Annotated in this window: 203 protein-coding genes, 6 tRNA genes and 1 pseudogene (1 of these 210 only partly in view); 97 read left to right on the top strand and 113 right to left on the bottom strand. The window is 52.1% G+C overall.

The annotated features are described in order from the left end of the window. The 3 genes from H5P27_RS01780 to H5P27_RS01770 all read left to right on the top strand — a co-directional run. Positions 1-153 carry the end of a pyridoxamine 5'-phosphate oxidase family protein gene (locus H5P27_RS01780; protein ID WP_185658663.1) on the top strand. It extends 456 nt beyond the left edge of the window, so 153 of the gene's 609 nt are visible here — the last part of the coding sequence; its start codon lies off the left edge, out of view; its stop codon occupies positions 151-153. 31 nt (positions 154-184) lie between these two features. Next, a complete protein-coding gene (locus H5P27_RS01775; protein WP_185658662.1) occupies positions 185-622 on the top strand; it encodes a nuclear transport factor 2 family protein in 438 nt (145 codons plus the stop codon). Positions 623-842: 220 nt separating this feature from the next. Continuing rightward, on the top strand, positions 843-1,385 hold the full coding sequence (locus H5P27_RS01770) for an energy transducer TonB family protein (protein ID WP_185658661.1): 543 nt from the start codon (positions 843-845) through the stop codon (positions 1,383-1,385). 350 nt (positions 1,386-1,735) lie between these two features. Here H5P27_RS01770 and H5P27_RS01765 read toward each other — a convergent pair. The 3 genes from H5P27_RS01765 to rpsB all read right to left on the bottom strand — a co-directional run bounded on the left by H5P27_RS01765 (position 1,736) and on the right by rpsB (position 3,659). Continuing rightward, positions 1,736-1,825, bottom strand: a tRNA-Ser gene (locus H5P27_RS01765). A 294-nt stretch (positions 1,826-2,119) separates the two neighbouring features. Next, the gene (tsf, locus tag H5P27_RS01760) at positions 2,120-2,716 is read right to left on the bottom strand and encodes a translation elongation factor Ts (RefSeq protein WP_185658660.1); all 597 of its coding nucleotides are present in this window, start codon (positions 2,714-2,716) and stop codon (positions 2,120-2,122) included. A gap of 91 nt (positions 2,717-2,807) precedes the next feature. After that, positions 2,808-3,659 (bottom strand): 30S ribosomal protein S2, encoded by an 852-nt coding sequence (gene rpsB, locus H5P27_RS01755; RefSeq protein ID WP_185658659.1) that lies wholly within the window; start codon positions 3,657-3,659, stop codon positions 2,808-2,810. A 255-nt stretch (positions 3,660-3,914) separates the two neighbouring features. Here rpsB and H5P27_RS01750 point away from each other — a divergent pair. From H5P27_RS01750 to H5P27_RS01740, 3 genes are all read left to right on the top strand, one after another. Continuing rightward, positions 3,915-3,991: transfer RNA gene (locus H5P27_RS01750), tRNA-Met, on the top strand. Between the two features lie 222 nt (positions 3,992-4,213). Beyond that, positions 4,214-6,058, top strand: coding sequence for a dihydroxy-acid dehydratase (gene ilvD / locus H5P27_RS01745; RefSeq protein ID WP_185658658.1), 1,845 nt, complete (start codon positions 4,214-4,216; stop codon positions 6,056-6,058). A gap of 176 nt (positions 6,059-6,234) precedes the next feature. Beyond that, positions 6,235-8,355, top strand: coding sequence for a multiheme c-type cytochrome (locus tag H5P27_RS01740; protein ID WP_246462401.1), 2,121 nt, complete (start codon positions 6,235-6,237; stop codon positions 8,353-8,355). A 13-nt stretch (positions 8,356-8,368) separates the two neighbouring features. Here the strand turns inward: H5P27_RS01740 and H5P27_RS01735 are convergent, their stop codons facing one another. Continuing rightward, the gene (locus H5P27_RS01735; protein WP_221774566.1) at positions 8,369-8,854 is read right to left on the bottom strand and encodes a hypothetical protein; all 486 of its coding nucleotides are present in this window, start codon (positions 8,852-8,854) and stop codon (positions 8,369-8,371) included. Positions 8,855-9,109: 255 nt separating this feature from the next. Between H5P27_RS01735 and H5P27_RS01730 the strand changes: the two genes are divergently transcribed. The 3 genes from H5P27_RS01730 to H5P27_RS01720 all read left to right on the top strand — a co-directional run bounded on the left by H5P27_RS01730 (position 9,110) and on the right by H5P27_RS01720 (position 11,528). Beyond that, positions 9,110-9,268: a YqaE/Pmp3 family membrane protein gene (locus H5P27_RS01730; RefSeq protein ID WP_185658656.1), complete on the top strand. Its 159-nt coding sequence runs from the start codon at positions 9,110-9,112 to the stop codon at positions 9,266-9,268. A gap of 95 nt (positions 9,269-9,363) precedes the next feature. Then, positions 9,364-10,422, top strand: coding sequence for a transporter substrate-binding domain-containing protein (locus H5P27_RS01725; protein WP_185658655.1), 1,059 nt, complete (start codon positions 9,364-9,366; stop codon positions 10,420-10,422). 443 nt (positions 10,423-10,865) lie between these two features. Then, positions 10,866-11,528, top strand: coding sequence for a mechanosensitive ion channel family protein (locus H5P27_RS01720; protein WP_185658654.1), 663 nt, complete (start codon positions 10,866-10,868; stop codon positions 11,526-11,528). 220 nt (positions 11,529-11,748) lie between these two features. On the opposite strand, the gene H5P27_RS01715 is transcribed toward H5P27_RS01720, so the two are convergent. The 5 genes from H5P27_RS01715 to H5P27_RS01695 form a co-directional block, all read right to left on the bottom strand. Then, a complete protein-coding gene (locus H5P27_RS01715) occupies positions 11,749-12,222 on the bottom strand; it encodes a Dps family protein (RefSeq protein ID WP_185658653.1) in 474 nt (157 codons plus the stop codon). Between the two features lie 196 nt (positions 12,223-12,418). After that, positions 12,419-12,787 (bottom strand): DUF4112 domain-containing protein, encoded by a 369-nt coding sequence (locus tag H5P27_RS01710; RefSeq protein WP_185658652.1) that lies wholly within the window; start codon positions 12,785-12,787, stop codon positions 12,419-12,421. A gap of 117 nt (positions 12,788-12,904) precedes the next feature. Continuing rightward, positions 12,905-13,183, bottom strand: a complete 279-nt coding sequence (locus tag H5P27_RS01705; protein ID WP_185658651.1) for a hypothetical protein — start codon at positions 13,181-13,183, stop codon at positions 12,905-12,907. 101 nt (positions 13,184-13,284) lie between these two features. Then, a complete protein-coding gene (locus tag H5P27_RS01700; protein ID WP_185658650.1) occupies positions 13,285-13,809 on the bottom strand; it encodes a YkgJ family cysteine cluster protein in 525 nt (174 codons plus the stop codon). Between the two features lie 131 nt (positions 13,810-13,940). Then, complete coding sequence (locus tag H5P27_RS01695; RefSeq protein WP_185658649.1) at positions 13,941-17,378, bottom strand: TonB-dependent receptor plug domain-containing protein; 3,438 nt, start codon at positions 17,376-17,378, stop codon at positions 13,941-13,943. Positions 17,379-18,145: 767 nt separating this feature from the next. Here H5P27_RS01695 and H5P27_RS01690 point away from each other — a divergent pair. From H5P27_RS01690 to H5P27_RS01680, 3 genes are all read left to right on the top strand, one after another. Next, on the top strand, positions 18,146-18,688 hold the full coding sequence (locus H5P27_RS01690) for an outer membrane beta-barrel protein (RefSeq protein ID WP_185658648.1): 543 nt from the start codon (positions 18,146-18,148) through the stop codon (positions 18,686-18,688). A gap of 612 nt (positions 18,689-19,300) precedes the next feature. After that, complete coding sequence (locus H5P27_RS01685; protein WP_185658647.1) at positions 19,301-20,746, top strand: Do family serine endopeptidase; 1,446 nt, start codon at positions 19,301-19,303, stop codon at positions 20,744-20,746. A gap of 153 nt (positions 20,747-20,899) precedes the next feature. Beyond that, the gene (locus H5P27_RS01680; RefSeq protein ID WP_185658646.1) at positions 20,900-24,709 is read left to right on the top strand and encodes a DUF3857 domain-containing protein; all 3,810 of its coding nucleotides are present in this window, start codon (positions 20,900-20,902) and stop codon (positions 24,707-24,709) included. Between the two features lie 26 nt (positions 24,710-24,735). Here H5P27_RS01680 and H5P27_RS01675 read toward each other — a convergent pair whose 3' ends face one another. From H5P27_RS01675 to H5P27_RS01665, 3 genes are all read right to left on the bottom strand, one after another. After that, entirely contained in the window at positions 24,736-25,062 is a 327-nt protein-coding gene (locus H5P27_RS01675) for a hypothetical protein (RefSeq protein WP_185658645.1), read from the bottom strand. Positions 25,063-25,212: 150 nt separating this feature from the next. Beyond that, positions 25,213-25,590 carry an Hsp20/alpha crystallin family protein gene (locus tag H5P27_RS01670; protein WP_185658644.1) on the bottom strand — a complete coding sequence of 126 codons (378 nt, stop codon included), beginning with the start codon at positions 25,588-25,590 and terminating at the stop codon, positions 25,213-25,215. Between the two features lie 21 nt (positions 25,591-25,611). Further along, a complete protein-coding gene (locus tag H5P27_RS01665) occupies positions 25,612-26,019 on the bottom strand; it encodes an Hsp20/alpha crystallin family protein (RefSeq protein ID WP_185658643.1) in 408 nt (135 codons plus the stop codon). Between the two features lie 265 nt (positions 26,020-26,284). On the opposite strand from H5P27_RS01665, the gene H5P27_RS01660 reads away from it, so the two are divergent. From H5P27_RS01660 to H5P27_RS01645, 4 genes are all read left to right on the top strand, one after another. After that, positions 26,285-27,667 (top strand): family 43 glycosylhydrolase, encoded by a 1,383-nt coding sequence (locus tag H5P27_RS01660; protein WP_185658642.1) that lies wholly within the window; start codon positions 26,285-26,287, stop codon positions 27,665-27,667. Positions 27,668-27,942: 275 nt separating this feature from the next. Then, the gene (gene lacZ / locus H5P27_RS01655; protein WP_185658641.1) at positions 27,943-31,086 is read left to right on the top strand and encodes a beta-galactosidase, LacZ type; all 3,144 of its coding nucleotides are present in this window, start codon (positions 27,943-27,945) and stop codon (positions 31,084-31,086) included. Positions 31,087-31,178: 92 nt separating this feature from the next. Further along, entirely contained in the window at positions 31,179-33,002 is a 1,824-nt protein-coding gene (locus tag H5P27_RS01650) for a glycoside hydrolase family 43 protein (protein WP_185658640.1), read from the top strand. Between the two features lie 214 nt (positions 33,003-33,216). After that, positions 33,217-36,540, top strand: a complete 3,324-nt coding sequence (locus H5P27_RS01645) for a DUF4450 domain-containing protein (protein ID WP_185658639.1) — start codon at positions 33,217-33,219, stop codon at positions 36,538-36,540. Positions 36,541-36,549: 9 nt separating this feature from the next. Here the strand turns inward: H5P27_RS01645 and H5P27_RS01640 are convergent, their stop codons facing one another. Both H5P27_RS01640 and H5P27_RS01635 read right to left on the bottom strand, forming a co-directional pair. After that, a complete protein-coding gene (locus H5P27_RS01640) occupies positions 36,550-37,347 on the bottom strand; it encodes a ThuA domain-containing protein (protein ID WP_185658638.1) in 798 nt (265 codons plus the stop codon). A gap of 85 nt (positions 37,348-37,432) precedes the next feature. Beyond that, entirely contained in the window at positions 37,433-38,908 is a 1,476-nt protein-coding gene (locus H5P27_RS01635; protein WP_185658637.1) for an MFS transporter, read from the bottom strand. 238 nt (positions 38,909-39,146) lie between these two features. Here H5P27_RS01635 and H5P27_RS01630 point away from each other — a divergent pair, with 238 nt between their 5' ends. After that, positions 39,147-39,872, top strand: coding sequence for a hypothetical protein (locus H5P27_RS01630; protein WP_185658636.1), 726 nt, complete (start codon positions 39,147-39,149; stop codon positions 39,870-39,872). Between the two features lie 3 nt (positions 39,873-39,875). Here H5P27_RS01630 and H5P27_RS01625 read toward each other — a convergent pair whose 3' ends face one another. The 5 genes from H5P27_RS01625 to H5P27_RS01605 form a co-directional block, all read right to left on the bottom strand. Beyond that, the gene (locus H5P27_RS01625) at positions 39,876-40,745 is read right to left on the bottom strand and encodes a 1,4-dihydroxy-2-naphthoate polyprenyltransferase (protein ID WP_185658635.1); all 870 of its coding nucleotides are present in this window, start codon (positions 40,743-40,745) and stop codon (positions 39,876-39,878) included. Positions 40,746-40,747: 2 nt separating this feature from the next. Next, positions 40,748-41,383, bottom strand: coding sequence for an HAD-IB family phosphatase (locus H5P27_RS01620; protein ID WP_185658634.1), 636 nt, complete (start codon positions 41,381-41,383; stop codon positions 40,748-40,750). 167 nt (positions 41,384-41,550) lie between these two features. Continuing rightward, positions 41,551-41,802 carry a type B 50S ribosomal protein L31 gene (locus H5P27_RS01615; protein ID WP_185658633.1) on the bottom strand — a complete coding sequence of 84 codons (252 nt, stop codon included), beginning with the start codon at positions 41,800-41,802 and terminating at the stop codon, positions 41,551-41,553. 30 nt (positions 41,803-41,832) lie between these two features. Next, on the bottom strand, positions 41,833-41,958 hold the full coding sequence (ykgO, locus tag H5P27_RS01610) for a type B 50S ribosomal protein L36 (RefSeq protein WP_083794514.1): 126 nt from the start codon (positions 41,956-41,958) through the stop codon (positions 41,833-41,835). Positions 41,959-42,057: 99 nt separating this feature from the next. After that, complete coding sequence (locus H5P27_RS01605) at positions 42,058-42,621, bottom strand: YqgE/AlgH family protein (protein WP_185658632.1); 564 nt, start codon at positions 42,619-42,621, stop codon at positions 42,058-42,060. A gap of 143 nt (positions 42,622-42,764) precedes the next feature. On the opposite strand from H5P27_RS01605, the gene H5P27_RS01600 reads away from it, so the two are divergent. Both H5P27_RS01600 and aroQ read left to right on the top strand, forming a co-directional pair. Next, positions 42,765-43,520 carry a Nif3-like dinuclear metal center hexameric protein gene (locus H5P27_RS01600; protein ID WP_185658631.1) on the top strand — a complete coding sequence of 252 codons (756 nt, stop codon included), beginning with the start codon at positions 42,765-42,767 and terminating at the stop codon, positions 43,518-43,520. 75 nt (positions 43,521-43,595) lie between these two features. Further along, positions 43,596-44,024 carry a type II 3-dehydroquinate dehydratase gene (aroQ, locus tag H5P27_RS01595; RefSeq protein ID WP_185658630.1) on the top strand — a complete coding sequence of 143 codons (429 nt, stop codon included), beginning with the start codon at positions 43,596-43,598 and terminating at the stop codon, positions 44,022-44,024. Here aroQ and H5P27_RS01590 read toward each other — a convergent pair. The 4 genes from H5P27_RS01590 to H5P27_RS01575 all read right to left on the bottom strand — a co-directional run bounded on the left by H5P27_RS01590 (position 43,992) and on the right by H5P27_RS01575 (position 50,372). Continuing rightward, positions 43,992-45,314, bottom strand: a complete 1,323-nt coding sequence (locus H5P27_RS01590; RefSeq protein ID WP_185658629.1) for a hypothetical protein — start codon at positions 45,312-45,314, stop codon at positions 43,992-43,994. The two genes, aroQ and H5P27_RS01590, sit on opposite strands and share 33 nt — an antisense overlap. 138 nt (positions 45,315-45,452) lie before the next feature. Then, on the bottom strand, positions 45,453-47,258 hold the full coding sequence (locus H5P27_RS01585) for a hypothetical protein (RefSeq protein ID WP_185658628.1): 1,806 nt from the start codon (positions 47,256-47,258) through the stop codon (positions 45,453-45,455). Beyond that, on the bottom strand, positions 47,242-48,216 hold the full coding sequence (locus H5P27_RS01580) for a S1C family serine protease (protein WP_185658627.1): 975 nt from the start codon (positions 48,214-48,216) through the stop codon (positions 47,242-47,244). The genes H5P27_RS01585 and H5P27_RS01580 overlap by 17 nt, the downstream gene beginning before the upstream one ends. Then, positions 48,213-50,372 carry a hypothetical protein gene (locus tag H5P27_RS01575; protein ID WP_185658626.1) on the bottom strand — a complete coding sequence of 720 codons (2,160 nt, stop codon included), beginning with the start codon at positions 50,370-50,372 and terminating at the stop codon, positions 48,213-48,215. The genes H5P27_RS01580 and H5P27_RS01575 overlap by 4 nt, the downstream gene beginning before the upstream one ends. A 310-nt stretch (positions 50,373-50,682) precedes the next feature. Here H5P27_RS01575 and H5P27_RS01570 point away from each other — a divergent pair, with 310 nt between their 5' ends. From H5P27_RS01570 to H5P27_RS01550, 5 genes are all read left to right on the top strand, one after another. Next, positions 50,683-51,768 (top strand): hypothetical protein, encoded by a 1,086-nt coding sequence (locus H5P27_RS01570; protein ID WP_185658625.1) that lies wholly within the window; start codon positions 50,683-50,685, stop codon positions 51,766-51,768. Between the two features lie 201 nt (positions 51,769-51,969). Then, complete coding sequence (fusA, locus tag H5P27_RS01565; protein ID WP_185658624.1) at positions 51,970-54,084, top strand: elongation factor G; 2,115 nt, start codon at positions 51,970-51,972, stop codon at positions 54,082-54,084. A 176-nt stretch (positions 54,085-54,260) separates the two neighbouring features. Continuing rightward, a complete protein-coding gene (locus H5P27_RS01560; protein WP_185658623.1) occupies positions 54,261-54,662 on the top strand; it encodes a hypothetical protein in 402 nt (133 codons plus the stop codon). 33 nt (positions 54,663-54,695) lie between these two features. Then, complete coding sequence (locus tag H5P27_RS01555) at positions 54,696-55,862, top strand: THUMP domain-containing class I SAM-dependent RNA methyltransferase (RefSeq protein WP_185658622.1); 1,167 nt, start codon at positions 54,696-54,698, stop codon at positions 55,860-55,862. A gap of 26 nt (positions 55,863-55,888) precedes the next feature. After that, entirely contained in the window at positions 55,889-56,683 is a 795-nt protein-coding gene (locus tag H5P27_RS01550) for a class I SAM-dependent methyltransferase (protein ID WP_185658621.1), read from the top strand. A 3-nt stretch (positions 56,684-56,686) separates the two neighbouring features. Here the strand turns inward: H5P27_RS01550 and H5P27_RS01545 are convergent, their stop codons facing one another. Then, the gene (locus tag H5P27_RS01545; RefSeq protein WP_185658620.1) at positions 56,687-57,535 is read right to left on the bottom strand and encodes an alpha/beta hydrolase; all 849 of its coding nucleotides are present in this window, start codon (positions 57,533-57,535) and stop codon (positions 56,687-56,689) included. Positions 57,536-57,605: 70 nt separating this feature from the next. After that, positions 57,606-59,111, bottom strand: a complete 1,506-nt coding sequence (locus H5P27_RS01540) for a hypothetical protein (protein ID WP_185658619.1) — start codon at positions 59,109-59,111, stop codon at positions 57,606-57,608. 169 nt (positions 59,112-59,280) lie between these two features. Between H5P27_RS01540 and H5P27_RS01535 the strand changes: the two genes are divergently transcribed. Then, positions 59,281-59,592 (top strand): DUF6172 family protein, encoded by a 312-nt coding sequence (locus H5P27_RS01535; RefSeq protein ID WP_185658618.1) that lies wholly within the window; start codon positions 59,281-59,283, stop codon positions 59,590-59,592. Positions 59,593-60,002: 410 nt separating this feature from the next. Then, on the top strand, positions 60,003-63,611 hold the full coding sequence (locus H5P27_RS01530; protein ID WP_185658617.1) for a TonB-dependent receptor: 3,609 nt from the start codon (positions 60,003-60,005) through the stop codon (positions 63,609-63,611). 109 nt (positions 63,612-63,720) lie between these two features. Here the strand turns inward: H5P27_RS01530 and H5P27_RS01525 are convergent, their stop codons facing one another. Further along, a complete protein-coding gene (locus H5P27_RS01525) occupies positions 63,721-64,398 on the bottom strand; it encodes a Crp/Fnr family transcriptional regulator (protein ID WP_185658706.1) in 678 nt (225 codons plus the stop codon). 170 nt (positions 64,399-64,568) lie between these two features. Here H5P27_RS01525 and hcp point away from each other — a divergent pair, with 170 nt between their 5' ends. After that, positions 64,569-66,200 carry a hydroxylamine reductase gene (hcp, locus tag H5P27_RS01520; protein WP_185658616.1) on the top strand — a complete coding sequence of 544 codons (1,632 nt, stop codon included), beginning with the start codon at positions 64,569-64,571 and terminating at the stop codon, positions 66,198-66,200. A gap of 187 nt (positions 66,201-66,387) precedes the next feature. Further along, the gene (locus tag H5P27_RS01515) at positions 66,388-67,839 is read left to right on the top strand and encodes an SLC5 family protein (protein ID WP_185658615.1); all 1,452 of its coding nucleotides are present in this window, start codon (positions 66,388-66,390) and stop codon (positions 67,837-67,839) included. Positions 67,840-67,879: 40 nt separating this feature from the next. On the opposite strand, the gene trhO is transcribed toward H5P27_RS01515, so the two are convergent. The 4 genes from trhO to H5P27_RS01495 all read right to left on the bottom strand — a co-directional run bounded on the left by trhO (position 67,880) and on the right by H5P27_RS01495 (position 72,137). Continuing rightward, entirely contained in the window at positions 67,880-68,881 is a 1,002-nt protein-coding gene (trhO, locus tag H5P27_RS01510) for an oxygen-dependent tRNA uridine(34) hydroxylase TrhO (RefSeq protein WP_185658614.1), read from the bottom strand. A 190-nt stretch (positions 68,882-69,071) separates the two neighbouring features. Beyond that, a complete protein-coding gene (locus H5P27_RS01505; protein WP_185658613.1) occupies positions 69,072-69,518 on the bottom strand; it encodes a cytochrome b562 in 447 nt (148 codons plus the stop codon). 292 nt (positions 69,519-69,810) lie between these two features. After that, a complete protein-coding gene (gene ilvC, locus H5P27_RS01500; RefSeq protein WP_185658612.1) occupies positions 69,811-71,295 on the bottom strand; it encodes a ketol-acid reductoisomerase in 1,485 nt (494 codons plus the stop codon). Positions 71,296-71,399: 104 nt separating this feature from the next. Beyond that, the gene (locus H5P27_RS01495) at positions 71,400-72,137 is read right to left on the bottom strand and encodes a class I SAM-dependent methyltransferase (protein WP_185658611.1); all 738 of its coding nucleotides are present in this window, start codon (positions 72,135-72,137) and stop codon (positions 71,400-71,402) included. Between the two features lie 76 nt (positions 72,138-72,213). Between H5P27_RS01495 and rplU the strand changes: the two genes are divergently transcribed. From rplU to H5P27_RS01480, 3 genes are all read left to right on the top strand, one after another. Further along, positions 72,214-72,528, top strand: coding sequence for a 50S ribosomal protein L21 (rplU, locus tag H5P27_RS01490; protein ID WP_185658610.1), 315 nt, complete (start codon positions 72,214-72,216; stop codon positions 72,526-72,528). A 39-nt stretch (positions 72,529-72,567) separates the two neighbouring features. Then, positions 72,568-72,810 (top strand): 50S ribosomal protein L27, encoded by a 243-nt coding sequence (gene rpmA, locus H5P27_RS01485; RefSeq protein WP_185658609.1) that lies wholly within the window; start codon positions 72,568-72,570, stop codon positions 72,808-72,810. Between the two features lie 122 nt (positions 72,811-72,932). Continuing rightward, positions 72,933-73,280, top strand: coding sequence for a hypothetical protein (locus tag H5P27_RS01480; protein ID WP_185658608.1), 348 nt, complete (start codon positions 72,933-72,935; stop codon positions 73,278-73,280). A 12-nt stretch (positions 73,281-73,292) separates the two neighbouring features. Here H5P27_RS01480 and H5P27_RS01475 read toward each other — a convergent pair whose 3' ends face one another. The 3 genes from H5P27_RS01475 to H5P27_RS01465 all read right to left on the bottom strand — a co-directional run bounded on the left by H5P27_RS01475 (position 73,293) and on the right by H5P27_RS01465 (position 76,287). Further along, complete coding sequence (locus H5P27_RS01475) at positions 73,293-74,699, bottom strand: phytoene desaturase family protein (RefSeq protein WP_185658607.1); 1,407 nt, start codon at positions 74,697-74,699, stop codon at positions 73,293-73,295. 82 nt (positions 74,700-74,781) lie between these two features. Then, positions 74,782-75,036, bottom strand: a complete 255-nt coding sequence (locus tag H5P27_RS01470; protein WP_185658606.1) for an acyl carrier protein — start codon at positions 75,034-75,036, stop codon at positions 74,782-74,784. A 15-nt stretch (positions 75,037-75,051) separates the two neighbouring features. Then, the gene (locus H5P27_RS01465; protein ID WP_185658605.1) at positions 75,052-76,287 is read right to left on the bottom strand and encodes a beta-ketoacyl-[acyl-carrier-protein] synthase family protein; all 1,236 of its coding nucleotides are present in this window, start codon (positions 76,285-76,287) and stop codon (positions 75,052-75,054) included. Positions 76,288-76,674: 387 nt separating this feature from the next. Here H5P27_RS01465 and H5P27_RS01460 point away from each other — a divergent pair, with 387 nt between their 5' ends. After that, complete coding sequence (locus tag H5P27_RS01460; RefSeq protein WP_185658604.1) at positions 76,675-77,310, top strand: response regulator; 636 nt, start codon at positions 76,675-76,677, stop codon at positions 77,308-77,310. 63 nt (positions 77,311-77,373) lie between these two features. Here H5P27_RS01460 and H5P27_RS01455 read toward each other — a convergent pair whose 3' ends face one another. The 6 genes from H5P27_RS01455 to H5P27_RS01430 all read right to left on the bottom strand — a co-directional run bounded on the left by H5P27_RS01455 (position 77,374) and on the right by H5P27_RS01430 (position 82,173). After that, positions 77,374-77,751 carry an Hpt domain-containing protein gene (locus H5P27_RS01455; protein WP_185658603.1) on the bottom strand — a complete coding sequence of 126 codons (378 nt, stop codon included), beginning with the start codon at positions 77,749-77,751 and terminating at the stop codon, positions 77,374-77,376. Positions 77,752-77,770: 19 nt separating this feature from the next. Further along, complete coding sequence (gene recR, locus H5P27_RS01450; protein ID WP_185658602.1) at positions 77,771-78,364, bottom strand: recombination mediator RecR; 594 nt, start codon at positions 78,362-78,364, stop codon at positions 77,771-77,773. 22 nt (positions 78,365-78,386) lie between these two features. Continuing rightward, positions 78,387-78,695: a YbaB/EbfC family nucleoid-associated protein gene (locus tag H5P27_RS01445; protein ID WP_185658601.1), complete on the bottom strand. Its 309-nt coding sequence runs from the start codon at positions 78,693-78,695 to the stop codon at positions 78,387-78,389. An 88-nt stretch (positions 78,696-78,783) separates the two neighbouring features. After that, positions 78,784-79,695 carry an NAD-dependent epimerase/dehydratase family protein gene (locus H5P27_RS01440; RefSeq protein WP_185658600.1) on the bottom strand — a complete coding sequence of 304 codons (912 nt, stop codon included), beginning with the start codon at positions 79,693-79,695 and terminating at the stop codon, positions 78,784-78,786. Positions 79,696-79,807: 112 nt separating this feature from the next. Beyond that, positions 79,808-81,502: a flotillin family protein gene (locus H5P27_RS01435; RefSeq protein ID WP_221774565.1), complete on the bottom strand. Its 1,695-nt coding sequence runs from the start codon at positions 81,500-81,502 to the stop codon at positions 79,808-79,810. 20 nt (positions 81,503-81,522) lie between these two features. Continuing rightward, positions 81,523-82,173 carry an OB-fold-containig protein gene (locus H5P27_RS01430; RefSeq protein WP_185658598.1) on the bottom strand — a complete coding sequence of 217 codons (651 nt, stop codon included), beginning with the start codon at positions 82,171-82,173 and terminating at the stop codon, positions 81,523-81,525. A gap of 474 nt (positions 82,174-82,647) precedes the next feature. Here H5P27_RS01430 and H5P27_RS01425 point away from each other — a divergent pair, with 474 nt between their 5' ends. The 7 genes from H5P27_RS01425 (at position 82,648) to H5P27_RS01395 (ending at position 90,391) form a co-directional block, all read left to right on the top strand. Continuing rightward, complete coding sequence (locus H5P27_RS01425) at positions 82,648-83,202, top strand: DJ-1 family glyoxalase III (RefSeq protein WP_185658597.1); 555 nt, start codon at positions 82,648-82,650, stop codon at positions 83,200-83,202. A gap of 9 nt (positions 83,203-83,211) precedes the next feature. Further along, positions 83,212-84,594, top strand: a complete 1,383-nt coding sequence (locus H5P27_RS01420; protein ID WP_185658596.1) for a dihydrolipoyl dehydrogenase family protein — start codon at positions 83,212-83,214, stop codon at positions 84,592-84,594. 33 nt (positions 84,595-84,627) lie between these two features. After that, positions 84,628-85,353 (top strand): SDR family NAD(P)-dependent oxidoreductase, encoded by a 726-nt coding sequence (locus H5P27_RS01415; RefSeq protein ID WP_185658595.1) that lies wholly within the window; start codon positions 84,628-84,630, stop codon positions 85,351-85,353. Between the two features lie 24 nt (positions 85,354-85,377). After that, positions 85,378-86,448 (top strand): M20/M25/M40 family metallo-hydrolase, encoded by a 1,071-nt coding sequence (locus H5P27_RS01410; protein ID WP_185658594.1) that lies wholly within the window; start codon positions 85,378-85,380, stop codon positions 86,446-86,448. Positions 86,449-86,722: 274 nt separating this feature from the next. After that, a complete protein-coding gene (locus H5P27_RS01405; protein WP_185658705.1) occupies positions 86,723-87,226 on the top strand; it encodes a (2Fe-2S)-binding protein in 504 nt (167 codons plus the stop codon). Further along, positions 87,223-89,565: a xanthine dehydrogenase family protein molybdopterin-binding subunit gene (locus H5P27_RS01400; protein WP_185658593.1), complete on the top strand. Its 2,343-nt coding sequence runs from the start codon at positions 87,223-87,225 to the stop codon at positions 89,563-89,565. Before H5P27_RS01405 ends, H5P27_RS01400 begins: the two co-directional genes overlap by 4 nt. Beyond that, positions 89,546-90,391: an FAD binding domain-containing protein gene (locus H5P27_RS01395; protein WP_185658592.1), complete on the top strand. Its 846-nt coding sequence runs from the start codon at positions 89,546-89,548 to the stop codon at positions 90,389-90,391. Before H5P27_RS01400 ends, H5P27_RS01395 begins: the two co-directional genes overlap by 20 nt. Position 90,392: 1 nt before the next feature. Here the strand turns inward: H5P27_RS01395 and H5P27_RS01390 are convergent, their stop codons facing one another. Continuing rightward, positions 90,393-91,199 (bottom strand): DUF3891 family protein, encoded by an 807-nt coding sequence (locus H5P27_RS01390; protein ID WP_185658591.1) that lies wholly within the window; start codon positions 91,197-91,199, stop codon positions 90,393-90,395. Between the two features lie 157 nt (positions 91,200-91,356). Here H5P27_RS01390 and H5P27_RS01385 point away from each other — a divergent pair, with 157 nt between their 5' ends. Then, positions 91,357-91,917, top strand: a complete 561-nt coding sequence (locus tag H5P27_RS01385; protein ID WP_185658590.1) for a hypothetical protein — start codon at positions 91,357-91,359, stop codon at positions 91,915-91,917. A 43-nt stretch (positions 91,918-91,960) separates the two neighbouring features. Here H5P27_RS01385 and H5P27_RS01380 read toward each other — a convergent pair whose 3' ends face one another. From H5P27_RS01380 to acs, 5 genes are all read right to left on the bottom strand, one after another. Then, positions 91,961-92,635, bottom strand: coding sequence for a hypothetical protein (locus H5P27_RS01380; protein WP_185658589.1), 675 nt, complete (start codon positions 92,633-92,635; stop codon positions 91,961-91,963). A 9-nt stretch (positions 92,636-92,644) separates the two neighbouring features. Further along, the gene (locus H5P27_RS01375; RefSeq protein ID WP_185658588.1) at positions 92,645-94,129 is read right to left on the bottom strand and encodes a hypothetical protein; all 1,485 of its coding nucleotides are present in this window, start codon (positions 94,127-94,129) and stop codon (positions 92,645-92,647) included. 5 nt (positions 94,130-94,134) lie between these two features. Further along, a complete protein-coding gene (locus H5P27_RS01370) occupies positions 94,135-94,671 on the bottom strand; it encodes a PulJ/GspJ family protein (RefSeq protein WP_185658587.1) in 537 nt (178 codons plus the stop codon). Then, positions 94,664-95,107, bottom strand: coding sequence for a type IV pilus modification PilV family protein (locus H5P27_RS01365; protein ID WP_185658586.1), 444 nt, complete (start codon positions 95,105-95,107; stop codon positions 94,664-94,666). Before H5P27_RS01365 ends, H5P27_RS01370 begins: the two co-directional genes overlap by 8 nt. 270 nt (positions 95,108-95,377) lie before the next feature. After that, entirely contained in the window at positions 95,378-97,324 is a 1,947-nt protein-coding gene (gene acs, locus H5P27_RS01360) for an acetate--CoA ligase (protein ID WP_185658585.1), read from the bottom strand. A 213-nt stretch (positions 97,325-97,537) separates the two neighbouring features. Here acs and rho point away from each other — a divergent pair, with 213 nt between their 5' ends. The 13 genes from rho (at position 97,538) to H5P27_RS01295 (ending at position 109,306) form a co-directional block, all read left to right on the top strand. Next, positions 97,538-98,668, top strand: coding sequence for a transcription termination factor Rho (rho, locus tag H5P27_RS01355; RefSeq protein ID WP_185658584.1), 1,131 nt, complete (start codon positions 97,538-97,540; stop codon positions 98,666-98,668). A 142-nt stretch (positions 98,669-98,810) separates the two neighbouring features. Continuing rightward, a complete protein-coding gene (locus tag H5P27_RS01350; RefSeq protein ID WP_221774563.1) occupies positions 98,811-100,577 on the top strand; it encodes a hypothetical protein in 1,767 nt (588 codons plus the stop codon). Positions 100,578-100,692: 115 nt separating this feature from the next. Beyond that, on the top strand, positions 100,693-101,448 hold the full coding sequence (gene hisF, locus H5P27_RS01345; protein WP_185658583.1) for an imidazole glycerol phosphate synthase subunit HisF: 756 nt from the start codon (positions 100,693-100,695) through the stop codon (positions 101,446-101,448). A 14-nt stretch (positions 101,449-101,462) separates the two neighbouring features. Then, positions 101,463-101,897, top strand: coding sequence for an RrF2 family transcriptional regulator (locus tag H5P27_RS01340; RefSeq protein ID WP_185658582.1), 435 nt, complete (start codon positions 101,463-101,465; stop codon positions 101,895-101,897). A 236-nt stretch (positions 101,898-102,133) separates the two neighbouring features. Next, positions 102,134-102,730 carry a Tll0287-like domain-containing protein gene (locus H5P27_RS01335; protein WP_185658581.1) on the top strand — a complete coding sequence of 199 codons (597 nt, stop codon included), beginning with the start codon at positions 102,134-102,136 and terminating at the stop codon, positions 102,728-102,730. 34 nt (positions 102,731-102,764) lie between these two features. After that, positions 102,765-103,148 (top strand): group I truncated hemoglobin, encoded by a 384-nt coding sequence (locus H5P27_RS01330; protein WP_185658580.1) that lies wholly within the window; start codon positions 102,765-102,767, stop codon positions 103,146-103,148. Positions 103,149-103,182: 34 nt separating this feature from the next. Beyond that, positions 103,183-103,575: a c-type cytochrome gene (locus H5P27_RS01325; RefSeq protein WP_185658579.1), complete on the top strand. Its 393-nt coding sequence runs from the start codon at positions 103,183-103,185 to the stop codon at positions 103,573-103,575. 72 nt (positions 103,576-103,647) lie between these two features. Further along, a complete protein-coding gene (locus tag H5P27_RS01320) occupies positions 103,648-104,016 on the top strand; it encodes a globin family protein (protein WP_185658578.1) in 369 nt (122 codons plus the stop codon). Between the two features lie 101 nt (positions 104,017-104,117). Then, positions 104,118-106,049: an FAD-dependent oxidoreductase gene (locus H5P27_RS01315; protein WP_185658577.1), complete on the top strand. Its 1,932-nt coding sequence runs from the start codon at positions 104,118-104,120 to the stop codon at positions 106,047-106,049. A gap of 1 nt (position 106,050) precedes the next feature. Then, positions 106,051-107,394, top strand: a complete 1,344-nt coding sequence (locus H5P27_RS01310; RefSeq protein ID WP_185658576.1) for a cytochrome c3 family protein — start codon at positions 106,051-106,053, stop codon at positions 107,392-107,394. 183 nt (positions 107,395-107,577) lie between these two features. Further along, the gene (locus tag H5P27_RS01305; RefSeq protein WP_185658575.1) at positions 107,578-108,069 is read left to right on the top strand and encodes a hypothetical protein; all 492 of its coding nucleotides are present in this window, start codon (positions 107,578-107,580) and stop codon (positions 108,067-108,069) included. Between the two features lie 85 nt (positions 108,070-108,154). Beyond that, positions 108,155-108,529 carry a VOC family protein gene (locus tag H5P27_RS01300; protein WP_185658574.1) on the top strand — a complete coding sequence of 125 codons (375 nt, stop codon included), beginning with the start codon at positions 108,155-108,157 and terminating at the stop codon, positions 108,527-108,529. An 87-nt stretch (positions 108,530-108,616) separates the two neighbouring features. After that, positions 108,617-109,306 (top strand): NAD-dependent deacylase, encoded by a 690-nt coding sequence (locus tag H5P27_RS01295; protein WP_221774562.1) that lies wholly within the window; start codon positions 108,617-108,619, stop codon positions 109,304-109,306. A gap of 4 nt (positions 109,307-109,310) precedes the next feature. Here the strand turns inward: H5P27_RS01295 and mtaB are convergent, their stop codons facing one another. Then, positions 109,311-110,645 carry a tRNA (N(6)-L-threonylcarbamoyladenosine(37)-C(2))-methylthiotransferase MtaB gene (gene mtaB / locus H5P27_RS01290; RefSeq protein WP_185658572.1) on the bottom strand — a complete coding sequence of 445 codons (1,335 nt, stop codon included), beginning with the start codon at positions 110,643-110,645 and terminating at the stop codon, positions 109,311-109,313. Between the two features lie 134 nt (positions 110,646-110,779). On the opposite strand from mtaB, the gene H5P27_RS01285 reads away from it, so the two are divergent. From H5P27_RS01285 to H5P27_RS01270, 4 genes are all read left to right on the top strand, one after another. Beyond that, the gene (locus tag H5P27_RS01285; RefSeq protein WP_185658571.1) at positions 110,780-111,553 is read left to right on the top strand and encodes a CPBP family intramembrane glutamic endopeptidase; all 774 of its coding nucleotides are present in this window, start codon (positions 110,780-110,782) and stop codon (positions 111,551-111,553) included. A 65-nt stretch (positions 111,554-111,618) separates the two neighbouring features. After that, positions 111,619-112,530 (top strand): thiamine-phosphate kinase, encoded by a 912-nt coding sequence (locus H5P27_RS01280; RefSeq protein WP_185658570.1) that lies wholly within the window; start codon positions 111,619-111,621, stop codon positions 112,528-112,530. Continuing rightward, the gene (tsaE, locus tag H5P27_RS01275) at positions 112,514-112,945 is read left to right on the top strand and encodes a tRNA (adenosine(37)-N6)-threonylcarbamoyltransferase complex ATPase subunit type 1 TsaE (RefSeq protein ID WP_185658569.1); all 432 of its coding nucleotides are present in this window, start codon (positions 112,514-112,516) and stop codon (positions 112,943-112,945) included. The genes H5P27_RS01280 and tsaE overlap by 17 nt, the downstream gene beginning before the upstream one ends. Positions 112,946-112,949: 4 nt before the next feature. Continuing rightward, entirely contained in the window at positions 112,950-113,576 is a 627-nt protein-coding gene (locus tag H5P27_RS01270; RefSeq protein WP_185658568.1) for an SAM-dependent methyltransferase, read from the top strand. A gap of 23 nt (positions 113,577-113,599) precedes the next feature. Here the strand turns inward: H5P27_RS01270 and H5P27_RS01265 are convergent, their stop codons facing one another. The 3 genes from H5P27_RS01265 to H5P27_RS19890 form a co-directional block, all read right to left on the bottom strand. After that, positions 113,600-114,616, bottom strand: coding sequence for an aldose epimerase family protein (locus H5P27_RS01265; RefSeq protein ID WP_185658567.1), 1,017 nt, complete (start codon positions 114,614-114,616; stop codon positions 113,600-113,602). A gap of 108 nt (positions 114,617-114,724) precedes the next feature. After that, positions 114,725-115,729 carry a twitching motility protein PilT gene (locus tag H5P27_RS01260; RefSeq protein WP_185658566.1) on the bottom strand — a complete coding sequence of 335 codons (1,005 nt, stop codon included), beginning with the start codon at positions 115,727-115,729 and terminating at the stop codon, positions 114,725-114,727. A gap of 78 nt (positions 115,730-115,807) precedes the next feature. Beyond that, positions 115,808-115,930 carry a hypothetical protein gene (locus H5P27_RS19890; RefSeq protein ID WP_281384112.1) on the bottom strand — a complete coding sequence of 41 codons (123 nt, stop codon included), beginning with the start codon at positions 115,928-115,930 and terminating at the stop codon, positions 115,808-115,810. 104 nt (positions 115,931-116,034) lie between these two features. Here H5P27_RS19890 and H5P27_RS01255 point away from each other — a divergent pair, with 104 nt between their 5' ends. The 8 genes from H5P27_RS01255 (at position 116,035) to H5P27_RS01220 (ending at position 122,215) form a co-directional block, all read left to right on the top strand. Then, positions 116,035-116,877 carry a prephenate dehydrogenase/arogenate dehydrogenase family protein gene (locus H5P27_RS01255; RefSeq protein ID WP_185658565.1) on the top strand — a complete coding sequence of 281 codons (843 nt, stop codon included), beginning with the start codon at positions 116,035-116,037 and terminating at the stop codon, positions 116,875-116,877. Positions 116,878-116,900: 23 nt separating this feature from the next. Further along, positions 116,901-118,241, top strand: a complete 1,341-nt coding sequence (gene aroA, locus H5P27_RS01250; RefSeq protein ID WP_185658564.1) for a 3-phosphoshikimate 1-carboxyvinyltransferase — start codon at positions 116,901-116,903, stop codon at positions 118,239-118,241. After that, a complete protein-coding gene (cmk, locus tag H5P27_RS01245; RefSeq protein WP_185658563.1) occupies positions 118,234-118,902 on the top strand; it encodes a (d)CMP kinase in 669 nt (222 codons plus the stop codon). The genes aroA and cmk overlap by 8 nt, the downstream gene beginning before the upstream one ends. A gap of 1 nt (position 118,903) precedes the next feature. After that, positions 118,904-119,557, top strand: a complete 654-nt coding sequence (locus H5P27_RS01240; protein ID WP_185658562.1) for a lysophospholipid acyltransferase family protein — start codon at positions 118,904-118,906, stop codon at positions 119,555-119,557. Between the two features lie 66 nt (positions 119,558-119,623). Then, positions 119,624-120,370 (top strand): hypothetical protein, encoded by a 747-nt coding sequence (locus H5P27_RS01235; protein ID WP_185658561.1) that lies wholly within the window; start codon positions 119,624-119,626, stop codon positions 120,368-120,370. Between the two features lie 14 nt (positions 120,371-120,384). Then, positions 120,385-120,534, top strand: coding sequence for a hypothetical protein (locus tag H5P27_RS01230; protein ID WP_185658560.1), 150 nt, complete (start codon positions 120,385-120,387; stop codon positions 120,532-120,534). A 54-nt stretch (positions 120,535-120,588) separates the two neighbouring features. Further along, entirely contained in the window at positions 120,589-121,305 is a 717-nt protein-coding gene (gene rsmI / locus H5P27_RS01225; protein ID WP_185658559.1) for a 16S rRNA (cytidine(1402)-2'-O)-methyltransferase, read from the top strand. Further along, on the top strand, positions 121,289-122,215 hold the full coding sequence (locus tag H5P27_RS01220) for a Ppx/GppA phosphatase family protein (protein WP_185658558.1): 927 nt from the start codon (positions 121,289-121,291) through the stop codon (positions 122,213-122,215). Before rsmI ends, H5P27_RS01220 begins: the two co-directional genes overlap by 17 nt. Positions 122,216-122,240: 25 nt before the next feature. On the opposite strand, the gene menD is transcribed toward H5P27_RS01220, so the two are convergent. From menD to metG, 3 genes are read right to left on the bottom strand one after another with little or no spacing between them, the layout of a single operon-like run. Then, positions 122,241-123,968 carry a 2-succinyl-5-enolpyruvyl-6-hydroxy-3-cyclohexene-1-carboxylic-acid synthase gene (gene menD, locus H5P27_RS01215; RefSeq protein ID WP_185658557.1) on the bottom strand — a complete coding sequence of 576 codons (1,728 nt, stop codon included), beginning with the start codon at positions 123,966-123,968 and terminating at the stop codon, positions 122,241-122,243. A gap of 1 nt (position 123,969) precedes the next feature. Beyond that, positions 123,970-125,394: an isochorismate synthase gene (locus H5P27_RS01210; RefSeq protein ID WP_185658556.1), complete on the bottom strand. Its 1,425-nt coding sequence runs from the start codon at positions 125,392-125,394 to the stop codon at positions 123,970-123,972. 15 nt (positions 125,395-125,409) lie between these two features. Beyond that, positions 125,410-126,948 (bottom strand): methionine--tRNA ligase, encoded by a 1,539-nt coding sequence (metG, locus tag H5P27_RS01205; RefSeq protein ID WP_185658555.1) that lies wholly within the window; start codon positions 126,946-126,948, stop codon positions 125,410-125,412. Positions 126,949-127,206: 258 nt separating this feature from the next. Here metG and H5P27_RS01200 point away from each other — a divergent pair, with 258 nt between their 5' ends. The 10 genes from H5P27_RS01200 (at position 127,207) to H5P27_RS01155 (ending at position 135,791) form a co-directional block, all read left to right on the top strand. Further along, complete coding sequence (locus H5P27_RS01200; protein ID WP_185658554.1) at positions 127,207-127,761, top strand: type IV pilus modification PilV family protein; 555 nt, start codon at positions 127,207-127,209, stop codon at positions 127,759-127,761. Positions 127,762-127,766: 5 nt separating this feature from the next. Further along, positions 127,767-128,384, top strand: coding sequence for a type II secretion system protein (locus H5P27_RS01195; RefSeq protein ID WP_185658553.1), 618 nt, complete (start codon positions 127,767-127,769; stop codon positions 128,382-128,384). Positions 128,385-128,388: 4 nt separating this feature from the next. Beyond that, a complete protein-coding gene (locus H5P27_RS01190) occupies positions 128,389-130,479 on the top strand; it encodes a hypothetical protein (protein WP_185658552.1) in 2,091 nt (696 codons plus the stop codon). A 38-nt stretch (positions 130,480-130,517) separates the two neighbouring features. After that, positions 130,518-131,195 carry a hypothetical protein gene (locus tag H5P27_RS01185; protein WP_185658551.1) on the top strand — a complete coding sequence of 226 codons (678 nt, stop codon included), beginning with the start codon at positions 130,518-130,520 and terminating at the stop codon, positions 131,193-131,195. 162 nt (positions 131,196-131,357) lie between these two features. Further along, complete coding sequence (locus H5P27_RS01180) at positions 131,358-131,912, top strand: type IV pilus modification PilV family protein (protein ID WP_339382539.1); 555 nt, start codon at positions 131,358-131,360, stop codon at positions 131,910-131,912. 4 nt (positions 131,913-131,916) lie between these two features. Continuing rightward, the gene (locus tag H5P27_RS01175; protein WP_185658549.1) at positions 131,917-132,534 is read left to right on the top strand and encodes a type II secretion system protein; all 618 of its coding nucleotides are present in this window, start codon (positions 131,917-131,919) and stop codon (positions 132,532-132,534) included. Positions 132,535-132,551: 17 nt separating this feature from the next. Next, positions 132,552-133,643: a hypothetical protein gene (locus tag H5P27_RS01170; protein WP_185658548.1), complete on the top strand. Its 1,092-nt coding sequence runs from the start codon at positions 132,552-132,554 to the stop codon at positions 133,641-133,643. A 300-nt stretch (positions 133,644-133,943) separates the two neighbouring features. Further along, positions 133,944-134,636: a hypothetical protein gene (locus H5P27_RS01165; RefSeq protein ID WP_185658547.1), complete on the top strand. Its 693-nt coding sequence runs from the start codon at positions 133,944-133,946 to the stop codon at positions 134,634-134,636. A gap of 89 nt (positions 134,637-134,725) precedes the next feature. Continuing rightward, positions 134,726-135,364: a hypothetical protein gene (locus tag H5P27_RS01160; RefSeq protein ID WP_221774561.1), complete on the top strand. Its 639-nt coding sequence runs from the start codon at positions 134,726-134,728 to the stop codon at positions 135,362-135,364. Between the two features lie 187 nt (positions 135,365-135,551). Further along, positions 135,552-135,791 (top strand): hypothetical protein, encoded by a 240-nt coding sequence (locus H5P27_RS01155; protein ID WP_185658545.1) that lies wholly within the window; start codon positions 135,552-135,554, stop codon positions 135,789-135,791. Positions 135,792-135,865: 74 nt separating this feature from the next. On the opposite strand, the gene gatB is transcribed toward H5P27_RS01155, so the two are convergent. From gatB to H5P27_RS20175, 13 genes and pseudogenes are all read right to left on the bottom strand, one after another. Further along, a complete protein-coding gene (gene gatB / locus H5P27_RS01150) occupies positions 135,866-137,314 on the bottom strand; it encodes an Asp-tRNA(Asn)/Glu-tRNA(Gln) amidotransferase subunit GatB (protein WP_185658544.1) in 1,449 nt (482 codons plus the stop codon). Positions 137,315-137,321: 7 nt separating this feature from the next. Then, the gene (gatA, locus tag H5P27_RS01145; RefSeq protein WP_185658543.1) at positions 137,322-138,794 is read right to left on the bottom strand and encodes an Asp-tRNA(Asn)/Glu-tRNA(Gln) amidotransferase subunit GatA; all 1,473 of its coding nucleotides are present in this window, start codon (positions 138,792-138,794) and stop codon (positions 137,322-137,324) included. 37 nt (positions 138,795-138,831) lie between these two features. Next, positions 138,832-139,122, bottom strand: coding sequence for an Asp-tRNA(Asn)/Glu-tRNA(Gln) amidotransferase subunit GatC (gene gatC, locus H5P27_RS01140; RefSeq protein ID WP_185658542.1), 291 nt, complete (start codon positions 139,120-139,122; stop codon positions 138,832-138,834). A gap of 12 nt (positions 139,123-139,134) precedes the next feature. Beyond that, on the bottom strand, positions 139,135-141,573 hold the full coding sequence (gene pheT / locus H5P27_RS01135) for a phenylalanine--tRNA ligase subunit beta (RefSeq protein ID WP_185658541.1): 2,439 nt from the start codon (positions 141,571-141,573) through the stop codon (positions 139,135-139,137). Between the two features lie 38 nt (positions 141,574-141,611). Then, positions 141,612-142,652 (bottom strand): phenylalanine--tRNA ligase subunit alpha, encoded by a 1,041-nt coding sequence (gene pheS, locus H5P27_RS01130; protein WP_185658540.1) that lies wholly within the window; start codon positions 142,650-142,652, stop codon positions 141,612-141,614. 174 nt (positions 142,653-142,826) lie between these two features. Next, positions 142,827-143,198 (bottom strand): 50S ribosomal protein L20, encoded by a 372-nt coding sequence (gene rplT, locus H5P27_RS01125; protein WP_185658539.1) that lies wholly within the window; start codon positions 143,196-143,198, stop codon positions 142,827-142,829. Positions 143,199-143,287: 89 nt separating this feature from the next. Then, on the bottom strand, positions 143,288-143,482 hold the full coding sequence (rpmI, locus tag H5P27_RS01120; RefSeq protein ID WP_185658538.1) for a 50S ribosomal protein L35: 195 nt from the start codon (positions 143,480-143,482) through the stop codon (positions 143,288-143,290). 185 nt (positions 143,483-143,667) lie between these two features. After that, positions 143,668-143,743 (bottom strand) — tRNA-Thr (locus H5P27_RS01115). A gap of 46 nt (positions 143,744-143,789) precedes the next feature. Then, positions 143,790-143,865, bottom strand: a tRNA-Lys gene (locus tag H5P27_RS01110). A gap of 88 nt (positions 143,866-143,953) precedes the next feature. Next, the gene (locus H5P27_RS01105; protein ID WP_185658537.1) at positions 143,954-145,258 is read right to left on the bottom strand and encodes a bifunctional folylpolyglutamate synthase/dihydrofolate synthase; all 1,305 of its coding nucleotides are present in this window, start codon (positions 145,256-145,258) and stop codon (positions 143,954-143,956) included. A gap of 60 nt (positions 145,259-145,318) precedes the next feature. Beyond that, positions 145,319-146,179: an acetyl-CoA carboxylase, carboxyltransferase subunit beta gene (accD, locus tag H5P27_RS01100; RefSeq protein WP_185658536.1), complete on the bottom strand. Its 861-nt coding sequence runs from the start codon at positions 146,177-146,179 to the stop codon at positions 145,319-145,321. A 46-nt stretch (positions 146,180-146,225) separates the two neighbouring features. Next, on the bottom strand, positions 146,226-146,750 hold the full coding sequence (locus tag H5P27_RS01095) for a ComF family protein (protein WP_185658535.1): 525 nt from the start codon (positions 146,748-146,750) through the stop codon (positions 146,226-146,228). A 3-nt stretch (positions 146,751-146,753) separates the two neighbouring features. Next, positions 146,754-146,921 (bottom strand): annotated as a pseudogene (locus H5P27_RS20175) (double zinc ribbon domain-containing protein); the annotation flags it as partial. Positions 146,922-147,193: 272 nt separating this feature from the next. Here H5P27_RS20175 and H5P27_RS01090 point away from each other — a divergent pair. After that, the gene (locus tag H5P27_RS01090; RefSeq protein WP_185658534.1) at positions 147,194-147,724 is read left to right on the top strand and encodes a hypothetical protein; all 531 of its coding nucleotides are present in this window, start codon (positions 147,194-147,196) and stop codon (positions 147,722-147,724) included. A 46-nt stretch (positions 147,725-147,770) separates the two neighbouring features. Here the strand turns inward: H5P27_RS01090 and cysK are convergent, their stop codons facing one another. The 4 genes from cysK to glgA form a co-directional block, all read right to left on the bottom strand. Continuing rightward, complete coding sequence (gene cysK / locus H5P27_RS01085; protein ID WP_185658533.1) at positions 147,771-148,727, bottom strand: cysteine synthase A; 957 nt, start codon at positions 148,725-148,727, stop codon at positions 147,771-147,773. Positions 148,728-148,823: 96 nt separating this feature from the next. Beyond that, entirely contained in the window at positions 148,824-150,170 is a 1,347-nt protein-coding gene (locus tag H5P27_RS01080) for a TIGR01777 family oxidoreductase (protein ID WP_185658532.1), read from the bottom strand. Next, positions 150,167-151,582: a cryptochrome/photolyase family protein gene (locus H5P27_RS01075; RefSeq protein ID WP_185658531.1), complete on the bottom strand. Its 1,416-nt coding sequence runs from the start codon at positions 151,580-151,582 to the stop codon at positions 150,167-150,169. Before H5P27_RS01075 ends, H5P27_RS01080 begins: the two co-directional genes overlap by 4 nt. Positions 151,583-151,670: 88 nt before the next feature. Continuing rightward, positions 151,671-153,119, bottom strand: coding sequence for a glycogen synthase GlgA (gene glgA, locus H5P27_RS01070; protein ID WP_185658530.1), 1,449 nt, complete (start codon positions 153,117-153,119; stop codon positions 151,671-151,673). An 87-nt stretch (positions 153,120-153,206) separates the two neighbouring features. Here glgA and H5P27_RS01065 point away from each other — a divergent pair, with 87 nt between their 5' ends. The 3 genes from H5P27_RS01065 to H5P27_RS01055 all read left to right on the top strand — a co-directional run bounded on the left by H5P27_RS01065 (position 153,207) and on the right by H5P27_RS01055 (position 156,808). Then, positions 153,207-155,678, top strand: coding sequence for a ribonuclease R family protein (locus H5P27_RS01065; RefSeq protein ID WP_185658529.1), 2,472 nt, complete (start codon positions 153,207-153,209; stop codon positions 155,676-155,678). Positions 155,679-155,832: 154 nt separating this feature from the next. Next, the gene (locus H5P27_RS01060; protein ID WP_185658528.1) at positions 155,833-156,366 is read left to right on the top strand and encodes a DUF5069 domain-containing protein; all 534 of its coding nucleotides are present in this window, start codon (positions 155,833-155,835) and stop codon (positions 156,364-156,366) included. A 64-nt stretch (positions 156,367-156,430) separates the two neighbouring features. Next, the gene (locus H5P27_RS01055) at positions 156,431-156,808 is read left to right on the top strand and encodes a hypothetical protein (protein WP_185658527.1); all 378 of its coding nucleotides are present in this window, start codon (positions 156,431-156,433) and stop codon (positions 156,806-156,808) included. 353 nt (positions 156,809-157,161) lie between these two features. Here H5P27_RS01055 and lpxD read toward each other — a convergent pair whose 3' ends face one another. From lpxD to H5P27_RS00995, 12 genes are all read right to left on the bottom strand, one after another. Continuing rightward, complete coding sequence (gene lpxD / locus H5P27_RS01050) at positions 157,162-158,205, bottom strand: UDP-3-O-(3-hydroxymyristoyl)glucosamine N-acyltransferase (RefSeq protein WP_185658526.1); 1,044 nt, start codon at positions 158,203-158,205, stop codon at positions 157,162-157,164. Positions 158,206-158,339: 134 nt separating this feature from the next. Continuing rightward, a complete protein-coding gene (locus H5P27_RS01045; RefSeq protein WP_185658525.1) occupies positions 158,340-158,933 on the bottom strand; it encodes an OmpH/Skp family outer membrane protein in 594 nt (197 codons plus the stop codon). A gap of 39 nt (positions 158,934-158,972) precedes the next feature. Next, on the bottom strand, positions 158,973-161,408 hold the full coding sequence (gene bamA / locus H5P27_RS01040) for an outer membrane protein assembly factor BamA (protein WP_185658524.1): 2,436 nt from the start codon (positions 161,406-161,408) through the stop codon (positions 158,973-158,975). Continuing rightward, a complete protein-coding gene (gene dnaB, locus H5P27_RS01035; RefSeq protein ID WP_185658523.1) occupies positions 161,389-162,801 on the bottom strand; it encodes a replicative DNA helicase in 1,413 nt (470 codons plus the stop codon). Before dnaB ends, bamA begins: the two co-directional genes overlap by 20 nt. Positions 162,802-162,825: 24 nt before the next feature. Next, positions 162,826-163,332 carry a 50S ribosomal protein L9 gene (gene rplI / locus H5P27_RS01030; RefSeq protein WP_185658522.1) on the bottom strand — a complete coding sequence of 169 codons (507 nt, stop codon included), beginning with the start codon at positions 163,330-163,332 and terminating at the stop codon, positions 162,826-162,828. A 58-nt stretch (positions 163,333-163,390) separates the two neighbouring features. Next, positions 163,391-163,837 (bottom strand): single-stranded DNA-binding protein, encoded by a 447-nt coding sequence (locus H5P27_RS01025; RefSeq protein ID WP_185658521.1) that lies wholly within the window; start codon positions 163,835-163,837, stop codon positions 163,391-163,393. A 34-nt stretch (positions 163,838-163,871) separates the two neighbouring features. Then, positions 163,872-164,168, bottom strand: a complete 297-nt coding sequence (locus tag H5P27_RS01020) for a 30S ribosomal protein S6 (RefSeq protein WP_185658520.1) — start codon at positions 164,166-164,168, stop codon at positions 163,872-163,874. Continuing rightward, positions 164,149-164,754, bottom strand: a complete 606-nt coding sequence (pth, locus tag H5P27_RS01015; protein ID WP_185658519.1) for an aminoacyl-tRNA hydrolase — start codon at positions 164,752-164,754, stop codon at positions 164,149-164,151. Before pth ends, H5P27_RS01020 begins: the two co-directional genes overlap by 20 nt. A 74-nt stretch (positions 164,755-164,828) precedes the next feature. Then, the gene (locus tag H5P27_RS01010) at positions 164,829-165,383 is read right to left on the bottom strand and encodes a 50S ribosomal protein L25 (RefSeq protein ID WP_185658518.1); all 555 of its coding nucleotides are present in this window, start codon (positions 165,381-165,383) and stop codon (positions 164,829-164,831) included. A gap of 289 nt (positions 165,384-165,672) precedes the next feature. Further along, complete coding sequence (locus H5P27_RS01005; protein WP_185658517.1) at positions 165,673-168,390, bottom strand: UxaA family hydrolase; 2,718 nt, start codon at positions 168,388-168,390, stop codon at positions 165,673-165,675. Between the two features lie 106 nt (positions 168,391-168,496). After that, positions 168,497-169,954 carry a tagaturonate reductase gene (locus H5P27_RS01000; protein WP_185658516.1) on the bottom strand — a complete coding sequence of 486 codons (1,458 nt, stop codon included), beginning with the start codon at positions 169,952-169,954 and terminating at the stop codon, positions 168,497-168,499. A gap of 402 nt (positions 169,955-170,356) precedes the next feature. Beyond that, positions 170,357-170,431 (bottom strand) — tRNA-Asn (locus H5P27_RS00995). A 153-nt stretch (positions 170,432-170,584) separates the two neighbouring features. On the opposite strand from H5P27_RS00995, the gene H5P27_RS00990 reads away from it, so the two are divergent. Further along, the gene (locus H5P27_RS00990) at positions 170,585-172,075 is read left to right on the top strand and encodes a M48 family metalloprotease (protein WP_185658515.1); all 1,491 of its coding nucleotides are present in this window, start codon (positions 170,585-170,587) and stop codon (positions 172,073-172,075) included. A gap of 14 nt (positions 172,076-172,089) precedes the next feature. Here H5P27_RS00990 and hemN read toward each other — a convergent pair whose 3' ends face one another. Continuing rightward, positions 172,090-173,487, bottom strand: coding sequence for an oxygen-independent coproporphyrinogen III oxidase (gene hemN / locus H5P27_RS00985; protein WP_185658514.1), 1,398 nt, complete (start codon positions 173,485-173,487; stop codon positions 172,090-172,092). A gap of 136 nt (positions 173,488-173,623) precedes the next feature. Next, a complete protein-coding gene (locus H5P27_RS20010) occupies positions 173,624-173,857 on the bottom strand; it encodes a hypothetical protein (protein WP_339382541.1) in 234 nt (77 codons plus the stop codon). Here H5P27_RS20010 and H5P27_RS00980 point away from each other — a divergent pair. Further along, positions 173,778-174,563 (top strand): helix-turn-helix domain-containing protein, encoded by a 786-nt coding sequence (locus H5P27_RS00980; protein WP_339382540.1) that lies wholly within the window; start codon positions 173,778-173,780, stop codon positions 174,561-174,563. The two genes, H5P27_RS20010 and H5P27_RS00980, sit on opposite strands and share 80 nt — an antisense overlap. On the opposite strand, the gene H5P27_RS00975 is transcribed toward H5P27_RS00980, so the two are convergent. From H5P27_RS00975 to H5P27_RS00960, 4 genes are all read right to left on the bottom strand, one after another. Continuing rightward, complete coding sequence (locus tag H5P27_RS00975) at positions 174,560-175,201, bottom strand: carbonic anhydrase (RefSeq protein ID WP_221774559.1); 642 nt, start codon at positions 175,199-175,201, stop codon at positions 174,560-174,562. The genes H5P27_RS00980 and H5P27_RS00975 overlap by 4 nt on opposite strands. 72 nt (positions 175,202-175,273) lie before the next feature. After that, complete coding sequence (locus H5P27_RS00970; protein WP_185658511.1) at positions 175,274-175,657, bottom strand: VOC family protein; 384 nt, start codon at positions 175,655-175,657, stop codon at positions 175,274-175,276. 120 nt (positions 175,658-175,777) lie between these two features. Then, entirely contained in the window at positions 175,778-175,954 is a 177-nt protein-coding gene (locus H5P27_RS00965; RefSeq protein WP_185658510.1) for a hypothetical protein, read from the bottom strand. A gap of 130 nt (positions 175,955-176,084) precedes the next feature. Continuing rightward, the gene (locus H5P27_RS00960) at positions 176,085-178,589 is read right to left on the bottom strand and encodes a DEAD/DEAH box helicase (protein WP_185658509.1); all 2,505 of its coding nucleotides are present in this window, start codon (positions 178,587-178,589) and stop codon (positions 176,085-176,087) included. 140 nt (positions 178,590-178,729) lie between these two features. Here H5P27_RS00960 and H5P27_RS00955 point away from each other — a divergent pair, with 140 nt between their 5' ends. Together H5P27_RS00955 and H5P27_RS00950 are read left to right on the top strand one after the other, a co-directional pair. Beyond that, positions 178,730-179,425, top strand: coding sequence for a DUF502 domain-containing protein (locus H5P27_RS00955; protein WP_185658508.1), 696 nt, complete (start codon positions 178,730-178,732; stop codon positions 179,423-179,425). Further along, a complete protein-coding gene (locus H5P27_RS00950) occupies positions 179,415-180,041 on the top strand; it encodes a hypothetical protein (protein WP_185658507.1) in 627 nt (208 codons plus the stop codon). Before H5P27_RS00955 ends, H5P27_RS00950 begins: the two co-directional genes overlap by 11 nt. Before the next feature lie 17 nt (positions 180,042-180,058). Here H5P27_RS00950 and H5P27_RS00945 read toward each other — a convergent pair whose 3' ends face one another. From H5P27_RS00945 to H5P27_RS00915, 7 genes are all read right to left on the bottom strand, one after another. After that, positions 180,059-181,951, bottom strand: a complete 1,893-nt coding sequence (locus H5P27_RS00945) for an ATP-binding response regulator (RefSeq protein WP_185658506.1) — start codon at positions 181,949-181,951, stop codon at positions 180,059-180,061. 7 nt (positions 181,952-181,958) lie between these two features. After that, on the bottom strand, positions 181,959-182,636 hold the full coding sequence (locus H5P27_RS00940; RefSeq protein ID WP_221774558.1) for a response regulator transcription factor: 678 nt from the start codon (positions 182,634-182,636) through the stop codon (positions 181,959-181,961). A 162-nt stretch (positions 182,637-182,798) separates the two neighbouring features. After that, the gene (locus tag H5P27_RS00935) at positions 182,799-184,031 is read right to left on the bottom strand and encodes a nucleoside monophosphate kinase (RefSeq protein WP_185658504.1); all 1,233 of its coding nucleotides are present in this window, start codon (positions 184,029-184,031) and stop codon (positions 182,799-182,801) included. A 41-nt stretch (positions 184,032-184,072) separates the two neighbouring features. Continuing rightward, the gene (locus H5P27_RS00930) at positions 184,073-184,531 is read right to left on the bottom strand and encodes an acetolactate synthase (protein WP_185658503.1); all 459 of its coding nucleotides are present in this window, start codon (positions 184,529-184,531) and stop codon (positions 184,073-184,075) included. 115 nt (positions 184,532-184,646) lie between these two features. Beyond that, positions 184,647-184,721 (bottom strand) — tRNA-Arg (locus H5P27_RS00925). 121 nt (positions 184,722-184,842) lie between these two features. Then, positions 184,843-186,237: a dihydrolipoyl dehydrogenase gene (gene lpdA, locus H5P27_RS00920; RefSeq protein WP_185658502.1), complete on the bottom strand. Its 1,395-nt coding sequence runs from the start codon at positions 186,235-186,237 to the stop codon at positions 184,843-184,845. Between the two features lie 97 nt (positions 186,238-186,334). Continuing rightward, a complete protein-coding gene (locus tag H5P27_RS00915) occupies positions 186,335-186,781 on the bottom strand; it encodes a phage holin family protein (RefSeq protein WP_185658501.1) in 447 nt (148 codons plus the stop codon). Positions 186,782-186,953: 172 nt separating this feature from the next. Between H5P27_RS00915 and H5P27_RS00910 the strand changes: the two genes are divergently transcribed. Beyond that, complete coding sequence (locus H5P27_RS00910; protein ID WP_185658500.1) at positions 186,954-188,063, top strand: glycosyltransferase; 1,110 nt, start codon at positions 186,954-186,956, stop codon at positions 188,061-188,063. A gap of 48 nt (positions 188,064-188,111) precedes the next feature. After that, positions 188,112-193,754, top strand: coding sequence for an excinuclease ABC subunit UvrA (gene uvrA, locus H5P27_RS00905; RefSeq protein ID WP_185658499.1), 5,643 nt, complete (start codon positions 188,112-188,114; stop codon positions 193,752-193,754). Here uvrA and H5P27_RS00900 read toward each other — a convergent pair. The 13 genes from H5P27_RS00900 to prfA form a co-directional block, all read right to left on the bottom strand. Beyond that, positions 193,751-194,308, bottom strand: a complete 558-nt coding sequence (locus H5P27_RS00900; RefSeq protein ID WP_185658498.1) for a rhomboid family intramembrane serine protease — start codon at positions 194,306-194,308, stop codon at positions 193,751-193,753. The two genes, uvrA and H5P27_RS00900, sit on opposite strands and share 4 nt — an antisense overlap. A gap of 112 nt (positions 194,309-194,420) precedes the next feature. Next, positions 194,421-194,852 (bottom strand): RrF2 family transcriptional regulator, encoded by a 432-nt coding sequence (locus H5P27_RS00895; RefSeq protein ID WP_246462394.1) that lies wholly within the window; start codon positions 194,850-194,852, stop codon positions 194,421-194,423. Between the two features lie 643 nt (positions 194,853-195,495). Continuing rightward, positions 195,496-197,865, bottom strand: coding sequence for a heavy metal translocating P-type ATPase (locus H5P27_RS00890; protein WP_185658496.1), 2,370 nt, complete (start codon positions 197,863-197,865; stop codon positions 195,496-195,498). Next, positions 197,856-198,560 (bottom strand): sulfite exporter TauE/SafE family protein, encoded by a 705-nt coding sequence (locus tag H5P27_RS00885; RefSeq protein WP_185658495.1) that lies wholly within the window; start codon positions 198,558-198,560, stop codon positions 197,856-197,858. The genes H5P27_RS00890 and H5P27_RS00885 overlap by 10 nt, the downstream gene beginning before the upstream one ends. Further along, positions 198,557-198,718, bottom strand: coding sequence for a hypothetical protein (locus H5P27_RS00880; protein WP_185658494.1), 162 nt, complete (start codon positions 198,716-198,718; stop codon positions 198,557-198,559). The genes H5P27_RS00885 and H5P27_RS00880 overlap by 4 nt, the downstream gene beginning before the upstream one ends. A 7-nt stretch (positions 198,719-198,725) precedes the next feature. Further along, positions 198,726-200,141, bottom strand: a complete 1,416-nt coding sequence (ccoG, locus tag H5P27_RS00875) for a cytochrome c oxidase accessory protein CcoG (protein WP_185658493.1) — start codon at positions 200,139-200,141, stop codon at positions 198,726-198,728. A 65-nt stretch (positions 200,142-200,206) separates the two neighbouring features. Further along, on the bottom strand, positions 200,207-200,734 hold the full coding sequence (locus H5P27_RS00870) for a cbb3-type cytochrome c oxidase N-terminal domain-containing protein (protein ID WP_185658492.1): 528 nt from the start codon (positions 200,732-200,734) through the stop codon (positions 200,207-200,209). A 38-nt stretch (positions 200,735-200,772) separates the two neighbouring features. Next, complete coding sequence (locus H5P27_RS00865) at positions 200,773-200,928, bottom strand: hypothetical protein (protein WP_185658491.1); 156 nt, start codon at positions 200,926-200,928, stop codon at positions 200,773-200,775. Between the two features lie 14 nt (positions 200,929-200,942). Then, positions 200,943-203,246: a cytochrome-c oxidase, cbb3-type subunit I gene (gene ccoN, locus H5P27_RS00860; RefSeq protein ID WP_185658490.1), complete on the bottom strand. Its 2,304-nt coding sequence runs from the start codon at positions 203,244-203,246 to the stop codon at positions 200,943-200,945. 55 nt (positions 203,247-203,301) lie between these two features. Then, entirely contained in the window at positions 203,302-203,466 is a 165-nt protein-coding gene (locus H5P27_RS00855) for a hypothetical protein (protein ID WP_185658489.1), read from the bottom strand. A gap of 221 nt (positions 203,467-203,687) precedes the next feature. Continuing rightward, positions 203,688-204,407: a hypothetical protein gene (locus H5P27_RS00850; RefSeq protein ID WP_185658488.1), complete on the bottom strand. Its 720-nt coding sequence runs from the start codon at positions 204,405-204,407 to the stop codon at positions 203,688-203,690. A gap of 183 nt (positions 204,408-204,590) precedes the next feature. Next, positions 204,591-205,442, bottom strand: coding sequence for a peptide chain release factor N(5)-glutamine methyltransferase (gene prmC / locus H5P27_RS00845; RefSeq protein WP_185658487.1), 852 nt, complete (start codon positions 205,440-205,442; stop codon positions 204,591-204,593). Positions 205,443-205,475: 33 nt separating this feature from the next. Next, positions 205,476-206,573: a peptide chain release factor 1 gene (prfA, locus tag H5P27_RS00840; protein ID WP_185658486.1), complete on the bottom strand. Its 1,098-nt coding sequence runs from the start codon at positions 206,571-206,573 to the stop codon at positions 205,476-205,478. Between the two features lie 155 nt (positions 206,574-206,728). Here prfA and H5P27_RS00835 point away from each other — a divergent pair, with 155 nt between their 5' ends. The 12 genes from H5P27_RS00835 (at position 206,729) to H5P27_RS00780 (ending at position 220,831) form a co-directional block, all read left to right on the top strand. Then, entirely contained in the window at positions 206,729-207,745 is a 1,017-nt protein-coding gene (locus H5P27_RS00835; protein ID WP_185658485.1) for an HAD family hydrolase, read from the top strand. A 147-nt stretch (positions 207,746-207,892) separates the two neighbouring features. After that, positions 207,893-208,621: an ABC transporter ATP-binding protein gene (locus H5P27_RS00830; RefSeq protein WP_185658484.1), complete on the top strand. Its 729-nt coding sequence runs from the start codon at positions 207,893-207,895 to the stop codon at positions 208,619-208,621. A 33-nt stretch (positions 208,622-208,654) separates the two neighbouring features. Beyond that, a complete protein-coding gene (locus H5P27_RS00825) occupies positions 208,655-209,374 on the top strand; it encodes an ABC transporter permease subunit (RefSeq protein WP_185658483.1) in 720 nt (239 codons plus the stop codon). A 24-nt stretch (positions 209,375-209,398) separates the two neighbouring features. Continuing rightward, positions 209,399-211,201, top strand: coding sequence for a GldG family protein (locus tag H5P27_RS00820; RefSeq protein ID WP_185658482.1), 1,803 nt, complete (start codon positions 209,399-209,401; stop codon positions 211,199-211,201). A 58-nt stretch (positions 211,202-211,259) separates the two neighbouring features. After that, on the top strand, positions 211,260-212,339 hold the full coding sequence (locus H5P27_RS00815) for a DUF4340 domain-containing protein (protein WP_185658481.1): 1,080 nt from the start codon (positions 211,260-211,262) through the stop codon (positions 212,337-212,339). A gap of 125 nt (positions 212,340-212,464) precedes the next feature. After that, complete coding sequence (locus H5P27_RS00810) at positions 212,465-213,370, top strand: hypothetical protein (RefSeq protein WP_185658480.1); 906 nt, start codon at positions 212,465-212,467, stop codon at positions 213,368-213,370. A 141-nt stretch (positions 213,371-213,511) separates the two neighbouring features. Continuing rightward, a complete protein-coding gene (locus H5P27_RS00805; RefSeq protein WP_185658479.1) occupies positions 213,512-213,832 on the top strand; it encodes a hypothetical protein in 321 nt (106 codons plus the stop codon). 42 nt (positions 213,833-213,874) lie between these two features. Then, positions 213,875-214,813 (top strand): DUF2167 domain-containing protein, encoded by a 939-nt coding sequence (locus H5P27_RS00800; protein ID WP_185658478.1) that lies wholly within the window; start codon positions 213,875-213,877, stop codon positions 214,811-214,813. A 57-nt stretch (positions 214,814-214,870) separates the two neighbouring features. Next, positions 214,871-215,731 carry a hypothetical protein gene (locus tag H5P27_RS00795; RefSeq protein ID WP_185658477.1) on the top strand — a complete coding sequence of 287 codons (861 nt, stop codon included), beginning with the start codon at positions 214,871-214,873 and terminating at the stop codon, positions 215,729-215,731. A 223-nt stretch (positions 215,732-215,954) separates the two neighbouring features. Continuing rightward, a complete protein-coding gene (locus H5P27_RS00790) occupies positions 215,955-217,907 on the top strand; it encodes a methyl-accepting chemotaxis protein (RefSeq protein WP_185658476.1) in 1,953 nt (650 codons plus the stop codon). A 101-nt stretch (positions 217,908-218,008) separates the two neighbouring features. Continuing rightward, positions 218,009-219,274: a putative DNA modification/repair radical SAM protein gene (locus H5P27_RS00785; protein WP_185658475.1), complete on the top strand. Its 1,266-nt coding sequence runs from the start codon at positions 218,009-218,011 to the stop codon at positions 219,272-219,274. A 9-nt stretch (positions 219,275-219,283) separates the two neighbouring features. Continuing rightward, positions 219,284-220,831, top strand: coding sequence for a UdgX family uracil-DNA binding protein (locus H5P27_RS00780; RefSeq protein ID WP_185658474.1), 1,548 nt, complete (start codon positions 219,284-219,286; stop codon positions 220,829-220,831). Positions 220,832-220,852: 21 nt separating this feature from the next. Here H5P27_RS00780 and H5P27_RS00775 read toward each other — a convergent pair whose 3' ends face one another. The 6 genes from H5P27_RS00775 to H5P27_RS00750 all read right to left on the bottom strand — a co-directional run bounded on the left by H5P27_RS00775 (position 220,853) and on the right by H5P27_RS00750 (position 230,419). Continuing rightward, on the bottom strand, positions 220,853-221,260 hold the full coding sequence (locus H5P27_RS00775) for an energy transducer TonB (RefSeq protein WP_185658473.1): 408 nt from the start codon (positions 221,258-221,260) through the stop codon (positions 220,853-220,855). A 221-nt stretch (positions 221,261-221,481) separates the two neighbouring features. Next, a complete protein-coding gene (locus tag H5P27_RS00770; protein ID WP_185658472.1) occupies positions 221,482-222,684 on the bottom strand; it encodes an alginate export family protein in 1,203 nt (400 codons plus the stop codon). Between the two features lie 117 nt (positions 222,685-222,801). Then, positions 222,802-224,511 carry a sulfite reductase subunit alpha gene (locus tag H5P27_RS00765; protein ID WP_339382538.1) on the bottom strand — a complete coding sequence of 570 codons (1,710 nt, stop codon included), beginning with the start codon at positions 224,509-224,511 and terminating at the stop codon, positions 222,802-222,804. Between the two features lie 43 nt (positions 224,512-224,554). Next, positions 224,555-226,303: a NirA family protein gene (locus H5P27_RS00760; RefSeq protein WP_185658471.1), complete on the bottom strand. Its 1,749-nt coding sequence runs from the start codon at positions 226,301-226,303 to the stop codon at positions 224,555-224,557. 334 nt (positions 226,304-226,637) lie between these two features. Then, on the bottom strand, positions 226,638-228,851 hold the full coding sequence (locus tag H5P27_RS00755) for a molybdopterin oxidoreductase family protein (RefSeq protein ID WP_185658470.1): 2,214 nt from the start codon (positions 228,849-228,851) through the stop codon (positions 226,638-226,640). After that, positions 228,848-230,419, bottom strand: coding sequence for a DmsC/YnfH family molybdoenzyme membrane anchor subunit (locus H5P27_RS00750; RefSeq protein ID WP_185658469.1), 1,572 nt, complete (start codon positions 230,417-230,419; stop codon positions 228,848-228,850). The genes H5P27_RS00755 and H5P27_RS00750 overlap by 4 nt, the downstream gene beginning before the upstream one ends. Between the last annotated feature and the right edge of the window lie 267 nt (positions 230,420-230,686).

Raw genomic sequence — 230,686 nt, 5'->3', positions numbered from 1 at the left:
GTCATAGATGTCGTCAGTTACGACTGGAATTGCCCACAGTACATCTCGCCACGCTTCACTGAAGATCAAATAGCCCCAGCTGTCAAAGCCCTGAAACTCCGTATTCAACAACTGGAGGAAGAACTCCACGCACAACAAACAACTGAACAGTAAGCCCCAAAAACAAATAACACCAATCACTATTATGAACCAAAACTCACTCTCTCAAACGACGCGTCCCCCCTTGCCACCGTTCACCAAAGAAAGCGCACTCAAAAAAGTGCAGGCTGCCGAGGACGCTTGGAATACTCGAGATCCAGAAAAGGTCTCCCTCGCTTACACGGAAGACACCATCTGGCGAAACAGAGACAGATTCCTAAGCGGACGAAAAGAAGTACGTGACTTCCTACAGGACAAATGGGTCCGCGAGCTCGACTACCGTCTAAAAAAGACTCTTTGGAGCTACTCGGACAATCGCATATCAGTAAAATTTGAATACGAATACCGAGATCATGAAGGACAATGGTATAGAGCCTACGGAAATGAACAGTGGGAGTTCGACGCGAACGGCTTAATGAGAATTCGCGAAGCAAGTATCAACGATGTGCCAATCAAGGAAGCCGATCGAAAATTCGTTCAATAGACAACAGAGGGCCTCCAAGCCCCCCCTATCCATGGGGCTTGGAGACATATGCCTAATCAATTTTCTATTTTCCATGAATTAGTCTCATTCGATATTTGGATACGTATATAGACGGACAACAAAGCCCGTAAAATAGGCGATTGAACGGTTAAGTCCTACAATTGAAAGCCGATCTTATCCCAACCGTTGCGATACCCGCGGCGCTTAATCCAAAAACAAGATGTCTAAAATGGGAACACAGCTCACCCGGATCGCCTTGGCGACACTTATCCTAACTCTATCTTCTTTCCGAATCGCAACAGCCGATACCCTCGTATCTACCGACGGTACGACCTATGAAGGATCCATCAGCTATGCGAACGAAAGAGAGGTCACCATCCAAACAAAGGATGGGCAGCTTAGCGTCCTGGAAATTGCCAGCCTCGAACCAGCCAGCGCAGCGGCCGTTGGCGAATGGTCTAAGACCAATCCAGAGTTCGACGGAGTTTACTCCAAGTGGGACAAGAAACCTGTGGTAGTACGTAGTCGTACAGCCATTACACCACCCGAATTGAACGCTCCCGGTTTTCATGGAATCGTAAGCCTCAACGTCATTCTAGACGAGTCCGGCAAAGTGAGCCGCGCCACCGTCTCTAAATCAACCCACGAAGGGCTCGAGGAAGCGGCTATTAGCACCATGCGTAAATGGTCTTTTCGCCCCGCTCAGATATCGGGAAACAACGTAAAGGCCCACGTTACAATCAGCTTCAAATTTGAATCCTAATATTTCGGCTCGGATCTAACAATGGAGGTGCCGAGTGGAGCTCATGGTAGGCTTCGCTCGGCATTTTTCATTTCGTAAAACTAAAGACAGACTCTGGCATCTAACCCGAGCAGTCATTGATTGTACCGAGAGAGCTGGATACAATAAAACGCCGATTCGTAGATCAGCGTTTTTTATAGACAAATGGCGGAGAAGGAGGGATTGGGTGAACTGCGTTCAAGTCCTGCGGACTCGCGCTGAGCGCGCCCCATCTTCGCTGCGCTACGTCGAACACCCCTACGGGTTCTCATCCCGGGAAACGTGGATACAAAAAAAACGCCGATTCATAGATCGACGTCTTTTTCGACAAATGGCGGAGAAGGAGGGATTCGAACCCCCGGTGGAGTTACCCCCACAACTGATTTCGAGTCAGTCCCATTCGACCACTCTGGCACTTCTCCGTCATAAAACGAATCCGCGTCAAACTGCTCATTCCGAATTTAACAAGGACTGAAACCAGTCCCATGGCGCTTTCGCGCTGTCGCCGTAATTACGGCTCGGTACGACCACTCTGGCACTTCTCCGTCAAAAGAGGAGCCGTATCAAATGGGTCGAGACGGGATTTGCAAGGATCGACTTCAATCCGGCGTTCCTTTATCCAATGATCGACTTCATATTGCAGCAGTCGTTGCAAAAAAAGCGGCTTCCCCATCGAGGAAGCCGCCAAAGTGATTTCTGAGAAAATCGCGCCTGAACTATTCAGCTCCCAACTGGAAACGAACGAAACGACGGATCTTCATGTTTTCGCCAAGCTTAGCGATTTGTTCGGTAAGAACATCCTGAACGCTCTTGCTGTCGTCCTTGACGAAAGGTTGATCAAGCAAGCAAACAGTGGAGTAGTACTTGTTGAGCTTACCTTCGATGATCTTCTGAACCGCTTGCGCTGGCTTGCCTTCCGCCTGGGAAGCAGCAACTTCGCGCTCCTTTTCGACGAGCTCGGCAGGAACTTCTTCGCGGCTAACGCAAACAGGATTCAGAGCAGCGATGTGCAAGGAAACATCCTTTACGAACTGCTTGAAGTCGTCGTTTTTGGCAACGAAGTCAGTTTCGCAATTAACTTCGATCAGTACGCCTACCTTGCCACCCAAGTGGATGTAAGAGTCGATCAAACCTTCGGAAGTGGCACGACCAGCCTTCTTGTCGGCAGAGGCGATTCCCTTCTTGCGGAGGATAGTCGCTGCGGCCTCCAAGTCGCCGTTAGCTTCAGTCAAAGCTTTCTTGCAGTCCATCAGACCAGCACCGGTCTGGGCACGGAGTTCACCTACTTGTTTCGCGGATATTTGTGCGCTCATTTGCTATTAAGAAATGTAGTATTGAGTGGAGAAATTTTGTGTAGAAACGAAAAAGAGGCGTTGTCGAAACAACGCCTCCTAGAGAGTCGTTTTAGCCTTCCGACTTTTCTTCAGCCTTAGGAGCTGGAACCGGAGCTTCTTCAACCGGAGCAGCTACTGGAGCAGGAACGGGAGCTTCCTCTGCTTCAGCAGGAGCGGCGGCGGCAGCCATTTCAGTCGCGGCTGCTGCGGCATCTCCCTTACCTTGGTTCATGCGGCTAGAGCGCTTTTCGCGACCGGCTTCGACCGCTTCGGCAATCGTTTCGAGGATGATGCGGATCGACTTTACTGCGTCGTCATTACCAGGGATCGCGTAGTCTACGGTCGATGGGTCGGAATTGGTGTCTACGATTGCAGCGACTGGGATCTTTACGCGACGGGCTTCAGCTACCGCGATGTCTTCGTAGTTAACGTCTACTACAAACATAGCTGCAGGGAGCTTGTCCATTTTGACGATACCTTCGAAGTTGCGGTGCATACGTGCCATCTCGCGACGGATAGCGGAACCTTCCTTCTTAGGAAGCTTCGCCAAAGATCCATCCTCATCCATCTTCATGTACTTCTTGTACTTCGCGATAGAGGTAGTGATGGTCTGCCAGTTGGTGAGCGTGCCACCCATCCAGCGATTAACGCAGAATGGCATGCCAGTGTTGGCTGCAGTTTCGCGGAGAATTTCCTGAGCTTGACGCTTGGTGCCTACCAATAGGACTTCACCACCCTTGGCCACAACTTCTTCTACGAAGTCGTAAGCCTTCTTCAGGCCTTCGTAAGTCTTGGCCAGGTCGATCACGGAGATCCCTTGGCGGTGATCGAAAACGAAGCTCTTGGACTTCGGATTCCAACGCTTAACTTGGTGGCCGAAGTGTACTCCAGCGTCTAGAAGATCAGTTAGTTCAATATTCATATGCTTTGGACACCCCTTTAGAAGCGGGGCGCAGACCGCTCGGAAGCGACCTTACTTTCATGGTTTTGATTGTTAGTTTTTGAGTCCCGGAATGGGAGAAGCGAGAACGGTATCCCTCCCCCCCTCCTTGGCAAGGAGTAATTTGAGGCAAATCCTCAGAAATTTTGGAAATGGCATTGACAGACGGATTTTTATTACCCTTTCTGCGTCTCCTCCGACCACCAGAGCGGAGTTTTACAGTTTAACAACTGCAGTTGCAGGGTGGAGCAGTCTGGTAGCTCGTCAGGCTCATAACCTGAAGGTCGTTGGTTCAAATCCAACCCCTGCACCCATGAAGGCCCAATGCGTAAAGCGTTGGGCCTTCGCCTTTTATTCTGATTCTGCTTTACTCAAAAAAGCAATCACTCCGAGCAGCTCAGCGAAATTCTAGATTCGAAATATGAGCCGACCACCTCACCGTACAAAGCGAAAACTTTCCCCTAAAGAGGAAGATTCATTGAAGTGCGCGACCCAGAGGTTCAAACAGCTAAGCTTCTAAAGAACAAAGTAAGCACATGCCTCAGTACAAATCCAAAACCTCTACAGCTGGCCGCAACATGGCCGGAGCTCGTGCCCTGTGGCGAGCGACCGGAATGAAGGACGACGACTTCCGCAAACCGATCATCGCGGTGGCCAACTCATTCACCCAATTCGTACCGGGACACGTCCACCTAAAGGACATGGGCCAACTCGTGGCCGGAGCTATCGTCGAAGCCGGCGGCGTTGCCAAGGAATTCAACACCATCGCGGTGGACGACGGTATCGCCATGGGACACGACGGCATGCTCTACAGCCTGCCTTCTCGCGATATCATCGCCGACTCCGTTGAGTACATGGTCAACGCCCACTGCGCCGATGCTCTGGTCTGTATCTCCAACTGCGACAAGATCACGCCGGGCATGCTCATGGCCTCGCTTCGCCTGAACATTCCAACCATATTCGTTTCCGGCGGCCCAATGGAGGCCGGCAAAACCAAGCTGGTTGACCACGGATTGGACTTGGTGGACGCCATGGTAATGGCCGCTAACGACAAGGTGGACGACGAAACAGTTGCTGAAATCGAACGATCTGCCTGCCCGACTTGTGGATCGTGCTCCGGCATGTTCACCGCCAACTCTATGAACTGTCTCACCGAAGCCCTGGGACTATCCCTTCCGGGGAACGGAACTGTTGTCGCTACTCACGCTGACCGCAAGGAGCTCTTCCTGCAAGCTGGGCGCACAATCGTAGAGGCCGCCAAGCGCTACTACGAGCAGGACGACGCCAGCGTACTTCCTCGCAGCATAGCCAGTTTTAAGGCCTTCGAAAACGCCATGACCCTGGATATCGCTATGGGAGGCTCGACCAACACGATCCTGCACCTTTTGGCTGCGGCTCAAGAAGCGGAGGTCGACTTCACCATGGAAGACATCGACCGTTTGTCCCGCAAAGTTCCGCAGCTTTGCAAGGTCGCCCCTAACACTCAAAAATACCACATCGAGGACGTGCATCGGGCAGGCGGCGTCGTTTCCATCCTCGCGGAATTGAATCGCGGTGGACTGCTCCACACTGACCTTCCAACCATCCATTGCGAGACAATGGAGCAATCCCTTGCCAGCTGGGATATCGTCGGTTCCGAGGATGCAAAAATCCTAGAATTTTACAAAGCCGGTCCTGGAGGCATTCCTACTCAGGTTGCCTTCAGCCAAAGCGCTCGTTGGCCGAGCCTCGACGACGACCGCGTAAACGGTTGTATCCGCAGCGTGGAACATGCCTACAGCTCAGAAGGTGGACTGGCAGTCCTAACCGGAAACATCGCTCCGGCAGGTTGCGTCGTTAAAACTTCGGGCGTCGACGAAAGCATCTGGGTATTTGAAGGCCCAGCTCATGTGGTTGAAAGCCAAGAGGAAGCCGTATCCAATATTCTAGCGGGTAAGGTCAAGGCAGGCGACGTGGTTGTAGTGCGCTACGAAGGACCTCGCGGAGGACCGGGTATGCAGGAGATGCTCTACCCTACCAGCTACATCAAGTCCAAGGGACTCGGCAAACAGTGTGCTCTGCTGACAGATGGGCGTTTCTCAGGTGGTACTTCGGGACTCTCCATCGGACACGTTTCCCCAGAAGCGGGAGCTGGCGGGCCGATCGGCCTTGTGGAAAATGGCGACATCATCCGTATCGACATTCCAAATCGCAGCATCGACGTGAAACTTACCGATGAAGAGCTCGATAAACGACGGACCAAGATGGACGCATTGGGCGACCTCGCTTGGAAGCCTAAGGAACAGCGTCCCAGAAAAGTCAGCGCCGCCCTGAAGGCCTACGCCATGCTGGCCACCAGCGCAGACCGCGGAGCGGTTCGGGATTTGTCCAAGCTCGACTAATCCCCCGACTGATCCTCAAGAATCTCAAAGCCGCCGAATTGGAGACAGCTCCAGTTCGGCGGCTTTTTCGTATTCCATTTTCGGGCTAAGTCTAGCCAGTCTCGACAAAAACCTAGAAAGGAGATTCCATACCGTTACGCAGTAGCCACCCAGCCATTACGTTCCTAACAACTGGTATGCATTTTCACCCCCCGAAAACTTGGATAGTTTTGAGCGTTTATGCGATCGCAGCTTTGGCTATCTTCGTTGGCTGTAGTGAAAGAGCAAAGACAGAGGAAGAGGCCTTACCTCTAACCTTCCGCCCAAAAAGAGCTGCAGCCTCCTCCCCTCAAAGATGCCTAAACTGCCACCAGCAACAACACAACGACTGGGTGACTAGCCACCACGCGAAAGCGAATCGTCCACTCGATTCTGAAATCGACAAAGACGCATTCCAATCCCCTATCGCTGCCGGCGAACTGGAGCAGAAGGCCCCGCAGGTCGAAGGGAACGATCTGATGATGCCCTTAAATCCAGAAGGAGAAATGAGCCCAGCACGAGGCGTTCTTGCCTATCATCCACTTCGGCAATACTTGATCGAAAGCGAAGGCGGCCGCTTGCAAGCTCACTCGCTGGCATTCGATCCAGAAAAGAAGGAGTGGTTCGACATCTTTGGAGACGAAGACCGTCAAGTCGGAGAATGGGGCCACTGGACTGGACAAGGAATGAACTGGAATTCCAATTGCGCATGGTGTCACATGACCGAGTTCGAAAAAGGCTACGACATGGAGACCGACTCCTACGCCAGCAAATGGACAGCCCAGTCCGTAAGTTGCCTCCAATGTCATTCCCAAGCCATCGAACACGCCGACGCCGCGGAAGCCGGCTTAGAACATGTATCCGCAAATCCTTACGGTTCGGAGAACGCTGAATTGGCCATGCAAAATTGCGCCGGTTGCCACTCGCGCCGAGAGGAGCTGACGGGCGGGCAGTTCGTCTCAGGCGACAACTACCATGACCACTACTCGCTAGCTCTGCCTATCCGAGAAGGCCTCTACTTCGCCGATCTCAAAGCTCAAGACGAAGACTACGTTTATGCCTCACTTCAACTAAGCCCCATGGGGCACGCTGGTGTGAGTTGCCTCGATTGCCACAACCCTCATTCAGGAGGGTTTGTAGCTCCCAAAGAAAACAATACTCTTTGCATGCAATGCCATGGTACCGGCAAGCTCGACTCCCCCCTCATAAACCCAACTGTACACTCTCGGCATTCCGCGGGATCCTCTGGGAATAGCTGCATCGAATGCCATATGCCAACTCGGACATACATGGCTCGTGACCCTCGTCATGACCACGGGTTCACCATACCCGATCCTCAGCTTAGCCTTGAAATGGGTATTCCCAATGCCTGCAGCTCTTGCCATTCAGACCAGGACGACCAATGGGCCGCCGAGCAATTCGACAAATGGTTCTCAGGCCCATCAGTAGAAGCGAGGCGTGAACATGCCCGCATGATGAAGCAAGCCTGGGACGCCTCAACACCATTCCCCCTCGAAGCGATCCTACCCGCCTATCGGGAAAACGAAAATCCCTATCGACAAGCCACCTATCTCCAACTTCTGGCCAATGCAGGGTATTCGTCGGACATTCTGAAAACACTTCCAGATCCCACACAAAGCCTAGAACCAATAGTGAGGGAAGCCGCAGCGCAACTCGTTGCCAACGACAGTCCCTCAAACCCGATATTAAGCGCCTTACTTGAAGATTCGGTAAGAGGCGTTCGCATTGCTGCCGTCGATTCATTCCTAAGAACCGACCCCAATAAGCCAATGGACCTGAGCGAATGGCAAGCTCGCCTGGAGGCGAATTCCGATCGCCCACAAACTCGCCTGCAACTAGCGAGTCAAGCAATCGAACAAGGTGATCCCCAATCAGCGTTCGAGCATATGAAAGTCGCGGCCAGTTTCGATTCCGTAAACTCAGCCGTCTACTACCAAGGAGCCATCATACTCGCCAGCGGGGGATATCTCGAAATGGCCCATATATTTCTGGGCACTGCGCCACAGGAGGCGACAGCCGATGGCTGGATAGACTATGCGGAAGGATTGCTTTGGGCAGAACGTCAGAATTTGTCCAGATCGCTCGAGTCACTAAGATCCGCAGTATCCAAAGATCCTTCACAAGATCGATGGTGGTATAACCTAGTCGCCGCTCAGTTAAGGATCGGCGACACTCAAGCCGCGGATGAATCGCTTAGGGAAGCCCTAAGCCTACACCCCAATTCAAACGCCCTACTCAGCCTACTCCAGCCGAACTAAAGAACCGGGTATTTTAGAAGTAAACGACTACTACTGCCAAAACCATTCCCGCCGCCGTATAATAGAGGCCCATACGAAAAACCTTAGACTTGGGCAGGAACATGAAGAAGGAGGAAACCACGAAAAATAGGAGCGATACCCCGAAAAATACATTTAAGAAAAATAGCGGCTTATCGGAAGTGGCCTTGTGCATCTCTTCGAACTTCTTGAGAATGTAAGGAAGCTCTTTTTTCGTGTAGCTCACTTGGCCATTTAGCCGATTGTAGGTGCCCGACTCGAAGGCTATCGTCATTTCCGTCACCTCATCAGCACGGAAACGGCGCATGCGTAAGGCCTCTTTCAAACCTTCCACATCGAGGCCCGGCTCTAAAGTCTCCTCAACCTGGGACACGACTTTGAAGGCGTCCGTATTGCGGAAAATAAGGATAATCCCGCTCAGCGCATAGATCGCCATAATCCCAGACAAAAAGAAGCCTAGGTAGCGGTGGTAAACTCTCATCTTATTTCTCATAGCGTAATAAAAAGTCTAATCCTGCGAGCAAAGCCGGTTCAGGCAAGCAGTCCTTCTCGCGAGGGAAGCATCAGACAGCCTAGCAATTGAAAAATGAAGGCAAGATGAATCGGACCTGACTCAACTCAACGATGTCCCGGATCAACAAAAATTAGTTTGGCGCATCAATTGCATAAGGTAAGGCGGCTATCTTCCCGGAGGAAGAAAAGTCGAAATCACATAAACAACCAAACAATCACCTTCATGGACATCCTACGAATCCTTCTTTCCATTTTACTTCCGCCAGTTGGCGTATTCTTGCAGGTCGGCATCGGCTTACACTTTTGGCTGAATATTCTGCTAACGATACTTGGATACGTGCCAGGCATAATACACGCCATCTACATCATTCTAAAAAAGTAGAGAGCGACCCTTTGAAAATGCTCCAGTCTTGCAAGACTGGAGCATTTTTGCGTGCCGACCTAAACACATAATGGTGAACAAAACCGACCTAAGACATGTTTAGAAAGTATCTAATTTTCATATACCTATTCCTTTCCACCGTTTACGTCTCGTATTCTCAAGAGCTAGAGGTGGCAATCAAAGAGACGCCTCCCTTCGCCATGAAAAATTCAGCCGGCGAATGGCAGGGACTTTCCGTAGACCTGTGGAGAGATATAGCCGCAAAGGCGGGACTCGACTATACGTTAGAAGAGACTGACTTGGCCGGAATGCTCGATGGCGTAGCAAATGGCCAATACGACGCCGCGATCTCGGCCATCACGATGAACAGCCAAAGAGAAGAACGCATGGACTTCTCGCACTCTTACTACTCGTCAGGTTTGGGTATAGCAGTCAGGGAGAGCTCAGACGGACTAAACTGGCTGGCAGTGGCGAAAGCCTTTTTTTCGTGGCAGTTCGCCTCCGCGCTCATCGGACTTCTCATCATTCTACTTGCCGCAGGTTTCGCTATTTGGGTCTTCGAGCGGAAAACCAACCAGGAACAATTTGGCGGAGAAAAGCTCAAAGGGATCGGTGATGGATTTTGGTGGTCTGCGGTGACAATGACCACGGTCGGGTACGGAGACAAATCGCCCGTTACCCTTGGAGGACGCATCGTTGCGTTGATATGGATGTTCACGAGCGTAATCGTTATTTCGAGTTTCACCGCATCGATCGCAACCTCACTCACAGTAGGCTCCATTTCTGATGAGATAACGGGAGCGAGCGATCTTCAAGGTCGTAAGGTAGGAACAATAAAATCGTCTACGAGCGTCGACTTTTTGGATTCCGCAGGGGCCAAGCCTATCGCGTTCGATACCATGGCAGAGGCTTTCGAGGAACTGAGAAACGGCAGACTCAAAGCAGTGGCTTACGACAAGGACCTCATGAGGTATCAACTTCGCAAAAGCGACGACATAAAGGTTCTCAACCTTACCCTGCAACCACAGGACTATGCTATCGCCATGAACGTCGACCCGGAAATACTAGAGCGAGTTAACCGAGCGCTCTTGGAAACTCTGGAGAGCGGGCGCAGGGAGGACATCAAAGCCAAGTACGACCTTAGCATTCAATAGATACTGTAGTCTTTGTTTAACTACTCTTTGATGAAAACAAAAAGGCGGCCCCTTCCCAAGGGCCGCCCCATTTGTTTCCTTCCTCTACTGTGGCCGAAGCCACAAGAAGATCTCTCTCTAAACACCTCTATTATCGCTAGTGCCGTGCCAATCTTCGGAATTCGGCTTTCAACTTTTCCGAAAAACCTGGCCCCAGAGGAGGAAGACCCAAAAGTTTCTAACCTTCCCTCTGCACGTAACGCTGTTCAGTTCGCCAACAACCCCATGTGCCATGCATTACGCAACGCATACCACCCCATTATGCATGGTGGGGCTAGATCCCTTTCAGTTGCGTGAACACCCGGGAACCTCTCGAGGACCGCAAAAACGACTGCGAAGTTTTAAAAGAGCAAACGGCAAAGCCAGCATCCTTCAATGGCGCGTGAGTTGCGTAAACTCTCGGTATGGAAACGATCACTACGAATTCGATCATTGATTTCAGTAAGATTGAAATAGACTGGCACCAAATCGTCGCGGGGGCCATCAACGTGGCCATAATCGTGGCTATCGCTATCTTGATAGTGAGCCTGCTATCTAGACTGCTAAACCGTTTGGAAAAGAAAGCGAAGCTCTCCAAGCAAACGCTTTTACCCGTCAGACTGGTTGCGAGATATGGGGTTCTGTTCGCAGCCCTCGTTTTGATACTGGGGACTTTCGGGATACCGATAGGAAATTTTTGGACCTTCATATCGACCGTTCTAGGACTCGTAGCCATCGGCTTCGTCGCCGTTTGGAGTGTCTTGAGTAACATTTCCTCAACCCTCCTCATCCTAGGATTCAAACCTTTCAAGGTGGGCGACTACGTGCGTCTAGTGGGCGATGAAGTGAGCGGGCGAGTCATCGACGTGAACTTTATGTTTACTACGCTGAGGCGTACTAGCGGAGATGTCTTTAGGGTTCCAAACAACCAGTTCTTTCAAAAAACGATCCTTCGGCCGGGAGATGGGGGAGCATCGGACGAAGAGGAGTCAAAAGAAGAAAAGACCAAGAGCTCTGAGTCTGAGAAGAAAAATGATATCGATCACAGCCAACAAAACCTGGAAGGAATCCGACAACCAAAGTTTTAGGTTCTAGTTGACTAACCAAACAACAGAAAAGCTGACCGAATCTCGGTCAGCTTTTTTTGCATCACAACCCAGCTGGGATCTGCCCTTACAAATCGAAAGCCGCTCCGTTAAGCGCAAAAAAATGGGCTCGCTGAAAAGCGAACCCAGATTTTGCTTAACTACTAAGCGCGTCAGCTCCGGCCTAACACTCCCAATACAGACGCATTTCACAAACTGCTGACTAAGAGAGGTAACTCTTCAACATCCAAGCCGACTTGTCGTGAGACTGAATGCGAGCAATCATCAAATCTTCGGTTTGGTCATCATCCGCCTCAGAAGCGAGATCCCTCGCCTTCTTGAGGTTGCCGATCACTAGCTCATGCGAGAGGTACAGATGACGTACCATCTCCTCAGCTGGGCAATCCTCTTCCGCTTCGTGGATTTCAGACATTTCTGCAAGATGACGTAATCCGCCTGGAGCTTTGTATCCAAGCGCGCGGATACGTTCCGCTATTTCGTCGACCGCCGTGAAAAGCTCTGTGTACTGTTCTTCAAAAGCGGTGTGCAACGAAAAGAAGCCAGGGCCGGTTACGTTCCAGTGGCAAAGGTGCAACTGGCCAAGCAAAGCGTAGCTGTCTGCCACGACCTGGCGCAATCCCTTCACAACTTCAGCGTTCTTGTTTTCCGTTTCGACGATGTTCTCTGTTTCTATCATAAGATTTCAGGTTTTGGTTTTAGCCTCTGAAACTAGCGAAGCTAGCCGCAGAGAAATTCGTGTTGATAAGCCTTACATCGCCTAAACTATGCCAAACCTACCGCCCCTCTGGGACATGACAGGCAACGATGCGTTTCGCACGAAGAGAAAATGGGGCCACCTGCATTTTGCAGTATCCACGCAATGGAACAGAAACTCAGGCGGCAGCCTGTTTTTCTATTTTTGATATCAGCAAATCCGCATTTTTGACATTGGCCCGGAAAGCCCAGTCAAAAATGTCTCCCACCAAAGGGATGGAACCCAGGATGAAGTCCACTAGCTGGTTGAAGATGAGCCGAGTGTAGACGCGTTTACCCAAACCAAAACGGCGAGCGACCCGAAGATTGTAGGCGAGCGGTATCACTCCAACTAAATCACCAACGCCCGGAATGAGGCCGAAAATACTGTCCCAGCCCACTCGAATCTGCGTGCCTGGGATACGGAAAGCAGAGTCATAAAAATGAGATACCTTGCGGAGACGGTTCACCACGTCCTCGCGTTTCTCCAATGGTGTAGAATCTTTCATAGCAAAACCTCCTTGTCCAAGCGTCCGCTCGGATTCGGATACGGATTTGCATAATCCAGACCAACTCGGATTTAGTTCAGGGAACCGCGACCTGACTAGAAATGAATCCAGACCGCTTTAGCGTCTGATTCTGGCAGAATCATCTAGGGCTTGCACGGTATCAGTTAGCAGGAAAACAGCCGCCTCTACCTTTGCCGAAAATGCATTTTGGCCAAAGACGAAGCGTGCATGCCCACAGCACCCGATAAATCCCACGGCCAAGCCTATGCTGGCCAGCAGGGTCGGTATCCATGCGTCGAGACCATGACAACGTGCGGCAAGCAAAAGGAGAAAAACGCCCTGCAAGGAGACGTTTATCCGGTTGTGACTACTTCTGTTTTCCACTCCACTTTTCATGACCCTTAAATCGACAGAAAGGTGGAAACACTAAGCTCACTAGGGTTCCAAGTCTAAGTTCATTAAGATCCGGATTTTTAGCCTATTTTACTACGCAAGCCCTAGGCTTCTTCGGTGTAAAAGTGCTTGTGGGCCAAAAGATCGAGCTGGTGAACGGCAAGCCCGAGCTCCGCGTAAGCGTCGGCAGCATTGGAATCCAACATCCCCGCTTCCACGAGACGCTGCACCCTTCTAATCCGCAAACCGATGGAGCGACGTTCATCCATCTCGCCCAGCTTCCGCAGCAGTCGTCTCACCCTATCGCACTGCTTACGGGCCTTACTGACCAAACGGTGGGCTTTATCGAAGTCGATTTGACCTGCCACCGCTTCCTTAAAGACACGACACTCGAAACTACGGCACTGCATAGGGCGAGCCTCATACACTTGGCACACACAATCGGAATTCAGAGCCCGGCAGGGCTGGGTGAAAAACGCTACCGGAATCTTAGCCCGAGACAGCTTAACCGGTAAGCCTTCTGACTTCAGTTTGGCTACGTCTTCGTCCGCGGCGAGTCGGACATTGTCAAAAAGCGACCCATCGCAACATAGGCCACAAGCCAAACAGAGTTTCTCAGCAGCATTCATAAGGCCTACACATCCGGCCTCCGGCCGCTTGAGGCAAGTCTAGAGGAAAACGTCCTGCCTACCCTCGAACAAAAAGAAGGCGCTTCTCGCAAGGAGAAGCGCCTCAAACATGATCAACAAACTAAGCGAGTTTAGAACTCGAAAGTATTACTAAGCGTAAACGTAGTGGGCTCAGGAATACGGTATGCCGCGGGAGATCCGTCGGGCTGTACCGTGATCGGTATCAGATCCTTGGTGGCAAACGCATTTCTGAGGTTTAACTGGATCTTCCAATCCACAGAATCATTCCGTATGGAGGTTTGGTAACCAATCCACAAGTCGACTGCATCTTCCGAAGGACCATAGTACTTGTTGTCTACATCGTATCCATCTTCGGTGTCATTGAGGGCAAAACCAGTTACGCTCTTGTCCTGCCAACGGTAACCGAATCCTACGTTCGTTCCTTCGAACTTGCCGTCCTGGAAGGCGTAGTTCGTTACCATGTTGAAGCTCCATGGACGAAGTTCAGGCACCTCGGATCCATTAAGAGCAAGCGCTAGCTGGTAAGGAGGAAGCACTTGGTTTTCGTAGTCGGTACGCACTGTTCCACCAGCGTTTGGAGTCAAGACCCAGTTGCCGCCACCCCAGATGCGCATGTCACCCATCGGCCCTTGCAAGGCTTCGTAGCGAGACTCGATCCAGTCCGTGTAGGCTGCTGCCAAAGAGAGGCGCTTGGCCGAGGTTTTGGAAGCGTTGATGGAGATGTTGAGCCCGTCAATTGGGTTCATGTTAAGTTCGTACTCGGTACCCTTGGAGAGAGTATCACCTGTCACGGCTACGGAGTTCATACTCCAGCTACCGCCACCTGTGGCGTAGTCGTTCATACCCCATGCCGCGAGGAACTCAGCTGGCAATTGGTTTGCATACCAATCTTCCACAGCTGCTGCCTGGATCGCGTAACCGGCGTCGATTGCTTCCTGAGTGTATCCAAGAGATGAATCGCTAGGATCAACTAGGAACTCGTCAGAAGGCTGCCAACGGAGGATGTTGCCAGCTCCGTAAGCGGAGGCGGCAGAAGTGGTGCCGTAGTTTTCTCCGGCTGGCCAATTCCCCGTGTTGTTGAGCAAGTTGTAGGCTGCTGCTTGACCCCATGCCTCACCGGCACCGATGTAGTACGCTCCGCCCAATTCACCAGCGAGAGTATCATTGGTAACCGAGGTTTCGTATTTATTGATCTTGAGGTTGAACTTACCGTCGAAGGCAGAAACGCTGATTCCGTAGTCCTTGGTTTCCCCTGTTGGAGATGGGATAGGCTGACCGAGAATATCGCGGCGACCTGCGTCTGGGCGGAAGTTTGAGCTCTCATTGTAGAAAGCGGACAACTGTATGCCCCAAGGGAGCTTTTCTGCCAGGGACTGCGGCAAGTGGGCAACCAAGCTGTAGGTTCTGGTTTGGCCCTCTACTTCGTCCGTGTATGCTCCGTCCAAGCCGGTAACGATACCGTCTAACTTTACTGCGGCACCTGAATTCGCGTTCACATCCACGTCCTTGCGCCAACCGAACATCGGAACGATGTCGCCGCCAAACAGGTAACCCTGCCATACAAATACATCGGAAGTAATGTCTTCTTCGTACTCAAGGAGCTGGGTGAGCGGACGAGTTGCGTCCGTATAGTCAGAGGAGTTCGGATTGACGATCGGCAGGTCGTAGGTGACGTAGCTTTGGGTGGTTGTATCCCACTGGATAACCGATGTGCTCTCAGCTTCTTGGATCGCGGTGAGCCGACTGAGGTAGAGTCCCGAAGCCGAGCTCAATCCGCGCAAGTCTGAGCCAAGGTACGTGATGGTGGTGGCATCGCGAGAAGCCTGACCAACCGAGCTCCCGGCAGTCGGAGCGTATCCGCTACCTACATACCAGTTATTCCAGCTCTTGGTAACCTCATTGATAGTCTGATCGGTTCGGCTGTAAGTAAAAGTATGGCTTCCGAGAATTTTTGCTAGCCCGGAATCTGGCTCTAGTACGTCATTGAAATCAAGTTCGCCAAAAGCCGTGAAGCGCCAGTTTTCGCGCTGGCGAGCAGTACTGCCGCTGCCGGCAGAGCCACCACCGCCTACCACCATCGGGCGGCCGACGTTGGGGTTGGGAGATCCGTCTATCAAGGTCTCCATGATGTCGACCGTGATAGTCGCCGCATCGTAGGCGAGGAAGTTCTTATAATCCCAGCTGGTATCCTGATAGTCGTAAACCAATTCCAAGCCAACTTTGTTGTCTAAGAAGGTCTGACCAACCTTGACGTTGTAGGCTTCGAACTCGCTGTTGTTCTGACGGTTTTCGCCTTCGATCAAGTTGTTGTAGAAATCGAAAATCGAAGCATCCGTTAGCGACTTGTTTTTGTAAGGGCTGATAACGGATCCAGGAAGGCCAAGATTCTTGCCAACCTGGTTGTAGTTGAGAATGCCCTTGTAGGATCCGTTGGAAGTGTCGTTAAGGCTAGAATCCGAAACGGCAGGATAATTCTGTGGAGCCGCGGGAAATGCGAAGCTCTGCGTGCTATCGCTGGCTGAGTCGAAAACGACCACATTACCATCATAGATTCTTCCCCCTGCAGCCCCTACCCACGGGCTGTAGCGATCGGTTCCCAGCGTGGTAACCTGATTACTGTCCTGCCATGCATAGGTCGCCTGATCCATTTCCTCGAACCAAGGAGTGATGGCGTCCTGAGGCGGAGTTAGTCGAGGATTGATGCCCTCGATATCGCCCGTTTCGAAATTGGCAGTGATACTTGTGTTAGCAGAATCGGAGTCGAAAAGTTCGGGCTCCCAGCGCATCGCCAAAAAGATACGTTCGTCCTTACGGAAAGCGGGATCTTGGCGATATTTCTTGTCGTCCAACAAAGCCGAGAAACGAACAGCAAGCACATCCTCGATCACTTCGCGATTCATGTCCAAAGATACGCGATAGGAATCAAAAGAACCAATATCGATGCCGACCTTGTTGGAATCGTCGAAGTTGGCAGTGTTCGTAGTGTTATTGATGATACCCGCAGGAGAGCCGATACCAAAAAGGATGGAATTCGCGCCACGTTGCAGGTCGATGCGATCGGTGTTGTAGGAATCCCAAGGAATGTCCGTCAGGAAGTAGTCGCGAAGGTTATCGGCAGAGGCGAGTCCACGTACCCGAGTATTGGAGACAGGAGAAGTGTGCTCACCATCGTTGAGCATTGCTCCGTCGCCCAAGCCTGCGAAGTTACCGCCTTGTCCTGCGACTTCGGTTCCAGTGGTATAGACCAATAGGTCTTCCGAATTGTTAGAACCAGTGTCTTGGAGGAACTTTCCGGTCACCACGGAGATAGCCGAACCGACGTCTTTCAAGTTAGTGCGCAAGCGAGTTCCCGCCAAGGTACTGGTTGCGCGGTATCCTTCCTCTTCCGCGCCTTCTACCGTAAAGGGCGAAAGCTCGAATACCTGTTCTTCCTCTGTGTCATCTTGGGCATAACCCAAGGGGGAAACCAAGAGCCAAGCACCCAGCGCTAAAGCGCCAGTGGCCACTCTCGGGAGTGTGTTTTGGTGTAGTTTTGTAGTATGCTTCATATGGGTATGATAGAAAACTAGGTGTGGTCACAAACAGACGGACCAACAAGTGAGGAGTTTCCCGAAGCCTCCGCCCTACTACCCTTCAAGAAACCCGACAAAAACTGATCTAATTAAAGACCAATTGACAGGATGGGGGTAGGAACGGACGAACTCGAAAGGACAAGCGCCTCAGAGAAGTCTGGTAGTTTGTGGTGTGGGTTAGCGTATCAACTTAGCTCGCAACAACGACGAGCAAGCCGAAGGGTAGTAGAAATCAGCAGCAAAAGCGAAGGTAGGCAGCAAAGATCTAAGGGATGAAGGGGGTGTTTGGAGTTGAGTACCTTGGGGAAGAAGATGCGATTTTAGGGCAAAAAGGCAGGCAATGATATGAGAATTAGAGTAATTTTATTTCGAATAAATGCAACAAATCCGTGGTTATACCTTATGAACGACATGCGATTTCAAGTACTTCAAGCTGCTAATTATTAGCACTTTAACGATAAACCAAAAATAATCTCCAGTTGCCCGAATCGTAAGCAACAATACCTGTAAAGAGAATCGAACTACAATTTTCCGGATAAATATTTACGCTTCGACCGAAAGGACTTTTTCGCGTATCCAAACAACTCTAGATAAGACCGGGACCTTACGTATCCGGTAACCGCCTACGGCAAACGTTGCAAAGAAAACTTCGCCTGATGGGAAAAAGATGTCCCCCATCAAAAACGTTTTTTTGGCACCTATGTTTGCGGTGCTGGTCTAGCAACAGAGCGATAAAACCAACTATGAAATTATCAAAAGCTCTATTTGCACTAGTCGCAGCAGGACTCGTCGGGACACTTTCCGCGAGCCCCTTTTACGTGGCGGGAGGCGTTTACTCCGCTAGCGTCGAGGAATCATTCGATGCTGTTTCCGACTTAGATTTGGACGACAACGACACTGTCCCTGCTTTATTTTTCGGGGTCAGTTTTATGGACCACTTTGCGGTGGAAGCCGGATATTACGACCTCGGCAGCTACTCGAGCCAACTGGACAACGAAGTGATCACCGCTGATTCAGAGGCCCTCGCAGTCAACGTCGTGGGTTCCTTCAAAGTGGTCAAACTCTTCGACCTATACGGCAAATTTGGACTCGCCCACGTCACGAGCGATTTGGAGTTTAACTCCGACACCATCGAGGCCTTCGACGATTCTTCGACTGATCCCTACTACGGCGTGGGAGCCAATCTTAACGTCGGGCAAAACATAGATATCTACGCGGAATACGTCAGGTTCGCATCCGACCTGGAAGTCGATCTTGGTGGAGTCGGCATCCGTTTCCACTTCTAGGAGTCGGACCAAAAGTTTCATCTCAGCCGTTTCACCTCATCCCGAACTAGCGGTGTGGCGAAACGGCTTTTTGCGTAACCCCCAAAAGGCATGACAGCCCATTGCCAAAAAAACAGGGACCCGTAGGCCCAAAAAAAGCTAGCTCCCATCCCCCCAGACGGAAGCTAGCATACAGATCAAAACAGAAACAGATCTGAAATAAAATTTGGAATCGAAACTCACGTAGTCGAAACCACGCCAAGGTAGGAACATGGGACTGCCCGAACAGGTCGGACAGACGCAAACGCCCACTCTCACCGTCAAATGCGCCCTAATAGAAAAGAACCCGCCAAGATTTTTCAGAAAGATAGAAATAAACTGAGTCCAAGGGCGTCAAAAGCGTGGAATAACTCGGTATGCAGGCGGGTCAGGAATTGTGACACCATAAAATCCGAAGTGAGACAGAGCTTCCCGCGGCTACCTATTAAACCGGTCCACCAAAACTGGTTTCCAACTTACCACCAACCACTTACACACATTTCAACACTTTGGCAGAACCACTGCTTTGCAATTTAACTAAATCACACACCGGTACTCCTTCGTCGTACCAAAAACCCAACACTGGAGATAATCATGAAACGTTTCTATCCAATCACCATAGCCATGGCTTGGGCAGCGTCCTCGATGCTCGCAGTCGGATGCGCAAAGTCCCTCGAGCTAAACGTCGACAGCCAAGCCATCGACAGAAGCGAGCACTTCGCTCCCCACAGCTATGCAAACATGCTGCAAAAGGCTACTCCCTCAGTGGTCTCCGTCCATACCGCCCGCATCGTAAAGGTCGCCCGCGGTGGATCGACTCCGCAAGACGAGTTTCTGCGTAGATTTTTCGGAGTTCCCACTCCCCGCTACGAACAGCAATCCGAACCGCAGGAGCAGCTTCAGCCGCAAGGTATCGGTTCCGGAGTTATTGTTAGCGAAGACGGCTACATCATTACCAACAACCACGTAGTAAGCGACCAACGCGGCGATACGGCGGACGAAATTCTCGTGCAGCTTAGCGACGGCACTGAGCTTGAAGCCGAAATCATCGGCAACGACCCGCTCACAGACGTAGCCATCATCAAAGTAGAGGCCAAAGACCTGCCCGCAATTACTATTGCCGACAGCGACAACATCGCAGTGGGCGACGTCGTCTTTGCTATCGGTAACCCAATGGAAGTGGGACTCACCGTAACGCAGGGAATCGTCTCCGCCACCAACCGCTCCATCGGGATTTACGGCGACCGAGGCTACGAGAGCTTCATCCAAACAGACGCCTCGATTAACCCGGGGAATTCTGGTGGAGCCCTCATCGATTCCCAAGGAAGACTGGTGGGGATCAATTCCGCGATCATCTCTCGCAGCGGCGGTAACATCGGGATCGGCTTCGCCATTCCATCAAATCTAGCCATCAGCATTTCGCAGCAATTGGCTGACTCAGGAGAGGTCCGCCGCGGCTTCTTGGGAGTGAGCATCGCGGACGTTACTCCTGACATCGCCGAGGCTTTCGGAATGGAGAATACCAAAGGCGTACTCATAAACGATGTGGAAGAAGACTCGGCGGCGGATGCCGGAGGATTGGAACGAGGAGATATCGTTACCGCCGTGGACGGGAAAACCGTCGAGTCGGCCAACCAATTCCGTATCCGGATCGGACACACGGCTCCCGAAACAACGATCGAATTGCAGCTCCTCCGTGACGGAGAACCGATGACTCTAGAGCTAGAGGTCGGTAGCGCCAGCGGTCGACTAGCCATGGGAGCAAACGAACTTCTAGACGGAGTTGAAGTCTCGACCGTTGATGAGGAAGCCAGCCAAAGCTATCGAATCCCCAGCAACGTGGAAGGGCTCGTCATTTCAAGCGTTTCAGCTGAGTCACCCTATGCACGTAGCCTAATCGAAGGAACGGTGATCATCGAAATCAACGACCGAAAAGTGGAAACCGTTTCCGATGCGCGTGAGGCCATAAAAAGCGGCGTAAACAAACTTTTCGTCTACAGCAGAGGCCGCACGGGATACCTCGCCCTGAGAGTCGAATAGACCGTCTGGAGGACGTAAAACGCTTTCAACGGCTGCGGGTAACCGCAGCCGTTTTTTCGTTGTACCACATTTTACACGGAGAGCCTTGCCCTTTGCGCGGCACTCGGAAAACTACGGGAGACCATTAAGCAAGCACTGCAACCCCTCCCCCTGATGCGTTTTACCTCCCTCCTCGCTACCAGCCTCCTAATCGCTTCCTCACTCATTCCCAAACTCGCCGCGGCGACAGCGACAAGCAATCCGAACGGGGAGATGATGGAGATCCCAATCGTCGAACTCTCAAGCGATCAACGCCAACAAGAGAGAGAGGCCATCATTTGTTCGGATCAAGGGAAAGCCCTTTGGACCCAGCACAATCTCCGTATCCAAAATTTTGGCCCCGACTATCGAGTCTTTCAAGATACGGAGTACGACGAGAATGCATTCGACGAGCAGCAACTTCTATTGGTCAAAAACGAAAAGAGCCAAATCCGAGTCGAAGTCCTAGCCACACGGGTCGGCTACATGCCCGAAGTCACCTTAGACAGCATCGATGGTAATTTTCGCGCCTACCTAAAAGACCTGAAGGTCAAAAAGCTAGAGACGGGACGTAAGAAATTTGGCGATTTAGAATGGAATACATACACCTTCCGTAGTCGCTATTCCAACAAGACCGCCTTGGACCAAAGGTACCAGACCTACCGAAACGGCTACCTCTACACCCTCTACTTCTGGTCTTTCAAAGGAGAAAGTAACCACGAGGAAATCAAAGCGGAATCCGAACGAATCGCTTCGAAGATAGAATTTGCCGACGAGAATCGTTTCACCTACGTCGAAGGCCTGAAAGCGGTTGAAACCTTGGCTAATCCGAGCCTCGGCATTTCGCTGGACCTGAAGGACCAACGACTCGCGATCGGAGAAGAAGTATCCACCGAAAATGACGCTCATTGGTTTTGCTTCAGCCCTACCGACGCCATGCTTGTTACCTTCAACCCGATTTTGCTCGGCCCCAACAAGCTAAGCATGAACGAGGTAGTGCGCGGATTCGAGGTCGCCATCGGGGGTAACTTCAGCTCCGACCGGGAGAAGAAGCAAAGAAGTTTCAAAGTCGGCGACTACACCTGCAAAGAATTCGCCGGTCCCTGGACAAACGAAGAAGGTCAGGTAGCCCAAGTAGTCATACGCATCATAAAGGGGCAAAAGAGCGCCCTGCTCCTCAATACCCTCTCCTACGCTCACTCGTTGGATACAGTAAAGGAAAGGGCTGATGCCTACCTGGAAACACTCGTATTCAAAGATCCTGTAGAGCCACCTCCTACGTCCCCCGCCATCGCCGAATTCCAATCTGGATTTTATAACGGGGTTGGCGTTTTCAATTTCCAACAGGGCAATCCTAACAAGGCGACCCGTTACTTCCAAGAGAGCTACAATCTGAAGCCCGACCTCCTGGGCGTCGCCGTGAACTTAGCCCATACCCTGCTCGCTCAAGGCAAGATAGACGAAGCCTTACAAATCTGTGAAACCGAGTTGGCTAAAAACTCGGACAACCTTCGCCTCCTCTCCATCCAAGGCTCCTGCTACTTTCAGATTGGTCGCACTCAGGAAGCTATAGAGTCCTATAGGAAACTAATTTTTGAATACGGAGTCTCCGCTGACGAAACACTCAACGAGTACTACAGCCTCCTCTTTTCGCGTGGAGAAAACAAAACCCTCTACGAGGATGTTTCAAAAGCAGAGGAAATGGCAGGACAAACCCTCGCCATCCGCTACTGGAAGATCGTAGCTCTCCGCGACAATGGAAACCTAGACCAAGCGCTTGAGCTGAGTGAGGAGCTCGTATCCAACATCCCAGACAATTACCAATTTGCCGAGCTTCACGTGGACGTGCTCCTAAAAGTGCAAGAGAATGCAGCGGCTCTCGAATACTGTCACTACGCCATCGAAGAGCTTGGACTAACGCAAATGAGATACTACGAGGCTGTCTGCCACCTAGCGATGCAACGCTACGCCTCGGCAAAGGATTCTTTGGACGCCTGCCTAGCCGCTTATCCCGCCCACGCCCAAGCCATGGGACTGCTAAGCCAAATCCACACCCTTATGGGTGGGACGGATCCAAGCCTTTTCTCGAACCCGATTCCAGCGGTGCCCTATGCAGAGACGATTGACCAGCTAGAGTTGGCAGTCGATCAGGAACGCCTTTCTCGCAAGGGGGCCTACGCCGTCATGCATGGCCTCGCCTACGAATTCCACAAAAACCAACGCCAACGCAAAACACTCTACCAGCTCTTTAAGGTTCTGGACGAGGACGCCGTTCTGGAACTCAGCGAATTGGAACAGTCCTTCAATCCGAACTTCGAACGAATCTATGTCAACGAGGCTAAAGTGCTTTCCGAAGACGGAGAGGTCCTCGCCGAAGCGGATCCGTCCCAATTCTACCTGACCAACAACGAAGCGGAATCAATCGTCAGCGAAAAACGCAATTTACACATTCCCTTTCCCGGAGTCCGCAAAGGATGCCTCGTAAAGCTCGTCCTTACCTATGAGACGAACCAGCCAGTCGAAGAATTCCAATTCGCCAATCCCGTCATATCCGGAATCTTTCCGAGACGAGTAGCATTTGCTCAAGTAAACGGAGATATCGATAGCCTTAGCTACCAAAGTAATCTCGACGATTTTGTATTCGAGAAATCAGACAACAGTTTGCTCTGGTACATCCCAGAACCCAATAGCTACGATCGAGTTGAACATCAGCCGGACTCAAAACTGTTCTTGCCAACCGTGTGGATTGGTCCCGCGGAAAAGTCCTGGCAAACTTTAGGAGACACCTATTATTCGGAAATCGAATCCCAACTTACCGAAACAGATTCCCGCTGCGGAGACATCGTTAAGGACTTGGACATAGGGGATGGAAACGAGCGTCAAAAAGTAGACGCGCTCTTCAAATACATCTCCGACCAGTATACCTACAAAGCCCTCCTCTTCGGCCCTCGATCGACTCAGCCAAACCAAATCGGAAAAATCCTGACGAACCGATACGGTGATTGCAAAGACCACACCGTATTGGCCCTTCACCTACTCAGAGAAATGGGTATCGAAGCTTGGCCCGCCTTGGTCGACACCAACCGCCAAGCAATCGCGGAAGTACCCAGCCTCTACCAGTTCAATCACATGATCCTTTACGTACCGTCGATCGAAGAAAACCCGTTCATCGATCCCACGGACTACCCCAACGGGAAATCCTATCGGCCACGTTATTTAGACGATCAGATAGCGCTAATCGTCACTCCCAAGGGATCGAGTTTAAAAGTGATTGGAGGCCTCCGCCCCGAAGACAATCAGATGGAGATAAATCGGGCTGTTAAATTTACGGACACCAAGGAAATCGAAGTACACGAGAAGGTGACGGCCCACGGTCATTCGGCCGCCTTCATTCGCCAATTCCTAAGAGGAGCTCCCGACAACGAACGGATTACCATTCTGCAAAGCTATCTCCGCCTAGCCGAGCCATCCCTTTATCTTTCGAATCTTGAGGTCCAAAACTTGGATACACCCCAGCTGCCAATCGAACTCGACTACAGCTACACCGCCGACAAGAGTTTCGCTAGCGAGGGCGGCACCCTGCGCGGCCGAGCCCCTTCTACTTGGGACAATCTCGTCTTCTACAACGAACGCAGCACGGAACCTCGACGCATCCCATTCCGCATAAACTCTCCAGTCGAGATCTCCCTCCAACTCGACGTCTCTGTGCCGGAGAGCTTTCATTTCAGTCGCGACGAGCTGCTTCAGACTGTAGAAGCGAGTTCCTCCTTCGGAGCGGTAGTTCGCACCGCCCACCAAACAGGCGCTCATACAAGTTTCGACTACCAAATAACGCTTAATGGCGACACTTACGCCAGCGATCGCTACGAGGACTATATCGAACACGCGGAAAACGCCAAACGACTTTTGGCCCCAGATTTAGTTCTCTCCAAAAAACCGCTCTAGCCGTCGCTGTAGCGATCAGCCCGAAACTAACGACGCCAGAATCTTATTTCTTCCTGGAGCATCGCCACTTGGGTTTTGAGCTTCACAATCACGATAGCGACTTCCATCTCTACCGACATCTCAGATCGCACTCTCTCTGCTTGGCGGGCTAGATAGACCGCGTCCCAGTCGAACTGGTAGCCTTGCTTCTGAGTGTCACCAAGGGGCTGATACAAGCCCATCCGGTGGTATTTCAAAAAGATCCTAGTGGTCACGCCCGCCAGCTTTGCCGCCCGAGTAACGTCGTAGATCTCGTCGGTAGCTCCCGGAGCTCGCCAACGAGGGATCAAACTGTCTTCACGCTCCGAATCCATACTGCACCCTATTCCATTTACCTCCGATTGTCAGGTTTCTCGTTTAATTTCGCCCCTGGGAAACGACTTCTCATTCCCTCAAAAACCATCCTTAAAATAGCAACGCCCCCCGGCGACTAGACCGGGAGGCGAAGTTTATGTTTTTGATGTCTACTGAATTTCTATGGCTCGCTTCGCCGCCTTGGCTGCAAGCGGAAGCAACATACTCAAAACGCCGTCTTGGACTTCCGCTTTGATTCCGTCCCCATCGATGTCCACATTCAGCTCTAAGTTGAGCCGGAAGCTTCCTTCGGGACGTTCGCGGCGGAACGTTTGCCAATCCTGCGAATGAGCTGCGCTAGGGTCAGCCTCGATCGTCAGAATATTCCCGTCGAGCGTGATACGAGCGCCATCTTTAGATACTCCTGGAAGATGAACCTCCAAGCGGTATGCATTTTCTTCGGAATGAACTACGTATTTAGGTTTGCGATACACCGGGGCTTCTTCTTGCCGGTCGTTTTGCTCAGTTTTCGCTAGTTCTTTATTCATCGCGATTCCTTTCCTTAGAGGTTAGCCAATCTGAATTTTGCGTGGACGCCGCTCTTCCGCCTTGGGCAAGCTAACGTACAAGATGCCGTTCTCGAGCTTGGCGGTGACTCCTTCCACGTCGATGTCGTCCCCAACCGTGATGCTCCGGGTCATCACACTTTCGCTCGACGCATCTTCGCCCTTGTTCGTCTTATTGACTGTGATGCTGAGAACCGAGTTCTCGACCTTCAGATCGAGCTCGTTCTTGGCGACTCCCGGCAATTCAGCGGTCACATAGTAGTGGTTGTCGTCTCCGTGTACATCCAGCGGGAAGTCACGATGTCCAGCATTCACAAAACTGCCGGGCCAGAAGTCTGCAGCCCCAAATGCTCGGTTAAAAAGTCGATCCATTTCGAAAAACGGATCACTCGGCCATGATGTGCGTTTCATAAGTTTCATGATTTAATCCTCCTTCGATAGATTTAAGTTAGTACCCCCTATAGTGCATACTGGGTGCCAGAAGGCTTTGAGTTCCTTAAACACTCTTTACCAAAAACTTAAGAAATCCTAGCAAAATCCGTTTGGCACATTTTTTCTCAATCGGACGATAAGAAGCGGGACAGTGTGACACATCTCCCCCGCCACCTAAGCTGTTCCGCTGTTGCCGAACTATTCCCAAGCCCATTTCGTTCGGAAAAACGCCCCTAAGCTCTCTATGAACAAGCCAAGAACGTCCCTACTCGCTGCCATTTTTCTGGCGGTCTCCCTCATCCCGGAAAATCGAGCGCAAGGGAGCGGAGAAGAGGCCAACTCTGCCAATCCCATTTTGCCGGGCTACTACGCCGACCCTTCCATTGTCTCTTACCAAGGGAAACACTATATCTACGCAACCTTAGACCCTTGGGGCGGCGAAACACTAGGATGCTGGGAATCCGACGACTTTCAGGATTGGACCTATCGTGAACTGAATTGGCCCACAAAGGCCGCCTGCACCGGACCGACATCCATGGGAGCCATGGTCTGGGCGCCGTCTGTAGTCCAGGGTATGGACGGGCGATTCTACATGCATGTGTCCGTTGGAAGCGAGGTCTGGGTCGGAGTCGCTAGCCATCCACTCGGCCCTTGGGAAAACAGTCTGGGCGATCGTCCCATGATATCCGCAGACTTCGACAGGACCTACCACATGATCGATGCCCAAGCATTCGTCGACGGGGATGGAACTCCCTATCTTTATTGGGGATCTGGCTGGAATTGGACCAACGGGCACTGTTTCGCAGTCGAATTGACGGATAACATGGACTCCTTCGTCGGAGTACCAGTCGACATTACCCCCGAACACTATTTCGAAGCCCCCTTCATGCTAAAACGAGAAGGGCGTTACTATTTGATGTACTCTGACGGGAAGACCACAGAGGACAGCTACCAGGTTCACTACGCCATCGGCAACTCACCTCTGGGCCCTTTCGAGGAAGCGTCGAATAGTCCTATTCTGGTCAGTGACCACGAGAAGAACGTTCTGTCACCAGGACACCATTCGGTATTCGAATTTGAAGGACAGCACTACATTCTCTACCATCGCCACAACATCCCTTTCGAGCCCGTCCGTCGCCAAGTCTGCGTAGACCAGCTTGATTTCGACGACAATGGGTTGATCCGAAAAATTGACCCGAGCCACGAGGGTCCCGCTCTCTTGGTAAATCGCGCCAGCAAAAAGGGAACGCTCTCGGCGACCACGACAGCCTCCAGTCAACTTGGTCCTCACACAGAGCCCCAAAATGTCACAGACAACAACTACGCAACTCGCTGGATCGCAGGTGACAATGAAGGGATACACTGGATCCAGATGGATTTCGGTCAAGCGACGGAAATAGCCCGGCAAGAGGTCCGTCCAGAGTACGCTTGGAAGCCAACTCAGTTCCTCCTTCTCTATTCGGACGATGCGGAATCGTGGATGACGCTAGCGGACTTCACCAAAAGCCCGATCAGCGGATCTCCGATTCCGATCAACCAAACGGTGACCGCTAGATACCTCAAAATCGAGTTCCCGTCAGGTACTCCCAGCGAGGAAACCGGTTTGTTCGAGTGGTTGGTTCGCTAGCCATCCCTCGGATTAAAACCGGAGAATACCTGCTCAAGCGAATACCCTTTGCTTCAATCCACGATGCGAGCCGCCTAATATTTACGCGGCTTCAAGATTCTAAGCCGAAAGGAGCTAAGTCCACTCCCTCATATGGGGGAGATTGGTCATTAAAAATTGATACCGCCTGACACTACAGTATCTTAAACTCTCATTACCCCGTACCTCCACCCCCTTCAAAACCTTTAGAGCTACGGTTTCGTGCTCTCCAATAACCGGTATAAGCAGAATACATCATGAACCACTTCCTCCGAAAAAAACCACTGCTCACGCTCATCACAGCACTAGGCGTGGCCGTTCAAACCCTTCACTTAGGAGCCGCCGAGCTGGAATGGAAAGACCCCGAAGTTTTCCAGATTAATCGCGAAGCCCCACATGCTCACTTCACACGGTATCAGGACCAAGCAACCGCCCTCGAAAATGAGTATTTGGACTCTACCTACATTCAATCTCTGAACGGAGAATGGGATTTTCATTGGGTTTCCAAGCCCGCGGACCGTCCAATCGGCTTTGAAGCGATTGACTACGACATCTCCGACTGGACGACTATCCCAGTTCCCGCAAATTGGGAACTCGAAGGACATGGACTCCCAATCTACACGAACATTGTTTATGTCTTCCCTAAAAACCCACCTTATGTAGACGATGAATACAATCCAGTCGGCAGCTATCGGCGTGTATTCACGATCCCAGACAACTGGGATGGCAAGCGGGTCTACTTAAATTTTGGCGCAGTACGCAGCGCAATGTATGTCTGGGTAAACGGACAACGAATCGGATACAGCGAAGGGAGCAAAACCGAGGCTGAATTCGATATAACAGAGGCCCTCCAAGAGGGAGAAAACCTCCTCGCAGTAGAGGTCTACCGCTGGTCAGATGCCAGCTATATCGAAGACCAAGACTTTTGGCGTCTGAGCGGGATAGAACGCGACGTCTTCCTCTACGCTACAAATCCGGCGACCCTCACCGACTTCAGGGTCACGGCGGATTTGGGCGACAACTACCAGACTGGTAAATTCAAATCCGAACTGCTCCTAACCAACGAAAGCGAGAAAACAGCCAAACTCCAAATCGAAGGCAAGCTCTTGGATAAAAGCGGCGAAACAGCGCTCAGCTTCAAGTCACGCGTAAAGCTCTCCGCCCAAGGCGAAGCGACCGTAGACTTCTCGGATGAGATTCCCGAGGTCCGCAAATGGACCGCCGAAACGCCAGAGCTTTACACACTTCTCTTGAAAGTAACACCCGAAGGTGGCGAACCGGAGTACACCTCCACCCGAATCGGCTTTCGCAAAGTCGAAATCAAAAACAGCCAGCTCCTCGTAAACGGTCAGCCCGTTTATCTGAAGGGTGTTAACTTGCATGATCACGATCCTGTAACCGGTCACGTCGTCAGCGAAGAGCTCGTTCGATTGGACCTGCGTTTGATGAAAGAAAACAACATCAACGCCATCCGCTGCAGCCACTACCCCAAGAATCACTTCTTCTATGACCTCTGCGACGAGTACGGTTTCTACGTTGTCGATGAGGCAAACATCGAGACGCACGGTATGGGTACCACCAACCAAGGCTCCTTCGACGAATCCATCCATCCTGCTTACCTTCCCGAATGGGCAGGCACCCACTTGGATCGCGTTAAACGCATGTTTCATCGCTCGAAAAACCATCCATCCATCATCATCTGGTCACTGGGCAACGAAGCCGGAAACGGGCAGAACTTCTTCGCAACCTACGAATGGCTCAAGTCGCATGACAGCACTCGTCCCGTACAATACGAGGGAGCGACCCACTACTCGAATAGCGACCTTCAGGTCCCAATGTATCCAAGCATCAAAACTTTGGTAGACTATGTATCCAACGATCCCGCACGCCCATTCATCATGTGCGAGTACGCCCATGCCATGGGCAACAGCGTCGGTAACCTTCAAGACTATTGGGACGCAATCGAAAGCTACCCCGCTGCCCAAGGGGGGTTCATATGGGATTGGGTCGACCAAGGGATCTATGCCAAGGATGAAAACGGGCGACCCTACTGGGGCTACGGAGGAGACTTCGGAGCATCCCACCTGCAACACGACCTCAACTTCTGCTTGAATGGCATCATCGACGCGGATCGCTCACCACACCCTGCTCTGCACGAGGTTAAGAAAGTCTACCAGTACATCAAATTCCGTGACTTCTCCCCGGAGGAAAAAACGGTTACCGTTTACAACGGATATGCATTCACGGACCTAGCCGATTTCGAGATCACCTGGAAACTATCGGAGGAAGGACGCACCGTAGCGATGGGCGTACTGCCTGCTACTGATCTAGCTCCCGACGAAGAGACAACTATAGGTCTCGACCTAGACTTCAGCGAGTACGACCTGAAAGGCGAATGGCAAATCGACTTCGCAGCCACAACACGTAAGGCGACAGAACTACTCACGGCAAACCACACCTTGGCTGCTGCCCAGTTCATCGAAGGATCTTATGTCTATCCTAGTTTCAGTGAAAACGTAGATGGGCTCGACTTAGAGATCCAGAGTTCGGATACTATTACGGTCTCGAATCGCGATTTCACCGCAAGTTTTGACTCGAAAACTGGATACTTAAGCCAGCTCAAGTACGGGAACAAATCGATTCTGAAAGAGGCGCTTCGCCCGAACTTCTGGAGAGCTCCAACAGACAACGATTTTGGTTTCAAAATGCAGAAAAACTGGCGCGACTGGAAGACTGCAGGCGAAGAAGCAAAACTCGTTTCTTTCAAAACCACCCCAATAGATTCAGGTTCAGTTCAAATAGATGCGGAATACGGACTTCCAGCCGTCGATGGGAAGCTCACCATTAGCTACCTGATCAACAAACAAGGGGAAATCCTAGTTACGAACAAACTTACTGGCGTATCTAGTTCCGCGACCGACTTACCAAGATTTGGCAACAATCTAGTCCTCGAAGAATCTTTCGCTCAAGCGAAGTACTACGGCCGCGGACCTTTCGAGAATTACCAAGACCGTAACACCGCCGCTTTCTTGTCCGAATACTCGAGTGATGTAAATGACCTAGGCTTCGCCTACGCTCGCCCACAAGAAAACGGATACAGAACCGATGTGCGTTGGGTTCAATTTGTAGACAAGTCCGGTCAAGGCATCCGAGTTGACGCAATTGACAGCCCGATCGGTTTCAACGCGAGACACCAATACGATTCGGATTTTGATCCAGGCCTCGAAAAGGCTCAAAGACATATGAGCGATATCGTATACCGACCCTTGGTAAACGTGAACATTGACCACGCTCAAATGGGTGTAGGAGGAGACACAAGCTGGGGCGAACTTCCGCATGAACAATATCGCCTCGCTCCGCAGGATTACGAATACACTTATTTGCTCTCTCCTGTTCGCTAGATTCCAAGGAGCCAAAAGCACATCCAAGTAAGCGGGGAAGCACTCCATAGTCTCCCCGCACTCACTTCCCAACATACCGAACCCCTTTCTGTATGAAAAAACCCACCACCATATCACTGCTGCTTGCAGCGCTTTGCAGTCCCTACACCCCGGGAGTCTCTGCCGAAGAATCATCTTATCTTCTGACATCCTTCCGAGGCAATGGAGACGGTCTCCACCTCGCCTATTCATATGACGCAAGGGACTGGACTGACTTGGGCCAAGTCTACTTGGAGCCAGCAGTAGGCTCGAAGCTGATGCGCGACCCTCACATCTTGCTAACCGAAGATGGCACCTATCACATGGTCTGGACCTCGGGGTGGGCGGATCTAGGAATCGGATATGCCTCCTCGAAGAATCTTACAGACTGGTCAGAGCAAAAATACCTTCCCTTGATGGAGGGCGTCGAAGGAGCGCGCCAATGCTGGGCTCCAGAAATCTACTACGACAAGAAAAAGAAGTCCTACGTCATCGTTTGGTCAACTTCGGTAACCAACGATAAGACAGGGGAGACAAAATTCAGGGCTTACTACACTCAGACCAAAGATTTCGAAAAACTCAGCAAACCGAAGATCCTCTTCGATCCAGGTTTCAACAACATAGACACAACAATACTGGAGCAGGACGGGGCGTACTACGCTATCTTTAAGGAAACAGACGACCAGGAGGCCAAAAACTACGGATCCATTCATGTCGCCAAATCCAAAAGACTAACCGATCCCTACTCCCTTCTCGAAAATGTAATCTTGGACAAAGAGCAAGCCGAGGGTCCCACTGTAGTGGATACAGGCAAAGCGGTCTACGTTTACTTCGACTACTACACGCAGCACTGGTACGGGGCACGCAAATCATCAGACTGGCAAAATTGGGAAAAGCCCGAGGAAGATATTGCATTTCCCGAGGGACAACGGCACGGATCGATTTTCCAAGCTCCCGAGAGCCTCGTCCAATCCCTACTAGAGGAGGCAGCTTCTGTTGCACCTCCACCAGCCCTACAGGGCGAGTTCACAGCGGATCCCGCCATTCGCGTATTCGGTGATAAATACTATATCTACCCAACCTCAGATCGTCCTTACTGGAACACCAAGGAGTTCGCGGTCTGGTCTTCGCCAAACCTGGTCGATTGGAAGAAGGAAAACGTCTTCCTTGACCTCAGAGAAGATATCACATGGGCAGACAACAAGGCATGGGCACCAGACTGCATTGAACACAACGGAAAGTACTACTTCTACTTTTGCGGCGAACACAACATCGGTGTCGCAGTTGCCGACAGCCCGACAGGACCTTTCAAAGACGCCCTTGGGCATCCACTCGTCGACAATGAAACGATCAAAACCTTCAGCATCGATCCATACGCTTTTATTGACGATGATGGGCAACCCTATCTCTACTTCGGAAACGGAACCCCAACTGTGTATCGGTTAAACGACGACATGATTTCCTTTGAAGGAGAACACGTCGAATTTCCTCTCCGCGATTTCCGCGAAGGAATAGTCGTTTTCAAGCGAAACGGAAAGTACTACTTCATGTGGTCGATCGATGACGCAAGAAGCCCAGACTACAGAGTGGGATGGGGCGTTTCGGACTCTCCTTACGGTCCTGTCGTCAGTCCAGAAGCGGAGGAGGATTTTATAGTTTTGCGCCAAAATGGCCCCGCACAGGGTACTGCCCACCACAGCATAGTAAACGTTCCCGGAACGGATCGCTGGTATGTCGCCTATCACCGGCATGCAGTACCAGGAGGCGGTGGATACAAACGCGAGACCTGCATCGTGAAAATGGAGTTTGATGAAGAAGGAAACATACTGCCCATGGACCCGATGAAGCCTGCCTTTGAAAATGGTGACAAAGGCGAGCCCATAAATGTAAGCGAATAAACCGTCGTAAGATTTCACAACGGCCTAGGTTTGAGTTCCACTCGAATCTGGGCCGTTTTGTTTTTGAGGGAAGGATGACACCAAATACTAAGCTCAGCGTTCTCACACGGAACAATGCGTGCCCATCATTTTTGGGGCGCTTGTGAGTGTTCAATCTGCTACTCGCTTGATCGAAACCTTTTCGCCTTTAGATTTCGCTCCAAACCCACCCCTAATGAAATCCCTTCTGTTGTCTACCTACCCTAACGTTTTTAATCATGGGAAATGGCCCGACCTCTTTTCCAAATTAAGGCATGAAATCCCCAAACCAATCACACTGCTTTTCGCTGCCGCAATGAGTGTTGCCCCCGCCAACGATGCAGAGTCCGCCACGCCGAAAGCAAAAACGACCCTGCCCAACCTTTCTGGCCAAACCGCTTACCCCTTGCGGTACACTCCAGTTGGAAGTGGATTCCAGATTCACAACGGCGAAGAGACCTTTAATCGCCCGCTTTACGGCGGAAACACCGCTTTCCGGGTCGACGCCGGCGACCGCCCAGAATTCGCTTTTTACCTGCCTGGACGCGGGGGTAACGTCCGACTCGGCATATCCACTGAAAATGGCATTGGCTGGCTGCAGAACGCTCCGGATATTCTCTCCACCTATGAGCCCGGCAGCATGCGTTACCTGGTCGATTGGCCAGAGCTTTTAGGAGCAGATACAACCTTGTACGTCGAAGCGGTTCCCACTCGAGACTTAGAAGCCCTATCTCTTAAATTTACGCTTCGCGGATCCGACAAGCCGGTCGAGCTGATTTGGGCCTACGGCGGAGCAGACGGAAAAAAAGGAGTCCGCGGCGGAGATATCGGCACCGAGAGGGTACCGATCAGCGAGTGGTTTCAGCTCACGCCTGAGCGCTGCAAAAACAATGTTTTCGCACTGGATGCCAACTCCTTTTCAATGCAGGCACCCAAAGCAACCATCAAGGGCTATGGTCCCACGAATAGCAGCCTCCGATTGAGCGACTCTCAACTCTGGGACGACCCCACTTCGCTTCTCAAAAAGAAGGGACAAGAACTCGATCTCCCTGTCGTGGTCGGAAAATTCAGCATTACTCCGAACCAATCCGAGTATCTGCTCTTCCACTACACTTCTAATTCGGAAAAAGTAGCAGGGGAATCCGAACTTCAAACTTCAGACCTGCCCGAGATCTTCCGACGCGCAGAAACCCAACGGCAAGAGATCCAAGATCAAGTAGTGGTTGATACCCCCGACCCTTTTTTGAATTCCGCAGTGGCCGCTTTGAACCTAGGATCCGATGCGGTTTGGGATGAAGATCAAGGCGCCGTCATGCACGGAGCCATCGCCTGGCGGAGAAAACTCCTGGGCTGGCGGGGGCCTTATTTCGCGGACGCGTTAGGTTGGCACGACCGAGCTCGCAGCCACTTGAGCTACTGGGCTACGCAGCAAAACACCGACCCCATACCAGACCACATCTCGGGCCCCGACGAAGACAGCAACTTGGCTCGTAACGAAACCTCACTGCACTCGAACGGAGCTCTCTCGCATTCGCACTACGATATGAATCTCGTTTATATCGACACGCTTTTCCGCCACTTGCAGTGGACTGGCGATATGGAATTCGCTCGCGAAGTTTGGCCCGTAATAGAGCGGCATCTCGCTTGGGAAAGAAGATTGTTTCGCCGCACTTTCGAGAAAAATGGCCCTCCTTTGTATGAAGGCTACGCCGCGATCTGGGCCAGCGATAGCCTGCAATATCATGGAGGAGGCACCGCCCACGCCTCAGCCTACAACTATTGGCACAACCTAATGGCTGCGAAAATCGGGAGCATGCTGGGAGAGAATGTGGCTCTTTACGAAGGCGAAGCCGAGCAGATTGCCTTGGGCATGCAGCGTTACCTCTGGATGGAAGACGAGGGTATGTATGCGGAATTCAAGGACGTCATTGGAGAGCAAGGGGTCCACCGTTCTCCCGCACTTTGGTCTTTCTACCAGGTCGTAGATTCAGATCTCGGCAGCCGAGAGCAGCACAAGATGATGACGCAATTCGTAGACAGCAAGTTGCCACACCTCCCTGTCCAGGGCCCGGATGTTCCAGATGACGATGACTACTACGTTCTCTCAACAAGCAACTGGATGCCCTACACGTATTCGACAAACAATGTCATCTTCGGAGAGAATCTTCACACTGCCCTAGCCTATTGGCAGGCAGGGCGTCCCGAGGAGGCATTTCGGATTACCAAAGGTTCCATTCTGCTCAGCATGTTCATGGGCATTTGCCCCGGAAACGTAGGATCCATGACTCTACTCGACGTTTACCGCCGCGAATCCCAAAGAGATTTCGCAGACGGAGCAGGCACTTTTTCTAGAGCGTTGATCGAAGGCCTATTTGGAATTCGCCCGAACCTCTTGGACAAACAAATAACGATAGCCCCCGGGTTTCCCTCTAAATGGCAATACGCCAAGCTCGAGCACCCTGATGTTTCACTGTCTTTCTCGAGAGAAGGCTCAGTTGAGAGCTATCGCATCACATCGAAATTTGAAGGGCCGCTAAGCCTCAGCCTACAACCGAACACCGTATCCAAAATCACAGAGGCCCGCGTCAACGGGAATCAAGTTTCGCCTCAAATGTCGGCAGATGAAACAGTCCGTTTGGATATTGAGCTATTACCTCAAGCCCCCATCGAAGTCACACTAGTCGTAGAAGCATTGGACCAGTCCTCAATTTCTGGTGAGGTGCCAAAATGGAAACCAGACTTGGAGACGAAATCCTTCGCAGGGTTGGGAGCCGCCAAACAGATTCCCTCGGATAGCGAACTGGAAATGATCTCCCTCAACGGCTATTTTAACGCGAAGCTCGAAGACATTTTTAAGCCAAATTCCTACCGATCCCCTCGCCCACCTTACGTCTCCCTTTCCATGCCTTCCCAAGGCATCGGAGGCTGGGCTGGCACTTACAAGCAAACTGCCAATATCGACGCCAGCGGTCTACGCTTAGAAGCAGAAAAGAACGGAGGAATCCTAAAATTCGCAAACGGCTTTGAATTCAAGACCCCCTCCTCCACGGATTCCGACAATGTTATCTTCACGTCACAATGGGATAACTACCCGAAAGAGCTTAGCTTACCGCTTCATGGCAAAGCGAAACGTATCCTTCTTCTCATGGCAGGCTCGACCAATCAAATGCAAAGCCGATTCGAAAATGGCCAAGTGATCGTCCGCTACCAAGACGGAAGCAGCGAAACGCTCCCTCTTCAGAATCCGGAAAACTGGTGGCCGATCGACCAGGACTATTTCATCGACGATTATCAATTCTCCCGACAGCTGCCGATCCCCCCTCGCCTAGACCTAAAAACTGGAAAACTCAGGATACTCGATATCGAGTCATTCAAAGGTCAGGGAGGAAAAATTGATGGCGGAGCCGCAACGGTGTTGGACCTTGCATTGGATCCAACGAAAGAGCTGGCAACCCTCAAAATCGTAGCGTCTGCCAACGAGGTGATTATCGGACTTCTCGCAGCAACTCTAGAACGTTGAAAGCGTTGATCAACGGAAGCCCTCTTGGCCTTCCTCGTGTATGCCACCGCTCTTGGCCTGAATCTTCTCGAGAGTGTTCTCGATGCTAACGTTTGGGGCCTCAGAAACACCTTTCCAAGAGCAGGGATTGTACGCCCATTTGCAAGCGTTAAAGAGTACCTGCTGTACATCCTTGTTGTGGTAGATCGGATACGTTTCGTGTCCGGGGCGAAAATAGAAGATCTTTCCGCTTCCCCGACGCCAGCAACATCCAGAACGAAAAACTTCGCCCCCTTCGAACCATGAAATGAAAACCTGTTCCTCCGGCTCGGGAATTCCGAACGGTTCGCCGTACATTTCCGTATTTTCCAATTCGATACAAGGGCCCAAGCCTTGAGCGATGGGATGCCCGGGATTAGTCACCCAAAGTCGTTCGCGCTCACCCGCTTCCCGCCATTTGAGAGCGCATGAGGTTCCAAGCAGTCGCTTAAATACTTTGGAAAAATGGCCTGAGTGCAAAACGACGAGTCCCATCCCTTCCAGCACTCGCTGTTGTACGCGGTCGACAATTTCGTCCTGCACGTCTCCGTGAGCGCAATGCCCCCACCAAAAGAGAACGTCCGTCTCCGCAAGCCGGCTCTCCGTCAAACCGTGCTCAGGCTCCTGAAGGGTGGCGGTGGCGATTTCGAGCTCACCTGTCTCGTCGAGGGATGCCAGCCCATCTGCGATGGTCTGATGCATCCCCTGCGGGTAGATCTCTTTGACGACATCGAGCTTTTGCTCGTGGATAAATTCGTTCCAAACCAAAACCTTGATCTTCTTGCTCATGGTCCACCCACAATGAAGCCCGCCCTCCCATGTACGCGAGCATGGATTGGAAGCGGGCTACAATCAAATGGCTCGGCGTAATTCTCTAAACCGTCCCCGCCTTACGCTCTTCGAGCTCTGTCTGGATCTTCCGCATTAGCGCATCGGAAATCGCGTATTTGAGGAGAATAATCCCAGCCAGAGCCGACAAGATACCAGGGATCCAAGTGAACAAGACCGCGATTCCGTTCAGAACATCCGGCTGCGTGGCGGTCTCCTTCGAATAGTCAATCAGGTAGAGAACCCCTGTATTGAGCTGTCCCCCGATCCAAAGACCACCCTTGATGGCAAATAGAATCGTGGCAATAATAAGCCCAGTGGCCCGGCGAGAGGTTTTCCATTCTGAATAGTCCGCCACATCGGCGTACATGGAAAATACGATGACTGGCCCAGGTCCCGCGAAGAAACTAGCCAGCAAATGCAGAACAAGAATCATGTTGTAGTTAGATCCTGGAACAAAGTAGATCGCCGCGATCGATACGCCTTGGGCCAACATGAAAAAGATGTAGAGCGACCTCTTTTCGAAACGCCTCGTCAAGTATTGGGTCGGTAGAACACCTAACATGGTAGCCAAAGCCCCTGCCGACATGAAGAGAGCGGTTCGAGTGACCTCCAGTTCGAAGAACCCGAAGTTTACATTGAACAAAACCTTGCCAGCGCCTTCCACGTAGTAGCTCAGGAAATACAGCATAGCCCCGTTTCGTACCGCCACATTCGCGAGATTGAGCACGGCCGAGCTGAACAGGATGAGCCATGGGAAATTGCCCATCAAATCCTTCACATCTTCCTTAAAAGAGGAGTTCTCCTTCTTAACCGGAACGACACGTTCTTTGGTGGTGAAGAAGGTCATGAAAAAGAGGAGAACCGCCAGAAGGCCAAAGACGATCATGGCAGTCGGATAGCCACTCACCGGGTCATATCCTATTTCTTCATTATAAGTCGGCGAAGACTCGTCTCCTCCAAACAGACGAACGAGGGGCAAGGTAAAGGTATTGATCAACCAAGCTCCGGCAAACGCCATGAAAAATCGGTATTGGGAAACGCTAGTGCGTTCCTGCACGTCCGGCGTTATCACCCCCATCAAGGCACAATAGGGAATGTTCACGCCCGTATACATCATGGTGGCAAAAATGTAAGTTGCCCCGCAGTAAATAGCCTTCGCGGAATCCGATATGTCCGGAATGGTGAAAAGCAGATAGGCGCTTATTCCGTAAGGTATGGCCAAACCGAATATGTAAGGCCGATAACGTCCCCATCGTGTGTGGGTGCGATCCGCAATAGCTCCCATCATCGGGTCATTTATAGTGTCCCAAAGTTTGGCTATGAGGAATATCCAAAAGACTGCTCCGGCACTTAATCCTACCACGTCCGTGTAGAAAAAAAGCAGGAACATGTTGAAGGTCTGAAAAAGCAGATTGGAAGCAAGGTCCCCCACTCCAAATCCGAATTTCTCGAGAAATCCAAGTTTTCCGGATTCGCCTGCTGCAGGTGATACGGCGGTCGTCATAGGGGTGTCGGGCATAAGCTTGTTTGGTAAGGCTCCGTGATATCGCAAACGAAGCGACGGGGGATGGGGTTGTGGGCTTGCTCGTCGGAAGAAGGCTACAGCAAAACCTAAAGGAAACCAATGAATGGACACCAAGCTCGCAACTCGTGACCCATTCTAAATATAGAACCCAATCCTCTCCAGCCTCTCTTAGGAATCGCCGGCTGCCATCGTTTTACGTTTCCAGTCGCTGCCCCATCCTTCAACTTCGGTCATGCCGTCATTGTCAGACTCAAAGGACACAAGCTTAACACCACAAGGCGTTCGCATCGTCCATAGCTTTGAGGAGCTGCTAGACACTCAATTCGGCAACGGCATTAACGCCTTATGTTGGAAGCGGAAGCTGTCCGGAAACTTTGATGAGATCGTGAGCCGGATAGGTGAGGTCGACGAAATAACGAGCATCGACGAAGACGATCTCCTTCGCTTCGATTTGAGCGAAGCAGGAGCCATCGCCCGCGAGCAGCTTTTGCGAGATTTCAGGCTGCTTAGCCAAGCTGGTCTCGATCCATGCTTAGATTGCATCCCCTCGTACCCAAGGTCAGACTACACTGGCGTGATTCCCGTCGACGTTTACTCCTATCATGCCGATAGCGCGAACTGTGCCGCCGACACCTACTTGTGTAGCTACACAGGGGCTTCTTCCGAAGGCATCCCCTACCATCAATCAATACTGCGGGCCGAAGTACCGGAAATCAGAGCCAAGATTCTGGAAGAATATGGAAAACCGGAGGATGCGGGCTTCTCCGATTTCCTCAGGGAAAAATTCTACAACCTCCATTATCAGCCCATAAATCAAAGCGTGGTCCCTTACAGCTTCGGCTTTGGAAACCTTTGGAGAATAGCTACAGACTATCCGGGAAGCCCAGTGCCACCCTGTATCCACAGAGCACCGACAACCTCTCCGGGACAATCAAATAGGCTTCTCTTGATTTGCTAAGGACTATCCAAGGAAAACGCTTCCTGAACAAAGGATACCAAAGAGCAAAAGAAAGGCCGCCGTTTTCGCGAGTACTCCATTGAGGGCTGGTCCCGTCGTCTTATCCATCAGGGATGCCAGCTTGAGTCCGAGGGGAAAAATCAGAATCGGAATCGCATGAGCGAACTTACCCGTGGCGGAGGCGTACACAGCAATGCAAAGGAAGGCACCGACCAGTTGAACTCGATATTGAGCAGAGCCAAAATTCAACCCCCACCTTGCGATCAGCGTCATCTTATCCGCCTTCAAATCAGTTTCTCGATCTCGGTAGTTGTTCACTACCAGTATGTTGTTAGCCAACAAACCCAAAGCCAAGCCCAGCAGAACGGAACTCCAAGGAATAGCGCCAGTTACCACGTAAACGGTTCCTACCGTGGCAACGAGACCAAAGAACAGAATTACGAAAACGTCTCCAAGCCCTCGATACGCTAGTGGAAATGGCCCTCCAGTGTAGCCGTAACCAAAAAACACCGACAAGACTCCCACCACGATCAACTCCCATCCACGATAGCTAACCAGATTTAAACCAAAAAGGAAAGCTACCGCAAAAAACGCTAAAGAGACCCAAAGCATTTTCTTCGGCTCGATACGTCCGCTGGCCACCAAACGCTCCGGGCCAACACGATCAGGTGTATCCGCCCCCTTCACATGGTCGTAATAATCGTTCGCCATGTTGGTGCCGATCTGAATGAGCAAAGCAAAGACTAGGCAGACAAAAACGGGCCACCAATCAAAGAAGCCTAGGCGACTAGCTTCCGCGGTTCCCACCAAGATCGGGACCACCGCAGCAGGCAAGGTTTTAGGGCGAGCAGCCTCTATCCAGTCGGCCAACATCTTTAGGGAAGCAAGGCGGGGATTTCGCTCAGCTTGTATACAAACTGTTTCGCTTCGGACTTCACTTTCTCGCGAGCAAGAAAACCTCCGTATCCAATAAACAGATCCACATAAGGCTGGGTTTCCAAATCGCTGGAGCCATCACCCACCATCACAGCGAGATCTCCTTCCGAGCGGTCCGCATCGATCACTTTCATCTTACCGCCCATACGAGAGGTCGGACAGTTTCCATCGAAGCCAGCATATCCACCCTGCTCATCGAAAATGAGATCCACCGCCCGGACTTTCTCTATCCCAAGAAATTTGGCGAAAGGAGCGATTGCTTGAGTGAGGCCGCCGCTCACGATGATTGGCTCCCACCCCGCCGAACGAGCCTCTTCCAAACATGCCAAGGCGCTGGACTCGATGGTATCGATATAGAGTTGGCCAATCTTCTCGCACTCTTCTGCGGTCGGTTTGATGAGATCCAAGCGAGCTCCGTAAACATCCTCGATGGCGATATGACCATCCATTGCTCGATTGGTCATATTCTCGCATTCACGAAAGGTTTCCTCACCTCGCAAACGGGCGAGTTCATCGATCCCTTCGATCGAACTCAGTGTACTGTCGCAGTCAAAAAATAGGATTTTCTTGGGCATGTCTGATAAGTGGACGCTTCATCTACCGGCTATCCGGCAATAGTGGAGTTGACCGACAACAGATTCGCCAGCTAGCCAGCTCCTACAAGTTTCTTGTTTGGCAAAAGCCACAAAAAAACCCTCAGGCTGCGAGCCCAAGGGTTTGGAAATTCGAGTCTGCCAATCGACTAGCGACGACGACGGAACTTGTTCTGGAACTTCTCAACGCGACCAGCGGTGTCGACGAAACGCTTTTCGCCGGTGTAGACTGGGTGAGAGTCCATGGTGATATCGCGGAAAACCTTGATGCACTCGACGCCGTCAACGGTTTCCGTTTGGTGTCCCTTGGCAGCGATAGTGGAGTTCGTTACGAACTGCTTACCCGTCGAAACGTCGACGAAGACTGTTGGGTTGTAATCTGGATGAATACCTTTTTTCACGGCGAAAGAATGAAGCGGTTTAGAGCGTAATTAACCCTGGCGGGCCTTGAAACGCGGGTTGGTCTTGCAGATCACGTACAATCTACCCTTGCGACGGACAACTTGGCAGTCAGGGTGACGTGTCTTGGCGGACTTGAGTGATGACACTACTTTCATAAGGGGCGTAAAGAGAACGAGTCGTCTCCCCCCTGTCAATAGAGGAATCAGGAAATCTTCTTCGATTTCGCGAGCCCCCTATTTAACGGGCCTCAACTGTTAATTACTATCTGGATCTTCGGGCAGAAGCGTGAGCAAGCCAAGCTCTGGATTCGCTTCCATCATAAGATGTCTCCAGAGGTCCGGGCCTTCTAGTTTAGACATGGAATCTGCATCCACATCCGAAACCACCCAGGCGTTCGACTCCAGCTCCCCCACCAACTGGCCTTCAGACCAACCGGAATAGCCCTTGAAAGCGCGAAATACGAGATCTGGGTCAGTCTGTTTCTTGGAGCTCGCTACCGTCGGCTCCATCCCGAAATGCAATTGGAACTGCCCTTGGTCCGGCAAAAGCTTCCAGGCTGCTAGTATGATCTGGTTCTGATTAACAGGACCTCCCACATAAACCGGGATATCCCCCAGCCCCTGAGCCGCAAAATCGGAACTCAACTCGGCCAAACATTCGCCGGTACCTTGGTTTAAAACCACCCCCAAGGAACCTTCGGTTTCATGCTGGGTGAGCAGCACCACCGAACTCTCGAAATTCGGATCCTTCAAGTGCGGGTGCGCTAGCAAAAGCGATCCCACCAAGGGTTCCGAATCATCCTGAGTTTCGTCGTACATGAACTAAATTCCTTAGCCCATAAATCTACAGGCCAAGCCCCTTGGCGACAAAATTCTTAATCTATAGTTTAACAGGCCTTGCCCCTCTTCTGGGGATGCTCTTCCTTTTCCGGGCATCCCCAGAATACCATAGAATAAAGTCCATGATCCAACTTTCCGAACTTGTCGCCTACTGTGATCAACGCGCCCGCACGCATGAAGTAAAAGATTTCAGCGGAGCTTTAAACGGACTGCAGTTCGCCAACGATGGTATGGTCACTAAGATCGGAGCCGCCGTAGATGCTGGACTCGTCCCCTTCCAAAAAGCGGTAGATGCCAAGATCGACTTCCTGATCGTGCACCACGGCATGTTTTGGATGGGGCAGAAGCACTACGTTGGCCCAGAGTACGAGAAGATGAAAACCCTGGTGAACGGCAACTTAGCCGTCTATTCGTGCCACCTTCCCCTCGACGCCCACCGCGAGATTGGCAACAACGCCATTCTGGCCAAAAAACTGGGCATCGAAGCGACTGGATCTTTCCTTCCCTACGAGGGTACGGACATAGGACTGCTGGGTTCTTGGAAGAGCTCCAGAGCCGATCTGAGGGCCGCTTTGAAGGCTTTGTTTGGCCAAAACTTCTCCTGCATGGAGTTTGGATCCAAAGAGCCACGCAAGATTTGCGTTCTAACCGGTAGCGGTGCTAGCGCCGTGGAGCATATCAAAAGCACTGGAGCCGACACCTTCGTAACCGGTGAGCTCCGCCAACACCATTTTAACTACGCTCAGGAAAACGGTCTCAACATCTACGCCTGCGGTCACTACGCCACCGAAACCTTCGGGGTTGCAGCCCTCGCGGCCGAAGCAGCCAAAAAGTTCGGGCTGAAGTGGGAGTTCATCAAAACGGAATGCCCGCTTTAGACAACCCCTCCACGTGGTGAGGAGCCTCCATTTCTGCGTGTACATCGAGTCGTAAATCTAGCAAAACTCCTCGTTATGAAGAAGATCGCTGTATTGAACGGGCCAAATCTGAACCGTTTAGGTAAACGAGAGCCTGAGATTTACGGAGCGAAAACCTTGGAAGACATCGCCGAGGAACTGAAGAGTTCCTTTCCCGAGGCGGAGTTCGACTTTTTCCAATCCAATCACGAGGGAGCATTGGTCGACAAGTTCAGTGAGCTCGCTGAATCCGACTTCGATGGAGTGATCTTCAATCCAGCCGCCTATTCGCACACCAGCGTAGCCCTACGCGATGCCATCAGCGGAGCAGGTCTCCCAGTGGTCGAGGTTCACATCAGCAACGTGCATACTCGCGAAGCCTTCCGCCACCACTCCTACACCGCGGAAGTCTCAAAAGGCGTGATCGCCGGCCTTGGAACAGACGGATACCTCCTAGCGGCTCGCGCTTTGCTCGGATTGGCCTGAGCCCACGGGCTCGATCTGGTCGAAGACCTCCCAGCCATTGAGGCGGAGTCTTGACTTCGCTACTGGCGAAACGATTCCGGACACCCAAATCTCCCGCTTTTCAGACTCAAGCTCTGGAGATAGCAACGCATCGTAGACCAAGGGGGTCCAATGCAGGTAATCCACAGCTAGCGGATAAATTTCATAGCCCTCTCGGGAACGGGCTCGGATCATGCCCCGCTTTTCGCCAATCGAGATGATCTCGCCAGCATCCCGAATGTAGACGACCAGAAGATCTACCGTGCTGAGAAATAGAGCCGCGTCTTCCTCACTTTCCGCCAGTAGGGCATATTCGACTAAGAACCTAATCGACGATGGCGTATTGAAATTCTGAAACGCCAAAGTCAGCTGCAGTTTTTCGGTCAGCGAAAAGGTCGGACAATCGCGAAAAGCGACGATCAGATTCTTTTCGACCCCGTACTTTTTGAGCAAATCCATGATCTCTCGCTCAATTTGGTAGGCAGGCCGATCCCAAACCAATTGCCGAGCCTTTCCGGCGTAGGAAAACACTTCACTCGAAGGAACGACGAAGTCCCCCGCGAAACCGCCCAAACTGGAAGCCCAGGCGATGCGACCGAGGGCATCCTGCAAAGCTTGATTGTCGGAGTAAGGATCCACACCCAACTCCCTCGCCCATTTGCGTTTCGAGGAATCGTGACCGAGATGCTTGCGGCTCAACTTACCGGCGGACTTCCCGATCTCGCGCTTTTTCTTTTCCTCAGGCTCGTCTAGCTCCGACTCGTCAGGCTCCTCCTCCTTGCTACGGAAATCACGAACCTTCTCCATTGCCTTCCCTCCGCCACGTTGCACTTGGTAGAGCTTTCCTCCGAAATAGCGAACGATCCCGCCTGGCAATCCGGTAACGGATGAGATGGGGCGACGCGCCACACCAAGAGTAGTCGAAACCGGCTCCGTAAAGCTATTGGATAAGGTCTTAGTGAACGCCTCGCTTTGGCTGACCTCTGACAATCGGCCAATGGCTTCGATCTCGCGAAGGCGTCCTTTTAGCTCCTCCACTCCCCGCGGCTTAAAGTTTCCGTACTTCGAGGAAATGCTGAACTCGTACTCAAAGTCCTTAACCTCCACCAAGGGCGAAACTCGGTAAGTGTCGGTCCTCAGCTGAATACCCGACAACAAATCCCTCGCGAAAAAGATAGGGGCACCCTCGACCGGTTCGGATTGAGTAGCCTGACTGTGTGGCGCCGCAAGAAAGGCTACGGACAGGACAGCGGCAATTTTTCGAAAAATCATAAAGGGGCTCTATTTCTCGGATCGTCTAGGAACTTTGGTAAGGAGTCCTCTGAATAGGAATGATAAATTCGAATTTCTCAAAAAAATACCGCCTATCCCACGGATAGACGGCATTTTGAAAATCTATTTAGATTCGCTCTATTTGTACTGGTTTACTCCTTCGAGCACCACTCCGCTCTCGTTGTAGTAAGCACGGCTGAAAGCGATACCCAAGAGCCCCTCGAGCTCTTCCTCACTCGGCATCAAATCGAGTAGCTCATCCATCAGTTCGCCAGCTTCCTCGCCGCTCGACGCTCGCATAGTGTCGGAGAGGTTTTCCATAACCGGGGCTAAGTTCTTCAACATCTGCTCGCCGCGAGAGAAACTAAACATCATCCCTGGCTTTACGCCCCCGTCTGCCAAATACTCGCGAAGCTCGGGGCTATTGGCTAACGCGTCCTCGCCTTCAGGCAAATTGGTCAGCGCTGAGAAAATGCGGCTTGAGGTGATATCCGCTCCCACCGCGAAAACGAGCTTACCCAAGCCATGGGCTATGGTAACTGTGCCTTGAACATCGTTTTTGACACGCACACCGCTGAATCCCTGCTCATCGATCAACTCAAAACCGCTGTTCGGATTTTGAGCCATTCCGCCCAGCATAGCCATCCCGGCCTGCAAAATTTCAGGACGCGAGAAGTCCATAACGATCGCTTGCGAGGAACGCGGAATGTCGAGAGACGTGCCGTCAGGTCCCAAGATCGTTTCGATCTCGATCGGATACTCGACCACGTGCATGCGATTTCCGAAAGCGGATAGAAGCGTCGGAATATCGGCCTGCAACATCATCTGCAATTGCCCGTTAGCCATGGCGACTTGCTGCTCGACCTGCTCGGGCGGAGCGAATTTCTTGGCCGTCTCGAGAGCGAAGTCATACAACTTCATCATGTCAAAGGAAGCAGCACTGTAGGCGTTTACGCTGCTCGGAACCCAAGCCGGAGGCTGAAATTCGAAGAACTCGTTCTCCAGCAGCTTCGCGATCCCTGAGCGGGGAGCCGGAGCTCCGAGGAAAATGACCGAGCGTTCCTCCATGTCTTTCAGACCGCTCCAAACGCCAAACTTGGTAAACTCTTCAACACCCAATGCCTTGATTCCACGGATGCCAGGAGTCGGGACAAATTCCAAAAGCTTTGAAACGTCGCCTAACAATTCCAGACGCGTCTCGAAATCTGGCCTAGCCTCGCTCAATCCGGGATCAGAGTAGTAGGAACTCAAGAACTCACCCCCATCCTCGATCTGAGCCATCAAGAACTGGCCCAACGCCTCTAACTCAGCTTCTTCGAAAACGCGGGCGGCCTCCATGTCTGGAATCGGTTCACGCACCTGGCCAATGCCGAAAATGAAACGGTTCTCGATTTGGGCGATGAGAAAGGAGGAACCATCAGCATTGTCGCGAATACGAGCCCCTGGGCCACCGGGAAGGTCGAGGTCAATTCTTTCAAAGGCTTCGTTTTCCGCGGCGCCTTCGAGGATCGCATTGAAGGCCTGTTCCGCAACGCCGTCCTTCATCTCCGCCCATACGAGCAAGGTCGGCATAGAGAGGTGTCCAGGAACTTCGTGATCTACGACGGCTCCGCCGATATGGCTCGTCACCATTTGGTAGAGATCATCAACCTCGAGCCCGACTTCACTCAGCTTGCGAGCAAAGTTGCCCTCCGCATCTTCCGAATCGATTAGCTTCTCAACGAAAGCCTTGTACTCGGCGATCTTTTCATCGGACAGCAGTAGCTGGCCAATCTTGGTGCTGTCTACGTACTTGGCGATCGCCTCCGGAGAATTATCGAAACGGAACGCTACGATGGTCTCTTCCGGCAGCGACTGGAAAGGCGTGTTGAGTTCGGCAAAAGAAAGAGTCGCAAAGGAAGCGACCGAAGCGAGCCCGCAAAGGAGCTTAGTTCTGTTTTTCACTAGGGTTCGAGTTGGTTGGTTCTGGATCTTCCACTTCTGAAGAGCGGAAAGGCGGAGCGAGGTATTTCACTCCATTTTGAGGGAAAGAGGAGTCGTAAAGGTAGGTTTCCTTGTTCTCGAGGAAGTCGATGAGCTCCTGCACGGGGATTCCAAAAGCGAGTCCGGCAAACATGGCGTGTCCCGCGCACGCGACACCAATAACCTCGCCACGAGAGTTAAAAAGCGGACCTCCGGAGTTGCCCGGATTAATGGCGGCATCGGTCTGAATAAATCTCAGGTAGCCGATGGATCGAGTTCGGGAAGAAACGATTCCCTGGCTCACCGAACGCTCTAATCCCAAAGGATTTCCAATCGCAAAAACCAGAGATCCCACGTCCACACCGTCGTCTTCCGATAAGATAACGGGCTTGATCGCAATCCCTTCCGCTTCCTCTTCATCTATCTGAAGCAAAGCGAGGTCGCGCACTGGATGAAGGGCGACGATGCGAACCTTCTTCAGTTCTTTTCGCTCATAGCCGGCCTCGGTCTTATTGAAAATGCTCACCGTGATAGCGGTCTCACGTTCCACAACGTGGTAGTTCGTTATCAAGTACCCAGAGGGGCTAATAAAGAAGCCGCTGCCAAGACCGCTTGGCGTTTTAACCATCACCACCGAATCGCCATAGCGCTTCACCAGTTCGTTCACAGGAGCAGCATTCAGATGCCCAGTGGCGTACAGGCCGTTGTCTTCAGTTGTCTTTTCAACTGGGTCCTCATCGGCCTTCTCGATGGTTAGGACCTGGTCGCTCGGGATCTTGATCACGTCAAATCCTAGGTCCAAGACCACGAATTCGTCGTCCTGCTTGAGTATTTCCGCCACGATTTCGGTACCGTTTTGAAAGGTCAAGCGGTCGAAACCTACGGCTGCCAGCTTATTGGCAAGAATGAGTACTGCGAGAGCAGCGAAGCGTTTGATCATGATTCGGAATCCCTTGCTAAGTAGATTAGTATTCGGTCGTGGCTCGCTAAAACTAAGTCCTGGATGGAGTCGCCATCTATATCGAGAGAGATCATACGGTACGGATTGACGCTGTTGCGGCCGGCGTTCGCGTCTTGGCCATAAGGATACTTTCCGTCGTCATATACCTTCCACGAGATAACCTCTTCGTAGCCCCCTTCCCCATCTTCTCCGTAGACGATGATGTCCCGCTGCCCGTAGTCAACGGTGGCCATTTCGTCGATACCGTCTCCATCCACATCTACGGTGAAAAGGGTTCCTAGCGTCTTCTTTTCGTAATCGCGTCCCGCATTTTCATTGGGATCGACCATTGAACTTAGCACCAGCTGACGAGAACTCCCTTTGCTGGGCACGTTGATGGAATTGGCTCCGATGAGCGTGAGTCCGAGTACCGGGTCGACCGTGAGGCTCAGCGAATAGGGAACCATATCGCGACTCTGGGTCTGGAAGATGCCCGACTTATCGGCTTTGAGAAAGTGAATATGCTCTCCGTCTGACTCGAGTGCGTAAGCTTCGGTCTTGGAAACAGGGGCGAAAGAACTGATCGAGTAGTCGCCTTCTAGCATGATCTGGTCGATCACATCCAAATTGTCGTCGAGCTTTTGCACCACCCCATCCTCGGCCAAGTAAAGAGTACCGTCGTGCAAGCGAATGCGGCGGATATCGACTCCTTTGAAACGGGAGGTAGCCAGCTTGGCTTGACCGTCTTCCTCCAAAGAACAAATCGAGGTAGTTTTTGAGAATTTCTTTTTGACCAGCAGACGCTCGCCGCCCAGCCAAACAGCATTTTCGAAATCGCCATCCAAACCTGCAAATTCGACCTCTTCTGGCCCCTTGCCCTTGGCATTCCAAATCGATAGCACTAGCGAGCTGCCTCTTTGCGTGACCCACCAAGTGTCGTCACCAAATTGGTCGAACGCGAGCAGCTTCCAGTCTCCTGAATCGAGCGAAGGGTCACCCACTCTCTTGGGAAAGGTGAAACGCGCCCCGTCCCAATGGCTTTCGTAAATGTGCCCCTCTTCCTCTACTCTGAAAAGCAGGGTGCTCGCCTTGTCGCCGACTGACTCTATCGACTTGATATCCTGCAGCACCGGATAGGATTTGCTGAAACTCCAAAAACCATCCGACTCCTGGTAGACGTTTAGAATCGGCTTGTTGCGGCCCAATTCGACAATGACTTTCTTTCCGCCTACTTTAACGGCTGCCCAACCACCAGAATCAGGCTGGGACAATGGCAACAGGTTCCTCTTGCCGTACGCAGACTCGTCGCCAAGCCCCAACTCATAGAAGCTGATCGTGTTGGCCTGATTCGCGCCGAGAAAGGCTATTTTTGGCCCCTCCGTCGTTCTCATCGATCGGGCCACGTTGGTATTGGTAATCTCTTCCGAAACGCTCACGGCCGGGCGAAATTTTTCCCCTTCGGATTCATACCAGCGGATAGGAGCGCTCACCGTATTTCGAGCTTCCACCACGTCCAAATCCTCGTCTCCGTCCAAGTCGACAAACCACCAGCGGTTTCTCTCAATCTCGCGCTCACGGGGCTGCATCCACTCCACTTCGTCCGGCTCGCTGTAGCGTATCACCTGAATCCCATCGCTCATGCTAACCAAAATCTGCAGGTCCTTCTTGAGCCTGCGAATCAAGATCGGCTTGTGAGTACTCAGCTCGGAAGTCGCGATTTCCCACTCCTTGATCGAATTCCACTCTCCACTTTCATCCCTTTTCAGAACGACAAGCTTTCGGGGATCGGATTGGACTAGGAATATCTCGTCGACGCCGTCGCCCTCGACATCAAAAACCGAGGCGACTTGCGGCAGACGCGACATGGCAACCTCCTCCTTTTCGAAATCCTCCGCCATGGGCAGATAGTTCGGATTCTCGACGTTGGAAAAGTCAAACCCGTCTCCCTTCCCCACATAGCGGTAAAAATCGAGGCGAGACTGACGGGTCTCGACGACTAGCAAAGAAGCTGGACCATCTTTGAACTCGTGGATCGGAAGCATTTTGTAGGCTCCGTTATCAACCTTGATAACACGGAGGCCTTGCCAACCGGGGAATTCGCCAGCGTTCGCAAGCAAAGCGACAGCTAGAGCAGCCAAAAGGATTAGGGGCTTCATAAAACGAAATTTTCTCACAAGACGAATATCGTGGTAGCACGGAGGATTCCACCGGACTTGCCTAATGCAACCATCAAATCCCCAGCTTCGGCACTAGGAACCGCTGCAGGCTAGCGATTTACGCCAGCAGACCTCGCACCAAGGAGTAACGTTCCGAGCCCCATCCCTATTTCCGAAGATTCTTACTTTCTTGAGAAGCATAACGCCAGCGAGCAGCTAGCGAGATCCTCAGAACCAAATTTCAAACAAGATTCGCAAATTCAAAGAAACTCGGCAATCGTTGTAAAAGGTGTCCCCACAATTTCTTTCTATGCCCTCCATTCATAGAAGCATCGTTCGTATAGTCGGCACTCTTATTCTTTGGCTGCCAGCCGGTCTAGCCGAAGCCCAAGAGCAGGACCAGGAAACTATTCCCCTGATCGCGTCTCAAACGGAAGCAGTACCCGAGAAGACTCGGCGTCCTTTCCAGCGTCGGCTCATGAGGGACGATATTACCGTGCGAATCAAAAACCTGCGACTCGATTCCGGAGGCAAAATCCGACTCGTATACGGAGTGCCTAACGGAGCCAAGGAGGTGCCAGCGGTAGTCGTCATGGACGTGGAGGCAAACCGCTTGGCAAATTCATCGAATCTGAATCTGCATGGGGCGACCAAATCCCAAAATCGTGATTATCGTCACATCGCCTACCTCTTTCGGTCCCCATTCGGAAGCCATATGCTGGGCAGCGGATTCGCGGTGGCATACGTGGTGGCCGACGATTTGGAGACGCTTCGTTCGGCTCGCACGAACGACTGGATTGGGATTTTCAATCGCGTCCGAGACCTAAAGCCGGTCACACCGGATAACGTATTTCTCTTTTCGACTAGGGAGTACGCGAACCTATCGCTTTACCTCAGCTCCAAATACCGATTCTCCGGGTTAATTTTGGAAGAGCCCAGCTACCTGCTTTTCAGCAGCAGAAGCTATGAATCCGTGTTGGAAAAATGCAAAACGCTGGACTCTCGGGAAATCTGGAACCGCACCGACCCCACCAGAGAATTCGTGTACGAAAAGGTGCTCGAGCGTATCTCCAGCCCCATCATGTTGATCCGCAATCCACAATCGAGAGCCTATCACTTGAATGAGAAGACACTCATTCCCAAGCTCGAACAAGTTAGGGCATTCTACGAAACCGCAGAGATAATGGGGCCGGGCCGAGCGTTGACAGTTTTTGGCGGCAATCCAGATAGCGGGATTCTCGAGATTTCTCCGGAAGTTGCTTACCATCAGAACACCGTAAATGAGTGGGTGGACACCATCATCCACTACATGCGGATGAATTCCTCCGTTGACCCGGTCGCTCTACGCGACCCCTCGGAACTTTCGAGGACAAAAAGCCTGCCCGGCCGCAATTAAGGCCCGCCTAGAAACTTCCCTAAACGGAAATTGGGATTCACCCCAATGCGAGAAAGAGCCCCCGAAGAGACGCCGCCTTTTGGCCCAGAAAAGCCAAACTTTAGCAAAAGGCATTAATAAAACATTGCCTCCGAGCGAAGATTCGATACGCGCCTATCTTTCCACGAGCGCTTCCGCCGCCAAATTTTAAGAAACAAGACCATGGCTACAGACCTATCCAAGTATAGAAACATCGGTATCTTCGCCCACGTAGACGCGGGTAAGACCACTACAACTGAGCGTATCCTCAAGCTTACAGGCAAGATCCACAAGCTTGGCGAAGTTCACGAAGGTGAATCAACCATGGACTTCATGGAGCAGGAAGCTGAACGCGGTATCACCATCCAATCCGCGGCGACCACCTGTTTCTGGCCAGGCAGCGAGCAACAGTACGATTCTCATCGCTTCAACATTATCGATACCCCAGGTCACGTTGACTTCACCATCGAAGTATATCGTTCCCTCAAGGTACTCGACGGCGGTATCGGCGTATTCTGTGGATCCGGAGGCGTTGAGCCACAATCCGAAACCAACTGGCGCTACGCTAACGAATCGGAAGTTTCCCGTATCATCTACGTAAACAAGCTCGACCGTATCGGCGCTGACTTCTTCCGCGTCGTCAAGCAGATCGAGACCCGTCTCGGCGCCCGTCCACTCGTCATGGTTCTGCCAATCGGCAAGGAATCCGAGCTAAAGGGTGTCGTTGATCTTCTCACCCGCACCGCTTGGGTTTGGGACGAAACCGGCGATCCTCTTAACTACAGCAAGCAAGAAGTTCCTGCCGACATGGCTGACGCTGTGGAAGAGTGGCGCGAAAAGCTCATCGAAACAGCAGTCGAGCAAGACGACGATCTCATGGAAGCCTACCTCGAAGGGAACGAACCTTCGATCGAGGACGTCAAGAAGTGCATCCGCAAGGGCACTATCAACCTTGATTTCTTCCCAACCTACTGCGGTTCTTCCTTCAAGAACAAGGGCGTGCAAAACGTGCTCGACGCAGTTGTTGACTACCTACCAAGCCCGACAGAAGTAAAGCCGCAGCCAGAGGTTGACGCCGAAGGTAACGAAACCGGCCAGTTCTGCTTGGTCGATCCTAAGCGTCCGGTCCGCGCCCTCGCGTTCAAGATCATGGACGACAAGTACGGGGCACTCACCTTCTTCCGAATCTACTCCGGAACGATCGCCAAGGGCTCCACGCTGCTCAACACTTTCACCGGCAAGACTGAGCGTATCGGTCGTATCATCGAAATGCACGCTGACGACCGCAACGAAGTCGATTCCTGCCAAGCGGGTGACATCGTTGCCTTCCTCGGTATGAAGACCGTTCAGACCGGACACACTCTCGCAGACGAAAACGATCCTGCGACCCTCGAACCAATGGTGTTCCCGGACCCCGTTATCTCGATCGCCATCACTCCTAAGGACAAGGCCAACGCTGAAAAGCTGGGCGTCGCCTTGGGCAAGATGGTTGCAGAAGACCCTTCTTTCCGCGTCGAAACCGACGAGGACTCTGGCGAAACCATCCTCAAGGGAATGGGCGAGCTTCACCTCGATATCAAGGTAGACATCCTCAAGCGCACCTACGGAGCGGAAGTTCTTGTTGGTAAGCCACAGGTTGCATACCGCGAATCTATCCAAGCTCCGATCTCCGACAGCTACACTCACAAGAAGCAGTCTGGTGGTTCCGGTCAGTACGGTAAGATCGAGTACACCATCGAACCAGGTGAAGCAGGTTCCGGCTTCCAGTTCGAGTCTCAGGTCGTAGGTGGTAACGTTCCTAAGGAATTCTGGCCAGCAGTCGAAAAGGGCTTCAAGCAATCGGTCGAAAGAGGTGTCCTCGCTGGTTACCCAGTGGTCGACGTCAAGGTTGCCCTCACAGATGGTGGCTACCACCCTGTCGACTCCTCCGCAGTCGCTTTCGAAATCGCAGCCAAGGCCGCGTACCGTCAGTCCATGCCAAAGGCGAGCCCACAGATCCTCGAGCCTATCATGAAGGTAGACGTCTTCGTTCAGGAAGAGAACATCGGTGACGTCATCGGCGACCTCAACCGTCGTCGCGGCATGATCAAGGAACAGGAATCCACCACCACTGGCGTACAAATCAAGGCGGACGCTCCTCTATCCGAAATGTTCGGATACATCGGATCCCTCCGTACCATGACCTCCGGTCGCGGCCAGTTCTCCATGGAGTTCTCGCACTACGCAGCTTGCCCACGCAACGTCTCCGACGAAGTGATCAAGGCCGCCGCGGAACGCGAAGAAGCCAAGAAGAAGTAGTCCGCGAAAGCAGCGTACTACACAACAGTTTCAACGCCCGATTCGAGAGAATCGGGCGTTTTTTCGTCACTCAAACGGAGAACAAGCGAGGCTCCCTCACCTCCTCCCAAGGCCGATATCGAAAAAGCGTCTCGCAACCCTTGGATGAAAATAAGAGGCTAGGTCCTTTTCCAGAGATGCCTATCTACAGCATTCAAATCCGCACCAAGCTCGGGAGCGTCCGAAGCAAAACCATTTCAGCAAACTCAGAAGATGAGGCTATCCAAGCAGGCAAGGACGCCTTTCCTCTGCACGAGAAAGTTTGGTCCGATGGCGAGGTCTCGGAAACCAAGGACGACGAAACCCGCCGAGCGGAATCCCAAGCCCGTATCGAAGAAATGAAGCTGAATGCTGACCTCGCCAAAGCGAAGTCCAAGCGAAGCGAGGGGCTCATCTGGCTGGGGGTTGGAATTACCCTAACCCTTGCCGCTTTGGTTTTCATGCGGGATGCCACACTTATCGCCCTCGGTCCCGTAATCTGGGGCGGATACATGTTTAAAAAGGCAGATTCCCGCTATAAAGCCCTGTCTGCAAATTAGCGCCTACGCCTCCCAACCTATTTCACCTTTCCAATGTACAAACGTACCATTCTCGTCACCTGCCCTAAAGCCTGTTCCGAAATCCTTGCAGAAGAACTCAAAAGCCTCGGCTACGAACCTACCTCGCTCGTTTCCAACGGCGTATTCACAACCGGAACCTACGAAGACTGTATTCGGCTCAACCTGACACTTCGTACCGGCCTCCGCGTGCTTTGGGAAGTAGACAATTTTATGGCTCGCGATGGAGAAGATCTCTACCATCAAGCCGTACGAATGCCTTGGGAAGAATGGATTCCAGAGGAGGATGCCTACATCTCCATCGTCTCATCCGTGCGAAACGATACCGTGGTAAATACGAACTTCCCTAACCTCCGCCTCAAGGACGCAATCGTGGATCGAATGCGAGAGGTCACCGGCGATCGCCCCAACTCCGGCAACGAACGCGATCGCGGAGTCGTCTTCCTCTACTGGCACGAGGAAGAGGTCTGCATCTACTTGGACACTTCCGGCATACCAATTTCCAACCGGAACTACCGTTCCATGCCGGGAGCTGCTCCCATGCGCGAAAATCTGGCAGCCTCCGTCATCAATGCGACTCGCTGGGACAGAAAATCTACCTTTGTAAATCCCATGTGCGGATCAGGCACACTGGCAATCGAGGCAGCCCTAATCGCTTCTGGCGTTCCGGGCCAGCAACAGCGCCACGAGTTTGCATTTCAACATTTCAAGCCCTACGACGCCAAGCGTTACGAAGAGATTCGCAAGGAGCTCCGCAAACGCATCCCTGACTCACTCCCCTTTCAAATCATCGCCTCCGATATCGATCGTCAGGCCATTCGGGCCGCTGAAACCAACGCAAAAAAAGCGGGCGTCGCCCATCTCATCGACTTCCGAGTTTGCGATTTCCGAGAATCACCCATTCCGGATGAGCCTGGAGTCATCGTATTGAATCCTGAATACGGCGAACGACTCGGCGAACAGAGACAGCTTGAAACGATATACAAAGCGATCGGCGACTTGTTTAAACAAAGCTGCCAAGGATACTGGGGATACATTTTCACCGGAAACAAGACTTTAGGAAAAAGGGTCGGACTCAAAACCAAGCGTAAAATCGAGTTCTACAACGGTCCTATCGAATGTCGTCTACTGGAATACGAACTTTACGGCGGCACCCGTAATCCCAAATACACGAATCAATAAACGAAGTAGCAGGCCACCGAATACAAATGAACACCGTTAGCTACAACCGAGAAGCTTGGAATCAGCAATCGATTCGGGGCAGCGAATGGTGCACGCCTGTTTCTTCCGAAGAAATTGAATCCGCCCGAAAGGGGGACTGGAAAGTAATCCTTACTCCAAACAAAGCCGTCCCTAAAGCATGGTTTGGCGACCTGCCAGGCAAAGCACTGTTGTGTCTTGCTTCCGGCGGCGGACAGCAAGCTCCTATCCTCTCCGCGGCTGGAGCGAAGGTTACCAGTTTCGACAACTCAGACGAACAACTCGCAAAAGACCTGCTCGTTGCGAAACGAGATGGACTCGAAATAACTGCCAAACAGGGAGATATGGCTGACCTTTCGGCATTTCCCGACAGCTCTTTCGATCTAATCTTCCATCCTGTTTCCAATGTATTCGTCGAATCCGTACTGCCCGTGTGGAAAGAGTGTTTTCGAGTTTTAAAACCAAATGGACGGCTTCTCTCTGGATTTATGAATCCTGCATTTTTCCTTTTCGATCACGACGAACTTGAGAACGCAGGTGAGCCTGTAGTAAAATATTCAATACCTTACTCGGACAAAAGCGACCTTCCGCCTGAGAAACTAGAGAAAATCCAGAGGGATAAAATCGCGTACGAGTTTGGACACAGCCTTCAAGACCAAATCGGCGGCCAAACTGCCGCCGGATTTGTAATCGCTGACCTTTACGAAGATGACTGGAGCGATGAAGCTTCACCGCTCAATAAGTACTTCCGCATCAATATGGCGACACTCGCAATTAAACTAGAAGTGCCACAGGTTATCTAAAATCTATTCAGCAAACACAGATTTTAGGCCCATACTTATTGATGGAGCGACCATGGTAAAATGGTCGAAGCCGGGCAGAACCGTGATCTCATAACTCCCCTCGGTCGCCCAAGTTGTCTCGAGCAATTTTTCAAGTGGCTCCAGATCATCGAGAAACTCAGCTTTCCCTTCCTCGTCTCCGCTAATCACGACCAGCTTGCAGTCTCTCTTTCCTTCAAAGGAAGCTGCAGCAGTGCTTAGAAAATCTAGCTGCCCTAGCAGGTAGGGACTTCCCGACACGATTCCGGTGAAAAGCTCCGGCTTTTCGCAATAGGCGTAGAGAGAAAAAAGGCCTCCCAGCGAGTGACCATAAAGATAACGCTTATCCGTATCGACAGGATACTCTTCCTCGATCAGAGGGAAAGCCTCCGTCTCGAGGAACTTCAAAAAAGCAGGACCACCTCCACTGTCCGCCGCTCCAGAATAAGGTTGCGGGCTGAGGTCTCGCGACCGGTTATTGCCTCCATTAAGATCCAGTGTTCCCCACCCGATGCCTACAATAATCACTGGTGGCACGGAACCTGACCAGCCTAGCTGCGTCGCCACCGAAGACATCAAAGGATAGGAATGGTCACCATCGAGAGCGTAAATAACGGGAAAGCTCCTGCCCGGATCAATCGCTGCTTCAGGAGGCACTCGAACATAAAAGTAAAATTCGTCACCAATGTCTTCCGATTCGATTCTCTGAATCTCCGTCCCGACCAATATCGGCAGCTCGCTTGTCGGAACATCAGCCCTCAAGAAACTGGATCCGAAGCCAAGGAGTATCGCAATTTGAAAGATAAGAAAACGACGCTTAGAGGTTTTGAACATGGAGCAGATCAAGCAGTAAGCATACCACGGGCATCTTTCCACGTCATGTATTGATCGATACAACAAACCTTCAAGGTCTTGGGGCTGTGAGGGATTTTAAGGCCTCCTTAGCCCTATCAGATAAATCGCCTTCGGCTTCCGCCAACATCGCCAAGCCCTCCTTATAATCATCAGTGAGCTCCATTTGCGGGCGGCTTGTGCCCAGTAAAAGTTTCTCGATCAAACGCCCACGAACTTTGCCACTTGGCAGGTCGTCTACAATTGAAACAAGCTGCGCTCCACCGTCACTCCTTCTTGCGAGTGACCACCCCATACTGGCAACCAATTTGCTCTTCTCCTCGGGTGACTGAACCTGCTCCAAATAATCCACGGCCTTATCAAAATTCTGATTCAAGAGTCCGTTGAATGATCTCCGTATCAGTTGCTCACGCTCTTTTGAACTTTCTATCGAATCCGCTATCCGCAGTCCGACCTCTGGTTGCATAAACGCCACTTGACGACCGATCTGCGTTGCGTATTCACCCATAAGTCCCGAGCTTTCCAAGCGCTCAACCAAAGCGAAAATCTCACTCTCACCGCTATTTCGGAACGTTGACTGTACCATGGAGGCAAATACAGATTTCACCGCCGGGTCATCTAGGTTGTCAAAAGCGTAGCTCAAGGCGCCATCTTTGTCTGCTTCAACCCAACCTTTCAGGAAGCCCTCAAAAGCGCTTTTGGCTTCTTCGGGGTCATCAATAGCCGCCATAGCTTCCAGAGGTGAGTCTGTATCTAAAATTCCCCAACGTTGAAACAACTGGCTAACGAGCCGGTTCCGGTCTACATCGCTTTCGATCATCGCGAATTTAGACAGTAGCTCCGTCTGGCTCCCGTTTTCGAAAGCTTCGGTTATCAAAGAATTCCCAAATGAAGCGTATTTCCGATTCGAACTATCCGAAGCCATCAACTCCAGCAGAACATTCGGGTCCTGTTTCGCCATTTCGGCGACCGCGCCACGCGCATGTCTCGAATACCAATTCGATGATTCCTCCAAAATAGGTAATGCAACCGCCCAAGCCGCATGGACATCGGTATGTGCCCATCCAGCCAATACGGCAGATAGAGCGTCACCTCGGTCTCGGCCAGCCATCTCGATCGCTCTGGCATAGGCGACCTCTCCGTCTATCTCTCCCCACTTCACAAAAAAAGGCCGCATCAAACTGCCACGCAATCTAGGCTCCTTCACCTCTAGGATTTCAGCTAGAACTCCCTCGGCCTGCTCTGGAGTCATTTCCTCGAATAACTTTTCAAGCTCGTATTGCCTCCTCCGGTGCGAATCGAAGGCAGTCGCCGCTTCTACTCTTTGAGAAAAGCTAAGGACCAGGGACCCCGGCTGGGCAGATCCATCCGCACCTTGGGTAATAGGATCAACCATTCCTTCCGCAAGAGATCGATCCGCCAAAGGACGATCTGGGCTCGGCTCTGTGACCTCCTCCTTTGACTCCAAAGACAGAGCAACAAAGGAAACAGTGGCCCAAGAGCCCAATAAACCTCCGACAATAAATACGGAGACGAAAAGCAGGGGATTCTTTTTCATACTCAGGGTAGCTGGACTTTAGAAAACGATATTATCCTCAGGATACAAATCGTATTAATACTTACCGTCAAAATCGTACGGTAACGCTTTTTGAGACGTTGCAAAACGATCGTCTATTCATCTCGCTTTCGCTGAATTTATCCTCATCAACGGCTCCTCTTCTCGGACAATGAAAAAGACATTCAAACGCACAGCGAAACTTCAGTACGAACGTTGGATCGATTCCGTCAAAAACGAGGTTCGGAAATACCTGAAACGGGAGCGTAAGAAAAAACTGCCCGAAGGCACCGACTACTGGGATTTCGAATGCCAGTACGGATCCGAACAAGAGACTGCCAAAGCCATACATGTAGCTGAGTTGATCAAGTATATCGACCAAGCGGCGGCACAGAACCGAGAGTCGTTTTATCTCCAAATTCTCGCCAAGCCTAGAATCCGTTCCAAACAAGGAACAGCACCCCAAAAAGACTCCGCAAACTAGACGCCTCGTCTAGCATCGGACTCTTTCCGTTCAACAAAGAACTAGCCCCGCACCATTTCCCTACGTATCATTAGGGCGAATACACTCGGGTCATCATTTTTTCGTCCCTAGGACCAGAGAGGCACGCGCTAGGCGCTAATACAAAACGGACGAGATATCCGCTTTGTTTATCCGAACGTCGGAAAATCGACTAGATCGCCTTGCCGAAGTAGTCGCTTGCATACAAGTTGTACGAAACACCCGCCCCCCCAAACAAACTACTCTAACTACCCTACCCACCGCTCTCGCTACCTAAAAGCTAGAAGACGGAATACTACGCACATACCCCCGACGAACGACTAAACGGTCGACCGCAATCGCTGCTGCGTACCCAAATTTTCCTACTCGGAAGACAAACAAAAAGATACTCCATGAAACTAACCCAAAAAATACACCTACCCAAACCGTTCCGCACGGGCCCGATCTTGGCCCTCGCAACGGCTCAAGCCCTGTGCTCCTACGCCATGGCTCAGGATGACAGCGACGAAGAAATCTTCGAACTGTCTCCTTTTGAAGTATCCGCCGATGAAGACGATATCGGATATCGCCAGCAAAACACCTTGGCGGGTTCTCGCATGCGGACAAATATCGCCGACATAGCTGCATCGATCACAGTCGTAACAAAGGAGCAAATCGAAGATACCGCCTCGCTCGACGTTAACGACCTATTCCGTTACGAGGCAGGCACTGAAGGCTCATCAACCTACACGCCGGGCACTACCTCGTCTCGCGGTGATGGTTTAGCGGATACCAATGCGGGCTTCGCCGCCGGTTTCACAGGAGCCACAACTACCAACGCTTCCTCTAACACAGTGCGCGGTCTTGGTAGTCCTGACTCCTCGGTCAACTTCTATCGTGCGGTAAAGCAGATCCCACTGGATTCCTACAACGTTCAGTCCGTGGAAATCAGCCGCGGTCCAAACTCAATGCTTTTCGGAGTAGGCAGCCCAGCAGGCGTGGTAAACCAAACCCGCCTGCAAGCGAATTTGGACGATGATTCGCTCGGCGTGAAATTCCGCTTCGACGACAACGGTTCCCAGCGAGCCAGCCTTACTTTCAATAAGTCTTTGATTGAGGGTAAACTGGCCATAGCGGGAGCGCTTCTAGCCGACCGTACGGAATTCGTTCGCAAGCCATCCTACGACGAAAGCGACCGATTCTACGCAGCCATCACCTACAAGCCGTTCGAAAAGACCACACTGAAAGTCAACTTCGAGAGTTACGAAAACGAAAACAACCGTCCTAATACCATCACGCCAATCGACTATGTCACGGAATGGCAAGATGCGGGACGTCCTGTTTACGATTCGCAAACTCGCACCGTCACCTACTTGGACTCGGGCGAAGTCGTCGGACCCTACACGCGTGAAGCAGGATCCCCATCCATCACCGACACCCAAGCCTACGTCATGTCGCTAAGCGACTACGATGCCAGCCTGTGGGCCGATGAGAACATGCTCAACTACAACGGGGTCAACATTTATGGATACGGAGCCATGACCAATCCGAATTCCCCGCTCTACGTCCCTGCTCTACGCGTAGTAACAGGTCGTCCGACTATGCAAGTCGCGGATGGACAGATCCAGAATTGGTTCTTCCAAGTGCCAGCCAAGTACCGCAGCGCTTTCGGCGAAAGTGCGGGACCAACAAGTGCTGATATCTATGCGAATGCGGCGAACGCAGCTGCCTACGATCAAAACGGTACCTCTTCGAACCTGTATTCGCAATTGGATACAAATCTAGTACGTGCCTACTATCCAGGGGTCACCGACCAGTCTATCTACGATTGGACCGAAGTAAATACACTTCAGATGAACTTCGGATCGGAAGAGGCTACGACCTATAACCTGGAGTTCGAACAGCAGTTCACCGACGAACTCTACTTTTCGGCCGGTTGGTTCCATCAAGAGTTTGAAAACGTGGCGAGCTACACGGTTTCCCAGCTCAATGCTCCTGCCCTCTACGTGGATACTAATATGTATCTGCCAGACGGTTCCGACAATCCGTACTACCTAGGCGTGTACATGCAAGATGTCGACCCTGACCAATTCAGTCAGGACGTCGAAAACGATCAGTATCGCGCCATGCTGGCCTACACTCCGGACTTCACTGGAAACGACGGCTGGACCAAGTGGCTGGGCAGTCACCAGTTCATCGCCCTCGCCTCCAAAGAAGAGCAAACGCTCAAGACCGAAAGACTTCGCCTCTTCCTTACCGACAGTAACGAAGTCGATCTGGGAATGATCAACTACATGCCTGATCAATCCGTAGCCGGCTATAACTACGAACGCTCCAGAATCCGTCGTACCTTCTATCTATCCACACCTGGCACCGAAGCCATGGTTAACACAGGTAGTGGTACGATGACTACGCCGTTTACCGCGAATCAGATGGTATACAATTGGGAGGATTCCGAATGGACGGACGTCTCCTACAGCATGGCCTTCCACAACCACCAAGTCGGAACCTCCGCATTCCAGAATGAAATCACCTCTTGGAACATCGGTGGCACCAGCCGCTTGTGGAACGACCGCATCATCGCGACTTACGGTATTCGTAACGACAAGGATGATACCCGGTCAACTAGCCTATCGGGACTGACCAATGAAGATAAATGGACAGATGGATACATCAACAAAGAGACCCTCTGGAACAACTACGCGGACTGGCAAACATGGGAAAAGGACACCAGCACGCTCGGTATTGTCTTCCGCCCCTTCAGCGGATGGAAGTCCATCGACAGCCGCGCCAACCAGTTCTCCGAGTTCCTCAACAGCTTGGCATTCACCTACAACACTTCGGATACATTCAACCCACCTGATGTTTCCTACGTGGACGGATTTGGGACTCAGCTCCCTATTCCAAGCGGAGAAGGCAAGGACTACGGTATCCAGTTCTCCATGTTCGAAAACAAGCTCTTCGCCCGTTTGAGCAAGTTCGAGGCTTCCAACGAAAATGCTGCCGTACGAGCCCAGCTCGCTTTGGCTCGCTACCGCGACTTGATCGATGTGGGACAATTCCGCAGTTGGGCTCGCACCATCGCCAAGATCAACATGGGGCTTGACCCAACCGATAGCGCCGCCTTCTCCGACGACATCCTGAGTGATGCAGACGAGACTGCGGTTCAGAATGCAGCAGCAGCGATTTGGGGCCAAAACTACGACTACTACAATGAGCTAGGCGGTACCCTTGGCCAAACCTCATCAGTCGCCGCAGAGGGTTACGAATTGCAGATCAACTACAATCCGATGCCTAACTGGACCATCAAAGCGACCGCAACCAAAGAGGAAACCATCAACGACAATATCGCCCCAGAGTTCACCGCCTGGTACAACGAGCGTAACCCAATCATGGCAAGCGCCCAAGCGAGCGACTACTTGGACTCAGCCTACCAAGGCTTTGCCACCTACACCACCGACGGCGGTACCGCAGTTGACTTGAGCAACTTCCTCACCAGCTACGGCTACAACTCGACCGTGCGTGCTGACGACGCTGTCAATGGTTGGACCAATGTCACCAACTACTACAACCTCGTAGTGAATCCGGCAGTACTCTCGGACCGAGCTCTAGCCGGAACCGTCGTGGCCAACCAGCCAAGGTACAAGTGGAACCTGATCACCAACTACAAGTTCACCGACGATAAGCTCAAGGGCGTATCCGTCGGCGGCAGCTACCGTTGGATCGGGAAAAAGGCGATCGGCTACTACGGCCAATCTAGCGGCGTTACGGAAGGCGTGCTCGATATCCCAGATATCGATCGTCCTATCTACACTCCAGCCGAGAGCTATGTCGACTTCTGGGCTGCGTATTCACGCAAGATCCGCAACGAGTCGATCGACATGAAGATCCAGCTCAACGTGGTCAACGCCTTCGAAAGCGGACACCTTCAAACTGTGGCCGTCGACTTCAATGGAAGCCCCTACGGCTACCGCATCGTAGATCCAAGAAAGTTTATTCTCTCACTATCGTTTGATATGTAGTCTGAGTTTAAAAAACGATGCAAAGGAAGGCGTCTCCCATGGGAGGCGCCTTTTCTTCTGGGAACACCCCAACCTCGGCTCTGCTAGAAAAGTTCGGTGAAAGCAGTGCCTAGGACGCCAGATCTCTTAAACCGTCCAGATCAAGCAACTCCACAGATCGACCTTCCAGAGCGATTAGCCCACGGGAAACCATATTCGCCAGCGTCCGCGAGAGAGACTCTGGCGTGGTTCCGAGAAGATTGGCCAACTGGGCTTTGGAAGTCCTCAAAGTGACACGGCTTTTTCCACCCTGCGAGTCCGATAAAAACACGATATGCGAAGCAATACGGGCTGGCACTTCCCTGAGGGCCAGATCCTCGATCTGCGAAGAAAACCGCCTCAGCTTCATAGAAAGATTCGCCAGCATGTTCAGCGAGAGTGAAGTATCCTTCTCCAACAAGGCGACGAAACGATCACGCGGTATGGCCAACAAACGGGTACGCTTGATCGCACTCGCCGAGGCGGGATAAGGCTTGCCGTAGAAGACAACTACCTCGGCGAAAGACTCGCCCGGACCGCAGAGATGCAGAATCTTCTCCTTCCCCTCCGAGTTACTCTTGTAGACTTTGACCTCTCCTTCCGCGACGATGAAAAATCCAGAGGCCGCCTGCCCTTCACTCATGATGACAGCGCTCTTTTCATAAACTCGCTCGAAACAAATCTCGGCGAGGTTCGAAAGATCCTCTTGGGCCAGGCCTTGGAAGAGGGTTGTGCGCGAGAGTGCGGTTTCGATTTTAGCCAAGTCCATTGCGAAGCAAGTGCTACGCATTCAAGAGGCGAGCGCAACGAGAGCTTTACTCCAATAGACGAAAAATAGGTCCTATTTCCGTTTTCTTGATCTGGCTCAAGGAAATCACCGCCACTTTCCCCTATGATTCAGGCACTCCCTCCTTAATCCAAACCGGAGAACCAAGAATCATGTTTTGTAATCAATGCGAACAAACCGCCCGCGGCGAGGCGTGCTGCACCATAGGTGTTTGCGGGAAAAACGAGGAGGTCGCCGGCCTTCAAGACGCTCTCATCCATGCCCTACAGGGCATCGCTCACCTCGCGGTAGCAGCTCGTGGGGCAGACATCATAGACCAAGATTTGGATACTTTCGTCATGGGAGGCATTTTCACGACTTTGACCAATGTCGACTTCGACCCGCAACGCTTAGCCAAACTCATCCACCAAACCGTCGAACGACGTGCAGCCTTCGCTCAACGCTTGACCGAAGCTGGCGTAGAAATTCCACAGAACCATCCGTCTATCAATTTTGCACCGGCTTCAGACTGCGAATTGCTCGTCGAGCAAGGAAAACAGCTGAAGCTCGTCGAAACGCTCGATTCCGATCCAGACATTCGTTCGTTGAAGCAAATCCTGTTGTACGGAATCAAAGGAATAGCCGCCTACGGAGATCACGCCGCGAAGTTCGGAAAAGTGGATACAGATGTCTGCTCCTTCATCTACGATGGGCTTGTAGCGCTCGGCGCGGAAGGGCTGAGTCTAGAGGATTGCGTGGCCGCCGCTATGAAAGCGGGCGAGATCAACCTGAGAGCCATGGAGATTCTGGACGAGGGCAACACCGGTCGATTCGGTCACCCTGTCCCGACTTCTGTCCCCTTGGGCCACCGCAAGAACAAGTGTATCCTCATAACCGGACACGATTTGACCCATCTCGAACTGCTACTGAAACAAACAGAAGGCAAAGGCATCGACGTCTATACGCACGGCGAAATGCTCCCTTGCCACGGTTACCCGGAGCTCAAGAAATACGATCACTTCATCGGCCACTTCGGAACCGCTTGGCACAACCAACGCCTCGAGTTCGGAGATTTTCCGGGCCCGATTCTATTTACCACCAATTGTATCCAAAAACCTGGACCCCATTACGCGGATAGGGTTTTCACGACGGGACTAGTCGGCTGGCCGGGTATCAAACACGTCGAAGAAAACGACTTCTCCGAGGTCGTGGCCAAAGCCTTGGAAATGGAGGGCTATCAGGAAGATTCGGAAAATGGCTCCGTCATGGTTGGCTTCGCCCGCAACGCCGTTATGGGCGTCGCGGACAACGTCATCGAGGCGGTGAAGGCTGGCGATATCAAACACTTCTTCCTCGTGGGTGGTTGCGACGGTTCAAATGGGGGCCGCGACTACTATTCTGAATTCGTGGCCAAGACACCAAAGGACAGCGTCGTACTGACCCTCGCCTGCGGAAAATTCCGTTTCTTCAACCAAGAACTGGGTGACATCGGAGGCATCCCTCGTTTGCTCGACATCGGCCAGTGCAACGACGCCTACTCCGCCATTCAGATCGCGGTTGCCCTGTCCAAAGCATTCGACTGCGGAGTCAATGAACTCCCGCTATCCATGGTGCTTTCCTGGTACGAGCAAAAGGCGGTTTCCATCCTACTCACCCTCTTGTATCTTGGAATCAAGGACATCCGGCTCGGCCCGACCTTGCCGGCCTTCATCACTCCTAAGGTATTGGATTTCCTCGTGGAGAACTTTAATATTCAGCCCATCACCACGCCGGAAAAGGACCTCGAAGCCCTTCTCGCCTCGTAGGCGAAACGTTCATTTATCTTCCATCCACAGAACCTCGTCGGCCACAAGCCGGCGGGGTTTCGTTGTGTCCGCCCCCCGGCAGGATATTCTGTATTTCAAAATCGCTGACGGTCCGAGGAAGGGAGTTTCGACTTCACGTTGCTTCGGGACCTACATGGAAGCTCTCCCCTAATCCCCTTTCCCCGCCATGATACAGACCCTCGTCTTTACCCTCATCACCGCCAGCATCGCGTTGCTGACCTTCCTAAAATGCCGCCAATCAGGCGAACGCGGAACCGATGCTAAAGAGTATTTCCTGGCCGGCGGCGGACTGAGTTGGGTCTTCGTAGCAGGCTCTTTGACTCTTACTAACATCAATACCGACACCTTGGTCGGCTGGAACGGAAACCAAACCTTAATCGTCGTCTGGTGGGAACTAGCCGGAGTCATTGGATTCTACCTCTTAGCCAAAGTCTTTCTACCCATCTATTTCAAGAACGAGTGCACGACCGTCACCGAGCTGCTGGAGAGACGTTTTGGCGAACCACACCTTCGTGCCACAGTGGCCTTCCTTTTCCTGATCGGCAACGTGGCAATCTTCCTGCCCATCATGCTCTACACGAGCTCCCTCTTTCTCATATCGCTCTTCGGCTTGGAGATGCCCTTGATACTGGTCGCTACTACCATCGCCATAGCGGGAGCCTTGTACGCCATTTTCGGAGGACTACGAGCTGTCGCGATCTCGGACACCTATAGCGGAGTTCTGCTCTTTGGCATGGCCCTCGTGGTAGTATTCCTCGCCTTGGCTGCCGTCGATTGGGACCTTTCAGGACTCCCGCCAGAACGCCTGCAACTGATCGGCGACTCCTCCTCTAAAGTTCCTTGGCACACGCTCTTCACCGGATTGATTCTCGTGCAAGTCTACTACTGGAGTACCAACCAAACTATCACCCAGCGTGCCTTGGCCGCTAGCTCGCTGAAGGAAGCCCAAAAGGGTTGTTACGCGGCCGCCATCATTCGCCTCACTCTTGTCCCCGCCATCGTAATCGTCCCGGGCCTCTGTGCCTACAAGCTGTATGGAGAAACCGGAGACAGCACCTACGGCCGCATCGTAGCGGATACGCTCCCGCATTGGTTAACCGGAGCCTTCGCAGCCGCCATGGTCGCAGCTACCATGACCAGCTTCAATTCGACGCTTAATTCCTCCGCCGCTCTCTACGTTTGCGACCTCCATCAACGCTACATCAATCCAACAAAAAATGTCGCAAAACTCAGCGTCACGGTCTCTATCCTCTTCGCCCTGCTTGGCATCGGGCTAGTTCCATTCTACATGGGAGCCGAGAGTATTATCCAGTTGATCCAACAGCTCATCGGACTCTTCAGCATGCCAATTTTGGCTTCCTTCATTACCGGCCTCCTCTTCAGGGATGTCGACGCCCGAGCAGTGATCGCTTCTCTGCTCTTCGGAGCTGGACTGTACGCCCTACTCACTTTCGGCTGGGAAGCGTGGTACGAGGCCGATCCTGCAACACGACTCGCTCCCTGGCACTTCCTTCACGCCATGACCCTCACCGTAGCCGGTTGCGTAGGCTTCGCCCTCTCGGTCAACTTGATTATCTTTGGCAAAAGAGCTCGTCTCGACACCGGCCCAAGGACCTGAGAATTTCCAAGCCACTTCTAAAACCAGATGGGCCAGAGCATCACGATTCGCAGCAACCGCCAGATTTGCGACTCGCCTCTTCGCGCTGCTTGAGCTTCATGTCACGCCACTGTTCACGCTCGAGCTGCGTGGCCCCGATATGCTTGCGACCGAGAGCCTTGCTGATCTCGACCTGCTTCTGACGCTCCGCTGCACGTTGGCGTTGTTCCTCGGATAACGTATCGAAACAATGGGGACAGCTCGTGCCTTCGACGAACTTCTCCGACTTCAGGTCCTCCTCGGTCAATGCGTGACGACACGCCCGGCACATTTCGTAGTCGCCCTTTTTGAGCGAGTGATCCACCGCGACACGGTTGTCGAAAACGAAACAGTCCCCTTCCCAGAGACTTTCCTCGGGGTTAACCTTTTCGAGGTAGTTGAGGATTCCACCTTCCAAATGGTACACCTTTTCGAAGCCTTCCTTGAGTAGATAGGAAGTCGACTTTTCGCAGCGAATACCGCCGGTGCAGAACATCGCGACTTTCTTGTCCTTCTTGTCGGCTAGCTCCTTGCGGACGTACTCGGGAAACTCGCGGAAAGACTTGGTCTTTGGGTCAATCGCTCCCTTAAAAGTGCCGATCTCGTACTCATAGTCATTGCGAGTATCGACCAGAATCACGTCGGGATCGGATATCAGTTCGTTCCACTTCTCTGGGGAAATGTACTCGCCCACCTGATCGTTGGGGTTCACCTCCGGAAGGCCTAAGCGAACAATTTCCTGCTTCAGACGCACCTTCATGCGATAAAAAGGACACTCGTCTGCCCAAGATCGCTTAACCACCAGCTCACCGATAGCAGGGTCGTTTTGCAAATAGTCGAGTACCGCCTCCACACCTGCTTCCGGACCTGCCATGGTGGAGTTGATGCCCTCGCGAGCCAACAAGATCGTGCCTTTGACGCCGTTGTCCTCGCAAACTTTCAACAAGGGCTCCTTCCTCGCCTCGAAATCGGGCAGGTCTACAAACTTGTAGTAGGCGACAACCAATGACTTTTCCGTGCTCATGAAGGCGGGGATAGCTGGGAAGATCGAAATGTCCAGTCTAGTCGAAAGCTCTGAGACTGCTCGGTAAGCGTACCCTCTTCGACAAAAGCCTCTTCCCAAGTCCTAAGGCATTTCACGAAAGCACAAAAAACCGCCGAAGCTAATAAAGCATCTCGACGGTCGCGTGTTGGTTAAAAGTGGTTCGGCAGGATCAGTCGTCCTTCGGCTTGTAGGAGCGATGCCCCTTTTTACGGGCATCATTGATCTTATCCATAGTGGCGACGACTGCCGCCTGATCAGCCACCTCGAAAGCTGCTTTGAGCTCTTCCAAGAGAACGACAGTCTCCTGCATGCCCTCTTGGTAACCGTGCATGAACTTTTCTTTCGCCTCTTCCCCTTCTTGTTCAGCAAGTAAGATGGGGTCCATATCTATGGAATTCTTGGCATGCTCGATCATGGTCCCAACCATTTCAGCCGCGTGGGCAAACTCGGCGGGATCCTTGGCAGCACGGCGAATAGACTTCCATGCTTTGTTCATAGAACTCATCTCTTCCTGCAGAGGAGTTTCTTCGTGTTCGCCTTCATGATGATCGGCGAAGACCATTGCGTTCGGAGCGATGAGGCTGAGACCTAGGGCTAGGAGGGACAGATTTTTCATAGAATTAGATTCGGTTTTAGTTCAAAACACTACAAGCGGAGGAGGATATCTGCTGCAGATGAAATGGTAGACGCATCAACTCAGGAAAAAGTTGCGGTCAATCTCCAGAGAAAGGTCCACAGAGTCAGGCCGCGAGCACTCTCACCCCTCTTAACCGATATCATGCGATAAAAGGCCCTTGCTCGAAGCAAGGGACCAAGCAGGCGGAACCAAGCCCAAGAAGCAAATCGAATACAGAAAACGTCCCGCTCTTTGGAACGGGACGTCTTGAAATAACAACTACGGACTAGACTTAACCGCCAACTGCAATCTTGGCCATCGCGCCCATGTGTCCGCGGAGGACGGTGCCGATCTTTTCGACTCCGTGGCTGCGAATCTTGGCGTTGGCAGCTACAAGCTCTTGGTTGTCGACTGCGGTGCAGCTGCACTCGAGGCCCTTGCCGATCACGTCAGTCTTGATGCCCTTCATGAAGTCAGCGAGCAATGGAACCGCCGCGTAAGAGAAGAGGTAGCAACCGTATTCAGCCGTGTCCGAGATAACCTTGTTCATCTCGTAGAGCTTCTTGCGCCCGATGGTGTTGGCGATCAGAGGCGTTTCGTGCAGAGACTCGTAGTAAGCAGACTCTTCTTTGATACCTGCATTGGTCATGGACTCGAAGGCAAGCTCAACACCGGCACGAACGAAAGCAACCATCAGGATGCCCTTGTCGAAGTACTCTTGCTCGGAGATCTCTACGTCGCCAGCAGTAGATTTTTCAAACGCTGTTTCGTTGGTCGCTTCGCGCCAAGTGAGCAGATCCTTATCGTCGTTATCCCAGTCAGCCATCATACCGCTGGAGAACGCGCCAGACATGATGTCTTCCTGGTGCTTGTCGAAAAGGTCACGCATGATGTCCTTTAGCTCTTCGGAAAGCTCGAAAGCCTTGAGCTTGGCTGGATTGCTGAGGCGATCCATCATGTTGGTGATACCGCCGTGCTTGAGAGCCTCACAAATGGTGTCGAAGGAGTGCTGAACGAACTTGGATGCCCAGCCCGCTTCGATTCCTTCTTCGATCATCTTGTCGTAAGCGAGAAGCGAACCGGCCTGCAGCAAGCCACAGAGAATTGTCTGCTCGCCCATGAGGTCGGACTTAACTTCAGCGATGAAGCTAGACTCGAGACAGCCGGCACGATCGCCGCCAGTGGCACAAGCGTAAGCCTTGGCGATGTCCCAGCCCTTGCCTTCTGGGTCGTTTTCGGTGTGAACCGCGAGAAGAGTTGGTACGCCAAATCCACGCTTGTACTCTTCGCGCACCTCGGTTCCAGGGCTCTTTGGAGCGACCATGATAACGGTCAAGTCCTTGCGGATCTCCATGCCTTCTTCGACGATGTTGAAACCATGGGAGTAAGCCAATGTGGCTCCCTTCTTCATGAGCGGCTGAACGGCGTTGATAACCGCGGTGTGCTGCTTGTCTGGAGTGAGGTTGAGAACCAGGTCAGCGCTAGGAAGCATTTCCTCGTAAGTGCCAACTGCGAAACCATTCTCGGTCGCGTTCTTCCAAGACTGGCGTTTCTCTTCGATCGCTGCTCCGCGGAGGGTGTAGCTAACGTCGAGACCGGAGTCACGCATATTGAGGCCTTGGTTCAAGCCCTGAGCGCCGCAACCCACGATGACCACTTTCTTGCCCTTGAGTGCTTCGACTCCGTTGAATTCGGAGGAGTTCATGAAACGGCAACGGCCGAGTTGCTCAAGTTTTTGAGCCAAGGTCAGTGTGTTGAAGTAGTTTTTTCTGCTCATTGTTACGAAGGTCTAAAATTGGGAAATCACGCACTATGGTTGCTCCCCCCCGCGGGTAAAGCGCTTTTTCTTCTATAAGAATGTAGCCAATCGAGAGCTTGAAACTAACGGGCTTTCTCTACGACCCACATTCGGCAATCCTCTGAAAAATCGAAAACCCGATCCGACTCGTGGGCCAATTCGCTGCGCATCGCTGTCTGCAGCACGTGAAAGCCCACTGCCTCTAACTCCTGGCAGACCTCGCTTTGAGTCGGCACGTGCATGAAGGTCGTTCCGTGTTCCGATTCGAAATGCCGGTCACCGAAATCGATGAGATTTGGGTTCCGGGAAAGATCATGCTCAGGATCGTCTTTCACTGCGAAAACCTTGGAGTAGAGGCGATCCTCCCGATCTAGAGTGGAAAACAAGAAACGTCCGCCGGGGCGCAACACTCTATATATCTCCTGCAAGGCGAGCCTGCGTACCGCCCTGCCTGGAATCTGCATGAGGCCGTTGAAGGCAAAAATCACCCCATCAAACGACTGGTCCGCAAAGCTCAGACGAGTTGCATCCTCCCTTTGGAAGGTAAATGGACACCCGAGACAGTCCGCGATCTCCCGAGATTCCGCCACCATCGACTCCGCCAGATCTGTTCCTAGAACGCTTTTAAAGCCCTCCTCCCAGAGCCCAATCGTTACCCGACCAGCCCCGCAGCCTAAATCCAGCAATTTTTCTTCCTTCGACAAGTATTTGCTAAACAACAATTTCTCCGATTCCCACAGCCCAATATTGGCCACAGCCTTCGCATAATGTTGCACTGTCGACTGCTCATTGAAATAACCGCGAACTCTTTCTACATCCATTTTCGGAAAATTTTCCGATAAAAAGATTGATCAAACACCGCAAAGCGACCTTATTACGCGGTTTCCAATTTTTCCGATGAAGGCAACTATCCAAACACAGGGCAAACAGTACACCGTCACAGAAGGCGACGTTCTAATCGTGAACCGCTACCCAGAGACGGAAGCCGGCTCAAAGCTCGAAATCAACGAAGTCCTAACAGTGGGCGAAGGCGATGCATTCAAGCTCGGCGCTCCCTTCGTCGACGGCGCAAAAGTCTCCGCTACCATTCTAGAAAACAAGCGCGGCCGCAAGATCGTGGTTTTCAAGAAGAAGAAGCGCAAAGGCTACGAACGCCGCCGCGGACACCGCCAAGAGCTTTCCGTAATCAAGATCGACTCAATCGAGTCCTAACCCACAACCTTTTAGCTAGAGCGATAGCACTTACCAGTCATGGCACATAAAAAAGGACAAGGAACTTCCAAGAACGGACGCGATTCAAACCCAAAGAACCTCGGTGTTAAGAAGTTCGGCGGAGAAGAAGTCATCGCCGGCAACATCATCGTACGTCAGCGCGGGACTCGTTTCCACGCCGGCAAGAACGTAGGCATGGGTCGCGACCACACGTTGTTCGCGCTTTCCGACGGCAAGGTCGTTTTCGACAGAGAACACCGGAAGGTGGCAGTCGAAGCCTAAGCGTTTAAACGACAAACTTTTCAGAAGCCCTTTCCGGTCCATCCGGAGAGGGCTTTTTTTACGCTTCGTCCCATCGCACTCCTTAACCGGCCAGCCAAACTGCCGATCAAACCCCCAACACGATGGACGACGAGCGACTACGGCAACTGAAACGACAGAAGAGCTTGATTCTGGAGCACCTGAATTGGATCGACCAAGAAATCGCTCGAGTCGAGCTGTCCTCCACGCCTTCGGTTCCAAGCAAACGAGAAAACAGGCTTGCTGAAGCCTTTCCCGAAGATCGCCCTGTCGAAAAGTCGCTTGATCCAGAGTCCTCCCCACAGAATCAAGTGGCTGCAGACCTATATTCAGAACTCGGACCCGACACAAAAAACGCCGTCGCGGACACCAAAAAAGGCTGCCTGCTCATCGGAGCAGCCGCCTTCGCCAGCCTCGCAGCGCTAGTGTGCTACGTTATATTTTTCTATTAGCCAAGGGAGAGACTAGCCTTTGAGCACATACTGATTGGCGATCACCACACCGCTCAACATGCTGCCCACAATACCAAGGTAGCCCTGATCCGCTCCGCAAAGGAACAGATTATCCCAATCCGTGCGACCATCTTTCACCTTCCGAGGAGAACCATAAATAGCCCCCCTCGCCCGTCGCGTGAATCGCTTGATAGTCTTCGGCGTAAACATATCCGTGGCCACGAGCTCTCCAGAATGATCCCTCGTCGGCTTAGGCATCATGGGTAGGATAGAATTCTGGATACGGCCGAACCACTCCTCTTTCGCCGCTTGGTAACGCTCTTCCGAGAAGCCGCACCAAGCGTCATGATTGGCAAGACAGGTAACCCGAACGAGCCCCTCTTTCAAAGGACGATCCCCAAATTCAAAATTGTTCGGCAAGCAGATTACGCCACTTCGCAAATCGATTTGCTCCTCGGGGGCCTCATACACGAAACGATCCGAATCATTGAAAAATACGATCGTATCATCGCCCCAGCCCCAAGTTTCCGGCAATGTCTCGTAGACTGCGATGGTTTCAGAAAAGGCGAGTTTACCCGCATCCTTGGACTGATCCGCGATAATTGAAGGATCCACCAGCGAGTAAGTTTCCGGCAAACCAGCACAGGAAAGTATGACATCCGCCGTGATCTCCTCGCCGTTATCTAGCTCGATGCGGCTAATCCGCCCCCCTTCCTCGATCAGACGTTTCACGCCCGTCTTCATTTTCCGGATACCACCTAGCTTACGGTAACGATCCAAGACAACACGAATGAGCAAGCGAATCCCTTCCGCTGGGCGCGCTAGTCCCTCGTGGAAAATGGACCGAAACATGATAACGAACTGCCCCACATCCATATCATTTTCCACAGCGGACCCGTAGTACATGAGCGGGCAAAAAATCATCTCCTCGAGGAGCGGATCCGAGATGAATTGCTTGATCCACGAACGGGCCGATTGATAGGGCTGCTCCAGATCTCGATCTGGAAAATCGCGAATCGTTTCGCTTAGCTTCCTGAAGCCATCAACCTGACCTGGAAAGGCCGCTTCGACTTCACTCTCCAACAAGCCTTCGTCATTTCCAAATCGCAGATTAACCCCCGGGAAGGCGACCCGCGATGACTTTTGTTCTATCAGATCAAGCTCTGCTCGATCGATGCGAAGCTGACGAAGAAGCTTGTTAAAGATGGCCCGCCTTTCGGAGGCGGGTACGAAGTTGGTCATGGCGTGCAGTCCGACGTCATACTTGCGCCCTTCTTTCGCATAAAAGCTATTCAATCCACCAGGAGCATTATGCTGCTCTAAGATGATAGCCTTCTTGCCAAAATGAGCGGCCCGTATGCCCGCCGACAATCCAGACATTCCCGCTCCTATTATCGCTACGTCGTAGTGCTCTGCCATTCGGTACTCAACTTACGGATACAAGAATGGCCCAACCGTTACGGTGGGCCAATCCATTAAAATAGTTCTAAGCGGGCGCGTCTTAAACGAGTGCGTTGAACTTTGGAGTCAGGTACTCCGCGCAGCTGTCGAGAGAAGCAAGTTCGACGTAGTCGGCTTCGGGCACCTCGATGCTGTGCTGTTTACGAAGTTCCATCACGATATCGAGAAAATCCATCGAATCGAGATCCAGTTGCTCACGTAGGGCCACATCGCCTTTTACATCGCTAAGATCCTCGTCTGGAGCTATTTCTGCGATGATGTCGAGCACCACTTGCTTGCATTCGTCTTTGGTCATGTAAGTTGTTCTTTGCTAGTTCGAAAAGCGCTTGATGATCAGCGCCGAGTTAATACCGAGCATACCAAAGGAATTATTGAGAATGGCGTCAACCCGTTTCGCTTGCTTGGCCTCGTTGATCACAAGCCCGGGCAAGTCGCATTTGGGGTCCAAATTGTCGACGTTGATCGTGGGGTGAACAAGTCCATCCTCAAAAGACGGCAAGTTGCCGGCCAGCTCTAGAGCCCCTGCCGCTCCCATAGCGTGCCCAATATAGCCCTTTGTATTGTTGATGTGGGTGTCGGGACAATCGGAGAAAACCTCTCGAACCGCCTCGCACTCCTGGATATCTCCCATCGGCGTCGCCGTGGCGTGAGTGCTAACGATATGAATGTCTCCCGGCTCCATTCCAGCCTTCTTGAGAGCCCCCCTCATGCACTCGGCTTGTCGCTGGGGATTTGGGAGCACGTAGTCGGTTGCATCCGAATTGATGTTGTAGCCCACAATCTCGCCATAGATTTTAGCGCCTCGAGCCTGAGCGTCTTCGAGTCGCTCTAGGGTATACAATGCTCCCCCCTCTGAAACGACGATACCGTTGCGGGCCGTGTCGAACGGACGTGAAGCCTTGTTGGGGTCTTCGTGATCCGCCAACGCGCCTTGGCTCTTGAAACCAGCAAATATGCCGAAGGAGCGGATACTCTCCGAAACACCTCCAGCAATCGCAAAATCGACCTCTCCGAGCTGCAACATCTGCATACCCTGGATCAAGCCAAGGTTACCCGCCGCGCAGGCCGCTCCGATTGTGTAGGCCGGCCCGTGAACCTTGAGGTTTAGGGAGACTTCGCCCGCAGGATTGTTAGAGACTGTTCTGGGATTGTGGTGGTGGGACCAAAACTTCGTATCGTAATCGAATTGAGAGATGTTGTAGACCTCGTTCTCGGTCTCCACGTTTCCGTGCTCAGTGGTACCCACATAGATGCCAGTCCGATCGGAAACGAGATCTTCGACCGCGATACCCGCATCTGCCAAAGCCTCTCTCGCACAATAGATTGAGACACTCCCTGCTCTTGTTCCGACGCGCAATTCTTTGCGTTTCTGATACTTAGTTGCATCGAAATCACAAACACCAGCGAGGACTTGCCCCATATAACGCATATCGATGCGACTAATTCCTGCCCGACCTTCTAGAAGACTCTGACGGAATTCCTGAAGCGTATTTCCATTGGGCGATGTGAGGCCAACTCCGGTGATTACAACTCTGCTTAGTGCCATTAGGTTTGTTGGAAGAATGCTATCGAGCGAAACAAAGAATCGGGGTTAGCCTTTTTTCACCGCCATTCAACAAAAAATAAGACTCCGATAAAAGACCATACGTAATCGGACTTATAACGGGATCGCAGATTCCCCTCAGTTACCCTTGAAGGCATTTCCCTCAAATCGCATTCGAAACAAGCAGTGAGACGTTTCGAGGCTGTAACCCTCCGACATTTCTTGGAAGAAATCGTTAATCCGGCTAAAACCCGCAACAAACATGTTGCTTACGTTTCTTTACTCATCATTACTTGTGGTGTGCAGGACAGTATTATTACGTAACGCGTAAGAACTGACACCTACGAAATCGAACGCCTCTACGCCCGTATATTTAAGACCGCAGAACGAATGAAAGTCGTACTCATTGAAGACCAAATACTATTTCGCGAATTAACAGAATCAATCGTCCGAACTGACTTCGGACTAGACGTAGTGGGTCAATTCGAGGATGGAGAAGAAGGCCTACAAGCATGTCTCGACCTCCAGCCCGACCTAGTCATCCTTGACTTGAAGATCAAGAAGCTAGGCGGCCTGACCGTCTTCAACCGAATCAAGGACCGCACCCCAGAGTGCAAGGTTATCCTCGTCTCAGCTCACTTCACACCAGAAATCGTCAAAAACACCGTCGAACGCGGCGTGAACGGCCTGGTCACCAAGAATAGCTCGATCGAAAGCCTCAAGGACGCCATCGGACAGATCCTTAAGGGAGCCGTCTACTACTCGCCTGAAGCTTACAAGCTGCTCCGCCAACCAATCACCAACAAGGACTACAACGATAGCCTCAAGATGCTCACGCCTCGCGAGACTGACGTCCTCCAAATGGTGGGAGAAGGCTACAGCTCCAAAGAAATCGCTCGCTCCTTCAACCTGAGCGTACGCACCATCGACGCCCACCGCTCAAATATCATGCGCAAGCTGAACTTGAGAGGGGCAACCGACATGACCCGCTTGGCAGTGAAGCTGAAGCTGGTCAGCCAAGACTAGAGCTCCGAGCAAACTGGATTTTCGAAGACGCGACCTCTCAGCCGAGGGTCGCGTTTTTTGTGCCTATTTGCCTCGGGAGTTGAGCACTTCCGAAATCGCCTGCACAAAAGTGTCCGATTCGCTTTCGATTCGCTCCACCAAATCCTCGATCTCAAAAACCTTCCCACCCTCGCAAAGCGGCAAAGCTGATTCTGTAATCAAGTAAAGCTTGCGAGCTCCCAGAGCGGCAGCCGAGCCTTTCATCTGATGGATCACGTCATAGGCATCTGATCCGTTTTTGTCGGCGATCGCTTTTTCTAACTCCTCTAACAATCGAGGCGTCTCGGACAGATAAAGCTCGAACAGCCTTCTCAACAAAGGTCGACCGTTCCTGTCGCGTAGCAACAATTCCTCGATCCTTGTTTGGTCGTAGACCACCTCTCCTGAGACATCGATGAGCATCCTATGAAAAAAGGCTCTTTTAATACCGTTGGCGAGCGTCAAGCGCACTCTTCAAAGTGCCCGAGTCCGCATAAAGCACCGATGCTCCACTTGGCAGCCCAAAACCGATACGGGTCACTTCCACCGACTCAGTTTTAACTAAGTCGGTTAGGTAATGGCAGGTGGCCTCGCCTTCTACGTCATTGGGCAACGCTAAGATAAGCTCCTTCACCCCTTCCTCTGCTATTCTTGCTTCAAAGTTTGATAGGTTCAGGCGATCCGGTCCGATCCCGTTTATCGGTGAAAGCTTTCCGTGCAGCACGTGGTAGCGACCTCGGTAAGCGCCCGACTTTTCAATCGCCATTAGATCACTCACATGCTCCACCACGCACAAGGAGCCACTATCGTCCCTACGCGAGTCCTCGCAGATCGAGCAACGCTCCTCCTCGCAAACGTTCCCGCAATTCGAGCAGCTACGGACCCGCTCCCGGGCAAAAGTGATCGCATCACTGAGCGTCTGAGCCGCTCCTGGATTTTCCAAAAGCAAATGGATCGCCATTCGTTCGGCAGAGCGAAGCCCCACACCGGGCAGTCGCTTCAACTCTTTCTGCAAAGCCTCAAACGCAGGTGTCATAAATCTGCAGCGAACAGGATCCCTACATCAAGCCAGGCATGCTAAAGCCTTGGGTCGCCTTGGCCATCTGCTCTTCGTTAAAAGCCTTGGACTTGGCAGTCGCTTCTTTAACTGCCTCCAGGAGAGTTTCTTCGACCAAGCTCGCCTCTTCCTTCAGAAGCTCAGGGTCAATCTTCAGAGATAGAAACTCGCTCTGGCCATTGATCTTGATCACGACTGCGCCTCCACCACTAGAGATCTCTAGTTCCGCTTTGGTTAGCTCTTCTTGAGCGCTTTCGATCTTCTTCTGCATCTTTGCAGCCTGCTTCATCAATTTGCCTACACCGGCCATAATTCAATCCTCTCTTTGCGGTTATGGGGTTTTCGTTACACGAAAATCAGCCGCGAAACCTGCCTCAGGCATCGCCCTCCGTCAACTCCTATCCCCGCTCCATCAAATCGCCAAATCCTAATCGATAGTCGCTGAAGCGCGGCCGCCAGCCTGTGGTTTCGCAAATAAGGGTGTTCCTTATACGCCGATTTGCGGGCCGGCCGGATTCACCTAAGCGACGAGCAGACCTGCCACTCTGATCTGCCTGGCCAGTGAAGACCGGAACCTCTAGGCCGAGCTCGCCCGCCAGCCAAGAAACAAGCTCCTGTTTCAAAACGGGCCGGTCGTCCACAACCCCATAAACGCCAGCCAAATCTCCCTCCAGGGAGAAGCAGGACCAAATTGCGGACACCACATCTTCAATTCGTACGAGATTCAAAAAATAGTCTCCCCAGCCGGGCAGCTCCTTGGGCGAATCTGATAGGCGATTGAGCAACAGATGACGTCCGGGACCGTAGAGACCGGCCAACCTCAGGACCACCTTACTCGTCGTTGGCATGCCCTCTAGGAAGACGCGTTCCGACTCCCTCACGATTTCGCCCCGTTCGTTCCCGGGCAGCGGAGCGCTCACTTCATCAACCCAATCTCCTCCGGCGTCGCCGTAGGCGCTCACGCTACTCGTGTAAACCGCTGTACCTGCGAAGCCGTATCCTTTCGCCCAAGCGCAAAACGACTTGTTTCCGTCCACATAGGACTGCCGGTAGCCTGCTAAGCCCCCGCCGGCAGAACTTACGCAATTGACCGCAAAATCGACATCCTCTCCCGCCACCTCATGCCAAGCCGAGTCGTCAACCATTCCGCAAAACGTTTCCGCCCCCGTTTTCTCCAACTCTCTAAGCGTATCCGGATTTCTAGACACGGCGAGAACTTGCATTCCCACATTCAAGGCTTCCTCGACTAGGAACCGACCCAAATATCCATACCCCAGTACGAGCAACCGCTTCCCGGAAAAATCCTTCATTCCCCTTTCTCCTCTAGGCCAAACCGACATGCAAGAAAATCGTAAGGAGCGAATTCTCCAACAAAAAGAGCGTACCCATTTCTGGATACGCTCTAACAAAAACTGAGATCAGCTAGTTAGCCGACTTTTCAACGCCGTTTTCTTGCAACTCTACTTCGGACTTCGATTCGACGCTCGGCTCCTTCGGCAAAACCGAAGATTCAATCATCTTGGAAATCCCCTCCGCTGAGCTGGAATCGATTCCAAGCTCGGCTAGGATCTTGTCTATCACCGGCAGTTGCATCCGATAGTTTAGCATGGCATCCGTGAGTTGATTCGGAATGGAACCTCCACTGCTCGCAACGCCATTGGCCCCACCTGAACCTCCGCCTCCAAATCCGTTTGCTTGAAGAATCTTGATGCTATCGATCTGCTTCATCGGCTCCGTGTAGGCCGCTACAATTTCAGGAGCGATCTTGGCAATGAGCGTGCGCAGCTCGAACTCTACGATCTTCCCATCCAAGATGTTTTTCGCCGTATTGATCGCTTGGAGACCGTGGGCCTCCACTTCTAGCCGCTTGTTGTCCGCTTCCGCTACTATCTTTATCTTCTCCGCCTCTGCCTTGGCTTCGGTCAATACTGCGTCCGCCCGATCCACCGCTGCTTGCTTTTCAGCTTCGGCCGAGATCGTAACGCTCAATGCCAGCTTCTCGGCCTCTTCTTTAGCTCTGATCAATTGAATCTGCTTTTCTCTTTCCGCAATGGTGGTCTCCTTAACCGTCAGCACGTTTTCCTCTTCCCGCACGAAACCGGATCGCGCCTTCGCTGCTTCGGCTTCAGCCTTGGACTTCTCCTCGGACTTTTTCGCCACGATGATCGAAGCTTCCTGATTCTTAATTTCCACCGAGCGTTTCGACTCAATGTCTCGCTCGTCGATGGCTCGCTTAGACTCGATTTCCGATTCGCGCACAGCTCGGTCGGATTCAATGCGAGCTTGCTCTGCCTCTCTCTTACGTTCGGCGGCTTCGGACTTGATTTTCGCATCCTGCTGAGCGCGAGCGACCTCGATATCGCGCTGCTGCTCCAAGCGGGCGAACTCTTCGGAGCGCTTGATTTCCAGACTCCGTTTCTCGGCATCGAGGTTCTGCGTTTCAATCTTGATACGGGTCTCTTGCTCGATTCGATTCCGCTCCTCGCGCTTGGACTCGGTAATGTCCGTCAACTTGGCCAAACCTTGGGCGTCGAAGGCGTTTGTTTCCTTGAAATATTCTTTCCCAGTCTGATCGAGCGCCGTCAACGAAACCGTTTCGAGCTCAAGTCCGTTTTTGAGCAAGTCCTCGCTCAACGCGTTTTGTACCGTCTGAATAAAATCGGCTCGCTGCTCGTGCAAATCCTGCATCGATAGTCCCGCAGCCACAGCTCTCAAAGCATCCACAAACTTACCCTGCAGCAGCTCCTTGAGCTTGTCCGGGTTCATCGTGCGTTCGCCGAGCGTTTGAGCTGCCTTCGCGATAGTCTCCGTCTCCGGTTTCACGCGGAGGTAGAATTCCGCCGTCACGTCGACACGCATTCGGTCCAAGGTGATAAGACCTTCCTCGTTTTTGCGATCCACCTGCAAGCGCAGCGTACGCAGATTGACAGGAATGATCTCATGGAAAACGGGCCATTTCAGACAACCTCCATCCAGGATAACTTTCTCTCCGCCGAAGCCGGTTCGCACGAAAGCGACTTCTTTGGTGGCACGTTTATAGAAACGCGACAGAATGAACAGGAAGGTCAAAAATAGGACAAGACCTAGGGTGATTGGGAGAAGCAGTTCTATTTGCATCAGTGGTAACAATGAGGGGGTTAAAGGAGGCATTCGTCGGGCTCTACCACGAGGAAAAGCCCTCCCGAAACTTTCTTGATGACCAAGACTCGGTCGCCTTTCGAGAAGGCCTTCTCAGCATCGTCGGAGATCACGCGTATGTAGTGAGTTTTGTCGTCCGGAGCATCGACTCTCGCTTCTGCCGGACGTTCGCTAGTCGCAGTGCCAATCGTTACAGTCGCTAGGCAGCCAACATACGCGTCAGAGGAAATCGAATACGACTCATCCTTAGGCAACCAGCGGGCCATAAACGCATTGCTGATACGGAGGATCGGCAAACTAACGAGAAAAGCGAGGGGCGACGCGAGAGCCCAATGGAGCATCGGCAAACCGAGTCGGACTAAGGCTAATTGCCCGTAAATCCCGATCAGGGAAAACGAGAACAAGAAAACAATCAGGGTAAAAACAAAGGGAACCTTCCCCAGCCTGAGCATCGAAAGGATGCTATCTACGACCCCAACACTCTCTACCTCCGGAACATCAATTTCAATATCCGGCAACAAGTTATCCAAGAATCCAAAAGGCTCCAAGCCTACTACAAAACTGAGGGCCTGAACCATGAAGATCAGCAGAAAGAGCCCTAGTGCGATGGCGAACAGCGTGTTTTGCGGCGATAAAATGTGGTCGATCATAGTCTAGCCATATGACCTGCTATCGCAGTGTAGCCGTCCTGCCTCGGAGTATCAGCCGTAGCCAGATCACATCGGAAACAAACGACGAAGGGGTCGCCGATATCGAAGAGGGGCAGTGAATTTGGGTGGGACAAAACAACGGGGATTTAAGGTCTCAACAAATCCAAGCCATTTTTGGTGGTCAATAATTTTCAGGATACACAAAGCGTAATTTCGCTTAGTCTCGTTTCACTCAACACTTATCCTGATATTCCAAATCTGGAAATCTAATGAAATTCAGAAAACCTTGGCAGTCGCGGCAGCAAAACCACCAAGAGACACGTCTTGCCGAGATATCATCATCACAAAAAGAAGATACACGGAAGTGAAACGACATCTAAGTTCATCCAGCAGCCCCACCGCATACCGCGACTTCGGATCTCTAAGCTGCAAAATGGGTTGCTTGCACAGGTGAGCGTGCGACAAATAAAGCATATGTCAGATCAGCAAACACGCGTCCTGGTCCTCGTTTTCGACGGTATCGAGGAAATCGAGGCTCTCACGCCAGTCGATATCCTGAGGCGAGCCGAAATGGATGTCACCGTCGCTAGCGTCAGCTCAGAGCTATCCATTACTGGCCGTAACCAGATCAACTTTTCAGCGGACACCTCTATTGCGGAACTCGACCCCACTTCCTTCGATCTGGTCGTACTTCCCGGTGGACCTGGAGTCTTACAGCTCCTCGACAACGAGCCCTTGCGCAAAATCCTCGTAAAGCAGAACCAGTCAGGTAAACGGGTGGCCGCCATCTGCGCCGCCCCGAAAGTGTTAGCTAAACACGGCATTCTCGAAGGTCGCGAGGCGACATCCCACCTTTCAGTGCGGGGTGACCTGCCATCCGCAAGCGAAGCTCCGGTTGTCACGGATGGAAATGTTACCACCTCCCAAGGCATGGGAACCGCAGTCGAATTCTCTCTCGAACTCGTTAAACAACTCAAGGGAGCCACCGCGGCCCAAGATATCGCGGCATCCATTCACACGAATTTCTAAAACCCCGACATGACTAAAACATACGATTTCATCGCCATCGGAGGCGGATCAGGCGGATTCAACGCAGCTCGCGTGGCAAGAGGTTACAGCGACAGCGTTGCCGTGATAGACGGAGCGGAAGAGCTGGGAGGACTCTGCATCTTGCGGGGCTGCATGCCTTCGAAAACCTTGATCTACTCGGCCGAAGTCCTTCATCTCGCCCAAAACGCGAAAAAATTCGGCCTGAACATCCCAGAGGCGACGGTCGATATGACTGCCCTGCATAAACGCAAGGTAGAGACCATAAAGGATTTTTCCGACTACCGAGTCGAATCAATGACTTCCGGAAAATACGACCTCTACCGTTCTTTCGCCAAGTTCATTGATGGCAACACCATCGAACTAAGCGATGGCACTCGCTTAACCGGCAAGAAATTCATTATCGGGACCGGATCAAGCGTATCCATTCCTGCAGTACCTGGTCTCAACGATTCTGAAATCTGGACTAGCGACCAAGTGCTGGATCTCGATTTCCTCCCTCAATCCGTAATCGTTCTTGGAGGTGGTGTAGTCGCCTGCGAGCTCGCTCAATTCCTCAACCGAGTCGGCACCAAGGTCACTCAAATTCAACGCAGCCCGCACATCCTGAAAGATCAGGCTGAAGACGTTTCCAGAACCGTTGAAAAAGCGTTCCGAGACGAAGGGCTCGATCTTTACACCGGCACCACGCTGAAGAGCGTGGAGAAGACAGGCAAAGGATTTACCGCTGTATTCGACCACGAAGGACAAGAAAAATCAGTGACAGCAAATTACGTTGTCAATGCGATGGGCCGCAGGCCCAATACCGCAAATCTCGGTCTGGAAAAAGCCGGTGTCGCCTTGCTCCCCAACGGCCAGATCAAGACCGATGAGCATCAGCGTACCACCAATCCAGACATCTATGCCGCGGGAGACTGTGCTGGACCGTTCGAAATCGTTCACACCGCTGTATTGCAGGGTGAATACGCGGCAAGGCACGCCTTTGGCAAACCGGGCCCCGGCCCCTTAAACTACGACCACATGCTGGATGTAGTGTTCACAGATCCTCAAGTCGCTCGCGTCGGCCTGACAGAAAAGGCTCTGAAGGAACGCGGTATTGACTACATCGCCGCGGATTACCCTTTCGACGATCACGGCAAGTCGATCCTCATGGAAGCGAAGTATGGATTCGTTCGCATTTTTGGCGAAAAACCAAGCGGACGCATCTTGGGTGCCGAGATCGTATCCAAAGATGCGGGAGAGCTGATCCATGCGCTATCCGTAGCGGTTTCCAACAACCTCACTGCGGCCGATTTGCTGAAGACGCATTGGTACCATCCTACCCTTGCGGAGATCATGAGCTACCCGCTCGAAGACATCGTCGACGAACTGTAGTCGCCCGCACAAAATCCGAACAGAAAGAGCACGATGAGGACAATATTCATAACCGGCGTATCCAGAGGGCTAGGACGTGCCCTAGCACAAACCCTCTCAGACGAAAACACTCGCATCGTGGGTTTCGGACGTGGGCAGGGAGATTTCCAAGGCATCTTTCACAGCTGCGATTTCACAAAACCGCAATTGGCTGATTCCATCATCGACACCGCTCTGGCCGAAGAAGACCTGCAGAGCTCTGACTCAATAATCTTCATCGCCAATGCAGGCCGCCTTGGGCAGCTCAACACAGCTCAAAACCTGGACGCCTTCGACATCGAACAAACAATCGCCACAAACCTGTCTGGCTCTGCCGTCGCCGCCTCCGCCTTTTTGCGTCACACACAAGATCTAGACGTACCCAAAGTCTTCGTACAGATTTCCAGCGGAGCTGCTTTGCCCGAAAAAGCGAAGGCGAGTTGGTCGCTCTACTGCGCCTCTAAAGCAGGACAGGAGCAACTGGTCCGGACCATCGCAGCGGAGCAGGCGACAGCTAAGTACCCAGCCACATTCATCAACCTGAATCCAGGCGTCATGGAAACCTCCATGCAGGAGCAAATCCGCAATGTGCCGCCTGAGGTCTTTCCGGACGTTGCTCGCTTCATTAAACTCAAAGAGGACGGACTCGTCCCAGGGCCAGAAGCGGTCGCCCAAAAGATCAAGGACCTTCTGAGCGATGCGACTACCTTGAAAAACGGCGAAACCTATAGCGTCGCCTAACCTATATTTAACTACACCCATTTTATGACATCAGAACCAAAAGCTCCCGAATTCCTTCTCGAATTGCTCGAAGCCAAAAGCCCTTCCGGGGCAGAGCAACAATCGCAGGCCGTATACGACAAATACGTCAAACCCGTTGCAGACGTTTATAAGAAGGACACCATCGGGAACCGTATTGGAATTTTGAATCCAGAGAACGACACCTCGGTACTTTTCGCCGGACACCTGGACGAGCTCGGGTTGCAGATCAACTACGTCGACGAAAATGGATTCCTCTACTTCAACACACTTGGAGGTCACGACCGCATTGTCATCTCTGGCCGACGCGTCTTGATCCAAACAAGAAACGGCATAGTAAAGGGCGTCACCGGAAAACGTGCGGTGCACCTGATGGATGCCAAGGATCGCGAAAAGGTCCCTCAGATTCACGAAATGTGGATCGACATCGCAGCCGAAGACAAAGAGGAAGCCCTTTCCCGAGTGCAGATCGGAGACGTGGCGACCTACGACCACGAGTTCGAATTCTTGCACGGTACAGTAGCTACAGCGCGTGCCTTCGACAACAAGGGCGGCTCCTACATCGTCGGCGAGGCCCTTCGACGCCTCTCCAAGGAGAAGGCCGATCTGCAGGCTAAGGTTATCTCAGTCGCCAACGCCCAAGAAGAGGTCGGTGTTCGCGGAGCCATGATATCCGCCTTCAACGCGGCCCCAACTTTTGCCGTGGCCGTAGACGTCGGTCATGCCACCGACCATCCCGACTGCGACAAGCGCAAGTTTGGAGAATTCAAGCTTGGAAGTGGACCGATCATTACGCGAGGGCCGAATATTAACCCGATCGTCTACCAGAAGCTGATAGATGCCGCCGAGGCTAACGATATCCCTTACCAGCTCGAGGGTGACCCACGCCCAACTGGAACTGATGCCCGAGCCATTCAGGTTGCCGGACCAGGCGTTGCGACCGGACTCATCTCCCTGCCTCTTCGCTACATGCACACTCCAAGCGAAGTGATCGATCTGCAGGACGCCGAGTACTGTATCCAACTTCTCTGCGCCTTCGCCAAGGGCTTGAAAGATGGCGAAAACGGAAACTGGTAGCAATCGTTCCGATAGCCTGCCGATTTAAAATCGGCGGTCTACACACTTCGATAAGGAGGAGACTTGGCAGCGTCATAGACCGGCTAGTCTCCTCTTTTTTTGCCTCTCGCTAAGCGTCAGTAGCATAAAAAGCAGGCAAGCCTCCCTTAACCAAGCTACACCCTACAGTTGGAACGGGTTGTGCTAAAACTGCTTTGTACATGCCAGTTTCAAAGTTCGAACAAGTCGCTCCACTTGGCAGTTCCAAGCCACTAGCTAAAAAGGGAGGAAAAATCTGAACCCTCACGTCACAAAGCTAGAACTTTCCGTCAATGGAAACCCAGTTAGCAAAGAGGTGGAACCTCGGACCCTGCTGAGCGATTTCCTTCGGCACGAGCTGTCTCTCACCGGCACACACGTCGGCTGTGAACAAGGGGTCTGCGGTGCCTGCACTGTGCTCATGGATGGCCTTCCCGCTCGCTCCTGCCTAACGCTGGCAATCCAATGCCAAGGCGTCGAGATCACCACAGTAGAGGGTTTGGCTGAAGCGAATGGTGGCGAGCTGACGCCATTGCAAAAGAGCTTCCAAGATTGCCACGCCTTGCAATGCGGATTCTGCACCCCAGGCATCTTGATGACCTTGACCGCTTTCCTAAAACGCAATCCCGAGGCGACCGAGGAAGAGATCCGCATGGAGTTGGCAGGAAACCTCTGTCGCTGCACTGGCTACCAAAACATCGTGAAGGCCGCCCTAGCAACTCTAGGTCGCGCCAGCGAAATCGCAGAGAAATCGCAATGAAGCCGCATTCCTTTGGCCAAAGAAGCCGGCGATTGGAGGACCCGAAACTATTAGCTGGAAAAGCTCTCTTCGTGGACGATGTGCAACGTCCCGAAATGCTACATCTCTGCTTCGTCCGAAGCCCCTATGCCCACGCTCGTATTCGATCTATCGACACAAAGTCGGCTAGGGCACTCGATGGTGTGTGCGGAGTATTTACCGCCGAGGATATGGGCGATACCTACAAATCTGGCCCACTGATCGTTCCCCCTCCCCCGATTCAGGATCTCGTTTTTCGCCAGAGAACCCAGTGGCCAATGGCGAGCGACAAAACTCGCTACGCCGGGGAACCGGTGGCGGTTGTGGTGGCGGAGAGTCGCTACATTGCAGAAGATGCGGCGGAACTGGTTGAGGTTGAATACGAACCACTCGCCCCTGTAGTCGGTTTCCAAGACTCGCTCAGCGAGAACGCTGCCCTTATCCACGAGGATCTGGATAGTAATCTGGCAGCAGAAGCGTTGCAGCAAAAAGGCGACTACGATAAGAACGTTAGTTCGGCAGATCTCATCGTGTCAGACGTTTTCCACTACGAGCGCCCCTTGGCCGCTTCTATGGAGAACCGAGGCTACGTGGCCGAATACGATTTTCACACCGAAAAGATGACAGTGTGGGCAACCACACAGGCGCCTATTCCGCTGCGTAACTTGCTCGCCGATTACCTTGGATTGAGAGAGGGGCAAGTGGAAGTCGTCGCCCCTTTTATCGGTGGAGGTTTTGGTCCCAAGATCATGATCATGTACTCGGAAGAGATGGTAATCGGGTGGCTGAGCCTGAAGCTAAAACGTCCAATCAAGTGGATCGAAGACCGAACCGAGAATTTCGTGGCAACCACTCAGGAGCGAGGTCAGGTGCATCATGCTGAAATGGCTCTCACAGCTGACGGAGTGATCATCGGCGTGAAGGACGACTTCATCCACGACACGGGAGCTTACAACCCCTATGGATTAACCGTTCCCCTAAACAGCCAATGCACCCTGCTCGGACCGTATAAGGTCCCGCACTACAAGAGCCGTTTCAAAGCTGTTTATACCAATAAAACTCCGGTCACTCCCGTTCGCGGAGCGGGACGTCAACATGGAGTTTTCACCATGGAGCGCCTTTTGGACAAAGCGGCGAAAAAGCTAAACCTAAGCCCTCACGAGATACGCCGTAGAAACTTCCTGAAGCCAGACGACTTCCCCCATAAGCACGGTATTATCTACCAAGACTTTTCAGCCTTAACTTATGACAGCGGCAACTACGAGCCAGCTCTCGACCTCGCTCTCGAACATATTGGATACGAATCTTTCAAACAGAAAGAACAAGCCGACTATCTCGCTCAAGGACGGCGAGTGGGCATCGGATTGGCCGCCTACGTGGAAGGCTCGGGAATAGGTCCATACGAAGGAGCTCGAGTCACAGTGGGTAGCGATGGGTCAGTAGCCGTAGCAACAGGAATAGGCACACAAGGGCAAGGGCACTTCACAGTCTTCGCTCAGATCGTAAGGGAACAACTCGGAGTGCCGCTTGAAATGATCCGTGTCACTACCGGGGATACGCGAATTTTCCATTGGGGGACCGGCACCTTCGCTAGTCGAGGGGCTGTGGTCGGCGGCAACGCCTGTCACGCGGCTGCCCAAGCTGTCAGAAGCAAGATTCTACAAATGGCCGCCTTGAAGTGGAACGTTCCTGCAGGGTCACTGGAGCTGTCAGACGGCTTTGTGCAGGTGGTCAATGACCCAACTCGAAAAATGGGTCTTGGCGAGCTCGCTCGCGAGGCGAACCCGTTACGGGGAGCGGTGCCACCCGATGCGGAACCGGGGCTTGAAGCGACTCGCTACTTCGGCCCAGAGATGGGCGCTACTGCCAACGGAGTGCATGCGGCGATCGTTGAGATCGACCCCAATACCTACGAAATAAAAGTGCTTCGCTACGTGATCGTACACGACTGCGGCAAAGTGATAAACCCAATGATCTTGGAGGGTCAGATCCTCGGCGGTTTCTCAATGGGGCTCGGGCACGCTTTGTATGAAAGCCTCAACTACGATTCCCAAGGAGTACTCAGCGGGACCAATCTACACGATTACATGATGCCAACGGCCCCCGACATGCCGGAGGTGGTTACTGATCACGTAGAGACCCCTGCGACTAAAAATCCCTTGGGAGTAAAGGGAGCAGGCGAAGCGGGAACGATCCCAGTGAGCGCTGTCATTGCCCAGGCAGTGGATGACGCATTTTCCGAACAAGACCTCTACATTCGAAAGATCCCCTTAACTCCCTCCCTCCTCTTCTCAAATCTCCGTGAAACCTCCACCCTTTGAATACATAAGACCGGATTGTCTCGAGGAGGCGTTGCAGTTGCTTTCCGCCCATTCGGGCGAGGCTCGAGTTCTCGCGGGCGGCCAGAGCCTAATCCCCCAACTTAATCTTCGCACAATCCGGGTCAAAAAGTTGATCGACGCGAATGGGATTGAGGAACTGTTCGGTGTTTCTGTATCAGACGGATACCTACATATTGGAGCTATGACAAGGCAGGTTGATTTAGAAGAAGATAGCGCCATTAAAGGATACTTCCCGGAATTCCTAGAATTGCTTCCCAGCCTTGGATTTTCATCAACTCGCAACCGAGGTACCGTGGGAGGATCGATCGCGTTTGCAGATCCAGCCGCCGAGCTTCCCGCTTTGGCCCTCGCCTTGGAAGGCGAGGTTAAATTGCAGTCTCAAAGAACTGGGACCCGCATCCTTAGCGTTGAGGACTTTCTGGTTGGTCCTTTCAAAACAGTTGCTCAGCCGGACGAGATGTTGACGGGGATTCGACTTCCGCTCCGATCGGCACTTCCTCGATCATTTGTCCGAGAGGTCAATCTGAGAAGCCTAGGCCGAGCTGCAGCCGGAATCATTGCTCTCGCCCCCGATGGGGAAACTCCAACCGCAACGCTTTTCGCCTGGGCTGACAGACCTCGCAAAATAGCAATCCGACCTCCTCAAGACCACTTGGAATCGACCGCAGAGCAGTGGCTCGAATCCTGCGGTCTTTCAGCAGACTCCCCTAGCTGGCAAGACGACGCCCATGGATCAAAAGCCTACCGCATCCACGTATTTGCTTCGCTACTACAGGAAGCGGCTACCGCGTTGGCACTCGTCTAAACTAAGCTTTAATTGGAGCAAAGGTGTAGTTCACCGCCACTCGAGGCGTAAGGTCGAGACACCTTCGGTACGTTTCGTCGTTCTCAAACTTGATGCGATCAAGCCAGCGAGCGAGAAAACAAAAACTGACTTCGGGCAAGGCAAATGGATACGGATCGACAGTATAGCGAAAATCCCCAGACCATTTGAATTCTAGCCGAGTCCGCCCTCCCGAATAGTTCGTCGGAGTAGGTTCGATGACAAAGTCGCCCTGCTCGTATTTGCTCAAAAGAATTCCTAAACGATCCCACACCTGCAGCAAATGGTAATTGGTCCAAAAGGATTCATCTTCCAAGTACTCCGCGTGCGAGCTCTTTAAGTCCGATTTCAGGACAGACTGGTAGCACTCTTCTCGATCGATGTAATCGTCGATAATTTTCTCGTCTCTCGCAGTGGTGCGACGGCGAATCATAGTCTGATCAGTACCGTGGCGCATATTGTAGATTCCCATCCCGTGAAGAGAGACCATCAGCCCCGCATAAGAATCCCTCGAACCCACTTGTCTCGCACCTTCCGCGTAAAGCGAGGTGTGTCGGTCATACGGTAGATTCGCGAAGTCATAGGGGACTCCGTCGTGTTTCAAAATTCCCTGATGGTCCTCCCGTACCCAGACATGATCGTGCTCGGCAGCCGCAAGAATCATCGACCGCAATGGTTCGGGCCTGTCGAAATCCGAATTCCCCCACATCGCGGCGATCTGGCCTACTAGGTTACTATGGTCGGATTGAGTGGTAAAAAACCAGCGGTCTGCAACCTGCGTAATAAACATAGACACCCACTGTTAGCAACTGACGTGCCGGAAACCCTTTACTTTCGCATTACCATCCGAAAATTTACCTAGAAATGGAGCAAAGCGATTGCCACTTCAGCAGCCCCTAGTTAGCTCCTGCGTAAAGGCAACCGGAGCACGGAAGCCTGTATTATCGATGTCCTCCCCCGATCCACTCATTCCCCTACCCAAGAGCATTGAATTACTCAGTGAATACGACGCCGTGGTCATTCGCAGGACTTGGAAAAGCGCAGTCGCCTACTTCCTTCTGCTATTCAGCTTGTTCTGGAATGGATTCATGGTGGTGTGGATGGGCATCGCCCTCAGCAAGGGCGAATGGATGATGGCCGCTTTCGGATCTATTCATGCCACCGTGGGGCTAGCACTCATCTACTACACAGTCGCGCTCTTTTTGAACAAAACAGACGTCCGGATCGATGGATACACGCTCAGTATCAAGCACTACCCGGTACCTACCTTCGGAAACAAAAGCGTACCCGTAGAATCAATCCGGCAAGTCTACAGCACAGAAAAGATCACGCGCGGAAAAAACGGCACCAACGTCACCTACCAGATCCACTACCTTGATCAGGACAATCGCCAAGCAAAGCTCCTATCGGGCTTGAGCCAAGCAGAGCAAGCCCACTTCATCGAAGCCGAGATAGAGAAAACGCTCGGCATAAAAAATCGCCCCGTTCAGGGCGAAATGCGAAAATAGCAATTCGGTAACTCGCCATTCAAAGAGGCGAAGAACCTGCCCCCTAAAACCCGATGGGGAGGATACCTCCCTCTTTGACCATTTTGATATAGTCCTCTGTCGGCCGATCCGCAGAGGGAGTGCTTGGGTCAGTAGCCAAACGCTCGAGCTCCGCCACATAGGATTGATGGATATCTTCCCATGCTCCGGTCTCCTTCATGTTTTTGAGAGCTGCGGACAGCTTTGCCTTAGGGCGTCCTTGTTCATCCAAGGGGGGTGGCAAAGCTGAACTGCGGATGAAGGCAAGAAGTTGGCGGTTGTGCCCAGCCAGTTGTTCTAAACGATCGTACTCGGCTTGGATACGCTGCCTGATCTTCGGATGCGTATTCGGATTATCGAGAATCCGGCTGTAATAACCGAGCTCTTGGAGACGGGCATGACGGTCGAGCTGTCTCACAACGAGCTTATCAGTAGTAACGGTTTCTGGAACAGTCGTTCGGGGAGCTTCCTTAGGCTTTGCCACAAACGATCGATTGGGAACCTCTCTAAATTTACCTGTAGAGCGAACATGATCGGAATCCGCGTCTTCCAAATTTTCCGTTGAAACATCCGCTTCTGCCAAGTCATCCGCGTATCGACTATAATAGGACAATGCCGAGGCGATCACGATTCCGGACAGAACGAGTGACCATGGGCTGCGCCAAAACTGGCTAACTGTTGCGACTATTCCTTGAGACATTGATCTAAACTAGTGCCAACCTGAGAATTGGATTTCGTTGCTGAGCGAGGGCGTAAAAGGTGGAGGATCGGTCAAAAAACGAGTATCGTAAAAACGGTGGGTCTTGTACCCATTTAGCATACCCTCGGTGAAGCTGAAGTTGCCAAACGGATACACTTTGCCGCCGATCATGCTCCCCGTGAAATAGAGATTACCGCGCACCCCATACTTGTCGTAGTCCTTGAGTCCGATATAGCCCGACGAGTTCAATCCCGCCGCCATCAAGCCCGCCTGCAGAATCATATCGTTCTTGTCCGTACGATCGATGTAGATGTTCTCTTTCGACGCGATCAGTAGCTTGTCTCCGGAGGTTTCAAGGGCCTGATCGTTATAGATGATGTCCCCCTTTATGGTAGTGTCCTGGGTGGATACAATCGCGAGGTTCCCTTTCAGAATACTGGGGTCCGAGCTTTCGCTAATGGTCACGGTTCCATCGACTTCATTTTTGTTATTGGTGGTCAAATCGTCGTTGACCACGATGACGTCGAGAGACTCGCTGTAGAGCTCATGCCATGATGCGTTCCCAAAGGCGTCTTTATTCTTTATTGCAACAATACCCACTTCCTGGTCACCAACGGTTACCACGTCGAATCGAATCTCCGTTGGCCCCTTCAAGATAATCGCACCATGAGTTGGGATATCGTCATACGAAACATCATCCACCGATATGTCTTCAACGGTAACGCTCAAGGCATTTGAGGCGTTTGCGATCTCGTCGAAATCGACCGAGGCGAGCGCGGGTTTACTGACTTCGGTTCGATAGCCTTCCGAGTAGTCGCTCCAAAAACGCAGGTCGCTGTACTCGTACTCATCTAGGGTAATATCGGGGGAGAGATAAGAAGCATACTCAGGAGTGCCTCCAAACGAGCCGGACAAGGTCTCGTTCACATCTCTGAAGATGGGCCCTTCTTTTTCACCATTAGCAAGACTCGCTCCACTGATGCTTTGAGTTGTCCCCGTCCAAACTTTTCCATCCGTGATGCTGCCGGCGATCCACCACAGATTGTTGAAGTCCTCAAAATAGAGCCCGTACTCCATGTAAGTGGGACGAGTCGCCTTCTCGACCGTAACCGTTCGGCTGATGCCATCCATGGTTGAGACCGAGGTTAATCTGAAGTTTTGGCTCTGCGCGTCCAAGGGAGTCATAGTCACGGTCGCTTCCAGGTCCTCACTCAGCTCGTGAACAAAAACCACCGGAGTCATCCCGTAGTACTTTTCGGAATTTAGTTTGCGGGCGGCTTCCTCTATGCCTGCTTCCGCAGCGTAAAGCACTTGGTCGAGGATGTGCTGTCGCTTGGCAAGCTTGTAGGCATGCAGCGAATCTTTGATCGAAACGGTAGTTAACCCTCCCAGAAAGACGATCATGACCAGCACTGTGATCAAGGCGTTACCTCGCTTGCTGGAGAGTCGGCCGTCACCAGCAAAAGAATACGAATTTGAATTGAGGAGCTTCATTTCCTTTAGTTTCGCAATGCGCACGAAGCTTCGAACATGTGTTCGACTCCGGTTCCGTCTTTCTGCGTTTGCACCCCGATGGCAACGATCGGGTTGTTGTAGACCAGGTAAGAATCGACGACGTTTTCACCAATCACATTACCGTTGAGCGTGATGGTATCCGCGTTCGGATCATATACGAGCGTCTGCTCCTCGATTGCCATATCCGAGGGCACTTCTCTTGTGAATTCGATACCGTGGCGATACACAGCCTGCCAACCGACTGACCCGCTGGAATCAACCTCAGCCGTCGGAACCACAGCAAATGCTATTTTGGATGCAGTGCGAAAGCCCCAGGAGCCCTCTTGTCCGTGGACAAGCTTTTGCACGATCATCGCTGAATCGGTTAGGTTGCGATTACTGGCTTGGTTGAAGACCGCCAAACGGCCTTGCGAGACCATCACGCCCACCATGCCGCCGAAGACCAATCCCGTTATGGCAAGAGCAACGAGAAGCTCCGTCAGCGTAAAACCGGATTTAGTACGTGAACCTCTATTATCCATGAAGCGTACTGCTCATCAAAGTTCTGAGTTCGATCGAAATCGTGTCGCTGCCCGATAGTCCATCCATACGAACCACGATATCCTTGCAGTCTCCATCGGTGCCCGCTCGAACAGACACGGTATACTCGCCCGTGAACCCGCCTCGTGAGATCTCGTAAGTTCCCTCCTGCAAAGCGGCGGATGTGTAGGGTAAGGCGATCAAAGATTCGACCTCGGATCGGGTGTGTTGCAAAAGCTGCATTCGCAAGCGTGCCTCATCGCCCAACTTGCTCGATTGAAGAGAGAGCGAAAAGACGCTGATCATGGCGACGGCCATGATAGTGGACGCAACCATCACCTCTACTAAGGAAAAACCAGAGCGAGAGTTCAGGCTACGCCTCTCTCTGCGGTCCAGAGAGAAAAACTTGCAAACTGAAGACTGAAAAAGTCGGAGCATAAGCTTCTTATTTCGGCAAAATCTTTTGTAAATCTATCCCGATGAGGCAGATTTTATACGATTTTAGCTATTTAACCCTAGCCCGTCCCTAAACACCCCAGTCATTCCTCATCCATTACCGGATGAGAGGAGTTAAACTCGCTGCGAACGATCACAGCTCCTCGATGAGTAATGCACTCTACTTCCGTCCGAGGAGAGCAGTCCCCTAAAACAGCAAAAGGCCGAGCTCTGGGAGCTCGGCCTCTGTCGTGAAAATCAGTTACGTTTTGGCTATCCCTTTTGCAGGGCTTTGACGACGTTTAAGTCTTCCAAAGTCGTCGTGTCCTGAGCGATCTCCCTGCCAGCGGCAATGTCTTTGAGAAGACGTCTCATGATCTTGCCGCTACGAGTCTTTGGCAGAGCCGGAGCAAACCGAACTTCGTCCGGCTTGGCGATGGCGCCAATCTCTTCACCCACATGTTCGCGAAGCTCACGCCGCAACTCATCGGTCGGCTCGACCCCTTCCTTCAGAGTTACGAAACAAACCACAGCGCTTCCCTTCAGCTCATGCGGTCTTCCAACTACCGCGGATTCCGCCACCGCTCCGTGACTGACCAAAGCGCTTTCTACTTCGGCCGTACCGATACGGTGTCCTGAAACGTTCAATACATCGTCGATACGACCCACGATCCAGAAATAGCCATCCTTGTCCTGACGACAACCGTCGCCGCAAAAATAGATTCCCTTGTACTCGCTCCAATAAGTTTCCTTGTAACGTTTGCGATCTCCATAAAGTCCTCTGAGCATCGAAGGCCATGGCTGAGTGAGCACGAGTTTTCCGCTTTCGCCCTTTTTGACCTCTTCACCAGCATCGTTGAAAACCTTGGGCACAACGCCGAAGAACGGCAGTCCAGCGGATCCAGGTTTTGAATACGCAGCCCCTGGCAAGGTGGTAATCATGATCGCACCTGTCTCGGTTTGCCACCAAGTATCGACGATGGGGCAACGTCCACCACCGATCGTCTTGTAGTACCATTTCCAAGCCTCTGGATTAATCGGTTCGCCGACGGAGCCCAGCAAGCGCAGCGAGCTCAGATCATGCTTCTTCACGTGATGGTCGCCCCATTTCATGAAAGCGCGAATCGCAGTCGGAGCTGTGTAGAAAATCGTAACGCGATGACGCTCCACGATGTCCCAAAAGCGATTAACATCCGGATAGTTGGGAGCTCCTTCGTAAATCAAGTTGGTTGCGCCATTGGAAAGAATACCATAAGTCACGTAGCTGTGCCCCGTGATCCAGCCGATGTCCGCGGTACACCAATAAGTATCGGAGTCTTTGAGATCGAAAACATATTTCGATGTCATAGTGGTACCGAGAAGATAGCCTCCACTGGTATGCAAGACCCCCTTTGGCTTTCCTGTGCTGCCACTTGTATAAAGAATGAAAAGTGGCGTCTCCGCATCGAAAGCCTTGGCTGTGTGCTTGTGGCTAGCGCCCTCCATCACGGTATGGTACCAGTAGTCGCGTCCCGTCTTCATGGATACACGCGTATTGCCGATCCGCTTCACGACCACGACCGTTTCGACGGTTGGGCAATCTTGGATGGCTCGATTGACATGCATCTTCAGATCGACCACCGAGCCACGACGCCACCCGCCATCCGCGGTCACAACAAGCTTAGCTTGGCAGTCGTTGACGCGATCTTTGATCGATTCGGAGCTAAAGCCTCCAAATATCACCGTATGGATTGCCCCGATTCTAGCGCTGGCCAACATGGCGACAACAGCCTCGCAAGTCATCGGCATGTAGATCGCGATACGATCGCCCTTCTTAATCCCCCGAGACTCCAAAACGTTGGCAAATTTGCATACTTCCACGTGCAACTGCTTGTAGGTCAACGTCTGCTGATCCCCAGGCTCACCCTCGAAAATCAGGGCTGCCTTGTTCTCGCGAGGGGTTCCCACATGACGGTCGACGCAGTTCTCGCAAACATTTAGCTTGCCACCGACGAACCATTTAGCTTGGGGTTCTTTCCACTCAAGCGTTTGCTTCCATGGTTTTCTCCAGAAAAGCAGCTCCTTCGCTTGAGCGTTCCAAAACTTTTCCGGATCGGAAACAGACTCCGCGTAGAGCCGTTTATATTCGGCCATGCTTTTGACGGTTGCTTGCTTTTTGAATTCGGAAGACGGCGAAACCTTTTCGCCAAGACTCGCAGATGAAGTGGTCTTGTTTGGCACTTTCTTGATCCTTTGGGTTGGGGTTAGGGGGGGTATTAAGCGGAAGCGATAATGTCCCTCAACTGCTTCAACGGTCAAGCTTTGGAACGAAATCAGTACAATCTCCTCACTCTTTTTTTGATACAACACCGCAAATGACCCCGTTTGCCGCTCTCGTATTCGAAAAACCGACACGAAAACATCCAACTAACGCTGCAAACATTTCGGCTCCACATGGATAACGAAAAAGAAAAAAACGAACAAACCATCACCGTAGAAGGCGTACTCGAAATCTCGAAGAAGAAGACCGGACAGCTGCTCGACCTGAGCAAAAACGGCCGCCAACGCCCTACTGACCCATTTGTCCCGAAGGAGCTTATTCGTCGATTCAAGCTACGTACCGGAAGCCATATCGTCGCCCAAGCGACGACGGACCCTCGCTTTCAAAACCCCAAAGTCCGCTTCATCGAAAAAGTGGACGGGGTTAGCGTCGAGGAACGCCGCAAGTTCACCCCTTTCACCCAGCTCACCACCATCACCCCCGAGGAGCACATCAAGCTGGAAACCGACAAGAAGCGCATGACCACCCGCTGCATCGACCTTTTCTGCCCTATCGGCAAAGGGACTCGCGGTCTTATCGTAGCGCCTCCCAGAACCGGAAAAACCACCCTCCTCACTCACATTGCTCAAGGCATCAACGCCAACCATCCGGAAATTCATCTCATGGTCCTGCTCGTCGACGAGCGACCCGAAGAAGTTACCGATTTCCGGAGAAACATCGATGCGGAAGTCTGGGCATCGTCCAATGACGAGCAGCTGGAAAGCCACCTTCGCGTAGCCGATCTCTGCATCGAAAGAGCAAAGGGCCTCGTCGAAACCGGCAAAGACGTCGTCATTTTGATGGATTCCATTACTCGACTCGCCCGCGCCCACAACTCCGCCAAAAAGTCGGGCCGAACCATGTCGGGCGGCTTGGACATCCGCGCCCTCGAGAAACCTCGCCAAATCTTTGCCGCCGCGAGAAACACCGAGGAAGCCGGCAGCCTGACCATTATCGCCTCCGCCCTCATCGAGACCGGAAGCCGAATGGACGAACTCATTTTCCAGGAATTCAAGGGAACGGGCAACATGGAGATGGTGCTCGATCGAAAGATAGCCGATATGCGCATCTATCCGGCCATGAACATCGCCACCTCCGGCACGCGCCGCGAGGAGCTGCTCATCCCGGAAGAGCAACTCGAAAGCATCCACTTCTTCCGCCGCGCCCTCGTGCAGCAGAAACCAGAGGATGCGGCCGAGACCATGATCACTCGACTTTCCAAAACCGACTCTAACCAAGACCTCCTAGACCTCATCAGTAGATAAACCAACGAATTCGCAGTTCTTTTGATAATAACAGGCGCCAAACGCGCTTAACGCTTGAACTGCGGCGATTCGTCGCGTGAAAAAGTACGTTTCCTCTGCTCGCAGGACTCAAGGCGAGCACCACATTAGTTCTCGAAAATAAATGGATAGCTTCTCCGAACAGTGCCTTGACATGGCTCGCTCCATGCTCAGCCACAATTTGGATTCCATCAATCCGGATGGAACCATCACACCCATCGAAGGTGAAGATTCTCGCTTGGACGAGTCCGGCCACGCCGCTCTTGCCATAGGAGAGTTCTACCGAGCAACCGGAGAAACCGAGCTTGACGGCAAGGATCTCATCGACCTCGCGGCCCGCTGTATCACGGCTCAGGCCTTCCGCGACCCGCCACAAGAAAACGGTCTCGCCTATGCAGCGCTAGCCCTCCTCTCTTTCGGTCCCTCCAAAGAGCGTAACCCCGTGTGGGAACGCCTCGTAGACGAAACACGGGAAAACCTAGACCGCTTGCTGCTCAACCGCAGCGACTACAACAACCACTGGCAGTGCTTCAACGTCGCCAAGGCAGTCTGCCGCTTCTCACTTGGCCTATCCAAGAAGGACGAAACAGGACGCCTCATCGAGCGCTTCCTGTCCCGCATCGAGGAAACAAGCTCCAATGGCTACTTCGACGATGTCGGCGAAAACGGGATCGGCGGATCATTCTCCCTCTACGGCGTACAAGCCTTCGTTTTCACACGCCAAGCCCTTCAGCTTCACAGCAACCCTGGCTTGCGCGAACGCAAGTTGCCTTCCCTCAGAACCTTCGCAGAGAAGTACATCAAGCTGCTTCCTGACATGGTTCGTGAAGACGGACTAGGTTGGACCTGTTCCGAAAACGCAGGAGCCTACGGCCAGATGCACCTCATCTCGCTCCTCCTTCAAGGTTTCCGCGATGGTTGGGTACCCGACGACAAACGTCCAAAGTACTTCGACTTGCTGCGTCGCTTGTTCTACTACTTCTACGAGACCTTCCTCGACCAAGAGCACGGCTACCTGGTAGTTCGTGACGACGAGCGTACCGCGTACCGCCTGCACACAACACGCATGGCCAACTTCGACGGCGCTCGCTATTTGAGTCAGTGGGCTCGCCTGTCGAAGCAGATCGACGCGCCTGCGGCAGCCGCTCCAGAGCCTTTCAAGTCTGGATGCCGCTTCGTCATCTTCGACAAGTCCAGCAAGAAGGAACAAGGCCTCCTCCTCTACCGCAACGTCGAGTCCAGGCTGCAGATCCAAATGCCACTGATGTCCAACAACGGGCACCCGACTTCAGACTGCCAAGCCTTCCCGCATTCCCCGGGTGTGTTCGATTGGCCCAACGGCCAATTCGTGCCGGTGATGATTCCAGAGCTGACCGTAGGCGACAACGTATTCGTTCCATCCTACTACGGCAAGAAGTGCACCACTGGCCTCGGCTTTAAGCGATCCTTCTACTTCCGCTACGAACAGCCTGAGTGGATCAACACCGAAGAGCAGATCGTTTCCGGACTGGGAAGCGTGAAAGTCAACTGGACCTTCGCCAAAAACCAGATCTCCTGCGAGTTCATCTACACGGTTAAGAATCAAGTCACTCTTGACCGCTTCCGCTACATGCTCGCCATCGGCTCGCCTCACTCGCGCTACCGCGTGGAGTCCTCCCCGATGTTGGGAGCAGAAGGGCTACGCTGCGCCATCCAAAAGGACGACTTCCAAGGCACTTGGAAGGAAACCGAGGTGGTGACAAACGATCGCGCCTACCGCGGCAACTACGGGAACTTGCACTACCTGCAAATCCTCGAGCGCGACCATCCGCTCATCATGCGCCCCGGTCAGACCTATCGTTTCGCGGCTTCATTCGATCCCGATATCATCGCGGTCGGCGAAGCGATGTAAGAACGAGAAAATCTTTCTCCAAAGGGCGACACTCTCCAAGAGGTCGCCCTTTTTTATTGTCCCATTATCGAGAAGCTTTAACTACTGCTTCCTTCATTTTTCCACCCAACAGCCAGTGTTAGCCAAACGGATCATACCTTGCCTCGATGTACACGCCGGACGTGTCGTCAAAGGCGTTAAGTTCAAAGAGCTCCGCGACGCCGGAGACCCAGTCGAATCAGCCAAGGCCTACGACCAACAAGGCGCCGACGAACTGGTATTCCTCGACATTACAGCCTCCTCCGACGAGCGGCAGATCATGCGAGACGTCGTTGAGCGGACCGCATCCGAGTGCTTCATGCCTCTTACTGTTGGCGGCGGACTACGCACCGTCGACGATATCACAAAGATGCTGCATTCGGGAGCAGACAAAGTTTCCCTTAATACCGCTGCCATCAACAACCCGGACCTGATCTTTCAATCCGCCCGCAAGTTCGGAAACCAGTGCATCGTGCTCGCCATCGACGCCAAGCGCGACGGCGACTCCTGGCGAGTCTACACCCATGGTGGACGGAATCCCACTCCCCTTGACGCCATCGAATGGGCGAAAAGAGCCGTTTCGCTGGGAGCGGGTGAAATCCTTCTCACCAGTATGGACGCCGATGGCACCTTGGCCGGATACGACTGCGAGTTGACCCGCCGCATTTCCGAATCTGTTGAAGTGCCCGTTATCGCATCCGGAGGAGCGGGCAACCTCGACCACCTGGTCGATGTTTTGGAAAAAGGAAAAGCTTCCGCCGTACTCGCCGCGTCAATCTTCCACTTTGGAACCTATACGATCCAACAAGCGAAAGAACGCCTGGCCGCCGCCGGCCTTCCTGCACGCCTCTAGGATAATCCTCAGCGATGGAGCTAACGAAATTCTCAGACTACAGCCTTCGTACCCTAATATACTTGGGGATCAACGAAGAGAGAGTAGTCCCACTCCTGGAAATTTCAGAAGCTTACTCCATCTCCAGAAACACACTGGCCAAGATATCAAACTTCCTCTCGCAACACGAAGTAATCATAAGCTCGAGAGGAAACCAAGGGGGCGTTCGGCTCGCAAAAGCAGCGGAAGATATAAACATTGGCACTCTAGTAAGGAAAACAGAAAGCCATATCCCCTTGGTTGAATGCTTCGCCTCAGATGGAGGGTCTTGCTGCATTAACAAATGCTGCACTCTCAAGGGCGTGCTGAGAAGCGCCGAGAACGCCTTCTATAAAGAGTTAGAGAAATACTCGCTCGCTGATTTGATAACAGGCAAGAGCCGGATCAGAGAAGCCTTCGGAATTGGGTGAGCGCTCTAATTTACGCTGGCAACTAAGGCTCGCGAAAATGCAACAGCTTCTAGAAATCAGGAAACGCATTGCCATTAATAATTTTCATTAAAGGCGAGTAATTATAATCAAAATTTCAGTTTTTTAAGGTCTTCTCAAAAAAAGACAACTGATAGCCCAAATAAGTATTCTAAATACTCTTTTGGCACCGGCGCTGCTAATTTCGGGGCAACGACAACACACCTACCTAATCCGAAATGAACAAAAAAACGCTCGCCTATGTCGCGCTGCTAGCCTGCGCGACTGTACCAAGTACCCTCATCCTTTCCGGCTGCGCTGGCTCCGCTGACGCTGCAACTGGAGGGATTTCTCCACAAAAGATGGCAGACGGCCTACACCTCGTGATGAAGTCTGACCGCACTGTGTATACTCGCAACGTCGTAAACCGACTGGTAAAGCAAGACAAGGTCATCGCGGCCTCGGAACACTGGGCAGATGACAAGGCCCTTCCCCTTCCAGCTCAAATGTTCCGTATGGGAGCCGAGATGGTAGCCAAGGAAGCCGACGCCGGTTTCAGCTACTCCCTGCAATCCATCTGGCCGATCAACAAGCAGAACGCTCCTAAGACCGAAGCTGAAAAGGCAGGCCTCCAATTCGTAATCGATAATCCAGGAGAGAACTACTACGCGGAAGAAACACTGGGAGGCGTCAACTACTTCACTGGCGTGTATGCAGATACTGGAGTCGCGGCAGCCTGCGTCGATTGCCATAATGAACACAAGGACTCTCCCAAGACCGATTTCAAGCTAGGCGATGTAATGGGCGGCGTAGTGATACGTATCCCTCTCGACTAAGCTCAAGACATCAACATCCAAAGTTTAAATACAAATGGACACCGAAGAAAAACCTACTCTATTTGATCGAATCGGAGGAGAAGCCGCAGTGGACGCTGCCGTTGACCTCTTCTACCAAAAGGTACTGGCAGACGAACGCATCAAGCACTTTTTCGAGGGCGTGGACATGAAACGCCAGGCGAGCCACCAAAAGAAATTCCTAACCTTCGCATTCGGCGGTTCAGCCGGTTACTCCGGCAAGAACATGCGAGCGGCTCACAAACGCTTGGTCGAAGACATGGGCCTTAACGAAAGCCATTTCCAAGCCGTGATGGAAAACCTAGGAGCAACCTTGCAAGAACTAGGCGTGCCTGACGATTTGATTGGAGAGGCCGCAGCCATAGCGCATTCCACCAAAGACGACGTTCTAAACAAATAGAACGTCGGATAAATCCAACTAGCTTCAGGGAAGCGTGAACAACGGAATATCCAAATCAATTGCGGCAAGCGTTTCGACGCTTGCCGCCTTCATTCTAATCTCTTGCGCGAACGAGACGGAAGTCCCAGAGAAGTTCGATCCCACTACGATCGCTTTGGAGGATCCGGATCTTGCCGCAGGACAAAAGACATGGAGTCAAACCTGTACGACTTGCCATCTTACAGGCCTTACTGGAGCTCCAAAAATTGGAGACAAAACCGCTTGGGCGCCTCGCATCGCAAAGGGGCTAGACACCTTGTATGATCACGCCCTAAACGGCTTTATTGGGCCAGACTATACCGAAATGCCCCCCAAGGGCGGCTTTAGCGAACTTAGCGATAACGAGGTCAAACAGGCAGTTCGGTTCATGACGCAAGTCAGTCAATAACCCAAACAATTCGCATTTAAAGCCATGACCAAAAAACAAATACGACTGGTTCAAAAAACATGGAAGCGATGCATGCCTATATCCGATATAATCGCTGATATATTCTACGCGAAGCTCTTCGCAGAAGCTCCTAGCCTCAAACCTTACTTCGAGTCCGACATTCGGCAAAACGGTCGCATAATAAAGAGAATCATCGATATTGCAGTCCAGAACTTGGATACAGATCTCAGAACCGAAGAAACGCACCCAACATTTCAACAGATTCCATTCATCGTTGAATTTACAGATCGAAACCACTCCACGATCGGCTCTGCGCTGGCATGGACACTGAGGCAAATTTTCAGTCACGAATTCACCGAAGAGATGGAAACAGTGTGGCTGGAAACCTACACCAAGTTTTCTGCCGACTTAAAAAATACGACCAGTTACGTAGCTGCATAAAAGCATCCTCCCCTAAAGTAGCAAAACGAGCCTAGCCGGATAGCAACGACTGGTCTTGCCAAAAAAAAGTGGAAAGCGCTCAGCAACGCTGCCCCTTCGACATGCAACGTATAATCGTAATTGGGAACGGTATGGTTTCCCACCATTTTTGCGCCGCCCTTTGCGCATCCAAAGTCTCCAAGACATATGATGTGCAAATTTTTGGCGAGGAGCCTCAAGCAGCTTACGACCGCGTACACCTAACCGATTACTTTAAGGCGAGGGATTTAAGCGCTTTATCGCTTTCAGCTCCGGAATGGTATTCAAAGAATAACTTCAAGTTAAATACAAATTGCAGAATTGTTTCCATCGACCCAATTGCGAAAACAGTTCGCAGCGACTCAGGGCAAGACTACGAATACGATAAGCTAATAATCGCAACGGGATCTACTCCATTTATCCCCCCAGTCCCCGGCACTGACAAACCCGGGGTGTTCGTATATCGCACCATTCAAGATGCGGAGCAAATCATAGACTTCAGCCAAGGAAAAACCTCCGCGGTCGTGCTAGGTGGAGGCCTTCTCGGTTTAGAAGCGGCTAACGCCTTGCGCGAGCTGGGCTTGAAATCGACTGTGGTCGAATTCGCGAACGGACTCATGCCGCGCCAGCTCAACGAGGAGGCTTCGAGCGTCCTTGAAAGCCAAATACGCGATCTAGGAGTTGAGATACTAACAGGGAAAGGGGCAAGAGCCGTTAGTCGCACTCGTTCTGGCCTAGAGATTACTTTCAACGACGAAGATAAAATCGAAACGGATTTACTCGTCATCGCCACAGGCGTCCGCCCAACGGATGAATTAGCCCGCGATAGTGGGCTAGATGTCGGAGCGAGAGGCGGTATTATCGTTAATGATCGCTTAGAGACTTCAGCGAAAGATGTGTATGCGATCGGCGAATGCGCGTTACATCGCGGACAAGTCTACGGTTTCGTCGCTCCGGGCTATCAAATGGCGGAAGCCTTGGTAGAATCATTAGCTGGCGGGGAAGGAAATTTCAAAGGAGCAAACTTGTCATGCCGACTGAAACTCTTGGGTATCGAGGTCAGCGCTTTTGGAGACTATCTGGGAGAAGGCCACACCCTAACGCACCGGACAAAGGACACATTTCGACTCATCGTGCTGAAGCGGGATAGCTTGGCTGGAGGCATCGTAGTGGGAGAATGGGATCAAACGCACCAGCTTCAGCTCGCCATATCCCAAGAACGCTTCATGACCCCTGGCGAACAGGCCGAATTCGAAAGTCGCGGCGTCATCCCTGCCAACGATGCCCTTGTGGACTGGCCCTCGAATGCGATCATTTGCAATTGCACGCAAACGACCAAAGGGACCTTGTCCGCCTGCCTGTCCTCTGGCTGTAGCAAGGTCTCAGAACTGTCAGAGCAGACTGGCGCGGGCACCGTGTGCGGTTCTTGCCTGCCTTTGCTCGGCCAGCTCTGCGGCACCTCTGGCGAAGAAACCGCCTACAAGCCGAAAGGATCAAAACTCCTTTGGGCCACCGCCGCGTTAGGCGCGATCGCCTGCGCCCTTTTCTTAACTTTATCCCCTTTGCCAGCTGCGAATAGCGTACAGACTGCCTATTACCAGTTTTCTCAGCTTTGGCAGGATTCGTTCTACAAGCAGTTCTCCGGATACACGATGGCGGGGCTTTCCCTCCTTGCTCTATCCCTTTCCGCCCGCAAAAGACTTCGTCTAAAGATGATGGGCAACTACGGCTGGTGGCGCGCCATTCATAGTACCTTAGGCTTTCTTTGCCTAATCGCTCTGGTCGCCCATACCGGCTTCGATTTTGGGGAGAACCTGAATCTCTGGCTAATGACCTGTTTCGTGCTGTTAAATCTAGCCGGGTCTATTGCAGGATTAACAGTCGCCATGGAGGATCGCTTTAACGGCCCTTGGGCTAGGCGAATTCGCTCCTATGTGACGAAGGCGCACATTCTATTCTTCTGGCCGTATCCCGTGCTGCTAGGTTTCCACATCTACAAAGCCTACGCCTACTGATATGAAGCTGAAAACACTCCAGTGGATCGCGGCTGCGATAGCGCCTCTTTGGCTAGGCTTGCATTTCTTCGCTTCTATCAACGGCAATAGTCAAAAGGCGTTTATGCCGGGCGAGGCAACCCATGGGCATCACCAAATCCAACTCCAGTGCTCTGCTTGCCACACAGAGGACATGGGAGTTCAACATGATGCCTGCGCCACGTGTCACCAAGAGGAGCTCGACAGAGTGTCCGATTCCCATCCGGTCACCAAATTCCTAGATCCACGCAACGCGGATCGGGTCGCCATCCTCGACGCTAGAAAGTGCGTGACCTGCCACGTCGAACATCAGTCTGACCAGACAGGGCAAATGGGGGTCACCTTGCCCGAAGACTACTGCTATTTCTGCCACCAAGATGTGGCGGAAAATCGCCCCACCCATGAAGGTCTGCCTTTCAACAGTTGCTCTACCGTGGGCTGCCACAATTTCCACGACAACACCGCTCTCTACGAGGAGTTCCTAGAGCGTCACTTGGACGATCCCAACATTAAGGAAAATCCCAAGGTCAAGGAACTGAATCAGTACGCAAATTGGGCAGAAGAGCATTCTCGGACCGCCCTGGAGATAGGCGAACGAGCCGTTCCGAGCGAGGTTACTTATTCGCAAGACATCGCCTTCGAGTGGTCACAGTCTTCCCACGCCAAGGCGGGCATTAATTGCATCGACTGCCATCAAAGCGAAGAAACGGGAGCTTGGCTCGAGAAACCGGGATTCGTATCATGCCAAGGTTGCCACGACTACGAAACGGAAACCTTCCTCCAGAGCCGTCACGGCATGAGACTCGGCCAAGGCTTGAGCCCTATGACTCCGGCCCAAGCGCTGATTCCGATGCACGCCGGAGCCGCCCATCGCGAGCTAAGTTGCACCTCTTGCCACGATGATCACAGCTTCGACACGAAGTTCGCCGCTGTAAACGCCTGTATGTCGTGCCACGACGATGACCACACCAATTCCTACAAGGGATCGAAGCATTTTCAGCTGTGGCAGGCTGAGATGAATGGGCAAGGACCAGAAGGCTCTGGAGTGAGCTGCGCGACTTGCCACCTACCGCGAATCGAAATGACCGAACAGGGCGAGAGCATTACCAAGGTGCTGCACAATCAGAACGACGTACTCCGGCCCAACGAGAAAATGATACGCCCCGTCTGCATCGACTGCCATGGAGTTGGCTTTTCGATAGACGCTCTAGCTGATCCGAATGTGATCGATAACAACTTCCAGTCCATGCCTTCCGTACACGTCGAAAGCCTCGAGATGGTGGTAGAAAAGCTTCAACGTGTAGCCCGCGAACGAGCCGAAAACTAGGCCCTTTAATCGCGGGCTGTGTCTTGTAATGAGCACGGGCCACCTTAATCGCCCTAACTCCCCTCCTCGATTCCCGAGTGTGAATGGGTAAGTCCACTCATTTAGCGACAAATCTGTATTTTATTTGCCTGAACAGGTTGAAGATCTCCGGCACCCCCTCATAGTTGCCTACGATTTTCCTCGATGATACTCGGACAACTTATTCAAACCGGCAGACGATTCTGCGAATGCAGATCCGCCGATTTCGTACCTAGCTCCGATGAACGTGTAATCGTTCTGTTTTATACGATCCACGATCGTCTTGAAGCGCACTCCTTCGAAACGAACACCCCCACCCTCATTTCGGAAATTCAAGAGAAGCTTCTCGAGTCCCAGGCGGTGGCCTACATCCTGATCCATCGCAGGATGCGAGACTCGCAGCCAGAGCTTCCCTTCCCCTTTGGCCGAGAGCCCATGGATCGTATCGTGCTGACCGCAGCAACCGAGGACCGCTTCGAAACGGAGTCCTACTATCTGGAAAGACGAGAGAAGGTGGGAGCCTTCAAACTTCTGCCCACCAGCACACGGGACATAAAAGCCGTTCCGCATCTTTCGAACCTGTTCCCACTCCCAGAGGAGCCAAGCGACGATTGCGAGTACCTGCTCTTTCCAGATTCGTTGGAAATGTCTAGCTGAGGGGCAATCGCTGGACCGGAGCAGTCGTAGGATTTTACATATCCGAGCTTGGCCTCACGCCAAGCCAGTCTAAGAAAGCTAAGATATGATCAAATTCCTGCACACCCGCATCCGCGTAGCCGATCTGCAAAAGTCCATCGACTTCTACTGCCAACATTGTGGCTTCAAAGTTTTCAAAGGGCCTAAGACAAGCCCGCAAGGAAACCAGATCGTGCATCTCGAACTTCCCGGCAACGAGCACATGCTGGAGCTGACCTACTCCCCCGACTACGAAGTTAAGGTCCCCGAGGACCTGATGCACACTTGTATCGGAGTAGACGACATCAAGGCCTACTGCCAAAAGCTGGAGGACGATGGTGTCGAAGTCTGGCCCGGCAACTGGAAGGAAAAGGAAGACTTCGGCATGGCCTTCATCACCGACCCAGATGGCTACGAGGTCGAGATCTTGGTCAACGACTAAAAGGCATTTTCAATGGAACCGCGTCGCTCGACGCGGTTTTTCATTTTTTCGGTAGCGACCTGTCGAGAATCCGTTAGAACGAGTTTCGTGAAGCCAGAAAAGATCGTCGTGTTCACCGGAGCCGGAGTTAGCGCGGAAAGCGGACTCAATACCTTCCGCGACTCGGGCGGCCTCTGGGAGAATTTCCGTATTGAAGATGTGGCGACACCGGAAGCTTGGGCCCGCGACCCGCAACTCGTATTGGATTTCTACAACCTCCGACGAAAGGCTCTCGAGAGCGTTGAGCCAAATCCCGCCCATTTCGCAATCGCCGAACTGGAGAAAGAGCACGAGGTGGTGGTCATCACCCAAAACGTGGACGATCTGCACGAACGCGGCGGATCCAGCAATATCATCCACCTGCACGGTTCTTTGCTGGAAGTTAAGAGCTCCATCGATCCTACCTACAAAATCCCCTACCCCAAGGAAGGGCTAAGCTTAGATCATCGCTGTCCTCGAGGCGGGCGAATGCGTCCCGACATCGTCTGGTTCGGAGAAGCGGTGGAGAACTTCGAGATCGCCATCGAACAACTCCAACAAGCAGATAAGGTTCTCGTAATCGGCACTTCTCTAAGCGTGTATCCAGCCGCTGGACTCGTGCACGAAGCCCCAGCTCATGCAGAAAAAACAATCATCGCCCTAGATCTCGACTTCATTCCCGACGACTACCGCTTCATCCACGGGACCGCCGGCGAACAAGTCCCCAAGCTCGCCTCTAAGTGGCTAGAAAAAGGGTAGCTCTTCAATCAATCATCTCGATCAATTCGCCTTCTACATAATCGGCCGCTATCTTACGTAGACGCACCTGCCCCCGGCGATTGGCCAAGTCCATCCCCTTTTCTGCTGCAAGCTCTCCCGCTCTGGGCACCACGACGCGGATGTAGTTGTCTGTATAAGACGGCCAAGAATCAGGTTTCGGATTTTCAAAAAGCACCGGCATTTCCTTGCCTAGATAACGTTCGTACATGTCGTATCGCTTTTTCGATGACAAGCGTCTGAGGTAGGCGCTACGGCGTGCTCGTTCGGGGATGTCTACTTGATCCTCCCGTCGGGCTGCGACCGTACCTTGCCGCTCCGAGTAGCTGAAGACGTGACAAAAATCGAAGGGGTTGTCCAAAAACACGCGGCAGGTCTCTTGGAAATCATCCTCGGTCTCCCCTGGAAAACCGACCATTATATCGGAACCGATATAGACATCCGGAACGCTGTCGTGAGCCAAGTGTAAGAAGTCCAGATATTCCGCGATCGTGTAGCGGCGTCGCATCTCCTTCAGCACCTTATCGCAGCCGCTCTGCAAAGGTATGTGGAAAAAGGGCAGCAAGGCGTGTTGAGGATCGTTCATCAAGGCAAACAACTCCGTGGGAATCGTCGTAGGTTCGATACTGCTGATACGAATCCGGTCGATTCCTTCGATGGCGTTGAGCCCCTCCAACACCTTTAGCAGATCGCCGTCCTTGGTGTCGTAGGTACCGATATTCACCCCGGTGATCACGATTTCACGGATTCCCTGCGAGGCCTTCAGTCGCGCTTCTTCAAGTAGGTTCTCCATGTCGCGAGCCCGAGCGGCGCCGCGAGCGAATGGAATGATGCAGAAGCTACAAACGAAACTACAACCGTCCTGTATCTTGAGGTTCGCTCTCTGGTTGAAGGGGACGTCTCCAAAATTGTGGATAGAGAAATCCGCTTGGGAGATCTTCTCGCGAATGATGAGCGGCTTCTCGTTTTTCTCCTGACCGATATAGTCGATCACGCTCATTTTCTCCTGGTTGCCGATAATCAGGTCTACTCCTCCGATCTCTGCGATTTCCTTGGAGCCCATTTGCGAATAACAACCAATCACGGCCGTGTAGGCCTCAGGATTTTTGCGCACAAACTGACGGATCGTCTGGCGGCACTTGGAATCGGCCAGATTGGTCACGGTACAGGTGTTGATGATCCCTAAATCTGCCTTTTCGCCAAAAGGCACGATCTCATAGCCGCGTTCCTGCAATCCCTGCTGGATCAGCAGCGTTTCTGACTGATTGAGTCGACAACCGAGTGTATGCAAAGATGCCTTTTTGTTTTTCGCCTGTTCCATCCTAAGTGCCGCAAAAAAAGGCCAAGATCCGGAGAAGTCATGCAAAATCATCCCCTCGCCCCCCAAGGAGAACAGATTTCGCTTTTTGGACTCGCCCCTTGCAAGGAAGCCGCTTCCCTCGAAACCACCAAGCCATGTTCGCCGAAACCATAGAGCAACCGAATCCAAGCCCAAGACCCGGAAGACTTCCCAAATGGGAAATCCGCGGGAGCGATTTCGGCCTCTTCGCCGCAATGCTTTTCGCCTGTATGGCCCTCGCCTCCGCCCTGTTTGGCCAATTCGCCACTTGGCTCCTCGCTCCCGAAGAGGGCGGTGATCCTCCTTTGCTAGCCGCCTTAGCTGCCAATTTGGGAATGCAATTCGGTATGCTCGCCGCATTTTTGGGTTTCCTAAAGATATTGGACACCCAGGGGAATACGAGCCCTCGCCCAGACAAGGCTCCCATTCCACAGGCCATTTCGATCGGCTTCAAATGGCTTCTGATCGCCTATCCAGTTATGATCGCGGTCAACCTGATCTCGCGAGCTAGCTTGAACCAACTGGGCTTCGAACAAGTTATCCAGGACCCAATTCTCATGGTGCAACAAGGCGGTTCCTGGTTCGAAACCGCTATCATGTACGCAATGATTTCGCTGGTCGCTCCCATCTGCGAGGAGGCAGCCTTTCGTGGAGGGGTCTTTCGCTACTTGCACCACCGCCTGCCGCTTTTCGCTTCGCTGGGACTCTCCGCCTTCTTCTTCGCCATTCTCCACGCAAACTTGTACTCCTTCGCCCCACTCATGACTATCGGAGTTATGTTGGCGCTCGCCTATCGCGAATCGGGGTCCCTGCTGTCCTGCATCGTGTTCCACTCCGCGTTCAACACCATCAATCTAGTCCTGATCCTTTTTGTCCCCGATCTGACGTGACTCCATTTTCCAGCGACCCCAATGAATCGCTCGCCAGCTTAGGCGAATCCAAGTTGATCCAACAAATGAAACTCTGGCTAGGCTCCGCAGCGCCTCAAGCGCCGGAGGGCATGGGCGACGATTGTTCAGTCTTAAAAGCTCCCCAAGCAAAGGTTTCCCAATTAGTCACTGCCGACCCGGTAATTTACGGCCAGCATTTCAACGACGCCCTATCCCCGGAGCAAGCCGCCGCCAAACTACTTCGCAGAAACCTGAGCGACATCGCTGCGATGGGAGGCAAGCCGACCCATGCCGTCATTTGTCTCGCCTTGGACCCAAGCATCTCCGTTTCGTGGATACAGAGATTCTATATCCAGTTAGGGCAAGAAGCCCTCGCTAACGAAGTTCGCATCGTGGGTGGAGACGTTTCAACCGCCGACAATTTCTTGGGCGCCTTTCTTACTCTTTATGGAGAGACCCTTCCAGACACCAAACCGCTGCTCAGGCAAACCTCACAGGATGGAAGCCCTGTATTCGTAACGGGGTCCCTTGGTGGAACTATTTTTAAAAAGCATTTCGATTTCACGCCTAGATTAGCAGAAGGCCAGTGGCTCGCCAAATCGGGGCTCTGCCTAAGCTGCTCCGACTTAAGCGATGGGCTGGGCAAGGACTACGCCAACATTACGCCGACCGGCGGAACTTGCGAGATCGACTGCTCGCTTCTTCCCATCTCCCGCGACGCTCAAACAATGGCGGAAAAGTCTGGCAAAGGCCCCCTGTATCACGCTTTCAACGACGGAGAGGATTTCGAGCTCATTTTCGCCCTGCATCCGGATACAGACTTAGCAGTCTTCCTCTCCGACTGGAAAGATGAATTCAAAACGCGGGTCTCTCATATTGGATACATCCGCCAAAACAGTGGTACAGAGACCACGCGGTTAACCTTGTTAAATACAACCAAAGATTTCGCCGCTTCCGGATATGAACATCTTAGATAGGCTAAAGGCGGGCATCATAACCAGCAACCCAGAGGAATCCCAATCGGTTGCTCAAGAATTGGCAGCGACCCTACCGCCAGAAGCGGTCCTGACCTTGGAAGGTGATTTAGGAGCGGGAAAAACAACCTTTGTGAAAGGGCTGGCTCAGGCTTGGAGTATTCAAGAACCGGTGACGAGTCCAACATTCAACATCTATAACCTGTACAACGGGGACCGCCAACTCGCCCATATGGACGCATATCGGCTAGAGAATTCACCGGAAATCTGGGACGAGCTAATGCTGGAAGAGCTCATATTCCCGCCCTTCTGCCTAGCAATTGAATGGCCCAGCAAACTCCCTTTTATTCCTTGGCCGATCACGCATAAATGCTATTTCTCGAACGAGGGCGAAAACCGGAAGATCCAAATCAAATAATGCCATGGACCTGAATCAATGGGACGAACGTTACTCCGCGGAGGAATTCATCTACGGAACAAAACCAAACGATTTTCTCGCCAGTAAGGCGGACCTGATTCCCCAAGGTCCCGTGATTTGCCTCGCCGACGGCGAAGGTCGCAACGGCGTCTTTCTCGCGACCCAAGGCCACTCTGTCACTTCCATTGACTCCTCCAGAGTCGGCTTACAGAAGGCGTCTAAACTGGCCGAGAAAAACGGGGTCCAGATCGAAACGCTTTGCTGCGACTTGGCTGAATACGAATTCGAGCCAAATTCCGCGACTGGTATCGTATCCATTTTTTGCCACCTCCCCCCAGAGCTGCGAAAAAAAGTCCACGCCCAAGTCTATTCTGCCTTGAAGCCGGGCGGGATCTTTATCTTGGAAGGCTACACCCCTGAGCAATTGAAACTGGGCACCGGAGGTCCTCCGGTCGCCGATTTGATGCATACGCTCGATCAGCTGAAAGATGAACTGAGCGGACTAGAAATACTCCACGCACAAGAAGTGAAACGAGAAGTCATCGAAGGTACGTTTCACACCGGCATGGCCTCCGTCGTCCAATTTGTAGGGCGAAAAAAAATAGCGTCCTCCCGAGCGGAAAGACGCTAAAAAATACTCAAGCAAGCTACCAACTAGCGAACGCCAAACGCGTAGATCGTGGTGGACTTGAAAACTTGCCCCGGACGCAAAGTGGTGTCTGGGAAATGTCCCTTGTTCGGCGAATCCGGAAAGTGCTGCGTCTCCAAACAGAAGCCTTCACGTTTTTGGTAAACCTTGCCGCCTTTGCCGGTCAGCGTCCCGTTCAAGAAATTGCCCGCGTAAAATTGTACGCCTGGCTCCGTGGTGAACACCTTCATTTCGCGCCCTGACTTCGGATCGAATGCCACAGCTGCCAAACCTAGTTCACCGTACTGCTTATCGAGAATCCAGTTGTGGTCGTATCCTCCCAGCTGGCTAATTAGGGTATCTTCGGAATCGACAGTCTCTCCGTAGACCTTGGCCTCGCGGAAATCCATATCCGTCCCCGCAACGCTGAGAATCTCTCCGGTCGGAATTCCGCCGTCGTCGGTCGCGGTGAAGAATTTCGCGTTGATCATCATCTCGTGATCTACGGGGGAAGCTCCATCGTGACCCGCCAAATTGAAGTAGGCATGGTTGGTTGGATTGAACACGGTGGGTTTGTCGGTGGTGGCCTCGTATTCGATGACCCATTCGTCCTTATCAGTTAGCTTGTAGGTAACCGTTACGTCCAACTTGCCCGGATACCCTTCTTCTCCGTCTTTACTGGTATAGCTGAGCTTCATGCCGCTATAGCCTTCTCCGGAAACCGGTTCGGCCTTCCATTCCACCTTGTCGAAGCCGACTTTTCCGCCGTGCAAGTGGTTGACCCCATCATTGGCCAAAAGGCCGTCCACCTTATTTCCATCCAGTTGGAAACGACATTTTCCTATCCGGTTTCCATAACGTCCGATCAATGCGCCAAAGTAGTCGTTATTGTGATCCACGTACTCATCCAGAGTCTCAAATCCCAAAGTGATGTCGGCAAAATTTCCGTCACGATCGGGTACGTGAATTTCAGAAACGATTCCGCCGAAATTGGTGAACTTCAGCTTCAAACCGTTTTTGTTTTCAAGGGTATAGAAATCCATAAGGTGGTATAAGTATGGGTCGTGTAGTGTGTGAAAGTGGCGTCCAAAAGGCTCGCCACGCTCCGCATTCTACGCGCCCCCGGGCTGAAGCAAGCCCCAAGTCCACTCTTACAATTCTTGCCCGAGAATCTTGCCGAAGACCATTCGCCCACCACTGGTCGGGATGATGCTATCGACCTCGATCAGGATATTGCTGCCCACCAGATCGGCAGCTCCATTGACCACGACCATGGAACCGTCCTCGAGATATCCTACTCCCTGGCTATCCTCGCGACCGGTTTTGACCAGCTTGACGGAAACCGTTTGGCCAACAATCACTTCCTGAGAAAGCGACTTCGCCAGACCAAGCATATCGACATAGGGCACGCCTTCCTGCTTCGCTCGGTTTATGAGAGATTCGCTCGTGGCCAACAGGCGACCCTTGAGACTTTGCACGATGAAGAGAATTTTCTCCTCCCGACTTTGCCTGCTATGAACTTCGCTATCGTGGATGCGGACCTCCACATGCTCGATAGTCCGCAGGTCGGCCAGCGTCTTGAGCCCGCGTTTGCCACGATTTCGCTCCTCTTCGAGCTCCGAATGGGCCAAAGAATTTAGCTCGTCCACCACAAAAGTCGGTACGGACAGCACGCTCACCAGCAATCTGGCCGAGGCGAGCTTGTAGATCCGGCCGTCAACCAAAGCGCTCTCGTCCACCACAGCGATGGGGCTTTCCACCGTTTGTGGGTCGAATCGAACGTAAGGGATGACGAGATTAAATTCGTCGCGACCTCTGAGAGCGATAATGGCGCCCAGATAGGTGACCGCCACAAATACACCGACTCGTGAAATGTAGATGACCTGCGGGTCGCCTGAATCAAACAATGGGGAGATCGTGATGAGATGGGAGGCGATAATCCCGGCGAACAATCCAAAAGTAAGAGCCGATAAGCCCCTCAGCGAGAAGCCCTTGAGCAACATGTCGATCAAGATGAGCAGGCTCCCAATCAATAGAGCCACAGTCATACACAGCCACACGCTTCCTAGCGTATCGTAGGCATACCAAACCCCAAACCCACCAAGGGCGCAAAACGCCAATAGTATGGCACGCAGGATAATGACCGACTGTTTCATGGTAGCAAATAGGTCCCTGCGTGGAGCTCAGCCCCTACCCCGGTAACCTATTTACCTATCGGCCTTAAACAGAAGCACTCAACCGGAAAAAAAGTTCCAGAAGATGGCGATCGCCGGAACGGCTATAAACAGGGCCATGACCCAATAAATTATTCGCTTGGCGCGCTTCGCCTCTTCACTGTTTTCTTCCGGCTCGTTCATCGATTGGGTTCTGCTCCGAAACGCTAGGTCACCAGCGAGATCGGTAAAGTCAGAAAGCACTCGTTCCCACAGCCTGCCAACTTGAAATTTTCCTCTCCAAATTCGTGTTTAAATCAATCGCCATCGTCGCCCCCGGACTTCTCGGAGCTTCCCTAGCCATCGCCATCAGCGAGAAAGGCCTCGCCCAAAACGTGGCAATCTGGGCTCGTCGCCAGGCGGCAGTGGACGCTTTGAAGAGCCAATCCTGGTGTCAAAAAGCGAGCGTTGATCTTGAGGAAGCCTGCCAGGACGCGGAGCTCATCGTACTCTGCTCGCCGGTGAACAGCATCATTAGCCTCAGCCAGCAAATCGCCACTATTGCCCAGAACAGCCCCATCGTCACCGACGTAGGCAGCGTGAAGGACGAGATCGTGCGGGAGTGTCAAACCGCTCTAGTCGGAAAAGCTCGATTCATCGGATCTCACCCCATGGCAGGATCGGAAAAGACAGGCATGGAAAACGCCTGTAGCACCTTGTTCGATGGAAAAACTTGTTTTGTCACCCCCACTGACGACTCCGATCCGGAAGCCTTGGAAAAAACAATCGCTTTCTGGAAGGCGGTCGGATCCCAAGTCGTAGTCGAAAACCCGCAAAAACACGATGAGATCGTAGCTCAAGTCAGCCACTTGCCGCACGTCATTGCCACTTCACTCTCCACCTTCCTCGCTTCCAGATGTCCCGCCGCAGCTGACTACTGCGGAAACGGACTTCGCGACACCACGCGAGTCGCATCTGGAAGTCCGGCTCTCTGGCAGGAAATCATCGCTCAAAACCGTACGGAAGTGCTCAAAGCCATCGCGGATTTCCAAACACACCTGAAAAAACTGTACCATCAGATAGAAGAAAAGACCGACTCAAAGCTGTTTCAGGAGCTGAGCCTCGGTAAGGAATTTCGAGACCAACTGTAGTCTCCCTCGCACTCTCTCAACCAATGCAAGACCCTCTCCCCATTCGTCCTTTCACCAAGCCGGTTCGCGGAAGCGTGACCGTGCCGGGTTCCAAAAGCATTACCAATCGGGCACTGATTCTCGCGGCCCTAGCCGATGGCGAAACTCTTTTGGAAAATTGCCTCTTCAGCGAGGACACCGAGATCATGGTCAAAGCCTTGCAAGACCTAGGCTTTGAGGTAACTCCGGACGCCGAAGCGAAGACCATTTCCATCCTCGGACTCGGCGGCGATATCCCGAACAAGGAAGCAGAGATCTTCGTCGGCAACTCCGGAACTTCCGCTCGTTTCCTAACCGCATTTCTCTGCCTGAGCGAAGGCGGCCAATACCGGCTCGACGGCGTTCCGCAAATGAGGAAACGCCCCATCGCGGATCTGGCCCAAACGCTCAACCAGCTTGGGGGCCAGATCGAAACCACAGACGGTTTCGCCCCGCTCACCATCAAAGCGCAGGGGCTCGCAGGAGGAAAAGCGACCATCGACGCATCCTCTTCCAGCCAATTCGTTTCGGCTCTCATTATGGCTGCCCCTTACGCTGAGCAAGGTATCCAGATCGAGCTTACCGATACCAGCGTGAGACGTAGCTACATCGACATGACTCTAGAGATGCTCGTCCAATTCGGAATTCCGAAATCAAACCTAGCGGCGTCCGAAACTGGCTACGACATCAAGCCCTGCCCTTATTACAAAGCTAAACCCCAAGGCTACCAAGTCGAGGGTGACGCCTCAGCGGCGAGCTACTTTTTCGCCTTACCTGTCGCGGTAACCGGTGAATTAGAAGTTCTCGGCGTAACGCAAAATTCTCTGCAGGGCGACATCGCCTTTTCAAGCCGCATGGAGGAAGCCGGAGCTTACATCGAGTGGACCAAGAGCTCCGCCATCGTTCGCTACGAACCGGGAGCCGAACCCGAATCCCTCGAGGGCAGTTTCTATCCCTACTCCGACACCTTTCTGACTGCCGCAGCGATCGCGCCGCTTTGCCAAGGCACGACCAAGATCGAAGGCATTGCCCACACACGGCATCAGGAATGCGACCGTGTGGCAGCCATGGCCGATGGTTTGAAAAGAATCGGACAATCGGTGGAAGAAACCGAGGGCTCCTTGTCCATTTCTCCTGCCCCACTAAAGCCCGCCACCATCGCCACCTACCACGATCATCGAGTCGCCATGAGCTTCGGAGTCTTGGCTTGCTTTGATGCGCTGGGTAATGGCGAGCCTTGGCTGAAAATCGAAGATCCGAGCTGCTGCAAAAAAACCTTCCCTGACTTTTTCGAGGTTCTAGAAAGCCTCAGACAACAAAGCGAAAACGCCTCTTCCGATGCCTAAAAAAGACTTTATTATCGTCGCTATCGACGGAGGAGCTGCCGCTGGAAAAAGCTCCACCTCCCGAGCTCTAAGCTCGCGGTTCAACCTAATGCATGTAGACACGGGCTCTTTCTACCGAGCCACTACGTTGAAACTGCTCGAAGCAGGCGTGCCCGCCCAAGCGGGCGAAGCGCTCGTAACCGGTTTGGCCGGCTTGCAGCTCGATACAAAAACCGAGGGCAACCAAGCCTCCATCGTCATCAATGGCTGGACTCCCGACGCCGCTATTCGCAGCGAGCAGGTGAACGCAAATGTGTCGCACTACGCAGCCATTCCAGAGGTGAGGAAATTCCTCTTCGACTACCAACGCTCCCAAGCGGAAATCGCGAAAGAGCGCGGATTCGCGGGGCTAGTTATGGAAGGCCGGGATATTGGTTCCATTATCTTTCCTGAAGCCGATCTTCGTCTCTACCTCTACGCCGATCCCGCCAAACGGGCTGCCCGCCGGGCCGCTGAGGGACTCACCGATAGCATTGAACAGCGGGACAAGATGGACAGCAGCCGCAAAAGCGCTCCGCTCCAAGTGCCTGAAGGAGCTACCTTGGTCGATTCTTCAGAACTAAACCTCGAGCAAGTCGTGGAGCACGTTTCCGAACTCGTCTCCGCAGCATACGAAAATTAAGATGTCCCACGACTATTCTCCCACCGTCTACCACATCAGCTCCTCCATCGCCGCCGGAGTCCTGAGCCAGTTGCTAATTGGCGAGGTGGAAGGCATCCAGAACGTTCCCTCGCGTGGAGCGGTTATTCTCGCCGTCAATCATGCCAGCCACTTCGATCCTCCTTTGATCGGCTGCCTGCTGCGACGCCATATCAACTTCTTCGCCCGCAAGACCCTGTGGCTCAACAAGGCGGCCAGCTGGTGGCTGGATAAGGTCGGGACTATCCCAGTCGACCGCGATGGGGACTCGGACATCAAAGCGATGAAGTCCACCCTCTCCACGCTCAAAAACGGCGGACTGCTAACGCTATTCCCCGAAGGTACGAGATCGCCAGACGGCAATCTGCAAAAGGCAAAACCAGGCATCGGCCTGATCGCCGCCAAATCGCAAGCCACCGTGATTCCCTGCCGCATCTTCAATTCCGCCAAGGTTCTCTCCAAAGGAAAGGTTCTGCCCAATTTCAACCTAAGCGTGCATATGCGCTATGGTGAGCCGATTACGCCGGAGACCTACGACCCGGGACGGGAAGCGGGAAAAGAGCGCTACCAAATCGTAGCCGACCGGATCATGGCCGAAATCGCTAAACTCACCCGTCCGCGGCCCTTAGCCATTTGAGGGGTACAAAATAAATTTCTTTCCCAACTCTCCGCAAAATCCTAGCGTAAGTACTTACTCCCCAAAATGAAGTACATCACCCGCATCCTCCAGATTTTGGCCGTGCTTGGCGCCGTCGCGGCGGGGTTCTTCTACTTCCAGCAAAAAACCGAGTACCGTTCGCTGGATGCGAACATGCAGGAGTTGCGAGCTCAGCTCAATGAAGCTCGCAATCAAAACCGGGAGCTGAAACTGCAAAACTCCGAGCAAGCGGAGAAGTTGAAAAGCCAAACTTTGGATATCGAAAGCCTCACCGCCGATTCGCTGCTCGCTAACAATCAGTTGCTCCAAATCCAAAGAGAAAACAAGCGATTGGTCGACGAGCGCGACGCCCAAGAGATAGCGGAACGCAGGCTTCAACGCGAAAACAGTCGCCTCAGCGAAGAACTCGGCGTGTTGCAAGCAACCAGTATTTCCCAAGACGAGATCGCCGACTACGAGCTGCAAATCGCCAGCCTAGAACGCCAAATCCTCGAACTGCAGCAAACCCAGCCAGGGTTGGCCGAAAACTCGCTTCCCATCTCCGTGCCCGCGCGTTCGAATCTGCACGGCCGGATCCTCACCGTCGGGAAAGGCAATTCCTTCGTGATTCTCGATATTGGCTACAGCGAAGGAGTTCGGCTCCAAAATGAACTTTATATCCGGCACGCTGACACAACCATAGCCAAAATACAGGTCACCGATGTTAAGGAAAACTTGAGCATCGCCCGAGTTTTGCCAGAGTCCATCGTCAAGAACCCGCAATCGGGAGACTCGGTTTCGAGTCTAAACTGACATTCAAAGATAACATGAAAAAGTCCATTTCTCTCATTCTTGCTGCTCTCAGCATTGCTTCCCTCTTTTTCGTCTCCGGTTGCGCCGACCCAGACGAATCCACCATTCCTTGGAGCCGTCCTAAGGATTGGGAAGGTGGCGTTCCAGGCATGGGAACCAGCTAGAGACACGTTCGCCCCACAGCGGACCTTCCCCTCTGGGCTGCCAATCGCCTGTAAATGTCAACAGACAACCCTTCACTCACTCCAGAGGCGGGCCACCTCTACGTGGTGGCCACTCCTATCGGCAACTTGGCGGATATAAGCCAAAGGGCCCTTTCTTTGCTCTCTAAAGTCGATTCCATAGCGTGCGAGGACACTCGCACCACGGGATCAATGCTCACTAAGCTGGATATCAGGAGGCCGCTCATCGCCTACCACGACCACAACGAAAAGCGTGCGGCCAGCTCGATCGTCGAGAAACTACAAGCGGGAGAATCCGTGGCGTTGGTCTCCGACGCGGGCACGCCTGCCATTTCGGATCCGGGGTTTCGTGTCGCAAGGGAATGCCAACGCTTGAGCCTTCCCGTTGTTCCGATTCCTGGAGCTTGTGCAGTTACTTCCCTCCTCAGCGTAAGCGGGCTGCCAACCGACGCATTTTTCTTCGCGGGCTTCCTTCCGCCCAAATCAGCGGCCCGTCGCCGTTTCTTTGAAGAGTATCGGGATTTTAAGCACACCATCGCCCTCTACGAATCCACGCATCGTATCGAAAAGATGACAGCGGAACTGGAGGACGTGCTCGGCCCTGACCGAGTCGTCTGCATCGGCCGAGAGCTCACCAAGAAATTCGAGACCATCCGCTCCGGCCGCATCGCCGACATCCGAGAACAGATGAGCTCGTCCAGCAAGAAAGGCGAATTCGTCGTCCTTATCGCCCCAGATGGCTACGCACTCTAGCTCGCCCACCGTTGGAGTCATTGATGTGGGCTCCAATACCATAAAGCTTCTGATAGCTAAAGCTGGCGACAACACGCCCGCAGAGAAAGTAGATTTCATCGTAGAAGAAACTCGTATTGGCGAAGGTATGACAGGGCATCCACCCATCATTGACGAGGATGCCATTCAGCGAGGAGCGGCAGCTATTACCCGCCTGGTTAAAGCCGCCGAAGGCTGCGATTCCACCTGTATCGTCGCAACCTCCGCCGTGCGGGACGCGTCCAACAAACAAGAGTTCGTCAATGCAGTGGAAAAAGCCTGCGGGCACGAGCTTCGCATTCTTTCAGGCGACGAGGAAGCTGAATTCATTGGAGACGCCTTAAAGTGCGATCCAGCCCTAACCAAACTCGAGTCCTATTCCCTTCTCGACCTAGGAGGAGGCAGCCTGGAGTGTATTCAGTTTTTAAATAGCCAGCTGCAAGCTGCAGAAAGCCTGAGACTGGGATCCGTCCGCTTGGCCTCGCTTCTAGTGAAAGATCGAGAGCAACCCCTATCATCCGACTGCCAGAAACGTATCTCCGACTACGTCAGAGAGCGCTGGCTCGCCTCGAAATTCCAAGCGAGAAGCAGTCCCTCTGAAATTGCTGTGCTCACTGGTGGAGCGGCCAAACATCTAGCCAGCTCGCTAAGCGAACGTCAGATAGAAGAAGGCATCTTCCTCGAAGAGTTCAAAAGGATGGGAGCCCATCTTTGTTCGCTAACCGCTAAGGGACGAGTAGAGGAATACAGGATACCGCCCAGCCGTTCCGACATTTTTCCGACCGCGATGGTAACCCTTGCGGCCTCCCTCGAATATCTTGGCTGCGAGCTACTTTATTTTTCCGAATTCAACCTACGATTCGGAGTCGCCTCCAAATTGCTGCACGGCTGAAACGACAGGGTCTTCGAATCTAGGCTTAGCTCAGAAGCTCTCTAATTTCGGCGAACCAGGTTTTCCGCGTCAGAGTATCCGCCTTGCGGTCAGTACGAATCTCCAGCAAGCGTACCCCTTCAGGCTCCTCACGCAGCTTTTCTTGCATGGTCTGCCAATCCTCAATCAGCTCGTACCGAATTCCATAGGTCTTGGCCCAATCCGAGAAGTCAACTTTCTGATCCGTTCCGTAATGTTTTTCGAATACATCCTCGAATTGCGAAACCGGTAGCATTTCAAAGATTCCCCCACCCGAGTTGTTCACCAATAGGATTGTTAAGCTCCCCTTGAGAAGCTTCGAGATCAGAGCTCCATTGGTATCGTGTAAAAGAGCAAGATCTCCCGTAAGCAAAAAGGTATTTTCGCCACCGTGGGCGACTCCCATGGCAGTCGACAAAATTCCATCGATTCCATTGGCGCCACGAGAAGAGAAGACAGAAACTCCGAGATCGTTTCGCCCGAAATAAAATTCCATGTCCCGCGGAGGCATACTGTTGGATACGCAAAGGCTTGCTTCCTCCGGCAACTGTTTCGACAAAGTCCAAGCCAACTTAGCCTCAAACAAAGACTCCGTTTTCCCGAAACGTTGATCGTACTCCGCCGCTACGATTCGCTCCAAATCCAACCAGCGTCTGGTATAGCTAGATTCATTTCCCGAATCGACAAGAACACCGCCGAACTCAAAATCGGCATAAACATGATTCGATCTCGAATGAGTCGCATCCCAATTCACCGGACGATCGCTCAAAACAGTCATCTCCAAATCATGCTCCCCAATCCAGGATCGCAACGCTTTGCTGGTAGGCAAAGAACCCACCACAATAATCCGTTCGGGCACGAGCTCGTGACAGAGTTCTCTATTACGAATAATCGTATCGTATCCGCAGATCAAAGACTCAAAAGCACTGGCATGCGAGCGGACGGGGCTTATGGCATCCGCCAGCAGCGGCCACCCCAAGCGGTTGGCAAAAGTCGCCAGATTATCAAGCCAAGTTTCCTCATTCGCAGGAGAAACTGGTCCTACCAGAATAAGGCCACTTGAGGAGAGAGCGATCTTTTGAGGCAGCTCCGCTTGCGCTATCGGAAGCGGGTCGGATGGCTCCAGGTGAGAAAAGAAACTTGCGAAATCTCCCGGCTCTAGCGGAGAGACAAATCCGGTCTCCTCAACAGGAATGAGCGGATCTCTGAAAGGTATGTTAAGTTGGACAGGTCCACGATTCGGAGCGACAGCAACATCCAAAAGGTAGCAAACCGTTTGCCTTAGATAGCGTAACATCTCGAGTTTCGCCTCCGGTACTGCCAGCTCGACTTGCTTCCGAACGTATCCACCAAAAAACTTCACCTGATCGATGGTCTGACCAGCCGAGCAATCACGCATCTCCGCAGGCCGATCCGCAGTTAGGACAACCAGAGGCACGCCTAGCTCGCTTGCTTCCACGACCGCAGGGAAAAAGTTGGCCACGGCGGATCCTGATGTGCAGACGATGGCCACAGGGTTTCCTGTCTTCTTAGCTAAACCCAATGCGAAGAATGCCCCTGAACGTTCGTCTAAGATCGGGATTGCCTCAATTTCTGGATGTCGAGCAAAAGCAAAAGTCAGTGGAGAACTCCGAGATCCGGGACAGGTAACAACTGTGGATACTCCTTTTCTGTACAGCGTTTCCGCTATGACATCAGCCCACAGCTCGTTAGCGTTTACCCAGCTCTTATCCATGCTAGAGGAGGTTCTCCTTGAGGGCTTGAAATTTCAGATTAGTCTCGAGGTGTTCACGCTCCGGTACGGAACCTTCCACCACGCCCACTCCCGCATAGAGACAGGCATTCTCTCCATCCACAAGGGCTGATCGGATTCCGACTAGAAACTCACCCTCGCCCTTTGAATTTATCCAACCAATCGGACCGGCGTAAAGTCCTCGTTCGAAACGCTCGTGTTCCTGAATACGTGGAACCGCCGCTTCCCGCGGAGTTCCGCCCACAGCCGGAGTCGGGTGCAATTCCGCTACGAGGTCCAACAAATGGATACCATCCGCCAGCTCGGCTTCCACATCTACAAACAAGTGCTGCACATTCTGCAGTTTCTTCAAACTCGGGCAGCAAAGACTTTCCACCGAAAGGTCAAGGCTTTCAAGTCTCCTGCAAATCGAATCATAAACAATGCGGTGCTCCCGACGGTCCTTCTCGCTATCCAATAAGCCCGCCCCAAATCTCGCATCTTCCGAAGCGGTCTTACCACGAGGCGCGGTTCCCGCGAGAGCATCGACATTAACCCGCCCTTTAAAAACCGAAACCAACCGTTCAGGACTCGCTCCTATGAAACTCTGCCCCTTGCCATTAGCGATCGAGAATGCGAAGCAATCTTCGTATCTTTCGCGGAGCGTATTCAAAATTTCGAGCGGATGAAAGGGCTGATCTGCCTTTAGCTCAAGAGCCCGAGCTAAGACGATTTTCTCGAATTCGCCAACTTTGATTTGCTTCAACGCATTTCCAACCGCGACCTGAAATGCATCGTCACCGCCACGTTCTTTTGTCTCCAGAATGCGAATGCCATCTTTTTTTGACGAGCATTCCTCCTCCGAGTAATCAAAAGACCTAAACTTAGTATTCGCATTCCAGATACGCTTGGCAACAGCTTCAACATCGTCACCCAAACCTATCGTCGCGTTAGCGATGGCAACGCATCGGCCTTTCGTAGATACAACCTGCCAGCGGGGAACAAAAAGCGAGGAAGAGGGAAAAGGCACCTTACTCGAGACTTCATCAAAAAAGCTGAATCCGCAAAAGAAGTGAGGTCCAAAAAAAGGTAAGCTGGGATCGCCCACTGCGATAGCGTTTTCCAGAGTCTCTTCAATCCACGCCTTCGCTGATTTAAAACGGGAAGCCCCCGAAGGCGAGTAGCTTATCGCTGCCTCTGCACCAGCGATCGCCAAGTCGTCGCGTTTTTTTTCAATGTAGAAATGCTGTTGCTGATCTTCGTAGATCGACTCCAGCACAGCCAAGGGATCAAGCAAGCTAGACTCCGCTGCAATGCTGACAAGTTGCGGTTTTCCGCGCTCCATCGCCTTGACAAGGCAAGCCTGCAAAAAGGCATGCAGGGTTTCGAAGCTCTTGGCTTTAGCGGGATCTAGCTGGATAGTATCCACAAAGTGGCTATGCCTCTATTTCTTCTCCTGCTGGGGTTTCGGAAAGAGAATCACGCGTTCCCCGACCTTGGCTCCTGTTAAAGCGTCACTGGGCTTGAGACGTTCTAACCAAGCAGCATCGCTCTCATAACCGAGAAGCTCATACACACGGGCAGTCGTTTCCGGCATAACGGGCTCCAACAAACCAACCGCTCGTCGCAAAGACTCTGCCATCAATGACAGCGCTGTCGCACAAGTGTCTTTATCCTTCTGGTCTTCGGACTTGGCCAACTTCCACGGGGACCGCTGCTCTGCGTAGCGATTGATTGAGCGAATGAAGGCGAAGGTAAGTTCCAAACCTTTGTGAAATTGGAAATCCTCGTAGAGCTCGACGACTTTGCCTTCCGTGTTGGCCCACGCTTCTTCGAGTTCCTTCTCTGGCTCTTCATCAACGCTTCGAGCTGGAAAAGTATCCCCACAATATCGGGGAGTCATGGTTAGAACTCGGTTCAACAGGTTTCCAAGATCGTTCGCGAGATCGCTGTTGTAGCGGTTGGTGAAAAGTTCATCGGAAAAATCGCTGTCTTGTCCCACGCTCATTTCCCGGATCAAGAAGTAGCGCAGCGCATCGACGCTGTATTCCTTAACAAATTCGCTCGGTTCGATGAAGTTGCCCGTACTCTTAGACATCTTATCGCCATTGATCGACCACCAGCCGTGTACGAGCAGACTGGATGGGATTTCTACGCCGATCGCTTTGAGCATGATAGGCCAGTAAACGGAGTGCGGAGGAAGCAGGATATCTTTGCCGATAACGTGGTAGTCGACGGGCCAATACTTCTCGAAATCTGGAGTGCCGTATCCTACCGCACTGATGTAGTTAACAAGCGCGTCAAACCAAACGTAGGTCACATAACCGTCGTCAAACGGAAGTGGTATCCCCCATTCCAATCTTTCCTTGGGGCGCGAGATACAAAGATCGTTGATGGGCTCCTTCAGAAATTCGAGTACCTGCTTTGCCCGGAAACGGGGAAAGATAAAGTCCTCGTGGGTCTTGATATGCTCGATGAGCCAGTCCTGATACTTGCTGAGCTTGAAGAAATAATTGCTCTCAGTGATCTCTGTTACCTCTCCAAAAATTTCCGGCCACTTGCCATCGACCATGTCCTTTTCCTGTAAGAACTGCTCCGCTCGAGCGCTGTAGAACCCCTTGTACTCGGCCTTGTAGATTTCGTCGCGATCGAAGAGGTCCTGCAGAATCTTACGAACCACGTCCTTATGGCGGGTCTCGGTAGTACGAATGAAGTCGTCGTTGGAGATGTTGAGGCTCTCGCAGAGTTCCTTGAATTGGCCTGCAGCTTCATCGCAAAGCTCGATGGGCTGGATATCACGCTTGGCAGCAGACTGCTGGACCTTTTGGCCATGTTCATCGATTCCGGTTAGGAAATAAACGTCGTCCCCCATTAAGCGGCGGAAGCGGGCAACCACATCGGTCAGCACCTTTTCGTAGGCATGCCCGAGGTGCGGGGAGCCGTTCGCGTAGTCAATAGCGGTAGTGATGTAAAAGGACTTCATCTGCGTAAAGAAAACGGAAGTGCATAAGCCGCAGCACAAGGACCCGCAACCCTATAAAATGTCACGCGAACAGGAGGTGCAGCATTCCATCCACACCTAGGGCTTAATGCCAATAATACGTATGGGTAGATGAACGGAATCATCCATGAAATGGCCGTGAAGAACTGATTCACGATTCAGAAAAACCAGCACTACACACTAATTTTACCCTTTTGACCAAATACGATCCTGAGCGCCCCGATAAAATGAAGCGGTCGTATGTCGAAGCAGCCTAAAGCGAAGCAGTTCACAAAAAAACTCCAAGCGTTCACCATTATGGAGGCGATGGTCGCTATCTCAATTCTGTCCATTACAGGATTTGGAGCGCTCACCGGCTTACTGCAGGCCCGAAAAATGACCGAGGGCTCAATTTACGTAGCCACCTCCACGAATGTTGCTCAAGGCTACATCGAGCAGCTCAAAAGCATGGACTTTCGCTTCCTAGACGAAGCCGTGATCGAAGATCTAATGAGCCAAGGGGCCGCTGATTCTCTTTCGGTATCACCCCTTCCATCCAACTTCGAAACCGGAAATGCCGACACTGACATCGTCAACTCGAAGTGGATCGACATCAACAACACGCCGACCGACGCAGGCGACGATCTCAAAATCGATATCTTCCTCTATATCGATGACACGACAGACGAGGCCAATGGGATAGGAGATTCCAGAAAGATTGTGCTGCGTTGGGAGTATTTGGACAACTCTTCCGGTACGGATGTACCTGTCAGCAACACACTCTACACCATCCGTTCTCGGGTACCCACCTTCTGATCAGCATGAGATTCAAGAGAAAGGGTAAGTTTTCGGCTGCGTTCACCTTGGTGGAGGTGATGGTAACGCTCACGGTTTCCGGAATCGTGCTTGGAGCGTCCATGACCTTTCTCGTTTCCGCATCAAATTTTGCGGCCTACAACGAGGGCAAGCTGCTGGTAAACAAAGATATAAGAAAATTCACCAGTCAACTGAGCGATTACGCGACCTACTCCAACCTTTTTGTGATCTACAAGTCATTTACGGATCGCACTGTGGTCGACGACGGCGGATCCGGAGATTTCCTCGTCCTCGGTTTCGTGGACGAAAACGACCCGAACTTGTACACGCAAATCATCGGATTCTATCGCTCAGCCACAACAGATGAGGAAGGCCCCGTTCGCAAGTTCAGCATCAGTTACAACACGCCCCAGGATTCGCTGATCGCGGACCTCTTACCAGCAGAATCAACTTTCTCTGACCACGAGGAGATCGTGGAGCTATCCAGAGGGCTTAGCGACGGGCACTTGTTCCATAACTACTTCGGGCGAAGCGTAACCGTACAAGGCCAGATCCTCCACCAGGGCAGTACCCTAAACAGGGCGACCAATACGTATAATTTCACTATATCCCCAAGGGGTTAGCGGTATGACAAGAGAAACGAGAAACCCTAGAAAAGGCGGAATAACAGTAGCCGTCCTCGTTATTTCAACCTCTATGGCCGTCGTTCTGGCAGCGGTGCTCAGCCATTCTCTGACTGAGCGAAAACTCAACAAGCGCCACGAGCTGCGGCTCATCTCCAAAAACGCATCCGAAGCCCTCGTCGAATACGGCTTTGCCCAGCTCAAACACAAATTCGAGAACCAAACGAATTTCACCTCCGACGCCCTCGCTCCAGGAGGCCCCGACGAAGTTGCGATGCCGAGTTCAAACGAGTTCGGGCCGTATTTCGATTCCTCGGAATCCATTATCTTCGGCGGCGTGGTTGACGATTTCGGAAGCACCCTCACCTACATCGACCCCGCAAACCCAGCCAATGAATTCGATCCTTTGCGGGGCCAAAAAGTGTATGCTCGAAACATTGCCCTCTATGCAAAGGCGACCGTGAACGACCCACGCGGGGGTCCAAACATTACGAGCTATGTTACCCAAAAACTACAGGTTCGCGATTCCCCGCTTTTCGCTCACGCAATATTCTACAATCTGGACCTGGAAGTGTCGCCAGGCCCGAAAATGGAAATACACGGACCCGTCCACACAAATGGAGACTTCTACGTGCAAGGTATCGCGGGGGTCGATTTCCACTATCCCGTTTCTACCGCGAAAGACCTGCTCTGGGGCTGGGGAACCGACGAAGGCTCCGCCCAAGGGTCCGGATGGGAAAACCTGCAAAGAGGCCATATAAGATTTAAGAATAGAAATGATGACCTCGTCACGATGAAGGTTAGCGGGAGCTTCCCCGACTCGACCAAAAGCGATTGGCGAACCTACTCCTCGGAGAAGTGGAACGGCAACGTGCTGACGCAAGATCATGGAGTGGAGGTATACAAACCAGCCGCTTTCGCGGATTACGAATCAGATGATCCGAGCACCCCCTCCTACGATCCGGTGAATTCGGGACACCAACTCATAGAGCCCCCCCTTTCAATCTACGACTCCGACTACAACGAAACCATTGAGGAGCAGAAAATGTCCACCAAAGCCGGATTGTATATAAAATGGGACGTAGAGACTGGAACGGTAACGGCCTACAGCCGGAGCGGTACGCAGTACGATATCTCCGACTTGGAAGGCTCTGGTTCCGACTACCTCTACGAGATCAAAAATAATGCCTTCTACGACCATCGACGATACCAGTGGATAGACACCCTGGAATTAAATATGGGAAAGCTGAAGCAACTCATCGAAGCGCCAGACTTCAGCTCAGACGAAACCTATATCCAACCCTACTATTCCCCTACAGACACCTCTGCTCCTGCGAAAAATTCGACCGACTGGTACAATGCCGCATACGACCCTGCATCCCTCTGGAACGGCATCGTTTATGTCGAGACGGAAACAAGCTCTTCCGATTCCAATGACCAGGCTCGACTAAACTATTCAGGGGTCAGACTGTGGGGAGGCGAAACAGACCAGACAGGTCAAGGTATCCCAAGTCGCGGATCAGATCCAGGTATGACTCTGGCCACCAATAACGCGCTCTACGTGCGTGGTCACTTCAACGCCGATGGCGTCATGCATAACTCCGCCAGTAGCTACAACAGCGCTACCGTTCCCGAAGTAGGAGAGGTACCCGTCTCCCTGTACGGAGACAGCATAACCATCCAATCCGTAAACTGGAACGACGCAGTCACCTCTAAGAAACCCACCGCAGCCTCGACCGAAGTAGCCGCCGCAATAGTCTCCGGTCTCATCCCCTCAAACGCCGCCAACAACGGAAGAAGTAGCGGCGGGGTACACAATTTCCCACGTTTCCTAGAAAAATGGTCCGGCAAAAGCCTATACATTAGAGGTTCACTAGTCTGCCTCTACGAGAGCGAAGTCGACGACAGTGCTTGGCGAATCGACTACTACGGAGCCCCGGCTCGCAACTGGGGTTTTAGCGAGCAATTCCTATCAGGCACATTTCCCCCAGGGACTCCACTTCTTCGCACCTACCGGAGGGTAAACTACAAAAGTCTGTCCGCATCGGAATTCCAGGCCGCCATCGACGACCTTCCATGGAACTCGGGACTATGAGGATACCTCACGAATCGCCCCCCAAAGTAATGCAATTTATGAACTGCTCACTCCTCAAAAAACGAATCCTAAATCCATGGATAGGCGCTTTGACACTGTTGAGTCTTACCATCAGCCAAGCCGAGACTGCGACTGTCACACTCAGGAACGAAGAAGCGGAGCAAAAGACCATTCACTGGCCGACCGCTCCTCAAACCAAAATCTCTGCTCGCAACGGGACTGTCGACTTCGACGGAGCTCAGGTAAAAATGCTTAACCTCCAATTCGATAGTTTCGAAATCGAGCTAGCGTTGTCCAAAGGCCTGTCGTTTCGAGCAAACCCTTCTGCACAATATGCAGCCAGCCTATCCGGCGAAAGAATCCCGGGAGTTACCCTTGGCATCGCAACCTTCGCTCCCGAAGACTTCTTGAGCGATCTATCAGACTCAAATTGGGACGCCTACAAGCTCGGCCTTACCAAGGACAATCCTCACCTTAAAATCGTTCGTGACGATTCCAACATTGGAACTCGGTCCTCTCTTTACACCTTCGGAAAAGATTTCAGGCAATTGGCCTTCGAACTGGGGAGCTCTGGCAATGAGTTCAAGCGGCGCGAAGTCTTTTTTATGATAAACGGCAAACTCGTCGCGTTCACGGTGGAGGGGATGAAGGAAGCGGTCGATCAGAGCTGGATCCGCATCGACCATCTGATTGGCGAAATGACCCTAGTTCGCTGATAAAAACATAAACACACTAGGCGACGCACCCAAAACTAAGGCTTCCACCTCAATTTACCTCACCAAAATACCTATAGATATTCCTAAATTTTATATAAGGACGAGATCCGACTCAGACTCGCTATAAATGCAAGCAAGGGTGCCGATAGCTAAGTACTCAGAATGCTTAGAGTCAGTCCACACGCCAGGCGTAAACAAAACCAAAAGGCTTTCACACTTATGGAAGTCATGGTTGCTGCTGTCATCTTGACCATCGCGGGCTTGGGCACTCTTACCGGTCTGCTTCAGGCCAGAAAGATGACAGAGGGCTCTATCATGATGGCGACTGCCACCAATATCGCCCAAGGTTATGTAGAGCAGCTCAAGAGCATCGACTTTAGCATGCTTGACCAAACCACGATCACCGAGCTGATCAGCCAAGGAGTTGCGGACTCCTTGAACGTCTCGCCCATGGTATCAGATCCGGAATCGGGGAACGATCAAACCGACGTCGTTAATACTCGAGCCATAGACATCAACAACACGCCAGAAAAGGACACCGACGACCTTCTCATCAATCTGGTATTGTACATCTCGGACATCACCGATTCGGGCTCTGGAATCGGAGACGCTCGGGAAATAATTCTACGCTGGAGCTACGTGGACAACACGAACGGAGCTGCAGTGCCAGTGGAAAGCACAGTCTTCGCCATCCGGTCGAAAATACCGACTTTTTAAAACGATGAGACGCCGATTCCCAACAAAGCTCCGAGCGGCCTTTTCCCTTGCGGAGGTGATGGTGACTACTGTGGTCGCTGGATTGGTGATGGGTGCCACCATGACATTCCTGATACGCACAACGGATTTCGCTGCCTACAACGAAGGCAAGCTACTCGTGAATAGGGATATCAGAAAATTCACCAGTGAACTGAGCGACTACGCCACCTATTCGAACCTTTTTGTTATCTACGAATCATTCACGGACCGAACTGAGGTCGAAGACGGATATTCGGGAGATTTCCTGGTCCTTGGCTTTTTGGATGAAGACGACCCCACTTTGTACACCAAATTAGTTGGATACTATCGCTCGGGAACAGAAGAGGAAGAAGGTCCAGTCCGTAAATTCAACATCACTTACGAGACGCCGCAGGACAAACCGATCGAAGAACTGCTGCCTTCAGTCGATTCCCTCGATGAGCACGAGGAGGTAGTGGAGCTGACGAAGGGCCTCAGCAATGGTCAGCTATTCTACAATTTCTTCGGACGCAGCATAACGGTTCAGGGCCAAATCCTTCATCACGGCAACAAAATCAAACGGGCCACCAACACCTACAACTTTACGATATCTCCGAGGGGTTGAAGGCCATGCGAAATACGATGAATAGAATTCGGAGAAAAAAGGGCGGGGTCATGGTGTCTGTCTTCGTCATTGCGACTTCCCTCGCTTTGGTTCTGGCCGGCGTGTTGAGCCACGCACTGACTGAGCGAAGAATGAACTCGCGGCACGAGCTAAGACTGGTCTCTAAGAATCTCTCAGAAGCCTTGGTCGAGTACGGATTCGCCCAACTGAAACATACCTTCGACCACCAAACCAATTTTACTTCTAGTTCCTTCGCGCCCGGCTCCGCTGAAGAAATCCTAATGCCCAGCTCTAATTTGTTCGGATCGACATTCGACTCAGACAACTCATCGCTAACGGGAGCAATTGTCGGCAATGCAGATGGGGCACTCGTCTACATTGACCCCAGCAATCCCGCTAACGATTTCGACCCGCTCCGTGGCAAAAACGTCTATACCAGACAGATCGCCCTTTACGCCAAAGCAACCGTCAATGACCCAAGTGGTGGACCAGATATTCGAAGCTACGTAACCCAAAAGCTTCAGGTACGCGACTGTCCACTTTTTGCTCACGCCATTTTCTATAACCTCGATTTGGAGTTCTCACCGGGTGTCAAGATGGAGATCCACGGTCCAGTCCATACGAATGGGAACCTATACCTGCAATCGATCTCTGGCCTCGAGTTTCACTACCCTGTTTCAACTTCCCAAGACATGCTTTACGGCTGGGGCACCACAGTTCCTTCAGCCCAAGGAGCAGGATGGGAAGGTCTTCAACACGGGCACGTGTATTTCAAAGATGGAGACGATGACCTAGTCACCATGAAAGTCAGCGGATCCTTTGTAGACTCAACACTGAGCGACTGGAGGACCTACTCCGCCGATCGCTGGAATGGTAACCTGATGACCCAAGACCACGGGATCGAAGTCTACACGCCAGCTGCCTTCTCGGAGTACGAGCCAGACGATCCGACCACACTCTCCTACGATCCCGTCAATTCAGGACACCAGATAATCGAGCCTCCTATCTCGTCCTCAAATCCTCAATACGACTCAAAAATAGAGGCTCAAAAACTTTCAGTCAAAGCAGGGCTCTATATTACCTGGGACGTACAAACCGGAGAAGTATGAGCATTCAGCCAGAGCGGGACGGAATATGATATCTCAGCTCTTGAGGGCTCTGGATCCAACTATCTGTATGAGATCAAGCCAAACGCCTTCTACGACCATAGAAGGTACCAGTACGTCGACATTCTTGAATTCAACGTTGGTAAACTGAAGCAGCTGATAGAGCTACCAGACCATACCTACGATGAAGGCTATATCCAACCTCTATTCTCGGAAACAGATCCCTCCAAACCAGATAAGGATACTACCGAATGGTATGATGCAGCCTACGATCCTGCAGCCCGCTGGAACGGCGTAGTATACTTGGAAACTAAAACTAGCTCTTCCGATCCTACCGACAAAGCGAGACTTCACTACTCCGGCGTTCGTCTCTGGGGTGGAGAAACAGACAAAACGGGGCAAGGGATCCCGAGCCTCGGAGCCGATCCGGGCATGAGCTTCGCCACCAACAACGCTCTCTACGTTCTCGGCCATTTCAACGCCGATGGAACCATGCATAAATCCAACACGGCTAACAACAGTACCGTAGTCCCTGAGTACGGCGAGGTTCCGGTCGCGCTCTATGGAGATAGCGTTACTATTTTATCCGAAGATTGGGACGATTCGGATACCAGCAAGAAACCCAAAGCTGCATCAACGGAAATCGCAGCCGCCATCGTTTCGGGAATTATTCCCTCCAATGCCGCAAACAATGGAGCGAGTAGCGGCGGAGTGCACAATTTTCCCCGTATGCTGGAGGGATGGGGAGGACGAGACCTTTACATCCGAGGAGCCCTCGTTTGCCTCTACGAAAGTGAAGTAGACGACAGTTTATGGAGAATAGACTACTACGCTCCACCCAGCCGAAACTGGGGCTTCAGCGAACAGTTTATGAACGGCACCTTCCCGCCAGGAACGCCGCTCATCCGAACGTACCGTAGAATAAACTACAAGAACCTTACCCAATCGCAATACGAAGCAGCAATAGCATCCTTACCGTGGAGCGTTTCGCCATAACTAAAGCCGCTTCAAAAGCGAGTCCGGCTGATTCGCTGATTTCCGTCCCTGCGGGGGGCCGATACTCCGGGACTGAAAGAAGCCCCGTGGTGGCAGCGTTTCTCTGGATATGCGTTTGTTACATAATTTCGATACATTCACCTTCAGGTCTTAGAGCGTCTATCACTCTGGAGGCAAAAACGATCCAGTGGCCAGAAAAGCCTCAACCTCCGATTGAATCAAAATCTATCAAGAGTGAATTCGACGGCATCCTCGTATCCATACTTTCTCTACAGATTTCTGATCTAAAAATACATCTCGCCAGAACCTACGGGCTCAACGTCAGCCCTAGCTCTTCACCACGCTACTCGGGCCAAATGAGCGGAGAGTTCATTCCTGGAGTGTTAATTGGATTATCCTGCTTCGAACCAAATCATTTTTTGGAGAGTCTAAGTGAAGAGGACTGGAATGCCTACAAACTAGGTCTCGAGAAAAGCAACCCTCTGCTAACGATTACCTTGGATAATTCAAACGCTGAGACGTTGATCACGCCCTATGTTTTCGGCAAAACCTTTCGGCAGATAGCCTACGAAATAAAATCCGGGGGACGAATCCTCAAGCGACGAGAAATCTTCAGTTTCATCGAAGGCAAACTACTGGTGATTACCGCAGTCGGAGAAAAAGACGACGTCGATCAAAACTGGATCCGTGTAGACCGCCTAATCAGCGAAATGACGCTGATTCCCTGAACGTCAAAACGCCTGAACGCTGGTCATAGCCATCGAAATCCTTCGCCTCGAGTAGAATCGCCTCGGTAGTCGTAGGGGTATGGATGAATATCTTCTAGGCATCCGTCGGGTTGTCTGCCTGGCTCGCCCCTTTAAATTGAAAAAACGGTAAACTCCGGTTGTTCTGGGTATAGTCAGTCAACCGCTTATGAAACCACTCCTCGCAACAACCGTCTGTTTCATCACAGCATCTGTTGTTTGCGCTGAAATCTCGAACAACGAGCTGAGGACAGTCAAAAGCGAAGCGACTGCCCTGATCCAAGCTTCCGAATCAGAAGCTTCCCTCAGTCCAGTTGCCGACTTCTCTCCATCGTTCTATAGTTTAATCGGCGCCGCAACCTTGGCCCTGTTGATTACTGCCAGACATCAAAATTCCAAGCATAGCTAGAATTCAACCTAGCAAAATGCCTCAAGCCAACCACCTCACAGTGGTTGGCTTTGCTTTTCTCACAGTTAAAGCAGTTAGGAAATCAACTCGCGGATCAGTTTGTTAACCAACTGCGGATTAGCTTTGCCACGACTCTTTTTCATAACAGGGCCTAGCAATGCGTTGAGGGCCTTTTCATTACCGTCCTTGTAATTCTGGACCGGCTTCGGGTTCTCGTCGATAGCCTCTTGGCACCAGACCCGAACCTGACCTTCATCAAAATCTGGTTTCAATCCCTTCCTCTCGATTACCTGCTCCGCCGTTTCCCCAGTCTTGAACATCTCTGGGAAAACATCTTTGTTGGCCACGTTCTTGGGAATGGTCCCCTTCTCTACCACCTGCACCAAGCCGAGCAAGGAATCCGGGGTGATCTTACAATCCGCCAAAGACTCACCAGTTTCGCTCAATTCCCGCAATAGGTCGTTGGCCACCAAATTCCCAATAGCCTGCGCCAGCTTAGGAGCCTGCTTGGCTGCGGCTTCGAACCATTCGCTCAAAGCGCGATCGGGTACCAAAACGGCAGTGATAGAATACGGCAGCCCGTACTCTTCCATAAAACGACGCTGCTTGTCCCACGGCAATTCAGGGATTTCCGACTGAAGCCGGCTTTTCCATTCGTCGTCAATCTTCACCGGCATCAGATCCGGATCAGGGAAATAGCGATAGTCATGAGCATCCTCCTTCTCTCGCATCATCTCCGTCTGGTTCAGATCCGCATTCCAACGCCAAGTAGCTTGCTTGATGGCGTTGCCCTTTTTCAGCTCACGTGTCTGGCGTTTGATTTCGTACTCGATGCCATTTTTGACCCCGGTAATACTGTTCAAGTTCTTGAGTTCGATTTTCTGACCCAGCTCCTTTTGCCCCACGGGCCGTACCGAGATGTTGGCGTCGGCACGCATCTGCCCCTTCTCCATATCGCAATCAGAGATGCCGCAATAGATCATGGTCTGACGAATTGCGGTCAGGAACGCGAAGGCTTCCTCGCCTGAACTCATATCTGGCTCACTGACGATTTCCATCAGAGACGTGAAGGCTCGGTTGTAATCAACTAAACTGTCTTCGGAAAAATGGTTTAGCTTACCAACATCGTTTTCGAGGTGGATACGGGTGAGCTTGATTTTTTTGTGCTCGCCCATGACGGCCCGCGTTTCTCCAGGAAGCTCGATTTCCACATAACCTCCATCGCAGATCGGTTGATCGTATTGGGTTATCTGATAGTTGTTGGGACTATCGGGATAAAAATAGTTCTTTCGGTCCCACTTACACGTTTCGGGAATCGTGCAATTCAACGCCAAGCCAGCCTTGATGATACCGTCGAGCGCCGCTTTGTTCATGACGGGCAAAGCTCCTGGCAGGCCCATCACAACCGGGTCGACAAGTTTGTTAGGCTCATGTCCGTATCCTGCTTGGACTCGAGAGAAGATCTTGGATTTGGCCTTTATCTGTACGTGTACTTCGAGACCGATTACTGCTTCGTATTCCATGTGAAACTTAAAGGCTGGGGTGTTGATCCTTGAAATCGTGCGCCGCTTCGAACTGGTTCGCGATCGAAAGCATTTCGTCTTCCTTGAAAGGCTTACCTAGGATCTGCAGACCGACCGGCAACCCATCGCTGTATCCGCATGGTAATGACATTCCTGGAATGCCCGCCAAATTCGCCGAGATCGTGTATATGTCACTCAAATACATCGAAAGCGGATCGCTGGCCTTCTCGCCCTTCTTGAAAGCAGGAGATGGAGAAGTCGGAGTCAGCAAAGCGTCGACCTCCTTAAATGCGTTTTCGAAATCCCGACGAATCAGCGTGCGCACCTTCTGAGCCTTCAGGTAGTAGGCATCATAGTAACCGCTGCTGAGAACGTAGGTGCCGAGAATGATTCGGCGTTTAACTTCTTCACCGAATCCTTCGGCTCGCGATTGACAGTAGATATCGACCGAGTCCTTAGCGTCAAATTTCTCAGCCCGATGCGTGTAACGGATACCATCGTAGCGAGCGAGATTAGAGGACGCTTCCGCAGTCGCCACGATGTAGTAGGTCGCCACTGCATAGTCAGTGTGCGGCAAAGAGACTTCCTTGATCTCGCAACCAAGACTCCGGTAGAAGTCAATCGCTTTGAGGATCGGTTCCATGGCCGGCGTATTCTCCGCATTCGCAAAATACTCCTTCGGCAAACCCAGTGTCCACTTCCGTCCCGAGTTAGACTCAATTGCGGCCAAGAGATCCGGTTGCTCGAAACGGTAGGAAGTGGAGTCCCGTTCGTCATGGCCTGAAATAGCCTGCAACAGCATCGCGGCGTCTTTCACGCTTCGAGCCATGGGGCCGACTTGGTCCAAGGAGGAAGCAAATGCAGCGAGTCCGTAGCGTGATACACTGCCATACGTGGGCTTCACGCCTACGATTCCACAGTGGGAAGCCGGCTGGCGAATAGAGCCTCCTGTGTCACTGCCGAGAGCCAAGACAGCCTGCCCCGCAGCGATCGCGGCTGCCGATCCTCCCGAGCTTCCACCCGGAATTCGTTCCAAATCCCAAGGATTCGAAGTTGTCTTAAAAGCCGAATTCTCGGTGGAAGAACCCATCGCATATTCGTCGAGGTTTAGACGTCCCCACAAAACGGCGCCTTGCGACTTCAATTTCTCGATACAGGTCGCATCGTAAGGAGAAACAAAGTTCTCAAGCATCTTACTCGAGCAGGTCAAAGGCTGCCCATTAACCGCCAGATTGTCCTTTATCCCTACCGGAATACCGTCGAGCGGTCCGAAGCTCTTTCCCGCAGAGCGCCTAGCATCGGACGCCTCCGCTTGAGCCAGAGCGTCAGACTCGTCAAAGGAGTTGAACGCTCCGACCTTTTCCTCCACTGCCTTGACACGGGCAATGGTGGCCTTCGTCAACTCAACCGACGACAATTCTTTGTTGGCGAGCATCTGCGATAACTCGCTAGCCGACTTGTAATGCAATTCTTCAGACACCGTAAGTTCTCTGTTTTGTAACTAGGCTTGTTGGCGATCAATCCACCACCTTAGGAACAACAATCATGTTCTCCCTCTGGGCTGGCGCATTCTTGAGAGCTTCCTCAACTGGGAGCTCTCCCTTCACTTCGTCTTCCTGCCAGACATTGTAAACCGGGTAAGGGTGAGCCGTAGGTTCAACCCCCTCAGTATCCAGTTCCTCGAGCTTTTCTACGTATCCAATTATCGAGTCCAGCTGCTGAGAAAGTTTTTCCTTCTCCGCATCCGTCAAATTGATACGTGCTAGTTTGGCAGTGTAGTCGATATCGATGTGCGTTTTCTCAGACATATCTCTAGTTGATTAATCGCGTATGCTGTAGGGAGATTTCTCGCGAACATTGCTCTGGATTGTTTCGAAAGCCTTGTTCACTTCCTTGTCCTTGAGCGTACGGTCGAGAGCGCGGAAGCTCATAGATATCGCGATACTCTTTTTGCCTTCAGGAACTCCTGTCCCTTCGTAAATATCAAACGCAGATACGTTCTCCACTTCGAAGCCCTTTGCCGCCTTAGAAGCGATTTTGTTCAAGGTACGTACAACTTCTTCCGCCGGCTCGCTTTGGTCGACTACGATCGCCAAGTCACGACTGGAAGCCGGGAACAAGCTAAACGGCTTGAACTTGATTCGCTTTGGCTCGCGAAGTCTCTCGGGAAGATAACAGAATATACCTCCAAAGACTTCTCCTTGAATATCCATTTCCTTGATACGAGGAAGGCTCATCAATCCGACGCGAACGAAAAAGCCGGCCTTCGGCTCTTCGTAGGCTGCACTGTGCCCTTCCTGCCAAGCACCTTCATTTTCGCTCACTTCGCGAATCTTGAATTTCCCCAGATCGATCCCTGCGTAAGACGCGAGCGTCTTGACTCGCTCTTTTGCTGCATAGAAATCGTCGTAGGACTTTTCTTTCCAAGTCCGTTCCGTACCGGCGTTGCATTCTAAAAATGCGACCGCAACCATCTCAACGATCTTACCATTGAGCTCGCGGAAAACGCGGCCTGTTTCGAAGAAACGGTTCGCGCCAGTCTTGCGAGACTGGTTCAAATGAAGAACCTCCAACATGCCCGGAAGCAAGCTGTGACGCAATTGGGTTTGATCCTCGCTAATCGGATTTAGCAACGCCAATTCTTCGGCCGAAACATGCCCCGCCCAGCGGCGCTGCTCTTCCGCAGACCGCAAAGTATATGTTACCGTTTCAGCGAAGTTTTGACCAATTAAGTATGACGAGCATTTACGATTGAACTGAGTGATCGGGCTGTCGCTCGCAGTCGTGGCAGTCGCTCTTACTGCACCCCCCGGAATCTTATCAGTTCCGTAGATTCGGAGAACTTCCTCAAGAAGGTCTACCGGACGGAACAAGTCGCCGCGATAGCTAGGAACAGATACAGTCCACTCACCTTCGCTATCGACCGATACTTTCATATCTAGCAGTTCCCAAGCCTCGCGGATCTCTTCATTGCTAATATCAAAGCCGCTCTTTTTGCGTACCCACTCCGGCGTGATTTTGATTTCTGTTTCCGAAACAGGTTCGGTTCCGACTTTGACGCCATTGGTGCAAAGCTTGCCACCTGCCGTTTCCAAGATGAGGGAAATAGCGCGTTCTGAAGCATACCGGAGAGATAGCGGATCGACTCCACGCTCAAAGCGATAGGAGCTATCAGTAGAGAGTGCCAACTTTTTGGATACCCAACGGATCGTGCTTGGGCGGAAGTAAGCGACTTCTAGCACCAGATCGGTTGTATCATTTTTCACTTCGGAATTCTGCCCTCCCATAACGCCAGCCACAGCCAAAGCCTTTTCCTCATCGGAAATAACAAGCATCCGGCTGGAGAGCTTTCGCTCTTCGCCATCCAATGTAGTCATTGCCTCACCCTCGCCTGCGTTGCGGACTATGATCTTCCCACCCGCGATATCGCGAGCGTCGAAAGCATGCATCGGGTTGCCACATTCGTGTAGAACGAAATTGGTTACGTCTACGACATTGTTAATCGGGCGAAGGCCAATCGAAGAAAGAGCCTCTTGCAGCCATTTCGGGCTAGGGCCAATCTTTACACCTTTGATCACGCTAGCCAGATAGAGCGGGCAATCCTCTTCGGCGGAAACTTCGACACCTTGGAAAACATCCGCTCCGGAGACTCGGTCCGATTCCGCAGGGATGTCGTTAACCTCTGGATACTTTATATCTCGACGATACCAAGCAGCGAGTTCACGTGCAATACCGATATGCGAAAGGCAATCCGGACGATTTGGAGTTACCTCTAAATTGAATACTGTGTCGCTGTCGGTTAGCACCTTATTGATTGGAGTTCCGGTTTCCGGGCGATCTTCTAGGATGAGTAATCCAGAATTGTCATTTCCAGCTCCGATCTCACTCGCTCCACACATCATGCCGTCGGAGGGAACACCACGGAGCTTAGAGGGCTTGATCTTGAAACCGCCTGGTAATTCAGCGCCCGGCAACGCAACAACTACGCGATCTCCAACCTTGTAGTTGCTGGCTCCACACACGATCGACTTTTCGCCCGCTTCAGGGCCGCAGTCCACACGGCAAACGCCGAGCTTGTCAGCGTCGGGATGCTGGTCACGCTGCAGCACTTCGCCCACTACTACGTTTTCGAGTTGAGGGACTCCAGTGGTTTCCATGTCGTCCACCTCGAAACCGAGGAGAGTCAACGACGCTGCGAGCTCTTCTGGAGTCTCGTCGAGGTCTACGTAACGCTTAAGCCATTTGAGTGATACTTTCACAGTAGAATAAAGTTTTGAATTTTTGGATACTGGAGTTCTTAAGCGAACTGGGAGAGGAATCGGGCGTCGTTTTGGTAGAAGTAACGGATATCATCGATTCCGTACAGGATCATTGCGATGCGTTCGATCCCCATACCGAAAGCGAAGCCGGAGTATTTTTCTTGATCGATTCCAACCGAATCCAAAACGGCAGGCTCGACCATTCCACAACCAGCGATCTCCACCCAATCACTACCTAGCTTGGCGAGATGGCTGGAAGAAAAGTCGACTTCGAAACTGGGTTCTGTGTACGGGAAAAAGTGGGGACGGAATCGCGTCTTGGTCCCCTTCCCCAGCAATCGCTCGAAGAAGTAGTCAAGAATCGCTTTCAGGTCTCGAACCGTTACGTCTTCATCGATGAAGAGACCTTCTATCTGATGGAAGTTCGCGCTGTGAGTGGCGTCAACCGTATCGCGACGGAAACAGCGACCTGGCGAAATGATTCGCAACGGCGGCTTTTCCTTCAGCATGGTACGGATCTGCACTGAAGAAGTATGCGTACGCAGCAAATAGCGTTCGTCCGCCTTTTTGGATACGTTGCCGAATTGGGCATCGTTTGGCAGATAAAAGGTGTCTTGCAGGTCGCGAGCAGGATGGTCTGCGGGAGTGTTCAAGGCGTCGAAGCAGAAGTATTCAGTTTCCACTTCCGTGCCTTCGGTCACAGTAAAACCGATTTGCTTAAAGATGCTGCAGATCTCTTCGCGGACCTTGGTCAACGGATGTTGGCTGCCCAGAGCCGCATTGGGTGAGGGTAATGATGGGTCGATAGCAGGCCCGATACGAGCAGCGAGCTCCGCCTGCTCGATTCCAGCCAAAGCCTCGTCGTAGAAACCTTGGATTTTGGTTTTCGCCTGGTTGATCAGCTTGCCGAAAGTAGGACGATCCTCCTTGGGCACTGCTCCCATCCCTTTCATCACTTTGGTCAAAGCCCCATTTGGGCCCGTGATTTCTGCCTTTACCGATTCGAAGTTGGCACGGCTCGTTACAGCGGCCACCTTTTGCTGGGCGGATTCTACGATATTCTTGAGTTCGTCTTCCATGGGAAGGGAGGTTTGATATTTTGGGAGGCAATCCTAGATCGGGCCTCGAAGTGGTCTGGAAATGGAAATAAAAAAAGGAGTCCGAGCAGATACTCGAACTCCTTCTAGTGAAAGGAAAATTGTGATGTCCGAGCTCTTTTTGCGAGCTTCGGAAAAACGCTTTCGCTTCGGGCCTTACGCTGCAGCCTTCGCCTTCAGGGCTTCCTTGGCCTTTTCGACCAATCCCTTGAATGCGATAGGATCATTGACAGCGATGTCGGCGAGGATCTTACGATCGAGAACGATTTCCGCAGCCTTGAGGCCTTCGGTAAATCGGCTGTAGCTCATATCTTCAGCGCGGCAAGCGGCGTTGATACGTACGATCCAGAGTGCGCGCCAAGTACGCTTCTTAGCGCGGCGGTCACGGTAGGCGTACTGTAGCGCGTGGGCTACGGACTCCTTAGCATAGCGGAACAAGCGTGACTTGTTACCGAAGTGGCCCTTGGCCTGCTTCAGCATCTTCTTGCGACGCTTGGTGTATGCGGGTGCGTTTGTTGCTCTAGGCATGTTGTCTTACTTTCTAGTATTGGATTTCGTCAGGTCGCCTTGAATACAATTTACCTGATCGAAATAATTCTCGTCGTAACAGGGACTAATTAGAGACCGTGGGGCAAGCCGCGCATGAGGTCGGCCTGGCGTCCATCGGAAACGGACTTATCCTTGTTGAGGTTGCGCTTCTGCTTCGTGCTCTTCTGGTGCAAGTGGTGACGTTGGCCAGGCGAACGACGACGGAGCTTACCGTTACCAGTGAGCTTGAAGCGTTTTGCGATAGATTTCTTGGTCTTTTGCATGACTTTGAAGGAATCGATGACAAAGATACAAATCGCCCCTCGTGTAAAGGGGAAAGCTTAGCTTATTTTGCTTTTCGAAAGAGAGTTTTGGACAACTGAAACAGCGGGCTCCGAAAACGGGCCTATTCACTCTGGCTGGACACAAAAAACGCGGCAAATGAACTGCCGCGTTTTCCAGAATTAAATGGAGCCGGTGATGGGACTCGAACCCGCAACCTACTGATTACAAATCAGTTGCTCTACCAATTGAGCTACACCGGCAACAAAAAGTGACCTTTGACTTAAGACCAAATCCGATTGTGAAATTTGGTACCCCCCCGGGGACTCGAACCCCGAACCAATTGATTAAGAGTCAACTGCTCTACCGATTGAGCTAGAGAGGCGTCAAATGGAAGGCCCCGAAAATCTAATTTAAGGACCATCTGTCAACTCTGTTTTGGAAAAAACTGGCTTTTCCCTCTGAAGAAATCCTCAAAAATCCTGTAAGCGCCCCTGCCCCAAGGGGCTTTCCTCGTAAAACCGATCCCAAACCTCTCCGATCAGATAAATAGAGCCAGACACTACCAGCGGCCGGTCTGTCTTGAAATCAAGGGTACAGACGCCTTTGGCGGGAAACAACTCGCTGATGGAGGCCTCTCTGATCGGGCCAGCGAACCCAGCCGGGACTAGGGCCTCTAACTCCTCGAAACGACAAGCTCGATCCTGCTCAGGCATGACAAACGTCAGGCTATCAGCCCATTTAGCCGCGACAGGGACCAAGGCAGCGGCACGATAAGCGCCCATCACCCCCATCACGACATCAGGTCGAGCTCCTCCAGAGCGCCGCACCAAGTCGGCCAAACTCTTCTCCAGCCACGTAGCCCCTTCCGAGTTATGAGAAACGTCAAAAACGATCTTACGTCCCGAAAGCTGACGCTCTTCCCAACGCCCCGGCCAAGCAACCTTCCGTAAACTCTCAGTTATCTTGCTAGCCTCCAACTTCCAAGAACCATCCAGGACCTCCATGACGCAACACGCCAGGGCCGCGTTGATTCGCTGATAGTCGCCCGACAGGTTGGTTTCCGGATACTGAAAAATATCGCGACCGTAACGGTCCTCAACGCGAACCAGCGGTGCCCCCCTTTCTGAACAGATTCGCTCCACCTCACTCATCGCCTCCTCGGGCAACAGACCCGCCACAACTGGCACGCCCGGCTTTACGATTCCCGCCTTCTCAGAAGCGATCTTAGCAAGCGTATCGCCAAGGATTTCGCAATGATCCAACGCGATAGAGGTAATCACGCTCACTTCAGGGAGGACTACATTGGTCGCATCAAGCCTTCCCCCCAGTCCAACTTCAACCACCGCGATATCCACCTCGCTTCGAGCGAAATGGAGGAAGGCCATGGCGGTCATGAACTCAAAGAAACTCGGGTGAAGCTCTGGATCCTCTTCCGCGATGCGAGCAGCCAGGGGTGCCAATTCCCGCACATAAGCGAGGATTTCGGATTCCTCGAGAATCTTGCGATCCACCTGAATTCGCTCCCCCTGCCTTACCAGATGAGGCGAAGTCGATAAGCCAACTCGGTAACCATGATCCCGAAACACACGCTCCAGCATGGCGCAGGTCGAGCCTTTGCCATTTGTCCCCGCCACATGGATCACAGGGAAGGAACGCTCAGGATGACCGAGCTCCTCCGCGAAACGGATCATACGGTCGATGCCGTATTTAGAACCTCGATTCTTAAGCGAATACAGCCAATCGCGAGCAACCTGGTAAGAGCTTAACTCTGGCATAAAAAGTCGGTTGCTCTGCCGAAAACCGAACAAGTCGTCGCTGACGCGTACCTGCGAGCACTACGAGGTGACTGGTTCCTTCTTGGTATAGAGAGCCGCCAAAATGTCCCGTAAGCGGTCACGCATTTCAGTGCGGGGTACGATCTGGTCGATCAAACCGCGCTGGAAAAGAAACTCTGCAGATTGGAAACCTTCGGGAAGCTCTTCATTGGTCGTTTCCTTGATCACGCGAGCTCCAGCGAAACAAATACGAGCTCCGGGCTCAGCAATTATCACATCCCCCAAAGTCGCGAAACTAGCAGTTACCCCACCAGCAGTTGGGTCTGTGAGCACTGAGATAAACGGAAGACCGGCCTCCGAAAGTCGACCGAGCGCCGCGCTCGTCTTAGCCATTTGCATCAGGCTTAGAATGCCTTCCTGCATGCGAGCTCCACCCGAGGCGGAGATTACTATACAAGGAATCTTCTCCTCGATGGCCAACTCAATCGCACGGGTAATCTTTTCACCGGCAACCGATCCCAAAGAACCGCCCGCGAACTGGAAATCGAAAACCGCGATTGATACCGGAATACCATGAATCGTCCCCTTGCCACTGACGATCGAATCGCTCTCTCCCGTCTTTTTCTGACTCCGCGCAATTCGTTCCGGATAACTCTGCGAATCAACGAACTTGAGCGGGTCCCCCGCCACTAAATCCTTATCGAGCTCGGAAAAGCTTCCCTCATCCAAAAGGTGCCCAATCCGCTTGCGGGCGGTAATCGGGAAATGATAGCCACTCTTCGCTACCACGTTTTGGTTTTGCTCCAATTCCTTATTGTAGATGATCTCGCCCGATGCAGGACATTTCTTCCACATACCCTGTGGGATGTCCTTCTTCTTAACGATTACGGTCGAGTACTTCGGTTTTTGGAAAAGCGCCATGTTGATTGAGCTGTTGTTTAAATTCTTGGTACAGAGGCCTTACGGTCTAACCGTGCCCGATTGTCAAAACGTCTACCGCACGAGCTCCCGCTCTCCGCAAAACGGCTGAGCAAGCATTGACAGTGGAACCTGTGGTAAAGACATCGTCGACGATAATATAGCGTTGGGCGGGGTCTATGGCACGGTTTCGGCACAAAGAAAAGGCATTTTTGAGGTTACGAATTCTCTGTTTCCGATCGAATTGAGTTTGCGAAACCGTGTCGACCGAGCGTTCCAACAAATCGCTCTGTCGGGATCTGGGAAAGAGTGAGACGAGCTCTTTTACAAGCAGTTGGCTCTGGTTGTACCCCCTCTCGCGTTGCTTCCTCGGATGCAAAGGCACCGGCACCAAAGATGCCTCTCCGATATACTCCTCCAATCCGGTAGCGGATTTCGCTAGGACTCGAATATCCCTCAGGGCCCAGAATCCGTCTTTGTATTTAAGAGCGTAGATGAGCTCCCGCAAGGGTCCTCGAAACAAAGCGATCGACCAGCCTTGGCCAAACTCAGGAGTCAAATGCTCACAATGCATGCAATGCGTTCGCGATTCCGCTTCTCCATAAAACGGAAAGCCGCAAGTCAAACATTTGGGCTCCTCGATCAACTGAAACCGATTCGAGCAATCCTCGCAGACGCTAGAAAAACTCGACGAGTCCACCACTCCTCCGCAACCCACACACTGACTTGGAAATACGGTTTCCAAGAAGGAATCTAGCGGACGACTAATCGAAAGGTGTAGTTTCAAAACAAAAAGCTGGCTCCCTCCATAACAGAGGAAGCCAGCTCGAAAATCAACTCGCCCGGTAGAGAATTTCAGTCCCTTGCGTGAGACTCCTCCCAGGAAGTACAGGAAAGGCTGACCGATAGCTGGCTCTTGCCCTGAACATATGGGTTGAGGCTTTCACCCACTTTACAACCCGTTGAGATGGGACGAAACTGGGAAGTCAGAGCCCTTCAGATAACCATACCCTAATCATGAAAGCACCCATTTTGCCCCTCCTCGCCCTAGTTTGTATAATCACTACATCAAGCCCCGCCTTGACGATCGAGTTTCTCGAAGAAGACAACTTCAATAGGGCAATCGTTGGGTGGAGTTCAGAGGCACTACCCTTTGGAGAAACAAGAAACGCGGCGACGAGCCACACTTTCTACGATGAGCTTGGAGTTTGGATAGGAGCGGTGCAATTCTCCGCTTTCGAGAGCGCAGAGCGATTGGAAGTAAGCCTATTCACCACATTCCCAATATCCGATTCCGCGAACTATGAGAACTTCGACGTTTGGGAAATCTACTTCGCAGATGCCGTGACTGACCGGACCCTCTCCAGTGCACGGGCAGTTCTGTCTGACAACACCTACATCTACCCAGTCGAAGGAGATCCTTACGCAGCTATTTTTTCCGTTGGCCCAATCGAGACGTCGCAAGTACCCGATTCTGGCCCCTCACATTTCACTGCATTCGCTCTGATCGCAGGCCTAATAGCCTGGAAAAGAAAACGCAGAAGTTAGGCACAAAAAAAGAGCGGACCCGATGTCCGCTCTTTTGTTGAAAATATTAGGCAGTCGCCGCGGCCGCTTCGTTGCGGGCCTTTTCGCCGAGCGGCGTGGAGATGTAGCGTTCACCCGCACTGCAGGCGACGGTGACGATCATCTTGCCGGCCATCTCGGGACGCTTCGCCAACTGAAGAGCGGCCCAAACGTTTGCTCCCGATGAGATACCACAGCTGATACCTTCCTTCAGGGCCATGTCCTGAGCAGTCTGGAACGCATCGTCGTTTTCGACTTTGATTACGTCGTCGATGATGTCCTTGTTGCAATTCTTCGGGATGAAGCCGGCTCCGATACCTTGGATCTTGTGCGGACCAGGCTGACCTCCGGAAATGACAGGGCTAGCAGCAGGCTCAACCGCTACGGTAGTGATCGCCTTGCGGCTCTTGATCACCTCAGACACGCCGGTGATAGTTCCGCCGGTTCCAACGCCTGCCACGAAAGCGTCGATCTTGCCTTCAGTTGCTTCCCAAATTTCTTCCGCAGTGGTTTGGCGGTGTACTTCGGGATTCGCAGGGTTTTCGAACTGCTGGGGCATGAATGCCTTTTCGCCGTACTCCTCAACCAATTCGGTGGCGCGAGCGATTGCGCCGGGCATGCCCTTCGGGCCAGGAGTCAAAACAAGCTCCGCTCCGAGCATCTTGAGCAAGACGCGGCGTTCCATGGACATGGTTTCCGGCATGGTAAGGATGAGGCGGTAGCCGCGGGCTGCGGCGATAAAAGCCAGGGCGATGCCAGTGTTTCCGGAGGTAGGCTCGATGATGATCGATCCTTCGCCGAGCTTTCCTTCTTTTTCCGCCGCTTCGATCATCGCCTTGCCGATACGATCTTTAACGCTGGAAAGCGGGTTGAAGAACTCGCACTTAACGTAAACGTCTGCCGCTAGGCCTTCAGTCAAACGATTGAGTTTGATCAGGGGTGTGTTGCCGATGGCGGCTGTGATATCAGAGAATGACTTTGCCATAATGGGGTTAACTTTGGTTACTTACTTATCTTAGTCAAGTTTAGTCGAAAACAGAGCGATCTTAGCACGGTGAACTAATTCGTCGATCGCATAGCATTAGAGAATGCGGGAAAGCAAATCCGAGAGTCGCGGAGTCGCGAAATCGTAGTCCAAGCGTTCCAAAGCCTTAGGCTGAACCTTAGCGCTAGCGAGCAAAGCCTCGTCAGCCATCTCACCTAGAGCCAGTCGAAGAGCCACCTTGGGAGCTGGAAAAACGGCGGGCCGGCTCAACGCAGAACCAAGCTCCTTGGCGAATTCCTTCTGTTGGAGAGCTTGCGGAGAAACCAGATTGACTGGCCCCTTCGCCTTCTGGGCGAAAAGCAGCCAAGCGACTCCTCCAATCCAATCCTCAATTGAAACCCAAGGGAACCACTGTTCGCCATTTCCCAACGGACCTCCCAAACCAAAGCGGAAAGCGGGCAGCATCTTCTGCAATGCTCCGCCCCTTGGATCGATAACGATCCCGGTGCGCAACAGGCAAACTCTCGTGCGAGCGGACTCAGCACGCAGTGCGGCAGCCTCCCAATCCTGGCAAACTTCCGCCAAAAATCCCTCCCCCGCAGAAGACGTTTCATCAAATTCCTTCTCCGGATGATGTCCGTAGTAACCTGAGGCTGAGCCACTCAGAAAAACCTCGGGCGGCTCATCCAGCTGCAGAAAGGCATCCACCAGAAGCTTGGTCCCATCGATACGACTGTTGTAAATCCGCTTCTTTCGCTCATCGCTCCAACGCCCGGACGTTAAGTTCTCACCCGCGAGATTGATCACCGCATCCAAGCCCTCCAGACGCGGCAACTCGATCTCACCTTTCGCAGGATCCCAGCGGATATCGCTGTCCCGCCTTTTGCTTCGAGTCACCACGGAAACGTCGTGCCCTTGCGTTTTGAGCAGTGCGGACAGTTGAGCGCCCAAAAAGCCGTTGCCTCCAGTTATGGCGATCTTGAGCGGCTTAAAGTTGGGCAGACTCGCTTTCAGCCTCAAGTCCCGTGCGGTAACCCAATGCCGATAATCGAACATCTTCTCCAACTGGCGTCTGGCAATCGTCTCCCCGAGCGAGCCTACCGGCATTTCAAAATCTATCGAGTCGATCAACTCGCTCTTCTGGTCATCGATGTATCGAAATTGATGTCGATGCTTCCAGGACTTGAATGGACCTGCGATCTGCTCGTCAGTGAACTCCTCTCCTGCGATGCACGATGTGTGACGAGCCAGCCAAGGTCGTTTCCCAATAGGGGTCGAAACCTTCAGTTTGACCTCTTTCCCCTCACTGAAGCCAGGATCCTCACTGATGATTTCTGCTCCTTGCCACGGCGGAGTCAGTCGCTCAAAGGCCCCCGGCCGGGCATGCCAGTCGAATAACTCTTGAGAGCTGGCAGGCATTTCACTCCGTTTCTCAAATCTCATCCGTCTTTTAGTTTCGCGTAGGCTTCGAGGGCCGCGGCTCGGCCCTCCGCATGGGAAACGATCGGTTGAGGATAATTACCGCCTAAATCTACACCCGCATACTCGAGTACGTTGGCGGGAGCCTCCCATGGCTTGAAAAGATACTTGTCCGGCAAACGCGCAAGTTCCGGCACCCATTTTCGCGTATATTCGCCCTTGGCATCAAAGCGCTCGCCTTGGGTGATTGGATTGAAAATACGAAAATACGGGGACGCGTCCGCCCCACTGCCGGCAACCCATTGCCAGCCCATCGAATTATTGGGCAGGTCCGCGTCGACCAAGGTATCCCAAAACCATTCCGCTCCGGAATGCCACGGCTGAAGGAGGTGCTTCACCAAAAACGAAGCCGCGATCATACGCACCCGATTGTGCATCCAGCCCGTAGACCAAAGCTCGCGCATCCCCGCATCTACGATCGGGTAGCCGGTCCGGCCCTGTTGCCAGGCTTTCAACCAATCCTGGTTTTCCTTCCAAGGAAATCGGTCAAACTCCGGACGCAGCGCCTTCTCGCTCGTTTCGGGGAAATGGTAAAGCAGGTGAAACGCAAACTCTCTCCAGGCAATTTGCCGAGCGTAGGCATCGCCGGTTCGTCGATCGACTTTATGCCAGATCTGGATCGGAGAAATCTCTCCAAAATGCAGGTGCGGAGACATTCTAGACACTCCCACGATGGCGGGATTGTCGCGATTTTCGTCATAGGACTTCACGCGATCATTCAAAAACTCGTCGAGAGAATCAGTGGCGGCATTTTCCCCTGGAGTCCAATAGTCCGAAAACCCACCCGCCCAATCGAGCTTCGGCAGAAGCTCCCAAGAATCGAGTTCATCCGAATCCGGCCAGTCTTTTGGAGCGGACAGTTTGCCAGGTGCCGGCAGCGGTTCTCTCATCTTCAGGGTTTTGAGATGATTCCAAAAGGGAGTGAATACCTTGAAGGGACCACCGCTCTTCTTTTCCACTTTCAGCGGCGACTGTAGCAGCGAGCCGTTAAAGCTCCGCACCTCGAGCCCCTTATCGGCGAGCGACTTTTTGATTTTCGTATCTCTGGCAATGATTTCCGGCTCGTAGCGACGATTCCAGAATACTGACTTGGCACCGACGGCCTCGCACAATTTGGCCAAAGTCTCGCTCGAACCGCCTCTAAGCAGCGTCAATTTCGAACCAATTTTGCGGAGGTCACTGTCCAAGGAAACAAGCGAGTGATGCAGCCACCAGCGGCTAGCTCCTCCCAAAGGCCAATCCCCCTCCCCTTCATCATCCAAGATGTAGAGCGGCAGGATCGCTCCTCCCGATTCTACCGCTTCATGCAAAGCTGGGTTGTCAGACAGTCGGAGATCCTGTCGGAACCAGACGATCACAGTGTTTTGCTCAGGCATGAATCTCAGCATGCCGGAGCGATTGATGCGAACAAGAACGAAGCGTCCTGAACGCCTTGTTTTTCAGCAACTTACGAACTAGTTCAAACTAGTCGCTGTAAACGGAATCCTGATACAAGGCTTCGTATTCGGAAGTGACACGCTTCCACGAGAAGTCGCGTCGCATTGCTCGCAAAACCGTGTGATCAAAGGCTTTCTTGTCGGCGAAGAGTTCCAGCGAATCTTCCAAGCCCTGCTTGAAGGCCAGATCGTTCGGCTCAAACACTACACCCGTGCCATTTTCCGGATCCGAGACCACATCGATAACGGTGTCCTTGAGACCGCCTACACCAGAAACAAGCGGTAGCGTTCCGTAACGCTGACTGTACATCTGATTGAGTCCACAGGGCTCAAAAATGGAAGGCATGATGAAGAAGTCCGAGCCGGCTTCGATCAAGTGGGACATCTCTTCGTCCAAGAGAACGCAGATCGCAATATGTTCAGGATGCGACTTGGCCCAGCGTCGAAGCGCCTTCTCGTAGGTCGGATCGCCCTTGCCCAATACCACCAGGCGACAATCGTTCTTCACGAAGAAATTCATACGCTTCAGCAGGAGATCGACTCCTTTCTGCTCCGTTAGGCGTGCGACCATGCCATAAACGGGGCCTTCCCCTTTCTTAAGTCCGACCTTCTTGAGCAGATTTTCCTGACAAAGCTCTTTGCCGGACAGATCGTTTACGCTGTAGTGATTTAGCAGATACGGATCCTTTTTCGGATTCCAGACGTCCATATCGATACCATTGGCGATACCTACCAAATCGTCTTCCCTCACCTTTAAAGCGCCCTCTAGACCACAGCCAAATTCCGATGTTAGAATCTCCCTAGCGTAGTTGGGGCTAACGGTCATGACCTTGTCCGAGAAGAAGATCCCGCCCTTGATCATGCTGATCTGCTCGTAGAATTCGAGCCCATCGATGGCATTGAATTCCGGAGAAAGATTGGTGAGCTTGAAAGACGAACGAGGGAACAAGCCTTGGAAGGCGAGATTGTGGATGGAGAAAAAAGTTTTTAGCGCGAGGGAACGTCCCGTCTCTTGCTCGGTCATACGGAGGAACAGCGGCAACAAACCGGTCTGCCAATCGTGGCAGTGCAGGATGTCCGCTTTGATCTCTAGCAAACGCATCGCTTGCACGACTGCCTTGCTGAAATAGATGAAGCGGCGATCGTTGTCATCATAGTCGCGTTCGCGAGTTCCGTAGAGATTGGCCCTATCGTAGAACTCGTCGCGGCGAATAATGTAAAGCGTCTGGCGCTTGCCCAAAGAGATAGCCCAAACCTCCCCACGGAGAAATTGCTCGCCTAACTCAACCTGCAGCACCACCTTTAGCTTTGCGCTTTCGAACTCCTTGGACTCGATGATCTTTCGGTATCCAGGAAGAAAAAACGAAACATCATGCCCTACGCTAGCAAGCGACTTGAAGAGGGATCCGCAGACATCTGCCAAACCTCCAGTTTTAACATAAGGGAACATCTCGCTTGCTGCATGAACGATTTTCATAGATTTCTTTGATCTAAAGATTAGGGCCGCAAATCCAACATAAAACTGAATGCCCGTAGGCCAATATACGGCCAACTTACCCGTTAAATGAAACTTAGGGAACGAATCATCGCCCTCTTGCAAGAAGCGGACTACGCTCCGCTAGACAAATCTGGAATCTCCGCCGAGCTCGGACTCGGCAAAAAAGAACGACGCAATCTCGACTACGAGATCCGACTTCTCCTCGCCAACGCTGACATTGTCCGCATCAAAGGCGACCGCTTCGCCATCCCCAAGGATGTCGACCTCGTGAGCGGAACGATCAAATTTCGCCAGAAAGGGTCCGCCATCCTAATCCCCGATCCGAAAAAAGGGGAATCCCATCCAGAGCCGATCAATATTCTCGCCGAGGACACCGGAGTAGCCATGCACGACGACAAAGTCGTGGTGCGCATATCCGATCTACCACCGGTGAAGCCCGCTTGGAAAAGCCGAGGAAAAGCAAAACCCAGCCACCAGCCGGATGGACCCTACGGTCGAGTCATCCGCATCCAAAAGCGGGCCCGTGACACTGTCGTCGGGACGCTCTGCAAAACACGTTTCTTCCACTACGTGGCCCCGGATGATCCTCGTATCGTACACGACATTTACGTGCCGCCACCTGAAGAATCGAAGCTCGACCCCATCCCCGTGGTCGGCAGCAAAGTCGTGGCCAAGCTACACGAATGGGAGCAACGCCACGTCAATCCAGAAGGCGAGCTCATCGCAAACCTCGGCAAAACCCACGAGCCACAAGCGGAGCTCATGGCCGTGCTGCACAAGTACAATCTTGAAACCGAATTCCCTCCCGAGGTCATGAAAGAGGCCGCCGCCGTGCCGCCTAAGGTTACGGAAAAGCAGCTGATCGGACGACGCGACTTGCGGGAAGCCTTCACCTTCACGATCGACCCAGATGACGCAAAGGACTTCGATGATGCGATCTCGGTTGAGTATCCGGATTCAAAACACACCAAAGTCGGTATCCACATTGCCGACGTGGCCGCCTACGTACGAGGCGGAACGAAATTGGACAAGGAAGCCTTTGAGCGTGGAAATTCCACCTATCTCGTCGGGATCGTGATCCCGATGCTTCCACGCTCCCTTTCCAATGGCGTTTGCAGTCTGGTCGAAGACGAAGATCGCCTGACGAAGTCAGTCTTCGTAACCTTCGACAAAAAGGGCGACATCGTCGATGTCGACTACGCCAACACCGTAATCCGCAGCAACAAGCGACTCACCTACAAGCAAGCCTACGCATTGCTGAAAAACGACGACCTGCAAGTCGCCCGAGACTTAAAGCTGCCACCCGCTCACCAGACTGGTTCTACCGGGCGAGCCCTAAATACGCTATCAACTGGCGAATTGGGCAAACTCCAAAAATGTATCCGAGAACTTTGGAGCTTCGCTTCGAAATTGCGAGCCGCCCGCTTTAAGCACGGCAGCCTGAACCTCGACATGGAGGAAACCAAAATCTTCGTTGACGAAAATGGATACGCAGACCGATTGGAAAAAATCCATAACGACGAAAGTCACCAGCTGATCGAAGAATACATGCTGCTGGCCAACGAGTGCGTAGCCCGTGAGATGAAGCGTAACCGCCTTCCCTGCATCTACCGTGTACACGAGGACCCGGACGAAGAGCGACTCAACGACCTCCGTGAATACATGGGAACTTGGGGAATCGAGACTGGCGACCTGAACAATCGCAAGGACCTCATGAAGCTACTAGATACGCTATCTAGTCACCCGCAAAGCCGGCTGTTGCGAACCCAAGTACTTCGCTCGCTCAAAAAAGCCTGTTACAAATCTACACCAGACGGGCACTACGGACTTTGCAAAAACGATTACCTCCATTTCACGTCTCCAATTCGTAGATACAGTGACCTCGTAACCCACCGGGTTTTCAATCACTTCTTGGTGAAGGTCAGAGGCGAGCCCGCCCTCAACGAAACCAGCCTGCGATACAATGCCTCCAAAGCGGCCAATGTTGCCGAGCACCTGAGCCACACCGAAGTGAATTCGGTCGAAGCCGAGCGCGAATCGATAAAGGTTAAACTTCTGGAGTTCTTTGAACGGGAACTCGACAAAGAGCAGAAGACCGCTTTCGACGCGATCATAACGGAAGTCCGAAACCATGGCATGTTTATCGAACTCACCGAATCGAATGCATTCGGCATGGTTCACATCTCCGCCCTACGTGACGACCTGTACCGTCTGAACGCCAGCGGAACCGCTTTGGTCGGACGCCGCAAAAGCAACGCCTACTCCCTCGGGCAAACGATCCAGGTGGAAGTTCATAAGGTGGACCGTTTTAAACGCCAGGTGGACTTCAAGCTCTGCGACAAGCAAAAGGCGAGTAACCCGAAACCGAGCATCATGCCAGTTAGCCCGGACGAATCGGTTTCGCCCAGTCGAAAGCCATCCGCATCCCCCTACAAGACCGCCAAACGCAAAACCGATCGAGGTTTAAAGAACCGAAAACGCGCCTCAAAGAAGGTGAAGTCTAAAAAAGCGAGTCGAGGACGCAGGCAGAAGCGATAAGACCAGATCGCTCCCCTAGCCTCAAAAAAGTTCCATAACGTTTAGACGAAGCGTCCACCCCGCGGCGTTTCCTCTAAAACGGGCAACCGGTTTTCGAAGCCGTCGATGCTTCTAACTTGAAGTCGAGACGGGCCACCCTTCGTTAATCAGAAGCATGGAACACTATAATTACCAAGACACATTCAAGAAGCTCTACGACAAGTCGGTCGAGCTCTACCGCTCCGGAAATACGGACAAGAACAGCTGGTTCGATTCCGACGAACTCGCCTTCATCGCGGCTAACGGATGGCGGGTGCAAGACTTCTTCGACTACGGGGAAGATCAAGTCCACGGCGGTGTGCCTTCCTACGAGATCGCCCAGTCGATCGAGCAAGCGAGACGGGACTACTTCCTACATGTACAGAAGAGCGTGTCTTCCACCAATGTGATTGAAGCTTCCTCGCTTCCCCCAAAACCAGAAGCAGTTGAAGGCATCGAATGGCTTCCACGCATTATCCAGAAAGCGATCGGCAAGCTTAAGGGAGAATTGTGCGAAGAGATCATGTATTGCTGCGGTGGCGACCGGAATTTCCTCACAACCCATGACATCCATCCTGCGGAATTCCTCCGTTTGGTATGGGCGAACATGGACAACCATCAAGCCATCGTAGACTTCGTGAAAGCGCGAAGCCCGTTGGTAAACGCCTAAAATTCGATGAGCGGAGCAAAAAATTCAGTAACCGCCTCTGTTTCATCGAGTATATTCGACTACAATGAAACAGACAAAATTACTTCTCTGCTCCGCGCTCTTCATCGCTCCACTCAGTGGTGTATGGGCGAAGGACGCCGCTCCTAACTTCGACTCTTCCGCTCAGGCAGCCGACGAATTCCGCAAAGAGGCTCTCTCTCGACTAGAGCTGAGCCTAGACTTGGACAACGCCGCGAATCGAGTGCTTGATTCGGTGAAAATGGAAAAAATCTCCAGCAACCCCATCGCGGACGCTCGAATCTTCATGCCGACAAATACCATGATCGCTCAATTCGATAAATTCGAGAATAAGCCAGTTGGCGAAGAAAACGATGAAGACGCAAAAGATTTCAGCAAAACGCAAAAGACAATCACCACCGTTATCCAAATCTCGAATACATGATAATTTTGGCCTCTGGAAAACGGGCCAATTTCGAAGAAAAAACGAAAGAAGATGCGAGAGTTAATCCCGCATCTTCTTTTTTTGAAATAAAGCCTCAGAGAGGAGACTTGCGACTCCACCTCTTAACCGATCCAAAGGCGCAAAACCCGTCTGTTACCGAATCAGAGGGACCTGCAGATACCCCGGCCTGCAAAGCGGGCACCACTACTAGGCTTAGACTTAGGAAAATAAGAGTGTATTTGAAATTGCCGACACGTAGAACATCAGCCGCCCTGACCCCAAGAGATAGCGGTTCCTTGGCAATTTAAGAAAGAACACCCCTTAAACAAGCGACGGCAAAATCAGACTCTGGGCTAATGAGCCTCCAGCAATTGCGCCTCTAATTTATTCAGGCGCTTGAACAATTCAGGCAATTTGCGAGTTACCACCGTTATTCTTTGGTAAGCGACAAGTGGTACAGCGGGAGCTCCTCCATACTTGGCCCCACCTTCCAAATCCGAAAAGGCCACGCACTGTCCCGAGAGTTGGGCACCGCTACCGATTGTGAGATGGCCGGAAGCTCCAGCTCGACCACCCATAACGACGTAGTCGCCCAATTTCGTGCTGCCTGCGATTCCCACCTGAGAGCAGAGGATGTTGTGCTTGCCCACCGTGACGTTATGCCCGACTTGCACCAAGTTATCGATTTTGCTCCCCTCCCCGATACGAGTCGGGCCAAAACGGCCTCGGTCCACCGTCGTGTTGGCTCCGATTTCCACATCATCTCCAACTTGAACGGAACCCACTTGAGGCACCTTGCGGTGACGCCCCCCTTCGAATTCATACCCAAAACCATCGGATCCTAGAACAACACCAGAATGCAAGCGAACCCGAGCGCCGAGGACCGTGTCCCGCTCCAAGGTGACTCTCGCGGAAAGAAAACAATTTTCATCGAGCTTACAACCTACACCGATGTAGGATCCCGATCCAATTACGCATCCAGGACCAACTTCGGCTCCTGCAGCAACGGTTACAAACGCTCCAATTGTCGCAGTGGGATGAATACTCGCCGTGGGAGATATATCGGCAAAACGGTGGATTCCAGCCGGTGGTTTGCTCCACATCTCCTGGGATATCATCTCACATAACTTGGCGATCTCTATGGAGGGATTTTTCACTCGCAGGAAAAGCTGTCCCGCTTTCGGAGTGACTTCTAGATCCTCTGGGATAATCGCGAGCGACGCGAAAGATCCATTCAACTGATCTAAATACTTACTGGAAGCCACAAAAGTCGCATCGCCTTGTTTTGCTTCTTCTAGAGAAGCGACACCTGTAATCCTGCGAACACCTAGATCCCCGTCAAATGACGAGTAGTCCACGCGATCCAAGACGGAATTTAGGGTGAGAGAGATATGCATGAGTCAGAATAACAAGAATGGGCTGCGAACATTGCCGGCGAACCGATTTAAAATCAACCCATCAGACAACGAAAAAGCCCTACCTTTGCTGGTAGGGCTGGAAAATAACTAACTAAGCTAGTTGGAAACGCTGATTATTCAGCAGCTTCTTCCTGGCCCTTTGTCGCGTTGATGCGCTCGATAACTAGCGGTGTGATGTCGTAGGAACCGTCAGTGTAGAGTACTGGAGCACGTCCATCTCCGGCACGAGCAGTGATGTCGATAACCAAGGTAGCCGCACGCTCAACTGCGATTTCGTTCACAACCTCGGCGATGTCTTGGTAGAACAAGTTGAGTTGCTGTTGGCGGCGAGCCGCGAACTGGTTACGAGTGTTTCCAACGAACTGACGAAGCTCTTGCTCCTTGGCTTGGATCTCTTGCATCTTGTCTTGGGCGTCCTGCGCAGCTTCCTGCTTAGCTTCTTCCATTAGGATGTCGCTGTTGGCCTGCTCACGGAGCTCCTGGAATTGCTCAACCAATGCAGTGCCTTCAGCCTCGATCGCTGCAGCCTTATCGCGTGCTTCGGTTTCGCTCTTTTCCATCTCAGCCATGAAAGCCTCAACCTTGTAGTACTGGCCAAGAGCTTCATCCACCTTGACGGTGATGATGACGTCTTCGTTAGCACGCAGGCTTGTTAGGCCCATCAACATGGCGCCAAGGATAAGGAGTGGGGATTTGAAACGTTTCATTTACGGAATAGGAGTTTGTATGTGTTGTTCGGGGAGAGATTAGAATCTTCCGCCAAAAGTAAAGTTGAATTGTCCGCCGTTGTCGTTGCCTCCATCGTCAGCCAAGCCGTCAGTAGAAAGAGGGATCGCATAATCGAGACGAAGCGGAGTGCCCATCATGGACATACGGATACCAAAGCCATAGTTGTCATTCCAACCGGAACGGCGTTGGCCAGCGAAATAAGTCACACCGCCATATTCATCGTACACCTTTTCGCGGTTCAAACTAAAGTCGCCCGTCTCTTTGTTAACGAAACCACCATCGTAGAAGGCTGCTATACGGAAGTCCTCGGTGATACCAAAGGAATACTCGGCTCCAAACAGACCGTAAGTCTTTCCGCCCGCTTCCCACGGAAGATTGGAAGCAGAGCCACCCTCTTTCGGGCTGACATCGCGATATTCAAACCCACGTAATGTATTTGGTCCTCCCAAGAAGAAACGCTCTTCGTAGGGGACTAAAGTGCTATCGTCCGTTTCTTGCACGACGCCAGCTCTTACGAGAAACTCCACGGTTTGGGTGAATTTTTCAGACAGAGGTAGGTAAAAGGCGTTGCGAGATTCTACCTTGTAAAAATCGAAATCGCCGCCCAAAAAGTCACCTGCACGCGTCAAATCAAGCTCGAGACGCATGCCGCGCAGTGAATTGATCAAACGGTCGCGGGAGTCGCGGATAAGCAAGAGATTCAAGCGGGAACTGGTACCGATACTGTTCGCCAACAAGGCAGCGGAATCCAGCGACTCATAAGCTTCGAAATCCTGTTCAGTCAAAGAGTAGGAAATCTTGCCTTCGATGATTTCAATGAGTCGCTTACGAAGCGAAACCTCGAAACCTTGTTGTACGGAATTGTAGTACTGGTTTTCGTAATTTGTCTCTTGGTTGAAAATCTGGAATCCAAAAGCCAAACGGCGTTCGAAAAGCCAAGGCTCTTCAAAGGCGAGAACCATGGAATTCGAGTAACTACCAATCTGAGCTTTGAGACGGAATTTCTGGCCGTCACCCTGGAACGCTCCGCGCCAGTTGAAGATATCAAAGTTCGATTGCGTGAGCTCGATAAAGAAAACGCCTTTTTCCAAAGAACTAAAGCCAGCCCCAAAGGAGAAATTACCGGTACGGCCTTCTCGGAAGGTCACTCGAACGTCCTTGCGACCGGGAACGTTGGTCGACTGCGGCGTAACATTGGTGTCTTCGAAGTAGCGAGTGTTGTCCAATCGCATACGACTCGCTTCCATGCGAACGCTATCGAAAGTGCTACCAGGCGTTAGCGCTAGCTCGCGGAGAACCACGACGCTCTTCGTCTTGGTGTTACCCTCGATGTCCACCGACTCAACTTGGAATTTCTCGCTTTCGTAGACGACGTACTGTATGTCGATATCGCCTGTCTCCGTGTTAGGGACACGCTCCATACGAACACGCGTTTCCATGAAACCGAATTGTCCGTAAAAGTCTTCGATCCGGCCGACGTCTTCGTCCAGTTTCTCCGGGCTGTAGACAGAACCGGGCACGGAGCGAAGCATCAAGCGAAGTACGGAATCCTCGTAGGTTTTGTTTCCAACGAACTCGATATTGCCAATCTTGTATTGCTTCCCTTCACCCACGTTGATGTCGATTTGCATCCGATTCTCCTTCGGGTAGGAGAACTGCACATTGGCTGGGTCAATATCGATATCGAGGAAGCCTTCTTCACGGTAAACATCTTTGAGCGTCTCGAGATCGTCTTCGAATTTGTCGCGGTCGAATCGACCACTGTTGGTTAGAACAGAGAAGAAGCCCCACTTTTTGGTCTGCATCTTCTTCTTGAGCTTCCGATCCTTGACGGTCTCGTTGCCGACGAAATTGACCTTACCAATCTTGAACTTACGCCCCTCTCTGATCTGGAAAGTCACCGTGGCGAAGCCAGTTACCGGGCTGCGGTCGATCTTATAGTCTACGCGTGCCTGTGAGAACCCCTTCTTCAAGTACATCTCCTGCAGAGCCTCGGCCGAGCCTTTGACACGCGGCTCGTTGAGAACCTGATTTACTTGGATCGTCGCTTCGGTTTTTAGCTTACCATTGCTGACCTTATCATTGCCCTCAAATATGATGGCGGAAATTCGGAATTTGGGTCGGATGTCGAAAATTACATCAATGGTGTTTTCACCTGCTGGAGCAATACGCGCTTCGATGTATTCAAAAAGATTGGACCGGTAGAGAGAGCGAATATCTCGGTCCACCGCGACCGGATCATACACCTCCCCTTCACGAAGAGACATGTTGGCTCTCGCCACCTCTTCGTTCACGTTCGAGAGACCAGTGAAGTTGATAATCAACTGATTGATCGTGGGTGGCTCAGCTTCCTCCTCTTCCTGAGCGGATAAAGAGAGGAGAGTGAGAGGGACCAGAAAAAGCGCAAGGAGGAGGCGCGTTAAGCGGGAGGGGCTATTCTGTGTAATCTTCAAAACGGGTTATATCTCTGATGAAGTTGAGCTTTATTTCGCCGACGGCGCCAGCACGTTGCTTAGCGATGATTAGATCCGCCTTGTCGGCTGCAACGGAAAAATCGTCACCCGCATCTTTGGGTCGAGCCAAAAGTAGAACCACGTCCGCATCTTGCTCGATCGAGCCTGATTCACGCAGGTCGGAAAGCTTGGGCTGACGTTTTTCTTTTTCGGAGTCACGATTGAGCTGACTGAGAACAATGACAGGGACCTTAAGTTCCTTCGCCAGCCCCTTTATACCCCGAGATATTTCGGAAATCTGCTGTTCTCTCGGAATTCGGGGATCCGACCCCGCAACTAACTGCAAATAGTCGATCACGATCAATCCCATATTCTTGTTGCGAGCAAAGACTCGACGAGCCTTAGCGCGAAGCTGATTGATCGTAACTTGGGACGAATCGTCGATCCAAATGGGAGCTTCTTTCAACTCGACCGCAGCAGCAGCGATCTGTTCCTGCTCATCGCGATTGATGATGCCGTCTCTCAAACGGGAAACGCCGATCTTGGCGCGGCCAGTCAGCAAACGCATCGCGAGCTGCTCCGCTCCCATTTCCAAACTGAAAACCAAAGTTCCAGCCTGAGCGGGACGGCCTTCGTGCGACATAGAAACACGCTCCGCAATATTGAGGGCCAAACTTGTTTTACCCATGGACGGACGAGCGGCGAGAACGATCATTTCCGTCGGCTTCAAGCCACTCAACATCTTGTCGATACCGCGGAAACCACTCGAGAGCCCAGTCAGGACTCCCTTGTTCTCGATCATTCTTTTGACCAAGGTAACCGCTTCTACTACCGCTTCGCGAACAGGATGTGTTGTGTCAGCGACTTGGCCGTCTGAGATTGAATAAATCTCCTTTTCGATCTCGTCTACCAGCAGCTCCACGTCCTGGTGGTCGCTGGAGAAGCAACGCTCGATACTTAACGAGGCAGTCCGAATCAGACGGCGACGAGTGTAATGCTCGCGAACTTTGTCCAAAAAGTAGTTCGCATGGGCAGTCGTCTCAATGTGCGAGGTTAGTTCAGCTAAGTAAACGAAACCTCCCACCTCTTCGAGTTTGTTACGACTTCGAAGCTCTTCCGCCAACACTTGGGCATCGAGCATGGACTTGCTCTCGAACAAATCACAGCTCACCTCGAAAACGACCTGGTGAGCAGGATGATAAAAAGCCTCCGGCGGCAACTTCTGGGCCATGCATCGAGAAATGATCTCAGCAGGGTCCAGCAAACATGCAGCAAGGAGGCCTTTTTCCGCCTCAATGCTATGAGGCGGCGTCAACCCGGCTAACGAGAGAGCAGTCGGGCTAGCTTTCTTTTTGTCGGAGTACTTTCCCTCCGGAAACGGCTTGGTCGACATGAAGGAGCGTCAAGCCGTAAAGGATTATTCAGCGTCAGCAGCGGCTTCGCCTTCTTCAGCTTCTGGCTCCACGATTGGATTCTCGGAAACGACGTCGATCTTCATTTCGACTTCTACTTCCGCGTGAACCTTAACCGTGAAGGTGTGCTGTCCGAGCTCCTTGATTGGCTGCTCGAGGTGGATCTTCTTGCGGTCGATTTCGTAGCCAGCTTCCACAAGCTTCTCGTGGATGTGAACTGAAGTGACAGCTCCGAACATGCGTCCAGCTTCACCAGTCTTAACGGCGATACCGATCTGGGTCTCGCTGAGTTTTGCTGCCTGAGCCTTCGCATCGTCGATCTCCTTGGCTTCACGCTTAGCGCGACGGTCCTTTAGAGCTTCGATCTGCTTGCGGTTGGAACGGTTGACGGGGATCGCCTTCTTGGTTGGAAGAAGGAAATTGCGAGCGAAGCCCGCTTTTACTGTTACTTGATCGCCTTCGCCGCCGAGACCTTCAACAGCCTCGATGAGTAGTACTTCGCTTGTTGCCATGATGTGCGAGTGGTTAAATGAGTTCTTGAAAATGTGTTAGTTACAGACGAGACCGAAATCAAAAGGGTACGTCTTCTTCGATGTCATCGCCAGCTGATGGAGTCTGGTTAGATGGAGAGGGAGCTGAACGTTGGGCCGGAGTGTAGCTTCCTCCAGACTGCGAGCCACCATTGTCGCCGCGGCTTCCCATCAGCTGCATGTTCTCCACGATTACCTTTAGCTTACTGCGTTTCTCGCCTTCTTTCGATTCCCAGGAATCGAACTTCAGACGGCCTTCCACAAAAAGCGGATTACCTTTGCTGACGTATTTTGAGATGATTTCCGCCTGCTTTCCCCACGCCTCGAGATCCACGAAAGTGGTTTCTTCCTGCGTCTCATCGCCAGAGCGATAAACACGATTCACGGCCATGCCAAACTGACATACCGAGGTGCCTTTAGGCGTTACTCGTAGTTCAGGATCGCGAGTCAGGTTCCCTAGTAGGATGACTTTGTTGAAATTGGCCATGTTGGTTCAGCGAGGTTGCGGAGTCCCCAAGGCCTTAGGCCTTTTGGATCATCTTGTGCGAGACGAGCTTGTTAAGGCGAAGCTTCTCAAGGATCGCAGCTGGCACTTCAGACGTACCCGAGAAATCGTACTGCACGTAAACGCCGGCGGTGTACTTGATGTCTGGAGTGCGAACGAAATCCTGGCGGCCCAGATTCTCGACGGTGGATACTTCGGCGCCTACGGAGACGAGCTCCGCCTTGAGGCCTTCGATGAGATCATCGATGGACTCTTCGCGACCACGTGTGTCGAGGATGAAGGTTGCTTTGTAGTTAGATGCTGTTGCTGTCATCGTTTTTTCGTTTTCGATTGATTTGGTTCATCGCCAAGTCCGCTCCATGTGAGAGAAGCAGATCTATGCTATTCACATAGCGGGCTAGCGAATCTGAGATGACGGATTCGTCGTCACTGGAAAATTTTCCTAGAACGTAGTCTGCAAGGGGCATTTCCTTGTGAGGTTTGCCTCCGATACCCACTCGAATACGAGCAAAGCGCGGCGCGATCCTAGCAAGGATATCGGACAAGCCATTGTGCCCTCCCGCACTTCCTGCCATGCTAAGTTTGAGTTCCCCCACCGACAAATTGATCTCATCGTAAATGACAATGACTTCTTCCGGTGGTATTTTGTGGAAGCTACATAGCTTTTGAACGCACACGCCGCTTTGATTCATGAAGGTCGTTGGCTTGGCTAGAATTAGCTTTCCGTAAGAGGGATGACTAACAGAGCTGAGCTCGGCCTTGAATTTCCGGTCTTTTTTCCATGAGTCAGCACCAAGCTTTAGAGCAAGGGCATCGACCACGCGGAAACCGATATTGTGGCGAGTGGCTTCGTATTCACTACCGGGATTGCCGAGTCCGACTATCAAACGGTAGCTCATAAGCCGTTCTAGAGATTTGTAAAAGAACAGAAGCGGCCCAGCGAGATCGCTAAGCCACTGAAGAAAAGGCGATCTTACTTAACGATCGCGAAAACTGGCTGCTCGGGAGCATCCAAGTACTCAACACCCTCAATCTTGGGTAGCTGGCTAACATGCAAATTGTCACCTACCTTGAGAGCACGCACGTCTGCATCGATAGATGAAGGGATGTCCTTCGCCAAGCAGCGGATGCTTACCGTGTGGGATACCGTTTCGATAGTGCCACCCTCGTTCTTAACACCGTCGGCTTCACCCTTGTGGTGAACGGGCACTTCGAGGACGACGACCTCGCCTTCAGCGATTTCTTGGAAGTCAACGTGCGTATAGCTGTCCTTCATTGGGTGACGCTGTACTTCCTTGATGATGGAGGTACGGGCTTCGCCTTCGCCAGACTTGAGTTGAACGACAGGTGTATTGTTGCCGATCGAACGCAAAAGGATGCGAAGCTCGCGAGCGTCGAGCGAAAGGTTTTCAGGCTCTTTGCTCTTGCCGTATACAACAGCTGGCACACGGCCTTCGGCACGGAGACGGCCGGATGATGCGGATCCCGCTTGTTCGCGGGCAGAAGCGTTGATTGTGAGCGTATTCATGTTACGAAAATCGTTAAATGAGGAGCGAGACTCCAAGTGAAAGGGAGCGAACCGTAAGTCGCTTCCCTCGGAAATCAATCAAAACTTTCACCAAAACTCAGAAAAATTTGGCAAAAGCAAAACGACTGCAGTTGAGCCCATTTCGAATTGAAGGCTGCCTGAGTCCTGACCCGCCCACTTTGGCGGAAAGCTACGATTGAGGAAGCAGGGATGGAAAAACGCTCAGCCCAATGCAACACTTTTATGGAGCCGCCCGCACTGGACGGCTTTCCAAAAGTGGAACTGGGTTCTAAATCGCATGGGCCCGCGCTCCACGCGGGATCTGGTTACCCGTATGTCCCAAGGTACATTGTCGCGGTCGATATCTGCCAGAAAGGGACTCTCCCACCAGATAAGCAATCTGCTGCGGCCAAAAGGACTCCTCTCCTGCCCTGAGCTTCAGGTCGAAATCTCCCCGCACTTCTTCCGCCGTTATGTTGAGTGTTGGGATCAAAGTATGAGCCGTAATTGGCCGGATCTCCGAGATGTTGATAATCAGATCCGTGGCGGCGCCTAGCCCAGTGACCTGCTCGACGCGGTTATTGGTAATGCTCTGCATCACGTGCAAGCCCGAGTCTTCGATCGGCTGCGCGAATGCCAAGCTGGGTTCTACCGGGAACTGGGCGAAGAGCTCCGCCGAGAGCAACTGAGCGCTGCTTTGCGGTATCACAACCGAACCTCCCGAGGAAACGATCTGTCGGACAAATTCGATGACAGATTCCGCTGCCTGCTTCGAAATCGGGCCCGTCACCAAAATTCCTAGACGAGCATCCGCGGCACCTCCACGAGCTGGAAGGAAAGGCTTCGATGTCTCGAATTTCGATGCAAACCAATCCTCGACTACTCCAAGAGCCTCGTCGCTTCCGCCGACTTCTTGGATAACAATCCAACCAAATTTGTCCGGGTCGAGCTTCGCTTTCTTGGCAGCATCCGAGATCTCGGGAAAGCCCACATTGTCACCACGCATAATGGACTTTATGAAGCCTGGAGAGACCATCTCGCAACCGAGTGAAAGGAAGACACACGCTTCTACTTGGGAGTGACTGGCAAAGCTAAGCAGAAAATTCAAGACCTCCGCCCCTGTGGTGACCCCACAGCCCTCGGTGTTGGCCAAAGTCACAAAGCGATCAACCGTTCCATTGGCCACCCATTTGCCAGCGTTGAGGCGGTCAACCGCCTGCTGAGCCGTCGCAAGCGAACAGCCAACGGTCGGTATCACCAGCCCAACCCGTTCTTTCGGCAAAACCGAGCTTCCCTCCGCCCGTCCATCAAAGGCGAACTCCAGCGGAGTTCCGCGCGGCGGACAACAGGCTCGGGCATTTCCATCGAAACGGGAGGGGATCGACTCTGGAGCAACTTCTGGCTTGGTACGGAAGAATTTTCGCCGCCATAGCAAATCGACGTTCTGGTTACGTGACTCACCTTTAGTCCGGCGACCACTTGCGATCTCAACCACTTGCCGCAAAGACTCTTCGGTCAAAACCTCCATTGGCTTTCCGTCTAGATACTCGCCAGCATTGATATCGATATCACCTTCCATCATCCGATAGCGAACCGTGGTGTTCACGATCTTGATAGTCGGGACGATGGAGGAATTCGTCGGGGATCCACGCCCCGTCACAAACAACACGATATTGCATCCGGAAGCAGCCTGGCCGGTGTAGCTGGCAATATCCCCACCCATGCCATCCATAAAATGGAATCCCGGTTGCGTCATTCGTTCGCCGTACTCAATCACGTGCTCGATCGGAATGGACGGATCCCTCTTCACAGCAGCTCCCAAGGATTTGAGTGTGATATTGTATAGACCACCCAGAAGGTTTCCCTCTGACGGATTCTTGTCAACCTTACCGCCGTGCCAGCCAAGGTATGTCTTGAAGCGATCCAGCATGGTCAGGAATCGAGTCGCTATGGAGGGCTCAGCAATTGAGCTCAGCGTGTAATCCTCGGCGCCGGACAGCTCGGGAGTCTCTGTCAAATTAGCGATTCCACCGTATCGGATCACCTCCCTGCCAATCGCTCCCGAAAGCACATTGCCGCAAACTCCCGAGAACGCGTCCGAAGCCCCACACTGCAGGCCGATTCGCAAATGACCGATGGACTTCTCGCTGCGTTGATCCTTATCCAAGACCGCCAGCATTTCCTGAATGGCCCGAGACCCGCTCTTCAAATCGTCTTCGAAGGAATCCGAACTCCGCAAGAGACGGAAAGGTAATCTATTCAAAGGCACGCCCTGCCCTTTCATCCACTCAACCAACTCTTCATTCGTTAAGTCTCCCTCCTCCCCGGAATCGATCGCGATAAAGCCTCCCACGTTCGGGTTCGAAACCAAACCTGCCAGCGTCCTTAACGTGCGTTCATGCTCCTCTTGGTCACTCGAAGCACTCTCCGTGTGACGCAATCCGATCAGGGCATCCACATTTTTGAATCGAGCCACCTGCGGCTTGAACAATACCTCCAAACGCTCGACCAATGGAGCCGCCAAAGCGCTCACATTCACAACCACCAGATGATTACGCGTCCCGACTCCCCGATCCCCGCGATCGTAGCCCGCAAAGGTCTTATCATCTTCATAACGCTCCACAGGAACGGGCTCGCTCCACCTCGATTCATCAAATTCGTACGGATCGATATCGTCGGTGAAGTTCGGTTCCTCCGGCAAACGCAAGGACGTGAAATGCGGGTCTTCCTGAATAGAAAGGCGGAACAGCACATTGGCGTTACAAAGATACTCGCCAGGCAAGATATCGCGTGACGCTGTGCCAAAAGGGTAGCCCCAAGAGGTAATGAAAGCTCCCTCCTTGATTTCGGCCGCCGCGAAGCGGTGACCCGTCAATATATCGTGCTGAAGCTCAAACGCCGAATTGCCATTCGCAACCAGAGTGCCGACTCGCAAATCGCTGAGGGCGATCACTGCATTGTCGCCAGCCACAGGGAAGCGGGCGATATCCTGTAAAGGTGTAGTCATGATAAAAGTGTTTTGGCGAAACAGCGGACTAAGTCTCTGCGATTCACCTACTCGAATCGGGATATGATAAATTCCCCGATCCGAGAATTTGATTTAGTTACAGAACTTAGGATTGCAGGCCTTTCACCGTCTCCAGCATCCCATCCGCCAAAATGCTCTCGAGCTTTTGAGTGACCGAATCCGTCAAGCCAGGGATTTCATTCAAGTCCCGCTTCCAGTTACTTTGATAAGCCAAGACCTCTTTGACTAGATCCTTGAGAGAGAGCGATCCCGCTTCATACGCACTCCAGACCTTGGAATAGAGTTCCAAGATGTCCGCGTTGTCCTTACACGAGTAAGGGCCCTTGGCACGTTTTTGACGGTAAAATGCGATTAGGGCGGCAAGGGAGAGGGTAATCCGCTCAGGCAAGCGACCCTCGTTTTTCAGAGAATCCAGCAGGCTCGGTAGCACGCGGGTCTCCCATTTGCTCATAGAATTGAGCGAAATAGTGAGCCATTCATGGCGAATGAACGGATTGTAGAATCGCTCGAGTATCTTGCTCGCGAAAGACTGCAAATACTCTTGGTCACCAGGGATGTTAGGCACGATTTCCTTAGCTACCATATCCTTGACGAACTTACCGACAACCTCGTCCTCCATCGCCTCGCGTACCGTATCGATCCCGCTTAGGAATGCGACGGCCATTGTGCCAGTGTGCGAGCCATTCAAAATCCGCACCTTCTGGTCCCGAATTTCCCGCTGTTTCGCTTCGTCGACAAAACTAACATTTAGCCCCGCCTTGTGGGCCGGGAATTCCTCCGCTACCCATTCTGGAGCTTTCACCACCCAATTGTGATAATGCTCACCGACCACGACAAGCTGATCTTCGAATCCTAACTCCTCCTGGATCTCCCCGATATTCTCCTTCGGAAATCCAGGGACGATGCGGTCGACCAGAGTGGAGCAAAAGGCGCAAGCGGTTTCTAGCCACTGCACGAATGCTTCCTCAAGCCCCCATTCAGCAGCGTGCTTGAGCACCAATTCCTGCAGGCGATCCGCGTTGTCTTCAATCAACTCGCAGCAAATGACGATTAATCCCTTATCCGCTGCTCCTTCAAATTTCTTGAAACGGTTGTAGAGCAACGCGGTCATCTTCCCCGGGAAAGACGGCTGCGGCTTCATTTCGAGAGTCTCTCCCTCCGCCCACTGGATACCAGCTTCAGTGGTGTTTGATACTACGAAGCGAACGTCAGGGCTTAAGAACAGATTCTCGTAAGCCTCGTAATCACTGTACGGATTGATGCATCGGGTGATGCAATCGATCAATTGCTTCTCGCGGACCGGATTTCCATCCTTCACACCCTCGAGAATGAGATGATAAAGCCCATCCTGCGAATTGATGAGGTCGCCCAAACCTTGAGCGATAGGCTGCACAACCGCGACTGAAGAATTGAAGCCCAACTCGTCGTTCATGCGCTGGATGATCCAATCGCAAAAAGCGCGAAGGAAATTCCCCTCGCCAAATTGAATGACGCGTTCAGGACGAACCGGCAAACTGCCCGCTGATTCTCTGTTAAGTTTCATTTTAATTATCTCGTTTTCGACTCGGGAGCTTTCGCTGAAGCCAAGCCATTTGGCGGCGAACCACATCCAAGGTACTCGCCGTCCGCAAGCCAAGGCTTCCATCCAGCCTATCGAATAAGAACGCCACCTTACACGTATTAGGTAGACTAACAAGCCTCGGGATAATTTTCGTCGGTATTACGCCAATCCGAAGATTCTCTTCCCCTGCTCCGGATTCCTATGGGACACAAAAAAACCGCCCACCAGGACGGTTCAAAAGGAAAAATGGCTGCCCCGGCTGGATGCCGCTACGCGGTGTCGTCGCAAAGCTCCTCGGTACGAACCGCTTCGCTGGTTCTCATCCTTCGGCAAATTCCAGCACCACACAAAAAAACCGCCCACAGGGACGGTTCAAAAGGAAAATGGCTGCCCCGGCTGGATTCGAACCAGCGACCAAGTGATTAACAGTCACCTGCTCTACCACTGAGCTACAGGGCAAGATTGAGCTTCGGAAAAAGTCGTTTCAGAGCCCCCTTGTCAACTCTTTGATTCAATTATCTTCAATTTTTGCAGATTCTTCTCGAGGACGTTTGACCACCCTTATCACTTTGAAAAAGAATCCCCCGTCTGAGATCCGAAAACCAACTACTGATGATGCCTGCCAAAAACTTTTTCCTGCTCACCTTAATCGCCACAGCGTCCTTCCTCTTGGGCGGTTGCGCCACAGAGCCTAGCCTCTACAGCGGCAAGACTGGCTACTACGCCTACTCCTGGGAACAAGAATTGAAATTGGGAGAGGAATCCGACGCGGGCATAGTGAAGCAAATGGGCGTCTATCAAGACGATGAGCTCGGAGCCTACATCCGAGAGATCGGAAATACCCTGCTCGAGGAAAGCGCCATCAAAAGCGCGGACGCGCCAGAGATGTACAAGCAAACCGAATTCACCTTCCGGCTTTTGGATTCTTCGGTCGTCAACGCCTTTGCCCTGCCTGGCGGTTTCGTATACGTAACTCGCGGCCTTCTGGCCCATCTGGAGAACGAGGCTCAATTGGCAGTCGTCATCGGGCACGAGATTACCCACGTGGAGGCTCGTCACGCCTCGAAGCAAGCGCTCGCTAGACAGCTCGGGCAAATCGGGTTACTGGCTGGAGCCGTGATTGGAGAGCAGGTCGCGGAGAACAAGGAGTTCGCCCGCCAAATGGTCAGCCTGAGCGGCGACCTCTTCCAGTTAGCCACTTTGAAATATGGCCGAGATGCGGAAAGGGAATCTGACTGGCACGGCGTGGAGTATGCATCCAAAGCAGGCTACGACGCGGCGGAAGGGTCGAAATTCTTTCGGTCATTAGACCGCATATCAGACAAGTCTGGCCAGAGCATCCCCTCTTGGATGTCATCGCACCCCGATCCCGGGGAACGGGAAAAAACAATTGTCGAACTCTCTGAAAAATGGTCCACCGCTGAAAATCCAGTCGTCGGCAGAGATCGCTTCCTAGAAATGATAGACGGACTAGTGATCGGAGAGGACCCAAGAAACGGATACAACGAAGGGCAAACCTTCTATCACCCTGATCTGGGAATCCAATTCGACGCCCCATCCGGCTGGGCAATCCAGAACGAGAGCGACTCCGTTTATCTCGTTTCTCCCGACCAAAACGCCATGGTCGCCTTCAGCATATCCGCCGCTGCCACGCCACTCGAAGCCGCTACCACCCTCAGGGAAAAGCTGTCCCTACAAACCGAATACGCAGATGGAACCTCGGTAAACGGATTACCCGCCTACACGATAGAAGGCAGTATGACTGCCGAATCTGGGACATTGCTGGTTTCGGCTACCTTCGTTGAATATGGGCCCAACGTTTTTACCTTCTTAGGATACGGCACGAGCGCCGGATTCCCTGCTCATCAAAGCGACGCTAGTAGAGTACCAGGGACTTTCCAAAAGATAACAAACACTCGCGCTCTCAATGTGCAGCCATACCGAATTGCCGTAACACGAGCCGAACGCAATGCCCCCCTCAGCGACTTGTTGCCCAGCAGGCTTCCATCGGGAACAGACGCTCAAGATTGGGCCATCATGAACCAGATGGAGTTGGAAGATATAGTCGAGAGGGGAACCTTGATAAAGCTACCTGCCCAGTAGCCGCAAATCGCTGGCTAAATGGCTTTGGAGAAGCCTTGTTTGGCGTCCCCCAAATAGGCGTCGAAACGAGATGCCACATTTCGAATCAGCAAGCGACCGAGAGGCGTCACTTCTAGCCCTCCCTCCACGAAGCTGATAAGCCCATCCTCTTCGAAGACCTGTAGACGATCCAACTCCGACGAGAAGTAATTCTGGAAATCCACCCCATTGCTTTCTCCTCGAGCCTGGAAATCGAGTTCCAAATCGCACATAAGCCGCATGATCACTTCCCTCCGAATCTGATCGTCTGGAGTAAGCAAGTACCCCTTCTCCAGTGGGATGTCCCCTTCATCCAGCATCTTGTAGTAGGCGTCCAAGTCCTTCTGGTTCTGTCGAAAAGAGTTCTTTGATTGACTGATAGCCGACATGCCAAAAGCGCAAATTTCGACGTCGGCGTGCAGACTATATCCTTGGAAATTTCGCTGCAATGTCTTGGCCTCCTGAGCTTTCACCATCGGATCGTCGATCTTGGCAAAATGATCCATTCCGACGTGAGCGTAGCCACTCCCAGTGAGGCGTTGAACCGTTTGGATCAGAATATCGATTTTAGAATCCGCGGTTGGCAACGGGGATCGCTCAAGGATCTTTTGAGCCGGTTTGCTCCAAGGTACGTGAGCATAAGAGAAAACCGCCAAGCGGTTAGGATCGTAACCAAGAACCTCGTCCAAAGTCTGGTTGAAACTACTCTCAGTCTGGTGAGGCAACCCGTAGATTAGGTCCACGTTGATCGAATTTATACCTGCCTCCCTCAACCAACTGATGGTTTTGATATTAGTCTCCGTAGGCTGGATACGATGAATCGCTTCCTGAACTTTGGAGTTGATATCCTGCACCCCAATTGAAGCTCGATTGACCCCCAATTTGCGGAAGGCGAGAACCTGAGACTTCGAAAGCGTGCGTGGATCCAGTTCCACACTTATCTCGGCAGACGGATCGAATTCGAAAGAGGAGCGAAGAATATTATCCAATCTCCCTATCTGAGCAGGAGATAGAAAATTGGGAGAGCCTCCGCCGAAGTGTAGCTGCACGACCTTCCGTCCGGAACGGATCAAGTTTGCGTAACGCCTGACTTCCATTTCCAAATAATCGAGATACTTATCAGCAAGCGCAGTGTTGGTGGAAATGATCTTTGCACAGCCACAAAACCAACAGAGACTCCGACAGTAAGGAACATGAACATAGAGGGACAACGGCCCCTCTGCATCCTCGATGTCTGCCAACATCGCCGAACGGCTGGCCTTATCCTCGATAGGCTTAAACTTCAAAGCCGTTGGATAAGAGGTATAACGCGGAGCAGGCTGATTGTATTTGCGGATCAGATCCGCATTTAGTCCCAAGGGTTCTTGGGAAGGAAAGGAGGCTTGGATTGGCATTGTCTACAGTCGGAAGGCAGGTCTGAAACGAAGATAAGACACTACGGCCGCCTCATCGTTTTTGGTTTTTTTTTGCTCATTTCTGGCATTTGCTGATTTAAATACAATTGACTCTTTATTAGTCAAGCAGATCGTATCAGCCAATGCCCAGCAATCGAGCATCGAGCCAAAAAACGCCCATCGAGCGTGCCACTGCCGAGGAGAGCAAAGAGCTCACCTCCCGGATCTCCTCGTCTCGAATGTTCATTAAATTCCAACGCTCATTCTCGAGAGCGTCAGGGCTTCCGCTCGTGATCCGCCCTCTTTCGACCTTCAGCATGCCTACCCAAGGCCACGCGAAGGAAAATCCGTTTTGCTCATTCGTGTCCACGAGTCGCAAGGGATGCCTGTCTTGCCTGATGTCACATTCGGACCTTGAGCAAACCACCCTAAACCGAACGAAGACACATCGCTGTTTCGCGGGTCTTCACGACAGTATGGTTCCGATCCGTACCGGCCGCAAACTCATAGCCCACCTCCAGACTGGGCAAGTCGCTCTCGAGAGCCTTGGAACGAGCGATTTCCAGCTAGTTAGTCCCGTGATCGATAAGCTAGGCCTGGAGCTTCCACCCAAAAAACTGAAATCTGCCTACCTCACGACAAGAGTACTGCCCAAAGAAAATTACCTCGGTTTTTTGAATCTGCTGGAGCTATTTGCTGATCAACTTGGATCTTCCGCCAACAACCTTCGTATTCAAAAAGCAGAAAAGACCAGCAACCCGGCCGCGGCCAGAGCGGTCAAACACATCAAAAGCAATTTCGAACTACCAATTTCCTTAAGCGAGATAGCCGAAGTTGCAGGAACCTCAGTTCGACATTTCAGCAAAGTCTTCAAAGAGGAAACAGGTCTCAGCTTCGTCGAGTACCTAACGCGTGAACGCGTGGAAAAAGCTAAAAAGCAAATCCGCGAATCGAGCAATCGCATCAGCGACATCGCGTTTGAAAGTGGCTTCGACTCAATCGCTCAATTTAATCGAGCCTTTAAAAAAGTGGCGGGAGAATCCCCAAGCAGCTATCGCCTGAGCGCCAATAGCTAGGAGAAGTCCTTTACCATGTACTCCCACTTCTCGCTGACGGGGTCGTACTCTTCCAGGCGCCCAATTCCTATTTCGTAATAACAGGTGTGAATCGTCAACCTGCCCTCTTCGACTGCCGCAGCCACATAAGGATACTCGAGGAGGTGCGATGCCTGGGTAATCACATTCGCTTTCGCCAAGGATTCGATGGAATCTCCGTCATAGTCCTCCAAAGCGGGGACCGCATACTCTACCCAGGAGGACAGCATGGGGTCCATTGGCACAGTACCTAATTTCGAAAGCGCCTTGATGCCGCCACAGTCGGAGTGTCCACAAACGACCAGATGAGATACCTTCAGGTTATCTACCGCAAAATGGAGGGAAGACCCCACCGAAGCTTCGTCCGCTGCAAGCGGAGGAACGATGTTGGCCACGTTTCTGAGAAGAAACAATTCACCGGGGCCCGCCCCAAGAATTCGCTCCGCCGGAACTCTGGAATCGCAACAGCCAATCCACATGACATTGGGGGCCTGAACTTTGGCGAGAGCAGAGAACTGCTCCCGGTTTCTGGCATAATCTTTTTCTAGGAAACGTTTGTGTCCCTCGTGGAGGGAAACCGGCAGACCATTAGAATCTTTGTTAGCTGGCATCAAAGCCATTCAGCTAGAAGAACATGGCATGAGAGAGAAGCAAAAAAGCATATTTAGACTGCTCTTTCGCGATGTAGAGGCCTAAACCGGCATATCGCCCATCAGTGCAAGAGGGTTTCCCCAAGGGTCCTCAAAAAAGCCCAACCAGGATGACTTGCCCATAAATTCTTCTACGATACAGCTAGGACCGCTCTTAAACCTCACCCCATTAGCTTTGAGCATGTCAGCCACCTCGTGCACCCTATCATCTACCTTGAAATAGATGGGACATCCCAAGGGACGAGTGTTCGACTCCTGTACCAAAATAGAAATTTCTCCACAACGGAGCATCATGGTCTGCCCAAAAACAGACTCAACCTCCATGCCAAGAACGTCTTCATAAAAACGCTGGGCTTCGTTCAGATTTCCGACACGGATCTCGAGTTGGCCAATAGTATTGAGAAGGGGCGATTTTACTTGAGGCATTGCGTAAGGATTGAAGTTGGATTTTGGGAATTAAGACGGCGAGCGCCCTCCCTTCATCGGCAATCAGTCAGGTTTCCTGAGCGAGGACCGAATTTATCCTCCGCAACTTTAATTCGAGCCCTAGTAAGCGCGCTTCCTCGACTCGATGGTCCCCATCAAAGCAAGTGCTCCGGCAACTGCAGCGCCAGCGATGATCTCACCCGCGTAAGGAGTCGCGATCGCAGTGGCGATAACGATGGTGAAGGCGGTAACTCCCGACTTAACGAGAGATGATTTTTTGATATGGAATGCGTTCATTATTCAGTTGGATGGTTTGTTGTTCACCCATTACTACGGATAACGCACGCCCAATCGTAATACCGATATTCTATCCAAACCATAGGATCAGGCTATGGTTTATTAAAAGTAGAATTGCTTTACCTATTATTTACTTACTTTGAGCCAAAGCCAACAGGCTTTGAAGCGACTGCACGCCTGTGGCCAAAAGATCGGGTCCTGCTTGGGAATCGCTCACGATCGACTCGAAGAGGTCCTGCTTCTCCTTTTGCAGAAGCTGTATCTTCTCCTCAATCGTCCCCTTGGCGAAAAGCCTGTAGACAAATACGGTCTTGGTTTGCCCTATACGGTGAACTCGGTCGATCGCTTGGCTTTCCACCGCCGGATTCCACCAAGGATCCAACAAGAAAACGTAATCGGCGGAATGTAGCGTAATCCCAACACTTGCCGCCTTCAAACTAACGAGCATCGCTGCGGTCTCGTTTGTGCTTTGGAAATCGCGAACCGGAGCCTCCCGATCGGAGGTAGATCCCGTGAGCTCGAAAATAGGCAACTCAGGGAACGACTGTTCGATCATAGCCCGAGCCCTTTTGAGGAAACGAACAAACTGGGAGAAGATAACCACCTTGTGACCGGTTCCAAGAACCTCGATCAACTTCTCGAGCAATACCATCAATTTGCCGCTATCCTCGATATTCGCATCCATCCAAGGCAGTAAATGCGGATCGCAACTCACTTGGCGAAGGCGCGTCAGCAAGCTAAGAGTCGCAAAACGATTCGCTCGAAGGGCATTGCCAAGATCGTCTCCAAAGCGTTGCAAGCCTTCTTCGCAGATTCTGGAATACTCACGAGCTTGAAAGGAAGTGACAGGGCATTCCAAGTCCATGATGAGCTTTTCGGGAAGTTCGAGAGCCACCTCCCCTTTTGTTCGCCGCAGCATGAAAGGCTTAATCTGAGCGCGGAGCCGAGCTTTGAAAGCCCCCGGATTCTCCGAGAACATGCTATCAAACTGGGCTCGCGAGCCTAACATTCCCGGCATGAGAAACTGGAAAGCCGGCCAGATGTCCAAAGGCTTGTTTTCGATCGGAGTGCCAGTCAGAGCGATACGGCGGTTGGCTTTGATACGGCGGCAGCTTTTGGAGACTTTGGAATCAGGGTTTTTGATAAATTGCGCCTCATCCACGATCGCGAAATCGAATTCTTCTGACGCGATACGTTCGATCCGGTTTCTGAGAAGCGAAAAGCTGATGACCTGCACGTCTAACGGGTCGGCCTTCTTGGACTTTTTTTGCCCATACCGCCCAATCCGTATCTCGGGAGCGAATTTCGCGAATTCCGAAATCCAAACCGGGACGACGCTAGCAGGACAAACTACCAGCGACGAACGCGCTTCGTCCCTCTCAGCCAAGATCAGCGCGATGATCTGCACCGTTTTCCCCAGTCCCATCTCGTCGGCCAGCAAGCAGTGGCAATCATGCTTCAACAGCCGAGACATCCACTCGACTCCCTGCCGCTGGTAAGGCCGAAGGCCCTCTAGCAATTTAAGTTCGTCATCCGGTCGCGGATTGAGAAGACCACTTCTCCAATCGGCTAATTCCTCCGAGAGCTCCACCTCGTCATCACCTTCCCCAAAAAGAGAGAAGAGTTGGTAAAGCTGGCCGGACCCATTTTCATCTGGCTCGACTTCTTTCCAGGCTGAGAGGGCTCGTTGGGATTCTTCCGACAACTTAACCACTCCCAGCTCTGGAACGAGCATTGGCTCTTCACCTCTCGCTAGCAACTCGTCGGCTAGGCCAGCATCTAGAATTTTCGAACCGGAATCGAAGATCCATTTGATGTCCAAACCTCCAGCCACGCTTTTGCTCGCTTTCGGCTTGAGCTTGATCTCCACGACACCCGCTTGAATGTGCTTCACGTTCTCTCGTTCTTCGGTGGAAAAACGCGACTTCCAGGTCGGCCAAACGGATTGGATGAAATATACGATCTCTCGTAGATTCTCCAAAAGATAACCTCCAAACTCAGGGGAGTAGGAAAAATGGGATTTTCGAGCTCGGGCGGCCAACATGATCAATCGACCGCGTTCCTCGGAGTTATTCGCCCTTGGAGCACCATCCTCTTTGCTCAGGGCGGACACCCGGGTGCCATCTTCAGAGAGCCAGTAAGCCTCGCAGATAAGCCCTTTGAAGTGCGTGTCGAGCACCAGGTGCAATTTGCGAACTACCGCATCTTGTCCCGCGAAGGGTGACCCCTCCGGCTTGCTGCCTTCCGATTCTTCCTCTTCTGAATCTGAGGGCTCAAGCGACAGATCCGCTCCCAGCAGGGCGAGCTCCTCATCCGCCAGAAGCTCCTCAATCTCCAACATGCCCGCGACTGCGATGGCACCTCCCAAGATGGGATCCGAGCAGGAGGAACGAACTTTCAGATTACTGCCGGTCCACTCCACTACCGAATAGCTTTCCACCGAGCCAAGTCGTGTGTTCACGATCACGTCTGCATCGTGCAGCGATATCTCGCTCACTTCCCCATGCTTGTAGAGGGTCCTTCCGCGCTTAATCTCGTCTGCGCCAAAACCGGACTCCCAGTCCGAGCTGAGGCGATTGCTCCAAAGCTCCAACGAACGCCGAGAATATAAGCGGTTTGCCCCCTTCCAATTCATAAACCCACCACCGTGCAAAACACGCCCTCAACACTCAACGATTTTCGGAAGAAGGTAACAAAGCGAAACCTTATTCGTTTTGACGTGTACCTCTGGGAGCAATCCAGCATTACTCTGATTCGTAGCTAATCTAACAACACATGTTCGCAAAACTTCGAAAATCCTTCCTTTCCGGACTCATCCTCCTCGCTCCCATCGGAATCACCTACTTCGTCTTCAACTGGCTGGTGATAAAAGTGGGAGGCAGCGTGAAGGAACCTCTGCTGAAATTCCTGTTCATTCCGGAGGATCTGGTTTCGAAAGAGAACCTGTCGATGTTTTGGGACACGGTGGCCACGATCATCGTTCTTCTAGCCATCACCATTCTCGGATTCCTCTCCCGCTACTTCATTGCCAAATACCTCATCAGCCTTGGAGAGAGGTTTCTGAACAATGTTCCCATCATCAACACCGTCTACACTTCGGTAAAACAAATCGTCGACACCTTCAGCACCCAGAACCGAGCGATCTTCCAGAAAGTAGTTCTGGTCGAATTCCCGAAGGAAGGGAGCTACGCCCTTGGCTTTTTGACAGGAGACGGGAAGGGAGAAATCCAATACAAGACCGACGACTTTCTCCAAAACGTCTTCGTGCCCACTACGCCCAATCCGACCAGTGGATTTCTTGTCATGATGAAAAAGGAAAACATCCAAGAGTTGGACATGACCGTGGGACAAGGAATGAAACTGATTATCTCCGGCGGGGCCGTAGCGCCTATCTACCCGCCAGTCGCTGAAAGCCTCGATTTTAAAGAAAAGGAAGGTAAGGAGGAGACGAGCTCCCGAGATGCCAGCTGAGAAGCGCATCGTTCCAGACGCGATTTGCCTTCACCTCGCCCCAACCGGGGAGCGATTCGTACGCGTGCAGCTGTTCGCCAAAGAGCACGGCCTGCTGAGCGTGCTGAAACGAAAATCCAATCAGAAAAACCGTTTTTCAATCGACCTCTTCGATCAAGGAGAGGCGCATCTGGACCTCAAAAACGGAGGCGAATCCCAGAGCGGATTCCTTAACGACTTCTTTCTGCAAAAAAAACGAAGCGGCCTCGGAAAAAGCTACACAGCCCTTCGGGCTGCTTCCTGGCTTTCCGGTCTGATCGCCCGAAATCCACTACACGAGGAGATAAACGAAGACCTCTTCGCCTTGCTCACGCGAGCCTTGGACGCCTTGGACCAAGGGCAGCCCTGCTATGCGGTCATGCTCAAAACCTTGTACATATTCGCTCGAGACGAAGGGTACCCTATCCTAGAGGACTGGTCCAAACGACTTTCGCCAGACCTATACGCCAACGTTTCCAAGATTCTCAACTCTCCGTTGGCTCAGATAAACCTGGACGAAGACCAGCAGCAATCCGCCTACGATTCCCTCGCCCGCTACATAGAAGCGCACACGCACATACACCTGCCCACCTATTGAAAACTAGGCTGCGTTATTCAGGAGGACAAATGCCTATCGAGCTCTTCCTTAAATTCCGCATAGCCGGCCACAATAAGCCGGTTCCAATGTTCAGCCTTGAGCGGAGCCTGACGGTCTCTGGCGATCAACTCGAGCCCTTTGGCTAAATCCAGCAAGTTCACCGCCCCTAAGAGGGCAAGCGCTCCTTTGAGCGAATGAGCCCTCATTCCGACCTCTTTCCGGTTGTTGTCGCGGATAGCCTCAATAAGTCCATCTACCTCGCCATCCACAATCTGAATGGCAGAAGCAACGACTTCTCCACGGTCTGAATCGCTCGTGATCATGCGGTTAACATATTCGTCCAGAACCTTCGGATTCAGAGCGTAATAACCTTCATCGTCCTTTTCTCCAACGTAAGTATCCGCGGATTCAGGGGCATCAGACGGCTCCTCATGAGAAGATTCTTCCTCCAAACGATCAGGAAAGAGGAATCGATCTAGGATGCCGCGAAGCTGATGAAAATCCACCGGCTTGTGGACAACTTCAACCATGCCGACCTCCAAGCACTTTAGGCGATCCCTACGAAAGACCTTGGCTGTTACGCCAACGATAGGCGCTTGTCGACCCGTCTTGATACCTAGGTCGATTATCTTCTCGGTGGCTTCATAACCGCTCATTTCCGGCAGCATCACGTCCATCAAAACAAGATCATAGGCTTTTTTCTCGTAGGCCTCTACCGCCGATCTACCATTGTCCACCCTGTCAAAGGCGACCCCGTAATCCTTGAGAAAGTGACCCAAGATTTCGGCGTTCAACTGATTATCCTCTACCACTAGAGCCGTTTTGCGGGAATCACCCGGACGGTGGCGAGACTCTGTAAATCTCATTTTCCGCTGAGCGGGTTTCGCCTTCTTTTCGTCCGGTTCATCGGAGCCCAAGGGAAGCTTGAACTCGAATGAGCTCCCTCCATCTCCGGTGCTCCTCAAGCGTAGAGTGCCCCCCATTTTGGAAACGAGCTCGCGACTGATAGCGAGCCCAAGTCCGCTTCCTTCTATGGAACCAGAAGAATCTGAAACTTGAAAAAAAGGCCGAAAGATCTCCTCCTGCTTGTCTGGGGTAACCCCCTTCCCCGTATCAATCACTTGAAATGTGACGCTCTCGTCAGTGCCCGAAACCTTAACGCGCACCCACCCCTTTTTGGTGAACTTAACAGCGTTCGAAATCAGGTTACCTAAGACCTGAGTCACACGCATGCTCGGAAGCACTGCAGAATACCCGTCCTTTAAGTCAGACTCGAACTCTAAATCCAGATCCTTCTTCTTCGCCTCCTGCCGAAACTGCTCCACGACTCCGGAGACAAATTGCTTCAAATCTACCTTCTCTGTGCGAAACCGAAGCGACGCAGTGGCAACCCTCGAGTACTCAAGGATGTCGTTGATTAAATTTTTTAGCATCTGGTTGCAGGAGCAGAGCTTTTCCAGCACTTCCCCTTGCTTGGCTGTCAATTCACCATTTCGAAGCAAATCCGTAAAACCAACCACTCCATTCAAAGCAACTCGCAGCTCATGGCTGACCGTGGTCAGAAACTCGAGCGAGTCTTTGTCTGGTTCCTTTTTTGTACTTTCGGCAGTATCGAGGAGTCGAACTTCCACAAAAGCGAACTCGTTCTCCAAACCAAATAGCTCACTTCTAAAAGACGCTTGCAGAATTTCGCCTGACGCGCGTTTGAGATATCCAGTACGCTCCTGAGCAGGCTCGCCTTCGCTTGGTCTGAGACCCGAAATGTCCTCTACGACGATGTCCTGCCAATGCAGTTTGGTTCTCTTTTCCTGAGAGATTCCCAGCACGCTCGCTAGCTCAGACGGAAGCTTTAAAACTCGGTCAAGCGAATCGATGACCAAGGAATAGGCAGGTGAGCCGCCAGAGCTCATATCAAGATTAGAGAGAAACCAACCCCGTACGAACCGCGAAAAGGGTTACCCCCGCGATATCGAAAATCTTTAGCTTCTTGGATATATTGCTCCGGTGCGACTCCACCGTCTTGATGCTCAGCCCGAGCTTGCCCGCGATTTCCTTGTTAGTCATGCCCGACGCAACAAATACCACGATCTGCTTTTCGCGATCGCTCAAGGTTTCTAACAGCTCTTTTTGGTCGAGCGTTTCCGTGGAAGAATCCCCCTGTGCCTGAGCAGATGCCTTCACGAAGATATTCCCATTCGCAACGGCCTCGATAGCTTGCTCGAAGACAGAGAACTCCTCCTTTTTGTTTAAGAAGCCACTCACTCCGATTTGCAGAAGCGAGCCCACACGCTTCGGGTCTTCAACAGAGGAGATGATAAGAATCTTGGTTTCCGGCTGCTCCGAAATAAGCCGTTCAGCGAGCTCTTGACCCGTGATCCCGGGCAGACGCAAATCGAGAATAGCCAGATCCGGACGATGCTCTCGACAGAGCTGATAGGCCTCCTCGCCCGTGGAAACTTCTCCGATGACTTCAAAGCCAAACCGCTGTCTGATAACTCGAACCAGGAAGTCTCGAAACAAGGTTTCGTCTTCGGCAACTACGACACTAAGAGTTTTATCGATCATGGTACTTGGGGCCACTTCGACATCTAACACAGCGGGGGGGGAAGAATCGACTGGGGAATTTAGAGTGGATGAACGCAATTTAGATGGTGATAATGATTAGAGGAATGCTATCGATATTTGAGCTCTTTACCTTGTGCAAGGCAGATATTAATAAGAACTAATACCTACTCTATTCCTCTACGTCTGCAGAGATTAGGAACCTCTACGTATTTCGGACCCTTTAAAACGGACTTGGATCCGCCAAACTTTCTTCAGTCGGCATCGGATCCTTCCCGTCTTCAGGTCGAACTCCTCGGGTATTTCGATCTTATGAAGATCCACCGAGGCATGGTAGCCCCGCTCAGAAAAGATATCAATCAACATGGCCATCGATAGCGGTTGGTCCATGGTTGGATCTTCCGTATTGATGTGGGCTCGTCCCGTGATCGCATGACGACGAACAATGGGCATAATCTTTTGCTGGATGAAATTGATTATGCTCTGGAACTGCTCCGTCTCCTCCATCTCGTACTGATCGAGACGGCGTACCAACTGCTGACGAGCGTGCTCAACGATCTTACTAGCAATCGGCAAGCGGTGCAGCGTGTCGAATGTCCTCGGATCAAGCTCGAGAGAACTCTGGTACTGCAGCTCGTTTATGATGTTCTTCCGAACTTCCGGCAGCGTGCCTTGCGCGTTGATGAAATGGTAGTGGAAGACTTCCCTTAGAGATTGCAGGGCGTCGTAGGTCGCTTCCTTGAAAACCCGATAGCGTCGCTGCGCCGCCTTGGGATCTAGGTCGGTAGCTCGAGTTTCTTGCGGCTCACCGATTCCAGTACGCTCGACCTCCTCATTATGCTCTAAAATCTCCCGCCCGCGCTTGAGCTGACGCCCCACGCTCTCCTTCTCATCGATGAAGAGCATCATGATGTGGATAAGCGGCTGACGAAAACGAGAGCGATACTCCGTGTTGTAGAACTCGGTACGCAGCTGAAGCATCTTGTGATAAAGAAGCTTCATACATTCAACCTGCACAAAGGTACGCGGGAAGCCGTCCAAAATAGCTCCGTCCTGGTAATCCGGCAGGAGAAGCTGCTCCAGCAAAATCCCGACAACCTCCTTGTCGCCAACCATGCCTCCTGCGTCTTTGATCGCTCTCATCTCAGGAGTGTCCAAGAGCGAGCTGACTACGATAGGCTTTGAGGTCAGACCGCGAACTTCCTGAATAAAGGGCGTATTGGTGCCCTTACCTGCGCCTGGGGCGCCACCAAGCAAGATGAGTTCTTGGGGAAAATGGAGCCGGGTGCGGCCGTACTTCTTTTCGAGACGGTTCCAGACTGCATTGAAAATAATCTGAGCGTCTTTTACTTCGAGGTCCTGATGTCGGACAACAGCATCAGACCCACGCTCTAACGGGTCCGTTGATTTGGGCGCTTCTTCGCTCATCGGGATTTGGCTTGGGGATTAAATAAACAACTAAGGGAAAATCAGCGAGAGATGTCTCTTTGACTCAGAACGCGAAGATTGTGCGTATTGAGAATATGGTTGGCCAGTTCCATGTCCTCGATACTCATAGCGAGGGCGGAACGACCGTTGGGGCGGCTGACAAAGGCATAAATGTAGTGCACGTTTATCTCGGTCTGCAACAGCGAGGCTAGAACCTTGTTGATATCGTGCTCGCCGGCAATCTCCACCGCGAGCACTTCTGTCTCGCTAAATGTGATCTCGTGCTCCCAAAGGAGCTCTTTGGCCTTTTTCGGATCGTCGACAACCACTCGCGTTATGGCGCAATCCGTGGTGTCCAAAGTAGTCAGAGCCATGACATGCACGGCCGCGTCGTCAAAAAGACGAAATATATCAGAAAGACGCCCGACCTTATTCTCCATAAAAATGGAGAGTTGTTTTACGGGATCCGGCTTAGTGGTTTCGATAGCAGCTTTATCCATCAGAAGGAACGATCTTGGAACTGGAATGGAATGAGATCAGCCGCCGCCACTTGGAAATCATCACATTTCAGCGAGTAACAGAAACGCCGAGGAAGCGTTTCAACCAATTCCAGTCTGGTACTCCCGGCGGGAATCGAACCCACATCTTCGGCTTCGGAGACCAACGTTCTATCCATTGAACTACGGGAGCGACAAACTGTAACAGGAGCTAATCTAAACCCATGCCCTAAAGTCGAGGGCAAAGGTGAAAAGATTAAAAAGGCGGGCCGATTTCGCAACCGTGCCCGCCAATTCAAAATCGATTCTAACGACTAGATGTGGATAGCTTCGTCGTGAGTCGCCGCAGCTGCTTCAGCCAAAGCTTCACTCAAGGTCGGGTGGGCGTGGATGGTACCGTGGATCTCGTCGATCGTGCCTTCCATCTCCATCGCCAAGCAGTACTCGGTGATGAGCTCAGTCGCGTCGCGTCCGATGATGTGAGCTCCAAGGATCTCACCGGTCTTCGAATCGCTGATCAGCTTCACGAAACCTTCCGAGTGGGCTCCGGCAACCGCCTTGCCTGAAGCAACGAATGGAAACTTGCCCACCTTGAAATCAAGCTTCAGCTCCTTGGCTTTCTTTTCGGTCACACCGGTGCTCGCAATCTGCGGGTTACAGTAAGTGGCGCCTGGGAAGTTCTTAACGCGGCGCGGCTTGGAAGCCCCAAAAATGCCGTTCACCGCTTGCACCGCTTCAAACGTAGCAACGTGGGCCAACCAAGGTGGGCCAATGATATCACCCGCCGCGTAAATGCCAGCCACGTTGGTACGGTAGCTGTCGTCCACCACGAGGTAGTCGCGATCGGTCTTGAGGTTGAGAGACGGCTCTACGGTGTTGTCCAAGAAAGCGACAACGCCGACGGCTTGAATGACCGCGTCGACTTCCATGGTCACATCCTTACCCTTCTTGGTGTAGACGAGCTTAACGCCATCCTTAGTCAATTCCGCATCCTTAACCTGAACTTCTAACTCAGTCTTGATGCCCTGCTTCTTAAATTCGCGGCCCAAAGTCTTGGCGATTTCCTCGTCTTCGACCGGCACAAGCTGAGGCATGACTTCGAGGATGGTCACATCCGTTCCAAATGCATTGAGGAAGTAAGCAAACTCCACTCCGATCGCTCCAGAACCAATGATCGCGACTGACTTAGGCTGCTTCTTCATGACCAAAGCTTCACGCGAGGTCATGATGCGTTCGGGATCGGTTGGAAGAAACGGCAGACGACGAGCGCGGCAACCTGTCGCCAAAAGGATGTTGTCGGTTTTTAGCTTCTTCCCCTTGGAGTCGCCATCAACGACCGAGACAGTCTTGGCGTCGTCGACATGAGCTTTGCCCACGATGTAGTCGACCTTGTTCTTCTTGAACAGAAACTCGATCCCCTTCGCCATCTGGTCCGCCACTCCACGAGAGCGTTGGATGATCTTGGAGAAGTCATAATCCACCGAACCGACGGAAATGCCGAATTCCTCGGACTTCTTGATAGAGTTGATGAGCTCGGCGCTCTTGAGGAGGGCTTTACTTGGGATACATCCCCAGTTCAAACAGGTTCCTCCGGCCCGGTCCATCTCGACACAAGCCACTTTCTTGCCTAATTGGCCAGCGCGTATCGCTGCTGCATAGCCTGCCGGGCCACCTCCTACTACTACCAAATCGTATTTTTCGTCAGCCATAATCTAATCCGGATTATCAAAGCTTAGCGGGATACTCCTAGCCGCCGAAAGTGTCTAGCGCAAACGCGTCAAAAGCAGTTGGTACAGTCAGAGTCACCTAAATGTCTATGACATCGTCTTTGGCTTTCACCTTCCGCCGCGGTTTGCTGCCAGTAGAGGCTTGAACCGCTACAGCCCGCTTGCCGCTGATCCAGCCCGAAAAGATTACATTCAAAAAGGTCACCCACAAAGCTCCCCAGAACGCTGAAGCGAAGTCCGCCACAAAGAACCCATCTACAAGATTTCCGACCAACAAGTACAACAGAGCGTTGATGAAGAGGATACCGATTCCCAAAGTCAGGACCACAAATGGCAACGCCAACAGGACCAGCAAGGGTTTAAGCACCGCGGAAAAGAGTCCCAAAAGTACAACTACGATCAAAAGCGTTAGCTTATCGTCGTAGGCGATTCCTTCCACAAAGTAGCTGCCCAGCCAAATGCCGACTCCGCTAACGATCCAGCGTTTGATGATGGAACTGATTCCTTCCGACCCTTCTTTACTCATAAACTTCTATAACCATTTCTCGACTGTCAGGTTACAAGCGAGAGAAAAAGCGAAGGCTGGCCGACGACAAAATCTTGCTCGCCGCTATTCGGAAGCCAAACCTCCCTCTTGAATTTTAAAACGATGCTTCTCCTCGAAATGCTGCACTTCCAATGCCACTTACCCTTCAACTATGACGGCTGAAGACACGGTCAGTCCCCTAAGGGTGGTCATACTGCAAGACTACTTGAGAAACGGAGGCACGGAACAGCAAACCCTCGCCATCGCCGAAGAGATCGCGAAGCTCGGAGCCGAGACTCACATAATCGTATTCCGACGCGGAGGCGTCTTGGATGAGCGAGCAGCGAGTCTGCCGATCACCCTGCATTTTCTCAATCAAGGCCCCTTGAAAACGGATTGGTACGCTCCCGGTTTGAGAGCAAAACTGAAATCGATCGCCCCACACGCCGTTCTTCCCATGGGCCGAATGGCTAATTGCCTCACCTCCCTTCTGCCTTCGAAGGCTCCCTACTCGCTTTTCTCAACATTTCGAACCGGCAGATCGATTCCTTTCCTTTACCGCAGAGCTCTGAAACGGGCAGACCATATCATAGCGAACTCGCAGGAAGCTCTCAAAAGATTGGCAGACCAATACGGTATAAAACGAGCAAACAACTCGACCGTAATCTACAATGGATGTATCCGAGACTTCGAGACCGTGATCCCGAGCTTCCATCCGGACGGCAAAGGCTCTGGAGCAAAGCGAATTCGCTTCTGCTCCGTTTCGATGTTTCGTCCACAAAAGCAGCAGATTCGTTTGATCCAGATCTGCTCCCGCCTCCCAAAAGAAATTGACTGGGAGCTAGCCCTAGCCGGAGAGGGCCCCACTCGCGTGGCCTGCGAAGAGGAGGCTCGCCGCCTCGGGGTATCAGATCGCGTGCGTTTTCTCGGACTACTCAAAGATCCTAGGAGCCTTTATTTCGACTCGGACATAGCGGTACACACTTCCGATCTCGAAAGCCTGCCCAACTTTTTAGTCGAGGCCCAAATGGCCGGGCTTCCGGTGGTCGCCTATGACGTGAACGGAGTTGGGGAAACCTTCTTGGATCAGAAATCAGGATTCCTGATACCCCATGGCAACGAATTCGAATTCCAAAAGGCTTTGGAAAAACTGGCTCAAAACTTGGACCTACGACTTCAGATGTCCGAGCAGGCTCGCTACTATGCCCAGGACAACTTTTCTCTGAAATCTCAATCCGACGCTTACTTTCGACTCTTTCAAACGTCGATCGACAAAGACTAAGGCTACCGGCTGAAGCCAAAGCCAGTACACACATCCAACGCGACCTCCATGCCTACTCAAGCCTCTGCGCCCGAGGCGATACGTCTCCGCGGCGTTCGCCAAAACAACCTTAAGAATATCGATATCGACATCCCTCTCGGCAAATTCGTGGCCGTGACCGGGCTTAGCGGAGCTGGCAAATCGTCCCTCGTCTTCGACACCCTACACGCAGAGGGCCAGCGTCGCTACGTCGAAACGTTTTCAGCGTACACCCGGCAGTTTCTGGATCTGTTGGAAAAACCGGACCTCGATTCGGCAGAAAACGTACGCCCATCCATCGCGATAGAGCAGAAAAACACCATCAAGACCTCTCGCTCTACGGTAGGGACCATGACTGAACTGACGGATTTTTTCAAAGTCTGGTTCTCCCACGAAGCTGCGCTATTCGACCCTGTCACCGGCGAATCGATACACGACGATAACCCGCTGACGATTTGGGCTAAGTCCCTGAAAAGCTACGAAGGCAAGCAAACGATCTTAGCATTTGAGGTGCGAAAGCCAGAGAAATTGAAATGGGAAGAGGTCGTTTCCAACGTCAAAGCCCAAGGCTACTCTCGATTCTTTGGATCGATCGAACGAACAACCCCTCCAACCCTCTTTCGACTCGACGAAGACCTATCCGATTTTTACAGCGGAGCGGCTGATTCGATCTTAGTCGTTCAAGATCGCATCGCCATCAACGAGAAGAACAAGTCACGTTTCTTGGAGGCGGCAGAGACAGCCCTCGAATTCGGACAAGGGCGGCTAGTCCTCTTGGACAAAGCGGGAACAACATTGGCGAGATACTCTCGCGGTTTGTCTTCCGCAAAAACAGGACAGACCTTTCGCCCGGCAAGCCCCGCCCTATTCTCATTCAACTCACCCATCGGAGCCTGCCCCAAATGCAGAGGGTTCGGTCGGGTAATCGAGATCGACTACCGTCTTGCGATTCCCGATACAAACAAGTCGATAAACGATGGCCTGATCAAACCATTCGAGGGACAAGTTTACGGAGAATCCAAGAACGATTTAATCCGAGCCTGCAAACGTCTAAAGATATCAACTACAAAGCCTTTCAACAAACTTACCCAAAGGCAGCAGGACATCGTCATCCTCGGAGAACCGGCTTACCAAAAGCTACCAGAGGGAAGCGAATCAAATGGCCTGTGGTACGGTGTAAAAGGTTTCTTCGACTGGCTCGAACGAAACACTTACAAGATGCACGTCCGCATCTTCCTATCGCGCTATCGAGCCTATGTCACCTGCCCAGACTGCGAAGGGACTCGACTTCAGCCAGAATCGCTCTGCTGGAAATGGAAAAACTATCGACTGCCAGACCTTTACCAACTGCCAGTCGAAGAATTGCTAAATCTCCTTGAGGAGGCTCGAGTCGGGAAAAACGAAAGATCCCCAAGCCACCAGGCAAGCATTGCCCAAGACGCGATTCTTTCGCGACTACGCTATTTGAACCATGTCGGACTTGGCTACCTAACATTGGATCGTCCCGCTCGCACCCTTTCAGGCGGTGAAGTTGAGCGCGTGAATCTAACCTCCTGCTTAGGTGCCTCGCTGGTCGATACACTTTTTGTTTTGGATGAACCATCAGTCGGTCTGCACGCTCGCGACATCGATAGGCTAATCGAAATCGTTCGCACCTTAACCGACGCGGGCAATACCGTCGTACTCGTAGAGCATGACGACGCGATGATTCGCGCTGCCGATCACGTAATAGAGATCGGACCCGAGCCGGGAGCAAATGGCGGGCAACTGGTTTTCCAAGGGAGCCAAATGGAGCTATTAGCAGACTCGAAGTCGATCACAGGAAGATACCTTTCCGGGCAACTAAGCATCTCCACCCCCACCGAAACCAGAGCCATCACCAAAAATGGAGAGGCGATCCACGTCCACGGCGCGACCAAGCACAATCTGCGTGAAGTCAGCTTGGACATTCCACTACAAAAATTCGTCTGCCTTTCTGGGGTTTCAGGATCTGGAAAATCAACCCTTCTGAATTCGGTCATTTATCAAAACCTAATCGCCCAGCGAGGATTGATTACAGAGGACGCCGCCCCAGTCGAATCACTGAAATCGGACTGCGATTTCGAGGAAGTGGTCCTGGTGGACCAGTCGCCCGTATCACGAACTCCGAGATCGAACCCCGTGGTTTTTGTCGAAGCTTGGGACGAAATCCGCAAACACTACGGAAAGTTGCCCCAATCCCAAGAAAACGGATACACGGCCTCGAGTTTCTCATTTAATGCTGGCGACGGCCGTTGTGAACACTGCAAGGGACTGGGATACGAGAAGATTGAAATGCAGTTTCTGTCCGACGTTTATGTGCCCTGCCCTCATTGCGACGGCAAACGGTTCAAGCCTGAGCTGCTCGAAATCAAATACTTGGAGCATAGTATTTCCGACCTACTGGATCTGACCGTCGATCAACTTGCGGAAATGTTCGCCAGCTTCCCGAAAATCCACGATCGACTCGCCTCTCTCCAAGAAGTCGGACTCGGTTACCTGAAGTCAGGGCAACCTTTGAATACGCTCTCCGGAGGCGAATCACAGCGGCTGAAACTTGTTAAATACCTTAGCTCGACCCAATCCTCTAAAGCAAACACACCCGGAGCTTCCCTTGTGCTCCTCGACGAACCTACGACTGGATTGCACAAGCATGACGTTCGCCGCCTCCTAAAGGTACTGCAGTCCATCGTGGAGTCGGGCCACAGCTTAATCGTGATTGAGCACAACATCGACGTACTCAAGTCTGCCGACTGGATAGTCGAAATGGGGCCAGAGGCAGGATCCAAAGGAGGACAGGTCGTATTTCAAGGAACTCCGGAGAATTGTGCCCAGCTATCCGATACAGAGACATCGCGCTACCTCCGACCTGAATTCTCCGATTCAAACGCTTTTGTGGCCGCGGAAGAGAAGTCAACCTATCGATCAAATCCAGAGTTGAATTCGCTGCCTCAGGCTGGAACAGAACAATCCCTCGTGGTAACAGGTGCGAGAGAGCACAACCTGAAAGATATCACCGTTTCGATTCCTCGCTATCAATTCACAGTCATTACGGGTTCGTCGGGATCGGGTAAATCGACCTTGGCATTCGATATCGTTTTCGGAGAAGGCCAACGGCGTTTCATGGAATCTATGTCACCCTACGCGAGGCAATTCGTGGAACAATTGCCCCGCCCGGATTTGGACAATCTTTCGGGAATCCAACCTACCGTCGCCATCGAGCAGCGGGTAACTCGCGGATCTCGAAAATCAACCGTCGCAACGATCACAGAAGTTGCTCAATACCTTCGCCTCCTATACTCGAGATTAGGAGTTCCCCACAATCCGGATACAGGCAAAGCACTCGTTTCGCAGACCGAATCAGAAATTCAGAAACGTCTGAGTAAGCTCCTTCAAAGTCCCGCTGCTCAGAAGTCGAAACACGTTTACTTGCTCGCTCCCCTTGTAAGAAACCGCAAAGGGCACCACCAGCCCATTGCAAGCTGGATTGAAGATCATGGCTACGAAATGATGCGAGTCGATGGGAAGCTTATCTTTACCGACGATTTCGTAAAACTCGATCGCTATAAGGAGCACAATATCGAAGTCGTGATCGCGGACTTGAAACTCCTCACAGGATCCAAAACGCAACTACATAAAAAGCTCAAGGAAGCCCTCCAGCGGGGCAAAGGGACTTGTCTGATAATCTCGAGCTCTTCCCCCACCCCTCAATTTCTCTCCACAACCCGTATGGACCCTGAAACAGGAGAGGCCTTACCCGAGTTAGACCCAAAGGACTTTTCCTTCAATTCACACAAGGGTTGGTGTCCTGCCTGTCGAGGACATGGGCGTATCTATCCGTGGATGCGGGAACGGTTGGAGGAAGATGAAGAATTGGCCAAAGCCATTGGAGCAGACGATTCTAGCGAGGATGAAAGCCAGGCGATCATCTGTCCCGAGTGCCAAGGTGAGCGACTTAATCGCATCAGCCGGAATGTCCTTCTACCTCTCAAAAAAGAGGAAAGCATCTCGCTGCCAAAACTGCTGTCACGAGATCCAAATCATTTGCTTAAAACCTTAGGCGACCTAGACTTAGACAAAAGGGGTAAACTAATCGCGAGGGATATCATCTCCCAGATCCATGAGCGTCTCCAGTTTTTGGATAAGGTCGGCTTGGACTACCTTTCGCTCGACCGACCGACCCAAACGCTGTCTGGAGGAGAGGCTCAGCGCATCCGGCTCGCTGCCCAGCTTGGTTCCAACCTCGCGGGCGTGCTGTACGTCTTGGACGAGCCAAGCATTGGCTTACACGCCAGCGACGGGGACCGACTGATCGAAACCCTAAAGACCCTGAAGTCGAAAGGGAATACACTCCTTGTTGTCGAGCACGACGACGGCATGATGGAGCAAGCTGACCACATCATCGATCTTGGCCCGGGAGCCGGAGTGCACGGTGGAGAACTCATTGCCCAAGGCACAGTCTCTCAACTCAAAGAAAATGAAAACTCCCTCACTGGACGTTATCTAAAATCCGGGATCCCGCATCCGCTCGCCGGTTCTTACCGCAAGGTTAAACGGCCTAGCTCTCGATCGACGGAAGGCTTCGTCAGTTTGACTAAAGCGACGTTCCGCAACCTTTCCCAACAATCTGTCTACATCCCAAAAGAGCGACTTACCGTAGTTTGTGGAGCTTCTGGTGCCGGTAAATCATCGCTTATCAGGGATCTTCTTGCTCCTGCAGCTACATACTCGATCAAATCGAAGAAGAAGGCTATCACTGGCAAAGATTTCTCCCAGAATGGTCCGAGCGTTGAAGGGGAAGAGGGAAAAGTCCTTTTTGAAAAGTTGAGCGGTGCCCACGAATTTCGTTCCGTAATAGAGGTTGACCAAGACCCAATTGGTAAAACGCCTCGTTCCACGCCGGCTACCTATTTGGGCGTATTCGATATTATACGACAGTTTTTCGCGAGCCTGCCTGAATCAAAAATGCGGGGCTACAAACCTGGACGATTCTCCTTCAATACTGCCCATGGCCGTTGCGAGACTTGCTCGGGAGCAGGTCGAGTAAAACTGGAAATGAGCTTTATGCCGGATACTTACGTGACCTGCGAGGACTGTGGAGGATCTCGATACGGACCAGAGCTTTTGGACCTGCACTGGAAGGGTAAGAACATAGCCGATGTGCTCTCAATGTCATTCGAAGAGGCAGCCGAGTTCTTTAGCTTTCATAGCCAACTCGGCGAGGTCATGCAGCTGATGGTTGAGACTGGGCTAGGCTATCTCACGCTGGGACAAAGCAGCCCCACCCTTTCTGGTGGCGAAGCTCAACGCCTAAAGCTCGTTACCGAACTCTCCAAAGGGCTACAAAGCTACACAGAAAGAAGCAGAGGCATCACGAGGACGAATCTCTACATACTCGAGGAGCCAACCATCGGTTTACATCTGAACGACTGCGAAAAGCTAATTCTCCTGCTTCACAAACTTGTCGACCAGGGACACACCGTAGTCGTGATCGAGCACCATTTGGACCTGATCGCGGAGGCTGACTACATCGTTGAGATGGGACCCGGAGGCGGGCCGAAGGGCGGCAAGATTCTCTTCCAGGGACCTTTGTCTGGAATGCAGAAATCGAAATGGAGTATAACTGCCCCCTATTTGGTTTCTCACATCTCCTAGAATCGCTTCCTTCTGGGTTTGCTGCGGACAGCCAAAACGACACCCGCTAAAAAGCCAAAGAGGTGGCCCTCCCATGAAACTCGGGCTTGGGTAGGAAGGATGCCCCAGATCATTCCACCAAACAAAATCATCACTGCCGTCGAGATCAGGACCGAAGATATCTTCCCGTCGTAAATTCCACTGGTGAGAATATAACCAAAATACCCAAAAACCAGGCCGCTCGCTCCCACGTGCAATTCGGGCCGACCGAACAACCAAACCCCGAGTCCACCGTAAAGAGTGATCAAAAAGCTCACTAGCAGGAAACGCTTGCTTGAGCTCCTGAGCGAAATGATCGCGCCAAAAACGAGGAGCGTGATCGTGTTGTTACCAATATGACTCAAATTGGCATGCAGGAACGGCCAAAGCAACACTCCCCAAAGTCGGCTCGGATCCCGCGGAAGGATTCCATAACCTAGGAGGTTAATCGGAGTCAGTTGATCGAGGGCAAACGCGGCCCAAATGAAACCGACTAAGTACAATAGGCCCCGCAGCTTGGAGTTGAAGTTACTCACAGTTGTTTCCTAGCCGGCAATTGATCATAGTTGGCCGGACACTAGAAAGAGCCCTCAAGTCGTCAACAAAAGGAGTCCGATCTGTCCCGATTAGCACTCGAGACAGGACCCGCTAAACGGCTTCCGCATCAAAGCCTTTCTCAGGCTTCACTGGATGGTTGGTGAAAACCTCCAAGTTCGTATTGGAAAGCCAAGCCATCATCTCGTCGCGCTTATCTTCCAACTCGTAGTGAAAAGGACAAGGGTCGCCATTTCCGCACCAGCCTGGCCCGAAGGGGCACATCAGGGCTTCTTCGATTTTCTCAAAGAGCTTTACGATTTCTAGCAAAGTTATGTCCTTCGGAGCGCGCGAAAGGTAGAAGCCTCCCCCAGGTCCTGGAGTTCCGTTGACCAAGCCCGCGGTGGACATCTGCGACATTAGTTTTCCAACGAGCGGTCTAGACAAATTACGGGCCGTCGCGATCGTCTGAGAGTTCGCTTTGAAGCCCTCCGTTTCATAATTCGCGGCCAGATAGCTGAGGCTGGCGATCGCGTAATTTGCCATTTTTCCGTAACCGAACATAAGTGAATCTAATCCGTAATTTTATGGGAGTTAACCCGCCTTCAATAAAGACTTTTCTACCATTTTATCAGCGATGAATGCCTGAAGGTAAAGATTTACGATTTGTTTCGACCCCAAAAACAAAAAGACCTGCAGTCAAAAACCGGAGCTTTTGCCTGCAGGCGCGATTGAACAACGCTTTTACACCAAGATTCTTTTTCAACTCAGATGATGAGATTGAGGGCATTTGTCCCGCTTTATTGGGACATCTGACACCGCTTAAATTTCTGTCAGCTAAGGAAGCCCTCAAAAAAGGGCTTCCCCGCTTGTGCCTAATCCAACTTGGCTCGTATATTGCCTGACAGAAATTTAAGGGCGAAACTGCCCGTCGCTTCTCCCGCTTTCGCTATCGGACCGACTTCAATTCAGTAACCCTCTTTGTGCCTTTGCTCCAGTGAGCATGAGTTGTGTTGAAGTTGATCGTTAAGCTAACCGCTTGAAACTGAACAACACCCTAGGTTACCGATCCCAGTACGCAAGCTTATTTGATGATAAACTTGTATTTTTTTATCTTATTCTCTTTTTACCGCAAAATTGCTTAACAGAAGATATCGATACGTTGGCGTTTCTACCTCACTCAAATGGGTCAATTGAGATTTCGCTTACCCAAAATCGACCACACAATCGCCAAACTGACGATCGAGCTCAGCGGCATCAGAATGGCCGCAACCAAGGGCGTAACCCAGCCCAGCAAAGAGAGCCCCACCGCAAAAAGGTTATAAGCGACGGCGAACGCCATCAGCCAGAGAACCGACATCTTTCTCTGTCTGCCAATCGCCAGCAAAGCCCTAATGCCTCCTATTCCGTTTCCTAAGTAATGGAAATCTGCCCGCTCCGCCACGATTCCCTGCTCATTGGCAGGGGCCCCACAGCAAAGGGCAGTTTCAAATGCTAGCGTATCGTTTGCGCCATCCCCTACCATCAGCGTCGCTTCAGGTTCGTGGCGTTCGATCCAATCCGCCTTCTCTTCCGGGAGCAGATTCCCGAAGACGCGCGAATCCTCGAGCCCGAGAGCATGTCCGATCAATCGAGCCTTTTCTTCCCGGTCTCCGCTTAAGATCGCTAGGTCTAGGCCTTCATCTTCGAGCAATCTCAGTTCGCGACTAGAGTCCGGAAGCGGCAGATCTTCGAACCTGAGATCCAGCAGCATCACTCCGTTTCTAGAGAATACTGTCCCCTCTCCGCTTTCCGCAGCCCAACTTCCTTTTCCCAGCCTCCAGAGGAATGAATCGGCCTCAAGCTCAATTCCGAATCCCACTTTTTCGCAGGGCTCCACTTGTGGCAATATCCTGAAAAGGCCCTTCGCCATCAAATACTCTCTGATCGTATTGGAAATCGGATGACGAGTTTGGGAGCATAAGGAACTTAAGGCAGCCAACTCGTCCCCATTCAGTTTGTGAATGCCTTCGGGATTCACCATAGCCAGAGAACTGCGGGTCAGGGTACCTGTTTTATCGAAAACGATCCTACTTATGCGAGTGAGACGATTCCAAAGGGAGTGCGTCGTCACAAAAACGCCCTGCTGCTTAAGGCGGGCCAGCGCAATTTCATCTCCAAACGGGAGCGAGATCCCGAGCGCGCATGGGCAAGAAACAACCAAGACCGAGATAAACACCTTCAAGGCTGAAGCAAGATCGCTCCCGAAGAACCACCCGAGCCCTCCCGCTACCGCTATTACAAAAGCCACGAGCAGATAGCGGAAAATCCATTTTTGGGCAATTGCGTCCCTCTCTTGGGAACGGGTGGCGCGTGTGCTTAGCTTGCTCAATAGCGATTGGTCCCAGTCTTCCGAGGCCTGCATCCGTACCGGATATTGATTCTCTAGCTCCGCTCCAGACGCCGCCTCATCTCCCGCATCGATAATCTTGGATTCCGACTCCCCGCTAATCCAATCCATCCCGAGACTTGCTCGCTCGCTTAACAAGATTGAACGAACCGGAACACGCTGCCCCGAAGGCAGCCAGTAAGTCTGCCCCTTTTGGATCTGGTCCGCCCGCACTTTAACTCGGCCTCCATTGCTGCTTTCGATGTCGATCTCGGGGGCGTCGAGTTGGATATCCGCAAGGCGATTCCTGTTTCGCTCGACCGCAACCACCTGCAACCAGCGACCCACCAACATCAAGAAGACAAAGGTTGAGACAAAATCGAAATAGACAAGATGCTCGTCCTCTTTCCAGACACCATACCAACTGATTAGATAGGCGAACACGATACCGATCGAAATCGGCAAATCTAAGTGAGCAATGCCTTGAATTGCCGCCCTAAAGGCTTTTCCGATAAAATAAGACCCGCAAAACAACAGGCTCAACGTTCCAAATATTGAGGACAGCCAGTTGAAATTAGCCGCGAAAAAGAACTCCGAGTCCATTCCTAGGTAACCCGGTAAGGTGTAGAGCATCCCGTTCAAGGCGAACGCGCCGGCCAAGCCGAGTTTCCAGACTATCTTACGAGACTCGGAATCGGCTTGGACTCGTGCAGGACAGACGCGGTAGCCAAAATGTTTGATCCGTGAAGCAAACGCCTTGAGGTCGAATTTGCCCGACTCCCACTCGAGGTCTACGGTTCCAAACTGTACATTGACTCGGCACGAAACTCCTCCCGGAGCTTCTGAAAAAACCCGATCAATCAGCCAGACGCAACCCACGCAAGAGATACCTTCCAGAGCAAGGCTCAGACTCGCCACCTTCCCTTTCGACTCAGCTATTTCGATCAAAGAATCGAGCCAAGGATAATCCGTATTTTGGAAAACGGAGGAGCCTACCGGCCGAGATACATTACCCCTCAAGTCATAAAACCGCTCCAGGGATTCGTCGTGAATGATCCTGTAGACGTACTCGCAGCCAGAGCAACAAAAGGCATCGTCTTCCTTAACTTGGCTAAAGGTCGTGCCGCAGTGTTTGCATGCCATTTCGCCACGATGCTCCCGCGGCTCTCGCTTGCCCTTGCCTACTTGCATATACCGTCGCCGGAAACCAATGACTCCGCGTCCGTTCCTACAAACGCTCGCAAACACAGCAATCCAACTGCGACCAAGGCCAATCCGCGACGAAGGTAAGCGAGCTTTCTAGCATCCATTCGAACCGACAGCCAACTCCAGCCAGATTGGGCCAAAAGCATAAGTGGTGCGGTTCCGGTAGCGAAGGCAAACATCACCAACGCCCCCTGAGCAGCAGAGCCGGTCAAAGTGGTCGCCCAAAGCATCAGATACAGCGGGCCACAAGGAATGAGTGGCGTCAAGAGTCCCAAGGATAGTCCTCGGGCATTGCCGCTGAGTCTGTAAGCTCGCTGAACCAAGCCCCGTCCCACACCAGTGCGAGCCTGCCACTTCGTAATCAGGCCGTCTAAATTCAAAGCCAAAGCTACGAAAAATAAACCCAAGGCCCAAGGCGCGTAACGCGCTGGGTTTTCACCCACCCATGAAACAAGTTGGCTACCCAGAGTTCCCGCCAGAGCTCCCAGCAAAGTGTAGGATACGAAGCGACCCAGGTGATAGACTCCGTGCGAAACAAAAACAGATGAACCCTGCTGGCGACCGATTAGGGCGCAACTCAAAGGTCCGCACATCCCTACGCAGTGAAGACTCACCAGGGCGCCCGCCAAAAAGGCTGCCACTGGATTGAGCAATGCATAGAGATTTCCATCTTCGATCATTTAGCCTGCTTAAGCGGGATAGGCTCCATCGCGTTTTCGGAAGCCACTTTGATTAAAAAATACCAAGCCACGATAACCACCACGAAGGCTAAGGTAACCCATATGCCGAGAGTTCGCCATCCTCCGCGTTTTTTGGTTTCGTTGCTTTGCTCTTCCACGTTGAGGCTATTCCTTATTCAGAAGCTTCGGACTCGGCCCAATGAATTCCAAAGGCCTAGACATAAGGATTTCACCTTCTGCGTCCAACACACTTACCTCCATCTTGAAGGCTCCTGTAAACTCTTTTTTGTCTACCAACACAATCACCGGTCGAACGAAATCCCCATTTCCAGCGATCTCGAAATTCTCGTTCACTCCTCGTGCGACAATGCCATCCTGGCTACTTTCTAACGCTAGGCTGTAGCTCGTCGGATCGTTTCGCGTATTGGTCACACGAACCATAAACTGATTCCGTACGGCATCTGCGTCCACGTAGTAAGATGCGCCCGGAGCACGCCAAGCCGTGATAGTCGCATCGCTCAATCCCCGCAAAGAGGTCAGCAGAACGCCAGCTCCTATCAAAAGCAGGACAGTGTAGAGAATCATACGCGGCCGGACATACTTAGTCTTTCGCCCTTCCAATCCCTCCATGGAGTCGTAGCGCACCAAACCTCTTGGACGCTTGAGCTTGTCCATCACCGAATCGCAGGCGTCGACGCAAGCGGCGCAGCCAATACACTCCAGCTGTAGCCCTTGGCGAATATCGATGCCGGTCGGACATACTTGGACGCATCGGTTACAGTCGATACAGTCTCCCGCATCCGCATCTTTTGCCTTGCCCCTCGGCTCGCCACGCTGCTCGTCGTAGCCAATCACCATCGAATGTTCGTCGATCAAAGCGGACTGCAAACGACCATAAGGGCAGATCACGATACAAAGCTGCTCACGGAACCAGCCAAAGTTCAGATAGAGTATGGTGGCAAAAACGAAGACGAAAACGAATACCTTCCAGTTCTCCGCAGGAGCTTCGTGCATCATTTGCCACAAGCCAGGCACCGACACGAAATAGGCCATAAACATATGAGCCAAGGCCAGTGACAATAGAACGAAAAGAGAATGCTTCAGCCCTCTTTTCCAGATTCGCTCAATACCCCACTTGCTAGAATCGAGCTTACGGCGCTTGACCGCATCCCCCTCGATCCAACGCTCAACCCGACGATATACGTGCTCCAAGAAGACGGTTTGAGGACAGGCCCATCCGCACCAAATACGACCTAGCAAGGCTGTAATGTAAAAGAGTCCGAAGCCCAGACCGGATATCAAAAAGAACGCGAGCCACAGATCTTGAGACGCAAAAGTCATTCCCAAGAAATGAAAGCGCATGGCATCCGTATCCAAAAATACCGCCGGATACCCGCCAATCTGGATCCACGGCAACGCCGCGTAGAGCAGAATTAGGAAATACGCCGAAGCGCGTCGCCAAAACCTGAAACGCCCCTTGGCGTCCGACGGATGGATGATGTAACGCGAGCCATCGTCGTTGATAGCCGTTAAGGAATCACGGTTTGGAACGTGTTTTTTCGGAGTATTTACAGTCGCCATGGTAATCTAGGTTCAAAATGAAAAAAGGGACGGGAATCTCCCGTCCCTGATTAAATTAGAAAACACTAATTTACCTGATTGGCCACTAAATAAGCTACAACCTGGTTAACTTTTTCGTCGCCCAAGACAGGTCCCCATGCGGGCATGCCGGCCGTGGCTACTCCGGTTTCCACTATCGCTTTGATAGCAAGCGGGTTGGAGCCGTGTTTCCATTCAGCGTCGTTAAGTGGCAGACCGATTCCACCTTCGCGGTTTTGACCGTGGCAAGCGGAACATGTCTGCTTGTAGATGGTTTCGCCTTCCGCTACGATGGCGGGGTCCTTGGCCATAATAGCAAAAGTGTCGTCGTCGAGAACACCTGCTTCCGCTTTCGCTTTGGCCACTGCTTCGTCGACTTGGGCCATTGCGGCGTCGAATTCCTCATGCTGATCGAGGCCGATATCAGTCTTCTGATAATAGACCCAATAGGCGATGGCGAATACGATGGTGCCATAGAGAGTAAACAGCCACCAGTTTGGCAGACTCTTATCAAACTCTTGTATGCCGTCGTAGCTGTGCTCGCGTATTTTCTCGTCGTTAGCTTGCTGACTCATTTTCGGAAAATCTCTGTAGGTTAATTAATGATACAATACTAGTCATCCAGCGGCATTCTGCTGGCCTTGGAGCTCTCGCCCTTCTCCATCTTAACCGCTTTCCAAACGATGATCGCGAAAGCTAGAAAGAAGAGGACGAACCCGATCTTCGGGAAGAGAGTCTGTAGTTCGGTGTATTCAACTCTTTGAAACATATGCCTGGTTTCCTTTAGTTGTTAGCCGCCTGTTGCTCTTGCACGTCGATCGACTTGCCCAATTGCTGTAGGTAAGCGATCAAAGCTACGATCTGAGTGTCAGCATCAACTTCCTTACCCAAAGACTCGAGATTTTCCTGGATTTCCTTGGCTTGCGCCTTGGCGGCAGAATCGATCTCGGCTGGCGACCAATCGGGGAATGGAACGCCCAACATTTTCTGAGTATTGATCTTGGAAGGAAGTGATCCGTAGTCAGTGAACTTCTTAAACAGCCAAGGATAGTTAGGCATGTTTGAGCCTGGAGAAGTCTGACGTGGGTTTTCCATATGGTCGTAGTGCCAAGAATCCGGATACTTGCTGCCCAATCGAGCGAGGTCTGGACCTGTACGACGCGATCCCCATTGATACGGGTGATCGTAGATAGATTCGCCGAGGCGGCTGTAGTCGCCGTAGCGTTTCACTTCCGCGACGAAAGGACGAATCTGCTGCGAGTGACAGTTGTAACAACCTTCGCTGATGTAGATGTCGCGTCCCGCCAATTCGAGTGGAGTGTAGACTCGCTGGATTTTGTCTTCAGCAACAGTTGCCTTATCGATGTTTACCAATGGCAAGATCTGAACCACACCGCCGGTGGCAGCTGAAAGCAGCACAAGCACTGTGAACGGCATCGAGTTCTCGAGAAGCTTGTCGTACCATTGGGCAAAACTATCGCCGCTGCGGGCAAAGTGTACGATACAGCTCATAACGGTGACAATCGTCAACGCCATGCCTGCCAACTCTACAAAACCGTCGGCGAATAGCCATACGCAGGAGAATACAACCAAGCCAGCCGAGTATAGGAACGCGGGATGCATGACCGCAGAGATCAGACCCATCTTCTTGGCATCGTCATCTGCCTCGGAAACTTCACAGACACCGTTAACCGCCTTACCGGATTTGGCGGTCATCCAGATGTTGTAGGCCATCATGATGAATCCGGCCAAGTAGAGTCCGCCACCCACTACACGGGTTAGCATGAGTGGACGAATCGACTGTAGTGTCTCGAGGAAATTGGGATAAGCCAAAATGCCCTGCTCATCGGCGTTGTTGAGCATTAGACCTTGGGTGATTCCAGACACCCACATCGAGGCCACGTAAAGCAGGATACCCACGAGGCCCAACCAGAAGTGCATGTTGGCCATCGATACGGAGTAGAGCTTCGTATTCCAGAGACGTGGAGCGAGGAAGTAGAACATACCAGCCGCCATGAATCCGTTCCATCCGAGGGTACCGGCGTGCACGTGACCGATGATCCAGTCCGTGTAGTGAGCGAGCGAATTAACTGAGCGAATGGAAAGTAGCGGACCTTCAAAGGTCGCCATACCGTAGAATGTTACACCCGCGGCGAAGAACTTCAGTACAGGATCCGAACGGAGCTTGTCCCATGCGCCACGCAGAGTGAGCAGACCATTGAGCATACCTCCCCACGATGGCGCCCAAAGCATAAGACTGAAGATCATCCCCAACTGCTGCAGCCAGCCCGGCAAAGCGGTGTAGAGCAAGTGGTGAGGTCCGGCCCAGATGTAGATGAAAACCAAAGACCAAAAGTGTACAACCGAGAGACGGTAGGAATAAACCGGTCTATCCGCGGCCTTCGGCATGTAGTAGTACATGATGCCCAAGATTGGCGTGGTCAGGAAGAATGCCACCGCGTTGTGCCCGTACCACCACTGCACCAAAGCGTCCTGCACACCGCCGAACACCGGATAAGAGTGCAGCAATCCAGTTGGAATCGAGAGGTGATTGACGATGTAGAGCATCGCCACGGTCATGATGGTGGCGATGTAGAACCAAATCGCTACGTAGAGGGATTTCTCATTTCTCTTGGCGAGCGTGAGGAAGAAATTCAGGGCGAAAACGACCCAAATCACGACCACCGCGAGATTGATCGGCCAAATCAGTTCGGCGTACTCCTTGCCACGCGTGAAACCGAGCGGAAGCGTAACAGCCGCCGAAACGATGATCAGCTGCCATCCCCAGAAGTGAATTTTCGACAAGATGTCGGAACCAAGACGAGCCTTCACCAAACGCTGGGTCGAGTGGTAAACGCCTGCGAACATCATATTGCCGACAAAGGCGAAGATGACCGCATTGGTATGCAGCGGACGCAAACGCCCGAATGTTAGCCACTCCATATTGAAGTTAAGGAAGTGGAAGTTTAGCTGGGCGGCTACGAAAACGCCCGCAAGCATGCCCACGATGCCCCACACAATGGAGGCTATCATAAACATGCGAACGGTTTGGTCGTCGTACTCGATTACTCGTTTCTGATCGGACATGGAGTCGTTAGGTTATGAGGAGGTGTTCGTTAGATATGAAAACAGATTTCAGGGCTTAGCCCCGCTTATCATGGGCGACGGTACGCTCTTCTTCTAAAGGCATCAGGCTGTCGCGCTCCGGACTGCTCCAGTTCGACGTCTTCCGCGTAAAAGCGAAAAACGCGAGAGCGAGTCCCACGAGTATCAGTCCGATAAAAACGGTTAGGAAAATTACGTTCATCTGCAGGGTAGTAGCGGCACTAATTAGGTTTAGAATAGTATCTACTATTAAATACCTTTATTTCTTTTATTACTAACGATCTCCGCAAATCAAGCATTAAGAATGAAATTGCCAAATATGCGTAACATCTCTCATTCGCTCCGCGAATTAGAGTAATCGGGCTGGGTAGATCGAAAACGCACGGCGACATCGGCCCCAATGTCGCAACAGTTCGGAATTCCTCAACTATCGGCGGCAGAAAGAGAAAGCAAAAAGCCAGTCTCGCCCATGTTCTGCAGGACGCAATTCACGATACCGCTATCTTCCAAAAAGGAAAAAACGAGGCTGTCGTTCTTGTAAGCCTTGCCGTCGACTTCCTTCTGCTTGGCAAGAGCGCCTTGGATGTACTCCCAGTGAGATTGAGGGAAATAATCGTTGGCCCGATCTAGTCCAAGGAAACGCGATTCGCAAAATTCCTTGGCCAAGCCAGATGCTGATTCGATCTTTCCCTCAGAGTTGAGAAAAAAGGAAACCACTCTGTTAGCGCCTCGGTTGGACATTTGCTCAACCACCTGGTCTCTCACGTTTCGACAATACACCCACTTCGCGCAGGTCAAAATGCCTCTGTAGTCCTGTCTCGGACGCCAGTCCCCTTCCCGGTCACCCCATTCACTGTCTTTCTCAAGATTGACAACCAGACACGCTCGGCGGCCAACCGAAATGCCAAGCAGAACAGAGTCTTGAGAAATTTCAGTAATCTCGATCCTGTCCAAGGTCTCTGCAGAATTTGAATGAGCAAAGTCTGCCTGAAGGGTGACGGTCACATCGGAGACGGGAAACCTTTCGATCAAATGCGCCCGCAGCTCGTCGAAATCCCTGAAACCATGACACTCCAAGCCACAGCGATACTCCGAAAAGCAACTGCTTAACTTTTCTGATTTGTCTAGGAATTCTGGCTTCATGGCGTCGGCTCAAGACGGAAAAATCAAGGGAGCCGCGCACCACCCACATCATACAACTAGGGCGTTTGTACCAATTAAATAGCGACCCCCAATCAACCGCTAGGTATGAATTGATAAGCGTACTTAGTAGTGTGTCCAGAACTGAAGCCTCTAATTACCTACGTAAACAGACGTATCGCCTATTTATCTGGTCGCTTTGATGAAACGGGGCCGACCGCTCCAGTCGTCGCACCCGAGGCAATCGGAATAGCCGACTTCTGAACAGAGATCCAACAAGGCGCTACGATGGCCAATGCCCGTCTCCAGCCAGAGAATACCACCGGGTTTCAGCCGTTCGAAAGCGCCTCGAACGATTTGCTCCAAGTCCGAAAGCCCTTCGCGATCAGCCCGCAAAGCCGAGAGAGGTTCGAAATCCCGAACCTCAGGTTCCGCGGTCTTCATCTCTTCATCCGTCAGGTAAGGGGGATTTGAGATAATCAAATCGAAAGGGCCTTCTGGATCGAAATCCGAAAACCAGTCCGAGAGCACATAGGTCACGCGATTCTGCAAACCGCATCTTAGGGCGTTTTCCTGGGCGAGCTCCAAAGCGTCTCGACTCGCATCAACGGCGAACAATTCTGCTCGAGGCAAAGCAAAGGCCAAAGCGAGCGCGATCGCGCCGCTTCCGGTGCCGAGATCCACGATCCGGTAGGGCACGTCATTCTCTCCTAGGGAATCGATCGCCAATTCAACCAATTGCTCGGTCTCCGGCCGAGGGATCAATGCCCGCGAATCCACCTTCAGGTCCAATTCGTGAAAAGGAGCCGTCCCAATAACGTATTGCAGCGGTTCCCTCTTGGCTCGTCGGGCAACCATAGAACGCATCTCGGCGAGCTCCGCCTCCTTGAGCGGACGGTCGAATTGCATGTAAAGCTTCATCCGATCCATCCCGAGCGCGGCAGCGATAAGCCACTCCGCATTGAGGCGAGGACTCTCCACCCCTTTGCCTTCCAAAAAAGCGGAGCTACGCTGCACCACTTCTAAGACTGTCAGCATTTCCGCCATCTCGAAAATTCCGGACCAAGTGACTTAGGAGGACTTGGATCCCGTCATCAAAGCCTCGATCTTCAGACGCATATCCTCGTTTTCCAAAGTCTCGAGAATCTCGTCCATTTCTCCCTCCATGACCGCCGGCAAACTGTGCACGGTCAGGCCAATTCGGTGGTCGGTGAGCCGGCTTTGCGGGAAATTATAGGTGCGGATGCGCTCGCTGCGGTCTCCGGTACCCACTTGCTTCTTGCGGTTCTCAGCGTACTTGGCCCGCTCTTCCTCCTGTTTCACCTGCAGGATGCGAGAATACAAAACCTTCATCGCCTTAGCCCGATTCTTGATCTGGGAACGCTCATCCGCGCAGTACACGGTGATCCCCGTTGGCTTGTGCACGATATTGATGGCGGAGTCAGTGGTGTTGACGTGCTGTCCCCCAGCTCCACTCGCTCGCGTCGCGGTGATTTCCAAATCCTGTGGGTTGATCTCAACGTCGACTTCCTCGGCTTCAGGCAGCACGGCTACCGTCACAGTCGAAGTATGGATGCGTCCCTGCGACTCAGTTTCTGGCACACGCTGCACGCGATGCACCCCGCTCTCGAGTTTCAGCTTCTTGTAAACCTCTTCTCCGCTGATGGAGAAAATCACTTCCTTGAAACCGTCGATGCCGCTCTCGCTGGCGCTCATTTGTTCGACTCGCCAGCCTTTGCGTTCGGCCAAACGGGAGTACATGCGGTACAAATCAGCAGCGAAAAGCGAAGCCTCATCTCCCCCTGCCCCAGCTCGGATTTCCACGATCGTGTTGCGGGAATCCGTCTCTTCGGGCGGGATCATGGCAGCGAGGATTTTTTGTTCGAGCGACTCGATCTTCTCTTCTAGCTCGGGCACTTCCATCTCGGCCAATTCCTTTAGCTCCTCGTCGCCACTTGGATCCTCCAGCATTTCGAGATTATCCGCCAAATCCGTCTTCGCTTTTTCGAGTAAGCCATAGTCCTCGATCAACTGGCGGAGCTTCGTGTGTTCACGCGACAGGGCTGCCGATCTACGCGCATCACTGTAGAAGTCCGGCTTGTTCATCATTTCGTCGATCTCCTCGACGCGGGCCTTGAAAGGGGCAATTTCTGGAAGCTTGATAGCCATAAAAAGAGAGCTCGGCGCCTGAAGGCGGCCAGTTATTGGAAAAAGACGCAAATCCGATATCGAAAGCGAGCCAGTTGGCAAGCGTCTCATTTGCAGATTGCGTCGGGAGCGGGTGAATTCACCATCTGGCTTTCAACTCATAAGCCAAACAAGAAGTGTCCCAATCATATTCCACCCAAAACAAGATCGCCCTTATTTGGGATTTCGACAAAACCCTCATTCCCGGCTACATGCAGCAGCCGATTTTCGAGAAATTCGAGATCGACGAATCGCTTTTCTGGGACGAAGTGAACACCATGGCGGGACGCTACAAGGAACGCGGCTACACCGTGTCGGGCGAAAGCGTCTATCTAAACCACATCCTGACCTACGCCCGCGCCGGAAAAATGCCGGGCCTCAACAACAAGATGCTCCGGGAACTCGGCAAGGAAATCGTCTTCTACGAGGGTTTGCCCAACTTCTTCGAGGAACTGAGAGAGCTCACTCGTTCCCGTCCCGAGTACGTCCGACACGATCTGCAGCTGGAACACTACATCGTTTCCACCGGCCTTGCCGAGATGATCCGAGGTTCCGCCATCGCTCCCTACGTCGACGGAATTTGGGGCAGCGAGTTTATTGAAAATCCACTACAGCCAGGATACCTCGACCAGGACGACTTCGACATGGAAAGCGACGACATCGTCAGCCAAATCGGCACCATGATCGACAACACCACCAAAACGCGGGCCCTTTTCGAAATTAACAAAGGGGCCAACAAAAACGACACCATCGACGTCAATGCCAAGATGGCAGCGGAAGACCGGCGTATCCCCTTTCAGAATATGATCTACATCGCGGACGGTCCGAGCGATGTGCCCAGTTTTTCCGTACTACGCAAATTCGGCGGAAAGGCCTATGCCGTCTACAAGCCGGGCAACGACGCGGAATTCGAGCAAAACGACCTGCTTTTGCAAACCGACCGAATCCACGCCTATGGACCCGCCCGCTATTGCTCGGACTCGAATACTTCCATGTGGCTGCGCATGCACGTACACAAGATTTGCCAACGCATCGTGGCGGACCGCGAGGCTTATTTGACACAGCGAGTCGCCAAGCCTCCTCGCCATTTGAAAGACGAAGAAGTTCCGCTACCCGAAGAACAGGTCGAGCAAGACGTATTCGACTTGGACTAGAGATATCTTCCAAATCTAAGCCAAACGGAAACTTGATTTCCGAACGCCTGTTTAATACAGGAAAACGCATACAAGCTCCCCAATCAAAGGCGGAGCTTTTGCGTTCCCACTCTCATACCCGAACAGTTCAATACCCACCTAAACGCTATGGTTACAGTAGATCATCTCGTCAAAGACTACGGTACGCTCAGAGCAGTGGACGGAGTCTCGTTCACCATTAACAAGGGCGACATTCTTGGATTTCTCGGTCCCAATGGGGCGGGAAAGTCGACCACCATGAAAATGATCACCGGCTTTCTGACGCCGACCTCCGGGACAGTCACCGTCGATGGATTGGACGTATCCAAAAACCCGATCGAAGTTAAACGCCAAATTGGCTACCTTCCCGAATCGAGTGCGGCGTATCCAGAAATGACCGTGGTCGAGTTTCTCACCTACGTGGCAGAAGCCAGAGGTATCCGCGACCCTGAGGAACTGAACTCGCGTCTGGCCGACGTCATCGTGAATTGCCATTTGGATTCGGTTAAATACAGAGCCATCGAAAACTTATCAAAGGGTTATCGCCAAAGGGTCGGAGTTGCCCAAGCCATCATTCACGATCCGAAGGTCCTTATTCTCGACGAGCCGACCGATGGCCTAGACCCGAACCAAAAGCATGAAGTGAGGAAGTTAATACAAGCCATGTCCAAGGATAAGGCCATCGTGCTCTCCACTCACATACTTGAGGAGGTGGAGGCCATCTGCAACCGCGTCATCATCATCGACCAAGGCAAAGTCCTAGTCGACGAGACGCCAGCCGAGTTCAAAGCCCGCATCCCCGGAGCAAGCATAGATGAAGTGTTTAGAGACCTTACAAAAGGCTCCGCCCTCGCTTAGCTCAAACTCCAATCTTTCCTGAAAGACACCGAAATGTCCCAACTAAGACCCATTTTTAAGAAAGAATTCCTCGGCTATTTCCGCTCACCTGTAGGCTACGTCATTCTCGCAGTCTTCCACCTCATGGTGATCGGCCTAGCACTCTATTCTGGCTACTACAGCCGAGGCGAAGCGTCCCTCAACACTCTGTTTCGCCCCCTCCCTTGGGTTCTCATCGTTTTCATCCCCGCGGTAGGCATGAGGCTTTGGGCAGAGGAAAAGCGTTCTGGAAGTATCGAGCTGCTTTTCACCTTGCCCATTACCACTCGCACTATCGTCCTCGCAAAGTTCTTAGCTGCCCTCTTGTTCATCTGCATCGGTTTGGCATTAACGCTGTCCTTGGCCGTCACAACGGGCTATCTCGGCAATCCTGACTGGGGTGTCATCTTTTCCGGATACATCGGAGCAATTCTGACCGCTTCTGCGTTTTTATCCATCACAGCAGTCTGCTCCGCTCTGACGAAAAACCAGGTCATCGCCTTCGTAATCAGCGTGATGATTTGCCTTTTCGCCACATTGATGGGCTCGGACTGGCTAGCAAAGTTCCTAGGAAGCTCAGTACCCATAGCAGTATTGGATTTCTTGAGACTCATGAGTTTTGAACAACACTTTGCGACCATGGCGAAAGGCCTCATCGATATAAGCGCCGTATCTTTTTATGTGTTGCTCTCGGCCGCTTGCCTCGGTCTCAACCTAATAGTCATAGAAAAGTAAGCAGCCTGAAACTCCGTAAACGCTATGACCCTTTCAAAGAAACTCGTCGCGGCAGTACTCATTCTCGTTAACTTCTTGCTGCTCCACTACATTGTATCATCGATCCCGCTTCGCTGGGACCTTACTCAAGACGGAGTCTACACCCTATCGAAAAGCACCGAGACAATGCTCTCAAAGGTGGAGGAGTCCGTCATCGTTGATTTGTATACTTCAAAATCTATTGCCGACCTTCCCGCTTGGTTCAAAAACTTTGCGGATCGGGTCGAGCAGATGCTTGGCCAATACGAGAGCGTTTCCGGCGGAATCGTCCGGGTAAACGTAATCGATCCGAAGCCTGACTCTCCTGAAGAGGAACGGGCCATCGCAAATGGACTTAATGGTACCGAGATAGCCACCGGGGACCGAGTCTACCTAGGCATGACCGTCTCACAGGGTGACACGGAAAACGTTGTTCCCTTCTTCAATTGGGACCGAGAACCATTTTTGGAATACGACATATCCAAAGCGATCTACGAGACCCAACTGCTCACGAAACCGAGACTGGGCCTCATCACGTCCCTTCCGCTCGTTGCTCCAGATTATCCCTCCATGCCTGGTCAAGCGCCTCCCAGCAACCAAATCGTAGTCGACCAACTTGCTACGCTTTTCGACATTATCTCCATCGAGCCGAATGCCAAATCACTCCCTGAAAACCTCGATATCCTAGCCTTGATTCACCCCAAGGATCTTAGCGAAGGATTAGAGTATTCAATCGACCAGTACGCTCTATCAGGGAAGCCTGTATTTCTTGCCTTGGATCCGTCGTCCGTGACAGAACGTGAACAGGGCCGCCAGCAAATGATGATGGGGCAAATGAGTCAGCCCACTCCGAGCGACCTTCCCAAACTACTGGAAGCGTGGGGCCTTTCTTACGACCCGATGCAAGTTTTGGTAGATCAAACCAATTCACTATCGCAGGGACGATTCACACAGCCGAGTTGGCTCATATTCAGGGATGGTTTCACAAATCGCGACCTCCTCCCCTCCTCCCAACTCGAAGGGGTCCTCCTACTCGAGTCCGCTCCGCTTTCTCCGAAAGAGGGGGCGTCCACGAACTGGGAACCGGTCCTGACCTCATCCGCCGATGTTGGTACAGTCAACAGCATGAGTCTGCAATTCGCGCAGCCCGACCAACTTCTAGGCCAAGCCGAGCCACTGGAAGGTCCCGTAGCAGTGGCCGGAGTTCTGACCGGACCCGCCTCAAGCGCCTTTCCAGACAAAACGGACGAAAAGCACCAGCAAGAGGGAGAGATTACCGTATTCGTTATTTCTGACAGCGATTTCCTCCTCGATCAATATTCGGTCCAAAGAGTCAATTTTCTGGGGATGGAACAGATCCAAAAACTAAATGATAACCAAACCCTCGTATACAATTTCATCGAGTACCTCGGTGGCAGCCGAGATCTGATCGGAATCCGAGGAAAGGCGAGCTCTTCGCGTCCCTTTGAGGTGGTCATGAATATGGAGGCAGAGGCTCAAAAGGAATACCAGTCCAAGCTAGAAGCAGTGGAAGCTGAGCTCGAAGAGATAAACGCCAAACTCTCCGATCTCGTTAGCGAGCAAGCCAATTCGGGCATCATCTACGCAACTCCAGAGATGGAGGAAGTCGTCGCCGAAAACCAAAGGAAACAGGCTGAGCTGAAGTCTCAGGTGCGAGTCATCCGAAGAGAGCTACGTCAAGGTATCGAGACATTGGGTACTGTTATCGGTGCAGTAAATCTCCTATGGGCTCCTATTGGGCTGCTGATATTCGCTGTCTACTTCAACCGCCTCAGAAAAGGAAAATAGAAGACGCTAAAGCTCAGACTTAACCGCCTCTAATTACAAAAAGAAAAGCTCGCGAGACATGAACTTGAAGAAGCTATACCTTTCCACCGCGATACTAGCCGTCCTGGCTTTCATCACGTACTTCCTGAAAAACAACGATTCCCCGAAGGTACAAGACCAGAGAGTGGGAAGTCCGATTCTTGCTAACGCTCAATTGGACAAGGTTTCGACCCTTGAAATGATCAGCGGCAGCGAGTCCATGACTTTCATTCGGCAAGATGGGAATTGGCTTTTGCAAGAACGCTACCAACTTCCCGCCGACCCAAAACAAATCGCCAATCTTATCAAACAGCTTAAGGACACTACGCTGGAACGAGTCGCTTCCAAAAATCCAGAGCGGATAAGCGATTTCGGCTTTGGGATAGATTATATAAACTTGTTGGCCGAAGACGGAGCCAGCGTCCTCTCCCTTGATCTCGGACGTGAAACCGAATCGGGTAAACAACTCGTTCGCTTCGGCGAGGAAGAGATCGCCTTCGTCGCTAGCGAAGCATTCGGAGTAAACGGAGATCCCGTTTCTTGGCTTAAAAAGAGCCTTGTCAGCCTAGACCGCGACCAGATCCGGACTCTAAAGGTCTCGCTACTCGACGGGAGCAGCCTCGAACTAAGCCGTGAATCGGAGGATGAAGACTGGATGGCGACAAGCGAATTGCCAGAGGGCATGACGCTGGACCAAGCTGCCATCGATCGGGCGATAGGACGGGTTTCCCAATTAAATTTCGTCAACCTGGCTGAGCTCGACGATCCCGAAGTCCTAGCGGCAGCGGCAAACCAAGTTTCAGTAACGCTGACGATGTCGGATGAAACAAACTACACATTCGAGATCGGTCGGCGTCCAGAAGTCCGTGTTGAAAAACAAGTAGAAACGACCAACGAAGACGGAGAAAAAATATCCGAAAAGCAAGAGGAGGTAGAAACTCCAGCCGGTCCCGTTTATGTTAAAATCGAAAGTAGCAAAGCAGATGATCCGTTAAACAAATACATGGATCAAACAGCGTTTGCTACAACCAGCACTTTATTCACTGCCTTTCCAGAATCCATAGAAGGCTTTCTAAAAAAAGCTCCCTCAGATTCTGAAGAGCCCGGGGAAGAGGAGTAACTCCCTCTACGAATCGAAACAATCGGCGCAAAACTGTTATAGTGCGGTGCTTGCCTAAGGGCGAGCGAGCGGGTTTATCGATGGAAACGTCATAGACGTCCTCCTAATCCCAACCTTGCTATAATATGTTTTCTAAAAACAAAGCGGTATCCCTCTTGAGCGGATCCCTCCTCCTTGCGACCGCCGTCAGCGGTCTCGAAAACGGCGTCGAAGAGACGCTCCATATCGACCTCGGCATCGTTGCCGATTTCAACTACGATCTCCTCGGTTTTGATGCGAAGGAATATGTCGAATATCTGAGTGGTCCCATGACCGACCAAGAGTTCGAAGACCTTTATCCGATTTTCCGAGGCGCGAGCGACTACTACGTAAACGGATTCGGCAGCTTGGAGTACGACTTCTACAATACTGCGATAGACTCCTCCTTCGACCTCGGCGAAGCCTATGACTGGCAAGTTAGTGTAACGGGAGCTTGGGGTGTAGAAGGAATGGTATCGACGCCAGAGGCTCCCTTCTTCGAGTACTTCGGAGCCAGTGAAGGCGACCTAGAATTCGAATTCTCGATTCCGGGAGTTGCAGCAGTAGACCTTTTTCAGCTTACCAGCCTAGACTCTTTGGAACTCGCCACCTCATTCTCTGCCCTTCTCGCCGCCGTTCCTGGTAGCGAAGGATTGAATGACGCGCTCACCTTGGCAGGCTCTGCTCTCGCGTTGCTCCCCGTCATCACAGGACCAGACGCAGTCGATGTTTACGCGGACGCCGGATTCCCTTACGGCTTCATCGACATCGCTATCAACGGACCTCTCAGCATCCCAGAAGGCCCCGACGGACCTCTCCTAAATGGACCACTTCCAGAATTCATTAACGCGCTGGACTACCTGACTGCCTTGGGGATTTTCGACATCAGCGTCAGTGCGACTCGCAACGGTGAAGGCACACACACCGTGCCCGACGCGACGAGCACCATGGTATCGGCACTGCTAGGCTTCCTCGTCCTAATCCTTATTCGCCGCCGTCACCAGAACGCTTAAAGGATCATACACCTTTCTAAGTTTATCTTTTCAAATGAAGGGGGGGCGAGCCTGCAGGCTTGCCCCTTTTTTCGTGCAATAGCCTCCTTGCAACTCAAAAGAAACAAGTCTTACACAGTACGCGTTTCCCCAAACGTACAAATGAAATTCTCCTCCATATTGTTGGCCATCCTCAATACCTTACCCCTTGGGTTATATCCCTTTGTGGTAATCCCCTTGAGCAAAGTCGCATTTTCTGGAGATACCGTCGGCGAGACACAGCTGTCTCATTTTTTTGGTTACGGCTTCATATGGGGATCCCTGCTCTTTCCAGTTATCCTGATTTTCAACCATACTCTGTTCGTTCGAAACTACTGCGCCGGGCAGTACAAACGCGCCGTCCTCAACCAATCCATCACCTTCCTCTACCTTTTCTTAATTTTCGTTTACGGATACGTTGCCATGCGAGTTGAAGGCAGTTAAACATACGCCCTAATTCCCAGTCCCCTCCCCCTCTATACATTTATGAAAAGCCCTCTTCTCCTTCTCATCGCGCTACTTGCGACCTTAGTCCCTTTCGTTTCCCAAGCCCAGGACGACTCAGCAGCTCCGCAATCCTATGTGGATGAAGAGGCCGAAGCCCAAGCTCAGTGGGACGCCTTCATGGATAGCCTCGCCTGGCAAGCCGAGGGAGACGGGAACCTGAATGAATGGGCCACCATCGACATTCCAGAGGGCTTTAGCTACCTCAACGGAGAAGACGCATCTCGGTTGATGCAGGCTTACGGCAACCTTCCCTCCGAATACGAAGGCCTCGTGGCAACCAACGATCTGAATTGGCTCGTTCTCTTTCAATTCGACCCTAGCGGATATGTTCGAGACGACGAAAAGGACGAACTCGACGCCGACGCTCTCATGGACCAGATGCTGGAAAATCAGCGACTGGGCAACCAATACCGCGAAGAGCAAGGTCTAGAACCTATGTACATCGACGGTTGGGCTATGGAACCTCGTTACAACGAACGGACCAACAACCTCGAGTGGGGACTGCTGCTTCATTCGGGCAATAGCACCGAACAATTCGTAAACTACGAAACGAAGCTCCTAGGTCGCGAAGGGGTTATGGAAGTGACCTTAATATGCGACATGGCCGATCTTCAAACAATCCTACCCACCTACCAAGACTTGCTGTTGGGACATCAATACAAGGAGGGCAAATCCTACGCCGAATACCGACAGGGCGACAAGGTGGCGGAATACGGTCTGACTGCCCTCATCGCCGGTGGTGCCATCTACGGAGCGGCTAAATTGGGTCTGGTCGGAACCATTCTGGCCTTCGGGAAAAAATTCCTAAAACTCATCATCATCGGACTCGTCGCCATCGGGGCAGCATTCAAGAAGTTCTTCTCCCGCCTCACCGGACGCGAAGTTCGCGAAGAGTCGCCGGACCAATCCGCCCAGTAGTTTCGCAGGCTTGTTTCGGTACGCCGGTTTCGCTCCTCGCCCTGATTCGCCTCTCGGATGACCGACGGACAATCCTTCTACCTCGTGCTCTCGATCTTTTACCTGATCGAGTGCATCAAATTGGCTCCACCTGAATCGGAGGCTCTCATCTGTCGAGTTGGCAGATTCGGCAACGCCACGCTCAGAAAGCCATTCATGGTGGCATGGGGCATGAAAAAGACCGTCTTCCTCGGCCCTATTCTTCCTTGGCCCTACCGAATGTACTTTTTGTCGCCCCAGAGGGTAACAGCGAGGCCAGAGAGGCAATTGACGCGCGTCGCAAATGTACGAAGGCACCAGAGGCTGTTGGAAAAATGCGTCCCAAAACTGCAGCTCCTCGCCATCCTCAACTTCCTAAATTTCTTCGTCCTGATTCCCCTTGTCTATGTGAAGACCTATCAGGAGCAGCCCATCTTGATATCCCTCGCATTCGCCTATGCTATTCTACTCGTCACGGCACTTCACTACCGAGCCCTGCACAAACGCCTTTTGCCTAGCCATAAAGCGGAACGATTTAAAACCACTCTCTATACCGCTTTACTTCCATGGCACGCGCCCAGGTGTGTCGACGAGCTTGCCCTAGGCAGCTCCCTACGTTGGGCCCCTTTGGCAGCCTTGGCGGCGAATGCCTCAAACCTAAAGGTACTCGCTCACCTCCAACGCCTTTGGCGAGAGGCACATTACCAACCCCACCCAGAGTATTCGCTCCAACAACTCGAGGACGCCACTCGCCAGGCCCAGCTTGACACGGAAAATTGGCTAAAGACCCCACCTGACCTGTCTGCCCCAAAATTCTGCCCAGTTTGCCTCAGCGAATTCGAAGAAATCGCGGAAACCTGCGAGGATTGTCGCGGGACCACTTTGCGCCGTTTAAGATAAAGATAGGAGTTTCACCCCTCTCTCCCAAATACAAGCTAGTGAGAGGGCAGCCGTCGGTCTTGTCGAATTCGGAGGGTTTTGGAGAACAACCGCCTAGGGCTCTAGACTACTGCAACTCTCCAGAATCCCTATAAGTGCGTTCTCCTAGTCAAACAAAGGTAAACCAACCAGTAATTGGGTAAAAAAATGCGGGTATTACCCGATGGGTTAAGGAACACGTAAAATGAAACTCAGTACAAAGCTATCCACCATTGGTCTCGTCGTAACCGCGGGCCCCGCATTGACTGTCCTCACGCTCCTTCTTTGGAAAACACCCCAAATCACGGAGGATATTGACGACCAGATCCACACACTCGTGGAAAGCAGCCTCGTCGATCAAACCAAGTCGATCCTCGAAAACGTTGAGCTGACCGATAAGCTGCTACTGGGTACGACCAAGAGCCATCTCTCAACTGCTGAAGTGATCGCCGAACAAATCGGCACAATCGAGCAACAAGCGGACGATCTGGTCAGCTGGGACGCAATTAATCAGATCACAAAGGAGTCAACTCCCCTCCAACTCCCTAAACTTACCGTCGGCGGCCTTTGGCTCGGTCAACAGAGCGAATTCGATCCCAACAATCGGGTTACCCTTATCGACGATTTTGGAGATCGTACCGGGATCACTTGCACGCTTTTCCAAAAGATGAACGAAGCGGGCGACATGCTCCGCGTCGCCACAAATGTCCGTAAGCTTGATGGAAAACGAGCAATCGGGACCTACATCCCCTCCAGCAGCCCAGTGGTCCAAACCGTCTTGTCTGGAGAGACCTTTTTCGGCCGAGCCTATGTGGTCAATCAGCACTACATTACTGCCTACAAGCCCATCGAAGACTCACGCGGCGAGGTCATCGGTATCCTTTACGTCGGATTGCCAGAGTCGGTCGCAACAAAGCAAGTCACAGCTAACCTGACCCAGAAGACAACCGGAGAAACCGGTCGAGTCTTCGTTCTGAACAAGAATAAGCAAAACGCCGGCAAGCTAATAGTCGCCCCGGATCGTGGAGAAGTTGGCGAAACTGCTGAGTTTTTCTTAAACGAAGACGGCACAGACGTCTTGGAAGAAGTGCTTTCCACTGCCGGATCGCTCGCGGGCGGGGAAGTCAGGTCTCTGAAATACCACGTTCGGAAACCTGGCGGCAGCGAGCTCGAAGAAATGACCGCCGCGGTCGCGTATTACCCTTCTTGGGATTGGGTCATTCTCTCGACCATTTCTAGCGAAGAACTAAACGCGAGCAGCGAGCTGGTTTCAGCATCCTTGGCCCATGTAACGAACCTACAAATCGGGGCCACCGTTATTGGTACTGTCATCGCACTCATCCTCTTCATGAGTATTGCGAAATCACTCTCTCGCCAGATTAGAAAAATCGCCAAGGAGATCTCCGACGGAGGAGAAGATACCCAACGTTCTTCTCTGGAGATCGAGATGGTTTCTTCCGAATTAGCACACGGATCAAGGAGCCAAACAGACAGCCTGCATAACACCAGCCAATCGCTCGATAACATTAACAACATTACCCATCAAAACGTAGAGGCCGCCGCCAAGGCCAATCAGCTCACTTCCGAAACTCGCAAATGCGCGGACACCAGCTCCCAGGAAATGACCGCCATGATCGAGGCTATGGACGCCATCGCGAAATCGAGCGAAGACATTTCCACCATCATTAAAACGATCGATGAGATCGCCTTCCAAACCAATATCCTTGCTCTTAACGCCGCTGTCGAAGCCGCCCGAGCGGGAGATGCGGGAGCAGGATTCGCCATTGTCGCCGAAGAAGTCCGCGACCTAGCCTTACGCTCCACAGAAGCGGCCCACAACACCTCAGGAAAGATCGAGGAAGCCCTCGCCAAAAGCCGCTCCGGATCGACCATTTGCGACCAAGTTGCCAGCAGCCTAGCACTCATTAACGAGAAAATCTTGGGCATCGACGAAGTGGTTGGGACGATTGTTACTTCGAGCGAAGAACAAAGCCGTGGCGTTGAACAGATATCGCAAGCGATCACACAGATCGACAACATTACCCAAACCCACGCAACCAGCTCTACCCACATGGTCAACTCTTCCGAAAAGCTGACCGAACAAGCTCGCAACCTGAACATCACCCTCGAGCAGTTACTCAAGCTCGTGGATGGATAGGACGGGCTCAACAAAGGCAGCCCGGATCTGCCGCGAAATTCTCATTTAACGACGCCTAGGACGGAATTTGTCCTAGGCGTTTTGCTATTCTGAGCGTGACAATGAACTTGGAACGCAAACTAGAGATCCTGGCAGACGCTGCGAAGTACGACGCTTCCTGTGCCAGCAGTGGAGGACAACGTCGTAAGTCACAGGCGACCGACGGCAGCATCGGCTCAACCACAGGCAGCGGTATTTGCCACTCCTACGCTCCGGATGGGCGTTGCATTTCCCTTCTCAAAATTCTGCTGACAAACCGCTGTATCTTCGACTGCGCCTACTGCGTGAACCGTCGCTCCAGCGATACGCCTCGGGCCACGTTTACTCCTCAAGAGGTCGTGAAACTCACCCTAGATTTCTACAAGCGTAACTATATCGAAGGCCTCTTCCTCAGCTCTGGCATCACCCGCAACGCCGACCATACGATGGAGCAGCTGAACCAAGTAGCCATTCAGCTCAGGGAGGTGCATCACTTCCGCGGATACATCCACCTCAAGACGATACCCGAAGCGTCTCCCGAGTTGATAGAAATCGCTGGCAAATACGCTGACCGCTTGAGCGTAAACATCGAGCTTCCCACTCAAACTGGGCTCGAGAAACTAGCTCCCGAAAAGAACTTGAGGCGTATCCAAAATAGCATGGCCCAGATTCGCAGCAAAAACGACGAGTCAAACGATCGGCTAAACTCGGCCAAGTCGGAACGAATGCGCTTCTTTGCAAGAAAGAGCCGGAGTTTCGCCCCTGCTGGACAAAGCACACAGATGATTGTGGGAGCCGACGACGCGAAGGACCGAAACGTTCTGGAACGGGCAGATTTTCTCTACAAGTCCTACAAGTTGCGTCGCGTATACTATTCCGGATACAGCCCTCACGACCACGCCTCGTCACTCTTACCAATCAAGCGTCCTCCCCTCGTTCGAGAGAATCGCCTCTATCAGGCCGACTGGCTACTTCGCTTCTACGGATTCAAATTGGATGAAATCACCCCCGAGTCCGAAGCGGAGCTCCCACTCGATATCGATCCGAAATCAGCCTGGGCTTTACGTAATCGGGAATTCTTCCCGCTGGATGTCAATCGTGCCAGTCGGGAAGCTCTGCTCCGCGTGCCGGGTCTCGGCGTCAGAGGAGTGGATCGCCTAATCGAATCACGCCGATTTGGAAGCTTATCCCTCTCAGATCTTAAACGTATGCGTATTCCACTACAGAAGGTTCTTCCTTTCATCGTAACCCGAGACTATCGGCCTACCCTTTTGGAAAGAAGCTCAGAACGGTTGAGAGCCAAGCTCGCCAAACCTGCCGAGCAGATGCTTCTCCCCCTCAGTCGATAGAAGGACCCTATGGAAATTCCGCAAAGCCAAATTAGAGATTTCGATTCTTGGCGAGAAGCTGCACGCGATTTTCTCCAGCGCTCAGTTCCGCCGGAACGAATATTGTGGGGATCAGCAAGGGAGGAGCTGCTGGACTTAGGTTTCTCAAAGACCTCTATCCAGTCTGTGGATACGGGGAATCAACACCAAGTGCCCGCGGAGTTTCTAAATCGGGCAAAACTGGTTGCCTGTCACTTTGCAAACGACACCTGGGACCTTCTCTATCGTCTCCTTTGGCGAATAGCAGTTTTTGGCGAAACCCAAATCCTCAGAAAACAAAGTGACCCGGAAGTCGCCAGCTTCACGCTGAAAGAAAAAGCGGTTCGCCGCGAAAGGCATAAAATGACGGCTTTCGTCCGATTCAGAAAAGTCGCAGATCCTGAGCTAGAACGAGAGACTTATGTCGCGTGGTACGAGCCGGAGCACGATGTGGTTAGATTGGCATCCTCCTACTTCCGAGACCGTTTCGCCTCCATGAATTGGTCAATCATCACCCCACGGACCTGCGTCCATTGGGATGGGACTCGACTTCGCTTTTCAGAGGCTGACTCAAATAATCGTTTACCCGAAGAGGACGAGCTGGAGGCGTATTGGAAGAAATACTACGCCAGTACCTTCAACCCCGCTCGTTTGAACATCCGCATGATGGAAAAAGAGATGCCACGGAGATACTGGAAAAACCTTCCAGAGGCCGACCTGATCGCTGAGCTTTCCAGCGCTTCCTATGGTCGCACCAAATCTATGACGGAGCAAACTCTCGCCCCTGCCCTATCGAGTCGCAACAAGAAGCGACCCAGGGGAGCTCCGGACGGCAGAGAACTAAATGTCTGTCGCTCGTCTGATGAAGTTAAGCTCCTAACGGTAAAGTCCTCTTTCGACGAGGCAGCCGAACACGCGGCGACTTGCCAAGCCTGCCCTCTCTACCAAAAATCCACACAAACAGTATGGGGGAGCGGCCCCAAAAACGCTCGCCTCATGATCGTCGGAGAGCAACCGGGAGACCAAGAGGACTTGAGCGGACAGCCCTTCGTTGGCCCGGCTGGTCAGCTTCTCCACGAATTCCTTCAGAGGGCGAACCTCTCGACAGATCAATCCTACCTGACCAATGCGGTGAAACACTTTAGTTGGAGATTTTCAAAAGGTCGCCGTCTTCACCAGAAACCTTCCTCTCAACAGGTCCACGCTTGTCGGCCTTGGCTTGAGTGGGAACTTCGCTCCGTTCGCCCTGAGATCGTACTCTGTCTCGGAACTACCGCAGCTCGTTCTATTCTGGGCAAGCCGGTGTCACCTGTTTCAGATCGAGGCCTATACGATGACATAGGTCGCCCTTTCCGAGTCATCGTTACCTACCATCCCTCCTACCTTCTGCGTCTTCCTCTGGGCCCAGAGAGAGAAGCCCGCAGTACGGAATTTTTGGAAGATATCCGGCTCGCTAGAATCTTTATCGGGGAAAGCGGAAAACGGGAGCAATCGAGCTCACAAAAAAAGGAGCCCCAAGACGACTTGGAAGCTCCTTAGTATTTGCTTTTCGATTAAAGCCTATCTGCTGGCGAGAGCCGGCATCTGCAGGTCATCAATCAAAAAGTCTACGGGGACCGTAACAGTTTGGGCCACAGCACGACCATTTTTCGTGCCTGGCTGGAAATACCAGTTCTTGACTGACTTGATCGCGGACTTGCTGAAAGCAGGACTTGAGGACGACAGGACTCGTACGTCGCTCACTTCGCCTTGCTCGTCCACTCGGAGCATTAGCAAGGTGCTTCCTTGGATTCCGCGTTGTAACATTTCTACCGGATACTTGGGAGTAACCGTTTCCAGTACGTAGGCGTCTGTCTGATCTTCGATACCAAAATCAATACCCGCCTGTTCCTCGGCCGAAGCCGCAATAGCCGCTCCGCAGGCCGCTACCTGCGCAAAAGCGATGAATGCAATTTTCTTTATGTTCATGGGGTTGGGGTCCTTTCGTGTGAACTTCCGTAACGTTACCGTAACATCGTCACATTGATGTAACATTTCAAGCTACAAGGGCCCGAACAGGCAAAACGTAACATTTGTAAGAAATTGCTGAACCGGCGTGGGGCTCGAACTTCCGAATTCCCATACACAAAGAAACCCCGAGCCTAAGGCTCGGGGCGACTCAATGAATCAATGATTAGTTCTCTACTAAATTAGAATTTGAGATTGGCTTCTAAAGTGAGGACTTGCTTGTCGACACCTCCGTAACCAACGGTCTCAGCTCCGTCGCTGCTGTAGTCCGCAAACTTTCCAACTAATGTTACGTATTCGTTTAGCTTATACGAAGCGACGAGGTCGATTTCGCTACCGAGGTAGTCGCTCACGTTTTCAGTTCCAAAGGAGTGGTAAACGAGCTTGATGGGCACATCGCCAGCTTTGAATCCGAAGCTTACGTAGTAGTCTTCCAGGCCTTGCGGCATGCCGCCTCCCAAACCAAGAGAGCCACCAGCAAACAGGTCGGCAAAACCATTGAACTTGTGAACCGTAGCAAGAGGAGTGGTAAAACCAGTCGTACCGTCTCCGCCAAGGATTTCTACACCTGCTGCTAGCGTCATCCCGCTGAACTTAGCGCCGAACTCACCGGCGATGTAGTCTAGATCAAAATCAGCTACGCTACCGCCATTGTCCGACTGCTTGGCATAGCTGAAAGAGTAATTGTAGGTTACGTCGTCTCCAGGGATCTTACCAACACCACGGATACCAAAGGTGTCGCTGGAAGTGAGCACTGGACGATCGAAGTCCAATAGGTAAGCGAAGCCAGTAAGCGTGAAGTTGTCTGCAAGCTTGCTGCTGGCATTGAGCACGATACCGGAGAGATCTTGCGAAGTAGCGTTTACGCGATGTACCGCATCGAGGTAAGCGAAGTTCAGCTTGTTCTTTTCGTCGATAGCGTAGGAGTAAGTGATCGCGTCGTAAGTCTGGATATTCTGTCTCCATCCTACGTGACCGATGAAACGCTGGTCATCCAAAACGTAGATCTGACGGCCAACTTTTGCTCCAGCGTAGCTGAACCAGATCTGATTCAGTTCAGTTGTAGGGACATCCAAAGCAGGACGGTCGTCGTCGTTGTTGAAGCTCAGGTCTTCCATTTCGATGAAAGCCTTGAAACCTTCGTACTCGCCTGTAGCGAGAGATAGACGAGTTCTGATGCTATAGCCGTTAACCTCGCTGGCCGGAGTTTCGTTAAATTCATAACGAGCACGAGCATTGAGAGAGGCCTTGCTGCCGTCTTTCAATCCGGAGATCACATCCGAGAAGGATTGAGCGTTGGCTGTGACGGCCAGCGCCGCCATCGAACCAAGAGTTAGTAGTGAGACAGCTCCCTTTCGGAAGGCGGTGGTGTTAGTAGTGTTCATCTTGTTCTGTTTTCTTAGTGTAGTTATTTTCTGATTCAGGTACCAAGCATGGTTGGCCTCATGTTTTGATAAGGAGATTCGATGGGGTAATTTCTCGTCCTGCGAGTTGGAATTAGTTTAGTAGACGTCGCGTAGGTAGCGTTTGGATTTTTTCATCGCTTCCACGTAAGCTTCTGCTTCTTCGATACTCTTGTTTCCGTATTCCGCGACCACTTGGTGAAGCGCGGAATCTACGTCCTTGGCCATCCTTGAAGCATCGCCGCAAACATAGAAATGCCCGCCCTGCTCGAGCCAGGCATAGAGTTCCTTGCCATGCTCCAACATTCGGTCCTGCACATAAATTTTCTTTTCCTGATCCCGTGAAAACGCCGTTTCTAGACGGGTAAGCACTCCGCTCTCAAGGTATTGGCTTAATTGTTCCTCATAAAGGAAGTCGCTGGCTGCGTGCTGATCTCCAAAGAAGAGCCAGTTCTTGCCGCTAGCATTCGTAGCATCGCGCTCCTCAAGGTACGCTCTGAACGGAGCGATACCTGTACCAGGACCTACCATTATGACGGGTGTCGTTGGATCCTCCGGCAACTTGAATGAAGTCGTGTGATGGAAGTAAATTCGCACCGGAGAACTCCCATCGTGATTCGCTAGGAAATTCGAACAAACCCCTTTACGTGAACGCCCATGAGCATCGTAGCTCACCACTCCTACTGTGACGTGGACCTCATCCTTATGCGCGTTTGGACTCGAAGAAATTGAATACAAACGAGGCGAGAGCTTACCCAACAATCTAAGGAGAGATTCCGGGGATTCGAAGCTGGTAGGCTCCTCAATGAGCAGATCAATGAACTGGCGCCCCCAGACGTAGCCCTTGAAGGCTTCTTTGTCTTCAGCGAGTTCCTTGAGCTTCGTACTTCCACTCAACTCCGCATAGGCTTTGAGCCCCTTCAGAGTCAAATTGGTGATATCGTAGTTTTCAGTGAGAACCTCCCGCAAGGTTTTGCCTTCAACAGCTTCTTCACCAGTAAGACCTGCCGCCTTGAGGAAATCTTCTACGTATTCAGGATCGTTAACAGGCATTACAGCAAGGGCATCGCCTGGCTCGTAGCTGAGCCCCGAGCCTTCGAGGGAGATCTCCACATGCCGAGTTTGCTTGGCTGAATCTTCTCCATTCAAGTTGTAGTTGTTCAGCAACTTCGCAGGAAAAGGGTTTTTCTTTCCGTAAGCGGGTTCCTCTGCCTCAACCTCCGAAGCCGCTGCCTCGGCGGTAGCCGCTCCTGCAGCTTCTTCCACAGAAGTGAGCCATGCCTCAAACTCGTCATCGTAGTCCGCATCGCAATCGACACGCTCAACGATAGGCGTAGCTCCGAGAGCCTTTAGACGTAGGTCGATATCCACTCCACACTTACAAAAATCTGGGTAGTTTGAATCTCCCAACGCGAGTACAGAATACTTCAAGCTCTTGAATTCTGGAGCAGCGTCACTCAGCAACCAATCGTAGAAACCAGCCGCATTGTCAGGAGGCTCTCCCTCCCCAAAGGTGGAGGTGATTATCAGCACTAACGACTCTTCGCTAAGCTTGGCGACATCGTATTCTCCAAGATCGCAAACAGTCGGTTCGAAACCTTTACCACCCAAAGTCTTGGCAACTTTTCGAGCTAGCCCCTCACTGTTGCCAGTTTGGGATCCCCACAAAATGGTTAGCGGTTTTGCGGCTGCAGGCTGCCCCACCTCTCCCGCGTCCTGACTGGAAAACATTCCAGCTAGAAAGCCGTTAAGCCATGCTCTCTGCTCAACACTGAATGGTGCGTTTTCTGGAATAAATGGAGCGTTCACTGTATTTTTCCCGTGTGTAATTGTTTTCCCTTACCGTTTCGAATCAGTTGGCCAAAGCTTGCAATTCCTCGACACTCTTGTCTTTCGCGAATTCAACGAAGCTTTGCCCAGCATCCCTTTGGCTGAGGTAGCTATTCATAATTTTTGCCACCAGAGGTTTTATTTCCGTGAAAGGCACACTCTTGAAGACCTCCTTGGCAACTGCCTGTTCGTTGTCCACGCCTCCGCCGATCACGACGCTGTAACCTTCGACGGATTCATCTCCGACCTTAACCTTCACCGACTGCATCCCGATGTCGCCAATGTAATGTTGGGCACATGAGTGCTGACAGCCAGTTACGTGGATATTGATTGGCAAATCCATCTCGACTTCCTTTTTCAGATAGTCTCCGAGTTCCACCGCGTTGGACTTTGTATCCGCTGAAGCATACTTGCACCCAAAATTTCCAGTACAAGCAATGATACCGCCAAGGATGGGATCCGCTTTGCAATCGAATCCAATCTTCTCGACTTCAGCTACAAGCGTATCAACATCTTCATTACGAACATTCGTAATCAATAGATTCTGCCAAACCGTTAGGCGTATCTCTCCGCTTCCAAATCTTTCGGCTAGGCTCGCAACCGATTTCATCTGCTCAGGGAGCATCTTTCCAACTGGAACTCGCACGCCCACATAGCTCAAGCCTTCTTGCAGCTGGGGATGGATTCCAAGGTGGCTGTGTCGCTTGATCGAGCGACGCGAATCGCACTCTTTCAACTCCATGCGCACTAGATCGAAGTCTAGTTTTGACTCGGTCTCTTCCACAAATTTTTGGTCGCCCCATTTGTCGATCAGGTACTTCAAACGAGCCTTTTTACGATTAGTACGATCGCCGTTCTCGATGAATACTCGAATCATGGCTGCAGCCACTGCGAGGCATTGCCCTGGCTTGATTAGGATGCCGCAATCCTTGGCAAATTGCTTGTGACCCGTGATACCAGCCAACTGAACTCGGAAATATATCCCCGGCTCTACCGCTTTCCCCTCACCCACTCGGACGGCGTAGAAAGCGATGTCATTTGTATCCGCACAGACGCTCATAGCCCCACCGCCATCGAAAGAAATATTGAACTTTCGCGGCAGTCCGTAGAACTCTCTGGTATTTAGAATCAAGTGATGCATCGCCCGCGTCAGAGGCTGGACATCGTATACCTCGTCTGGATCTATGCCCGAAGTCGCAGAGCCAGTGATGTTTCTCAAGTTGTCCGCACCCGCTCCTCGCGAAGTTAGCCCTAAGTCAACCAGCTTATCTAGTACCTTGACCGCATTTTTAGGCTGAATCTCGCGGAGCTGAAAATTTGCCCGTGTGGTGATGTGCGAGTACCCACCTGCCCACTCCTCTGCCATTTCAGCCATACCTACAAGCTGGTGAGAACGCATGATCCCACCTGGGATACGGCAGCGCAGCATCAGGTTCTCCTGAGCAGGAGCCACGTTGAATAGCCCGTAAAACTTGAAACGGAAAACATCAGGCCCATCAGGCATCATATTTGACTCAGCGTGACGGAGAATGTCTTCGTAGGCGTCTAAGCCATTCTTTTCTAGCTTAATCCGCTCTTCCTTACAGAGATCATCCACAGGAGTGCCGTAGAGGACCTCAGCTCCAGATGACGAAGACTCCGTATCCGCTGTGTACTTACCATCGGATTTTTTCCCCAAAAAAGGAGAGAAACCTCGCTGGCTCGCTCCTGCGAAAAAGCCGGCTAGATACTCCTTTTGTTCGGTGGTAAAAGTCTGATTCAAAGTAGTCATCTTTCTTAGTTCCTTACATTTAGCACTCCCGATGCCACACTCAGCCGGACATTTTCTCTCAGGCTGCAAGTTCCGAAAAAACCATTTCCCAAAGCGAACTAAACATGTCGCTAACAGCTATTAATCAATCACTTGCAAACTTCAGAAATGATTTTCGCTCCCTGCATTAAAAAAATTTTGGTCTAAATTAATCGTTTTTCGGGTATTTAACCAAGGATCGCCTGCTTGTTTTTATATGTCTATTTTTTATAATTCTTATCAACTTAATTAATTTTATTCACTCTTTCAAAATTAAGCAGGCAAGAAAAGCTAGGTGTTGAAAAAGGGCCTTCAACTAACCGACTGGCTGCAACTGCACAGCACAGTGCTTGTAGGAAGGCTGACGCGAATGCGGATCGAAATCCGGCTTGGTCAGCCAATTCGTTTCCGGATAATGCATCGGCATAAACACTTGCCCCGGCTGGACGGTTGGAGTCACAAAGACGCCAGCCTTCACCACACCTCTTCTTGAGGAAACCGAAACTAGGCTGCCACTAGCCAATCCCATTCGCTCCGCATCTGTCGGGTTTACTTCGACGTAAACATTCTTCGGATACAGCTTCCTAAGTACGTCAGATTTAGCGGTACGGGTTTGCGTGTGCCATTGGGCAGAGGTCCCCCTACCCGTTAGCAAAACAAACGGATAATTCGAACAGGTCGGCTCCGGCAAAGGCTTCGGGTGGTCGTATAAGAAAATGGCCTTGCAGCCTGGGCGATAGAACTTGCCATCCGAAAACAGACTCCGATGAGTTTCGCCATCCTGATCTTCACTCCGATACGGCCACTGGACCCCCCCCTTCGCTGAGAGATCACCATACCCAGACAGACCAGAAATATCGCAAGGACGATCCTTCGTCAGACGGCATAGGATTTTAAATACGTTTTCGGGCGTGTCCCACTCCTTAAACATCGCTCCACATCCCCAATAAGCGGCCAGCAAGCGGAATATATTAAAATCGGAAAGCGCCTTTCCAGGAGCTTTATGAACCTTGCGAGTGACCCCAATCCTTCGTTCAGAATTGATAAAGGTGCCCTCCTTTTCACCCCAGCTCGCCGCCGGCAAAACGAGATCCGCCAGCTGGGCCGTTTCGGTACTGTGATACATGTCCTGCACCACGAGAAACTCTAGCTTCTTTACCGCATCACGAAAACGACCTTGGCCGACCCACGAATGAGCCGAATTGGTTGCGATGATCCAAAGCCCCTTGATCTTGCCTGATTCAACACCATTTACGATCTGATCATATGCCCAGCAATTCTCGTCCGGAATATTGGATACATCGATCTTGAGAATCTCCGAAACCTTATTGCGATGCCCCTCGTTTAGGAAATCGTGCCCGCCAAGCAGACTCGTCGTATTGGAGAAAAGCCTCGAACCCATCGCATTGCATTGCCCGGTGATCGAATTGGGGCCTGTTCCCGGCCGACCAATGTTGCCGGTCATGAGGCAGATGTTGATCATCGACTGAGCAAGGCGAACGCCTTCGTAGCTCTGATTGACTCCCATGGTCCACCAGAAAGAAACCCGCTTACCCCCAGCGATGCTTGCGACAAATGCCTCGATCGCAGAAACAGGCAAGCCACTGTCGCTAGAGACTTTTTCGAGGGTGTATTCCTGTACGAAATCCTCGAAGCCCTCGAAACCTTCAGTGTACCGATCGACATAGTCTCGCTTGATATGGCCTTGCGCGATGAGCTCTCGAGCCACTCCATAAAAAAGCGAAAGATCGGACTTGGGCGCAATCGCCAGATGCGTTGTCGCCGCGTTGGCAGTTTCGGTACTGCGGGGATCGACAACAATGATCTCGGGCTTGTTCTTGTTGCGCATCACACGCTGCCACATGATCGGATGGGCGATACAAGGATTAGCGCCCACGAACACGAGAACATCAGAATCCTCGTAGTCCTGATACGAGTACGGTGGAGCATCAAAACCAAAAGATTGTTTGTAGGCTGCCACCGCGGTAGCCATGCACTGACGGGTATTACCATCGCCATGGCGGATACCCATACCGAATTTGCCCAAAGCTCCCAAAAAGGCGAAATCCTCACACGTGATCTGCCCCGTCCCCAACCAAGCGAGACTGTCCGGACCATGCCTTTCCTTTATCGCTTTGAATTTCTTGGCGAAGGTAGACGCAGCCTTTTCCCAACTGACAGGGTGCAGCTCACCATCCTCACCTCGCAGAAGCGGCTCGGTTGCCCTATCCGGAGCGTCCAATACCCTCAACGCCTCCCAACCCTTTGGGCATGCCATGCCCAAATTCACCGGATACGCCGGGCTTGCGCTAAGATTAACCCCTTCGCCATCCCGCAGGTGAACCTTCAATGAACAACCAGTAGCGCAAAAGCCGCAAACACTGTCCACTGTGCTCGTTGGCTTTAGGCGCTCCGGGACCTTCCCAAGCCCAAAGCCGCCGGGATTGAGAACTAGATCCTTGGTTAAAGGTCCGCTCCACTCCCTCAGGAGCGTGTTTTTTTTGGTACGTTCGGGAATAAGCTCATTCATCCGTTATGTCCTCCAGGCATTTTAGGAGCGTTAACTGCCTTGAAATACAAGACGCGCTCCAACAATTCACTTAAGCAAACTGAGGCCAAGCCAACTAACGCGAGCCACAGCCCTCCTAAAAAATATCCCAATACCACTGTTGCGGCAACTACAGCGGCAGAAAAGAGCCTGAGCTTCCAAATTGTGGACAAAGGACCTTCTACCAGTCTAACCGTAACCGCGTTCTCGTGCAGCGATTTCCACTCCCCAAATAGCTTCAGGGCCAGAACAAGGTTTATTGACAAAACCTCGAATAAACCGACACCCCCAGCCGCAATTGCGGCAAACGATAAAGCGCCCAAAACCACAGAGCCATAAAATTTGAATGCCGAGATGCGAAGCCTCCAAAAGCTCCGCTGCGTATCCACGTATATAAATACAGAGGTAAGGACTCCGATAAGCCCAACCAGAGCTGAGGCCCAAGCGGCTACCTTACCCCAAGGCCCGACTGCCGCCGCGTAGTCAGAGAAACCAAACCAGCCAAGACAGATAGCTCCCAAAGCGGGAATCGAAATCCCCGAGCAAAATCCCAAAACCACTGCCTCTCGACTTAGCCAAGAGCGGCGGAAACCTACGAATATCCGCCAGGCCTTGAGCGGTTGACCAAGGTGAAGAGCGCTGCAGAGCAAGCCAACGTGCAATACGCCCCAAGCGATCGCGTAGGCGATATCGCCCCCCCTTTCCCAGGAAAACGCCGAGGCCAAGAAACCGCCTATGCCAATCTGACTTAGTGCCAAAAGGCCAACCAAAGGCCAGTGGGTGTGCTGCGGCCTAAGGACATGGGCATCCGCTGCCACCAGATTATCCGGCAGCTTCTTGCTCGATATATAACTCGTCGAAGGCTTGGTGTAGGACGGATCTGGAGAGGCCGGCAAAAAGCCCCCTCCCCGAGAAGATTTGGCTAGCACTTCGTTCGTCTCCACAGTCACGATCTTGATAGCCTCATGCGGACAAGCCTGCACGCAAGCAGGCGCCTCCCCCGAGGACAATCTGGAGTGGCACATGTCGCACTTTCGCACCACACCACGCTTGCTGCTATACTTGGGTACATCGTAGGGACATTTGAGCACGCAATACTGGCACCCAATGCATTGGTCGTCCAAATGGAGGACAATCCCACTCGCCTCGTCCTTCTCATAGGCGTTGACCGGACATCCGATAAGGCAACCCGGCTCCACACAATGATGACACGCAGTGGTAACGGTTTGGAGATAGGGCCCCTGCTCACCCTCACCCACGAGAGAGCCAATATCCCTCCAAGTCTCGTCTTCATCCAAGCCATTTAGGCTATGGCAGGCCGTTACACACCCCTTGCAGCCAGAGCAGCGGTCAAGATCCACCTGAAAGGCATATTGCTCACCCTTTCGGGGAGCCGAAAGAGGAATCAGGTCGCCGAAGCGTCCGCCCTGACCGCCGGATTCACTTTCCGCCGCATCAGCGAAACGGCCCACAGGCGTACCAACTTGCTGCTGCTCCTCCAGCAACATGTCGATCAACGTCTTATCCTTCAGGTCTATCAGCTCGCTCATTTCCGTCTTGATCTCACAAGCCGCTGAGCCACGTCCGCGCCAAAACCTAACAATGTTCAAATTACCACATTTCTTATTTTTGTTAAATTCGATTAATTATTTTCATTCATCTCCAGTTGGCTGATTTTCCCGCTCTAATGAAAGGGCCAAGCAATCGAAAGGGTAGCCACCGCTTCGACTCCCATTCCAAAAATACAGGCATCAAAAAAGCGCTCGCCAACAAACGAAGGGAATCGGGAGATCAAAAAAACTCGCTTCCCAGCAATT

Origin of the sequence: Pelagicoccus albus (assembly GCF_014230145.1) — a bacterium.
Taxonomy (GTDB): domain Bacteria; phylum Verrucomicrobiota; class Verrucomicrobiia; order Opitutales; family Opitutaceae; genus Pelagicoccus; species Pelagicoccus albus.
This window is presented reverse-complemented; position numbering and strand designations above follow the sequence as displayed.

Coding starts and splice junctions, on each gene's coding strand:
- H5P27_RS01775 (WP_185658662.1), top strand. CDS start 185: ATGAACCAAAACTCACTCTCTCAAACGACGCGTCCCCCCTTGCCACCG.
- H5P27_RS01770 (WP_185658661.1), top strand. CDS start 843: ATGTCTAAAATGGGAACACAGCTCACCCGGATCGCCTTGGCGACACTT.
- tsf (WP_185658660.1), bottom strand. CDS start 2,716: ATGAGCGCACAAATATCCGCGAAACAAGTAGGTGAACTCCGTGCCCAG.
- rpsB (WP_185658659.1), bottom strand. CDS start 3,659: ATGAATATTGAACTAACTGATCTTCTAGACGCTGGAGTACACTTCGGC.
- ilvD (WP_185658658.1), top strand. CDS start 4,214: ATGCCTCAGTACAAATCCAAAACCTCTACAGCTGGCCGCAACATGGCC.
- H5P27_RS01740 (WP_246462401.1), top strand. CDS start 6,235: ATGCATTTTCACCCCCCGAAAACTTGGATAGTTTTGAGCGTTTATGCG.
- H5P27_RS01735 (WP_221774566.1), bottom strand. CDS start 8,854: ATGAGAGTTTACCACCGCTACCTAGGCTTCTTTTTGTCTGGGATTATG.
- H5P27_RS01730 (WP_185658656.1), top strand. CDS start 9,110: ATGGACATCCTACGAATCCTTCTTTCCATTTTACTTCCGCCAGTTGGC.
- H5P27_RS01725 (WP_185658655.1), top strand. CDS start 9,364: ATGTTTAGAAAGTATCTAATTTTCATATACCTATTCCTTTCCACCGTT.
- H5P27_RS01720 (WP_185658654.1), top strand. CDS start 10,866: ATGGAAACGATCACTACGAATTCGATCATTGATTTCAGTAAGATTGAA.
- H5P27_RS01715 (WP_185658653.1), bottom strand. CDS start 12,222: ATGATAGAAACAGAGAACATCGTCGAAACGGAAAACAAGAACGCTGAA.
- H5P27_RS01710 (WP_185658652.1), bottom strand. CDS start 12,787: ATGAAAGATTCTACACCATTGGAGAAACGCGAGGACGTGGTGAACCGT.
- H5P27_RS01705 (WP_185658651.1), bottom strand. CDS start 13,183: ATGAAAAGTGGAGTGGAAAACAGAAGTAGTCACAACCGGATAAACGTC.
- H5P27_RS01700 (WP_185658650.1), bottom strand. CDS start 13,809: ATGAATGCTGCTGAGAAACTCTGTTTGGCTTGTGGCCTATGTTGCGAT.
- H5P27_RS01695 (WP_185658649.1), bottom strand. CDS start 17,378: ATGAAGCATACTACAAAACTACACCAAAACACACTCCCGAGAGTGGCC.
- H5P27_RS01690 (WP_185658648.1), top strand. CDS start 18,146: ATGAAATTATCAAAAGCTCTATTTGCACTAGTCGCAGCAGGACTCGTC.
- H5P27_RS01685 (WP_185658647.1), top strand. CDS start 19,301: ATGAAACGTTTCTATCCAATCACCATAGCCATGGCTTGGGCAGCGTCC.
- H5P27_RS01680 (WP_185658646.1), top strand. CDS start 20,900: ATGCGTTTTACCTCCCTCCTCGCTACCAGCCTCCTAATCGCTTCCTCA.
- H5P27_RS01675 (WP_185658645.1), bottom strand. CDS start 25,062: ATGGATTCGGAGCGTGAAGACAGTTTGATCCCTCGTTGGCGAGCTCCG.
- H5P27_RS01670 (WP_185658644.1), bottom strand. CDS start 25,590: ATGAATAAAGAACTAGCGAAAACTGAGCAAAACGACCGGCAAGAAGAA.
- H5P27_RS01665 (WP_185658643.1), bottom strand. CDS start 26,019: ATGAAACGCACATCATGGCCGAGTGATCCGTTTTTCGAAATGGATCGA.
- H5P27_RS01660 (WP_185658642.1), top strand. CDS start 26,285: ATGAACAAGCCAAGAACGTCCCTACTCGCTGCCATTTTTCTGGCGGTC.
- lacZ (WP_185658641.1), top strand. CDS start 27,943: ATGAACCACTTCCTCCGAAAAAAACCACTGCTCACGCTCATCACAGCA.
- H5P27_RS01650 (WP_185658640.1), top strand. CDS start 31,179: ATGAAAAAACCCACCACCATATCACTGCTGCTTGCAGCGCTTTGCAGT.
- H5P27_RS01645 (WP_185658639.1), top strand. CDS start 33,217: ATGAAATCCCTTCTGTTGTCTACCTACCCTAACGTTTTTAATCATGGG.
- H5P27_RS01640 (WP_185658638.1), bottom strand. CDS start 37,347: ATGAGCAAGAAGATCAAGGTTTTGGTTTGGAACGAATTTATCCACGAG.
- H5P27_RS01635 (WP_185658637.1), bottom strand. CDS start 38,908: ATGCCCGACACCCCTATGACGACCGCCGTATCACCTGCAGCAGGCGAA.
- H5P27_RS01630 (WP_185658636.1), top strand. CDS start 39,147: ATGCCGTCATTGTCAGACTCAAAGGACACAAGCTTAACACCACAAGGC.
- H5P27_RS01625 (WP_185658635.1), bottom strand. CDS start 40,745: ATGTTGGCCGACTGGATAGAGGCTGCTCGCCCTAAAACCTTGCCTGCT.
- H5P27_RS01620 (WP_185658634.1), bottom strand. CDS start 41,383: ATGCCCAAGAAAATCCTATTTTTTGACTGCGACAGTACACTGAGTTCG.
- ykgO (WP_083794514.1), bottom strand. CDS start 41,958: ATGAAAGTAGTGTCATCACTCAAGTCCGCCAAGACACGTCACCCTGAC.
- H5P27_RS01605 (WP_185658632.1), bottom strand. CDS start 42,621: ATGTACGACGAAACTCAGGATGATTCGGAACCCTTGGTGGGATCGCTT.
- H5P27_RS01600 (WP_185658631.1), top strand. CDS start 42,765: ATGATCCAACTTTCCGAACTTGTCGCCTACTGTGATCAACGCGCCCGC.
- aroQ (WP_185658630.1), top strand. CDS start 43,596: ATGAAGAAGATCGCTGTATTGAACGGGCCAAATCTGAACCGTTTAGGT.
- H5P27_RS01590 (WP_185658629.1), bottom strand. CDS start 45,314: ATGATTTTTCGAAAAATTGCCGCTGTCCTGTCCGTAGCCTTTCTTGCG.
- H5P27_RS01580 (WP_185658627.1), bottom strand. CDS start 48,216: ATGATCAAACGCTTCGCTGCTCTCGCAGTACTCATTCTTGCCAATAAG.
- H5P27_RS01575 (WP_185658626.1), bottom strand. CDS start 50,372: ATGAAGCCCCTAATCCTTTTGGCTGCTCTAGCTGTCGCTTTGCTTGCG.
- H5P27_RS01570 (WP_185658625.1), top strand. CDS start 50,683: ATGCCCTCCATTCATAGAAGCATCGTTCGTATAGTCGGCACTCTTATT.
- fusA (WP_185658624.1), top strand. CDS start 51,970: ATGGCTACAGACCTATCCAAGTATAGAAACATCGGTATCTTCGCCCAC.
- H5P27_RS01560 (WP_185658623.1), top strand. CDS start 54,261: ATGCCTATCTACAGCATTCAAATCCGCACCAAGCTCGGGAGCGTCCGA.
- H5P27_RS01555 (WP_185658622.1), top strand. CDS start 54,696: ATGTACAAACGTACCATTCTCGTCACCTGCCCTAAAGCCTGTTCCGAA.
- H5P27_RS01550 (WP_185658621.1), top strand. CDS start 55,889: ATGAACACCGTTAGCTACAACCGAGAAGCTTGGAATCAGCAATCGATT.
- H5P27_RS01545 (WP_185658620.1), bottom strand. CDS start 57,535: ATGTTCAAAACCTCTAAGCGTCGTTTTCTTATCTTTCAAATTGCGATA.
- H5P27_RS01540 (WP_185658619.1), bottom strand. CDS start 59,111: ATGAAAAAGAATCCCCTGCTTTTCGTCTCCGTATTTATTGTCGGAGGT.
- H5P27_RS01535 (WP_185658618.1), top strand. CDS start 59,281: ATGAAAAAGACATTCAAACGCACAGCGAAACTTCAGTACGAACGTTGG.
- H5P27_RS01530 (WP_185658617.1), top strand. CDS start 60,003: ATGAAACTAACCCAAAAAATACACCTACCCAAACCGTTCCGCACGGGC.
- H5P27_RS01525 (WP_185658706.1), bottom strand. CDS start 64,398: ATGGACTTGGCTAAAATCGAAACCGCACTCTCGCGCACAACCCTCTTC.
- hcp (WP_185658616.1), top strand. CDS start 64,569: ATGTTTTGTAATCAATGCGAACAAACCGCCCGCGGCGAGGCGTGCTGC.
- H5P27_RS01515 (WP_185658615.1), top strand. CDS start 66,388: ATGATACAGACCCTCGTCTTTACCCTCATCACCGCCAGCATCGCGTTG.
- trhO (WP_185658614.1), bottom strand. CDS start 68,881: ATGAGCACGGAAAAGTCATTGGTTGTCGCCTACTACAAGTTTGTAGAC.
- H5P27_RS01505 (WP_185658613.1), bottom strand. CDS start 69,518: ATGAAAAATCTGTCCCTCCTAGCCCTAGGTCTCAGCCTCATCGCTCCG.
- ilvC (WP_185658612.1), bottom strand. CDS start 71,295: ATGAGCAGAAAAAACTACTTCAACACACTGACCTTGGCTCAAAAACTT.
- H5P27_RS01495 (WP_185658611.1), bottom strand. CDS start 72,137: ATGGATGTAGAAAGAGTTCGCGGTTATTTCAATGAGCAGTCGACAGTG.
- rplU (WP_185658610.1), top strand. CDS start 72,214: ATGAAGGCAACTATCCAAACACAGGGCAAACAGTACACCGTCACAGAA.
- rpmA (WP_185658609.1), top strand. CDS start 72,568: ATGGCACATAAAAAAGGACAAGGAACTTCCAAGAACGGACGCGATTCA.
- H5P27_RS01480 (WP_185658608.1), top strand. CDS start 72,933: ATGGACGACGAGCGACTACGGCAACTGAAACGACAGAAGAGCTTGATT.
- H5P27_RS01475 (WP_185658607.1), bottom strand. CDS start 74,699: ATGGCAGAGCACTACGACGTAGCGATAATAGGAGCGGGAATGTCTGGA.
- H5P27_RS01470 (WP_185658606.1), bottom strand. CDS start 75,036: ATGACCAAAGACGAATGCAAGCAAGTGGTGCTCGACATCATCGCAGAA.
- H5P27_RS01465 (WP_185658605.1), bottom strand. CDS start 76,287: ATGGCACTAAGCAGAGTTGTAATCACCGGAGTTGGCCTCACATCGCCC.
- H5P27_RS01460 (WP_185658604.1), top strand. CDS start 76,675: ATGAAAGTCGTACTCATTGAAGACCAAATACTATTTCGCGAATTAACA.
- H5P27_RS01455 (WP_185658603.1), bottom strand. CDS start 77,751: ATGCTCATCGATGTCTCAGGAGAGGTGGTCTACGACCAAACAAGGATC.
- recR (WP_185658602.1), bottom strand. CDS start 78,364: ATGACACCTGCGTTTGAGGCTTTGCAGAAAGAGTTGAAGCGACTGCCC.
- H5P27_RS01445 (WP_185658601.1), bottom strand. CDS start 78,695: ATGGCCGGTGTAGGCAAATTGATGAAGCAGGCTGCAAAGATGCAGAAG.
- H5P27_RS01440 (WP_185658600.1), bottom strand. CDS start 79,695: ATGAAGGATTTTTCCGGGAAGCGGTTGCTCGTACTGGGGTATGGATAT.
- H5P27_RS01435 (WP_221774565.1), bottom strand. CDS start 81,502: ATGCAAATAGAACTGCTTCTCCCAATCACCCTAGGTCTTGTCCTATTT.
- H5P27_RS01430 (WP_185658598.1), bottom strand. CDS start 82,173: ATGATCGACCACATTTTATCGCCGCAAAACACGCTGTTCGCCATCGCA.
- H5P27_RS01425 (WP_185658597.1), top strand. CDS start 82,648: ATGTCAGATCAGCAAACACGCGTCCTGGTCCTCGTTTTCGACGGTATC.
- H5P27_RS01420 (WP_185658596.1), top strand. CDS start 83,212: ATGACTAAAACATACGATTTCATCGCCATCGGAGGCGGATCAGGCGGA.
- H5P27_RS01415 (WP_185658595.1), top strand. CDS start 84,628: ATGAGGACAATATTCATAACCGGCGTATCCAGAGGGCTAGGACGTGCC.
- H5P27_RS01410 (WP_185658594.1), top strand. CDS start 85,378: ATGACATCAGAACCAAAAGCTCCCGAATTCCTTCTCGAATTGCTCGAA.
- H5P27_RS01400 (WP_185658593.1), top strand. CDS start 87,223: ATGAAGCCGCATTCCTTTGGCCAAAGAAGCCGGCGATTGGAGGACCCG.
- H5P27_RS01390 (WP_185658591.1), bottom strand. CDS start 91,199: ATGTTTATTACGCAGGTTGCAGACCGCTGGTTTTTTACCACTCAATCC.
- H5P27_RS01385 (WP_185658590.1), top strand. CDS start 91,357: ATGTCCTCCCCCGATCCACTCATTCCCCTACCCAAGAGCATTGAATTA.
- H5P27_RS01380 (WP_185658589.1), bottom strand. CDS start 92,635: ATGTCTCAAGGAATAGTCGCAACAGTTAGCCAGTTTTGGCGCAGCCCA.
- H5P27_RS01375 (WP_185658588.1), bottom strand. CDS start 94,129: ATGAAGCTCCTCAATTCAAATTCGTATTCTTTTGCTGGTGACGGCCGA.
- H5P27_RS01370 (WP_185658587.1), bottom strand. CDS start 94,671: ATGGATAATAGAGGTTCACGTACTAAATCCGGTTTTACGCTGACGGAG.
- H5P27_RS01365 (WP_185658586.1), bottom strand. CDS start 95,107: ATGCTCCGACTTTTTCAGTCTTCAGTTTGCAAGTTTTTCTCTCTGGAC.
- rho (WP_185658584.1), top strand. CDS start 97,538: ATGGATAACGAAAAAGAAAAAAACGAACAAACCATCACCGTAGAAGGC.
- H5P27_RS01350 (WP_221774563.1), top strand. CDS start 98,811: ATGGATAGCTTCTCCGAACAGTGCCTTGACATGGCTCGCTCCATGCTC.
- H5P27_RS01340 (WP_185658582.1), top strand. CDS start 101,463: ATGGAGCTAACGAAATTCTCAGACTACAGCCTTCGTACCCTAATATAC.
- H5P27_RS01335 (WP_185658581.1), top strand. CDS start 102,134: ATGAACAAAAAAACGCTCGCCTATGTCGCGCTGCTAGCCTGCGCGACT.
- H5P27_RS01330 (WP_185658580.1), top strand. CDS start 102,765: ATGGACACCGAAGAAAAACCTACTCTATTTGATCGAATCGGAGGAGAA.
- H5P27_RS01320 (WP_185658578.1), top strand. CDS start 103,648: ATGCCTATATCCGATATAATCGCTGATATATTCTACGCGAAGCTCTTC.
- H5P27_RS01315 (WP_185658577.1), top strand. CDS start 104,118: ATGCAACGTATAATCGTAATTGGGAACGGTATGGTTTCCCACCATTTT.
- H5P27_RS01310 (WP_185658576.1), top strand. CDS start 106,051: ATGAAGCTGAAAACACTCCAGTGGATCGCGGCTGCGATAGCGCCTCTT.
- H5P27_RS01305 (WP_185658575.1), top strand. CDS start 107,578: ATGATACTCGGACAACTTATTCAAACCGGCAGACGATTCTGCGAATGC.
- H5P27_RS01300 (WP_185658574.1), top strand. CDS start 108,155: ATGATCAAATTCCTGCACACCCGCATCCGCGTAGCCGATCTGCAAAAG.
- mtaB (WP_185658572.1), bottom strand. CDS start 110,645: ATGGAACAGGCGAAAAACAAAAAGGCATCTTTGCATACACTCGGTTGT.
- H5P27_RS01285 (WP_185658571.1), top strand. CDS start 110,780: ATGTTCGCCGAAACCATAGAGCAACCGAATCCAAGCCCAAGACCCGGA.
- H5P27_RS01280 (WP_185658570.1), top strand. CDS start 111,619: ATGAAACTCTGGCTAGGCTCCGCAGCGCCTCAAGCGCCGGAGGGCATG.
- tsaE (WP_185658569.1), top strand. CDS start 112,514: ATGAACATCTTAGATAGGCTAAAGGCGGGCATCATAACCAGCAACCCA.
- H5P27_RS01270 (WP_185658568.1), top strand. CDS start 112,950: ATGGACCTGAATCAATGGGACGAACGTTACTCCGCGGAGGAATTCATC.
- H5P27_RS01265 (WP_185658567.1), bottom strand. CDS start 114,616: ATGGATTTCTATACCCTTGAAAACAAAAACGGTTTGAAGCTGAAGTTC.
- H5P27_RS01260 (WP_185658566.1), bottom strand. CDS start 115,729: ATGAAACAGTCGGTCATTATCCTGCGTGCCATACTATTGGCGTTTTGC.
- H5P27_RS19890 (WP_281384112.1), bottom strand. CDS start 115,930: ATGAACGAGCCGGAAGAAAACAGTGAAGAGGCGAAGCGCGCCAAGCGA.
- aroA (WP_185658564.1), top strand. CDS start 116,901: ATGCAAGACCCTCTCCCCATTCGTCCTTTCACCAAGCCGGTTCGCGGA.
- cmk (WP_185658563.1), top strand. CDS start 118,234: ATGCCTAAAAAAGACTTTATTATCGTCGCTATCGACGGAGGAGCTGCC.
- H5P27_RS01240 (WP_185658562.1), top strand. CDS start 118,904: ATGTCCCACGACTATTCTCCCACCGTCTACCACATCAGCTCCTCCATC.
- H5P27_RS01235 (WP_185658561.1), top strand. CDS start 119,624: ATGAAGTACATCACCCGCATCCTCCAGATTTTGGCCGTGCTTGGCGCC.
- H5P27_RS01230 (WP_185658560.1), top strand. CDS start 120,385: ATGAAAAAGTCCATTTCTCTCATTCTTGCTGCTCTCAGCATTGCTTCC.
- rsmI (WP_185658559.1), top strand. CDS start 120,589: ATGTCAACAGACAACCCTTCACTCACTCCAGAGGCGGGCCACCTCTAC.
- H5P27_RS01220 (WP_185658558.1), top strand. CDS start 121,289: ATGGCTACGCACTCTAGCTCGCCCACCGTTGGAGTCATTGATGTGGGC.
- menD (WP_185658557.1), bottom strand. CDS start 123,968: ATGGATAAGAGCTGGGTAAACGCTAACGAGCTGTGGGCTGATGTCATA.
- metG (WP_185658555.1), bottom strand. CDS start 126,948: ATGAAGTCCTTTTACATCACTACCGCTATTGACTACGCGAACGGCTCC.
- H5P27_RS01200 (WP_185658554.1), top strand. CDS start 127,207: ATGTCGAAGCAGCCTAAAGCGAAGCAGTTCACAAAAAAACTCCAAGCG.
- H5P27_RS01195 (WP_185658553.1), top strand. CDS start 127,767: ATGAGATTCAAGAGAAAGGGTAAGTTTTCGGCTGCGTTCACCTTGGTG.
- H5P27_RS01190 (WP_185658552.1), top strand. CDS start 128,389: ATGACAAGAGAAACGAGAAACCCTAGAAAAGGCGGAATAACAGTAGCC.
- H5P27_RS01185 (WP_185658551.1), top strand. CDS start 130,518: ATGAACTGCTCACTCCTCAAAAAACGAATCCTAAATCCATGGATAGGC.
- H5P27_RS01180 (WP_339382539.1), top strand. CDS start 131,358: ATGCTTAGAGTCAGTCCACACGCCAGGCGTAAACAAAACCAAAAGGCT.
- H5P27_RS01175 (WP_185658549.1), top strand. CDS start 131,917: ATGAGACGCCGATTCCCAACAAAGCTCCGAGCGGCCTTTTCCCTTGCG.
- H5P27_RS01170 (WP_185658548.1), top strand. CDS start 132,552: ATGAATAGAATTCGGAGAAAAAAGGGCGGGGTCATGGTGTCTGTCTTC.
- H5P27_RS01155 (WP_185658545.1), top strand. CDS start 135,552: ATGAAACCACTCCTCGCAACAACCGTCTGTTTCATCACAGCATCTGTT.
- gatB (WP_185658544.1), bottom strand. CDS start 137,314: ATGGAATACGAAGCAGTAATCGGTCTCGAAGTACACGTACAGATAAAG.
- gatC (WP_185658542.1), bottom strand. CDS start 139,122: ATGTCTGAGAAAACGCACATCGATATCGACTACACTGCCAAACTAGCA.
- pheS (WP_185658540.1), bottom strand. CDS start 142,652: ATGGAAGACGAACTCAAGAATATCGTAGAATCCGCCCAGCAAAAGGTG.
- rplT (WP_185658539.1), bottom strand. CDS start 143,198: ATGCCTAGAGCAACAAACGCACCCGCATACACCAAGCGTCGCAAGAAG.
- rpmI (WP_185658538.1), bottom strand. CDS start 143,482: ATGCAAAAGACCAAGAAATCTATCGCAAAACGCTTCAAGCTCACTGGT.
- H5P27_RS01105 (WP_185658537.1), bottom strand. CDS start 145,258: ATGCCAGAGTTAAGCTCTTACCAGGTTGCTCGCGATTGGCTGTATTCG.
- accD (WP_185658536.1), bottom strand. CDS start 146,179: ATGGCGCTTTTCCAAAAACCGAAGTACTCGACCGTAATCGTTAAGAAG.
- H5P27_RS01095 (WP_185658535.1), bottom strand. CDS start 146,750: ATGCATTGTGAGCATTTGACTCCTGAGTTTGGCCAAGGCTGGTCGATC.
- H5P27_RS01090 (WP_185658534.1), top strand. CDS start 147,194: ATGAAAGCACCCATTTTGCCCCTCCTCGCCCTAGTTTGTATAATCACT.
- cysK (WP_185658533.1), bottom strand. CDS start 148,727: ATGGCAAAGTCATTCTCTGATATCACAGCCGCCATCGGCAACACACCC.
- H5P27_RS01080 (WP_185658532.1), bottom strand. CDS start 150,170: ATGAGATTTGAGAAACGGAGTGAAATGCCTGCCAGCTCTCAAGAGTTA.
- H5P27_RS01075 (WP_185658531.1), bottom strand. CDS start 151,582: ATGCCTGAGCAAAACACTGTGATCGTCTGGTTCCGACAGGATCTCCGA.
- glgA (WP_185658530.1), bottom strand. CDS start 153,119: ATGAAAATCGTTCATGCAGCAAGCGAGATGTTCCCTTATGTTAAAACT.
- H5P27_RS01065 (WP_185658529.1), top strand. CDS start 153,207: ATGAAACTTAGGGAACGAATCATCGCCCTCTTGCAAGAAGCGGACTAC.
- H5P27_RS01060 (WP_185658528.1), top strand. CDS start 155,833: ATGGAACACTATAATTACCAAGACACATTCAAGAAGCTCTACGACAAG.
- H5P27_RS01055 (WP_185658527.1), top strand. CDS start 156,431: ATGAAACAGACAAAATTACTTCTCTGCTCCGCGCTCTTCATCGCTCCA.
- lpxD (WP_185658526.1), bottom strand. CDS start 158,205: ATGCATATCTCTCTCACCCTAAATTCCGTCTTGGATCGCGTGGACTAC.
- H5P27_RS01045 (WP_185658525.1), bottom strand. CDS start 158,933: ATGAAACGTTTCAAATCCCCACTCCTTATCCTTGGCGCCATGTTGATG.
- dnaB (WP_185658523.1), bottom strand. CDS start 162,801: ATGTCGACCAAGCCGTTTCCGGAGGGAAAGTACTCCGACAAAAAGAAA.
- rplI (WP_185658522.1), bottom strand. CDS start 163,332: ATGGCAACAAGCGAAGTACTACTCATCGAGGCTGTTGAAGGTCTCGGC.
- H5P27_RS01025 (WP_185658521.1), bottom strand. CDS start 163,837: ATGGCCAATTTCAACAAAGTCATCCTACTAGGGAACCTGACTCGCGAT.
- H5P27_RS01020 (WP_185658520.1), bottom strand. CDS start 164,168: ATGACAGCAACAGCATCTAACTACAAAGCAACCTTCATCCTCGACACA.
- pth (WP_185658519.1), bottom strand. CDS start 164,754: ATGAGCTACCGTTTGATAGTCGGACTCGGCAATCCCGGTAGTGAATAC.
- H5P27_RS01010 (WP_185658518.1), bottom strand. CDS start 165,383: ATGAATACGCTCACAATCAACGCTTCTGCCCGCGAACAAGCGGGATCC.
- H5P27_RS01005 (WP_185658517.1), bottom strand. CDS start 168,390: ATGACTACACCTTTACAGGATATCGCCCGCTTCCCTGTGGCTGGCGAC.
- H5P27_RS01000 (WP_185658516.1), bottom strand. CDS start 169,954: ATGAAACTTAACAGAGAATCAGCGGGCAGTTTGCCGGTTCGTCCTGAA.
- H5P27_RS00990 (WP_185658515.1), top strand. CDS start 170,585: ATGATGCCTGCCAAAAACTTTTTCCTGCTCACCTTAATCGCCACAGCG.
- hemN (WP_185658514.1), bottom strand. CDS start 173,487: ATGCCAATCCAAGCCTCCTTTCCTTCCCAAGAACCCTTGGGACTAAAT.
- H5P27_RS00975 (WP_221774559.1), bottom strand. CDS start 175,201: ATGGCTTTGATGCCAGCTAACAAAGATTCTAATGGTCTGCCGGTTTCC.
- H5P27_RS00970 (WP_185658511.1), bottom strand. CDS start 175,657: ATGCCTCAAGTAAAATCGCCCCTTCTCAATACTATTGGCCAACTCGAG.
- H5P27_RS00965 (WP_185658510.1), bottom strand. CDS start 175,954: ATGAACGCATTCCATATCAAAAAATCATCTCTCGTTAAGTCGGGAGTT.
- H5P27_RS00960 (WP_185658509.1), bottom strand. CDS start 178,589: ATGAATTGGAAGGGGGCAAACCGCTTATATTCTCGGCGTTCGTTGGAG.
- H5P27_RS00955 (WP_185658508.1), top strand. CDS start 178,730: ATGTTCGCAAAACTTCGAAAATCCTTCCTTTCCGGACTCATCCTCCTC.
- H5P27_RS00950 (WP_185658507.1), top strand. CDS start 179,415: ATGCCAGCTGAGAAGCGCATCGTTCCAGACGCGATTTGCCTTCACCTC.
- H5P27_RS00945 (WP_185658506.1), bottom strand. CDS start 181,951: ATGAGCTCTGGCGGCTCACCTGCCTATTCCTTGGTCATCGATTCGCTT.
- H5P27_RS00935 (WP_185658504.1), bottom strand. CDS start 184,031: ATGAGCGAAGAAGCGCCCAAATCAACGGACCCGTTAGAGCGTGGGTCT.
- H5P27_RS00930 (WP_185658503.1), bottom strand. CDS start 184,531: ATGGATAAAGCTGCTATCGAAACCACTAAGCCGGATCCCGTAAAACAA.
- lpdA (WP_185658502.1), bottom strand. CDS start 186,237: ATGGCTGACGAAAAATACGATTTGGTAGTAGTAGGAGGTGGCCCGGCA.
- H5P27_RS00915 (WP_185658501.1), bottom strand. CDS start 186,781: ATGAGTAAAGAAGGGTCGGAAGGAATCAGTTCCATCATCAAACGCTGG.
- H5P27_RS00910 (WP_185658500.1), top strand. CDS start 186,954: ATGACGGCTGAAGACACGGTCAGTCCCCTAAGGGTGGTCATACTGCAA.
- uvrA (WP_185658499.1), top strand. CDS start 188,112: ATGCCTACTCAAGCCTCTGCGCCCGAGGCGATACGTCTCCGCGGCGTT.
- H5P27_RS00895 (WP_246462394.1), bottom strand. CDS start 194,852: ATGGCAAATTACGCGATCGCCAGCCTCAGCTATCTGGCCGCGAATTAT.
- H5P27_RS00890 (WP_185658496.1), bottom strand. CDS start 197,865: ATGCAAGTAGGCAAGGGCAAGCGAGAGCCGCGGGAGCATCGTGGCGAA.
- H5P27_RS00885 (WP_185658495.1), bottom strand. CDS start 198,560: ATGATCGAAGATGGAAATCTCTATGCATTGCTCAATCCAGTGGCAGCC.
- ccoG (WP_185658493.1), bottom strand. CDS start 200,141: ATGGCGACTGTAAATACTCCGAAAAAACACGTTCCAAACCGTGATTCC.
- H5P27_RS00870 (WP_185658492.1), bottom strand. CDS start 200,734: ATGAGTCAGCAAGCTAACGACGAGAAAATACGCGAGCACAGCTACGAC.
- H5P27_RS00865 (WP_185658491.1), bottom strand. CDS start 200,928: ATGTTTCAAAGAGTTGAATACACCGAACTACAGACTCTCTTCCCGAAG.
- ccoN (WP_185658490.1), bottom strand. CDS start 203,246: ATGTCCGATCAGAAACGAGTAATCGAGTACGACGACCAAACCGTTCGC.
- H5P27_RS00855 (WP_185658489.1), bottom strand. CDS start 203,466: ATGAACGTAATTTTCCTAACCGTTTTTATCGGACTGATACTCGTGGGA.
- H5P27_RS00850 (WP_185658488.1), bottom strand. CDS start 204,407: ATGAAGCCAGAATTCCTAGACAAATCAGAAAAGTTAAGCAGTTGCTTT.
- prmC (WP_185658487.1), bottom strand. CDS start 205,442: ATGCTGACAGTCTTAGAAGTGGTGCAGCGTAGCTCCGCTTTTTTGGAA.
- prfA (WP_185658486.1), bottom strand. CDS start 206,573: ATGGCTATCAAGCTTCCAGAAATTGCCCCTTTCAAGGCCCGCGTCGAG.
- H5P27_RS00830 (WP_185658484.1), top strand. CDS start 207,893: ATGGTTACAGTAGATCATCTCGTCAAAGACTACGGTACGCTCAGAGCA.
- H5P27_RS00825 (WP_185658483.1), top strand. CDS start 208,655: ATGTCCCAACTAAGACCCATTTTTAAGAAAGAATTCCTCGGCTATTTC.
- H5P27_RS00820 (WP_185658482.1), top strand. CDS start 209,399: ATGACCCTTTCAAAGAAACTCGTCGCGGCAGTACTCATTCTCGTTAAC.
- H5P27_RS00815 (WP_185658481.1), top strand. CDS start 211,260: ATGAACTTGAAGAAGCTATACCTTTCCACCGCGATACTAGCCGTCCTG.
- H5P27_RS00810 (WP_185658480.1), top strand. CDS start 212,465: ATGTTTTCTAAAAACAAAGCGGTATCCCTCTTGAGCGGATCCCTCCTC.
- H5P27_RS00805 (WP_185658479.1), top strand. CDS start 213,512: ATGAAATTCTCCTCCATATTGTTGGCCATCCTCAATACCTTACCCCTT.
- H5P27_RS00800 (WP_185658478.1), top strand. CDS start 213,875: ATGAAAAGCCCTCTTCTCCTTCTCATCGCGCTACTTGCGACCTTAGTC.
- H5P27_RS00795 (WP_185658477.1), top strand. CDS start 214,871: ATGACCGACGGACAATCCTTCTACCTCGTGCTCTCGATCTTTTACCTG.
- H5P27_RS00790 (WP_185658476.1), top strand. CDS start 215,955: ATGAAACTCAGTACAAAGCTATCCACCATTGGTCTCGTCGTAACCGCG.
- H5P27_RS00785 (WP_185658475.1), top strand. CDS start 218,009: ATGAACTTGGAACGCAAACTAGAGATCCTGGCAGACGCTGCGAAGTAC.
- H5P27_RS00780 (WP_185658474.1), top strand. CDS start 219,284: ATGGAAATTCCGCAAAGCCAAATTAGAGATTTCGATTCTTGGCGAGAA.
- H5P27_RS00775 (WP_185658473.1), bottom strand. CDS start 221,260: ATGAACATAAAGAAAATTGCATTCATCGCTTTTGCGCAGGTAGCGGCC.
- H5P27_RS00770 (WP_185658472.1), bottom strand. CDS start 222,684: ATGAACACTACTAACACCACCGCCTTCCGAAAGGGAGCTGTCTCACTA.
- H5P27_RS00760 (WP_185658471.1), bottom strand. CDS start 226,303: ATGACTACTTTGAATCAGACTTTTACCACCGAACAAAAGGAGTATCTA.
- H5P27_RS00755 (WP_185658470.1), bottom strand. CDS start 228,851: ATGAATGAGCTTATTCCCGAACGTACCAAAAAAAACACGCTCCTGAGG.
- H5P27_RS00750 (WP_185658469.1), bottom strand. CDS start 230,419: ATGAGCGAGCTGATAGACCTGAAGGATAAGACGTTGATCGACATGTTG.